At 49.3% G+C, this 230,686-nt stretch carries 204 protein-coding genes, 1 other RNA gene and 1 pseudogene (1 of these 206 cut by a window edge); 93 read left to right on the forward strand and 113 right to left on the reverse strand.

Annotated elements, in window-relative coordinates:
* Window positions 1–525 precede the first annotated feature (525 nt).
* Window positions 526–981, forward strand: coding sequence for a DUF6265 family protein (locus tag ACO0LG_RS00005; protein WP_423023250.1), 456 nt, complete (start codon window positions 526–528; stop codon window positions 979–981).
* Window positions 982–1,087: 106 nt separating this feature from the next.
* On the opposite strand, the gene thrC is transcribed toward ACO0LG_RS00005, so the two are convergent.
* The 4 genes from thrC to ACO0LG_RS00025 form a co-directional block, all read right to left on the reverse strand.
* Window positions 1,088–2,548, reverse strand: a complete 1,461-nt coding sequence (thrC, locus tag ACO0LG_RS00010) for a threonine synthase (RefSeq protein ID WP_423022110.1) — start codon at window positions 2,546–2,548, stop codon at window positions 1,088–1,090.
* A gap of 119 nt (window positions 2,549–2,667) precedes the next feature.
* Window positions 2,668–3,783, reverse strand: coding sequence for a formate dehydrogenase accessory sulfurtransferase FdhD (gene fdhD / locus ACO0LG_RS00015; RefSeq protein ID WP_423022112.1), 1,116 nt, complete (start codon window positions 3,781–3,783; stop codon window positions 2,668–2,670).
* A gap of 11 nt (window positions 3,784–3,794) precedes the next feature.
* The gene (locus tag ACO0LG_RS00020) at window positions 3,795–6,101 is read right to left on the reverse strand and encodes an FdhF/YdeP family oxidoreductase (RefSeq protein WP_423022114.1); all 2,307 of its coding nucleotides are present in this window, start codon (window positions 6,099–6,101) and stop codon (window positions 3,795–3,797) included.
* 132 nt (window positions 6,102–6,233) lie between these two features.
* Window positions 6,234–6,806, reverse strand: coding sequence for a helix-turn-helix domain-containing protein (locus ACO0LG_RS00025; RefSeq protein WP_423022116.1), 573 nt, complete (start codon window positions 6,804–6,806; stop codon window positions 6,234–6,236).
* Window positions 6,807–7,015: 209 nt separating this feature from the next.
* Between ACO0LG_RS00025 and kbl the strand changes: the two genes are divergently transcribed.
* Genes kbl through ACO0LG_RS00040 form a run of 3 tightly spaced genes read left to right on the forward strand, consistent with a single transcriptional unit; the run spans window position 7,016 to window position 10,630 of the window.
* Entirely contained in the window at window positions 7,016–8,221 is a 1,206-nt protein-coding gene (gene kbl / locus ACO0LG_RS00030) for a glycine C-acetyltransferase (RefSeq protein ID WP_423022118.1), read from the forward strand.
* 9 nt (window positions 8,222–8,230) lie between these two features.
* Window positions 8,231–9,211 carry an NAD-dependent epimerase/dehydratase family protein gene (locus ACO0LG_RS00035; RefSeq protein WP_423022120.1) on the forward strand — a complete coding sequence of 327 codons (981 nt, stop codon included), beginning with the start codon at window positions 8,231–8,233 and terminating at the stop codon, window positions 9,209–9,211.
* A gap of 36 nt (window positions 9,212–9,247) precedes the next feature.
* Window positions 9,248–10,630, forward strand: a complete 1,383-nt coding sequence (locus tag ACO0LG_RS00040; RefSeq protein WP_423022122.1) for an L-serine ammonia-lyase — start codon at window positions 9,248–9,250, stop codon at window positions 10,628–10,630.
* Window positions 10,631–10,679: 49 nt separating this feature from the next.
* On the opposite strand, the gene ACO0LG_RS00045 is transcribed toward ACO0LG_RS00040, so the two are convergent.
* The gene (locus tag ACO0LG_RS00045; RefSeq protein ID WP_423022124.1) at window positions 10,680–13,103 is read right to left on the reverse strand and encodes a TonB-dependent receptor; all 2,424 of its coding nucleotides are present in this window, start codon (window positions 13,101–13,103) and stop codon (window positions 10,680–10,682) included.
* A gap of 226 nt (window positions 13,104–13,329) precedes the next feature.
* Window positions 13,330–15,393: a hypothetical protein gene (locus ACO0LG_RS00050; RefSeq protein ID WP_423022126.1), complete on the reverse strand. Its 2,064-nt coding sequence runs from the start codon at window positions 15,391–15,393 to the stop codon at window positions 13,330–13,332.
* A 225-nt stretch (window positions 15,394–15,618) separates the two neighbouring features.
* Between ACO0LG_RS00050 and ACO0LG_RS00055 the strand changes: the two genes are divergently transcribed.
* Window positions 15,619–15,933: a hypothetical protein gene (locus ACO0LG_RS00055; RefSeq protein ID WP_423022128.1), complete on the forward strand. Its 315-nt coding sequence runs from the start codon at window positions 15,619–15,621 to the stop codon at window positions 15,931–15,933.
* Window positions 15,934–16,121: 188 nt separating this feature from the next.
* Entirely contained in the window at window positions 16,122–16,460 is a 339-nt protein-coding gene (locus tag ACO0LG_RS00060; RefSeq protein ID WP_423022130.1) for a hypothetical protein, read from the forward strand.
* A gap of 55 nt (window positions 16,461–16,515) precedes the next feature.
* Here the strand turns inward: ACO0LG_RS00060 and ACO0LG_RS00065 are convergent, their stop codons facing one another.
* Window positions 16,516–16,962: an Lrp/AsnC family transcriptional regulator gene (locus tag ACO0LG_RS00065; protein ID WP_423022132.1), complete on the reverse strand. Its 447-nt coding sequence runs from the start codon at window positions 16,960–16,962 to the stop codon at window positions 16,516–16,518.
* Between the two features lie 169 nt (window positions 16,963–17,131).
* On the opposite strand from ACO0LG_RS00065, the gene ACO0LG_RS00070 reads away from it, so the two are divergent.
* The 20 genes from ACO0LG_RS00070 to ACO0LG_RS00165 all read left to right on the forward strand — a co-directional run bounded on the left by ACO0LG_RS00070 (window position 17,132) and on the right by ACO0LG_RS00165 (window position 38,618).
* The gene (locus tag ACO0LG_RS00070; protein WP_423022134.1) at window positions 17,132–18,223 is read left to right on the forward strand and encodes a saccharopine dehydrogenase C-terminal domain-containing protein; all 1,092 of its coding nucleotides are present in this window, start codon (window positions 17,132–17,134) and stop codon (window positions 18,221–18,223) included.
* Window positions 18,224–18,367: 144 nt separating this feature from the next.
* A complete protein-coding gene (locus tag ACO0LG_RS00075) occupies window positions 18,368–19,879 on the forward strand; it encodes an aldehyde dehydrogenase family protein (RefSeq protein ID WP_423022136.1) in 1,512 nt (503 codons plus the stop codon).
* Window positions 19,880–20,013: 134 nt separating this feature from the next.
* Entirely contained in the window at window positions 20,014–20,310 is a 297-nt protein-coding gene (locus tag ACO0LG_RS00080; RefSeq protein ID WP_423022138.1) for a helix-hairpin-helix domain-containing protein, read from the forward strand.
* A 103-nt stretch (window positions 20,311–20,413) separates the two neighbouring features.
* Window positions 20,414–20,896 (forward strand): Fe-S cluster assembly transcriptional regulator IscR, encoded by a 483-nt coding sequence (gene iscR, locus ACO0LG_RS00085; RefSeq protein WP_423022140.1) that lies wholly within the window; start codon window positions 20,414–20,416, stop codon window positions 20,894–20,896.
* Between the two features lie 16 nt (window positions 20,897–20,912).
* Entirely contained in the window at window positions 20,913–22,166 is a 1,254-nt protein-coding gene (locus tag ACO0LG_RS00090; protein WP_423022142.1) for an IscS subfamily cysteine desulfurase, read from the forward strand.
* Window positions 22,167–22,224: 58 nt separating this feature from the next.
* Window positions 22,225–22,620, forward strand: coding sequence for a Fe-S cluster assembly scaffold IscU (iscU, locus tag ACO0LG_RS00095; RefSeq protein ID WP_186951509.1), 396 nt, complete (start codon window positions 22,225–22,227; stop codon window positions 22,618–22,620).
* 49 nt (window positions 22,621–22,669) lie between these two features.
* The gene (gene iscA, locus ACO0LG_RS00100) at window positions 22,670–22,993 is read left to right on the forward strand and encodes an iron-sulfur cluster assembly protein IscA (protein WP_423022144.1); all 324 of its coding nucleotides are present in this window, start codon (window positions 22,670–22,672) and stop codon (window positions 22,991–22,993) included.
* An 11-nt stretch (window positions 22,994–23,004) separates the two neighbouring features.
* A complete protein-coding gene (gene hscB, locus ACO0LG_RS00105) occupies window positions 23,005–23,508 on the forward strand; it encodes a Fe-S protein assembly co-chaperone HscB (RefSeq protein WP_423022146.1) in 504 nt (167 codons plus the stop codon).
* A gap of 73 nt (window positions 23,509–23,581) precedes the next feature.
* Complete coding sequence (gene hscA / locus ACO0LG_RS00110) at window positions 23,582–25,447, forward strand: Fe-S protein assembly chaperone HscA (RefSeq protein ID WP_423022148.1); 1,866 nt, start codon at window positions 23,582–23,584, stop codon at window positions 25,445–25,447.
* 47 nt (window positions 25,448–25,494) lie between these two features.
* Window positions 25,495–25,833 carry an ISC system 2Fe-2S type ferredoxin gene (fdx, locus tag ACO0LG_RS00115; protein WP_423022150.1) on the forward strand — a complete coding sequence of 113 codons (339 nt, stop codon included), beginning with the start codon at window positions 25,495–25,497 and terminating at the stop codon, window positions 25,831–25,833.
* Between the two features lie 33 nt (window positions 25,834–25,866).
* Complete coding sequence (gene iscX, locus ACO0LG_RS00120) at window positions 25,867–26,061, forward strand: Fe-S cluster assembly protein IscX (protein ID WP_423022152.1); 195 nt, start codon at window positions 25,867–25,869, stop codon at window positions 26,059–26,061.
* Between the two features lie 265 nt (window positions 26,062–26,326).
* The gene (locus ACO0LG_RS00125; RefSeq protein WP_423022154.1) at window positions 26,327–27,940 is read left to right on the forward strand and encodes a sensor histidine kinase; all 1,614 of its coding nucleotides are present in this window, start codon (window positions 26,327–26,329) and stop codon (window positions 27,938–27,940) included.
* 142 nt (window positions 27,941–28,082) lie between these two features.
* The gene (locus ACO0LG_RS00130; protein WP_423022156.1) at window positions 28,083–28,877 is read left to right on the forward strand and encodes a thymidylate synthase; all 795 of its coding nucleotides are present in this window, start codon (window positions 28,083–28,085) and stop codon (window positions 28,875–28,877) included.
* A gap of 17 nt (window positions 28,878–28,894) precedes the next feature.
* Entirely contained in the window at window positions 28,895–29,377 is a 483-nt protein-coding gene (locus ACO0LG_RS00135; protein WP_423022158.1) for a dihydrofolate reductase, read from the forward strand.
* Between the two features lie 7 nt (window positions 29,378–29,384).
* Window positions 29,385–29,954, forward strand: a complete 570-nt coding sequence (locus tag ACO0LG_RS00140; RefSeq protein ID WP_423023252.1) for a DUF4337 domain-containing protein — start codon at window positions 29,385–29,387, stop codon at window positions 29,952–29,954.
* A gap of 18 nt (window positions 29,955–29,972) precedes the next feature.
* Window positions 29,973–30,761 carry a MipA/OmpV family protein gene (locus ACO0LG_RS00145; protein ID WP_423022160.1) on the forward strand — a complete coding sequence of 263 codons (789 nt, stop codon included), beginning with the start codon at window positions 29,973–29,975 and terminating at the stop codon, window positions 30,759–30,761.
* Between the two features lie 329 nt (window positions 30,762–31,090).
* Window positions 31,091–33,361 (forward strand): Orn/Lys/Arg decarboxylase N-terminal domain-containing protein, encoded by a 2,271-nt coding sequence (locus tag ACO0LG_RS00150; protein WP_423022162.1) that lies wholly within the window; start codon window positions 31,091–31,093, stop codon window positions 33,359–33,361.
* A 158-nt stretch (window positions 33,362–33,519) separates the two neighbouring features.
* Window positions 33,520–34,446: a flagellar brake protein gene (locus tag ACO0LG_RS00155; RefSeq protein ID WP_423022164.1), complete on the forward strand. Its 927-nt coding sequence runs from the start codon at window positions 33,520–33,522 to the stop codon at window positions 34,444–34,446.
* Between the two features lie 218 nt (window positions 34,447–34,664).
* On the forward strand, window positions 34,665–37,154 hold the full coding sequence (locus tag ACO0LG_RS00160; RefSeq protein ID WP_423022166.1) for a DUF1800 family protein: 2,490 nt from the start codon (window positions 34,665–34,667) through the stop codon (window positions 37,152–37,154).
* A gap of 12 nt (window positions 37,155–37,166) precedes the next feature.
* Window positions 37,167–38,618, forward strand: coding sequence for a DUF1501 domain-containing protein (locus ACO0LG_RS00165; protein ID WP_423022168.1), 1,452 nt, complete (start codon window positions 37,167–37,169; stop codon window positions 38,616–38,618).
* A 62-nt stretch (window positions 38,619–38,680) separates the two neighbouring features.
* Here ACO0LG_RS00165 and ACO0LG_RS00170 read toward each other — a convergent pair whose 3' ends face one another.
* Together ACO0LG_RS00170 and dcd are read right to left on the reverse strand one after the other, a co-directional pair.
* Window positions 38,681–39,601, reverse strand: coding sequence for a glutaminase (locus tag ACO0LG_RS00170; protein ID WP_423022170.1), 921 nt, complete (start codon window positions 39,599–39,601; stop codon window positions 38,681–38,683).
* Window positions 39,602–39,625: 24 nt separating this feature from the next.
* A complete protein-coding gene (dcd, locus tag ACO0LG_RS00175) occupies window positions 39,626–40,192 on the reverse strand; it encodes a dCTP deaminase (protein WP_186945400.1) in 567 nt (188 codons plus the stop codon).
* A gap of 395 nt (window positions 40,193–40,587) precedes the next feature.
* Between dcd and ACO0LG_RS00180 the strand changes: the two genes are divergently transcribed.
* The 6 genes from ACO0LG_RS00180 to ACO0LG_RS00205 all read left to right on the forward strand — a co-directional run bounded on the left by ACO0LG_RS00180 (window position 40,588) and on the right by ACO0LG_RS00205 (window position 48,638).
* Window positions 40,588–42,831 (forward strand): YgiQ family radical SAM protein, encoded by a 2,244-nt coding sequence (locus ACO0LG_RS00180; RefSeq protein ID WP_423022172.1) that lies wholly within the window; start codon window positions 40,588–40,590, stop codon window positions 42,829–42,831.
* 164 nt (window positions 42,832–42,995) lie between these two features.
* Window positions 42,996–43,286: a hypothetical protein gene (locus tag ACO0LG_RS00185; RefSeq protein ID WP_423022174.1), complete on the forward strand. Its 291-nt coding sequence runs from the start codon at window positions 42,996–42,998 to the stop codon at window positions 43,284–43,286.
* A gap of 166 nt (window positions 43,287–43,452) precedes the next feature.
* Window positions 43,453–44,557, forward strand: a protein-coding gene (gene prfB / locus ACO0LG_RS00190) for a peptide chain release factor 2 (protein WP_422970728.1) whose coding sequence is annotated in 2 segments (ribosomal slippage) — window positions 43,453–43,533 and window positions 43,535–44,557 — 1,104 coding nt in all. Because the reading frame shifts where the segments join, the coding sequence is not laid out codon by codon here.
* Between the two features lie 91 nt (window positions 44,558–44,648).
* On the forward strand, window positions 44,649–46,184 hold the full coding sequence (lysS, locus tag ACO0LG_RS00195) for a lysine--tRNA ligase (RefSeq protein WP_423022176.1): 1,536 nt from the start codon (window positions 44,649–44,651) through the stop codon (window positions 46,182–46,184).
* An 84-nt stretch (window positions 46,185–46,268) separates the two neighbouring features.
* Entirely contained in the window at window positions 46,269–48,056 is a 1,788-nt protein-coding gene (locus ACO0LG_RS00200; protein ID WP_423022178.1) for an ABC transporter ATP-binding protein, read from the forward strand.
* Window positions 48,057–48,164: 108 nt separating this feature from the next.
* Window positions 48,165–48,638: a cupin domain-containing protein gene (locus tag ACO0LG_RS00205; RefSeq protein WP_423022180.1), complete on the forward strand. Its 474-nt coding sequence runs from the start codon at window positions 48,165–48,167 to the stop codon at window positions 48,636–48,638.
* A 30-nt stretch (window positions 48,639–48,668) separates the two neighbouring features.
* Here ACO0LG_RS00205 and ACO0LG_RS00210 read toward each other — a convergent pair whose 3' ends face one another.
* From ACO0LG_RS00210 to ACO0LG_RS00220, 3 genes are all read right to left on the reverse strand, one after another.
* Window positions 48,669–49,664 (reverse strand): NAD(P)/FAD-dependent oxidoreductase, encoded by a 996-nt coding sequence (locus ACO0LG_RS00210; RefSeq protein WP_423022182.1) that lies wholly within the window; start codon window positions 49,662–49,664, stop codon window positions 48,669–48,671.
* Between the two features lie 74 nt (window positions 49,665–49,738).
* Window positions 49,739–49,942 carry a hypothetical protein gene (locus ACO0LG_RS00215; protein WP_423022184.1) on the reverse strand — a complete coding sequence of 68 codons (204 nt, stop codon included), beginning with the start codon at window positions 49,940–49,942 and terminating at the stop codon, window positions 49,739–49,741.
* A gap of 91 nt (window positions 49,943–50,033) precedes the next feature.
* Window positions 50,034–50,483, reverse strand: coding sequence for a CBS domain-containing protein (locus tag ACO0LG_RS00220; RefSeq protein ID WP_162041529.1), 450 nt, complete (start codon window positions 50,481–50,483; stop codon window positions 50,034–50,036).
* A 188-nt stretch (window positions 50,484–50,671) separates the two neighbouring features.
* Between ACO0LG_RS00220 and ACO0LG_RS00225 the strand changes: the two genes are divergently transcribed.
* From ACO0LG_RS00225 to ACO0LG_RS00235, 3 genes are read left to right on the forward strand one after another with little or no spacing between them, the layout of a single operon-like run.
* Window positions 50,672–51,982 (forward strand): O-acetylhomoserine aminocarboxypropyltransferase, encoded by a 1,311-nt coding sequence (locus ACO0LG_RS00225; protein WP_423022186.1) that lies wholly within the window; start codon window positions 50,672–50,674, stop codon window positions 51,980–51,982.
* A gap of 1 nt (window position 51,983) precedes the next feature.
* A complete protein-coding gene (locus ACO0LG_RS00230) occupies window positions 51,984–52,790 on the forward strand; it encodes an alpha/beta fold hydrolase (protein WP_423022188.1) in 807 nt (268 codons plus the stop codon).
* A gap of 6 nt (window positions 52,791–52,796) precedes the next feature.
* Window positions 52,797–53,420, forward strand: a complete 624-nt coding sequence (locus ACO0LG_RS00235) for a LysE family translocator (protein ID WP_423022190.1) — start codon at window positions 52,797–52,799, stop codon at window positions 53,418–53,420.
* 7 nt (window positions 53,421–53,427) lie between these two features.
* Here ACO0LG_RS00235 and ACO0LG_RS00240 read toward each other — a convergent pair whose 3' ends face one another.
* From ACO0LG_RS00240 to ACO0LG_RS00255, 4 genes are all read right to left on the reverse strand, one after another.
* Window positions 53,428–54,498, reverse strand: a complete 1,071-nt coding sequence (locus ACO0LG_RS00240; protein WP_423022192.1) for a sulfotransferase family protein — start codon at window positions 54,496–54,498, stop codon at window positions 53,428–53,430.
* Window positions 54,499–54,558: 60 nt separating this feature from the next.
* A complete protein-coding gene (locus ACO0LG_RS00245) occupies window positions 54,559–55,569 on the reverse strand; it encodes a hypothetical protein (RefSeq protein WP_423022194.1) in 1,011 nt (336 codons plus the stop codon).
* 10 nt (window positions 55,570–55,579) lie between these two features.
* Window positions 55,580–56,284, reverse strand: coding sequence for an adenylyl-sulfate kinase (cysC, locus tag ACO0LG_RS00250; protein ID WP_423022196.1), 705 nt, complete (start codon window positions 56,282–56,284; stop codon window positions 55,580–55,582).
* Window positions 56,285–56,353: 69 nt separating this feature from the next.
* Complete coding sequence (locus tag ACO0LG_RS00255) at window positions 56,354–58,093, reverse strand: methyl-accepting chemotaxis protein (protein WP_423022198.1); 1,740 nt, start codon at window positions 58,091–58,093, stop codon at window positions 56,354–56,356.
* A 445-nt stretch (window positions 58,094–58,538) separates the two neighbouring features.
* Here ACO0LG_RS00255 and ACO0LG_RS00260 point away from each other — a divergent pair, with 445 nt between their 5' ends.
* Window positions 58,539–58,871 carry an Mpo1-like protein gene (locus tag ACO0LG_RS00260; RefSeq protein ID WP_423022200.1) on the forward strand — a complete coding sequence of 111 codons (333 nt, stop codon included), beginning with the start codon at window positions 58,539–58,541 and terminating at the stop codon, window positions 58,869–58,871.
* A gap of 48 nt (window positions 58,872–58,919) precedes the next feature.
* Here the strand turns inward: ACO0LG_RS00260 and ACO0LG_RS00265 are convergent, their stop codons facing one another.
* The 11 genes from ACO0LG_RS00265 to ACO0LG_RS00315 form a co-directional block, all read right to left on the reverse strand.
* Window positions 58,920–59,354: a GNAT family N-acetyltransferase gene (locus tag ACO0LG_RS00265; protein WP_423022202.1), complete on the reverse strand. Its 435-nt coding sequence runs from the start codon at window positions 59,352–59,354 to the stop codon at window positions 58,920–58,922.
* Window positions 59,351–59,794 carry an acyl-CoA thioesterase gene (locus tag ACO0LG_RS00270; protein ID WP_423022204.1) on the reverse strand — a complete coding sequence of 148 codons (444 nt, stop codon included), beginning with the start codon at window positions 59,792–59,794 and terminating at the stop codon, window positions 59,351–59,353. The genes ACO0LG_RS00265 and ACO0LG_RS00270 overlap by 4 nt, the downstream gene beginning before the upstream one ends.
* 11 nt (window positions 59,795–59,805) lie before the next feature.
* Window positions 59,806–60,696, reverse strand: coding sequence for an alpha/beta fold hydrolase (locus ACO0LG_RS00275; protein WP_423022206.1), 891 nt, complete (start codon window positions 60,694–60,696; stop codon window positions 59,806–59,808).
* 32 nt (window positions 60,697–60,728) lie between these two features.
* Window positions 60,729–61,628: an SDR family oxidoreductase gene (locus ACO0LG_RS00280; protein WP_423022208.1), complete on the reverse strand. Its 900-nt coding sequence runs from the start codon at window positions 61,626–61,628 to the stop codon at window positions 60,729–60,731.
* A 31-nt stretch (window positions 61,629–61,659) separates the two neighbouring features.
* Window positions 61,660–62,592 carry a glutathione S-transferase family protein gene (locus ACO0LG_RS00285; protein ID WP_423022210.1) on the reverse strand — a complete coding sequence of 311 codons (933 nt, stop codon included), beginning with the start codon at window positions 62,590–62,592 and terminating at the stop codon, window positions 61,660–61,662.
* A 35-nt stretch (window positions 62,593–62,627) separates the two neighbouring features.
* A complete protein-coding gene (locus ACO0LG_RS00290) occupies window positions 62,628–63,638 on the reverse strand; it encodes an NADP-dependent oxidoreductase (protein WP_423022212.1) in 1,011 nt (336 codons plus the stop codon).
* A 7-nt stretch (window positions 63,639–63,645) separates the two neighbouring features.
* On the reverse strand, window positions 63,646–64,896 hold the full coding sequence (locus tag ACO0LG_RS00295; RefSeq protein WP_423023254.1) for a serine hydrolase domain-containing protein: 1,251 nt from the start codon (window positions 64,894–64,896) through the stop codon (window positions 63,646–63,648).
* 109 nt (window positions 64,897–65,005) lie between these two features.
* Window positions 65,006–65,473 (reverse strand): PaaI family thioesterase, encoded by a 468-nt coding sequence (locus ACO0LG_RS00300; RefSeq protein WP_423022214.1) that lies wholly within the window; start codon window positions 65,471–65,473, stop codon window positions 65,006–65,008.
* A complete protein-coding gene (locus tag ACO0LG_RS00305; protein WP_423023256.1) occupies window positions 65,470–66,252 on the reverse strand; it encodes an SDR family oxidoreductase in 783 nt (260 codons plus the stop codon). Before ACO0LG_RS00305 ends, ACO0LG_RS00300 begins: the two co-directional genes overlap by 4 nt.
* A gap of 108 nt (window positions 66,253–66,360) precedes the next feature.
* Window positions 66,361–68,178, reverse strand: coding sequence for an acyl-CoA dehydrogenase (locus tag ACO0LG_RS00310; RefSeq protein WP_423022216.1), 1,818 nt, complete (start codon window positions 68,176–68,178; stop codon window positions 66,361–66,363).
* Between the two features lie 90 nt (window positions 68,179–68,268).
* Window positions 68,269–69,447, reverse strand: coding sequence for an acetyl-CoA C-acyltransferase (locus ACO0LG_RS00315; RefSeq protein ID WP_423022218.1), 1,179 nt, complete (start codon window positions 69,445–69,447; stop codon window positions 68,269–68,271).
* A 412-nt stretch (window positions 69,448–69,859) separates the two neighbouring features.
* Between ACO0LG_RS00315 and ACO0LG_RS00320 the strand changes: the two genes are divergently transcribed.
* Window positions 69,860–71,524, forward strand: coding sequence for an MFS transporter (locus ACO0LG_RS00320; protein WP_423022220.1), 1,665 nt, complete (start codon window positions 69,860–69,862; stop codon window positions 71,522–71,524).
* A 75-nt stretch (window positions 71,525–71,599) separates the two neighbouring features.
* Here ACO0LG_RS00320 and ACO0LG_RS00325 read toward each other — a convergent pair whose 3' ends face one another.
* From ACO0LG_RS00325 to guaB, 9 genes and pseudogenes are all read right to left on the reverse strand, one after another.
* Window positions 71,600–72,505, reverse strand: a complete 906-nt coding sequence (locus ACO0LG_RS00325; RefSeq protein WP_423022222.1) for an LD-carboxypeptidase — start codon at window positions 72,503–72,505, stop codon at window positions 71,600–71,602.
* A gap of 8 nt (window positions 72,506–72,513) precedes the next feature.
* Window positions 72,514–73,065: a tRNA adenosine(34) deaminase TadA gene (gene tadA, locus ACO0LG_RS00330; RefSeq protein WP_423022224.1), complete on the reverse strand. Its 552-nt coding sequence runs from the start codon at window positions 73,063–73,065 to the stop codon at window positions 72,514–72,516.
* Window positions 73,065–73,508, reverse strand: coding sequence for a 6-carboxytetrahydropterin synthase QueD (gene queD / locus ACO0LG_RS00335; protein WP_423022226.1), 444 nt, complete (start codon window positions 73,506–73,508; stop codon window positions 73,065–73,067). The genes tadA and queD overlap by 1 nt, the downstream gene beginning before the upstream one ends.
* Window positions 73,509–73,514: 6 nt before the next feature.
* Window positions 73,515–74,150, reverse strand: coding sequence for a 7-carboxy-7-deazaguanine synthase (gene queE, locus ACO0LG_RS00340; protein WP_423022228.1), 636 nt, complete (start codon window positions 74,148–74,150; stop codon window positions 73,515–73,517).
* 345 nt (window positions 74,151–74,495) lie between these two features.
* A complete protein-coding gene (locus ACO0LG_RS00345) occupies window positions 74,496–74,702 on the reverse strand; it encodes a hypothetical protein (RefSeq protein ID WP_423022230.1) in 207 nt (68 codons plus the stop codon).
* Between the two features lie 550 nt (window positions 74,703–75,252).
* Window positions 75,253–75,599: pseudogene (locus tag ACO0LG_RS00350) on the reverse strand (tyrosine-type recombinase/integrase); the annotation flags it as partial.
* Window positions 75,600–75,678: 79 nt separating this feature from the next.
* Complete coding sequence (gene guaA / locus ACO0LG_RS00355; protein WP_423022232.1) at window positions 75,679–77,271, reverse strand: glutamine-hydrolyzing GMP synthase; 1,593 nt, start codon at window positions 77,269–77,271, stop codon at window positions 75,679–75,681.
* Window positions 77,272–77,274: 3 nt separating this feature from the next.
* Window positions 77,275–78,324, reverse strand: a complete 1,050-nt coding sequence (locus ACO0LG_RS00360; RefSeq protein ID WP_423022234.1) for a GGDEF domain-containing protein — start codon at window positions 78,322–78,324, stop codon at window positions 77,275–77,277.
* A 55-nt stretch (window positions 78,325–78,379) separates the two neighbouring features.
* Window positions 78,380–79,840 carry an IMP dehydrogenase gene (gene guaB, locus ACO0LG_RS00365; RefSeq protein WP_423022236.1) on the reverse strand — a complete coding sequence of 487 codons (1,461 nt, stop codon included), beginning with the start codon at window positions 79,838–79,840 and terminating at the stop codon, window positions 78,380–78,382.
* A 147-nt stretch (window positions 79,841–79,987) separates the two neighbouring features.
* On the opposite strand from guaB, the gene ACO0LG_RS00370 reads away from it, so the two are divergent.
* Window positions 79,988–80,452 (forward strand): DUF4124 domain-containing protein, encoded by a 465-nt coding sequence (locus ACO0LG_RS00370; RefSeq protein WP_423022238.1) that lies wholly within the window; start codon window positions 79,988–79,990, stop codon window positions 80,450–80,452.
* Window positions 80,453–80,457: 5 nt separating this feature from the next.
* Here ACO0LG_RS00370 and ACO0LG_RS00375 read toward each other — a convergent pair whose 3' ends face one another.
* On the reverse strand, window positions 80,458–80,736 hold the full coding sequence (locus ACO0LG_RS00375) for an RnfH family protein (protein ID WP_423022240.1): 279 nt from the start codon (window positions 80,734–80,736) through the stop codon (window positions 80,458–80,460).
* 10 nt (window positions 80,737–80,746) lie between these two features.
* A complete protein-coding gene (locus ACO0LG_RS00380) occupies window positions 80,747–81,178 on the reverse strand; it encodes a type II toxin-antitoxin system RatA family toxin (protein WP_423022242.1) in 432 nt (143 codons plus the stop codon).
* Window positions 81,179–81,289: 111 nt separating this feature from the next.
* On the opposite strand from ACO0LG_RS00380, the gene smpB reads away from it, so the two are divergent.
* Complete coding sequence (gene smpB / locus ACO0LG_RS00385) at window positions 81,290–81,739, forward strand: SsrA-binding protein SmpB (RefSeq protein ID WP_110253677.1); 450 nt, start codon at window positions 81,290–81,292, stop codon at window positions 81,737–81,739.
* Window positions 81,740–81,776: 37 nt separating this feature from the next.
* Here smpB and ACO0LG_RS00390 read toward each other — a convergent pair whose 3' ends face one another.
* Window positions 81,777–82,292, reverse strand: coding sequence for a hypothetical protein (locus ACO0LG_RS00390; protein ID WP_423022245.1), 516 nt, complete (start codon window positions 82,290–82,292; stop codon window positions 81,777–81,779).
* A gap of 80 nt (window positions 82,293–82,372) precedes the next feature.
* Between ACO0LG_RS00390 and ompR the strand changes: the two genes are divergently transcribed.
* Together ompR and ACO0LG_RS00400 are read left to right on the forward strand one after the other, a co-directional pair.
* On the forward strand, window positions 82,373–83,140 hold the full coding sequence (gene ompR / locus ACO0LG_RS00395; RefSeq protein WP_423022247.1) for a two-component system response regulator OmpR: 768 nt from the start codon (window positions 82,373–82,375) through the stop codon (window positions 83,138–83,140).
* A gap of 46 nt (window positions 83,141–83,186) precedes the next feature.
* A complete protein-coding gene (locus ACO0LG_RS00400) occupies window positions 83,187–84,548 on the forward strand; it encodes an ATP-binding protein (RefSeq protein WP_423022249.1) in 1,362 nt (453 codons plus the stop codon).
* Window positions 84,549–85,030: 482 nt separating this feature from the next.
* Here ACO0LG_RS00400 and ACO0LG_RS00405 read toward each other — a convergent pair whose 3' ends face one another.
* On the reverse strand, window positions 85,031–85,180 hold the full coding sequence (locus ACO0LG_RS00405) for a hypothetical protein (RefSeq protein WP_423022251.1): 150 nt from the start codon (window positions 85,178–85,180) through the stop codon (window positions 85,031–85,033).
* A gap of 930 nt (window positions 85,181–86,110) precedes the next feature.
* Complete coding sequence (locus ACO0LG_RS00410) at window positions 86,111–91,840, reverse strand: hypothetical protein (RefSeq protein ID WP_423022253.1); 5,730 nt, start codon at window positions 91,838–91,840, stop codon at window positions 86,111–86,113.
* A gap of 204 nt (window positions 91,841–92,044) precedes the next feature.
* Here ACO0LG_RS00410 and upp point away from each other — a divergent pair, with 204 nt between their 5' ends.
* Together upp and ACO0LG_RS00420 are read left to right on the forward strand one after the other, a co-directional pair.
* On the forward strand, window positions 92,045–92,677 hold the full coding sequence (gene upp, locus ACO0LG_RS00415) for a uracil phosphoribosyltransferase (protein ID WP_423022255.1): 633 nt from the start codon (window positions 92,045–92,047) through the stop codon (window positions 92,675–92,677).
* A 42-nt stretch (window positions 92,678–92,719) separates the two neighbouring features.
* Window positions 92,720–93,886, forward strand: coding sequence for a pyridoxal phosphate-dependent aminotransferase (locus ACO0LG_RS00420; protein ID WP_423022257.1), 1,167 nt, complete (start codon window positions 92,720–92,722; stop codon window positions 93,884–93,886).
* Between the two features lie 27 nt (window positions 93,887–93,913).
* On the opposite strand, the gene ACO0LG_RS00425 is transcribed toward ACO0LG_RS00420, so the two are convergent.
* From ACO0LG_RS00425 to ACO0LG_RS00495, 15 genes are all read right to left on the reverse strand, one after another.
* The gene (locus ACO0LG_RS00425) at window positions 93,914–95,377 is read right to left on the reverse strand and encodes a DUF3999 family protein (RefSeq protein WP_423022259.1); all 1,464 of its coding nucleotides are present in this window, start codon (window positions 95,375–95,377) and stop codon (window positions 93,914–93,916) included.
* Window positions 95,374–99,321, reverse strand: coding sequence for a DUF2339 domain-containing protein (locus ACO0LG_RS00430; RefSeq protein ID WP_423022261.1), 3,948 nt, complete (start codon window positions 99,319–99,321; stop codon window positions 95,374–95,376). Before ACO0LG_RS00430 ends, ACO0LG_RS00425 begins: the two co-directional genes overlap by 4 nt.
* A 263-nt stretch (window positions 99,322–99,584) precedes the next feature.
* The gene (locus ACO0LG_RS00435) at window positions 99,585–99,989 is read right to left on the reverse strand and encodes a hypothetical protein (protein ID WP_423022263.1); all 405 of its coding nucleotides are present in this window, start codon (window positions 99,987–99,989) and stop codon (window positions 99,585–99,587) included.
* Complete coding sequence (gene zapE / locus ACO0LG_RS00440) at window positions 99,989–101,086, reverse strand: cell division protein ZapE (RefSeq protein ID WP_423022265.1); 1,098 nt, start codon at window positions 101,084–101,086, stop codon at window positions 99,989–99,991. Before zapE ends, ACO0LG_RS00435 begins: the two co-directional genes overlap by 1 nt.
* A 179-nt stretch (window positions 101,087–101,265) precedes the next feature.
* Window positions 101,266–102,693: a dihydrolipoyl dehydrogenase gene (gene lpdA, locus ACO0LG_RS00445; protein ID WP_423022267.1), complete on the reverse strand. Its 1,428-nt coding sequence runs from the start codon at window positions 102,691–102,693 to the stop codon at window positions 101,266–101,268.
* Window positions 102,694–102,768: 75 nt separating this feature from the next.
* Window positions 102,769–103,101, reverse strand: a complete 333-nt coding sequence (locus ACO0LG_RS00450; protein WP_423022269.1) for a PspC domain-containing protein — start codon at window positions 103,099–103,101, stop codon at window positions 102,769–102,771.
* A gap of 33 nt (window positions 103,102–103,134) precedes the next feature.
* Window positions 103,135–104,397 carry a 2-oxoglutarate dehydrogenase complex dihydrolipoyllysine-residue succinyltransferase gene (gene odhB, locus ACO0LG_RS00455; RefSeq protein ID WP_423022271.1) on the reverse strand — a complete coding sequence of 421 codons (1,263 nt, stop codon included), beginning with the start codon at window positions 104,395–104,397 and terminating at the stop codon, window positions 103,135–103,137.
* A 61-nt stretch (window positions 104,398–104,458) separates the two neighbouring features.
* Entirely contained in the window at window positions 104,459–107,314 is a 2,856-nt protein-coding gene (locus tag ACO0LG_RS00460; protein ID WP_423022273.1) for a 2-oxoglutarate dehydrogenase E1 component, read from the reverse strand.
* Window positions 107,315–107,636: 322 nt separating this feature from the next.
* Window positions 107,637–108,941 (reverse strand): citrate synthase, encoded by a 1,305-nt coding sequence (gene gltA, locus ACO0LG_RS00465; protein WP_423022275.1) that lies wholly within the window; start codon window positions 108,939–108,941, stop codon window positions 107,637–107,639.
* Between the two features lie 115 nt (window positions 108,942–109,056).
* On the reverse strand, window positions 109,057–109,338 hold the full coding sequence (locus ACO0LG_RS00470; protein ID WP_423022277.1) for a succinate dehydrogenase assembly factor 2: 282 nt from the start codon (window positions 109,336–109,338) through the stop codon (window positions 109,057–109,059).
* Window positions 109,339–109,504: 166 nt separating this feature from the next.
* Window positions 109,505–110,215: a succinate dehydrogenase iron-sulfur subunit gene (locus ACO0LG_RS00475; RefSeq protein WP_422952692.1), complete on the reverse strand. Its 711-nt coding sequence runs from the start codon at window positions 110,213–110,215 to the stop codon at window positions 109,505–109,507.
* Between the two features lie 12 nt (window positions 110,216–110,227).
* Window positions 110,228–112,003, reverse strand: coding sequence for a succinate dehydrogenase flavoprotein subunit (gene sdhA / locus ACO0LG_RS00480; RefSeq protein WP_423022279.1), 1,776 nt, complete (start codon window positions 112,001–112,003; stop codon window positions 110,228–110,230).
* Between the two features lie 2 nt (window positions 112,004–112,005).
* The gene (sdhD, locus tag ACO0LG_RS00485) at window positions 112,006–112,374 is read right to left on the reverse strand and encodes a succinate dehydrogenase, hydrophobic membrane anchor protein (RefSeq protein WP_423022281.1); all 369 of its coding nucleotides are present in this window, start codon (window positions 112,372–112,374) and stop codon (window positions 112,006–112,008) included.
* Window positions 112,375–112,376: 2 nt separating this feature from the next.
* Complete coding sequence (sdhC, locus tag ACO0LG_RS00490) at window positions 112,377–112,784, reverse strand: succinate dehydrogenase, cytochrome b556 subunit (RefSeq protein ID WP_423022283.1); 408 nt, start codon at window positions 112,782–112,784, stop codon at window positions 112,377–112,379.
* 198 nt (window positions 112,785–112,982) lie between these two features.
* Complete coding sequence (locus ACO0LG_RS00495; RefSeq protein ID WP_423022285.1) at window positions 112,983–113,786, reverse strand: GntR family transcriptional regulator; 804 nt, start codon at window positions 113,784–113,786, stop codon at window positions 112,983–112,985.
* 353 nt (window positions 113,787–114,139) lie between these two features.
* Between ACO0LG_RS00495 and ACO0LG_RS00500 the strand changes: the two genes are divergently transcribed.
* The 4 genes from ACO0LG_RS00500 to acnA all read left to right on the forward strand — a co-directional run bounded on the left by ACO0LG_RS00500 (window position 114,140) and on the right by acnA (window position 119,511).
* Window positions 114,140–115,129: a malate dehydrogenase gene (locus tag ACO0LG_RS00500; RefSeq protein ID WP_423022287.1), complete on the forward strand. Its 990-nt coding sequence runs from the start codon at window positions 114,140–114,142 to the stop codon at window positions 115,127–115,129.
* 66 nt (window positions 115,130–115,195) lie between these two features.
* Window positions 115,196–116,167: an HpcH/HpaI aldolase/citrate lyase family protein gene (locus ACO0LG_RS00505; protein ID WP_423022289.1), complete on the forward strand. Its 972-nt coding sequence runs from the start codon at window positions 115,196–115,198 to the stop codon at window positions 116,165–116,167.
* Window positions 116,168–116,175: 8 nt separating this feature from the next.
* A complete protein-coding gene (locus ACO0LG_RS00510) occupies window positions 116,176–116,655 on the forward strand; it encodes a hypothetical protein (protein ID WP_423022291.1) in 480 nt (159 codons plus the stop codon).
* Between the two features lie 120 nt (window positions 116,656–116,775).
* Window positions 116,776–119,511, forward strand: coding sequence for an aconitate hydratase AcnA (gene acnA, locus ACO0LG_RS00515; protein WP_423022293.1), 2,736 nt, complete (start codon window positions 116,776–116,778; stop codon window positions 119,509–119,511).
* Between the two features lie 104 nt (window positions 119,512–119,615).
* On the opposite strand, the gene ACO0LG_RS00520 is transcribed toward acnA, so the two are convergent.
* The 7 genes from ACO0LG_RS00520 to phaC all read right to left on the reverse strand — a co-directional run bounded on the left by ACO0LG_RS00520 (window position 119,616) and on the right by phaC (window position 127,518).
* A complete protein-coding gene (locus ACO0LG_RS00520) occupies window positions 119,616–120,797 on the reverse strand; it encodes a cystathionine beta-lyase (protein ID WP_423022295.1) in 1,182 nt (393 codons plus the stop codon).
* Between the two features lie 184 nt (window positions 120,798–120,981).
* A complete protein-coding gene (locus ACO0LG_RS00525; protein WP_423022297.1) occupies window positions 120,982–121,926 on the reverse strand; it encodes an alpha/beta hydrolase family protein in 945 nt (314 codons plus the stop codon).
* Window positions 121,927–122,126: 200 nt separating this feature from the next.
* A complete protein-coding gene (locus ACO0LG_RS00530; RefSeq protein WP_423022299.1) occupies window positions 122,127–122,609 on the reverse strand; it encodes a hypothetical protein in 483 nt (160 codons plus the stop codon).
* Window positions 122,609–123,991 carry a 30S ribosomal protein S12 methylthiotransferase RimO gene (gene rimO / locus ACO0LG_RS00535; RefSeq protein WP_423022301.1) on the reverse strand — a complete coding sequence of 461 codons (1,383 nt, stop codon included), beginning with the start codon at window positions 123,989–123,991 and terminating at the stop codon, window positions 122,609–122,611. Before rimO ends, ACO0LG_RS00530 begins: the two co-directional genes overlap by 1 nt.
* Before the next feature lie 165 nt (window positions 123,992–124,156).
* Window positions 124,157–124,714, reverse strand: coding sequence for a polyhydroxyalkanoate synthesis repressor PhaR (phaR, locus tag ACO0LG_RS00540; protein ID WP_422941495.1), 558 nt, complete (start codon window positions 124,712–124,714; stop codon window positions 124,157–124,159).
* Window positions 124,715–125,015: 301 nt separating this feature from the next.
* Window positions 125,016–125,756 carry a 3-ketoacyl-ACP reductase gene (locus ACO0LG_RS00545; RefSeq protein ID WP_422941494.1) on the reverse strand — a complete coding sequence of 247 codons (741 nt, stop codon included), beginning with the start codon at window positions 125,754–125,756 and terminating at the stop codon, window positions 125,016–125,018.
* 43 nt (window positions 125,757–125,799) lie between these two features.
* On the reverse strand, window positions 125,800–127,518 hold the full coding sequence (phaC, locus tag ACO0LG_RS00550; RefSeq protein ID WP_423022303.1) for a class I poly(R)-hydroxyalkanoic acid synthase: 1,719 nt from the start codon (window positions 127,516–127,518) through the stop codon (window positions 125,800–125,802).
* Between the two features lie 146 nt (window positions 127,519–127,664).
* Between phaC and ACO0LG_RS00555 the strand changes: the two genes are divergently transcribed.
* Window positions 127,665–127,937, forward strand: a complete 273-nt coding sequence (locus tag ACO0LG_RS00555) for a hypothetical protein (protein WP_423022305.1) — start codon at window positions 127,665–127,667, stop codon at window positions 127,935–127,937.
* A gap of 10 nt (window positions 127,938–127,947) precedes the next feature.
* Here ACO0LG_RS00555 and pgeF read toward each other — a convergent pair whose 3' ends face one another.
* Together pgeF and ACO0LG_RS00565 are read right to left on the reverse strand one after the other, a co-directional pair.
* Window positions 127,948–128,757: a peptidoglycan editing factor PgeF gene (gene pgeF / locus ACO0LG_RS00560; RefSeq protein WP_423022307.1), complete on the reverse strand. Its 810-nt coding sequence runs from the start codon at window positions 128,755–128,757 to the stop codon at window positions 127,948–127,950.
* Window positions 128,754–129,794: an RluA family pseudouridine synthase gene (locus ACO0LG_RS00565; RefSeq protein ID WP_423022309.1), complete on the reverse strand. Its 1,041-nt coding sequence runs from the start codon at window positions 129,792–129,794 to the stop codon at window positions 128,754–128,756. The genes pgeF and ACO0LG_RS00565 overlap by 4 nt, the downstream gene beginning before the upstream one ends.
* A 43-nt stretch (window positions 129,795–129,837) precedes the next feature.
* Between ACO0LG_RS00565 and ACO0LG_RS00570 the strand changes: the two genes are divergently transcribed.
* On the forward strand, window positions 129,838–130,641 hold the full coding sequence (locus tag ACO0LG_RS00570; RefSeq protein ID WP_423022311.1) for an outer membrane protein assembly factor BamD: 804 nt from the start codon (window positions 129,838–129,840) through the stop codon (window positions 130,639–130,641).
* A gap of 83 nt (window positions 130,642–130,724) precedes the next feature.
* Here the strand turns inward: ACO0LG_RS00570 and yaaA are convergent, their stop codons facing one another.
* Window positions 130,725–131,501 (reverse strand): peroxide stress protein YaaA, encoded by a 777-nt coding sequence (gene yaaA / locus ACO0LG_RS00575; RefSeq protein WP_423022313.1) that lies wholly within the window; start codon window positions 131,499–131,501, stop codon window positions 130,725–130,727.
* Between the two features lie 22 nt (window positions 131,502–131,523).
* Between yaaA and ACO0LG_RS00580 the strand changes: the two genes are divergently transcribed.
* From ACO0LG_RS00580 to ACO0LG_RS00615, 8 genes are all read left to right on the forward strand, one after another.
* Complete coding sequence (locus tag ACO0LG_RS00580) at window positions 131,524–132,003, forward strand: putative toxin-antitoxin system toxin component, PIN family (RefSeq protein ID WP_423022315.1); 480 nt, start codon at window positions 131,524–131,526, stop codon at window positions 132,001–132,003.
* A 255-nt stretch (window positions 132,004–132,258) separates the two neighbouring features.
* Window positions 132,259–133,008 carry a protein phosphatase CheZ gene (locus tag ACO0LG_RS00585; protein ID WP_423022317.1) on the forward strand — a complete coding sequence of 250 codons (750 nt, stop codon included), beginning with the start codon at window positions 132,259–132,261 and terminating at the stop codon, window positions 133,006–133,008.
* Complete coding sequence (locus ACO0LG_RS00590; RefSeq protein ID WP_423022319.1) at window positions 133,008–134,861, forward strand: chemotaxis protein CheA; 1,854 nt, start codon at window positions 133,008–133,010, stop codon at window positions 134,859–134,861. The genes ACO0LG_RS00585 and ACO0LG_RS00590 overlap by 1 nt, the downstream gene beginning before the upstream one ends.
* 88 nt (window positions 134,862–134,949) lie before the next feature.
* The gene (locus tag ACO0LG_RS00595) at window positions 134,950–136,428 is read left to right on the forward strand and encodes a protein adenylyltransferase SelO (RefSeq protein ID WP_423022321.1); all 1,479 of its coding nucleotides are present in this window, start codon (window positions 134,950–134,952) and stop codon (window positions 136,426–136,428) included.
* Between the two features lie 37 nt (window positions 136,429–136,465).
* Window positions 136,466–136,861 (forward strand): peptide-methionine (R)-S-oxide reductase MsrB, encoded by a 396-nt coding sequence (gene msrB / locus ACO0LG_RS00600; protein WP_423022323.1) that lies wholly within the window; start codon window positions 136,466–136,468, stop codon window positions 136,859–136,861.
* Between the two features lie 25 nt (window positions 136,862–136,886).
* Complete coding sequence (locus tag ACO0LG_RS00605; RefSeq protein ID WP_423022325.1) at window positions 136,887–137,510, forward strand: septation protein A; 624 nt, start codon at window positions 136,887–136,889, stop codon at window positions 137,508–137,510.
* Window positions 137,507–137,779, forward strand: coding sequence for a BolA family protein (locus tag ACO0LG_RS00610; RefSeq protein ID WP_423022327.1), 273 nt, complete (start codon window positions 137,507–137,509; stop codon window positions 137,777–137,779). Before ACO0LG_RS00605 ends, ACO0LG_RS00610 begins: the two co-directional genes overlap by 4 nt.
* Before the next feature lie 50 nt (window positions 137,780–137,829).
* Entirely contained in the window at window positions 137,830–138,624 is a 795-nt protein-coding gene (locus ACO0LG_RS00615) for a peptidylprolyl isomerase (RefSeq protein ID WP_423022329.1), read from the forward strand.
* Window positions 138,625–138,692: 68 nt separating this feature from the next.
* Here the strand turns inward: ACO0LG_RS00615 and ACO0LG_RS00620 are convergent, their stop codons facing one another.
* The 21 genes from ACO0LG_RS00620 to ACO0LG_RS00720 all read right to left on the reverse strand — a co-directional run bounded on the left by ACO0LG_RS00620 (window position 138,693) and on the right by ACO0LG_RS00720 (window position 163,279).
* Window positions 138,693–139,433: a substrate-binding periplasmic protein gene (locus tag ACO0LG_RS00620; RefSeq protein WP_423022331.1), complete on the reverse strand. Its 741-nt coding sequence runs from the start codon at window positions 139,431–139,433 to the stop codon at window positions 138,693–138,695.
* A gap of 186 nt (window positions 139,434–139,619) precedes the next feature.
* Window positions 139,620–143,615, reverse strand: coding sequence for a phosphoribosylformylglycinamidine synthase (purL, locus tag ACO0LG_RS00625; protein ID WP_423022333.1), 3,996 nt, complete (start codon window positions 143,613–143,615; stop codon window positions 139,620–139,622).
* A gap of 137 nt (window positions 143,616–143,752) precedes the next feature.
* Window positions 143,753–145,438 carry a glycosyltransferase family 39 protein gene (locus ACO0LG_RS00630; RefSeq protein WP_423022335.1) on the reverse strand — a complete coding sequence of 562 codons (1,686 nt, stop codon included), beginning with the start codon at window positions 145,436–145,438 and terminating at the stop codon, window positions 143,753–143,755.
* A 140-nt stretch (window positions 145,439–145,578) separates the two neighbouring features.
* Entirely contained in the window at window positions 145,579–146,796 is a 1,218-nt protein-coding gene (locus tag ACO0LG_RS00635; RefSeq protein ID WP_423022337.1) for an EAL and HDOD domain-containing protein, read from the reverse strand.
* A gap of 326 nt (window positions 146,797–147,122) precedes the next feature.
* Entirely contained in the window at window positions 147,123–147,512 is a 390-nt protein-coding gene (gene cheY / locus ACO0LG_RS00640; RefSeq protein WP_110253727.1) for a chemotaxis response regulator CheY, read from the reverse strand.
* A gap of 103 nt (window positions 147,513–147,615) precedes the next feature.
* On the reverse strand, window positions 147,616–148,692 hold the full coding sequence (locus ACO0LG_RS00645) for a protein-glutamate methylesterase/protein-glutamine glutaminase (protein ID WP_423022339.1): 1,077 nt from the start codon (window positions 148,690–148,692) through the stop codon (window positions 147,616–147,618).
* Window positions 148,693–148,745: 53 nt separating this feature from the next.
* Window positions 148,746–149,354, reverse strand: coding sequence for a chemoreceptor glutamine deamidase CheD (cheD, locus tag ACO0LG_RS00650; RefSeq protein WP_422951078.1), 609 nt, complete (start codon window positions 149,352–149,354; stop codon window positions 148,746–148,748).
* On the reverse strand, window positions 149,351–150,250 hold the full coding sequence (locus ACO0LG_RS00655) for a CheR family methyltransferase (protein ID WP_423022341.1): 900 nt from the start codon (window positions 150,248–150,250) through the stop codon (window positions 149,351–149,353). The genes cheD and ACO0LG_RS00655 overlap by 4 nt, the downstream gene beginning before the upstream one ends.
* Window positions 150,251–150,484: 234 nt before the next feature.
* A complete protein-coding gene (locus ACO0LG_RS00660; protein ID WP_423022343.1) occupies window positions 150,485–152,242 on the reverse strand; it encodes a methyl-accepting chemotaxis protein in 1,758 nt (585 codons plus the stop codon).
* A gap of 77 nt (window positions 152,243–152,319) precedes the next feature.
* On the reverse strand, window positions 152,320–152,826 hold the full coding sequence (locus tag ACO0LG_RS00665; RefSeq protein WP_423022345.1) for a chemotaxis protein CheW: 507 nt from the start codon (window positions 152,824–152,826) through the stop codon (window positions 152,320–152,322).
* 35 nt (window positions 152,827–152,861) lie between these two features.
* Window positions 152,862–154,895 carry a chemotaxis protein CheA gene (cheA, locus tag ACO0LG_RS00670; protein WP_423022347.1) on the reverse strand — a complete coding sequence of 678 codons (2,034 nt, stop codon included), beginning with the start codon at window positions 154,893–154,895 and terminating at the stop codon, window positions 152,862–152,864.
* A gap of 50 nt (window positions 154,896–154,945) precedes the next feature.
* Complete coding sequence (locus tag ACO0LG_RS00675; protein ID WP_110253733.1) at window positions 154,946–155,311, reverse strand: response regulator; 366 nt, start codon at window positions 155,309–155,311, stop codon at window positions 154,946–154,948.
* A gap of 51 nt (window positions 155,312–155,362) precedes the next feature.
* Window positions 155,363–155,911, reverse strand: coding sequence for a chemotaxis protein (locus tag ACO0LG_RS00680; protein WP_422951073.1), 549 nt, complete (start codon window positions 155,909–155,911; stop codon window positions 155,363–155,365).
* Between the two features lie 65 nt (window positions 155,912–155,976).
* On the reverse strand, window positions 155,977–156,900 hold the full coding sequence (gene motB, locus ACO0LG_RS00685) for a flagellar motor protein MotB (RefSeq protein ID WP_423022350.1): 924 nt from the start codon (window positions 156,898–156,900) through the stop codon (window positions 155,977–155,979).
* Window positions 156,901–156,917: 17 nt separating this feature from the next.
* Entirely contained in the window at window positions 156,918–157,778 is an 861-nt protein-coding gene (motA, locus tag ACO0LG_RS00690) for a flagellar motor stator protein MotA (protein ID WP_423022352.1), read from the reverse strand.
* Window positions 157,779–157,896: 118 nt separating this feature from the next.
* A complete protein-coding gene (locus ACO0LG_RS00695; RefSeq protein WP_423022354.1) occupies window positions 157,897–158,649 on the reverse strand; it encodes a class I SAM-dependent methyltransferase in 753 nt (250 codons plus the stop codon).
* Between the two features lie 79 nt (window positions 158,650–158,728).
* Complete coding sequence (flhC, locus tag ACO0LG_RS00700) at window positions 158,729–159,283, reverse strand: flagellar transcriptional regulator FlhC (RefSeq protein ID WP_422951070.1); 555 nt, start codon at window positions 159,281–159,283, stop codon at window positions 158,729–158,731.
* 38 nt (window positions 159,284–159,321) lie between these two features.
* Window positions 159,322–159,639, reverse strand: a complete 318-nt coding sequence (gene flhD, locus ACO0LG_RS00705) for a flagellar transcriptional regulator FlhD (RefSeq protein WP_110254236.1) — start codon at window positions 159,637–159,639, stop codon at window positions 159,322–159,324.
* Between the two features lie 536 nt (window positions 159,640–160,175).
* A complete protein-coding gene (gene dnaQ / locus ACO0LG_RS00710) occupies window positions 160,176–160,883 on the reverse strand; it encodes a DNA polymerase III subunit epsilon (protein ID WP_423022356.1) in 708 nt (235 codons plus the stop codon).
* 33 nt (window positions 160,884–160,916) lie between these two features.
* Complete coding sequence (gene tilS, locus ACO0LG_RS00715) at window positions 160,917–162,308, reverse strand: tRNA lysidine(34) synthetase TilS (RefSeq protein ID WP_423022358.1); 1,392 nt, start codon at window positions 162,306–162,308, stop codon at window positions 160,917–160,919.
* The gene (locus ACO0LG_RS00720; RefSeq protein ID WP_423022360.1) at window positions 162,305–163,279 is read right to left on the reverse strand and encodes an acetyl-CoA carboxylase carboxyltransferase subunit alpha; all 975 of its coding nucleotides are present in this window, start codon (window positions 163,277–163,279) and stop codon (window positions 162,305–162,307) included. Before ACO0LG_RS00720 ends, tilS begins: the two co-directional genes overlap by 4 nt.
* Before the next feature lie 486 nt (window positions 163,280–163,765).
* Between ACO0LG_RS00720 and ACO0LG_RS00725 the strand changes: the two genes are divergently transcribed.
* The 5 genes from ACO0LG_RS00725 to ACO0LG_RS00745 are packed head-to-tail and all read left to right on the forward strand — an operon-like array spanning window position 163,766 to window position 168,098.
* Complete coding sequence (locus tag ACO0LG_RS00725) at window positions 163,766–164,785, forward strand: L,D-transpeptidase Cds6 family protein (RefSeq protein ID WP_423022362.1); 1,020 nt, start codon at window positions 163,766–163,768, stop codon at window positions 164,783–164,785.
* Window positions 164,785–166,053, forward strand: a complete 1,269-nt coding sequence (locus ACO0LG_RS00730; RefSeq protein WP_423022364.1) for a L,D-transpeptidase family protein — start codon at window positions 164,785–164,787, stop codon at window positions 166,051–166,053. Before ACO0LG_RS00725 ends, ACO0LG_RS00730 begins: the two co-directional genes overlap by 1 nt.
* Before the next feature lie 45 nt (window positions 166,054–166,098).
* Window positions 166,099–166,761 carry a peptidylprolyl isomerase gene (locus ACO0LG_RS00735; protein WP_423022366.1) on the forward strand — a complete coding sequence of 221 codons (663 nt, stop codon included), beginning with the start codon at window positions 166,099–166,101 and terminating at the stop codon, window positions 166,759–166,761.
* A 35-nt stretch (window positions 166,762–166,796) separates the two neighbouring features.
* Window positions 166,797–167,285 carry a peptidylprolyl isomerase gene (locus ACO0LG_RS00740; RefSeq protein ID WP_423022368.1) on the forward strand — a complete coding sequence of 163 codons (489 nt, stop codon included), beginning with the start codon at window positions 166,797–166,799 and terminating at the stop codon, window positions 167,283–167,285.
* Window positions 167,286–167,312: 27 nt separating this feature from the next.
* Complete coding sequence (locus ACO0LG_RS00745) at window positions 167,313–168,098, forward strand: UDP-2,3-diacylglucosamine diphosphatase (RefSeq protein ID WP_423022370.1); 786 nt, start codon at window positions 167,313–167,315, stop codon at window positions 168,096–168,098.
* A 12-nt stretch (window positions 168,099–168,110) separates the two neighbouring features.
* Here the strand turns inward: ACO0LG_RS00745 and ACO0LG_RS00750 are convergent, their stop codons facing one another.
* A complete protein-coding gene (locus tag ACO0LG_RS00750) occupies window positions 168,111–168,803 on the reverse strand; it encodes an ABC transporter ATP-binding protein (protein WP_162041622.1) in 693 nt (230 codons plus the stop codon).
* Window positions 168,804–168,870: 67 nt separating this feature from the next.
* On the opposite strand from ACO0LG_RS00750, the gene ACO0LG_RS00755 reads away from it, so the two are divergent.
* The gene (locus ACO0LG_RS00755) at window positions 168,871–169,476 is read left to right on the forward strand and encodes an arylesterase (protein WP_423023258.1); all 606 of its coding nucleotides are present in this window, start codon (window positions 168,871–168,873) and stop codon (window positions 169,474–169,476) included.
* 1 nt (window position 169,477) lies between these two features.
* Window positions 169,478–170,563, forward strand: a complete 1,086-nt coding sequence (gene mnmH, locus ACO0LG_RS00760; RefSeq protein WP_423022372.1) for a tRNA 2-selenouridine(34) synthase MnmH — start codon at window positions 169,478–169,480, stop codon at window positions 170,561–170,563.
* A 15-nt stretch (window positions 170,564–170,578) separates the two neighbouring features.
* On the opposite strand, the gene ccoS is transcribed toward mnmH, so the two are convergent.
* The 7 genes from ccoS to ACO0LG_RS00795 form a co-directional block, all read right to left on the reverse strand.
* Window positions 170,579–170,722, reverse strand: coding sequence for a cbb3-type cytochrome oxidase assembly protein CcoS (gene ccoS / locus ACO0LG_RS00765; protein ID WP_423022374.1), 144 nt, complete (start codon window positions 170,720–170,722; stop codon window positions 170,579–170,581).
* A gap of 23 nt (window positions 170,723–170,745) precedes the next feature.
* Window positions 170,746–172,992: a heavy metal translocating P-type ATPase gene (locus ACO0LG_RS00770; RefSeq protein ID WP_423022376.1), complete on the reverse strand. Its 2,247-nt coding sequence runs from the start codon at window positions 172,990–172,992 to the stop codon at window positions 170,746–170,748.
* Window positions 172,993–172,996: 4 nt separating this feature from the next.
* Entirely contained in the window at window positions 172,997–173,239 is a 243-nt protein-coding gene (locus ACO0LG_RS00775; protein ID WP_423022378.1) for a heavy metal translocating P-type ATPase metal-binding domain-containing protein, read from the reverse strand.
* Between the two features lie 476 nt (window positions 173,240–173,715).
* Entirely contained in the window at window positions 173,716–174,714 is a 999-nt protein-coding gene (locus ACO0LG_RS00780; RefSeq protein WP_423023260.1) for a S49 family peptidase, read from the reverse strand.
* The gene (locus ACO0LG_RS00785) at window positions 174,714–175,079 is read right to left on the reverse strand and encodes a Rieske (2Fe-2S) protein (protein ID WP_423022380.1); all 366 of its coding nucleotides are present in this window, start codon (window positions 175,077–175,079) and stop codon (window positions 174,714–174,716) included. Before ACO0LG_RS00785 ends, ACO0LG_RS00780 begins: the two co-directional genes overlap by 1 nt.
* 37 nt (window positions 175,080–175,116) lie before the next feature.
* The gene (locus tag ACO0LG_RS00790) at window positions 175,117–175,776 is read right to left on the reverse strand and encodes an HAD-IIIA family hydrolase (RefSeq protein ID WP_423022382.1); all 660 of its coding nucleotides are present in this window, start codon (window positions 175,774–175,776) and stop codon (window positions 175,117–175,119) included.
* 100 nt (window positions 175,777–175,876) lie between these two features.
* Window positions 175,877–176,884: an RluA family pseudouridine synthase gene (locus tag ACO0LG_RS00795; protein ID WP_423022384.1), complete on the reverse strand. Its 1,008-nt coding sequence runs from the start codon at window positions 176,882–176,884 to the stop codon at window positions 175,877–175,879.
* A gap of 639 nt (window positions 176,885–177,523) precedes the next feature.
* Here ACO0LG_RS00795 and ACO0LG_RS00800 point away from each other — a divergent pair.
* The 10 genes from ACO0LG_RS00800 (at window position 177,524) to ACO0LG_RS00845 (ending at window position 190,012) form a co-directional block, all read left to right on the forward strand.
* Complete coding sequence (locus tag ACO0LG_RS00800; RefSeq protein ID WP_423022386.1) at window positions 177,524–180,523, forward strand: Rne/Rng family ribonuclease; 3,000 nt, start codon at window positions 177,524–177,526, stop codon at window positions 180,521–180,523.
* A gap of 148 nt (window positions 180,524–180,671) precedes the next feature.
* Window positions 180,672–181,979 (forward strand): chromate efflux transporter, encoded by a 1,308-nt coding sequence (gene chrA / locus ACO0LG_RS00805; RefSeq protein ID WP_423022388.1) that lies wholly within the window; start codon window positions 180,672–180,674, stop codon window positions 181,977–181,979.
* A gap of 84 nt (window positions 181,980–182,063) precedes the next feature.
* Window positions 182,064–183,191, forward strand: a complete 1,128-nt coding sequence (gene moaA, locus ACO0LG_RS00810; RefSeq protein ID WP_423022389.1) for a GTP 3',8-cyclase MoaA — start codon at window positions 182,064–182,066, stop codon at window positions 183,189–183,191.
* Between the two features lie 118 nt (window positions 183,192–183,309).
* Window positions 183,310–183,858: a molybdenum cofactor guanylyltransferase MobA gene (gene mobA / locus ACO0LG_RS00815; protein ID WP_423023262.1), complete on the forward strand. Its 549-nt coding sequence runs from the start codon at window positions 183,310–183,312 to the stop codon at window positions 183,856–183,858.
* A 1-nt stretch (window position 183,859) separates the two neighbouring features.
* The gene (gene glp / locus ACO0LG_RS00820; protein WP_423022391.1) at window positions 183,860–185,161 is read left to right on the forward strand and encodes a gephyrin-like molybdotransferase Glp; all 1,302 of its coding nucleotides are present in this window, start codon (window positions 183,860–183,862) and stop codon (window positions 185,159–185,161) included.
* Window positions 185,162–185,269: 108 nt separating this feature from the next.
* The gene (locus ACO0LG_RS00825) at window positions 185,270–186,112 is read left to right on the forward strand and encodes a peptidylprolyl isomerase (RefSeq protein ID WP_423022393.1); all 843 of its coding nucleotides are present in this window, start codon (window positions 185,270–185,272) and stop codon (window positions 186,110–186,112) included.
* 89 nt (window positions 186,113–186,201) lie between these two features.
* The gene (locus ACO0LG_RS00830) at window positions 186,202–186,561 is read left to right on the forward strand and encodes a ComEA family DNA-binding protein (RefSeq protein WP_423022395.1); all 360 of its coding nucleotides are present in this window, start codon (window positions 186,202–186,204) and stop codon (window positions 186,559–186,561) included.
* Window positions 186,562–186,700: 139 nt separating this feature from the next.
* Window positions 186,701–187,909: a hypothetical protein gene (locus ACO0LG_RS00835; RefSeq protein ID WP_423022397.1), complete on the forward strand. Its 1,209-nt coding sequence runs from the start codon at window positions 186,701–186,703 to the stop codon at window positions 187,907–187,909.
* Window positions 187,910–187,919: 10 nt separating this feature from the next.
* A complete protein-coding gene (locus tag ACO0LG_RS00840; RefSeq protein ID WP_423022399.1) occupies window positions 187,920–188,348 on the forward strand; it encodes a hypothetical protein in 429 nt (142 codons plus the stop codon).
* Between the two features lie 11 nt (window positions 188,349–188,359).
* Window positions 188,360–190,012, forward strand: a complete 1,653-nt coding sequence (locus ACO0LG_RS00845) for a diguanylate cyclase domain-containing protein (protein ID WP_423022401.1) — start codon at window positions 188,360–188,362, stop codon at window positions 190,010–190,012.
* Here ACO0LG_RS00845 and ACO0LG_RS00850 read toward each other — a convergent pair.
* A complete protein-coding gene (locus ACO0LG_RS00850) occupies window positions 189,988–191,049 on the reverse strand; it encodes a questin oxidase family protein (protein WP_423022403.1) in 1,062 nt (353 codons plus the stop codon). The genes ACO0LG_RS00845 and ACO0LG_RS00850 overlap by 25 nt on opposite strands.
* A 90-nt stretch (window positions 191,050–191,139) precedes the next feature.
* Between ACO0LG_RS00850 and soxR the strand changes: the two genes are divergently transcribed.
* Window positions 191,140–191,610 carry a redox-sensitive transcriptional activator SoxR gene (gene soxR, locus ACO0LG_RS00855; RefSeq protein WP_423022405.1) on the forward strand — a complete coding sequence of 157 codons (471 nt, stop codon included), beginning with the start codon at window positions 191,140–191,142 and terminating at the stop codon, window positions 191,608–191,610.
* 16 nt (window positions 191,611–191,626) lie between these two features.
* On the opposite strand, the gene ACO0LG_RS00860 is transcribed toward soxR, so the two are convergent.
* From ACO0LG_RS00860 to ACO0LG_RS00885, 6 genes are all read right to left on the reverse strand, one after another.
* Complete coding sequence (locus ACO0LG_RS00860; RefSeq protein WP_423022407.1) at window positions 191,627–193,096, reverse strand: DNA recombination protein RmuC; 1,470 nt, start codon at window positions 193,094–193,096, stop codon at window positions 191,627–191,629.
* Window positions 193,097–193,148: 52 nt separating this feature from the next.
* The gene (locus ACO0LG_RS00865) at window positions 193,149–193,562 is read right to left on the reverse strand and encodes a group II truncated hemoglobin (protein WP_423022409.1); all 414 of its coding nucleotides are present in this window, start codon (window positions 193,560–193,562) and stop codon (window positions 193,149–193,151) included.
* A gap of 24 nt (window positions 193,563–193,586) precedes the next feature.
* The gene (gene yfcF / locus ACO0LG_RS00870) at window positions 193,587–194,219 is read right to left on the reverse strand and encodes a glutathione transferase (protein ID WP_423022411.1); all 633 of its coding nucleotides are present in this window, start codon (window positions 194,217–194,219) and stop codon (window positions 193,587–193,589) included.
* A 36-nt stretch (window positions 194,220–194,255) separates the two neighbouring features.
* Window positions 194,256–196,754: an ABC transporter permease gene (locus ACO0LG_RS00875; protein ID WP_423022413.1), complete on the reverse strand. Its 2,499-nt coding sequence runs from the start codon at window positions 196,752–196,754 to the stop codon at window positions 194,256–194,258.
* Between the two features lie 115 nt (window positions 196,755–196,869).
* Window positions 196,870–198,123 (reverse strand): cystathionine gamma-synthase family protein, encoded by a 1,254-nt coding sequence (locus ACO0LG_RS00880; protein ID WP_423022415.1) that lies wholly within the window; start codon window positions 198,121–198,123, stop codon window positions 196,870–196,872.
* A gap of 99 nt (window positions 198,124–198,222) precedes the next feature.
* A complete protein-coding gene (locus ACO0LG_RS00885) occupies window positions 198,223–199,116 on the reverse strand; it encodes an alpha/beta fold hydrolase (protein ID WP_423022417.1) in 894 nt (297 codons plus the stop codon).
* 145 nt (window positions 199,117–199,261) lie between these two features.
* Between ACO0LG_RS00885 and ACO0LG_RS00890 the strand changes: the two genes are divergently transcribed.
* Complete coding sequence (locus tag ACO0LG_RS00890; protein WP_423022419.1) at window positions 199,262–200,986, forward strand: acyl-CoA synthetase; 1,725 nt, start codon at window positions 199,262–199,264, stop codon at window positions 200,984–200,986.
* Between the two features lie 23 nt (window positions 200,987–201,009).
* Here the strand turns inward: ACO0LG_RS00890 and ACO0LG_RS00895 are convergent, their stop codons facing one another.
* Window positions 201,010–201,552: a flagella assembly protein FlgT middle domain-containing protein gene (locus ACO0LG_RS00895; RefSeq protein WP_423022421.1), complete on the reverse strand. Its 543-nt coding sequence runs from the start codon at window positions 201,550–201,552 to the stop codon at window positions 201,010–201,012.
* Window positions 201,553–201,750: 198 nt separating this feature from the next.
* Between ACO0LG_RS00895 and ACO0LG_RS00900 the strand changes: the two genes are divergently transcribed.
* Together ACO0LG_RS00900 and ACO0LG_RS00905 are read left to right on the forward strand one after the other, a co-directional pair.
* Window positions 201,751–202,284 (forward strand): GNAT family N-acetyltransferase, encoded by a 534-nt coding sequence (locus tag ACO0LG_RS00900; protein WP_423022423.1) that lies wholly within the window; start codon window positions 201,751–201,753, stop codon window positions 202,282–202,284.
* Between the two features lie 108 nt (window positions 202,285–202,392).
* Window positions 202,393–203,013, forward strand: coding sequence for a GIN domain-containing protein (locus ACO0LG_RS00905; RefSeq protein WP_423022425.1), 621 nt, complete (start codon window positions 202,393–202,395; stop codon window positions 203,011–203,013).
* A gap of 15 nt (window positions 203,014–203,028) precedes the next feature.
* On the opposite strand, the gene ACO0LG_RS00910 is transcribed toward ACO0LG_RS00905, so the two are convergent.
* Window positions 203,029–203,832 carry a ferritin-like domain-containing protein gene (locus tag ACO0LG_RS00910; RefSeq protein ID WP_423022427.1) on the reverse strand — a complete coding sequence of 268 codons (804 nt, stop codon included), beginning with the start codon at window positions 203,830–203,832 and terminating at the stop codon, window positions 203,029–203,031.
* 81 nt (window positions 203,833–203,913) lie between these two features.
* On the opposite strand from ACO0LG_RS00910, the gene ACO0LG_RS00915 reads away from it, so the two are divergent.
* The 5 genes from ACO0LG_RS00915 to ACO0LG_RS00935 all read left to right on the forward strand — a co-directional run bounded on the left by ACO0LG_RS00915 (window position 203,914) and on the right by ACO0LG_RS00935 (window position 208,438).
* Entirely contained in the window at window positions 203,914–204,438 is a 525-nt protein-coding gene (locus ACO0LG_RS00915) for a gamma carbonic anhydrase family protein (protein WP_422951031.1), read from the forward strand.
* Between the two features lie 13 nt (window positions 204,439–204,451).
* A complete protein-coding gene (gene hslO, locus ACO0LG_RS00920) occupies window positions 204,452–205,366 on the forward strand; it encodes an Hsp33 family molecular chaperone HslO (protein ID WP_423022429.1) in 915 nt (304 codons plus the stop codon).
* A 173-nt stretch (window positions 205,367–205,539) separates the two neighbouring features.
* Window positions 205,540–205,974 carry a DoxX family protein gene (locus ACO0LG_RS00925; RefSeq protein ID WP_423022431.1) on the forward strand — a complete coding sequence of 145 codons (435 nt, stop codon included), beginning with the start codon at window positions 205,540–205,542 and terminating at the stop codon, window positions 205,972–205,974.
* Window positions 205,975–206,060: 86 nt separating this feature from the next.
* Window positions 206,061–207,128 (forward strand): MerR family transcriptional regulator, encoded by a 1,068-nt coding sequence (locus ACO0LG_RS00930; RefSeq protein WP_423022433.1) that lies wholly within the window; start codon window positions 206,061–206,063, stop codon window positions 207,126–207,128.
* Window positions 207,125–208,438, forward strand: a complete 1,314-nt coding sequence (locus ACO0LG_RS00935) for an MFS transporter (RefSeq protein ID WP_423022435.1) — start codon at window positions 207,125–207,127, stop codon at window positions 208,436–208,438. Before ACO0LG_RS00930 ends, ACO0LG_RS00935 begins: the two co-directional genes overlap by 4 nt.
* 256 nt (window positions 208,439–208,694) lie before the next feature.
* On the opposite strand, the gene ffs is transcribed toward ACO0LG_RS00935, so the two are convergent.
* Window positions 208,695–208,793: signal recognition particle sRNA small type (gene ffs, locus ACO0LG_RS00940), an RNA gene on the reverse strand.
* 351 nt (window positions 208,794–209,144) lie between these two features.
* Here ffs and pepF point away from each other — a divergent pair.
* The 3 genes from pepF (at window position 209,145) to ACO0LG_RS00955 (ending at window position 213,943) form a co-directional block, all read left to right on the forward strand.
* Window positions 209,145–211,007, forward strand: a complete 1,863-nt coding sequence (gene pepF, locus ACO0LG_RS00945; protein WP_423022437.1) for an oligoendopeptidase F — start codon at window positions 209,145–209,147, stop codon at window positions 211,005–211,007.
* Between the two features lie 121 nt (window positions 211,008–211,128).
* Window positions 211,129–213,183 (forward strand): S46 family peptidase, encoded by a 2,055-nt coding sequence (locus ACO0LG_RS00950; RefSeq protein WP_423022439.1) that lies wholly within the window; start codon window positions 211,129–211,131, stop codon window positions 213,181–213,183.
* Between the two features lie 160 nt (window positions 213,184–213,343).
* Complete coding sequence (locus ACO0LG_RS00955; protein ID WP_423022441.1) at window positions 213,344–213,943, forward strand: hemerythrin domain-containing protein; 600 nt, start codon at window positions 213,344–213,346, stop codon at window positions 213,941–213,943.
* 7 nt (window positions 213,944–213,950) lie between these two features.
* Here the strand turns inward: ACO0LG_RS00955 and ACO0LG_RS00960 are convergent, their stop codons facing one another.
* Together ACO0LG_RS00960 and hrpA are read right to left on the reverse strand one after the other, a co-directional pair.
* The gene (locus tag ACO0LG_RS00960) at window positions 213,951–214,847 is read right to left on the reverse strand and encodes a DMT family transporter (protein WP_423022443.1); all 897 of its coding nucleotides are present in this window, start codon (window positions 214,845–214,847) and stop codon (window positions 213,951–213,953) included.
* A 119-nt stretch (window positions 214,848–214,966) separates the two neighbouring features.
* The gene (hrpA, locus tag ACO0LG_RS00965) at window positions 214,967–218,968 is read right to left on the reverse strand and encodes an ATP-dependent RNA helicase HrpA (protein ID WP_423023264.1); all 4,002 of its coding nucleotides are present in this window, start codon (window positions 218,966–218,968) and stop codon (window positions 214,967–214,969) included.
* Between the two features lie 372 nt (window positions 218,969–219,340).
* Between hrpA and ACO0LG_RS00970 the strand changes: the two genes are divergently transcribed.
* The 3 genes from ACO0LG_RS00970 to ACO0LG_RS00980 all read left to right on the forward strand — a co-directional run bounded on the left by ACO0LG_RS00970 (window position 219,341) and on the right by ACO0LG_RS00980 (window position 222,289).
* Window positions 219,341–220,495 carry a tetratricopeptide repeat protein gene (locus ACO0LG_RS00970; RefSeq protein ID WP_423022444.1) on the forward strand — a complete coding sequence of 385 codons (1,155 nt, stop codon included), beginning with the start codon at window positions 219,341–219,343 and terminating at the stop codon, window positions 220,493–220,495.
* 151 nt (window positions 220,496–220,646) lie between these two features.
* Entirely contained in the window at window positions 220,647–221,957 is a 1,311-nt protein-coding gene (gene argA / locus ACO0LG_RS00975) for an amino-acid N-acetyltransferase (RefSeq protein ID WP_423022446.1), read from the forward strand.
* Window positions 221,958–222,016: 59 nt separating this feature from the next.
* On the forward strand, window positions 222,017–222,289 hold the full coding sequence (locus tag ACO0LG_RS00980) for an oxidative damage protection protein (RefSeq protein ID WP_423022448.1): 273 nt from the start codon (window positions 222,017–222,019) through the stop codon (window positions 222,287–222,289).
* A gap of 73 nt (window positions 222,290–222,362) precedes the next feature.
* On the opposite strand, the gene ACO0LG_RS00985 is transcribed toward ACO0LG_RS00980, so the two are convergent.
* From ACO0LG_RS00985 to ACO0LG_RS00995, 3 genes are all read right to left on the reverse strand, one after another.
* Window positions 222,363–223,121, reverse strand: coding sequence for a carbonic anhydrase family protein (locus tag ACO0LG_RS00985; protein ID WP_423022450.1), 759 nt, complete (start codon window positions 223,119–223,121; stop codon window positions 222,363–222,365).
* A gap of 93 nt (window positions 223,122–223,214) precedes the next feature.
* On the reverse strand, window positions 223,215–223,886 hold the full coding sequence (gene rpiA / locus ACO0LG_RS00990; protein ID WP_423022452.1) for a ribose-5-phosphate isomerase RpiA: 672 nt from the start codon (window positions 223,884–223,886) through the stop codon (window positions 223,215–223,217).
* A gap of 91 nt (window positions 223,887–223,977) precedes the next feature.
* Window positions 223,978–224,985 carry a serine/threonine protein kinase gene (locus ACO0LG_RS00995; RefSeq protein ID WP_423023266.1) on the reverse strand — a complete coding sequence of 336 codons (1,008 nt, stop codon included), beginning with the start codon at window positions 224,983–224,985 and terminating at the stop codon, window positions 223,978–223,980.
* A 111-nt stretch (window positions 224,986–225,096) separates the two neighbouring features.
* On the opposite strand from ACO0LG_RS00995, the gene ACO0LG_RS01000 reads away from it, so the two are divergent.
* Both ACO0LG_RS01000 and ACO0LG_RS01005 read left to right on the forward strand, forming a co-directional pair.
* The gene (locus ACO0LG_RS01000) at window positions 225,097–225,798 is read left to right on the forward strand and encodes a UPF0149 family protein (RefSeq protein ID WP_423022454.1); all 702 of its coding nucleotides are present in this window, start codon (window positions 225,097–225,099) and stop codon (window positions 225,796–225,798) included.
* A gap of 118 nt (window positions 225,799–225,916) precedes the next feature.
* Window positions 225,917–226,171, forward strand: a complete 255-nt coding sequence (locus tag ACO0LG_RS01005) for an acyl-CoA-binding protein (protein ID WP_423022456.1) — start codon at window positions 225,917–225,919, stop codon at window positions 226,169–226,171.
* 9 nt (window positions 226,172–226,180) lie between these two features.
* On the opposite strand, the gene ACO0LG_RS01010 is transcribed toward ACO0LG_RS01005, so the two are convergent.
* Complete coding sequence (locus ACO0LG_RS01010; protein WP_423022458.1) at window positions 226,181–227,152, reverse strand: 2-hydroxyacid dehydrogenase; 972 nt, start codon at window positions 227,150–227,152, stop codon at window positions 226,181–226,183.
* 434 nt (window positions 227,153–227,586) lie between these two features.
* Here ACO0LG_RS01010 and fdxA point away from each other — a divergent pair, with 434 nt between their 5' ends.
* Window positions 227,587–227,910 carry a ferredoxin FdxA gene (gene fdxA / locus ACO0LG_RS01015; protein ID WP_186951675.1) on the forward strand — a complete coding sequence of 108 codons (324 nt, stop codon included), beginning with the start codon at window positions 227,587–227,589 and terminating at the stop codon, window positions 227,908–227,910.
* Window positions 227,911–227,984: 74 nt separating this feature from the next.
* Window positions 227,985–229,055 carry an NAD(P)/FAD-dependent oxidoreductase gene (locus ACO0LG_RS01020; RefSeq protein WP_423022460.1) on the forward strand — a complete coding sequence of 357 codons (1,071 nt, stop codon included), beginning with the start codon at window positions 227,985–227,987 and terminating at the stop codon, window positions 229,053–229,055.
* Window positions 229,056–229,162: 107 nt separating this feature from the next.
* Here ACO0LG_RS01020 and ACO0LG_RS01025 read toward each other — a convergent pair whose 3' ends face one another.
* On the reverse strand, window positions 229,163–230,287 hold the full coding sequence (locus ACO0LG_RS01025; RefSeq protein WP_423022462.1) for an HD-GYP domain-containing protein: 1,125 nt from the start codon (window positions 230,285–230,287) through the stop codon (window positions 229,163–229,165).
* Window positions 230,288–230,358: 71 nt separating this feature from the next.
* Window positions 230,359–230,686, reverse strand: the end of a protein-coding gene (locus ACO0LG_RS01030) for a response regulator (RefSeq protein WP_423022464.1). The gene runs 3,965 nt beyond the window's last position; only the last 328 of its 4,293 coding nucleotides appear in the window; its start codon lies off the right edge, out of view; its stop codon occupies window positions 230,359–230,361.

Here is a 230,686-nt window from a genome sequence, read left to right on the forward strand (position 1 = left end):
TCGTTTTACCAGCATACACTGTGGCGTATTCTGCTTGTTTGGAGAAGCTGTCGGCGATTTGGTTCAGGGTGAAACCTTGTGCCATCCAGTAGGCCAGACCATTTGGGTCTGCAGGACGGTTGAAGTATGCGATGTAAAGCTTTTGGATATCTGCTGATGTGTTGGCCATTGCGTGTCCTGTTTAGTTATTGTTGATATTAAAAATATACGATCACTGACTTCAACCGTTTTAAAGCATTAATTAAATAGATGTAAGATCTTATTAATGAGCGAACGCAGATTAGCATGTGACATTATTTTTGAATGTGACGCCAGTCACATTAAGTCACAATGTTACAGGTATTTACTTCATTTACATCGAATTTCATGGCTTATTTGCACCGCTGATAATCACACTTTAATTTCCATATGCTTTTCCCAAAATATAAAAATTTCTCATAGAGATATACTAAAATTAAATAACTTTGGCTAAGGCAAATCACCTTCGATGGGGACAACATGTGTTGGAAAATAAGTTTGAAATTAATGACAGCCGCCGGTGCAGCAATACTCTCTGTAAACACAAGCTGGGCTGCGAATAGCATACAAGATGTGCAATGGCTGCAAGGCTGCTGGCAAGCGGCAGGTGCAGAAGCAGGCTCGGAAGAACACTGGCTGGCACCGGCAGGCGGCTCCATGTTGGGTGTGGGCCGAACAGTGCGCAACTCAAAAACTGTTGCATGGGAATTCATGCGCATACATGAAAATGCAGATAGCCTGGTTTTTACTGCCCTCCCCTCGGGTAAACCAGAAGCCAGTTTTCAATTACTGTCACTGGATAAGCAAAGAGTGGTTTTTGAAAACCCCAGACCTGAATTTCCTCAGCGTGTTATCTATCAACTCAATGCAGACGGCAGTTTGCTCGCACGCATAGAAGGCAAAATGAAAGATCAGGAAAAAGGAATCGATTTCCCCATGCAAAAGATTGGCTGCAATAAGTAATATGGAATTGCTTTTCCAGCGCTTAATGAACACCCAATAAAAAACCGCATTACGCGGTTTTTTATTGGGTGTTTGTTTATTGAAAACTACGACCAGAATATTTTCATTACAGACCGGTATTTTTTGCGATATAGGCCTTCATCGCATTTACATCGGCAGTCATGACTTCAAATCGTTGCGGCAGCGATTCTATATTTTCGAAGCCAGCCGGGCGTTCAGCATCACGATCCAGTGCTTCTTTGATGGTTTCATTGAATTTGGCCGGTAAGGCTGTTTCCAGTACGACCATCGGTACGCCTTCTTGCAGATGCTCGAATGCGACTTTGATGCCATCTGCAGTATGCGTATCAATAGTAATGTTAAATTCTTTCTCTACCTGGCGTATGGTTTGCAAGCGGTCTGCGTGGACAGATTTACCCGATACAAAACCAAACCTGGCAATCTTATTGAATTCATCGCCATCGCTGCCTGGCTTGCCTGACAAATCAAAACCGCCTTCGGTTTCGACTTTTTTGAACAAGGCCGCAACACGGTTAGCATCTCTATCCAGCAAATCATAGATAAAGCGTTCAAAATTCGACGCCTTGGATATATCCATGGACGGGCTGGTGGTATGCCAGGTTTCTGCTGATTTGCGTACGCGATAAACGCCAGTGCGGAAAAATTCATCCAGCACATCATTTTCATTGGTAGCCACGACCAGCTTATCAATAGGCAAACCCATCATGCGGGCAATATGACCAGCACAAATATTGCCAAAATTACCAGACGGCACAGTGAATGAGACTTTTTGCTCGTTGCTGGTCGTCGCACTCAGATAGCCACGGAAGTAATACACTACCTGGGCTACAACACGTGCCCAGTTAATGGAGTTTACCGTCCCAATTTTTTGGCGGTTTTTAAATTCCAGATCATTCGACACTGCCTTGACCATATCCTGACAATCATCAAACACGCCTTCAACAGCGATATTGAAAATATTTGGATCTTGCAGACTGAACATCTGGGCAGTCTGGAAAGCACTCATTTTCTTGTGCGGGGATAGCATGAAAACACGTATGCCCTTCTTGCCGCGCATCGCATATTCAGCAGCACTGCCAGTGTCACCAGAAGTAGCGCCAAAGATATTCAGTTCTGCATCATTCTTGGCCAGGGTATATTCAAACAGGTTGCCCAGCAATTGCATGGCCATGTCTTTGAATGCCAGGGTTGGGCCATTCGACAAGGCTTGCAAAACCAGCTTGCGGCCTTCCTTGTCTTGCAATACACGCAAGGGGGTAATTTGTGCAGCAGACTCGTCGCTGCGGGCATTTTTGTAGACATTGGACGTATAAGTCTTGTCTGTCAGCACCCTTAGATCAGACTCGGGAATATCTGTCGCAAATTTTTTCAAGACTTCAAATGCCAGCCCGGCGTAAGACAACTTGCGCCACGCATTGAGCTCGACATCAGTTACCTGAGGATAAGTTGTGGGCAGATAAAGGCCACCATCGGGAGCCAAACCACCTAAGAGTATTTCCGAGAAATTTTGTGCTGCGGTATGCCCGCGTGTTGAAGCGTATTGCATAAGTCGACAGGATGAGGGAAGATTAATTGGAAGGATAAAGCGAATATTCTTCCTATTATAACTTTCTTACAGGCTTAAAACCTCTGTAAATTTGGTGAAAATCCGATTTCATGCTGGCTTCATTCGGCCAGCAGCCTTTCTGGATGGGTGTAGACCACATAACCATGCTGACGTACAAAGCCTATCAGGCAAATGCCAGCCTGCTCTGCAAGATCAATGGCAAGCGCAGTTGGCGCAGATAATGCGGCCACTATGGCAATATTGGCTCGCGCTGCTTTTTGTACCAATTCATAACTAAGCCGACTGCTCATGAGGATGAAACCTTCAACTTGCAACTTGGTTTTTACTTTCACAATTGCCAAAGCGCCAATCAACTTATCCAGGGCATTATGCCGACCTACATCTTCACGCAAAACCAGAATTTCGCCCTGCATATTGACCCAGGCCGCAGCATGCACGGCCCCAGTTTGCAAATTGATGGACTGCAAAGAACTTAAGCCCTCCAGCGCCTTTAATAAACTGCCCTGGGGTAATCGCGAAACAAGCTCAGTCCTGATCAAAGGAAGGTGCATTTGCAAAGCCTGCAAGCTATCCTTGCCACACAAGCCACAACCAGTATTACCGGCAAGATGACGGCGACGCTCTTTTAATGCAGCAAACCTCACCGCTGATATCTGCACTTGTACCTCTATGCCCTGCACTTCTGGGCTTGACTGGCATTCAATGTCATAGATTTCACCGGCATCATCAACAATGGCTTCAGACAAACTAAAGCCAAGGGCAAAATCTTCCAGATCCATGGGAGTAGCCAACATGACTGCATGGGAAATACCGTTATAGACCAAGGCAACCGGTACTTCCTGTGCAATCTGGTCCATCAGTTCCTCCGCACCATAGCTCGCAAATGTACACCTTTGCACATTACGCCTGACGATGCCAGTCTGCACCTCAAACTCGCCGTCAGACCGATTTGCCGTTGATTCGCAAACCCGTCGCCCTTCTTCCGTCAGACTGAGCAAGCTACGTTCACCATCTTGCCGCAGATGAACCCATCCTGCCCCCCTTTGCTGGCCGATGACCTCTTCACCCAGATAAGCGATGCATCGCAGCAAAGTGCTTTGCCGCACCCCTAGTCGCTTACAAAGACGTGGCAATGACAAAGCTTCTGTATGCTGCGCCAACTCTGCCATCAGGGCGTGACTAAGTTGATCCTGCGAATAATTAAGTGATTCCATTGAGACCTGCATTAAGCCAGTGCTTGATGCGCGTGGATGATCACAGGGATCGATTTGGATGTAGGCGTACGTGCGTGATCAGCAAAACTTGATAAAGGTACCAGTCCATTGGTTTCAGGGAAGTAAGCTGCCAGACAACCTTGTGGAATATTGTATTCCACCAGCATGAAGCGTTTTGCCTGACGTTTTACACCATCATCACACAGACTTTCCATATCTACCCAATCACCTGCCCGCATACCCAGAGCATTGATATCTTCCTGAGCTATAAACAGCACGCGACGCTCACCGAACACGCCGCGGTAGCGGTCATTCATGCCATAGATTGTCGTATTGTATTGATCATGCGAACGCATGGTGGCCAGATTGAAAACTGGCGCTTGCCTACTCCTGCGTGCCTGATGTATAGGCAAGTCAAGTGGAACAGCATGGGTATTGAAATTAGCTTTGTTAGTTGCTGTTATCCATAGTCTTTCAGAAGCCGTATTACGCAAATGAAAGCCACCCGGCACTTTGACGCGCGCATTAAAATCAGCAAAATCATCAAACACGGCAGCGATTTTGTCACGTATGCGGCTGTAGTCTGCCAGCAACCAGGCCCACGGCGTTTTGCTACGGTCTTTCAAGGTAGCTTGCGCCAGACGCGCAACAACCGCCACTTCAGACAGCAAATCTTTGGAGGCAGGCGGATTAATACCAGATGACAGATGCACCATACTCATGGAGTCTTCCACCGTCACCGCCTGTGGGCCAGTTTCCTGGATATCTATTTCAGTACGGCCAAGGCAAGGCAGGATTATCGCTTCATGACCGCAGATCAAGTGGCTGCGATTGAGCTTGGTAGTCACATGCACTGTCAATGCGCAATTTTTCAAAGCTTTGTGGGTGACTTCTGTATCTGGCGTTGCCGTAGCAAAATTCCCACCCATGCCAAAAAACACCTTACCGTCCTCACCCAACATGGCCTCAATAGCACCTACGGTATCATGACCATGTTTTTGCGGCGGCGTAAAATCAAATACCTGCCCCAACCGTTCAAGAAATGCTGGCTTCGGTTTTTCCATGATGCCCATGGTGCGGTCACCTTGCACATTACTATGACCACGCACCGGGCAAGGACCCGCACCAGGACGACCAATATTGCCACGCAAGAGCAGTAGATTAACGATCATCTGTATGGTTGCCACAGAATGCTTGTGCTGCGTGATACCCATACCCCAGCAGGCGATGACTTTGCCAGCGCCCATGTAGGTATCAGCCGCACGCTGTATCTGCACCCTGTCGAGGCCGGACTCACGGATAATGACATCCCAGGTTTCTGCCTGCGCCTCCGTAGCAAATTGTTCAAAATTGGCTGTGTGTTCAGCGATGAATTCTGTATCAATGACTCTGGCGCGCCCTTCTGCTTGCGCCAGTTGATCAGCCTCCAACACACATTTGATCATACCTTTGACAGTTGCCAGATCGCCGCCAATTTTCAACTGGAAATAATCAGATGAAATGGCCGAAGACTGATCCGTCAGCATATCCAGCGCATTTTGCGGGTTCTGGAATTTTTCCAGACCGCGTTCACGCAAGGGATTGAAAGAGACAATGGCAGCGCCACGCTTGGCCGCAGAACGCAATTCACCCAACATGCGCGGGTGATTGGTGCCAGGGTTTTGACCAAAGATCAAAATCGCATCGGTAATCTGGAAATCAGAGAGTAATACTGTTCCCTTGCCCACACCTATGGCTTCACGCATGGCAAAGCCAGAAGGCTCATGGCACATGTTTGAGCAATCAGGGAAATTATTGGTACCAAATTCACGGACAAATAACTGGTACAGGAAAGCAGCCTCATTACTGGTACGGCCTGAAGTATAGAAAATTGCATCATCAGGTGTTGGCAAGGCATTCAGGCGAGCCGCAATCAACTCGAAAGCCTGATCCCAGCTAATCACTTTATATTTGTCGCTGAGGCGGTCATATTGCATGGGGTGGGTCAAACGCCCCTGCGCTTCCAGCCAATGATCTGACTTTTCGGTAAGTTCACCCACGGTCAAACTGGCGATTAATTCTGGCGTAGCGCGGCGTGCTGTCGATTCAGCCGCCACTGCCTTGGCACCATTTTCACAAAATTCAAAAGTCGATGTGTGATCGGCATCTGGCCAGGCACACCCTGGGCAATCAAAACCATCTGGCTGATTGGCTGACAACAGGGTCAAAGCTCCTTTGCCAGGTATGCCTTGCTCTATGATTTGCTGGGCAACACTTTTCAGTGCACCCCAGCCACCCGCTGGCCTGTCATAGACCTTAATTGTTTCTTTTTTACTCATACTGCTTACTCTCCACACAACCAGGGCTTGATTGCACCACTATTATTGCAATCCGATGACAAGATATGATGTGGCGAACAAGTTTTCAAGCCAAATCATACCAGAATGCAAGTTACTACATTCCTGGCTATGTTATCTGTGAATCACTACCAGCAAAGCTTTGGCCTCGGTCTTGCCCAAGTTACGTATAGCATGATTTTTGTCAGCGTTATAACGTGCAGTTGCGCCTAGCTTCAATTTTTTACATACACCATCAACTTCAACCTCAACACTGCCATGCAGTAAAGTCAGATGCTCAGATGCCCCGGGGTCGTGAGAATTCGACACCAACGCGCCGCCCGGTGCCAGCGTCAGCTCATACCATTCATATTTACCCGCCAGCTCCATGGGGCCAAGTATGCGCAGGATATAGCCCGCATGCTCACCCGGCAAAGTAGGTGTTTCATGGGATTCCAATACCCGTATCGTATCCAACTTGGGTGATTCTGAAGATAGCAGCTCCGCAATACTGACACCCAAGGCATTTGCCAATCGCCATGCAACGGCTATAGTGGGATTAGCCTTTTCTCTTTCTATTTGGGACAGCATGGACTTTGACACTCCCGCAGTACGCGACAAATCCTCCAGCGTCAGGCCACGTTCCAGACGCATTTTTTGCAAAGTCGCGCCTACTTCTGGCGGGGTATTGGGTAAAACTTTTTTCATAGAGACTCTTGCGTCAGTAAAAAAGCTGGCTTAATATTCGATATATCGAACTTTAGTTCTAGATATTGAATTATTCAATAATTTTGGAAATTTCTAACAATAGTGTAACAGTGCCCTTGATACGAAAACATGAAATTGCCAGTAATTCATCAAAAATTACCTGCAAACAAGCTATCTGCACATCAACACAACAGTAATCAGGAGACATCATGATCCAAAGCACTTCCAGGACAAACTTCATTAGCAATTTAGCTGGTAATCTGGGCAATTTACGCGCACAAGGCTTATATAAGGCAGAGCGCGTTATCGCCTCCCGCCAGGGCTCTGAAGTCACTTGCGATGATGGCCGCAAGCTCATCAATTTGTGCGCCAACAATTATCTGGGCTTGTCCGGTGATGAATCCATGGTGCAGGCATCCATCGCGGCGACTGAACAATATGGTTATGGCCTGTCCTCTGTCCGCTTTATTTGCGGCACACAAACTGTACACAAGCAACTTGAAAAAGCACTGTCGAGCTTTCTCGGCACGGAAGATTGCATCCTGTATGCAGCAGCATTTGATGCCAATGGTGGCGTATTTGAGCCCTTGTTCGATGAAAATGACGCGATCATCTCTGATGCATTGAATCACGCCTCCATCATTGATGGCATACGCCTGTGCAAGGCAGCGCGGTTCCGTTATGGCCATAACGATATGGCTGACCTGGAAAAACAATTGATTGCTGCGGCGGACAAGCGTCACCGCATCATCGTGTCTGACGGCGTGTTCTCCATGGATGGCACGATCGCCCAACTCGACAAGATTTGTGACCTGGCTGACAAATATGATGCGCTGGTCATGATCGATGAATGTCATGCATCTGGCTTCATGGGCGCGACGGGTCGCGGCACCCATGAACATCACAATGTGCTGGGTCGTATTGATATCATTACAGGTACTTTGGGTAAGGCACTAGGTGGCGCCATGGGTGGCTTCACGGCGGCACGCAAGGAAGTCATAGACACCTTGCGTCAAAAATCCCGGCCTTACCTGTTCTCGAATACACTTGCGCCATCCATAGCGGGTGCCTCGCTGTCTGTTTTAGAACGTTTGTCCAGCTCAACCGAACTGCGTGACCGACTGCACGCGAATACAGCACACTTCCGCCGGGAAATTGAGGCTTTGGGCTTTACCATCAAGCCGGGTACCCACCCTGTTGTCCCAGTTATGCTGTTTGATGCTCCAGTTGCGCAGAAATTTGCTGCACGCCTGTATGAGCTGGGTGTGCTGGTCACCGGCTTCTTCTATCCTGTGGTCCCCATGGGGCAAGCCCGCGTGCGTGTACAACTGTCTGCCGCACATACGACTGAACAATTGAATACTGCCTTGTCGGCATTTGCCCAGGCTGGCCGCGAATTAAACATCATTAAGTAAGGGATATCCATGGAACGCATATTAGTCATTGGTGCCAATGGTCAGATCGGTAGTGAATTAGTAGAAGCACTGGCAAACCAGCATGGTGCAGATAATGTCGTCGCCGCCGACATCAGGCCTGAAAGCCTGTATGGCGCAAAAATCTATGAAGTCATCGACGTATTGAACACAGAAAGACTGGCGCAAGTCGTCTCCCAATACGACATTACCCAAGTCTATCAACTGGCAGCTATGCTATCAGCTACGGGGGAACAGGCACCATTGAAAGCCTGGACCTTGAACATGGATGGCTTGCTCAACATACTTGAGCTGGCACGTACCCGCAATGAAGCTGGCAAACCGCTGAAAGTATTCTGGCCATCATCAATTGCTGCATTTGGCCCGAACACGCCACCAGTCAACACACCACAATACACAGTGATGGACCCAAGTACTATCTACGGCATCAGCAAACTGGCGGGCGAACGACTGTGCGAATATTATTTCCAGAAATATGGTGTTGATGTCCGCAGCATACGTTACCCAGGCATCATCAGCTATAAGTCACCTCCGGGCGGCGGCACCACTGACTATGCGATTGCCATTTTCCACTCAGCTCTGCGCGGCGAAACCTATGAATGCTTTCTGGAGTCAGAAACCAGTTTGCCCATGATCTACATGCCAGACGCGATACGCGCCACTATTTCATTAATGGATGCGCCAGCGGCCAAACTTTCTATACGTTCTTCTTACAATGTTGCCGGTTTAAGCTTTAATCCACGGGAATTAGCGTTTGCAATCAAACAAAATTTGCCTGCATTTGACATACACTACGCGCCTGACAGCCGTCAGGCAATCGCCGCATCATGGCCACAGAGTCTGGATGACGCAGTGGCGAGAGCCGACTGGGGCTGGCAAGCACAAGTAGGCCTGCAACAACTGGTGGAAGACATGTTAAAGAATATTCGTGTCGATCAAAAGGAGTTGAAGGAGTTGAACCAGGCCGCATAAATAATTATCAGAGACAAGTAAAAAAGAGGTGAATTGATGGACATGCGTGTATTCGAATTATTTAAAATAGGCGTGGGTCCGTCCAGTTCCCATACGGTAGGTCCCATGCTCGCTGCCCGCCGATTTTTACTTGAATCTAGCGACCTGTATAAAGCATCCAAAATACAGGTAGCCCTGTATGGCTCACTCGCCTTGACTGGTCATGGCCATGCGACTGATAAAGCAGTTTTGCTGGGCTTGATGGGCGAGACTCCTCAGGACGTGGTTCCTGAAAGTGTGGATGAAAAACTCGCCAATCTGGCCAGCTCAGGAAAATTGAATTTGCTGGGCGAATACCCGGTCAAGTTCGATGCCGCCACCGATATTCTGTGGTTCAAGCAAGAAGTGTTGCCAGGCCATCCCAATGGCATGAAATTCATACTGACGCGCAATGATGGCAGCAGTTTTGAAAAGATCTATTACTCTACCGGTGGGGGCTTCATTTATTCGGCAGAAGAATTGGCGAATCCCGATAGCTCTGAGAATACCGGTAAGAAACCCCTACCCTATCCTTTTGCGACCATGGCTGAACTGCTGGCCCATGGAAAGCGCACTGGCCTGTCTATTACGGATATGCTGCGTGCCAATGAAAATGTATATTGCACTGATGAAGAACTGGATGCTGGCCTGGATAAAATCTGGTCTGTCATGAAGGGTTGCATCTCACGCGGCCTGCAAACTTCTGGTGAATTGCCTGGTGGCTTGCACGTCAAACGGCGCGCTGCCAAATTATGGCGCACTGCCAATGAAACTGCTGACGTATTACCACATGATGGATTGCACCGCGTTAGCCTGTATGCCATGGCAGTGAATGAAGAAAATGCTGCCGGCGGTCGCGTCGTCACTGCACCTACCAATGGCGCGGCGGGCATTATCCCGGCAGTGTTGCGCTATTATGCAGAAGACTGCAAACCCAGCCACCCGGAACAAGGCATACGCAATTTCATGCTGGCAGCTTCAGCCATAGGCATGCTGTGCAAAACCAATGCCTCGATTTCTGGCGCCGAAATTGGTTGCCAGGGTGAAGTCGGCGTAGCTTGCGCTATGGCTGCTGCCGGCCTGACTGCGGCCTTGGGAGGCACCAATGAGCAAATTGAGTCTGCTGCTGAAATCGGCATAGAACATCACTTGGGCATGACTTGCGACCCTATCGGTGGCCTTGTGCAAATTCCCTGCATAGAACGCAATGGCATGGGCGCAGTCAAGGCAATTACAGCCGCGTCACTATCTTTGCGCAGCGATGGCACGCACCACGTTAGCCTGGATGACGTGATTGAAACCATGCGCGCGACCGGCTTTGACATGCAGGCAAAATACAAGGAAACCTCATTGGGTGGCCTGGCTGTACATGTGGTTACCGTCAACTACGCTGCTTGCTAGTATTTCTGAAGAGTACCTGGAATCACAATGAAGCACTGGCAGCAGTGCTTCATTCTTTGGTCTTAGCTCCAAAACTGTAACGCGCACCCAGCCATATCATGCGTGCTGCACTGGGAGTGTAGAAAGTCGTCCCTTTAGTGTCAGAATTGCTGTAGCCGCCACTGGCGGTGATTGCATAAGAACCAAGCTGTCCAGCCGTGTAGTAACGCTGATCAAACAGATTGCTCACATTGACAGAAAATTTCCATTGCGGGCTCGGTCTATAGCTCGCAGACAGACTGACGACTGCATACCCCGGCATACTGCCCGACCCAAAATTTGTCTGGCCATCAGGTGCATGGGCATTGTTTTCATTGCCCCGCACAAAACTTTTGCTAACGGCCAGCACTTCAATTCCCGCCGACATTTGCGCATTAAATTCATAATTTGCATGGGCTTTAAAAATCTGTTGTGGAATAAGTGGTATCAGGTCACCAGGCTTAACGCTGATATTGGCGCTGGCATTTGCCAGACTGTTATTTTGCGAACCCAGGACCTCTGCGCTCTGGTAGCTTGCTTCCATCCAGGTATAGTTCAGTCCATAACTGAAATTATCCTGGTTGCTTGCCATGCCAGCCTCAACCCCCTGCCGTCTGGTCTTTCCAAAGTTCTTGAAATAACCAGTTGCAGCAGAATTGGCGACGAACAGGATATCATCTTCGTTGACTCCTCTGAAAACACCTGCATTCCATACTATCTTGCCAGGCAACTTAACGCGCAGACCCGCTTCCCAGGTTTTGGAAATCACCTGCTTTAATGCTGGATCACCCGCCATGGAATTTGGCAAGCGGCAGCCAAAGTCAGGATCTGCACAGCCCAACTCTATGGAAGTTGGCGCCCTGCTGCTCTCGCTGTAACCTGCATAGATATTCAAGGCGGGATTTGCTACATAGCTGACACCGACTGCTGGATTAAACCGCCTGAAAACATGATCCCCATCCAGTGAGCCACGCTGCGCGCCTTTGGTAGTGGCGTTATTATAGGGATAGAGTCTGTCAGTATTTTTGAGGCTGGTGTTATTGTGACGGGCGGACACAGTCAAATGCCAGGCATCCGCCAACGTCAGGGTATCACTGCCAAACAGACTCCAGGTACTTGTTTGCCCATCCAGATTGACGCGCTGGTCAAAAGCATTTTCAGAATTCTGTGTACCATCTGCATAAGCATTGACAGCAGTGATGCTGCGATCAGGGTTCAGGTAGCCAAACTGGCTGGCCTGATTAAAACTGGTGCGACTGGCATCATAAGCAGCACCGAAGACCATCTGGTTACTATATCCAGGCGCTCTGCTTAATGAACTCAGTTGCACACTGAGGCCATAATTTTGCTGGCGGGTACTGGTATTGGTAATAATGCCCGTGCATTTTTCATTTGGCTCAGTATTAGCGCCGGCCTGGGCAATACAGCGCAAGCTGGGGAAAGAAAAAGTAGAACTGGTCCTGCTGTTACCGCTGTCAATCACCGGGTTATAAGCATGTGCCAGCAACCAGTTCTTATCCGCCGTTTGCCCGGTGTAATACAGGGATTCACCCAGGGCTTCCTCATTCAGGTCACCATTCGTGGTGGCAGTATGGGTATTGCGGTAGTAGGCATTGGCGGATAATTGCAGCTTGTCGCTGAGATTGGTTCTGGCTTCCAGATTGACAAAACTGGCTCGGTTTTTTGTCACATCTGGCAGCGTGAACACGCTGGAATAGCGATTGTCCAGCAACTGCTGCTCCTGCGACCCATTACCTGTCATCTCACTGCTAGCCCATGCATAGCCAAGCTTGAATTCGCTTTTGCTGTCATGCCAGCCCAGCTTGCCAAAGAATTGCCTGAGCTTGGATGGGGAGGCATCCCGCCAGCCATCTTCCTGATAATTATTGGCGGTAAAATACCAGTCTAGGCCTTGCTGATTCGTTCCGCCATGCTCAATGCTGGCATTGCGACGTGCGTATGAGCCTGCACCCAATTCCAGCGAGGTACCAGCATCATGCCGGCCATCTTTGGTTTGCAGCGCTAAAGCACCACCCAGTGTATTGAGGCCGAATAAAGGGTTTGATCCCGACATCAACGTCACGGAAGAAATAGCTGACTTTGGAATCAAATCCCACATCACCACATCGCCAAATGGCTGATTCAGACGTACACCATCCAGATAAACAGATAATCCCTGAGGGGTCCCCAATAATGGCGATGCCGTGTAGCCCCTGTAGTTGACATCATTCATAAAAGGATTGCCCTGCACATCATTGACATGCACGCTGCCCAGATAGCGGTTGAAGAAGTCAGACATATTCAGCGCCCCACTCTTCTCCATATCTTTTCTATTGGCAGTTTGCACGGCAGCCGGAATTTGTTCCTTGCTTAAGCCCGTGCCAGGCAAGGCGGTAATGCCTATGATTTCCACTTGAGGAGTGGCGATGGCCTCAGTCGCAGCCTTGGCCTGCATAGCAAGCGCGGGAAGAAGAAGCGCAAAAGCACAGAACAGGGGTCTGGGAATAGTCAAGAAATCCATGGCTCGACAAATTTGTCATTTTAATAATTAAATATAGATAATACAATAAATGTGATATAGACAAAAAAATATCACCCCGAGTGTGGTTTCAGGGTGACATTAGAGAATTTCGGACAAGCTCCAAATATAAAATCAGATCAATGAGAGCCCTAGCTCAGGACTACAAAGAAAAGCCCTTTTGCCCTGTCTGCCAAAGCAGGAATGCCCAGCTATCTGCCTGCTCAGCCAGAGCGTCGGCCTTCCAGGCATTCGCGAAATCAGTGCGGAATAATGCCGGTCTGGACTTGTTCACATTTACAGCCTGCAAGCGTGCGACAAATTTGCTGCTCATCCAGATCGGCGTATCAGCAACGCCAAAACGCGCAGAGATCAAGGCTGCAGGATAAGACTGACCATCGCGCAAATCCAGGTAAGGATTGCTGTTTACAAGCCTGGCCTTGTCTGCAGCAGTCAGTTTCCTGGTTTTACCAGTCCCTGGCGACTCAGATTGCAAAGCCGCACTTTGTACCGCAGCAAATAATTCCGGGCGCTGGCTGATTGCCTGCGCCAGCCAGCGCTTACCTGGGTTGGGTTCTTGCGTGACCAGCTTTGCGGAACTGGTATAGCCTTCACTCACAAGATAATCAGCAGCAGCGAGAAATTCATCAAGCCCTTCATTTACGCTTTTTTGCTTTAGATTCTCATTTGCAGGAACATAGACGATCGCCATCACTGCATCTTGCTCCAGCCAGGCGAGGCGCAAGGCATCGAATTTCGCCAGCTTAGATAGACCAGTGCCCGTTTCCATCGTCAGCAATAAAGGATGTTTGCCATCGAGCTCCATCCCTTGAGGATATAAGAGTGTCAGTGCAATTTGCTTATTACTGCCAGGTTTGGTGATACTCAAATTTTTGCTGGCGATGCGATGAAAGCCAACTTGCGGCGAACGGAAAACTTCTACATTCCTGATTTGCCCTCCTGCCAAGGCACGATAAGATAAAGGCGCCGCGCTTGCCGCCTCCAATATAAACAAGGCGCCATCTGTTTCCGGATCGGCATTGAGTTCACTCAAGCGGCCAGAATATGGAAAAGCCAGCTCTTCTTTTTTTCCGCCATCCAGTTCCACCTTGATGAGCTTGCTATAGCCCGCCTCAGCTACATGGACATATAAAGCATTTTTTGCTACCGCAATATCCAGCAATTCGTCGCTACTAGCCGACAATACTTCCTTGCCAGTGTTCAATTGTGGCGTTTTTAAATCCATCTTCAGGATCGCTCCTGTGCTTTTCTTTTTTATTGAGAGCAAATAAAGCTGGTCGCCTGCCAACCAGGCATTCCTGAGTTTGTCTGTTGGACCAGCCAGTCTCTGCCAGGCAGTTGCTATACCCTTTACCTGGTCTTGCTTGACCAGATACAAGCTCCGATCCTGGCTTTGCCCATGCTGAACCACTGCCAATAGATAAGGAGAAGTCATGCTGCTTTTGATCGTCACCACATCATTTGCCGCAAACCGCCGGTTCTTGCTGACACCTGGACCGATCACAGGTACGTCAGTTTCCAGCTTGCTTCCCAGCACATGCTGCCAGATCGCGCCACGATCAGCACCAGGTTTGACTGGGGACTTGCGATAGTAAATAGTGGTTGAATCAGGTTTCCAGGCGATTTCCTTACTGTCAGCCGCGATCGTATCCAGATTGTCCTTGAGCATGCTTGCATCATTAGTCTTGATAATACGCAGACTATGCCGCTGACGCCCCTGATTCAACAGATCAACGGCGACATGACTGCCATCCAAGGAAGGCGTAAAAAAAAATATGCCCTGCCCTGGCTCCGTTAATAAAAGCAAACGCTCCGCATTGGTGGCAGCGTTACGCAGGAATAGTTGCTGCCGGTTATCCGCTGTAGTACGGGCAAAAAACTGCAGGCCACGTACCTCAATCAACCTGCCCGCACCAAATTCTGTACTTTGCAAGGACTTGAGACGCTTCAACAAGGCATCTCGCCCGCTGATGCGTGCCAGCACGCCATTGCTAAAATCGGTCTGCTTCCTCATCCAGGCACGGACTTGCGTGTCACTTAAGGACTCCAGCAACCGGTATGGATCAGCCGCTACTTCAGCTTGTCCTATCGCGGCCGGCCTTGGCAAAGATGGGTAGTCGCCCCAGGCTTGTAGTTGAGCATATCCAAGTAAAGGCCAAATGCCGAGTATGAAAAAAAACTGCTTTATATTCTGTTTTGCTAGCATGCCGGCTCCAAGCCCAATTTCCTGACAGGGCTACAGTATCTCTCACAGCCACATAAAATTGCAAAAATCACCTGTGTTTTTTAAGGCTGGCTTCACTGCTCATGTTTCAATTCTTGAATTTCATCCCCCGCTTTCTGCATTTCATCGCAAACGCATGGCAGGCACAGGGCAATTTGCTTAAAGTGCTTACATCGCAAGACCTTATGAAGAATCAGGGAGAAAAAAATGAATATCGCCAAGAAAACCAATTTGACACTCTTAACCATTTTTGCATTTGCTGCTACCATAGTGCCAGTGGCTACCTATATTAACCAAGTTACTGTAAAAGCAAGAATTCCCACAGTCACGATAACAGCACAAAGACTGACAGAACAACAAAAAATCGCTTTTGATGCTGAACAGGCTAGTGGCTTGATACAAACTGTCTTCATCGCGGCAAAACGCCTCAGCGCTGAAGAAAAATTCGCATTCGACCTGCAAGACAGGCAAGCTCAGCAAGCAAAAGTGCCCGTTCACAAGAAACCGCAATTGCTTGTTTGAGCTTTACCGTCTAAAAGATCTATTTTGCAAAAATCAACACAAAGCTCATTTATCACTTGTTGAATATTTATAGTTGATATTCGCGATGGCATTTTTTGAGGTATTTGAGATGCATATAAGCACTTGGTCGCACAAGCCATAGCGCCTATTTGCACCACTGGGTAGCACTTATTTATTTGCGGGCAATCATGTTAAAAAAATCCATATTCTTGTGCGTGCTTTCTTCTACCTTGTTGGCGGGAATTGCCTTTTCGCAAGATTTTATGTTTACGCCGTCGGTTCCTACCCCGAATGAAGATCAGGACAAAACAACGGAAGTCATGCAAGAAGCACTGGCGCAGACAACGGCAATTCCTGCACCATTGCAGCTGGACCGAAGCGGAGTTGACCGCGCATCTGTGCATTTACAAATACTACAGCAATCGAATCAGCGCTTTACTGACAATGCGCAGCCAGTGCCTGCAGCGGCTAAAAAGACGGCTTCAGAAGATAAAAAATCGCAAGCCAAGTCTGCAAGCAGTACTTAATCTTCCCTACCCAGCCGAATTGACATTACCCACATTATTCGGCTCTACCGCTTCCCTACAGCGATCCGCGATCTATCCTCTTGCTCAGTATGACCGAGGTTGAAGTCTGCCTGACGCCATCGAGCGCTCCTATTTGATCCAACAGCTTGTCCAGAGTTTCCGTATTACTGCACCTCAAAGTCAGCATATAGTCAATTGCGCCGCTGACTGCGCATAAGGTTTCAGTTTCTGGTAACTGCTGCAAATATTTAATCAACCCGGCAGCGTAGCGCGCCTCGACCGATAGCCCGACATAAGCCCTGACAGCAGGCTGCACCATTTTTTGATTTAACTTCAAGCCATAACCGGCAATGACGCCGCGCTTTTCCAGTGCCGCAATGCGGGCAATCACCGTCGTTCGCGCTATGCCTACCGATTTGGCGATGCTGGTCACCGGCAAGCGTGCGTTATCCATCAGCAAGGCCAGGATTTTGTCATCTATCTCGTCAAGATCAGGTTTCATATCGTCATTATGTCTAATAATTTAGACATATTATCTCGCAAATACACAATATGACGATAACTTTGCTGCTATTAACTGACAAAACTAAGGCCTAGACTTCCGTATCAATCTTGCATTTCCTTTCGTAAGAAACCATAACAAACCACAACAATTAGATAACGGAGACTATATGGCAACTAAATTAATTCTTTTGGGCGCAGGCAAAATTGGCGATGCGATTCTCAATTTGCTGTCCCATACTGGCGATTACCACATCACCGTAGCAGACCGCGACCTGGAACGCTTAAAATATGTAGAACAGGCCGGCTTCCCAAATACCCGCATCGTCCAGGCTGATCTGGGTGATAAAGCTGCAGTTACGGAATTGATACGCGGTCATAAAGTCACCATGTCTGCTTGTCCGTACTTTTTAACACCCATCATCGCTGGCGCAGCGCGTGAAGCTAATTCCCATTATTTTGATTTGACTGAAGACGTGGAAAGCACACGCATCGTCAAACAACTGGCTGAAGGCGCAGATTGCGCCTTCGTGCCACAATGCGGCCTGGCTCCAGGCTTTATCTCCATTGTGGCCAATGATGTGGCCAAGCGTTTTGAAACCCTGCGTGACGTCAATATGCGCGTCGGTGCCCTGCCTACCTTTCCTAACAATGCACTCAAATACAATCTGACCTGGAGTACTGACGGTCTGATCAATGAGTATTGCAACCCTTGCGAAGCGATTGTCGATGGCGAATTGCGTGAAACCGCGGCACTGGAAGAAATCGAGCATTTCTCCCTGGATGGCATAGACTACGAAGCCTTCAATACTTCCGGCGGTCTGGGTACGTTATGCGAAAGCCTGGAAGGCAAAGTACAAAACTTGAACTACAAGACCGTGCGCTACCCTGGTCACCGTGATATCGTCAAAGTATTGATACGCGATCTGCAACTGGGCAAACTCGAGCGCCGCCCGATTTTGAAAGAAGTTTTGGAAACAGCTATTCCCATGACCAAGCAGGACGTGGTACTGGTCTTTGTCAGCGTTGTTGGAATGCGCGATGGTCGCTTGGAACAAGAGTCTTATGCCAAGAAAATCTATGCGCAAAAAGTCAATGGCCAATTGCTGTCAGCCATACAGTTGACAACTGCCTCTGGCATTTGCGCCATGGTTGATCTGGTGGTCACTGCCAAATTGCCACAGCATGGACTGGTGCGTCAGGAGCAAGCTGTTTTGGCTGATTTCCTGGCAAATCGCTTTGGTCAATACTACGCAGCATAGTCAACTGGCATTGCTGAACTGGGCATAAGATCACTGGCACAGCTACAATACTGCCACGGCATTGAGCCTATCCAATAAACTGCTTAAATACAGGCTTTCCAAAAGAAAGCCTGTATGTGCTAAAAACGTACCGAGGCAAACAAGATGGAAAACACCACTTTGCAAGTAATCCTGAAAGAGCTTGATATCAATTTAAACGATTATCAAGGTAGCGATATTCACAGCATTTCTCCTATAGATGGCAAAAATCTGGCCAGCCTGCGTGCCGACACAGCCGCTGAAGTCAAACAGCGCATAGACCGCGCCCATGCTGCATTTTTGCAATGGCGCAATATCCCGGCTCCTCGCCGCGGAGAACTGGTACGCCTGTTTGGTGAAGAATTGCGCACGCACAAGCTGGCACTGGGCCAGTTGGTGACGCTGGAAGCAGGCAAAATCCTGCAAGAAGGCCTGGGCGAGGTACAGGAAATGATCGATATCTGCGATTTCGCTGTTGGCTTATCGCGCCAATTGTATGGCCTGACTATCGCCTCTGAGCGTCCTGGCCATCGCATGATGGAACAATGGCATCCGATAGGTGTAGTAGGTGTGATTTCTGCCTTCAATTTTCCGGTTGCCGTTTGGGCATGGAATGCGGCACTGGCTTTTGTTTGCGGTAATAGCGTGACATGGAAACCTTCTGAAAAAACGCCACTGACAGCCATCGCTACCCATGCCCTGTTCAAGAAGGCCGTTGCCCGCTTTGGCAGCGATGCCCCGGCAGGCCTGGCAGAACTGATCATAGGCGGGCGCGATACTGGCGCGCAAATGGTAGAAGACAAGCGTATCGCCCTGGTCAGCGCCACTGGCAGCACCCGCATGGGCCGCCAGGTTGCCGAAGTCTGCGCCAAACGCCTTACACGCACCATTCTTGAACTGGGTGGCAATAACGCAATGATCGTGGCGCCTAGTGCCGACCTCGAAATGGCTGTCCGTGCCATCACTTTCTCTGCTGTTGGCACGGCTGGTCAACGCTGCACTACCCTGCGCCGTTTGTTCGTACATGACAGTATTTATGACACACTGGTGCCGCGCCTGAAGAAAATCTATGCAGGCCTGCCAGTTGGCAACCCCCTGGAAAAGAGCACTCTGGTCGGCCCATTGATTGATGCCAGCTCTTTTGATGCCATGCAAAGCGCATTGGCGATTGCAAAATCGGAACAAGGCCAGGTATTTGGTGGTAATCGCATAATCGTTGCTGGCAATGAAAACGGTTTTTACGTCAGCCCGGCTCTGGTGGAAATGCCAGCCCAAACAGCATCCATGCACCATGAAACCTTTGCGCCTATCATGTACATCGTGCGTTACAGCGATTTGCAGCAAGCCATCAGCTTGAATAATGAAGTACCGCAAGGTTTGTCATCTTCCATCTTCACTACTGATCTGCGCGAAGCTGAGACGTTTGTTTCTGCTGCGGGCAGTGACTGCGGTATCGCCAATGTCAACATCGGTCCATCTGGTGCTGAAATTGGCGGTGCATTTGGTGGTGAGAAAGAAACTGGCGGTGGCCGTGAATCTGGTTCTGATGCATGGAAAGCCTATATGCGGCGTTCCACAAACACTTTCAACTACAGTAATTCATTACCGTTAGCACAAGGCATTAGCTTTGATATTTGATTCAGACCAAATGAATTAGCGCTATTTAGCTTTAAGAAGACCGCCTTTAGGCGGTCTTTGACTTTATAAGAGCAGAAAATCGTTTTAGAATTTCATATTCAGCGACTCGAACATCCGGAGGAATAAAAAGATTTATGAAAAAAGCACTCACTTGCACTGACATCAAGCAATTGGAGCAACTACCAAATGTTGGCAAGGCAACGGTCGCCGACTTGCACTTGCTGGGCATTACTAAGCCACAGCAGTTAAAGGGGCGAAATCCATACCAGATGTATGATGAGTTGTGTGCCGTGACCAAAATCAGGCATGACCCCTGCGTCTACGACGTTTTCATTTCCATAGTAAAATTCATGGATGGCGAACCGCCTCAGGCATGGTGGCATTACACAACTGGGCGAAAAGCTCACCTGGCATCTCCCTCCTCACTATAAGCCTATTCCTGACAAAATTACTCAAGTTTGCTATACTTGACTAAAATGCTCAACAACTCAGGGCATTCGGCTTTTCTTGCGTGGAGTATCCCCGGAGTAACATATGCGACTGACCACTAAAGGACGTTTTGCCGTGACGGCAATGATAGATTTGGCTCTGCGCCAAGATAAGGGACCAGTGACCCTGGCTGGCATCAGCCAGCGCCAGGACATTTCCCTGTCTTATCTTGAACAGTTGTTCGGAAAACTGCGTCGCCATGAAATCGTTGAATCCGTGCGTGGACCTGGCGGCGGCTATAATCTTGCCCGCAAGGCACAAAATGTCACCGTTGCCGATATTATCATCGCAGTTGACGAGCCTCTCGATGCAACACAATGCGGTGGCAAAGGCAATTGTCATGGCAGTGATCATGAAAATGGCCTGCATTGCATGACACACGACCTGTGGGCGACGCTGAACGCCAAAATGGTCGATTACCTGGATTCTGTTTCACTCCAGGATCTGGTCAATCAGCAAAGACAGAAAGCATCAGAAAATCATGTAGTCGTCATGCACCATACGCATGTCAGCCACACTGCCTCTTGAATATTTGGAGTTTTGAATGAACGCCCCTTTGGAACAAAGCCTGCTGGACACACTGAAGTCACCGCATTTCCCTATCTACATGGATTATTCGGCGACGACGCCGGTTGACCCTCGTGTTGCTGACAAGATGATTCCTTTCCTGCGTGCGCAATACGGCAACCCTGCCTCACGTAGCCACATGTATGGCTGGGATGCAGAAAAAGCGGTGGAAGATGCGCGTGCGCAAGTGGCTGACCTGGTCAATGCCGATCCGCGTGAAATCATCTGGACTTCTGGCGCAACAGAAAGCAACAACTTGGCACTCAAGGGTGCGGCAAACTTTTACAAGGCCAAAGGCAAGCACATCATCACGGTAAAAACCGAGCACAAAGCAGTGCTGGATACGGTACGCGAACTGGAACGTCAGGGCTTTGAAGCTACCTATCTGCAGCCTGGTGATAATGGCCTGATTACGATAGAGCAGTTGAAAGCAGCTATCCGTCCGGACACCATCCTGGTATCCGTGATGTGGGTCAACAATGAAATTGGTGTCATTCAGCCCATCGCTGAAATTGGTGAGTTGTGCCGCGAAAAAGGTATCGTATTCCATTCCGATGCAGCCCAGGCAACTGGCAAGGTTCATATCGATCTGGAAAATACCAAGGTTGATCTTGTGTCTTTCTCTGCCCATAAATCCTATGGTCCGAAAGGCATAGGCGCGCTGTATATCCGCCGCAAGCCACGCGTACGCCTTGAAGCACAGATGCATGGTGGTGGTCATGAGCGCGGCTTCCGTTCTGGCACGCTGGCTCCCCACCAGATCGCCGGCATGGGCGAAGCCTTCCGCATCGCCAAAGAAGAAATGGAAAGCGAACTGGCGCACGTACGCGCCATGCGTGACCGCCTGGCAAAAGGTTTGCAAGAAATTGAAGAGACCTATGTCAATGGCGACATGGAGCACCGTGTACCACACAACTTGAATGTGAGCTTCAACTATGTTGAAGGCGAATCCCTGATCATGGCGATCAAGGATATTGCAGTATCGTCTGGCTCTGCATGTACCTCTGCCAGCCTGGAACCGTCGTATGTACTGCGCGCACTTGGCCGCAGCGATGAACTGGCGCACAGCTCAATACGCTTTACTATCGGCCGTTTCACGACAGAAGAAGATATCGACTTTACGATAGACTTGCTGAAGACCAAGGTTGCCAAGTTGCGTGAATTGTCCCCTCTCTGGGATATGTACAAGGACGGTATTGATATCTCTACTATCCAGTGGGCTGCGCATTAATTCAATTTTGAATGCGCATTTGAACAAACGCATTTGAACAAATTCAAGGAGCATCAAAATGGCTTATTCTGAAAAAGTGTTGGATCACTATGAAAACCCACGCAATGTCGGCGCTTTTGAAAAAGGCGATGACACCGTAGGTACGGGCATGGTCGGCGCGCCTGCTTGCGGCGACGTCATGAAGTTGCAAATCAAGGTGGGCGCTGATGGCGTTATCCAGGATGCAAAATTCAAAACTTACGGTTGCGGCTCAGCGATTGCCTCTTCTTCCCTGGTAACTGAATGGGTCAAGGGCAAGACACTGGATCAGGCTTTGGAAATCAAGAACACGGCAATTGCTGAAGAACTGGCACTGCCACCGGTCAAGATCCACTGCTCGATCCTGGCAGAAGATGCGATCAAGGCTGCTGTGCTGGATTACAAAAACAAGCACAGCGCTGAACAAAGTGCCTGAATCAAGAAAACCGGTAACAAAAGTTTAGCAGCAAAAAACTGGAATAAATATGGCTATTACACTCACAGAAAAAGCGGCAAAACATGTGACCCGTTACATGGAACGTCGCGGCAAAGGCATAGGCCTGCGTTTTGGGGTACGTACAACCGGCTGCTCGGGCATGGCTTACAAACTTGAGTATGTGGATGAAGTCGGTAACGAAGACCAGATTTTTGAATCACATGGCGTCAAGGTATTTGTTGACCCCAAAAGCCTGCCGTATATTGATGGTACCGAGCTGGATTTTGCCCGCGAAGGCTTGAACGAAGGCTTCAAATTCTACAACCCCAACGTCAAAGACGAATGTGGCTGTGGAGAAAGTTTTAGAATTTAAGGCTGGCACAGATGCAGAATCATTTTGAGCTGTTTCAGCTGCCGCAGCAGTTTGCACTTGATCAGGGACAACTGGACGCAGCTTACCGCGAAGTGCAAAACCAGGTGCACCCGGACAAGTTCGTACAAGCCAGCGAAGCTGAAAAACGCGTCGCAATGCAATGGGCAACCAGGGCAAACGAGGCCTACCAGACTCTGAAAAAGCCACTCAAACGTGCACGCTACCTATGCGAATTGCAGGGTGTGGATTTACAAACAGAATCCAACACTTCCATGCCTGGCGCATTTTTGATGCAACAGATGGAATGGCGCGAGTCCTTTGATGAGGCACGTCAGGACAATAATGAAGCCGCCTTGCTACGTCTGGAGCGCGAACTTAACAGTGCACTAAGAACGCAATTGCATGCCGTTGGCAACTCGATAGACTTGGGTAATTTTGAAGAAGCTGCGCTGCAAATCCGCACCTGCATGTTTCTGGAAAAATTTATTGCCGACATCGCTGCGCTCGAAGAGTAGTTTCGAATAACCCGGCAAATCTGGCTATGCTGATTTGCCTTTTTTAGATGCTTAGCCATCTCCCCATTTCATCATGGCATTACTGCAGATTTCCGAACCTGGCATGTCCACCGCTCCACACCAGCACAGGTTGGCAGTAGGCATAGATCTGGGCACTACCAACTCCCTGGTTGCAACCGTACGCAATAGCATTCCTGAAGTATTGAATGATGAAGAAGGCCGGCCTCTATTGCCTTCGGTAGTACGCTACCTGCCAAATGGCCATGCTCATATTGGCTTCAAGGCGCTGGCGGAGCAAACCAATGACCCCAGGAATACCATTGCCTCGGTCAAACGCTTCATGGGCCGGGGATTGAAAGATATCACCTATGCTGAAAATCTACCCTATGATTTTCATGATGAGCCTGGTATGGTGCAGATCAAGACTGTGGCTGGCATCAAGAGCCCGGTAGAAGTATCGGCACAAATTCTGGCTACGTTGCGTCAAACCGCAGAAGATGCTTTGGGCGATGATCTTGTGGGTGCCGTCATTACGGTTCCTGCCTATTTCGATGACGCCCAAAGACAGGCAACGAAGGATGCCGCCAAACTGGCAGGCTTGAATGTCTTGCGCCTGCTGAATGAACCTACGGCAGCAGCGATCGCCTATGGACTCGACAACGCATCTGAAGGTGTATATGCCGTGTATGACCTTGGTGGCGGCACGTTTGACATCTCCATTTTAAGAATGAGTAAGGGCATTTTTGAAGTCCTGGCTACCGGTGGTGACTCAGCCCTGGGTGGTGATGATTTTGATCACCGCCTCTTTTGCTGGATCTTGCAGGAATCCAAACTGGCACCGCTCTCCGACGAAGCCACCAGCACGCTGATGGTGAAGGCGCGCGAAGCCAAAGAAATTTTATCGAGCAAGCCCAGCACTTTTATTGATGCAAAACTGAATTCTGGCGAATCTGTCCATTTGCAGATCAGTGCAGCAGCATTCGCCGAGATGACGCAAAATCTGGTAGTAAAAACCACCACGCCTTGTCGCAAAGCCCTTCGTGATGCCAGCCTGACGGTAGATGATATCGACGGTGTAGTACTGGTTGGTGGCGCCACACGCATGCCCCATGTACGCAAGGCAGTCGGTGAATTCTTCCAGACCACTCCGCTGGCAAATATTGACCCTGACAAAGTGGTGGCGCTAGGCGCAGCAATTCAGGCGAACCTGCTGGCGGGCAACCGCGCGCCTGGCGATGACTGGCTGCTGCTGGATGTGATCCCGCTTTCGCTGGGCGTCGAAACCATGGGTGGCCTGGTTGAAAAAGTCATCCCGCGCAATTCCACCATCCCTTGCGCGCGCGCGCAGGAATTCACTACTTTCAAGGATGGACAGACCGCCATGGCCGTCCACGTAGTACAAGGTGAACGGGAACTGGTGAGTGAATGCCGTTCGCTGGCGCGCTTTGAACTACGTGGTATCCCGCCCATGGCTGCTGGCGCAGCACGCATACGTATCACCTATCAAGTCGATGCCGACGGCTTGCTGTCTGTATCAGCACGCGAACTGCGTTCTGGCGTAGAAGCGGCGATTACCGTCAAACCATCATACGGCCTGGCCGATGACGACATCACACGCATGCTGCAAGATTCTTTCACGTCAGCAGATGCCGACATGCAGGAACGTGCCTTGCGCGAAGAAGCTGTGGAAGCCGAGCGTATCCTGCTGGCCACGCAATCTGCCTTGAATGCGGATGCGCAACTGTTGGATGATGCCGAACAGCTACAGATCAAAGCCTTGATGGAACTGGTTGCAGGCCTGAAGGATGGCAAGGATCACCAGCTATTGCATGAAGCCATCGACAAGCTGGCACAAGGCACGGAAGAATTCGCAGCGCGCCGCATGGACAAGAGCGTGCGCAGCGCACTGGCCGGCAAGAAGCTCGATGAGATTGCCTGATATTGCAACAGCATCAAATACTAAAATACTGAATTGACGAGAACAACATGCCACAAATCATAGTCCTGCCCCACCCCCAGCTTTGCCCAGAAGGTACAGTGATAGATGCGCCAGAAGGCAAATCACTTTGCGAAGCACTAGTTGAAAGCGATGTAGAGATTGAACATGCCTGCGAAATGTCGTGCGCCTGCACCACTTGTCACGTAGTCATTCGCGAAGGATTCAATTCGCTGAACGAATCTACTGATGATGAAGAAGACTTGCTGGATGCGGCCTGGGGCCTGGAATCCACATCCCGCTTGTCTTGCCAGGTCAAACTGGGCAAGCAGGATATCACGATAGAAATCCCCAAGTACACGATCAACCACGCGCGCGAAAATCACTAACAACGAATAGTAATTACATAAGTGGAGCTCAACATGAAATGGACTGATACCTTCAGAATCGCTGAAGCACTCTGCGATAAATTTCCTGACATTGATCCACTTACAGTACGATTCACTGACTTGCACAACTGGATCGTTGATCTGCAAGAGTTTGATGACGACCATACGCGGGGCGGTGAGAAAGTATTGGAAGCAATACAGATGGCGTGGATAGAGGAAGCCAAATAATCTTCTCTTCTACTTTCATAAATTGCATATCTTAGACACAACTCTTACACAACAATTTGCCCTTTTTTGGACAATTGAACACACTGAGTGAACACTCAAGAATCATATCTTGCCGAAACGCAAAAAACCTTTTAGTATTTTAGAATTGTTTGTGCGATCATCAAGCATGGTTGTTCATGCCTGATCTGTATATGAATGTCTTGTGGAAGTATATTCTGCCCCACCTGACTATACCTTCCGGGAAGTGTTGCACAAGGACCTCGCAATGCAGTTTCGACACCTTTTATCCGCGCTACGCCGCCGAATCACGCTAAGACTGGCGATTATTCTGGCCGTTGTATTCGGATTGACCGTCCCCGCTGCCATACTCATCCCTTATCACCTGCATACGATAGAAACCGCGGCCCAGCTCAGGAACGCAGAAGATCATAATCGCCTGGTCGAAATTCTGTCCGTTATCTTGAGCGAACCACTGTGGCAAATCACGCCTGAGATCGCCAATATTTCCAGCGAAGTGGTGTACTCTGACCCCAGGGTGGCCACTATAGAAGTCATTACCCTGCCCGACCGCAAAGAGTTCATCAAGAACGATACCCGCAAACAAACCCAGAAAGGCCCATTCACCAGCATGGTCAGAGAGATCAAGCATGGTGGCCAGGTCATAGGCCAGGTCAGGCTTACCCTGGCAGAAGATTTACTGCGGGAAAGCCTGGCATCAGATTTTAGGCGCTATGTGACAACTGCTGTACTTTCACTGATACTGGCCATCTTGTTTATCCTGGTGGTTTTGCAGTGGCGTTTGGTACAACCGGTCAGAATATTGATGGGCGAGTCGGACAGACTGGCGAATGGCGAACTGAACGACCCAATTGCCTTGAACCGTGAAGATGAACTGGGTCACCTGGCAACCAGTCTCGAAGCCACCCGCCAGGCTTTGCAAAGATCATTTGGTGAACTGGAAATCAAGAATCAGCAATTGCTTGAATACTCAGGCACACTGGAGTCCAAGGTCCGTCAGCGTACACAAGAACTGGAAACAGTCAACCAGAACCTGGAAGCCGCACTGAATAATGTGAATTCAGCACAAGCAGAATTGGCAAGGGTAGAACGTATGGCTGCATTGGGTTCCATGGTCGCAGGCGTAGCGCATGAATTAAATACCCCGTTGGGTAATTGCCTGCTGGTAGCCAGCACCCTTGAAGAAGAAACGCGCAATCTGGTCAGAATGGTCGAAGAAGGCAAGATGAAGCGTTCTGACCTGACACGCTATGCAACCACAGCTGTAGATTCCACCAAATTGCTGCTACGAGGACTGCAACAGTCTGCCCATCTGGTTGGTGACTTCAAACAGGTAGCCGTTGATCAGTCCAGCGCACAGCGCCGGCAATTTGCCCTGCTGGTCATGCTGCAAGAACTCACTGCTCTGCTGCACTCAAGCTTGCGTAAAACTCCTTTCACGCTGGAACTTGATATTCCTGGTGAAATACAGCTAGACAGCTACCCAGGTTTGCTAGGTCAGGTGTTCACCAATTTGGTCAATAATGCAGTTGCTCATGGTCTCGAAGGACGTGAAGAAGGTCATATGCGCTGCACTGCGACGCAACAGGGTGACCATGTCCTCATTATTTTTGAAGACAATGGCAAGGGTATTTCAGCAGAAATCATTAACAGAATATTCGAACCCTTCTTTACCACCAAGTTTGGTCAGGGTGGCAGCGGCCTGGGACTGAGTATTACTTTCAACATTATCTCCAATGTACTCGGCGGCACTATTCATGCAAGCAGCATAGTCGATCAGGGCACCCGGTTTGAAATCAAATTGCCACTGGTAGCACCCGGTGAACCGGAATCCAGCAACCCCCTGTTGAGCAAACGCTAAACCAATTAGCCCGGATCTCAAAAAGCTGGCTCATTGCCTCAACTAAGTCAGTCTCTCTACAATCTCCAAGTGTTTTTTCCTGCCCTAAGGTATACTGCCGCCTTAGATAAGATAGCAACTAACATAGCAATTTATTAAGCCCATGCATCAATACCTTGACTTCATGCGCCATGTGAAAGAACACGGCACCCAAAAAACTGACAGAACCGGCACTGGCACAGTGTCAGTCTTTGGTTACCAGATGCGCTTTGACCTGAGCAAGGGCTTTCCACTGGTGACAACCAAGAAGCTGCACCTGAAGTCTATCGTGCATGAACTGATCTGGTTTCTGGCAGGCTCCACCAATATCAAATACCTGACAGACAATGGCGTCTCTATCTGGAATGAATGGGCAGATGCCAATGGCGATCTTGGCCCGGTTTATGGTTCACAATGGCGCAACTGGCCTACACCTTCTGGTGAACACATAGATCAGATCAAACAAGTGATAGAGCAGATACGTAATAACCCTGATTCGCGCCGCCTTATCGTCTCTGCCTGGAATGTTGCTGACATACCGCAGATGAAGCTGCCCCCCTGCCATATGATGTTCCAATTCTATGTCGCTGACGGCAAACTATCTTGCCAGTTATATCAGCGCAGTGCCGATATCTTTCTGGGCGTGCCTTTCAATATCGCATCTTATGCCTTGCTGACCCATATGGTGGCGCAACAAACCGGTCTGGAAGTTGGTGATTTCATTTGGACTGGTGGCGACTGCCACTTGTATTCCAATCACATGGACCAAGTTAACGAACAATTATCTCGTAACACTTTGCCATTGGGGCAATTGGTCATCAAACGCAAACCTGAATCCATCTTTGATTATCAATTTGATGATTTTGAGTTTGCGAATTACCAATTCCACCCTGCGATCAAAGCACCTGTTGCTGTTTAAGTCCTGGATTCATGAGCATGTCATCTTTAAGCATTATTGTTGCAACCGATTCCAAGCTGGGCATAGGCATAGATAATAAATTGCCCTGGCATTTGTCCGAGGATCTTGCCCACTTTAAGCGGACCACCACTGGTCACGCCATTATCATGGGCAGAAAAACCTTTGAATCCATAGGGCGGGCGTTGCCAAACAGGCGCAATATTGTAGTCACGCGTAATCATGACTGGCATCATGCAGGCGTGGAAACTGCGACATCACTTGATGCTGCCCGCGCCTTGCTGAATGATGATCTGGCTTACATTATTGGCGGTGCCGAGATTTATCAGCAAAGCCTGGATCTGGCCAATGAACTGGTCGTGACTGAGATACAACAGGAATTTGCATGTGATGCTTTTTTCCCTGCTATCGATCCACTACTATGGAAAGAGACAGGAAGAGAAACACATTACTCAGAAGCAAGTCATTTACATTTTGCATTTGTCACTTATAAAAAGATTTAGGATTACTATGTCAGGACACGGTTTTCATGTACACGGACCACATGATCATGAATTGGAGCACGCGGCCCACAGCAATGATGATTTCGCCAGCAAGATTGCAGTAATGACTGCCATTATGGCAACTGTAGGCGCTTTGTTTGGCTACGAAGGTGGTGCAACACAGAATGATGCAGCCATGCACAAGAACGATTCTGCCATTAAAAAGACAGAAGCATCGAACCAATGGAATTTTTATCAGTCAAAATCCAACAAGCAAAACCTGGCAGAATTGGCAATGGTTATTCCCGGAGCTGATGCGGCAAAATACAAGGCAGAAGTCGAGCGCTACAAACTAGAAAAAGAAGAAATCAAGAAAAAAGCAGAAGCCTTGGAAGAAGAAAGCAAAGCCTGGGAAAAAAAATCTGAGGAAGCGCTGCATCAACACCACCGCTGGGCTCAGGCAATGACGGCAGTGCAAATTGCCATTTCGCTGGCAGCAATTACCTTGCTGACCAAGAAAAAATGGCTGCAATATGCTTCCTATGGTGTCGCTGGCGTTGGTGTTGTATTGGCGGGACTAGCCTGGCTGCACAAATAAAATAGAATGAGAAAAATAATGAAAAAAATACTGGGTATCACATTATTGGCGGTGACCTGCTCAGCAGGAGCGCAGACCTCGCAATTCGTGCAACTGGTTCCCACTAGCTACCTGCCCAAGGATGTGAATTTCTCTCTGGGTGCTGTTGCGCTCAGTATGCCCAAATACACTGGCTCTGATGAGCGTCGCCTGGCTGCTTATCCCATGTTTGATGCGCAATGGAAAAATGGCGCATTCTTCAGCGCTGTGAATGGGCTGGGCTATAACTTCTCCAAAGATGCAAGCCTGCAATATGGTCTGCGCATGTCGCTGGAAGCTGCGCGTGATGAGTCACGCTCGGGCAAATTGCATGGCCTTGGTGATGTCAACACCGCGATTGAGCCTGGCGCTTTTCTGAATTACAACATAGACCAGAATTTTTCTCTGGCATCTTCCGTGCGTTATGGCTCAGGCCTTGACCATAATGGTGTCCAGGTCAGCTTTGGTGCGCGTGCGACCACTTTATTGAGCCCGCAGCACAGGCTCTCTGCCAGCATAGGTGCCAACTGGGTTAATTCTGCCTACATGCAGTCTTACTATGGTGTGACTGCGGCACAATCCTTGTCCAGCGGCTATGTACAATACACTCCATCTTCAGGCATTTCCGATATCAAACTTGGTGCCAGCTGGCATTGGAATATCGACAACAACTGGTCACTGACGACCGGTGCTTCAGTAAGCCGGTTAAATGGCGATGCAGGCAGGAGCCCCTTTGTTTTTCAGAGAAACCCTGTCACGATTTTTTCTGCTGCAAGCTATCGCTTCTGACGACTCGCTTCACAATGCCTGAACTGATAAAAGAGTGTTTGCAAAAGCACTCTTTTTTAATTTATGCAGTAAGCTAAACGAAAGCATAAAGACAATGATTTGTTGAATAAAATTTATCGCAGCAGCCATTTGACAATGCAAGATATGGTGTGATTACTGATTTGATGACAATCACATGAAATTTTGCATTTCATGTCAGAATTCTGCGATTTTTTCACATCAGCCCCCACATATCTGAGAGAATTCGCTTCTTTGAATTTTCGGCGCGCAAGCGGTTGATTTAACTTGCCCAGGCGTCTCCCTTGTAACAAGCTTTTTTGGAGACCTCCATGAAATTCCGCTTCCCCATCGTCATCATCGACGAAGATTTTCGTTCTGAAAACACTTCTGGCCTCGGCATACGCGCGCTCGCAGATGCCATAGAGACCGAGGGCATGGAAGTACTGGGTGTAACCAGCTATGGTGACTTGTCCCAGTTTGCCCAACAACAATCACGCGCCTCTGCCTTTATCCTGTCGATTGACGATGAAGAATTTGGCGACGGCACCGATGAAGAGACAGATTACGCTCTGAAGTCCTTGCGTGCATTCGTTGAAGAAATTCGCTACAAGAATGCGGACATCCCGATTTACCTGTACGGAGAAACCCGCACTTCCCGCCATATCCCGAATGATATCCTGCGCGAATTGCATGGTTTCATTCACATGTTTGAAGACACGCCAGAATTCGTGGCGCGTCATATTATTCGTGAAGCACGCTCTTACCTGGATGGCCTGGCACCGCCGTTTTTTCGTGCGCTGGTGCATTACGCCAATGATGGCTCTTACTCCTGGCATTGCCCGGGTCACTCAGGTGGCGTGGCCTTCCTGAAGTCACCGATAGGCCAGATGTTCCACCAATTCTTTGGTGAAAACATGCTGCGCGCCGACGTATGCAATGCGGTAGAAGAATTGGGGCAATTGCTCGATCATACTGGCCCGGTTGCTGCGTCCGAACGCAATGCAGCACGCATTTTCAATGCTGATCATTGCTACTTCGTGACCAATGGCACTTCGACATCCAACAAGATGGTCTGGCATTCCACGGTTGCACCTGGCGATATCGTCGTGGTAGATCGTAACTGCCATAAATCCATCCTGCATTCCATCATCATGTGTGGTGCGATACCTGTTTTCCTGATGCCTACACGGAATCACCTTGGCATTATCGGCCCTATCCCGCTGGAAGAATTCAGCATGGAAAGCATACAGAGGAAGATAGAAGCCAATCCTTTTGCGCGAGAAGCGAAGAACAAGAAGCCGCGCATCCTGACCATCACGCAATCAACTTACGATGGCGTGTTGTACAACGTCGAAGTATTGAAAGACTTGCTGGACGGCGAAATCGATACCCTGCACTTTGACGAAGCATGGTTGCCGCATGCGACTTTCCATGACTTTTATAAAGACATGCATGCGATTGGCAAAGACAGGCCGCGCGCTAAAAAGTCGATGATTTTCTCGACCCAATCGACGCATAAACTGCTGGCTGGCATTTCACAGGCATCACAAATTCTGGTGCGCGAATCTGAAACACGCAAACTCGACCGTGACAGCTTCAATGAAGCTTATTTGATGCATACCTCGACTTCTCCGCAATACTCGATTATTGCCTCTTGCGATATCGCAGCAGCCATGATGGAAGCGCCTGGCGGCACGGCGCTGGTAGAAGAATCCATCCTTGAGGCGCTGGACTTCCGCCGCGCCATGCGCAAGGTAGATCAGGAATGGGGCAAGGACTGGTGGTTCCAGGTCTGGGGGCCAGAAGAATTCTCTGCCGATGGCATAGGTTCACGCGAAGACTGGATGATACGTGCCGAAGATGACTGGCATGGTTTTGGCAAACTGGCGCCAGGCTTCAATATGCTGGATCCGATCAAGGCTACCATTGTCACACCAGGCCTGTCACTGGAAGGTAAGTTTGGTGAAACAGGCATTCCTGCCTCCATCGTTACCAAATACCTGGCTGAGCATGGCGTGATTGTTGAGAAATGCGGCCTGTATTCCTTCTTCATCATGTTCACCATCGGCATTACCAAGGGCCGCTGGAATACCTTGCTGACTGCCTTGCAACAGTTCAAGGACGACTACGACAAGAACCAGCCTATGTGGCGTATCTTGCCGGAATTTGCTGCGGCAAACCCTCGCTATGAAGGCGTGGGCTTGAAGGATCTTTGCCAGGGAATACATGAAGCCTACAAAGGTCATGACGTGGCACGCTTGACAACAGAGATGTATTTGTCTGACATGCAACCGGCGATGAAACCATCTGATGCCTTCGCCATGATGGCGCACCGTGAAACTGAACGAGTGTCGATTGATGAACTTGAGGGCCGTGTTACCGCGATTCTGTTGACGCCCTACCCGCCAGGCATTCCATTGCTGATTCCTGGCGAGCGCTTCAATCAGACTATTGTTGATTACTTGCGTTTCGTGCGTGATTTCAATGAAAAATTCCCTGGTTTTGAAACTGATTGCCATGGTCTGGTCAAAGCAGAAATCGATGGCAAGCGTGGCTATTTTGTCGATTGCGTCAAATCCACGGCAGAAAGCGGCAAATAAGGCATCATTAAAAACCTTAGTCTTTGAGTCTGACCGAGCACTTATTGCCATTCCCTGGTAATAAGTGCTTTTTATTATACAAACGCACAACAAGACGCTTAGTTTGCTCCAATTTTCGATATACAATCAACCGATAATCATGATTATGGATACAGGCAATGGGTGGTGCAACAGGACTGATGCCGATCAAGCATACGGAAATCAGCGTAGGTCAGACTGCGCCTTGGCCTATTTATGATGAACAAGGCCATCTGTTGATGGCATCTGGTGTCAAAATTGAGAGTCAGCACCAGCTCGAAGGTCTGCTTGAACACGGCTACTGCAATCCCGATGCCATGTGGGACAGCATCCCATCAAAACTCACGCCCATTTCCAAACCAGTTTCATCTCAATCTGCATCTCCTGGTTCCAGCCCTGCTCCGCAAGACGCACACAAAGATGTACTGATGGAACTGGACAGCGTACGCTGGAATGTAGGCGAAACCCTGTATCTGCAAGTCCATGACCATACCGCTGTGCGCTACACAGTGAAATTGATCGGTTTTGTCAAAAATATGTCCATTATGGTGACTGCACCGGCCATAGATGGTAAAGCGGTCATCATTCGTGACGGACAAACCTTCATCGTGCGGGCATTTCCTGGCAAAAAGGCTTATGCCTTTACCGCATCAGCCATTAAATCTGTTTATTCGCCCCACCCTTATCTGCATATTTCTTACCCCAAGCAAGTTCGTTGTACGACCATACGCCAGGGTTCACGCGCCAATGTCAAAATCATTGCGTCCGTCACGATCGGCGATCCCGAGCAAACCGCAGCAGCTACGCTGGGTGACTTGAGCATGGGCGGTGCTTCCGGCGTGATGAAAAAAGTGGTCGGCAAAAAAGGAGATGTGGGCACCATTAAATTCAAAGTCAGTGCGGCAGGTAACGATGAATACCTGAGTCTGAATGTAATACTGCGTTCGCAGGCCCCCACTGAAAACGGTCTGGAATACAGACACGGATTTGAATTTATCGATGTATCTGCTCAATCCAAACTCATCTTGTCAGCGTTTGTTCATCAAACGCTGGCCGAGATGGATTAGGCATTACCATTAATTTCAATTAACTTGCATTTGCATATAGACACAAAATCTACAATTAAGAAATTAATACCATAACAATTACATCTGCTTACCTTTGGTGGGCATTTATGTGCTGCTTCACTGATTTGTTACACTTTTTGGTGCTGTGATTTTAGGGCATGGATTAAAATTGGCTTTCCCAAATGGAATTGTCTGGGGATGAACTTTCAGGAGTGACCATGCCGCTATTCAGGCTTAACACCATCAAGCATTGTTTGCTTGTTTTATCCGTTTTTGCATTGAGCTCATGTGGTGGCGATCAAAAAGCCAACACATCTTCTGGCGAGGTTACGCCGGCTCCTCCTACGGTATTGGAGCGCCTGTTTGCGCCCGCGCCAGTGATCACCAGTACCACAATCAGTTTTGGCAGTAATCGCTCAAATTATGCGATTTCCCAGACCAGCACCGGTTATTCAGTCAAAGATAATATTGGCACTGATGGCACGACCGATGTCAACTCCAGCATTCAGCAATTGATATTTAAGGATGTCTCGGTCAATCTGCAGATTGCCAGCTTGTCTTCCAGTATTGCTGCTAATGACCTGAATAACATCATTGAGCTATACATCTCCTATTTCAACCGCATTCCTGATGCAAATGGCCTGGCCTACTGGATCACTCAGTTCAAAAATGGCATGTCCATAGAAAAAATTGGGGATTCGTTTTACATTGCAGCCATACAAGATGCTACATTGACGGGTTATGCACCCGATGCCAACAATGTTGATTTCGTCACCAATGTTTATCGCAATGTATTAAGCCGCTCCCCACCAGACAAAGCAGGGCTGGATTACTGGACGAGCAGCCTTGCCAATGGCACTGTGACGCGCGGCATAGTCGTGCGCTCCATGCTAATTGCCGCCCATGGTTATGCTGGTGATGCGGTCAATGGCTGGGTCAGCAGCCTCCTCGACAATAAAATCAATGTTGCCAAGAACTTCGCCATTCAGCAGGGCTTTACCTATCTTCGCACAGAAGATTCCATCACCAAGGGAATGGCGCTGGCCTCTACAGTCACACCAACAGACTCCAGCATTGCCAATGGCATGATACAAGCCTTGGTGGGCTTTCAGTCGAGCAACAATGCCAACGCACCCACTCCTGCACAGGCGTCACGCTTCCTGGCGCAGGCCAGTTTTGGTGCGAACAGTTCTGACATCAATAACCTGGCGAATAGCAGCTATAGTGCCTGGATAGACAAGCAGCTGGCCATGCCACAAAAATTGCACCGCAGTTATATGGATGCGCAAGCTGCCGGCTTCATCAATGGCTTGAGTGATTTAAGTCAGAATAACTTCTTTGAATCATTTTGGCAGCAGGCAATTAAAGGCGATGACCAATTAAGACAGCGCGTCACCTTTGCCCTCTCACAAATATTTGTGGTGTCCTTCCAGGACAGCAATGTAGCTAATTACCCGCGTGGCGTTGCGAGCTATTACGATACGCTTGGGGCCAATGCCTTTGGCAATTTCCGTAACTTGCTGGAATCAGTCAGCTTGCACCCCATGATGGGCAATTACCTGACTTCCTTGCGCAATCAAAAAGAATCCGGCACCCAGGTCCCAGACGAGAATTATGCGCGTGAAGTCATGCAGCTCTTCACCATAGGCCTGTATCAGTTGAATCAGGATGGTACTTATGTCATGAACGGCGGTAAACCAGTTGAAACCTACTCCAGTACAGATATCCAAGGTCTGGCCAAGGTATTCACCGGGTGGAGCTGGGCAGGCCCGGACAAGAGTGATAACCGCTTCTTTGGCGGCAATGCAGACGCCAACCGTGACTGGTTGCCGATGCAAAGCTATCCCAAATACCATTCAGTTTCAGCCAAGACTTTCCTGGGTGTGACTATTCCGGCACAGTCACCAGCCAATCCCGAAGCGAGTTTGAAAACGGCGTTGGATGCACTGTTCAATCACCCAAATGTTGGCCCTTTCATAGGCAAACAGTTGATACAACGCCTGGTCACCAGCAACCCAAGCCCCCAATATATTTCCAGGGTTGCGGCAGCTTTCAACAACAATGGCTCAGGTGCCAGGGGTGACATGCGTGCCGTCATCAAGGCGATTTTACTGGACAATGAGGCACGCAATGACACCACCCTGGCCTTCGCCAATACTGGCAAACTCAGAGAGCCGGTATTACGCCTGGCGAACTGGATGCGTGCATTCAATGTGAGCTCCACTTCCGGCCGCTTCCTGATGACCAGCATGGACGATCCCCTCAGCGGTTTGTCAGAAACACCGATGCGCTCGCCAACGGTATTCAATTTCTACCGCCCTGGTTATGTACCACCAAATTCAGGTATCGCCAGCGCAGGTCTGGTCTCGCCAGAAATGCAAATCACAGGTGAAACTTCAGTCGTCGGCTACCTGAACTTCATGCGCGATGTTATTCCAAACGGCACGGGTTCATCGCGTGACGTTAAGGCGGATTACAGCAGCCTCATCAACCTCGCAGCAACGCCGGATCAATTGCTGGATCAATTGAACCTGACCCTGATGTCAAACCAGATGAGCAGCAACTTGCGCAGCCAGATCTTGACGGCAGTCAATTCGGTAACGATACCGTCCAACAATACAGCCAATGCGGATGCAGCGAAGAAGAATCGCGTCTATCTGTCGATTTTCCTGACTATGGCCTCACCTGAATATCTGGTCCAAAAATGAACGGGATCTATCATGACTAAATTGAACGCTTCACGCCGTGAGTTTTTGCGCATCTCAACCGCTCTTGGTGTTGCCGGCGCTGCAGGGAGTGCCAGCTTGCCTTTCGCCATCAACCTGGCAACCATGGGTTCAGCTGCAGCACAAACCGCACCTGGTGGCTACAAGGCACTGATATGCCTGTTTCTGTATGGCGCCAACGACCATGCCAATACGGTACTGGCAACTGACAGTACGTCCTGGAATCAATACACGACTGTGCGTACCACCAACGAGGCAGGATCAATAGCCCTGCCCGCTGTTGGCAGCAATGGCGGTGTTTTACCCATCAGCCCGACCACATCCCAGGCTGGCCGCAGCTTCGCATTGCATCCGCAACTGGGGCCATTGAAAAGCCTGTTTGACAATGGTCGTGCAGCGATACTCAGCAATGTCGGCCCATTGATAGTGCCAACCACATTGGCACAATACAAAGCTGGCAGCGTACCTCTGCCGCCGAAACTGTTTTCCCATAATGACCAGCAATCTCTGTGGCAAGCCTATGCACCAGAAGGTGCAGCTTATGGCTGGGGTGGGCGTATGGGTGACATGCTTGCCTCTTCCAATTCCTATCCTGTATTTACGGCAATTTCAACGTCTGGCAATGCAGTGTTCCTGGCTGGCCGCAATATCAATCAATACCAGGTCAGCGCATCTGGCGCAGTGCCTATCAATGGCTTGACCGGCAGCCTGTTCGGCACCAGTACCGCCGGTAACCCGCTGAAGAATATCATCTCATCAGATAGCGCCAATCTGTTCCAGAAAGAACATGCGGCCGTCACTAACCGCTCCATTAATGCACAAAGCCTGCTGAGTCCGGCGATGGCACCTGCGGGGGCCACTGGCGTTCCCAACCCGACTCAATATACCAATCCAAATAACGGAAACCTGGCCACCAATGGACTGGCATCACAACTGCAAACCATCGCCAGGATCATCGCCGGGCGCAGCGCGCTGGGCGCGCAAAGACAAGTGTTCTTTGTCAGCCTGGGTGGATTCGATACGCATGATTTCCAACGCACTGCACATGCAGATTTGATGGCCAGGCTGGCTCACGCCATCAGTTATTTTGATGGCGTCATGGGAAACTTGCAGGGTACTGATATGCGCAAGCAGGTGACCCTGTTCACAGCTTCGGATTTTGGCAGGACTTTTACCAGCAATGGCGATGGCACTGATCACGGCTGGGGTTCACACCACTTCATCGTTGGTGGCGCAGTCAAAGGCAACAACATTTATGGTGACTTTCCGGTAACGGGGCTTAAACATAGCCTGGACGTAGGTTCGGGCAGCTTGCTGCCACAGGTTTCGGTCGATCAATATGGCGCGACACTGGCAAACTGGTTTGGGCTGAGCACAAGCCAGATCAATGATATCTTCCCGAATATCACTAATTTTTCTAATCGTAATCTAGGTTTCCTGGCTTAAGCAGTATTCGTCGCTGCGCGCTTGAGGGCATGCAGTGACACCTCAGTGGCAATCACAGGAAATCAGAATATAGACCGGGCTGTCAGGGTAGTGAAACGTTCCAGAGCATAAGTACCCGCCAACGAGTTGCCAGTCGCATCCAGCCCAGGCGACCAAACGGCCACTGCCAACTCACCCGGCACCAGCGCCAAAATACCGCCACCAACCCCACTCTTGGCTGGCAAACCCACGCGATAGGCAAAATCACCTGCTGCATCATAGGTGCCACAGGTCAGCATCAGTGCATTGAGGCGCTTGGATGAGCTGGCATCCAGGATTTGCTGCCCACTCCAGGGTACGCGGCCATGATTGGCAAGGAAACCGCCAGCCTTGGCCAATTCAGCGCACGTCATCGTCAGCGAGCATTGACGGCAATAACTGTCGATGACCGTTTTGACGGGGTTGTGCAGATTGCCAAAATCTTTCATCAAATGCGCGATCGCATAATTGCGATGCGCAGTCTGGCGTTCAGACTGCGCAACGGCTATATCAAAATCGATAGTAGCCTCGCCCGATATCGTTCGGGCAAACTGCTGAACGGCAATATCCGACTGTACAAAGCGGGCCGACAAAATATCGGCAATGACCAGCGCGCCCGCATTGATAAACGGGTTACGCGGCTTGCCACGCTCATATTCCAGTTGCACCAAGGAGTTGAAGGGGTTGCCGGAAGGCTCACGCCCTACCCGCTCCCAAATCGCATCGCCTTCGCGAGAAAATGCCAGCGCCAGGGCAAACAGCTTGGTCACACTTTGCAATGAGAATTTTTGCTGACTATCACCTATGTTGTAGGTGCTACCATCCAGGCAATACACAGCCATGCCAAAATGTTGGGCTGACACTTTGGATAATTCAGGAATATAGGAAGCCACTTTCCCCTGAGACAATAAAGGCTGGACTTCAGAAAAAATGGTCTGAAGTATGGCTACATAATCCGGCTGCATGAATTTTTGTATTGAGTCTTGTATTCAGGTTTTTGGCAAAGTTACACCGACTTGGCCCTGATATTTACCGCCACGGTCTTTGTAAGAAGTTTCACACACTTCATCACTTTCAAAGAACAGCACCTGGGCACACCCTTCACCTGCATAAATCTTGGCTGGCAATGGTGTGGTATTGGAAAACTCCAGCGTCACATAACCTTCCCATTCTGGCTCAAACGGTGTGACGTTGACGATGATACCGCAGCGGGCGTAGGTTGATTTACCGAGACAGATAGTCAATACGCTACGCGGAATACGGAAATACTCCATCGTGCGGGCCAGCGCAAATGAGTTTGGTGGAATGATGCATACGTCACCCTTGAAATCGACAAAAGATTTCTCATCGAAATTTTTTGGATCAACAATGGTGCTGTTGATATTCGTAAAAATCTTGAATTCGTCGGCACAGCGTATATCGTAACCATATGAAGAAGTTCCATAGCTGACGATGCGGTTGCCATCACGCTCACGCACCTGACCAGGTTCAAATGGCTCTATCATGCCGGTTTGTTCCGCCATACGGCGTATCCACTTGTCTGATTTGATACTCATATGCTTCTCCTGCCAAATTGATATTGGCGCGATTTTACGCGAAAACAGCTATATCTAATATGGAATTAGCCCTTAAAAAGATAAACAAATTCGAAAAAATTTGCTTCAATCAGCCTATCCAGACTGTCTGAATTAGCACTGCCAAGTCAATAGGGCAATTATAAAAAATTGGTTAAGGCTTACAGGCCCCAAAATCACAAGAATAAATTATTAACAAATATATCATCGCATTTGCATGCAAGCTTTTGATTTTTCAGAAGAATTTCCTTATTGCCGCGCAAAACCAGCGGCTTTCCGGTACAATTCCGCCAATGAACGCTCAGCCTAAAAATCTATTCTCATTCCCCCGTTTTCGCCCAGAAGTTGGCGGGAAAAATACTGCACCATTTCTCCCTATGTCACGCGCCGAAATGGATGTGCTTGGCTGGGATAGTTGCGATGTTATCCTCGTCACCGGTGATGCCTATATCGACCATCCCAGCTTTGGCATGGCCCTGATAGGTCGCCTGCTGGAGCATCATGGTTTCCGGGTTGGTATCATCAGCCAGCCAGACTGGCATTCTGCTGATGCTTTCCGCGCTTTAGGCAAACCAAATCTTTATTTTGGTGTCACTGCCGGTAATATGGATTCCATGGTGAACCGATATACGGCTGACCGCAAGATACGCTCTGAAGATGCTTACACACCTGATGGTGACCGCACCAAGCGCCCCGACCGCGCCCTGGTCGTTTATGCGCAGCGCGCCCGTGAAGCTTACCCGGATGCCAATGTTGTCGCTGGCAGCATAGAAGCCAGTTTGCGTCGCATTGCCCATTATGATTACTGGTCTGACAAGGTGAAGCGCTCAGTCTTGCCTGACTCAAAGGCAGACATCCTGTTGTTTGGCAATGCCGAACGCGCACTCATCGATCTCACGCACCGGCTCGCTCAAGGTGAAGCTATCAAGGATATCCGCGATTTGCGCGGCACTGCCTTCATGACGCCGCGTGGCTGGTTGCCAGATGAAGAATGGACAGAAATAAATTCCGTCAAAATAGACACGCCAGGCAAAATAGAGGCGCATACCGATCCGTATGCAATGATCCCGGAGAAAGAGGCAAAATGCGCCACTGGCGATGCTGCCACATCCGCAGAAACTAAGCCTGATGTCAAGCCCGAAACCAAGGCTGATGTCGTGCAATTGCAAGCCATACGCATCATGAGCCGCGAAGAGCGCCAACTCATGCTGCGCAACAAGCAACATAAATCGGTCATACGCCTGCCGTCCTTTGATGAAGTCAAGGATGATGCGGTGCTGTACGCCCATGCATCCCGTGTCTTCCATCTGGAAGCCAATCCCGGCAACGCCAAGGCGCTGGTGCAAGGGCATGGCGACCGCGATGTATGGTTGAACCCTCCGCCACTGCCGCTGGCCATGGATGAGATGGATGGCGTGTATGACCGCGCCTATGCACGCGCCCCACACCCTGCTTATGGCAAGTCACGCATACCAGCCTGGGAGATGATACGTTTCTCTGTGAATATCATGCGCGGCTGCTTTGGTGGCTGTACTTTTTGCTCGATTACCGAGCATGAAGGCCGCATCATACAAAGCCGTTCAGAGCCATCGATTTTGCGCGAGATAGAAGAAATCCGCGACAAGGTCAAAGGCTTCACAGGCACGATCTCTGATCTGGGCGGACCAACGGCGAACATGTATCGCCTGGCCTGCAAGGACAAGAAGATAGAAGAATCCTGTCGTCGCCTGTCCTGCGTCTACCCGAGTATCTGTTCCAACCTCGGCACCGATCACAGCAAGCTGATTTCCATTTACCGTAAGGCACGCGCCCTGCCGGGCATCAAAAAGATATTGGTCAGCTCAGGCCTGCGCTATGACCTTGCAGTACGCTCACCAGAATATGTAAAAGAACTGGTCACTCATCACGTTGGCGGCCTGCTGAAAATAGCACCTGAACATACCGAAGCTGATACTCTGTCCAAGATGATGAAGCCCGGCATAGGCAGTTATGACGAGTTCAAGGCCATGTTCCAAAAGTATTCAAAAGAAGCTGGCAAGGAACAATACCTGATCCCGTACTTCATTGCTGCCCATCCGGGTTCGACGGATGAAGACATGGTGAATCTGGCGATCTGGCTCAAGAAAAATGATTTCAAGCTCGATCAGGTACAAACCTTCATGCCCACGCCTATGGCACTGGCAACGACCATGTACCATACCCGCAAGAATCCGTTGAAGAAAGTGACGGCAGATTCGGAAGTTGTAGAGACAGCTCGCTCTGGCAAGGTACGCAAACTGCACAAGGCATTGTTGCGCTATCACGCACCGGAAAACTGGGAAATCATCCACGAAGCGCTGGTACGTATAGGCAGGCGTGACTTGATAGGCAGCGGCCCCAAGCACTTGATCCCGCTACGCCAGCCGCACATACCTATCACCATCGATGAAAGTGGTGTCGCCAATGGCAAACGCGTAGCAGCACCAAAAATTGATACTTTTGGCAAAAAGTCTTATTCCCGATCTGCAGGAAATGCAAAAACAACACCAGGCAAACCTGCTGCCACCAGTTCTGCACGGCCTGCGCTGGCGTACAAGGCAGCAAAGCCTAAGGCTGCGACCAGCAAGACAGGCAGACGCTAGCAAATTAACAATCAACAATAATCTGAAATAAATGGAAGCTGTGTTGACCTCGCCGGTCAGCACAGCTTTTTTTTAAGCTTGCCCTTTTCATGTCCTGCCACTGATGTAGAATCAAATCGTCACTTGCCACCAAATCCAGGTCATCAACACCACAGGGAGGAAGTATGAAACACATGAAAACAGTATTAATACTTGAGCATACTGAAGAAGTTTTCGACAAGCTCACCTGTGATGTCTGTGGTGCAGAATCCAAATGGGATGAGAACTGGGCGGCCAAAGAGCATGAAAAGTCCATCACCACCCTGCAACTGGAAGAGGAAGAGTCCTTCCCCCATGGCGGTCAGTCTACCCAGACGCAATACCATATCTGTCCATCCTGCTTCAAAACTCACCTGGCAAAGTGGATGGAAAGCCACAGGGAATCGAAACCCACCATCACCAACTCAGTATGGTAAAGACGCGCAATGTAGTGAATGATAAATGTAGCAAGTGATCAATAAACCCTGGCAAATCTACCGGGGTTTACTATCGTTTAAGCATACCCAAGTGAGCAATTTACATCAAGCGCCCTGCAGCAAGGTATAATACAAGGTTTGATTGCATTAGAAAAGTATACCTATCATGGAAGCTGAACGCCTCAATAGCCTGTCCGCCCTGCTCGCCGACCTGACAGTTCGCGAAGCCGAACTTCGGAGGTATCTTTGACTTCGATATCAAGTCAGAGAAACTGGAACAAGTCAACGCCGAACTCGAAGACCCTGCCGTCTGGAATGACCCCAAGCGCGCGCAAGAATTAGGCAAAGAAAAAAAATCCCTGGAAAACGTCGTCAATACGCTTGTCAAAGCGGATAGCGGCCTGCGCGATGCGAACGACCTGTTCGCCATGGCGCGCGAAGAAAATGACGACGATACCCTGGAAGCGATAGAAGTGGATGCCCAGAGCCTGCGTGAGCTGGTTGAAGGCATGGAATTCCGCCGCATGTTCAACAACCCCATGGACCCAAACAACTGCTTTATCGATATTCAGGCTGGTGCTGGTGGTACCGAAGCACAGGATTGGGCATCAATGCTGTTGCGTCAATATTTGCGTTATTGCGAGCGCAAGGGTTTCAAGGTTGAAATCATGGAACAATCTGACGGCGACATCGCTGGTATCAAGACTGCCACCTTGAAAGTCGAAGGCGAATATGCCTACGGCTACTTGCGTACAGAAACCGGCGTACACCGCCTGGTGCGCAAGTCACCATTTGACTCCAACAATGGCCGCCACACATCCTTCTCCAGCCTGTTTGTTTATCCTGAAGTGGATGACTCGTTTGAAATCGACATCAATCCGGCAGATGTGCGTACCGATACTTACCGCGCCTCCGGTGCTGGTGGTCAGCATATTAATAAAACCGATTCCGCTGTCCGTTTGACCCATGGTCCTTCCGGCATTGTCGTGCAATGTCAGAATGACCGCAGCCAGCACAGGAATCGTGCTGAAGCATGGGAAATGTTGAAGGCTAAATTGTTTGAGCTTGAGCTGCGCAAGCGCATGAGTGAAAAGCAAAACCTGGAAGATTCCAAGACCGACGTCGGTTGGGGTCACCAGATTCGCTCTTATGTACTGGATCAATCCCGCATTAAGGATTTACGCACGAATTTTGAATCAGGCAACACCAAGGCAATTCTGGATGGTGACCTGGATGAATTCATCGCGGCATCCTTAAAGCAAGGCGTGTAATTAATTTTGTACAGTGCGCAGGCGACCGCCTGCGCAGCCTTAAAGAATCAAAACCCGCAGGCCAGATGCCTGCCCTCCCTTAGGGAAAATTATGTCCGATATCAATAACACGACAGCAGGTGAATTGCCTGTTGATGAAAATTCCATCATCGCCGAACGTCGCGCCAAACTCGATGCTATCCGCTCCAAAGGCGTAGCGTTTCCCAATGATTTCCGCCCACAACACAAAGCAGCGGAACTGGCAGAGAAATATGGCGCAATGAGCCGCGAAGAACTGGAAGCACTGAATGTTGAAGTCAGTGTCGCTGGCCGTATGATGTTGAAACGTGAAGCCGGCAAAAAAGCAGCCTTCGCGACCTTGCAAGATGCCTCTGGCATCAAGGCTGATGGCCGCATACAGTTGTATGTCACCACGGACAAAACTGGCGAAGCCGAAATGGAAGCCTTCCGTCACTATGACCTGGGCGATATCCTGGGTATAGAAGGCGTCCTTTTCAAAACAAAAACGGACGAATTGACAGTCAAGGTCACGACCTTACGCATGCTGACCAAATCCTTGCGCCCATTGCCTGACAAATTCCATGGTCTGGCCAATCAGGAAACCAAATACCGCCAGCGTTATGTCGACCTCATCATGAGCGAAGACACGCGCCGCACTTTCAAGGCGCGTACCGCAGCCATGAACTCTATCCGCACATTCATGAACAGCAATGATTTCATGGAAGTGGAAACGCCGATGTTGCATGTGATACCTGGCGGCGCTGCAGCCAAGCCTTTCATCACTCACCACAATGCGCTGGACATGCAAATGTATTTGCGTATCGCGCCTGAGCTGTATTTGAAACGTCTGGTCGTCGGTGGTTTTGACCGCGTGTTTGAAGTCAACCGCAACTTCCGCAATGAAGGGGTATCACCACGCCATAATCCAGAATTCACGATGATGGAATTCTATGCTGCCTATGTCGATTACAAATGGCTCATGGATTTTACTGAACAAGTCATCCGCAAAGCGGCTGAAGATGCGCATGGCACCGCCGTGCTGACCTATCAGGGCCGTGAACTGGATTTAAGCAAGCCTTTCCAGCGCCTGACCATTGTCGGTGCCATCAATAAATATGCGCCAGGTTACACCGACGAGCAATTGCATGATGCTGAATTCATCAAGACAGAATTGCGCAAATTTGGTGTCAAACCTTTTGCTACAGCTGGCTTGGGCGCATTGCAACTGGCCCTGTTTGAAGAAACCGCAGAAGCGCAGTTATGGGACCCGACCTATATCATCGATTACCCGGTTGAAGTCTCACCGCTGGCACGCGCGTCCGATACAGTCGCAGGCATTACCGAACGCTTTGAGCTATTCATGACAGGCCGTGAAATAGCCAATGGCTTCTCGGAATTGAATGATGCAGAAGACCAGGCAGCACGTTTCCAGGCACAGGTTGCAGCAAAAGATGCTGGCGATGAAGAGGCCATGTACTATGATGCTGATTATATCCGCGCCCTGGAATATGGCCTGCCACCAACTGGCGGTTGCGGTATAGGTATAGACCGTTTAATGATGTTGATTACTGATTCACCTAACATCCGTGACGTGATTTTGTTCCCGCATCTGCGCCGGGAAGATTAATAATTGACATAGTCAAGCATAAATAAGGAAGGGACTGTAGAATTTGCAGTCCCTTTTGTTTTCTGTCATCAAGTAAATCCTGCCATGCCACCAGTCCACCCGCTTAAAAAACTCCTGAATTATGCCAAGACCTATAAAACTGATCTTCGCCTGGCAACTATCTATTCGATATTGAATAAATTCTTTGATGTCTTGCCGGAGGTTTTGATTGGCGTCGCAGTGGACATTGTCATCAATGGCGATAAAAGTTTTTTGGCAAAGCGGGTACTTGGCGGCTTTGGCGTTACTGACACCTGGCATCAACTGATGTTCCTTGGCGCAGTAAACGCGCTGATCTGGGGTGGTGAATCCTGGTTTGAATATCTGTTGTCAATCAAGTGGCGCAAGCTGGCGCAAAATCTGCAGCATGATCTACGTCTTGATACTTACGACCACGTCCAAAAACTGGAGATGGCTTATTTTGAAAACCAGCGCACCGGCAACCTGATGTCCATCTTGAATGAAGATATCAATCAGATGGAACGTTTCCTCAATGGCGGTGCTAACCAGATCATCCAGGTTATCTGTTCTTCCATCATGGTCAGCGCGGTGTTTTTCACATTACAACCGTCTCTCGCTGTTATCTCCTTGTTGCCCGTTCCGTTAATATTGATAGGCGCATTCTGGTTTCAAAAACGCCTGGCACCGCGCTATTCTGAGGTGCGCGAAGCTGCTGGAGACGTCAGCGCTCGACTGAACAATAATTTGCTGGGTCTGGCCACCATCAAAGCTTTTGCGACCGAGACTTTTGAAAAGAATCATATAGCCGAAGCCAGCAACACTTATCGCGAAGCCAACAGCAATGCAATTGCTATCAGCGCCGCTATCACACCTGTCATACGCATGGCGATTCTGGCGGGCTTTACCGCCACTCTGGTATACGGTGGATGGCTGACCTTGCAGGGTGACCTGGCAGTTGGCGCATATTCAGTACTGGTATATCTGACGCAACGCTTGCTGTGGCCCATGACAGGGCTGGCTGAAGTTGCAGATATGTACCAGCGCTCGATGTCAGCCATAGACCGCGCCATGGGCTTGCTGGATACCAAAATCAATATCCCCTATGAAGGCAAACATGTAGCACCTTCACAGATCAAGGGCGATCTGCAGTTTGATCAGGTGGATTTTGCCTACGGTGATCAGAAAACTTTGCAGCAAATCAGCCTGCATATACCAGCAGGCAAAACAGTCGCCTTTGTCGGCTCGACCGGTTCAGGCAAATCGACCCTGGTGAAACTACTTTTGCGTTTCTACTCTGCACAAGCCGGGAAAATTACACTCGATGGCACAGAGATCAATGAGATCAACCTGCAAGACCTGCGCCGTTGCATAGGCTATGTTGCACAAGACAGTTTCCTGACCGATGGCACGATAGCTGACAATATTGCCTATGGCATGCAGGATGCGGGCGATGCCGCCATCAGGGATGCGGCACAGGCAGCAGAAGCCATGGAGTTCATCTCCAAATTACCGCTGGGCTTTGCCACACGCATAGGTGAGCGCGGACAAAAACTCTCTGGCGGCCAGCGTCAGCGTCTCGCATTGGCCAGGGCAATTTTGAAAAACCCACCTATACTGATACTGGATGAAGCCACCAGTGCTGTCGATAATGAAACTGAAGCAGCAATCCAGCGCAGCCTCGATGTTGTCAGCCGCAACCGTACCACCATTGTCATCGCCCATCGCTTATCGACGGTGCGACAGGCAGATTGCATACACTTGCTGGAGGCTGGCAAGATCATAGAAAGTGGCACCCATGACGAATTGCTGGCACTGGATGCCGGTTATGCGGCCCTGTGGCGCTTACAGACCGGTGAACGCGCTCATGTATAATTTGAGGCCAGGCTAAATGACAAAGGTTAAACAGGTTCTAGTTTAACTTTGTTTTTCATACTGAATGGCAATTCGGTGCTACTCTTACAACATGGGAGAGTACAAAGCATGAAAAAATCACTGACGATAGGCGTAGCTGCCGTTTTGCTTACCTTGATGGCGGTTACCTCCTATCAGGCTATCGCCTATGTCACGCAGGCACAGCCGGCAAGCGCTACGGCTGTTAATTTGCCCGTCAAACCATTTGAGGTTGATCCATCCTGGGTCAAGGAAGGCAAGCCGAATTTCCGTGCCGCTGAATTTTTCAAATCCCATGATGGCGACACCAGTTCAGGCATTTTTGAGTGCGATGGCCCCTCTACTTTTGAATGGCATTACCAGCTTGATGAAAGTATCTATGTGCTGGAAGGCGGCGTAGATATTGAATATGAGGGGAAAAAGTTTTCCCTCAAGCCTGGTGATACCGTGCTCTTCCGTGCAGGCACGAAAGCACTCTGGCACGTACCTAGGGGCATACGCAAGAGCTGGACCCTGCATGATGCTGGCAAACCCGCACGCGGGCTTGCCAAGTTACTCAAATAAGCCCAAATAAGCACAGCAACAAGCCGACAATCAGTCAGGAATAGCCTTTGCCAGTGCCAGCGCACTGAGGAAGGCATTTTCCACCTTGCCCGTACCTTCAAGACCAGCAGCAAACCAGTCTCCGCAGACGCCTATACCCTGCTTGCCATTCCATAAGAAATCAGAAGCCACTGGCTTTACTGCCTCGGCATAGCGCCAGCGGTGTACGACAGCATGGATGGGCTGTATCCATGAGCCAGTCGCTTCATGAAAGGCCTTGGTCAGTTTTTCCTTGACCCGCTCATCATCATCTTCCAGATGTTCAATACTCCAGGCCTGAGTAGCGTGACAAACCCAGCGTTCGCCCGCTCTGTGCAGGGGCTTGGCATCATCATGCGCTATCCAGCCAAGGCGGGAATTATTGATCCAGGCACCGTCATATGGCAAATCCAGTGAGGTCTGGAAGCCCAGCATCAGCGTCCAGCATGGTGCCAGATGAGCCTGCTTGGCCTGTTTGGCCAAGGCTGGCACCACGCTCAACAGGGGTTCGGCCTGGTCAGCGGGAATAGCCAGTATCACAGCATCAAACGGCCCGGCAGTTGCTGCAATCGGCACCGTTGCCGAACGGATGGACAGCAACCACTGCTTGCCATGCGCTTCCAGCGCACTCACCTGCTGCTCTGTACGTACGTCCAGGCCATGCGCCAGTTGCTTGCCCAGCGAACTCATGCCAGGTACAGCGATATAACGCGTACCACTACGCCCTGCTGGCTTGCTACTACCAGCTTCCAGCGTCGCCAGTTTGGCCGTCCAGGGAACGACCCAGCCAAATTTTTTCCAGTCTGCAATTTCTTTTTTAAAGCGGTCCGAGCTGGCAGTGAAATATTGCGCTCCATGATCAAAACCGCCTAACTCTGTGTGCCTGGTACTCATGCGACCACTGACGCCCATGCTTTTTTCATACACAGTGACATGATGACCTTGCGTCTGTAATTGTCGCGCAACTGTCAACCCTGCTAATCCGGCACCAACAACGGCGATATGCATATTATTTTCCTTATCTAGCGTCCAAACAGACAATAAAAAACGCCCGCTATACAAGCTTGCGGGCGTCAATTGGTTTAGTGCATATTGATATCTACTTTAGGGACAGCGTTCTCACGGCCATGCAGGCTGGCGCGACGTGCTGTACAGTCAGGAACACTGCCCCTGACCAGGCGCAGCATCCTGGCAACACTGCGGTCAGGCGCGTGTTGCATGACTCTCGTGCAAGGTATAGGTAGACCAGAGAAACCTGAACTTGCTGCGCCGCTGCTAAGTTTCATGCTAAGTTTCATTCGCGATCCTGAAATAGATATCGACACACCTTGATCTTTGCACTTTGATCTTTATTGATCAATGCGCAAGCATTCGTGATTACTGCTCGTTTTCTTCCACGGGCCAGTCACGAATATAGGCTTTCAACATCTTGTTTTCAAAACTTTGCGCTTCCAGCACGGCTCGGGCTACGTCATAGAATGAAATAACACCTAGCAGAGTTTTGGCATCCATGACAGGCAGGTAGCGTGAATGCTTTTCCAGCATCATGCGGCGCACTTCATTCACTTCTGTTTCTGGTGTCACAGTCAGTGGGTGGTCATCCATATACTTGCGCACAGTGCCATTCCCAAGTGAGCCCTGGTTTTTATGAATCGCACGTATGACTTCACGGAAAGTCAGTATGCCAACCAGATCGCCGTATTCCATCACGACCAGAGAACCTATGTCTTTCTCTTCCATGACGCTAACGGCTTCGGTGATGGGGATATCAGGTGTGATCGTGAAAAGGATGTTACCTTTCACTTGAAGTATCTCTGAAACTTTCATGATGTCCCTCCTCTTATACATTTTTGTGAGCCTTCATTGCAATGTATCGCAAGCCTTGCAAAAAATCCAGCATGTAAAATATTTTATTCATCATTTCACGCGCTTTGCTCCAAGTTTTGGCCCACCTTTTGCACCTTGGGCATGAGCGATGGTAGCATTGCTGCCTCACAATATGGAGAGTCTCACTGATGAGCGGCCCTAAATACCAAGGCTTTGATACCCTGTCCCTGCATGCAGGGGCTGCGCCTGACCCTGCCACAGGCGCGCGTGCCACCCCCATTTACCTGACATCCTCTTTTGTGTTCAAGGATTCAGATCATGCAGCGTCCCTCTTCAATATGGAAAGAGCAGGTCACGTCTATTCACGCATCTCCAATCCCACCAATGCTGTGCTGGAAGAAAGAATTGCTGCACTTGAAGGTGGTGTTGCAGGCATAGCCGTTGCCAGCGGGCAAGCTGCCATGCATCTGGGTCTGACAACCATAGCCGGAGCAGGCTCTCATGTCGTTGCATCCCGCGCCTTGTATGGGGGTTCGCAAAACTTGCTGGCCTACACCATGAAGCGCTTTGGCATAGAAACCACTTTTGTCGATCCACGCGATCTGGATGGCTGGCGTACTGCCATACGCCCGAACACCAAGGTGCTGTTTGCAGAAACCCTGGGCAACCCAGGACTGGACGTGTTGAATATTCCCGCAGTTGCAGAAATTGCGCATGAACATCACTTGCCGCTGATGCTGGACTCGACCTTTACCACCCCCTATCTGCTGAAACCGTTTGGTCATGGTGCCGACCTGGTGTTTCATTCAGCCACCAAGTTCCTGTGCGGCCATGGTACTGCCATAGGCGGTTTGCTGGTCGATGGCGGCACGTTTGACTGGCAGGCCGCCTACGAAAAGACCGGGCACTTTGCTGAGCTTTGTGAGCCTTATGATGGATTTCATGGGATGGTGTTTAGCGAAGAATCAACAGTCGCGGCATTTTCACTCAGGGCCAGGCGAGAAGGTTTGCGCGACTTTGGTGCCTGCATGAGCCCGCACAATGCCTTTACCATCTTGCAAGGCATAGAAACCCTAGGCATGCGCATGGACAGACATGTCGCAAACACCCGCAAAGTAGTCGAATTTCTGGTGGCGCATCCGGCGGTCGATTCAGTCTATTACCCTGAACTGGAAAATCACCCTGACTATGAACTGGCAAAGACCTTGCTACCCAAAGGTTGCGGTGCAGTATTTTCATTCAATATCAAAGGCAACCGTGCCGCGGGGCAGCGTTTTATTGAATCACTGAATATCTTCTCTCACCTAGCCAATGTCGGCGATGCCAAGTCCTTGGCTATCCATCCGGCATCAACCACGCACTTCCGCGTGCCGGCAGAGCAGTTGCTGGCATCTGGTATTACCGAAGGAACCATGCGTCTGTCGATAGGACTGGAAAATGTCGAAGACCTGATTGAAGACCTATCCCGTGGCCTCAAAGCTGCACAGAAAGGAGCCTGAGATGATATTTGAAGTCTATGGGCATGCAGCCTATTGCTATACCGGTGGCAAAGCTTACAACCCAGCATTGCCCACGCTGGTGTTCATCCATGGAGCACAAAACGATCACTCAGTCTGGGGTTTGCAGACCCGCTATCTGGCGCATCACGGCTTTAATGTATTGGCAGTCGATTTGCCTGGCCACGGCCGCAGCAAAGGTCAGGCGCTGACCAGTGTAGAACAAATGGCCGGCTGGCTGCTTGCTTTACTGGATATCGCGGGTATAGCGCAAGCCACGCTGATTGGGCATAGCATGGGTTCCCTGATCGCACTGGAGAGCTGCTTTAAAGCTAACTCACGCGTCAGCAAACTCATCATGGTTGGTACGGCCTACCCCATGAAAGTATCCGATACCCTGCTCAATGCCGCACGCGACGAAGAGCAAACGGCTATTGATATGGTGAATATCTGGTCCCACACGTCCATTGCACACAAACCGTCTTGTCCAGGCCCGGGATTTTATGTCATGGGTGTCAGCCAGCGCCTGATGCAGCGCATATCTGCTATCAATCCTGACAAGGTTTTTTATACGGACTTTGCTGCTTGCAATGCGTATGCCAATGGCGAAGCTGCCGCGCAATCGGTGACTTGCCCCAGCCTGTTCATACTCGGCAAAAAAGACATGATGACGCCAGCCAAGGCCAGCCTGACCTTGAGCAAAACCATCGCAAACAGCCAGCAAAAGATCATAGACAATTGCGGCCATTCATTGATGTCTGAACAGGCTGATCAGGTTCTGACGGCTATTCACGATTTTGTGAAGGCCTAAGCAACGATGGCAATGAATCTTGAAAGCTGGGCATTGTTTACCGCCACAGAGGCTGCCTTGTCGCTGTCGCCCGGCCCCGCAGTCATGATGGTGGTCGCCTATGGCATAGCAAGGGGATGGCGCACATCCCTGTTTGTCACGCTGGGTATATTGACGGGCAATGCTATTTACTTTGCAGTCTCGGCGACAGGCATAGGTTCGCTGATACTGGCATCACCTAAAGTATTTATGGCGATCAAATATCTGGGTGCAGCTTACCTGGTCTATCTTGGTTTGTCGGCCATCTTCGGCAAGCCATCACCGCTGACCATATCCAAACTGGATGGAGTAGTGCTCAGTGGCAGGAAGATATTCAGCAGCGCACTGACGCTGCAATTAATGAACCCTAAAACACTGTTGATGTTTGTAGCGATATTGCCGCAATTTATAGACCCCAGGGAGCCGGTGGGCATACAGATGCTGATACTGGCAGCTTGCTCCATCATTCCTGAATTTTTTATTCTGCTCGGATATGGAATGCTGGCCAGCAAAGCCAGTCACTGGGCAACCCAGGAAAGGTATGCAGTGATTACAGAAAGAATAGCCGGCACGCTGGTAACAGGTGCCGGCATCATGGTCGCACTGGTTTAATTTTACTTTATACGTGCGCAGGCAGGCGCTGATTCAGGCTTGCCAGGTAATCTGCTCTGAAGCGGCGCAAGACATAGTCTTTGTAATTGTCATGCTTCAGGCTATCCCAGGCCTCTACCCTGCCTTTGCTGGACTTGTCTTTCGCTGCAGCCAGCACTTCCGGGCTCAATTCCAGGCTGGCATCCGTCATCATTTCATAACCATACAATTGCATGAATTCTTTGGTCAGGCTTTCTATGACTTCAATTTCCTGCATGCTCAATTGCTGCTTGAATTTATCCTTGTTGGCCATGACAGGCGGGAAGCGGTTGGTGGCCCACAATGCTGACATCTGTGATATCTGCTGCGCTTCGCTGGAATGAGTAACATCGAGCATCTCTGGCAAAAACTGTATGCCAAAGAAATCGCAAATCGCCCGCAGAACAGTTTCCTGGCTATTCAAAAAATCTTCATAACGTATGGTCAGCACTCTGTCTGGATGACGCTGGATAATATCGCGCGTTAACTGGTGCGCTTCCAGCCATGCAAGCGCATTCAGTGTCGAATCATAATCGTGGATGATGGCCTTGTTCATCGAAGCGACCTGTGCCCGGGGGTCCCTGACCACATTCAGGAACAACATATTCGGAAACAGTTGCAATAACTCTTCTGCATAATGCACACTGTCGAGTGACTTATCCATGACGATGCTGGCATGATGATGCTCACCCGTGCGCAGCAACAACTCCCACAATATCCTGTGCACGCTGCGCTGGTCATTCTTGATGGATTCAAACACATCCACAGGGTCAAATACCATGTCTTTCCATTTGACCATGCTGGCGGCTTGCAAGCCGACGACATCAACAACCAACCGAAAATAAGACTCATCATCACTCAGGTCACCATAGCGTGGCACCAGGGGCATGAAGTCTACAATATGCAGGGGATAAGGCGAATAAAATTCCTTGCTGTTATTTAAACGCAGGCGTAGGGCATGGCTACCGCAGCGGCGTAAGGGTATCATCAGGACAGGGGTCGGTCGCTTATTGGCAGCGGCCGCTTTTTGTACACTGGTCACACTATCTGATTCTGCCATGATGTTCTCCCCATGCTGGAAAATAGAAATCTGGAAAAACTACTTTAGCTTTCAATCAGGCTATGGCAGACTGAGTTGCGGTTTTTCCATTTTCTCGAAATAAGCTATAAAAGCTTGTACAAAACTATCCACTTCTGATTCTGGCAAATTGTTGATGCCACCTGCACCGCGCCGCCCACCGCCAGTAGCAAACACAGCGCAAAACTCACTGGCTGGATAACGTTCAGCATTACCTGAACGCACACTGACAACATAACTGGCATCTGGTTTTGCAGTCAGCACTGCAAAGGATTTACCAGGCTGATCTTGCGTCAATTGATTTGCCAGAATGCCAGAGACACGTCTGGCCCAGGCTTGGGGTGGCAGGATGTAAACCGACGTTGATGCACTTTGACTATAAGCGCGCAGGCCTTGCATAAACGCCATGTCATTAGCGTAGGCGCTACATAAAAAATCAAATTGCCCGGCATTATTAAAAAATTCAAAAGGATCAGCATATTCATGTACAGCCTCATACAAAGCCGCAGGGTGAAAATGCAAATCATCTACTGATTCGCCGTAGGCGTTGTAATTGAGTAAAGTGCCAAGCTCTTGCAACTGTTTGCGTTGCAGTTCTTTCAGGCCAGCCTGGCTTGCCATCGCCGTTGCAACAACTGGCAAGTTATCGCCATAAGCCGCCACCACCGCCCATTGCCAATGTTGTCCACGCAAATAACGGTTGACCAAAATACTGCTGCATACGTCAGCAGCCATGTCGCAATGCAAATGCAGATTTTCATGTTCAAAAGCCAGTGCCGCATTGTGATGATCGAAATAAGTAATTTCTGCACCGGCGGCAAGATGCTTGCGCAATGCGGCAATATTGCTGTCCAGCGAAATATCGAGCACGGTCAGGCAATCACCTGTTTGAGACTCAAAGCGGCTCAACAAATCAATATCCCGTTTGGCACCTGTAATCAGCTCAGCATTTCGGTGCTGTACCAACCTGAGCTGGTGCAATGCACAGATACCATCTGCGTCACCATTGAACACATCATAAAATTTTGCTGAATGATTGATTTCTGCTGGCATGATTTTTCCGCTATTTGATATAGCATAATCCTATCAGGTGCCGGTAGAGTTTCTCCGCTGCTTCTTCTATGGTGTGTTGCTCAGAATTGATTTCCAGATCAGGGTCTGTTGGGGCTTCATAAGGAGCCGAGACGCCAGTAAATTCTGGAATTTCTCCCCTGCGTGCTTTGGCATACAGGCCTTTAGGGTCGCGTCTTTCGCACACCACGCCCGGTGTGCTGACATGTACCTCAACAAATCGCTCTTCACCGATAATGTCTTTCGCCATTGCCCTGTCATCGCGAAATGGCGAAATGAAAGCAGTGATGGCAATAATACCGGCTTCATTCATGAGATGGGCAACCTCGGCTGCCCTGCGTATATTTTCGCGCCTGTCATCAGCAGAAAATCCCAGGTCACTGTTGAGGTGATGGCGCAAGTTATCTCCATCAACAACAAAACAACAATGACCACGGTCCAGCAATATCTTTTCCAGAGCATAAGCCAGCGTAGACTTGCCTGCACCACTCAAACCAGTCAGCCACAGCGTAGCTGGACTTTGCCGCATCAAGCGTTCACGCGCACTGGAATTCACCACGCCATAATGCCATTTGATATCCACTCCATTGGCATGTGGATTCTGCACAAAGCGCCCAAATTGGGTTCTGCGCTCTACCCTGACCGTTGCCTGTTCAACTTGAGGCTTATCTTCCAATATGCTCGTATTCGCTTGCATAAGTTGCTCCTGGCATTGCTCTGGGTTTTACTGATGGCGTACAACAATTCAATTAATGTAATCAACCCATTAAAACTCTTCCCAATCTGCATTGCCTGGCTGAGGATTACTACTGGCATTAGCAACACGCTTGATTTGCTTAACAGGATGTTTATTTTGGGGTGCAACTTTTTTAATCAGGGGAACTATTTTTTTATCTGCTACGACATGTTCATTCCATGCTGGTTGAACAGTTTTTTCTGCGGTAAGTTGGAAAGTACTGACCAGCTCAGACAAATCATCCGCCTGATTTTGCAATGCCGTAGCGGCAGCGGCGGCCTCTTCCACCAAAGCAGCATTTTGCTGGGTGACGTCATCCATCTGTACGATAGCTTCATTGATCTGCTCTATACCTGCCGTTTGCTCCTGGCTGGCCAGCATGATCTCACTCATGATACCGGTCACACGTTTTATACTGACCACTATTTCATCCATGGTCACACCAGCCTGATCAACCAGTTTTGCACCAATGTCCACTTTGGTGACCGAGTCATCAATCAAATGTTTGATTTCCCGTGCCGCCTCGGCTGAGCGCTGTGCCAGGTTTCTGACTTCAGTCGCCACCACGGCAAAACCACGTCCTTGCTCACCGGCACGGGCAGCCTCGACAGCAGCATTAAGCGCGAGAATATTGGTCTGGAAAGCAATGCCATCAATGACACCGATGATATCGACAATCTTGCGGGAAGAAGTATTGATCGAGCCCATGGTATGTACAACCTCAGATACGACCGTGCCGCCTTTGACTGCAACGTCCGAGGCAGATTGCGCAAGAAGATTGGCCTGCCTTGCGCTATCGGCGTTTTGTTTGACGGTAGAAGTCAGCTCCTCCATGGAAGAAGCAGTTTCTTCCAATGAACCCGCCTGTGCCTCAGTGCGCGAAGACAAGTCCATATTGCCGGAGGCAATCTGCCTTGATGCAGTAGCGATCGTATCAGTGCCAGAACGTACCATGCCAACAATGTCTGCCAAGCCTTTTTGCATTTCATGCATGGCGTGCATGAGACTATGCGTATCTTTATCTGCAAGCCTGATGGGTACAGACAAATCACCAGCGGCAATTCTTTCCGCAATTTGTACAGCGTAGCGAGGTTCGCCTCCCAATTGTTTCAACAGTCCCCTGACAATGAGCCAGGCTGCCAGCATGCCGACAAGCAAGGCCGCAGCACCAAAGGAAAACATAAGTTTTTTAGCGCTGTTATAGTCCTGCTCGGCCTGCACGATTGCTTCTGCATTTTGTTTATCTTCATCAGAGATAAACTCATTGAGCATATCCCACCATTTCTTTTGTACAGGGCGGAATTCGAATCGTAGCAATTTGTAAGCGTCATCACCTTTCTTTTGAACACCTAAATCAGCACCCTTGGCAATGAATGGTTCAGCGAGCCTGGCTTGATCCCTGATCCTGCCAAGCAAAGCAATTTGCTCTGGCGCAGCATTTGGATCATCTTTAAGCATCTGTGTCAGTTTATCTTCGGCCTCAATGTATTTTTTTGTTTGCGCTGCAATCCTTTTTACTTCGATCTGGATTTCTGCTTCATCTGACAAGAGGATGAGATTGCGCAAAGCCAGCGCCCGTTCGGTCACGGTCAGATACATGGTGGATGCCAGTTTGGACTGTACATTATTGACGTTGGCGATTTCTTCCAGACGCTGATGCATCTTCGCCATATAAGTTGTTCCTAGCATCAGGACAACGAGTAGCAAGCCCAAAACTAAGCCAAAACCTGTGATCAGACGGGTTGAGACTTTCGAATTCTCGATATTCATGATTCCCCCAAAAACGTTGTCAGCGATAGATATTTGACTTTGTTTGACTTGGTTTGGATGTTTAGGACTTGCATAAGCTTGATCGACAAACTCATATTGCCACATGAATTTTAATGCCACAAGGAAATTATTAAAAATTGTGACTTTACAATAAAGCTTTTAACATCAGTCACTTATGCCATTAAACATCGCTATCACCAAGTCAGGCTTAGTAGCAAAAATCGTATATGGTTATTTTTAAAATAGATATCAACTTGAATAATAGTAGATATTTTTACAATGTCAATATTGCAATTCGCCACTAATCTCGGGTCTTTGCCTTAGAATTTAATGAATCATTTGGAATTTGAAATTAAGTGACACCATCGACAACACTTAGCCTAATATAACGGTAGCGAAGCTATCCTTTCACGAATAGACAAGGAAGCAACAGGGGGAGACAAAAGTGGTAACGAAATATACTGATTTTTCGGCTTTTTATGCTTTTTATCTGTCGGAACACAGCAATAAAACCTGCAGACAATTGCACTTTCTTGGGAGTAGTCTGGTTATCTTGTGTCTGGCCACATTTATTCTTACTGGCCATACAGGATTTTTACTCGCAGCGCCCATCTTCGGTTACGGTTTTGCCTGGATAGGTCATTTTGTTTTTGAAAAGAACCGCCCTGCCTCGTTCAAACAGCCTTTGTTTTCGCTCATGGGGGATTGGGTGATGTACTGGCAATTACTGACTGGCAAAATCAGTTTTTCGCAGCAAGATGAGGTGCGTAAAGCCTAGATTAAGATAAAGCCCAGTCATCACTGGCTGGGCTATATTTAAAATCAATCAAACAAAATGGTAAACCATGCTCACATGGGGAATGCCAGCCTCCTCAAAAATCTCGCCATCGCGGGTATAGCCTTCTTTAAGGTAGAAGTTCTCTGCTGACTGCTGCGCATTCAAGCGCACAGCCTGCTCTCCCCTTGCTTGTGCCTTATTCATCAAGGCACGCAAAATTTTTGCTCCGACACGCAGACCCCGCGCTTCTGCCAACACAGCCATGCGGCCTATATGCGCGTCTGGCAGCAGGCGACCTGTTCCCACTGCCTTACCATCCGTATCATAAACAACCGCATGCAGACATTCTGCATCAGCCGCGTCCCACTCCAGCTCAGCCGGAATTTTCTGTTCGATGACGAAGACTTCATAGCGTATTGCCTGCGCATCTTTTTGCAGCGTGGCCCAGTCTGCAATGACCAGGCGGAGGTTTTCTGTATTCATGTTCGGGTATCAGCAGGCGGGTGCGTTTCAAAGGATGAAATTATCGCACGCCATGCATCTGTGACGGCAACTGCCTTGCGTTTTTCTGTATCGGCATAGACATACACCAGCTCACCGGATATCAAATGATTTTCACCAAGATAGATTTCGAGGATGAACTGCAGAGAAGACCTGCCTATGCTGGCACAACGCACACCGATATCGAGTTCATCATCAAACCTGGCTGGCGCCATGTATTCGATAGTAGATTTGCGGGCAAACAATTCTTTACCCTCGGCTGCCTGGGTAATCACATTCGGCAAACCTATAGCACGCCAGTATTCGGTAAAAGCCACATCAAAATAGTTGAGGTAGTTACCATTAAAGACAATGGCTTGCATATCCACCTCAGACCAGCGCACCCGCAGGCGGTGAAAGAAAGCAAAATCTGCTTTTGCCATAATCCTTAACTCTACAAAAATTGACGAATAAGACGGTTGACACGCTCTGGCTGCTCATGAATGACCCAGTGTGAACCTTCAGGAATGCGCTGTATCTGAATATCATCGACAAAATTCTCAATACCATCCAGCAGCGTCTTGGGTAAGGCCTTATCGTTTTCACCCCAGATAACACGGGTAGGCACTTTCACCTGGAAGTCAGCAGGGTTCAGATTCAATTGCAAAGGCCCTGGATTTTTCTCTGTAGGCGGGTGTAATGGTGACGCTCGGTAATAATTAACACCACCTGTCAAACCCCGCGCCCAGCAAGCATGGTAAGCCGCCTGAGTTTCAGCATCAAACCAGTTTGCCTCACCCTGCCCCATGCCATTGAAGAAGCCATCCATGAGCGCGAAGTTATCTTTGGCAAGTGCTTCTTCAGAGCCTGGATTGCGCAACCAGTTCATATATTCGCTGGAAGTTTTTTGCGCAGGATCAGTCGCCAATGCCTGCATGAACAGGTAAGGATGAGGAGAATTGATAATGATCAGTTTCTCAAACAAAGCTGGCAAGGCAATCGCCATATTCCAGCATACTGCCCCGCCCCAGTCATGAGCGACGACCGTTGCTTGCTGATAGCCCAGATGGGCGATCAGCAAACGCAGGTCATCAACGATATGCCTGGCCTTGTAGGCAGCAACATCTGCAGGCATGTCTGACAGATTGAAGCCCCGCAAATCCGGTGCCACGGCAAAATAATCCCGTCCAAACTCAGCCAGTTGTGCCGACCATTCATACCAGAATTCTGGAAAGCCATGCACGAACAAGATCAATGGCCTGCCGCGCTCACCCGCACTGGCGAAATGCAGGCGAGTTCCATTGTCCAGTGTGGCAAACTGATTACTTTGAATTTCTACTGTCATCTATGCTTCTCCCAGATGCTTGAAAGTGGTAATCAGGCCTTGAGTTTGGCTCTGAGCATGTCACGGATATGCGGCGCTGCCTTGTAAGGGTCACCAGGGTTACGTTGCAGGACGATATCTTCCATACGTTCTTGCACATTACCCAGGGCACCGGGGTGAGAGAAGATATAAAACTGTTCGTCAGCAATTGCCTTGAAGGTGTTTTCAGCCACTTCTTGGGCTGTCACTTTGCCAGAATTCACAGCCTTGTCTGACATGGCCTGTGCAGCTCTTTGGCTGGCAGTTGGTGTAGAACCTGGCACATCTTCAGGGCGGTTTCTATGCGATTGTGAAATGCCAGTAGGTACGAAATAAGGGCATAGTACAGAAGCACCTATCGGTGCTTCCATCAGTTTCAAATCCTGGTACAGGGATTCTGACAAAGATACTACCGCATGCTTGGAGACGTTATAGACGCCCATGGTCGGCGCATTGAGCAAGCCAGCCATGGATGCTGTATTGACGATGTGCCCTTCAAATTGCGGATCGTCCTTTGCGCATTCGAGCATCAGGTTGGTGAAGATGCGCACGCCGTGAATGACACCCCAGAGATTGACGCCTATCACCCAATCCCAGTCAGCCTGGGTATTTTCCCAGATCAGGCCGCCGGAGCCGACGCCTGCATTATTGAATACCAGGTGCACGGCACCAAATTTTTCCATGGTGGCATCAGCCAAAGCCTGAACCTCTTCAGCATGGCGCACATCACAACGCATGGCTAGCACTTGTGCTCCTTGTGCTTCCAGCTCGGCTTTGGTCTTGTCCAGGGCATCTTGCTGTACATCAGCCAGCACCAGCTTCATGCCAAGGCGTGCGCCGATAATCGCAAATTCACGACCAAAACCGCTGGCACCACCGGTAATCACGGCTACTCTGTCTTTGAATACTTTCATGTTGTCTCCTGTAATAATTTATTAAATTTATTTATTTTGCGCGTTTCATCTGAAAGCCTACGCGTGGAAAATGCACGACCACAGTTCCAGCTCGTTCGTCTTCACGGCGCACAGCGAATTCGTTTTCACTGGCAATGACCAGCTCCCCTACGACTGGATCCAGCGCATAATCAGTCGGCATGATCGCAACTGGCTCGCCCAGCGCTATACCATGGCTGTCAACAAAATTGCGTCCTGCCGTATCAAAGCCTTGTGCGTTTCTAGCCAAATCCAGTGCTTCTGCACTACTCAAAGCTTCAGACTGATGATGGCCAAAAGCGGCGACCCGGCCCATCCACTCCAGCAGCTTTGGATAAGCATCGAAGATAGGATTGATTGCTGGAGCTAGTCGTATCAGCCATAAAGCCTGGTAGACAGAAAAATCAGCGATACTGGCTTGCGCGCCCAATAGAAATGGAGCGTCACCACTGAGCATGTTTTCCAGACGCCTTAAATATTCGCTAAGCTGGCCTTTGGCTTCGCCCATACTGATCCGCGGCATATTGCCACGCATGGTGGCACGGTCTGCACTGAAGGCCTGCATTTCTTCTGCGCTGATATTGCCAAATATGGAAGGGATGGCTGCTGGCTGAAATGCATAGGGGATTGCTGTCCAGAACAGCGTAGTATCCGCCCATTGCGCCAGGTTGCGTGCAAGACCGTTAATGGCAGCGGGATATAACGAAGATGAAGGCAAGCGCTTATCCAGCACCTCGGCAATCAGGGATGTGTCGCAATAAATATCCCCGCCAATTTGCAATATGGGCGTACGGCGATAACCACCCGTCAATGCCGTTACATCTGGTTTAGGCATGATAATGGGTACAGTGACCGACTTCCAGTTCAATTGCTTAAAGCCAAAAATCAGGCGAATTTTTTCTGAAAATGGAGAAGCTGCAAAATTATGGAAAATAAGATCGGACATGGCTACTCTGCACTCTTTTGGTTTATACGATTAACTCAAATCAGCTTCACCAGTTGCTTGCCGAAGTTCTTGCCTTTCAGGAGGCCGATAAATGCCTCAGGTGCGGCAGCAATCCCTTCAGCGACAGATTCACGGAATTTCAACTTGCCAGTCGCGACCAGACCACCTAATTCTTTCAAACCTTGCGGCCACAAATCCATGTGTTCCGAGACGATAAAACCACGCATTGTCAGGCGCATGGTCAAAAATACGCGAGCGTTCTTGATACTTAATTGCTCGCCGTTATAACCGGCAATCAAACCACACAGGGCGATACGGCCAAAGGCATTCATGCGTGCCAGGCTGGCATCAAAGATTTCGCCACCGACGTTTTCAAACACGGCATCAATGCCATCTGGTGTTGCCGCTGCGAGATCAACTTCCAGATTGCCTGCCTTGTAATCGATGCAAGCGTCAAAGCCCAGTTCATTGACAACATAAGCGCATTTGTCTGCACCACCGGCTATGCCAACCACGCGGCAGCCCAGTTGTTTGCCCAATTGACCAACTACACTGCCTACTGCACCGCTGGCTGCAGATACCACGATGGTTTCACCGGCCTTGGGTTGCATGATCTGGGTCAGGCCATACCAGGCTGTCAGCCCAGGCATGCCGACTGCACCCAGGTAGGCTGACAATGGAATATGCGTGGTATCGACTTTACGCAACAGCAAGCCATCAGACACGCCCATTTCTGACCAGCCCAGCATGCCAATGACTTTGTCACCCACATTGAACTTGGCATTCTTGCTGGCGACCACTTCACCTACCGTGCCGCCTATCATGGTTTCGTCTATCACTTGTGGGGCTGCATAGCTTTTGGCATCTTCCATGCGGCCACGCATGTAAGGGTCCAGTGACATGTAGTGATTGCGCACCAGTAGCTCACCATCCTTAAGTTCTGGAACAGGCAGGGACTCAAGGCGGAAGTTCTCTGGCACAACCTGGCCTTTAGGACGGGAAGCCAGCACGATACGTTGATAAGAAAGTTGAGAAGCAGTTGTCATGATTTACTCATTTCATCAAGTGATTTGCCACAGCCTGGAAGGCGCGGTAAGTGACAGGGTCAGTCGCGCCATTGGCAGCAATGGGGTGGGAGGAAAATTTAACGATGACCATTTCAGCCAGCGGGTCTATATAAATACGTTGTCCGTGTATACCACGGGCTTCAAATGTCTGATGACTGTTGTTCCCTACCCACCACATATTTCGGTAGGAGTAACCGGGTAAAGTCGCATAGCCTGCTTTAGCGAACTTGGCAGGGTCCGCCCCTCTGCGTATGTCCTCTACTGCCGCGGCAGGAATGATTTGCTGGCCATTGAACTTGCCATTCATGCGCATCATTTCGCCAAAGCGTGCCATGTCACGCAAGGTCAGATTCAAGCCACCGCCACCCTGCTCGGTGCCTACACTGTCCACAGCAAAATACGCATCATTCTCGGTGCCCAGTTTTTGCCAGAGACGTTCAGACAAGAGATCAGACAGATTTTGCCCGGTAGCGCGTTTGACTATCCAGGCCAGCACCTCTGCATTAACGGTCTTGTAGGCAAAGGTTTCATCATGCTTGCCTTCTTTTTTTAATTTCACCAGGAAATCATAAAAGGTTTTAGGCCCCTCATAAGTTGGCGCTGTTGGCAGCAAACCGCCTGACCTGGCGTAATCCCAAACTTCTGCTTTTGGGTCTGCATAATTTTCAGAATACTGCACGCCTATGGTCATATCCATGACTTGGCGCACAGTGGCATCGCCGTAGGCAGTATCTTTAAGTTCGGGAATGTACTGCGTGACCGCAGCACTGGGATCAAGTTTACCTTCAGCAGCTAAACTCGCTGCCAGCGTACCGACAAAGGACTTGGTGACCGACATAGCGATATGCGGCACATAGGTTTTGGTAATGCCAAGGTAACGCTCGTAGATTATTTTGCCCTTGTGCAGCACCAGTATGCTGTCGGTATAAGTGCGGGCCTGCATATCGGCCCAGCTTATATCACTGCCCTTTTCATCTGCAAACCGCAATTTATCGAGATCACGCAAAGCCACGGGCAAAACTGAAACAGGGCCAGCACCATGCCAGACATTGCTGGTAGGCCCAAGTTCACGTCCATGCGAAAACGACCAGCGGGTGCGCGGAAACTGATAATTGCTACCGTTGGCAAACTTGATGATTTTGTCTGATGCAGGCGGGAAGCCCTGCATCCAACCCATTTTTTGCGGGTCACTTGCCTCGGCATCAGGCAAGGCAGTTTGTGCCAAAGACGTGCTCATGAATGGTCCACCGAGTAAAGCGAGGAAAAGAATTGCAAAGCGAGTCTGCTGCATGTTGGTCTCCATTTATTTTTTTATAGGACTTGCAGAAACGACGTCAAATTTTTAATCAATCACTACCGTAAAGCTTTTTCATATTTTCGCCAGATTTCAAGCGTCGCAGATATTTGAATGTTCCCATGGCCTTGGCAATGAGCTTGTCGCCATTCCAGACTTCGCCCTCACAAAAGCACATGGTGGTGGATTGATGGAATGCCTTGCCACGCGCCTCCATGCGGCCACCCGGCACGCCGCCTGGTTGCAGGAAGGTAGTCTTCATTTCTACCGTCACTACACCCTTGAGGTCACTATTCATGGAGCGCCCCGCCATGGCCATGACCACATCCAGCATGGTCATGATCACGCCGCCATGGGCGATTTGCCAGCTATTCATGTGGCGTTTGCTCAAGTCAAGCGCCAGTCGCGCATGACCATTTTCCATTTCCAGGAATTCAACACCAAGGTCATGCAGAAAAGGATTCAAAACCGGCGTCGGTTGCACAATGGGAAGCACCGCAGGAAACTTCGCCTCTGTCATACAGCAGAAACTCCACCATCCACTGCCAGGGTCTGACCAGTGATATGTTTGCCCGCATCGCTGGCAAACAACATGGCCACGCCCTTCAAATCTTCATCATCACCTATGCGTTGCAAAGGTGCTTCTTTGGCGAGTTTTTCTTCGCCCAGGTTTTCCAGTATGCCTTTGGTCATCTTGGAGGGGAAAAATCCTGGTGCAATCGCATTCACGGTAATGCCATGCACACCCCATTCACCAGCCAGGGTGCGTGTGAAATTAATGACAGCAGCCTTGGAGGTGTTATAGGCAATGGTCTGCATGGTGCCCGGTGCATTGCCAGCCAGGCCAGCGATAGAAGCAATATTGATAATGCGGCCATACTTGCGCGGTATCATCGAACGTTTACCGACTGCCTGTGAAATCAAAAAGATACTGCGGATATTGAGGTTCATGACCTTGTCCCAAGCATCAACCGGATAATCTTCCGCTGGTGCGCCCCAGGTAGCACCTGCATTATTGATGAGGATATCGATATGACCCAGACGGGCCAGTGCCTCATCTACCAGTGGTTGCACTGCCGCTTCTTTCGACAAATCAGCAGCAATCGCGCTGGCATCTATGCCACGGCTTTTCAGGTGGGCAACGGCGTCATCCAGGTCAGATTGCTTGCGTGAAGACAGCACCACTTTGGAACCCTGCTCACCCAGCGCTTCTGCCATTTGCAAACCCAGTCCACGCGAGCCGCCAGTAATCAGAGCAGTCTTGCCATGCAGGTCAAATAATTGTTGTACGGTACGAATTACTTTGCTCATTTTTTGTCTCCAGTATGTGCGGCCACCGCCTGTCTGCACGCAGACAGGAAGGGCATCGTTTGTTATACGTGTTTTTGATTATTTCGAGGCTATGGTTCAGAACCAGGCATCCTGCATATCGGAAGTCGTCATATCGATATTCGACAACAAATCCAGTTGTGGATGAACCCGCGGCAATTCCCAATGGAAGAAGTATTTGCAAGCCTGTAGTTTGCCCGCATAGAAATCTGCATCATGGTGATTTTCTTTGTTCAGGCATAAGCTGGCTTGTTCCAGCCACATCCAGGCAATCACGGCATGACCAAATACTTCCAGATAAGCAGAGGCATTCGCCAGGGTTTTATTGGTATCACCAGTGGCGTGCAATTGCTGGGTAACGCTGGCCAGTCTTTGCAATACGCGTGCCAGTGATTTGGTATACGCCAATAACTCGGGATGTGCTGCAGCTCTCGCCAGCGTCTTGTGCATGATTTCGCCCAAAGCTTCCAACGCGGCACCGTCTTGCATGACCACCTTACGGCCCAATAAATCCAAACCCTGTATGCCATGTGTACCTTCATGGATGGGGTTGAGACGGTTATCGCGGTAAAACTGTTCTACATTGTATTCACGGGTATAGCCATAGCCGCCATGCACCTGTATCGCCAGATTATTCGCTTCCAGACACCATTGTGAAGGCCAGGATTTGGCAATCGGTGTCAATATCTCCAGCATCTGCGCAGCATGAGTACGTGCTTCGGGCGATGGGGCTGTACGCTCTTCATCGACCAGGCGGGCGCAGAATAAATTCAATGCGAGGCCACCTTCGACATAGGCTTTTTGAGCGAGCAACATGCGTTTGACGTCGGTGTGTTCAATGATAGGTATTTGCGGTGCTGCCGGGTCTTTATTCAGTGGTGCACGGCCCTGTGGACGGTTGCGGGCATAATCCAGCGCATGCAAATAGCCGGTATAGCCCAGCATGACAGCACCCAGGCCTACACCTATACGCGCCTCGTTCATCATGTGGAACATGTTTGCCATACCACGGTGCAAGGTGCCCACGAGGTAACCTATCGCGCCAGCCTTGCCCTGAGGTTTGAATTTACCTTCACCAAAATTGAGCATGCAATTAGTGGTGCCGCGATAACCCATCTTGTGATTCAGGCCAGCCAGCACTACGTCATTACGCTCACCCAGACTGCCGTCTTCGTTCACCAGTTTTTTGGGTACGATGAAAAGCGAAATGCCTTTGACACCAGGTATCAGCTTACCGTTTTCATCCGGCACTTTAGCGAGCACCAGATGCACGATATTCTCGGCCAGCTCATGCTCCCCTGCCGATATCCACATCTTGTTACCAGTCAAACGGTAAGTGCCATCTTCTTGCGGCTCTGCCCTGGTGACAATATCAGACAGGCTGGAGCCGGCTTGCGGCTCAGACAAACACATCGTGCCAAAGAAACGGCCTTCCAGCATGGGTTTGACGAAGGTTTCTATTTGCTCAGGCGTACCGCATTTGAGCAAGGTATTGGCATTGCCTATGGTCAGGAAGGGGTACGATGCCGTACCGACATTAGCGCCTTTGAAATAGGCAAAACCGGCCTTTTCAACGACGCAGGGCAATTGCATGCCGCCGACATCAAAGTCTTGCCCAGCCGCCATCAGGCCGGCTTCGCAAAATGCTTTCAGGGCTATTTGCACCTCAGGAATCATGTGCACTTCTTCACCATCGAAGTGCGGTTCCTGCTGGTCATTTTTTTTATTGTGGGTAGCGAACAGATCCGTCGCTATTTGTTCGCAGGTATCAAGGGCAGCATTGAAAGTTTCACGACTATGGTCGGCGAAACGTGGCCTTTGATTCAATGATTCTACGTTCAGCCATTCATAAAGCATGAATTCGAGATCACGGCGGGAAAGAATTTTTGATTGCATGGCTTTATCTGGACAAAAGAGATGAGGTACTCATTTTGCCCAGGCTGCATGACATTATCATGCAGCCTGGGCACCCGACATGCATCCAGCTTAGACTACTTCAAACAAGCCTGCAGCGCCTTGTCCACCACCAATACACATGGTGACAACTACATATTTAGCACCACGGCGTTTACCTTCTATCAACGCATGGCCAGTCAAGCGTGCGCCTGAGACACCGTAAGGATGACCTACAGCAATCGCACCGCCATTGACGTTCAATTTATCCATAGGGATGCCGAGTTTGTCTGCGCAATACAAAACCTGTACAGCAAATGCCTCATTCAATTCCCACAAACCGATGTCCTCAACTTTAAGGCCAGCTTTTTTCAGTAATTTTGGAATGGCAAAGACTGGGCCTATGCCCATTTCATCAGGTTCGCAACCAGCAACTGCAAAACCACGGAAAATACCCAATGGTTGCAAACCCTTGGCTTCAGCCAGTTTGCTGCTCATCAGGATGGCGACAGATGCACCATCGGAGAACTGGCTGGCGTTACCTGCAGTAATGACACCACCTGGTACGGCTGTACGGATTTTGGAAACACCTTCAAGCGTGGTATCTGCACGTATGCCTTCATCAGCAGAAATGGTGACTTCTTTGGTAATCAGCATGCCAGTCGTTTTATCGGCGACACCCATGACTGTCGTCATTGGTACAATCTCAGCATCAAACAAACCAGCAGCCTGCGCTGCGGCTGCGCGCAACTGACTTTGCACACCGTATTCATCCTGACGTTCGCGTGGGATACCATAGCGCTTGGCGACGGTTTCAGCTGTTTGCAGCATAGGCCAGTACACTTCTGGCTTGTGTTGCTTGAGCCAGGTTTCGACGATCATGTGACTATTGGCTTCGTTTTGTACGCAAGAAATCGATTCGACACCGCCTGCCGCATAGACATCACCTTCACCGGCAATAATCCTTTGCGCTGCCATGGCGATAGTCTGCAAGCCGGAAGAGCAAAAACGATTGACTGTCATGCCAGCGGTAGTTACCGGACAACCTCCGCGCAAAGCGATCTGACGCGCTATATTGCTGCCAGTAGCACCTTCAGGTGTGGCGCAACCCATGATGACATCTTCCACCTCACCCGCTTCAATCTTTGCGCGCGTAATGGCAGCGTTGAGCACATGCCCCCCCATGGTGGCACCATGCGTCATATTGAAAGCGCCCTTCCAGGATTTTGCAAGGCCAGTGCGGGCGGTGGATACGATAACTGCGTCAGACATGTAGATCTCCTGATTAATATAAGTATGTGTACAGGCTGGAACTGCTGATAACCATCATAAGTAGTAATTTGCCCTTTGCAAACCAACATGCAGGAACAAACTTCCATAGCCCTGTTTTTCTTGAATCGAATTGCTTGAATTAAAAGCCTATAGATCAAGCTCAAAAAAGAGAATATCACATTTTAGTACGACCGTTCGCAAATTAATTTCATCTCATTCCACTCTCTAATATTGCTCTTCTTTACATATTCAGGATAGCTCTTTTGTAAGTTTCTGTAAGTTTCGAGCAAGCAAGCCGTAAGTTTCGGCTTGCACACTTTGCTTGCAATAAAAATTATGTCGGAAATGTGATTGTGCGTTTTTGACCATTTTTTTAGCAAACTTAAATATACTTAAAAAACAGGAGACAAGCATGGCGACAGCACCTATCGCAACGTCAGGCGGCATGACAGCTGAAGAACGCAAGGTTATTTTTGCTTCTTCACTGGGAACCGTCTTTGAATGGTACGATTTTTATCTATACGGAGCACTTGCATCCATCATAGGACAGCAATTCTTTAAGGGTACAGACCCAAACACTGGCTTTATTCTTGCCCTGCTCGCTTTTGCAGCTGGATTTATCGTTCGCCCTTTCGGCGCTCTGGTGTTTGGTCGCCTGGGCGATATGATAGGTCGCAAGTACACCTTCCTGGTGACTATCCTGATCATGGGTGGTTCTACATTTTGCGTAGGCTTGCTACCAAATTTTGAAACAATTGGCGTTGCTGCACCTATCATCCTGGTATTGCTACGAGTCCTGCAAGGTTTGGCTCTGGGTGGCGAATACGGCGGCGCTGCCACCTATGTTGCTGAACATGCCCCCCATGGCAAACGTGGTGCCTATACTGCATGGATACAGACAACTGCTACCTTGGGCTTGTTCCTGTCCTTAGTAGTGATCCTGGGTATACGTAAAATGATGGGTGAGGCAGACTTTGCCTCGTTCGGATGGCGCTTTCCTTTCCTCGTGTCCGTCTTCTTGTTGGCGATTTCGGTATGGATACGCTTGTCCATGAATGAATCACCTGCCTTTGCCAAAATGAAAGCAGAAGGCAAAACATCAAAAGCTCCTTTGACAGAGTCATTTGGTCAATGGAAAAATCTGAAGATCGTCATTCTGGCTTTGCTGGGCCTGACAGCAGGACAAGCTGTGGTCTGGTACACCGGTCAATTTTACGCCCTGATTTTCCTGGAAAAAGTATTGAAAGTTGATGGTCCTCTGGCCAACATGATGGTTGGCGCAGCGCTGTTGATTGGCACGCCGTTCTTCATCGTGTTTGGAACACTCTCTGACAAGATTGGCAGAAAGCCCATCATATTGGCTGGCTGTGTTATTGCGGCGGCTACTTACTTTCCACTTTTTGGCGCGATTACTCATTTTGCCAATCCCACATTGGAAAAAGCACTTAAAAATGCACCGGTTGTTGTCACAGCAGACCCTGCTGATTGCCAATTCCAGTTCAATCCTACTGGCACCAAAAAGTTCACATCTTCCTGCGATATCATCAAAGCAAAATTGGCAGCTTCATCGGTCAACTATACGAATGTAGAAGCACCTGCTGGCACGGTTGCATCTGTCAAGGTTGGTGATACTGTCATTGAGTCCTTTATATCCAAGGGCATGCCACCAGCAGATGCAACTGCAAAAGACAAGGCCTTGTCTAAAGAATTGGCTGCAGCCATTAAAGCTGCTGGTTATCCCGAGAAAGCTGACAGCGATCAAATCAACTACGTGATGGTCGTGTTATTACTGACCGTCCTGGTCATCTATGTAACGATGGTGTATGGACCAATCGCCGCCATGCTGGTGGAAATGTTCCCGACACGCATCCGTTACACCTCAATGTCACTGCCTTACCATATCGGCAACGGCTGGTTCGGCGGCCTGCTGCCATTCTTTGCGGTGGCCATGGTGGCATCAAAAGGTGATATTTATTATGGCCTGTGGTATCCAATTATCATTGCAAGCGTCACTGCAGTGATTGGCTTCTTCTTTGTCAAAGAGACCAAAGATAATGATATCTATGCTGCTGATTAATTATTAAGCAGAAAGAAACAATAAAGAAAAAACCCACCCGTCAAATTGACGGGTGGGTTTTTTTAAATCTGGCGACTATAAGGAGTAGCTCATTGCCAAACTCGCCCGTCCCGCCACCACATCTAATTGTGCCTGGCTGCCAACTACGAGGCTGGCACGGGTCGGGATATGGCCAAATGGCAAACCAGTAATGACCGGCACATCGATCAGACTACGTATATACGCAAGCATGGCATTTAAGTCATAACCGTTATCATGCACTGCCAGTTTGTATGCAGAAAAATTCCCAAGTACGATGGCTTTTTGTTTACTCAACACACCGGCAAAATGCAGTTGTAACAACATGCGCTCTATACGGTACGGGTGTTCGCCTATATCTTCAAGGAACAATATGCCATCTTTCACTTCTGTCCAATAAGGCGTGCCTATTGCATGCGTCAGCATGGCCAGATTGCCGCCCCAAAGTTTGCCCTGCACCTTTAATTCCTGACTTGAGTCAGTTTCAAATTCAACTTTGTGCGTGGTGTTGCTGACGCATGCCTTGAACTGCTGCAGCGTATATTCAACAGGCTGCTCACGTATGTAATCATCACACAGCATGGGGCCGGCAATACTGGTACGGCCACGCGCCAGCATTGCCAGATGCACCAGTGTAAAATCACTGTAGCCGACAAAACATTTTTTACTATTTGCCAGTAAATCAAAATCAAGCAAAGGCATCAGCCTCGACATGCCATAGCTGCCGCGCAGTGCCATGACTATCTCGACATCAGGATTTCGTGCTGCCTCATGAAGCTGTCTGGCACGGTCGGCATCGCTTGCACCAAAGCGCTGGAATTTGGCATCAGCCTTATAATAGCTGTGCACCTTAAAACCTTGCTCTGCCAAACACTGCAGACCCCGCTCAATCAGACTGTCATCCAATGGTGCTCCACTAGGGGCGACAATCGCGACTCCGGTTTGCGTGCTTTGTTCAGGCATAGTATGTTTCAATCTAGTGGAGGAGATATGCTGGCATCAGCATTCGCAGCCAGCTTCTTTTGTGCCACGGCAGCACGTCGGTAGGCAAAAAAATCCTTGAGCATGCTACTGCATTCATCTGCCAATACCCCGCCCGTGACTTGTGTATGGTGATTCAATTGCCCATGCTCAAATACATTCAGCAAAGAACCGGCAACTCCGGTCTTGGGGTCGCTGGCAGCGTAGATGACGCGCGCCAAACGAGCGTGCATCATTGCTCCGGCACACATCATACAAGGTTCAAGGGTAACGTAGAGTTCGCATCCAGGCAGGCGATAATTGCCTAAAAACTTAGCCGCTGCGCGCAGGGCCATGATTTCTGCATGGGCGGTGGGGTCATGTTTGCCTATGGGGCGATTGTAGCCAGTGGCGATGATCACGCCATCCTTGACAACAACGGCACCAACCGGCACTTCACCCTCATTTCTGGCCAGCAGGGCTTGCTGGTAGGCAGCCTGCATGAACTGGATGTCGTGCTGGCTCTGCTCACTTTGCGGTGGCAGATTTTGCTCGTCAGCCATTATCCGTCTATCTCAGCCCAGCAATTTGGTGTTTCGTAGAGAGTGACCTTGGTCAATTCCAGGGTGCGACCAAATCTGCCGTGATAAACCACCTTCAAGATATCAAAAGCGATCTTCGCCAGGTTTTCTACTGTCGGCACACGATCAATAATCACCGTCTTGTGTCCTGGCAGCTTCTCCAGGAAGTTCTTGATGATGTAATCCCTCTCATAGACGATGAAGGAATGGTCCCACAGATTCACCAGATGCTCATTGGCCAGCGCCTTGATATCACCAAAATCCATGATCATGCCGTTATCCGACTCGCCATCCTTCTGGACGACATCGCCGGTCAGGGTAATCTGCAAAGTGTAGCGGTGCCCGTGCAAATTGCGACACTGGCTGCCGTGATCGGGAATGCGATGACCTGCATCGAATTCCAACTTTCTGGTAATCGTTAACATGGAAACTTAAGGGATCTGTAATAGTTTATGGGTTTGCAAACTCAGCTTCCATTGCGGATGCTGTTTGCAGTATTCAATCGCAAGACGCAAATTATCGTCTCTTAAAGGGCCATCCATGGCTTGTACAAAGTAATGTTCAAAATCAAGATTTGCATATGCCGCCATGTCCTGACCAAATTGCGGGATCACCACTTTGAGCTCACTACCCTTGCGCACGACCAGCTCCGAACCCATTTTCGGGCTGACACAAATCCAGTCCACGCCTTGAGGCACAGGCAAAGTGCCATTGGTTTCTATGGCGATCTCAAAACCAACTGCGTGCATGGCATCAACCAGTTCCGCATCCAGCTGCAAAAGGGGCTCGCCACCGGTAAACACTACGTACTTGCTTGCAGTATAGGTCTCGGGCCACAAAGCGTTAATCGTTGCAGCCAGCGCTTGAGCCTGCTTGAACTTACCGCCGCCCTCGCCATTTGTACCGACAAAATCGGTATCGCAAAATTGGCAAACCGCTGTCGCCCTGTCCTCTTCGCGCCCTGACCACAGGTTGCATCCAGAAAAGCGGCAAAACACCGCCGGACGCCCAGCATGATTGCCTTCGCCTTGAAGAGTATAAAAAATTTCTTTGACGCTATAAGTCACGTCTTGTTCCCACTTGGTTATTTAACAGCGAATTACGGTTTGCCAAAGCGAGGCTACCCGGATTTAGTATGTCGCCAATGTCTACTGCGGATAAAGACAGTATATGAATTTTGTCGTGTTTTTAAAACACAAAAGGCGCACATAATATCATGACGCCGCGATCAGAATTAGCTGCTTTGATCAAGACCATTACTCTTCTGAGTCAAAAATTGATTGCAACTATCGGAAAATTAATTAAACAACAAGACATGAAGCTCACATGACAGCTTTATTCATCCCAACCATCTCTGACAAGTACTTTTTTAAATACTCTATTTTTCTGTGGTCACAATATAACCGCCATTGTCACCAACTCCTTGATCCACCACTGACTTCTATCATCACCCTCGATAACGCGGACCCAAGCATTTTATCGACATATGCTTCAATATCTTGTGCCTGTTCGATAAATTCAAATCCATCATGCTCAAATTCAAAGATACGTTCAGTCTCAGCACCAGTAGTTGCCATCAATAAGTAATTACCAGTTCTTGGTATTTCACTAATTACCAAGCAAGTATCCACCCACCCGGGCAAGTAATCTCTTTTCTCCTCCTCACATAAGCCGTCGGTCCAATTATTAAAATCGACCCGCAAAGACTCCCATTTACTTGGAGTACTTATATAGGCAGCAGTTTCATCGCTTTTTTACAAGAATAACCGATTCCCAAAGTTGATCAACAGTTTGGATTCGGTTCTTGTCTAGTGCAATCTGTCGACTTGCCAATGCTGACAATGCACCACTTCTCAACGCTGCAATTTCGACTTCTTTTATATGAATCTCAGCCTTAAGCCGCTCCTCACCATCCCGAATTTGAGAGCAAACAGTTTCAATCCTCTTGTTAATTTCATGCTCTAGACTTTTTTAAGTCGCGTAGAAATAACGTCTTTGCACAACCAAAGCACACCAGCAAACATTCCAGTGCTGGTAAGTGAAGGGGAGATATCAACAAATTCCATATGAGCAATTCCTATTTCAATGTTTTTACCTGCAAACTTTGCTATGAAATTCAAAGTAGTTGACCAATGCAAATAATGCAATACACCTAATTCACTTCTTTGTCTACCCGTCAATCATATCTGCCCAATCCTGCAACATAGCCGTGTGCTGTTCACGGTACCCAGCTTTGTTGCGGGCCAAATTTGTAAATCTTTGCCATCCTTCTGCGCCAGCTTATAGCTCAACCACAACACATGGTTAAGCGTGGCCTGACTCATCGTGGCGTCAAAATCATAGCGAGACGGAAGAACATAACTTGAACCACCAGAGAATGTTTTGAGAGTGACAAGAATATCCATTATCTGGTTAGACAGAAAGACCAGGTGCGGACTGCGTCTTTTCATGCGCTCTTTAGCTATGGTCCAAACGCGATCAGTAAAATTAATCTTACTCCAGGTGGCGTTGATCAAAAATGCAAAAAAGCCCGCAATGACGCGGGCTTCCGGGGTGTTTCGTGCTTCTAGTTGCCTGATGTTGCCAGACCTGAAATCATTCCCATTCTATCGTCGCAGGCGGCTTGCCCGAAATGTCATAGACTACGCGATTGATACCACGCACTTCATTGATGATGCGGTTGGATACTTTGCCCAATAACTCATGCGGCAGGTGTGCCCAATGGGCAGTCATGAAGTCCTGGGTTTGTACGGCACGTAATGCGACCACATATTCGTAAGTGCGGCCATCACCCATAACACCGACGGATTTGACTGGCAAGAATACGGCAAAAGCCTGACTCGTTGCATCGTACCAGCTTTGCGGTTTTTCTGCGGCTGGATCAACCAGGGTGTTGCGCAATTCTTCGATGAAGATGGCATCGGCACGGCGCAGCAAATCGGCGAATTCTTTTTTCACTTCGCCGAGTATGCGCACACCCAGGCCTGGGCCAGGGAATGGATGGCGGTAGACCATACTGTGCGGCAGACCCAAGGCTACGCCCAGTTTGCGCACTTCATCCTTGAACAGTTCACGCAATGGCTCAAGCAATTTCAGGTTCAGAGTATCAGGCAAGCCGCCCACATTGTGATGGCTCTTGATGGTATGCGAGCCTTTTTTACCTTTGCCTGCACTTTCGATGACGTCTGGGTAGATCGTGCCTTGCGCCAGCCATTTGGCATTAGACAGTTTGCCGGATTCAACCTGGAAGACTTCGACAAATTCGCGGCCAATAATTTTGCGTTTGGCTTCGGGATCAGACACGCCCGCCAGGTGCCCCATGAATTGGGCGGTCGCATCAACATGAATGACTTTGACACCAAGGTTATTGGCAAACATTTCCATAACCATCTTGCCTTCGTCAAGACGCAACAGGCCGTGATCGACGAATACGCAAGTCAGTTTATCGCCTATGGCGCGGTGTATCAAGGCAGCAGCGACACTGCTGTCGACACCCCCGGACAAACCAAGAATGACTTCATCTTCACCTACCTGGGCGCGAATGGAAGAAACAGCCTCGGAGATGTAGTCAGGCATGTTCCAGTCAGACTGGCAGCCGCAGATTTCGTGCACGAAGCGGCTGAGGATAGCTTCACCCTTCAGTGTATGCGTGACTTCCGGGTGAAATTGCACGGCATAAAAACGGCGCTCCTCATCGGCCATGGCAGCGATGGGGCAATTATCGGTAGAAGCCATCAGCTTGAAACCTGGCGGCATTTCATTGACCTTGTCACCATGGCTCATCCATACTTTGAGCATGCCATGACCTTCTGGCGTGACGAAGTCATTGATGTCCTTGAACAGGTCTGTATGGCCACGGGCACGAACTTCGGCATAACCAAATTCACGAACCAGGCCATTTTCAACCTTGCCACCAAGTTGCTCTGCCATGGTTTGCATACCGTAGCAAATACCCAGCACAGGGACACCTGCTTCAAATACGGCCATAGGTGCGCGAGGGGTGTCACCTTCTGTCACGCTGTTTGGACCACCAGACAAAATAATACCGGCTGCGCCATAGTTTTTAATGAACTCATCACTGACGTCATAAGGATGAACTTCAGAAAAAACACCTGCATCACGAACGCGGCGAGCGATCAGCTGCGTGACCTGGGAACCAAAATCGAGGATAAGAATTTTTGAGTGCATAAATCAAATTATCATGTCAGGTTGTGCAGGCGTAGCCTGGACAACACAATTATTTCCTGCATTTCTGGCGGAAAGCAGGGCTTTTTCTGCGAGGCTAATTAAAGTTTCTGGCTCGGCATCAGGAAAGATGTCAGTTGATGCTGTGCCGGCACTGATCGTCAACGCGGTGTTCACATCATTCATTTTTTCAGGATGCATGAGCACGGAAGCACGTATGCGCTCACCTACTGCTGTGACCACCAAATGCGATGCACCCGGCAATACCACCAGCAACAAGTCCGTGCCAAAGCGCCCCAATGCGTCAAATGGGCGCACGCAAGAGCGAATACGGCTAACGGTCTTGACCAGTATCATGTCGGTGATAGCGATGCCATGCAGCGCACGCAAATGCTCCATCTGATCCACACTGGCGATCAGCAAGGCCAAAGGTTTCATGGCCTTAGCGCAACGCTCCATTTCCAGCTTCAATGAACGGATGATGGCAGATTTGTTCCAGGTACCCAGCAAAGGGTCGATCAGTGAATCTCGCTTGAGATTGCGGTTTTGCTTGATGATTTCGAGCTGTGACTGATACAGGGCACTGAAAGCCATTTCACGTTCAACCATGGAAGCAAGATCAGCAAATGACTGTCTCTCTTCATCGTTCAGGTCACGAGTTTGATAGTCGATCAGGATGACGCTGCCAATTAATTGGTTACCATGATCAAAAACGGGATGAGAAGCAAAGAAACGCATGGATGCAGGGCCTGCAACCAGGGGATGTTTACACAGGTGTTCATGCTGGCGCAAGTCAGGGATGACCAGTATCTCATCAACTGGCTCAATGGCGTCACAGAACTCGGCTTCCATATTGGTAATGGAGTGCACCAGATGATCAAACCTTGGCACCAGCGTGCCGAAACTGACCAGGCAGTTGGCCACGCCAAACAACTTGATGCCAAGTCGTTCAAAGCGGCCCAGGCGCAATTCCATCCTTTCCGACACCATGCGCTCAAAACCCGAACTGACAGGTGTCGTTGTCGATGGGCCGGAACGATCTAGGTTCGTTGACATTCCACTCTCCAGACATCCTCAATTCGGATCATGCTTCTCAAGCGCATTTCAACCATTAGTCAGCACGGTAATTTGGCGCTTCTTTGGTGATTTGCACGTCATGCACATGTGATTCACGCATGCCTGCAGAGGTGATTTCAACAAATTCAGATTTGGTATGCAGATCGTCTATCGTCGCGCAACCACAATAACCCATGGAAGAGCGTACACCGCCCACCAGTTGATACAGGATGGCAAGCACACTGCCTTTATAAGGAACACGTCCCTCTATACCCTCTGGCACCAGTTTGTCGGCATTATTGGCCGCGTCCTGGAAATAACGGTCGGCAGAACCATCAGCCATTGCACCCAGACTACCCATGCCGCGATAAGATTTATAGCTACGGCCCTGGAACAGGATGACTTCACCTGGCGCTTCTTCAGTACCGGCAAACATGCTGCCCATCATGACTGTGGAGGCACCAGCAGCAAGAGCTTTGGAGACATCACCAGAAAAACGCACCCCGCCATCAGCAATACAAGGTACACCAGTGCCTTTGAGCGCATTGGCTACATTGGCAATCGCAGTAATTTGCGGCACGCCAACACCAGCAACAATACGTGTCGTGCAAATTGAGCCTGGGCCGATGCCAACCTTGACTGCGTCCGCGCCATGCTCAACCAGCGCCAGCGCTGCTGCTGCTGTTGCAATATTGCCACCGATGACTTCAATATGCGGATAATTGGTTTTCACCCAACGTACACGGTCCAGTACTCCCTTGGAATGACCATGGGCAGTATCAACAACGATGACATCGACACCGGCTTTTGCCAGCAGGTCTATGCGCTCTTCATTATCAGGGCCAACACCAACAGCTGCACCTACGCGCAATTTTCCTTGGTCATCTTTGGATGCAAAAGGATGCTCTGTTGACTTTTGGATATCTTTAACAGTAATCAAGCCGCGCAGCTCAAATGCTTCGTTGACAACCAGCACACGCTCCAAGCGGTGCTTGTTCATCAGACGCTTGGCTTCTGCCAGATCTGCCGTTTCATTGACATAGACGAGTTTTTCACGCGGCGTCATCTTGGCGCGTGCTTCTGCGTCCAATTCCTCCTCGAAACGCAAATCGCGGTTGGTGATAATACCAACAACAGTCTTGCCTTCGACCACTGGAAAGCCGCTGATACCGTGTTGCTGTGAGAGCGCAATCACTTCGCGGATTTTCATGTTAGGCGGGATGGTGATAGGATCACGCAATACACCCGATTCAAAACGTTTGACCTTGGCAACTTCACGGGCTTGCTCTTTTGCTGTCAAGTTTTTATGGATAATGCCGATACCACCTTCTTGAGCCATGGCGATTGCCAGGCGAGCTTCAGTGACTGTATCCATCGCAGCTGATACCAAAGGGATATTCAGATTGATGTTGCGAGTCAATTTGGTCGCAAGAGAAGTATCTTTAGGGAGTATGTTCGAATATGCAGGGACGAGTAGCACGTCATCGAACGTGAGTGCTTTTTGGAGTAAACGCATAGTATTTCCTATAGGCGCAAAACCGAATTATACAGAAAACTTGCGAAGTCGTCTTGCTCCGTGTAAAACTCTTGCATAATTCCATGTTTTTCTTGAAAGCAAATTATGTCTATCTTACGAATATCACGATTAGGCCCTGCACTTTTAATGTCTCTAGCATTCTGCGCAGTCGCCCATGCGCAATATGTCTGGATTGATGACAAAGGCAATAAACAGTTTTCAGACATGCCGCCTCCAAAATCCGTGCCCAAGGATAAAATTCTAAAAGCACCGGGTGGTGTCAAGGCTGCACCGGCAGTGGACGACAAAGCAGCTTCGGCCAGTCAAGCTGCGCCCAAGCTGGAAAAACCTGTAACGCTAGCTACCAAGAATGAGGACTTCAACAAGCGCCGTGCCGAACAAGCTGAAAAAGACAAGAAGGCCGAACAAGAAAAAACGGCGGCCGATGACAAAGCAAAAAATTGCGAAAGAGCCCGCAACTATCAGCAGTCCTTGAGTTCCGGCGCTCGTCTGAGTCGCACCGACAAAAATGGCGAACGTAGTTTTTTATCTGATGCTGAGCGTCAACAAGAGTTGGATACAGCAAAAAAAGCCCTGGCTGATTGCAAATAGCAGAATCAGGTCAGTGCCTGTTTTTTAGCCCTGCGCCTGCGAGCTTCCATGGGGTCTGCGACCAGGGGGCGATAGATTTCTATCCTGTCCCCTGCGTGCAATTGGCTATCAAGTGACTTAAGTTTGCCAAAAACACCTAGCTTGAAAATATTGACATCAATCTCAGCATGAATTTGTACAATGCTACTTTGCTGTATTACTTGCAGAACGGTGGCATCAAGAGGCACCTGAATCTCCAGCAAGCTAGTCTTATCCAGCCCGGCATAACAGACTTGAACAGTCATGCTGATTTGCTCAGCCATATAATGCCTCGGCACGGGCGCAAAAAGAATCGACAAAACTATTAGCAATCTTGGAAAAAACCGGGCCTATCAAATGCTCCAGCAATTTACTGGAGAATTCATAGTTAAGTTCAAATTCAATTTTGCAGGCATCTGCACGCAATTCAGTGAATTTCCAGCAACCCGACAATTGCTTGAATGGCCCTTCAACCAGACTCATTTCAATAGAATAAGGGCGTTTATTGCTGTTACGCGTCGTAAAATGCTGCTTCAAACCATGATAATTAATGGAAAGCGTGGCAACGAGTTCATCATCAGTGCGCTCTGCCACCCTGACCTCGCCACACCATGGCAGAAATTGAGGATAATTTTCCACTTCATCAACCAGAGCAAACATTTGCTCAGTGCTGTAAGCTACGAAAACTGTTTTATGTACAACTGCCATCAAGAAGAACCATTTGGTAGAATCACAGGTTCGCATTTTAACCGAGTCATAAGCAGTACCAAAATGCATTCGTGCATTTCCATACTCTAATTTGACCAATTTTCATCCTACATGAGCATCGCTGATAATAAAAAAGCATTCCACGATTATTTTATCGAGGAACAATACGAAGCCGGCATCGTCCTGCAAGGCTGGGAAGTCAAAGCCATACGCGCAGGCCGCGCGCAGCTGAAAGAAGCCTATGTCATCGTCAAGAATGGCGAAATCTTCCTGTTCGGTGCGCATATTGGTGCCCTGCCGACCGCCTCTACCCACATTCATCCTGACTCTGTACGCACACGTAAATTATTGTTAAATGCGGCAGAAATCAGCAAATTGATAGGCAAAGTGGAGCGTTCTGGCTACACCATGGTGCCGCTGAACCTGCATTTCACCAAAGGGCGCATCAAATGCCAGATCGGCCTGGCGAAGGGTAAAAAGCAACATGACAAGCGTGATACTGAAAAAGAAAAAGACTGGCAGCGCGAGCAACAAAAAATAATGAAGCAAAACAGGCGCTGATATTTATCGAGAATTTTGGGGAAGAATTTGGGATAGCTTAGCGGGCCGGACGATATAGTTCGTGTCCGACATCCTGGATCTGGCGGCGCAGAGCGCGCTTTTCATCCGGCGTGAGACGGCCCGCCTTTTTGTTATCTTCAGCACTGCCGCAAGCGCGTTCACCTATGTGACGCGCATCATTACAGCGTTCAAGCAAGCTGTTTTTTTCAGCTTGTTTATTGAGTTGCCGCTCGTGTTGTTTTTCTTCTTTGCGCGCTGCATCATTTTTTTGCTGGGCATTGCCGTTATTAAATCGCCCCCACATTGCCGAACCACCATTACCTTTGTTTTCTGCCATAGCACTCGCCGTCACGATCAATGACAACAGCAGGACAGAAAATTTTTTGTACGGTATATTCATCAACTTGAAAACGAATGGCCTTGCACGCAAAACCGATGAGGTAAGCAAAAAGATATAAATGGATTGCAATTCTAAGTGCAAATGCCTGTGACTTACCAGCATCAATTTGTATGAATTTAGTTTACGATAGCCACAGGAATTGCGCAGTCCCATTCCGTAAAGTGTGTAACAGTTTGTAATCCAGAATATTAATTTTGTTTGCAAGCTCACTCTATGACAGTACTATTAAGCCCATGAACACTACGCCCCCTACCCCAGACTCCACAAACACTAATTCCAGCAACCCCAAGGCCAAGATACTGGTGGTTGATGATGACCTGCGTTTGCGCGATTTGCTGCGCCGCTACCTGACAGAACAAGGCTTTCAAGTCGTCAGCGCAGAAAATGCTCAAGCGATGAACAAACTCTGGATACGTGAACGCTACGACATGCTGGTGCTGGATTTAATGCTTCCCGGTGAGGATGGTCTGGCCATCTGCCGCCGCCTGCGTGGTGCTGGCGATAAAACGCCGATCATCATGCTGACCGCCAAAGGTGAAGAAGTTGATCGCATTATTGGCCTCGAAATGGGTGCAGACGACTACTTGCCAAAACCCTTCAGCCCGCGCGAACTGGTTGCCCGTATCAATGCTGTGCTAAGACGCAAAGCCCCGGATGAATTACCGGGTGCGCCTTCCGATGGCCCCCAGACTTTTGCCTTTGGCGATTTTGTACTCGATCTTGGAACCCGTACGCTGAAAAAGAATGATGACAATATTTCACTTACTACAGGTGAATTTTCAGTATTGAAAGTCTTTGCCCGTCATGCACGTCAACCGCTCTCCAGGGAAAAACTCATGGAACTGGCACGCGGCCGAGAATATGAAGTGTTTGACCGCAGCCTGGACGTGCAAATTTCACGTCTGCGCAAACTGATAGAACCGGACCCCAGCAATCCACTTTACATACAAACAGTGTGGGGACTGGGCTATGTATTCATCCCGGATGGCCAGTCGCATTAAGAGCAGGATATTCTTACCCCCTCATTGCCTTTTTTGCAAACCTTGAATGCGTGACTACCTCAACAGTCTGGAATGGCTAAAAAGCGGACTGTTCTGGCGTACCTTCCTCATGCTGGCGGTCCTTGTCACCGCCAGCATGCTGGCCTGGATGTCCAATTTCCGCACCCTGGAAACAGCGCCAAGGGCACAACAAATGGCGGCGCAAATTGTTTCCATTGTCACCATCACCCGCGCTGCCCTGACACATTCCGCCCCTGAAAAAAGGCATGAGCTCTTGCGCGACCTTGCCAATAAAGAAGGTGTGCAAATTTATCTGCTGGAAGATACTGACCGCGTAGAAGAGCCAGAAGCCACGCCTTTCTTTATTGAATCACGGCCTTTGATGTTGCGCGGGCTGGGTACTAACACCCGCTTTGCCAGCAAACTGAACGATATCAGCGGCTTCTGGATCAGTTTTGATATTGAAGACGATCACTACTGGTTAAGGCTGGAACAAGACCGGCTGGATCCGCCGATAGGCCAGCAATTATTTAGCTGGGCTGTCCTCACCCTGTTTTTAACATTGTTGGGTGCTGCTATCATCTCCAAACTCATTAATGACCCATTGTCTCGTTTGAGTAATGCAGCGCGCGCAGTCGCCAAAGGCAAACAACCACCGCCCTTACCACAAAAAGGTCCAAAAGAAATTCGCGAGACCAATGTCAGCTTCAACACGATGATGGAAGATCTGGTCAGGATAGAAACAGACCGGTCCATCATTTTGGCAGGTATTTCGCATGATTTGCGTACCCCGCTGGCACGCATGCAACTGGAAGTCGAGATGGCGAATCTGAACGACGACGCCAGAACCGGTATGCAATCTGACCTGCAGCAAATGGATGACATCATCAGTCAGTTCCTCGACTATGCAAAGCCGCTCGACAAGGTCGAATTCGAGCGCATTAACATCAGTGAAGTCATACAACAAGTCATGGATGAGGCATTCCGGTTTCAAAACCTGCGCCTGCGCACTGCTATCAAACCTGATATCTATGTCAATGGCAATTTGACTGAACTCAGGCGTTTATTCAACAACATCGTGGAAAACGCTTGCCGCTACGGAAAAACCCCAGGATCTCCCGTCATCACACTTGACGTGCAATGCTCACGCAAAAACAAGGATAGAAAGCTGGGCATACAAATCAGCTTCCGCGATCATGGACTGGGCGTGGCAGAACAAGACCTGGTACGCCTGCTGCGTCCCTTCACCCGTGGTGATGCGTCGCGCAGCCAGGCCAATGGCTCTGGCCTTGGTCTGGCCATTGTAGATCGCATCATCAAAAGCCATGGCGGCAAATTACGCATCTACAATCATGCCGAAGGTGGGTTTGTCATTGTGATTGCGTTACAGGAAGCGAAAGAGGCCTGATTTACACCAGTCCCTAGACAAGGTCATACTTGAAAATGAAGCGTTTCAAGTTATCAAGTCCGCAGTGTTTGCGTAAAATCACCACTATAGTTTGCAAAACTGCCGCCCTCCCTGTCAGGCAGTGAGTCGCTATCGAATTTCAATATGGCGTCATCTAAAACACAAGGCGTAGAATTTTTGGCCTTGGAATTACATCCGGTACCATAGCTCACTCATCAAACACCGATGCCTACAAGTCAAAAGCCACGCAAATGCGTGGCTTTTTGTCCAGACTATACAGACTTTACTTCTACTTAACGACTACCCGCCAAAGCCAGTTGAGTGGTTGTGGCCTTACTACCATCTTCTGCCTGTGCGGGTGCAGAATCAACAAGGGCAGCAGCTCATCACTCAAATGCAAACTGCCATCTGTTTTCTCGACTGGCGCTACCTGTTCAACCGCAGCTTTTTTTGATTCACTGCGCGGAAAGCGGTTGCCCCACTCAAAGCAAAATCACTGAAACCGGCAAAAACTGCAATGCCAGCGCACAACAACAAATCTGCGATGACAGATGGACGCAGGCGGAAGCGTTTTGCACTTCATCTTGCTGAACTGTCACGCCATAAGCCACGCTGATCAGTGCTGCTGCCATCATTTGCTCAACCTGTTGGCGCCATTCTTCCGATGGTTGTCTGTTACTGAGCAGTTTAGTGATCAGCGCTTGTGCGAATTGCTCCGCTTCCCACAAAAGATAGGGCCTTACATTACTACATTAAAGAAATGTGTGAATGTAATATCTACCCCTTTTTTCGCCCATCACCTGGACGCAACGCGGCACTGAGATGCTTCTGGAGTAGCTGTGCTAATGGGCGAAATCCAGCTTGATGTTTCGCCAGATCCACATGGGTGAAGCTGCGATTCACGCAACCACACGTTGAAGCAAAAGGCACGATGGCATTTTGAAACAAGCGTGTGGTGGCGTGGCAAATCTGATTGCGGTGTGTTGAGAGTATGTTTTTCGACTACTTGACTATCGGGGACTAATGGGTAACCCGGTCTTTACAGTTGGCAGGCATCATCAATCTTCAGATTCACCATCAACTTGGTCCTTTTCAAAAAATATGCGTTTAATAGAATAATAAGCAACAACGAACCATAAAACTACTACAACAGGAATCACATAAGGGCCAATATCAATATGAAAAAATTTATGCAATATTATCAATGGCAATATGAAGATAAACATGGCCGCAAAAACCTCATATATGCGGAGTAGTGAATTAGACTTTTTTCTCATATTACATATTACACCTCGACTGCTTGACTACCGAGAGCTAATGGGTGACCCCTTTTTTTAAATCAAGGACTTAAATTTGTTTCTTAAGATATATCTACCCCTTCTTCCGCAGATCAACTATTATTTTTATTCTTTTGACACAAACAGCCTCTTGTAAGAGATTGGCTCATATCAAGAAAACTGTGCCCAGACAAGTCGATTATTAGTGTCAATAAAATAAAAATGCCGCGCAAACATGCGCGGCATTTTTATTTAAATATTTATTGGGTTAAATAAAATTTTACATTAACGATTACCTGCCAAGGCCAGTTGTGTCGTAACGGCTTTACTACCTTCTTCCGCCTGAACCGGTGCAGCATCAGCGGGAACAGCCAACTCATAAGTCATGTGCAAACCAGTATCCACTTTTTGCACTGGCGTTACTGGCGCTACTTGCTCTACCGACGCTGTCTTTTGGCTGATTGCACGGGAAGCTGCTGTGCCATTCAAGGCAAAACTATTGAAGCCGGCAAAACCTGCGATACCAGCACATAATAACAAACCAGCAATGACAGATGGGCGCAAGCGGAAGCGTTTTTGCACCTCGTCTTGAGCAACTGTCGCATCGTAAGGCACAGTGATCGGTGCTGCTGCCAGCATTCGCTCAACCTGTTGGCGCCATTCTTCTGATGTTTGTCTATTGGTCAGCAGTTTGGTGATCAGGGCTTGAGCCAGTTGCTCTGCTTCATGATGTTCGGCTTCCAGCGTTTGTTTTGCCATTTCTGTCTCAGCTTGTAATTCTTCTTGCTGTTGCTGTATGTGTAGTCTGTTTTGTTCTTGCCATTCTCTGGCAGACGCTAATGCCTGCTCAATGAAAGCCTGGGCTGCAGCTTCTTGTGCTGCGCGTTGTTGCAACATGGTTTGCAATTCTGCTTCGTCGGCAGCTTGTTTTTCCAGCTGCGCTTGCAATGCCTTTTCATCGGCGATGCGTTTTGCTGCTCCATCTGCCAATGCTTGCTGTTTTTGCTGAGTTTGTGTTTCAACAGCGATCAATTGCTGTTGCAGTTCTTCTTGTAAAGCAGCTTCCAGGGACAATTGTTCTTCGAGTTTGGCTTGCAGCGCACTTTGCTCTTCCATGCGTTTGGCGACAGCAGCGTTGAGTGCCTGTTCTTTCTCCAGCTTTTGTGCTTCAGCAGTTTCCAGTTTGCATGTCAATTCAGCTTGTAATACTGTCTCTACTGCCAATACTTGTTCAGCCTGTTTGAACAAAGCATTTTCTTTTTCCAAGCGTATAGCAAGGCTTATGGCGAGCGCTTGTTCTTTTTCTAGTCTTTGTGTTTCAGCAACTTGAAGCTTGGATGCAAATTCGATTTTCAGTTCCGCCTCTGCTGCCAACGCTTGCTCGGCGTGCGCTAACAATGTGTTTTCTTCTTCGACACGTACGGCTATCGCGACGGCCAGGGCTTGTTCCTTCTCCAGTCTTTGCGCTTCCAAGGTTTCAAGCTGGCTTTCTTTCAGTAATTTGGCGCGCAGTTCTGGCAAGGCTTGTTCATTGGCAGCGATTTGCAGGGCTGTAGCTTCAGCAATTTGACGTTCCAGCGCCAGTTTTTCTTGTTCCAGAGCGTTGGCGGTCAACAGTTGTTCTGCACGTTGCTTACTTTGTTCTGCCAGTTCTGATTCCAGACGTACACGTTCTTCAGTCGCTGCAATGACCAGACGCTCAGCTTCCATTTTTTCTTCTATGAGGCGCAAGGCATCCTGCGTCATTTGCAGGCTATCCATCTCCATCTGTTTTTGCTGCTGGATGGTGATGATTTCACGCTGCGCCAATTCTGCACGTTGTTGTTCTGCTTGTTGCAGGATGAACAGTTCCTCAGCACGAGCCTGAGCTGCTTCAGTGGCTTGTTGCTCAGATATTGCCAGTGCATTTGCCAACTCGGTTGCCTCTTTTTCACTTTGCAGCCGTGCCTGGATAGCGACATTGGCGTCTTGCTCCGCATTGGCGCGAATTTCACACAGGCCCAGGTATTCTTGCTCAGCCAGTTTGCGTTGCTCTGCCTCTTGCGCTGCTTTTTGTTCGGCAGCCAGTTTTTGCTGTACCAGGCTCAGTGCTTCAAGTTCGCTGGCAGCGCGCTGGTTTTCAGTCATCGTCAGAGCTTCAGCTTCGCGCAATCTGGTTTCTGTCGCTTCTGCAGCCAGACGCTGTGCTTCTGCATGTTCTGCGGAACGGGCCAGCAATGCTTGCTCAGCATTGGCCAGACGCAATGTGGCTTCCAGTGCTTCTTGTTCTTTATAGGCACGTTCGCTTGCAGCTTCTGCAAATTCACGTTCAATCGACAGTTTGGCTTGCAGGGTGATTTCTGTGGATTCCTCCTGTTCCAGCTTAGTTTTCAGTTCAGCGCTAATTTGTTGTTCAACTGCGATTTTTTCCTGGCTGGCGCGGCTCAGTTCCAGCAATAAGGCTGTTTTTTCTTCCAGCGCGACGGCTGCCTGACGTTTGATTAATGCTTCCTGGGCCGCTTGTGCCAGCCATTGTTTTTCGGTTTCGTTGAATTTCTCTGCCAGTTCGCGTGCTTGTGCTTCAGCAGCCTGGCGCTCAGTGATCAATTTGTGCTGCGCTTGCTCTGCCACCAAGCGCGCTTCCGCTTCTGCGGTAGCTGCCAGCTCAGCTTGTTGCTTGGCTGTCAGACTATCCAATACGGCTTGCTCAGCAGCGACACGTTGTTGTTGTGCAGCCAATAATGCCTGCTCTTGTTGCAAGCGTTGGGCCAACAATTCAGCCATCAGGCTCTGTGCATCAGCATGCGCAGCCAGTTCCTGAAACAGGGCATTTTCTGATGCCAGTGTTGCTTCGGTTGCTGTGCGGATGATTTTTTCTGCACGGGCACGGGCTTCGGCAAACTGCCGCGCTTCGGTTTCGCTGGACAAGCGGCTTTGCACGTCTTGATGTATTTCTGCTTCAGCTTGCAATTTGGCTGCTGTGGCATCCAGTAAGGTCTGATCATCCGCCAGACGTTGTTGCAAGACAGCATCAAGTTCAGCAACTTTTTTGTTCTTTTCAACGACCAGCTCATGCGCTTTGTGTTGGCTGGCAGCATAGGCTTGCGCCTGGATTTGCAATGCTTGTTCAGCTTGCAGCTTGGCGACCGCCAATTCATTGGCTTCTTGCTCTGCCCTGGCCCTGACGGCTGCGGCTTGTGCATGTTGCTGCTCTGCTTTTGCTCTGGCAGTCGCGGCTTCTGTCGCGATTTTTTCTGCTGCCAGTTTTTCGGTAGTTGCTTTTGCTTCCAATTCAGCTGCATCTGCTTTTTGCTTTTCCAGTCTGGCTTGTTCTTCCAGCGCCTGGGCTGCCTGTTGCTGCGACTTCGCTTTTCCTTGTTCAAGCTGCGCCAACTGGGTTGCAGCTTTCACCCTTGCTGCAGCTGCGGTTGCTGCTTGCTGCTCAGCTTTGGCTTGCTGATTGTTTTGTTCCAGCAGTTTTTTCTCTTCTGCAACTTTGCTTTCCATGGCAACACGCAAAGCTTGCTCGGATTCCAGACGTGCCAGATGCTGATCGCGTTGCGCTTGCTCTACAGCTGCCTTGGCTTGCAATTCTGCTGTCAGGCGTTTTTCTGCTTCCAGTTTTTGCTGGACCAGGCTCAGGGCTCTTTGCTCGGACTCTGCCCGCAAGCGCAAAGTCTTGCCTAATTCCTCAGCTTCTAGTGCCTTGGTTTGTGCCAATACTGCTGACTGCTTTTGCAAATCTGCATGCTCCTGCATTTTTTGCAGGCGTACTTGTTCTGCAGCAATCATGGACTGACGCGCTGCGCGGGCTTCTATCTCTTGCTGCTGACGTGCATTCAAGACATCGGTATGTTCGCGGTCAGTTTGTGCGCGGGCGATGACTTGCTCAGCAGCTGATTTTTCTGCTTCCAGTTTGTCTTGGGCGGCTCTTGCAGCCTGTTTTTCTGCTTCCAGATGCATTTGTTCTGCGCGCGCCATTTCTGTGGCTTGATGGCTAATCAGCAAAGCGACCTTGGCTGCCTTGCATTGAGCATCTTTTTGCAGTTCTGTTTGTTCAAGAGTAGTTTTTTCTGCATCGAGTGTAGCTTCCAGCGCCAGTCTTTCTTCACGTTCTGCTTGCTCCCTGGCGGCGGCTATTGCTTTAGATTCCTCTTCGGCGCGCAGTCTGGCTTCGGCTTCTTGCTGGGCGGCTTGTTCGAGTTGCAGTTTTTCCTGGGTTGCCTTCAGCACTTGTTGCACTGCATTGGCGCGGCGACGTTCTGCCTGTAGTTTTTCTTCCTGAAGTTCCATCGCTTTCACCTCATCATTAGTGCGTTGCTGTTGGACGCGCAGAAGTTCGCTGGCATCTTGATTTTTTCTGGCAGCGGCTGCGGCCATTTTTTGCTGCAATTCCACCTGTTCCATGGTTTTTTCAAGGCTCAGTTTTTCTGCCACACATTCAGATTCCTGCGCCACTCGACGTGCATGCTCTGCTTGCTCTTGCATGCGCAAGAGTTCAGCGTGAGACGATTCAGCTTTTGCTAAAGCTTCGGCTTCTTCTGTCATTTTGCGTTCGGCAGTCAACTTTTCTTGCAATGCAGCTGTGGCTTTTTGCTCTGCTGCGGCACGCAATTTTTCAGCCAACATCAATTCCTGGGCTTTTTTGGCTTTGTCTGCGGCTGCCAGGTTGGCACGTTTCAACAATTCAGCCTGGAAGGCGCTGGCGCTTAAGGCTTGTTGCTCAGAATCGGCTTTTTCGCGGGCATCTTGTACAGCCTGCTTTTCGATTTCCACACGTTCTTTAGCCAGCGTGGCAGCACGCTGCTCTTCTATGACACGCTGACGGGCATTGTCGGCAGCTTCTTGCTCAGCCAGACGGCGTTGACGGGCCTCTTCTGCCAATACAGCTTCAGCACTTTGCCTTGCCCGGGCTTGCATGTCGGCTTGTTGTTCATTTTCTATACGCGTCATGGCGGTTGATTGCAGTTCGCGCTCTGCGCGTATGCGTGATTCGGTCACCATGCGGATTTTGTCTTCTGCTTCACGTCGGGCTTGGGCTGTCGCAGCAGCTATTTTTTCTGCCTGTTCGCGTTTGTTGGCAGCGATACGCAGGTCTTCTTCTGACTGCATGCGCAATTGTATAGCTTCTGCCGCCCTTCTTTCAGACTCCATCCTGGCCTGGGCGATTGCTTCCTGACCTTGCTCAAGGGCAACGCGTGCCAATGCGTCTTCACGGGCACGCAGCTCTACCGGAGCGCGGTTGATGGCATATTCCAGCGCCATGGCTTCGGCTTGATCGCGTTCTTTGCTGATTTGCAGGGATTCGCTGCGGACTTTGGCCAGCATTTCTGCAGTTTCGCGGGCTTCGCGGTCGCGTTTTTCGCGTTCGCGTGCCAGTTCGGTGATGCGGGCATCAGCGCGAGCGCGCTCTTCTGCCTGTTGGCGGGCAGATTGTGACGCAGCAAAGCGCTCTGCTGCCCAGTTGCGAGCATTGGCTGTTTGAGTGGCGAGTTTTTCTGCTTCGGCATGTGCTTGAGAAGCCAGTTCTGACTCAGCCTTGAACTGGTGCTCGGCTTTTTGTATGGCTTGCTGTTCCAGTTTGGCGCGTTGTTCTGATTGTTCACGGGCCCGTGACTCTATCAGTGTGCGTTCTTGCAGATTCCTGGTTTCTTCGGCAGTAGCGGCAATTCTAGCTTCACTGGCAGCACGCGACTGGCGCTCTGCCATCAATTTTGCCTGGGTACCGGCAACAGCTTCTTGTTCCAATGCCAGTTTGCGCTGCGCCAACTCGGCTGATTCTGCTTCTGCCTGCGCCCTGGTCTCTGCCAATGCCCTGGCTTGAGATTCTGCTTTGAACCTGGTTTCTGCTGCTACAGTGGCTCTGGCTTCTGCCTCTACCCGCGCGATGGCTTCACGAATACCTTTCACATCGATGCGGGTATTGGACTCAATTGCCTCTTCTGGTGGCAAATAATCGTCCTTGCGATCGCCATGGCGATCGAGGGAGTAGTCTCCCAGAGATAATTTATTTAACAACGCCTGATTGCTGTCCATTCTGCACTCCTGATCTGATAGTCGTTCACCGTCATTGCGGGCCCTGCCATGCCGGAACTTCTTATAGTGGATTATCAATCAAGAAAAATTTGACGATGGCTGGATCAGAAGTGGAAAAACACCTCAATTCCTGATTTATCCGTTTCCCTTAATGCTGGCTGGGACGTAAAATAGCGGTCAACTCAACATTGCCGGAGAATTACCTTGAACGAACTCGTCACCGAAATCAGACACCCGCTCGTGCAGCACAAGCTGACACTGATGCGCAGCAAGGACACACCTACCGATAATTTCCGCCGCCTGTTACGTGAAATCAGCCAGATGCTGGCGTATGAAGTTACTCGTGACCTGCCTATTGAACTGGTGAAGATAGAGACACCAATCACCACCATTGATGCGCCGACCATCAGCGGCAAAAAATTGTGCGTGATTTCTGTATTGCGTGCTGGCAATGGCATTTTGGATGGCATGCTGGATTTGCTGCCAAATGCACGCGTAGGCCACATCGGTCTGTACCGTGACCCGGAAACACTGGAGCCAGTCGAGTATTACTTCAAAGTGCCAGAAGATATCGCTGACCGCCTGGTGATCGTGGTTGATCCTATGCTGGCAACCGGCAATTCAGCCGCTGCAGCCATCACCCGCTTGAAGCTGCGTGGCGCAACGACGATCAAATTCGTTTGCTTGCTGGCCGCACCTGAAGGCATCAAGGTCATGAATGTTGCTCATCCTGATGTGCCTATCGTCACTGCGTCTATCGATGATCACCTGAATGAGCATGGTTATATTGTGCCAGGCCTGGGCGATGCTGGTGACCGTTTGTTTGGTACTAAATAATCGCTTTATATTAACAGTTATAGTTTTTGAAGAGTTTCACTGATGACGACCACTGCCCGCTTCGTACCTGAGTCTAAATTGCCCGAAGTGGGCACCACCATCTTTTCAGTGATGTCTACCCTGGCAGCAGAGAAAAAAGCGGTCAATCTTGGTCAGGGCTTCCCTGACTTTAGCTGCGACCCTGCTCTGCCTGCCCTGGTAGCGCAGGCCATGACGGATAATTACAATCAATATCCGCCCATGCCAGGCATGCCGCAATTACGCGAGCAGATAGCCGCCAAGATCAAAAACATCTATGGGCACGCTTATGATGTGAATACTGAAATCACCGTCACAGCCGGTGCTACCCAAGGCATTTTGACGATCTTGCTGGCCTGCGTACATGCTGGCGATGAAGTCATTGTCATTGAACCTGCGTATGACAGCTATGTATCGAGTATCAAGCTGGCAGGTGGCGTGCCGGTATTTGTCAGCATGGAACTGGGTGCAGATGGCTACACTATTCCTTGGGATAAGGTAAAAGCCAGCATCACGGACAAGACCCGTTTGTTGATGCTGAATTCACCGCACAACCCTACCGGATCGGTGCTAAGCGTAGATGACATCGCCACCTTGACAGATATCGTGCGTGCCACCAAGGTCTTGATCGCCTCAGACGAAGTGTACGAACACATGGTATTTGATGGACAGCATCATGAATCGCTGTCGCGCTACCCTGAGCTGGCAGAGCGCAGCTTCATCATTTCCAGCTTTGGCAAAACTTATCATGTGACAGGCTGGAAGGTCGGTTATGTGACAGCACCGGCAGCACTGATGGCAGAGTTTCGCAAGGTCCATCAATACAATGTCTTTACCGTCAATACACCTATGCAGGTGGGACTGGCGCAGTATATGAGCAAGCCTGCTCCGTATCTGGAGCTGGCGGACTTTTATCAAAAGAAACGTGATTTGTTCAGAGCTGGCCTCGCCAATTCACGCTTACGCCTGTTGCCATGTGCGGGCACTTATTTCCAGTCAGTTGATTACTCAGCGATTTCCGACAAGACCGAGCTGGAATTTTCCCGCTGGCTGACGACTGAAATTGGTGTGGCAGCCATCCCGGTGTCTGCTTTTTATCAGCAAGGCAAGGAATCTGGCATCGTGCGCTTTTGCTTTGCCAAGCAGGATGCCACTTTGCAAGACGCTTTGCAGCGTCTGCAAAGCATTTAATTCCCCTCGAAAGACCTGAGAAAATACTCAGGTCTTTGCCTTATCTTCAGACATATTCTTCAGCAGGGACCATACCATCCCGCCCAATAATAATAAACCAACACCTAATGCAGCCCATAACCAGGGTTTGTGCTCTTTGGTGGGTGTTTTTTCAGCAACTGGTTTGACCGCAGCCTGAGGTGCGACATAGTCGGCAATTTCTACACTGGCGATATCAGCCTGCACTGGCTTGCTCAAATCCATTTTCGGAATAAGCGTTGTCAAAGGTATTGCAGCACCCTCTTTGTTCTCCACTCCCCATTCCAGCTGATACGGCGGTTTACCGCGCGCCAGAAAAACCAGCCTGCGCGGCAAACTGGCGATCTGTATCTCTGGCAGGGTTTTGGCCAGCTTGCTATATGGATTATCAGTCTGCAAGCGCAAGGTTTTATAACTGGCACCATCCATGAGTAAATCAGGTGATTTGACTTCGCCATTCTGCAAATTGATTTTATAGACCAGGCTGTCATTCAACCAGACTTGTTGATCTACCACCTGCACTTCAGCATTGCGCTTCTGATTTCTTAAGACATGCAGAGGATATAGTGGGCTATGTCTGTGATGATACGAGGACGCCGGTGCAGTTGTCGTCGTCACCTGCACCAGCACTGTGATATGTAGCAAGGTGTTAGGCTCGCTGACCAGAAGACGCAGGCTGTCTATCGGTGTATTGTCCGGAATGGAATAATCACAGTAACTTGCACCACAGGCTTTCACAGCAATTGGCTTACTCCATTGTAAAATCGGTGGCGTGTAGACTTCTTGCTGGCTGTCTATACTGACATTGTCCAGCCAGGGAGCATTTGCAGGATTATTCCAGCGCAGGCGCAAATACTGTGCACTGACATGAGGTAGCCTGATGGCGAGATTCTGCAACATAGAACCCTGGTGGCGCAATTGCACCAACTGTTCACTACCCAGCGATTGCCAGTTTTTCAGATCGTTACTGCCTTCCAGCGTGAAACCGAACATACCATCCACCTGCTCGTTAATGCTGAACCTGGCCTGCAATAACTTGCCTTTGATCTTGCTGACATCAATAATCCAGGCAGGCACAGGATTTTGCCTGGTGATTTTCACTTGCGACAAAGCGGTCAGTGAGCCATCTGCATTTTGCCGAAAGCTGCTGAAGCTGCTGCTTTGTATATCTTTTACAGGAAACGCATTGACCGTAGTACTCTCAAGCTTGGCAGTCGCCGTTTCTACGTCTGCCCAGGCAAAGGACAAGAGATCACCTTCGGCATTACGCACACGCACATCATGCAGATCAGGATGCAGGCTGCCAGGATAAATAATGGTGGGTATGTCCAATTGAAAATACGGGCCCGCTCCAGTGCTAGAGATGACTGCATGCTTTAGCTGCGGACTAATCGCCTGTGCTGCAACGACAGCGGAAGCTATCGCACAGGCAGCCAGCAATGACAATTTCAATTTCAGCTTGCTGATACTCATGACGCCTTCTCCTGATCTTCTGGTGTGTCGTCATCCGCGGATACTGCAGCCACCTGCATTTCTTTTGGCTTGACGGGCACAGGGGCAAAATAACCAACCACCAGCAACAAGATACCAACACCGATGAAAGAGACGATACGGTATAAGCCGCCACGGTCTGCCAGTTCTATCAGGAACAGTTTCAATACCACGACACCCAGCAAGGCAGCACCAGCTATCCAGATACTGCGTGACATACGGCGGTTACCAAACAACATCACAGACACGCCACAAATTGCCCAGGTAATGGAAACGGCTGCCTGACTCAGGCGCGAAGCAAACAAGGCATCTGCATCCCAAGGCACGCCGGCAAAATGGTGGCAGCTACGCAAGACCATGCCTGTCAATAAAGCCAGGGCTGTAGCGGCTACCAATGCTGTTGCAGCATGTTTGGTGTCTGTTTTGAGTGCAGCCACAGGCAAAGCGCGCCACCAGTGCAATAAGGACGCCAGCACCAGCCATTGCCCCAATTCCAGCGGGTTCAGTAAAGGCAGATAAGGCAAGGGGCTGGCATCGCCCGCGCTGAAGGCATTGGTCAACCAGCACCATGCCAGCAAATACAGGGCAACGGGCGCGCATGCCTGCTCTATGTAGGCTTTACGGTAAGAATTAAGCGGCCACCTGCCTGCGAGTGGCTTGGCACCAATGAACCAGAAGACCAGCGCAGGCACCAGCACCCAACCCAGTAATGGCCAACTCGACCAACTATCAGCCAGCGGTGCAAGGCGTGCCTGCCCTTCGCGGGCTGCCAATAACAGGAAGAACCAGAAACCTGCGATATGCGTCAGGCCCAAGAGTCGGGGCAATGTTGCCATCCAGTTTTGCTGCTTTTTCAGTATCTGCAAATGCCATGCCAATGCCAGCGGCCAGGCCAGCCAGCCCAGGTTTGCCGATGGCAAATAAGACCCATCCGCGCCGACCATACCTATCAAACCAGCAAAAATCAGTAAGGGTAAAGTAACGATGGTGGTAAAACCCATTTGCGGCCATTGACGCCAGCCTGCCAGTGCTGCCATCAGGACAGAACTGACCAGACCTATCACGATCGCAACGGTCGAAGAATAATTGCGCTGATCTGTGCGTACCAGGGCTTCCAGACTTTCAGGGAACCAGGCACTCAACCACCATGCCAGCCCCCAGACAACTGGCATACCAAGCGCCAGCTTGCTATTGCACCAGAGATTGAGCCAAACCGATGGCCATTTTTGCCCCGACGTATTGACTTCATCCGATGTTGCAGCATGACTAAACTCACTCAAGTCCAGCAACACGGCACGCATTCTGGCAGCCTCAGCCCGAATCAGATCAGCACTGAGCCACGCAGACACAGCCAGCGACAAAGGTACCAAAAAACCCAGATGTGCAAATGCCGTGCCCTGGTATTTGCCAGGTTCCACCAGACACAAACCAGCAGCAATGACTTGCAAAGCGGCGGAGAAACCTGCCAGCGCACCATGCGACATGCGCAAACCTACCCATAGCAAGAGGCAGGCAGTTAATGGCCAGATCAATGATGCCTGCGTCAGGTTGATGGCAAACAGCATGGCCAGATGCAATAATGCGCTACCACTGACGATGGCCACCTGGTTCCAGATTGACCAGGCTGGCGGTAAAGATTGCGCCTGTGCAGCCCGCTTGGCTGCCACCATGGAACGCCCTGCACTGAACAAAATGCTGCCAGCGATGATCAGGGCAGCCAGGCCACCTTTCCAGCCATCTTCCAGCGCAGCATTGCCATTAGCGGCAACATGCAGGGTCAGCATGAAAGACGCCAGCGCGGCCGCCTGCAAAGTGGCAGAAATATGTTCAAAAGCCTTCAGTACATAACGACGGGCAATGGCCGATACCAGCAAGGCCATGACAGCCATAGCCGCAGCTGCAAACTGTGGAACCAGCACCATCCAGGGCAATAAAGCCAGTGAAGCTGTACCCAGCCACGGCAAGGCGGCATTTGGCATGGCCTCCCAGCTTGCAATATTCTCTGGCTTAGCTTTTCTATGCAGATTCCAGACCACAAAGCAGCTAATTGCCAGCAAGACCGGCCCCAGCAAACCGCCCTGCAACAATGGTCCAGTGGGCTCGGGATTGATGTAGATACCGTGCAAGAGCTTGTAAGCTGCGCCGACCATGACGACATAAGCAAAACCGCGTGCATAAGGTCGTTGCTGGCGTACGCCCAGCCAATACATGCCTGCGCCCTCAATGGCCCAGGCAGCACCTGTCCATGCACCTTCCAGTCCCAGCGGTATCGCCAGCGTGGCAAAGATGGCAGCAACGATGACATAGGCTTCGGCCAGCAAAGCCAAGCCTTGTCTGGCCTTCGAAAAGACAAACCTGGCCAGCAGCAAATAGAAGAAACCTACCGCCAGTGCAGAAAAGGCTGCACCAAACTCTGTATGTTTGACCAGCATGTATTGCATGCCAAAGGCGGTGATGGGATTGCCAAATACCAGAGCACTGTCGACCCGCCCTACCCGCTTCAGGGTAGCCAACGGGCCTTCTTCAACTTCCGCTTCTTTCAGGGTGCGGCGGGCGAACAGCAAGCCTATCAGGGCAAACAGGACAAAGAAGAAAATCAGGAAAGGTTGAACAATGCCGTATTGGCTATCAGTATAGTTTTGTTCTGCCCAGCCCAATGCCAGGGTGAAGGTACCGACAAAACCGATCAGGTTCAGCACGCGCCAGGCATTGAACCAGGCAACCACGAAGATACCTATATCCAGCACGGCCATGTATGTGAACAAACCTAGCGGACGGTTTTCACCAGTGGAAATCAAAACAGGGGTCGCAAAACCTTCAATTGCAGCAACAATGGCTAGCACCGGTGCATTTTGCAAGACCGCCAGGATGGCACTGAGAACAGACACCAGGAACAGGAAACCGAAGCCGACATCAGGAGAAATCAAGGCATGCAATTTCATCGCGGATAGCGTAGTCAGGTAAAACACACCTATCGCCATGCCTTGCAATATCAAGGCATAGTCGCGGCGCTTGCTGCGCAAGAACCAGCCCAGCGCCAGCAAGATCACACCAGACAAAGCCACGCCTGCGTAGCGCAATTCCACCGGTACCGTGACCCGCTCTGCGGTATAGCGCAGCAAGAAGGCCAGGCCCAGGAACAAGATCAGGACACCGACTTTGACCAGCGCATTACCACCAAAAATCAGTTTCGCCAGCGGTGCAGGCAAGCTTTCTCTCAACGTTTTTGGAGGCGATGGTGGTGGGCGTTTGGCAACTGGCGGTTTTACGATGGCGGGAATTACTCTTGGCACTTCAATTACCGTAGCTGCTGTAGCTGCTACAGGTGCCAAAGGTTCTGCTGCCTGCACTGCTGTCATTGGAGTGACTTGCTCTGTAACGACTGCGGGGATTTCTTTGACAAGAATCGCTTCTTCCAAAGGCTGTATCTCGAGGTCCAGTGCTGGTGGCTGCGCATTTTCTTGCGTGCCCGCGGCAGCTTCAGTCTGTGATCCAAATGCCCTTGTCAGCGGCACAGCTAAGCGAGCGCTGGTGTCGGCTGATTTTGCGTCAGCAAGGGCTACCTGGGGTTCTGCCACTGCTTTTTCTTCTGTAACTGGCTGGCTTACCGGTTCTGGCTGTGGTGCGACATTATTGATAATTACGCCACCGGCTTTGAGCTCGGCCATTTCACGTTCCAGCGTTTGCAGCCGATGTTCAAGTGTGAAGATTTTCTGGCGCATCTCTGCCATTGCATCGACAGGTTTGCTTTGCGCAGGCTGGTGTACCAGTTTATTCGCCACCAGCTTGGTGTCGGTATTAGTCTTGCGCGAACTAGCGATCAGATATCCGACAAAACCACCCGTCAAAGCAAAAAAGAACATGGCAGCACCAGAACCGGTCGCCACGCCCAGAATAAAGCCGATAATTGCGCCCACAAACCACATATATCATTTCCTTGGATTACAGTATGCCAATGCGGCTAACGCCAGACTGTAAGGAAATTTTTAGAGACTTGCAATACTTATATCGCAGTGTGGGACGGGATTCCATATTCAAATATTGCCGCAGACAACAGGCGGCTATCGCTCAGAGACAGTGCGCCAGTAGTGCTACCCCGGTCTCAGCAATTGAAAGCGCCGATTGCGCCTTCAAATAGCGGCATTTGAGCAGAGAAAAGACTTACAGCCAGTTACAAATCTCTCAGCAGTCAGGGCTTGGCCTGACGTTGCGCCAATTCTCTGTCAAGTTGTTCTATATGGAGCTTACGCTGCAAGGCTTTGGCTTCCAGGGAAATTCTCTGCAGGGCAACGATATATTGACGGCGCTTTTGTTTAACGTCATTAAGACAATCATTGACAAAAAATGTATCGTGACAAGCCCGCTCAGACTGTTCGTACCAGCTTTGCAAACGCAGTTGTGCTGCATTACTTTCTTGCAGGGCAAGCTCGGCTTGTTCCGCACTGCTGATACTACCTGCTGCATATTTTTGATCCAAACTGGCAGACAGATTCGCAATCTGCGTCAGCTCGGTGCTACCGGGCGATGCCAGCGCATGCGAAGCAAATATCATTTGCGCAAGCAATGCGAGGATTACAGGCAATAAACGATTCATCAGGCAATATTCTCCGCAAGTTGGCGTTGGTCAGCATCCATGTATTCTTTTGATTGCATTTCTATAATACGTGATACTGTTCTGTGAAACTCATTAGACAAGGTACCGTTGGTATAAAGTTCCTCAGGCGGCACTTCTGCCGACATAATCAGTTTTACTTTGTTATCGTAAAACACGTCTATGAGCCAGGTGAAACGCCTTGCTTCGGAAGACATGGCTGCCGACATACGCGGAATAGACGACAAAACAACGGTATGAAAACGACTGGCGATTTCGAGATAATCATTTTGTGAACGTGGACCACCACATAAAGTAGCAAAGTCAAACCAGATCGCACTGCCTGCACGACGCAAGGATTTTAGTTTGCGTCCCTCAATATCGACTTGTGGGTCTTCATCACTGGTTTCTGCGACCCGTGCAAAAATATCGCGCAAAGTCTTGTCCGTAGCAGCACTCAATGGTGTCAGGTAAGCCTGCACTTGTTCCATCGCACGTTTGCGGTAATCATTGCCGGAATCGACATTCAGGATATCGAGTTTTTCTTTGAGCAAGGCAATCGTTGGCAACATACGGTCGCGATGCAAGCCATCCGGATACAAAGTATCAGGCTGGTAATTGGATGTCATGACGAAAGAAACACCGTTTTCAAACAGGGCATTGAGCAGGTTATACAACAGCATTGCATCTGCCACGTCAGACACATGAAATTCATCGAAACAAATCAGACGGTATTTCTTGGCGATCCTGCGCGCCACTTCATCCAGCGGATCTGCTACGCCTTTGAGTTCATCCAGCTGTCGGTGCACGGCGCGCATAAACTCATGGAAATGCAACCGGGTTTTTCTGACGACTGGCACAACAGAAAAAAAACTGTCCATCAAAAATGATTTGCCACGCCCGACTCCACCCCACATGTAGACACCACGCGGCACTTCAGGTCGGGTGATCAGGCGGGTAAATTTATTCGCTCGCTTACCCTTGTATTCCACCCATTCTTCATAGGCCGTCTGCAAGCGGTCAACCGCGCGTTTTTGTGCCTCATCGGCCTGAAATCCGCGTTGACTCAAGGCATCCTGATAATACTCTATGACATTCATGGGTGAGGGATACTATCTTTGCTGGCTTGCCTGCGCATGGCAAGCGGGTAAAAAGCGACGCACCCTACCCCAATCAAACTGAGGGCAGAGTGCGCTGCCGATGTGGGCGCGATAATGCGCCCTCTTTCAAAAACCGCTTAAATAAACTTTCAAACAAGCGATCAGACATTCAGCCTGAATCAGAAATTGAGTGAACGCTTGTCAACTGCCAACGCTGCTTCCTTCGTTGCTTCAGACAACGATGGATGTGCATGGCAAATACGGGCGATGTCTTCTGCCGATGCCTTGAATTCCATCGCCACCACGGCTTCGGAAATCAATTCAGATGCCATAGGACCAACGATGTGTACGCCCAGGATTTCATCTGTCGTGGCATCTGCCAGGAACTTGACCATCCCTGAAGTATCACCCAGCGCACGGGCACGGCCATTTGCCATAAACGGGAAAGTACCGGCTTTGTAAGCCACGCCATCTGCCTTCAATTGTTGCTCAGTACGACCGACCCATGCAATTTCTGGAGATGTGTAGATGACCCATGGAATGGTATTGAAGTTCACATGACCATGCTGGCCAGCGATACGTTCGGCCACGGCAACACCCTCTTCTTCTGCTTTATGCGCCAGCATAGGGCCGCGTACCACGTCACCGACTGCCCAGACATTCGCCAGGTTGGTTTTGCAATCCCCATCAACTGCGATGAAACCACGTTCATCGAGTTGCAGACCAACAGCTTCCGCATTCAAACCATTGGTGTTAGGTGTGCGGCCAATAGAGATAATCAATTTATCGAATACGGCTTTATGTTCAACGCCCTTGTCATCAGTGTAGTTGACGGTCACATCTTTGCCGCCATTGACGATTTCGCCAATCTTGACGCCCAGATTGATGGACAGGCCTTGTTTGACAAACAGTTTGTGCGCTTCTTTAGCGATTTGTTCATCCACAGCACCGAGGAAAGTTGGCAATGCTTCCAACACTGTCACTTCAGCACCCAGACGACGCCAGACGCTGCCCATTTCCAGACCGATCACGCCAGCGCCAATAACGCCAAGTTTTTTCGGTACTTCAGCAATCTTCAGTGCCCCATCATTGGACAGGACCGTCTCTTCATCAAATGCCGCACCTGGCAATGCGCGTGCATTCGAGCCAGTCGCCACGATGATGTGTTTGCCAATGATAGTTTCTTCTGTCTTGCCTGCAACCTTGATTTCATAACCGGCAGCATCGCCTTTTACAAAAGAGCCATGGCCATGGAAGAAAGTGACTTTATTCTTTTTAAACAGGAACAAGATGCCGTCATTGTTTTGCTTGACGATAGTATTCTTGCGACCCAGCATTTTGGCAACATCCAGGCCCAGGCCTTGCACATTGATACCGTGGTCCGCGAAAGCATGACCCGCATGCTCATAGTGCTCGGAAGACTGCAACAGCGCTTTGGATGGGATGCAACCTACGTTAGTGCATGTACCACCTGGAGCCGGGCCACCTTTTTCATTGGTCCATGCGTCGATACAGGCAGTAGAAAATCCCAGTTGGGCAGCGCGGATTGCGGCGATGTAGCCGCCAGGGCCACCACCGATAACGACGACGTCAAATTGTTTGCTCATGAAAATATCCTGATTTTATATAGATGAATTTAGCGCCGAATCCAGTCGTGAAGTTTACTCTTCGCCATGTGGCTTTCAACTCTCTTCGGGGATGAAGATCCAGGCCAGCAAATAAGCCACTAGGCCTGCACCAAAGTAAAGGCTGAAAAAGACAAACATCAAACGCCATATCCAGGAGTCCAGTCCAGTAAATTGGCCTAGACCACCGCAGATACCACCCAGCCATTGGTCATTTTTTGACCGGCGGAATTGGTTCAGATGATTAAAACCCTGACTTTGGTCATTGCCGGATGTGGAAGTGTCACCAGTAGTCAGCAATCTGGCTTTGGCTTGTGCAAACTCTGCATCAGACAGGGCTCCTGCCTGATGCAGTTCATGCAGACGTTTAATTTCGTCAGCGATATTCACGGAATGATTCGCGCTTTGCGGTTTGTATCTGAATTACAGATCAAGCAACAGGCGGGCTGGATCTTCCAGCGCGTCTTTCATTGCCACCAGACCCAGAACTGCTTCACGACCGTCAATGATACGATGGTCGTAAGACATAGCCAGGTAATTCATAGGACGGATCACGATCTGACCATTTTCAACTACAGCACGGTCCTTGGTCGCATGCACGCCCAAAATTGCGGATTGTGGTGGATTGATAATGGGCGTAGACAACATGGAACCGAAAGTACCACCATTCGAGATGGAGAAAGTACCGCCGGACAAATCATCCAGAGTCAGCTTGCCGTCTTTGGCCTTGGCACCGAATTCACCGATTTTCTTCTCGATTTCAGCAATCGTCATTTGATCCGCATTACGCAGGATAGGTACTACCAGGCCGCGTGGTGAGCCAACAGCGATACCAATGTCGAAGTAACCGTGGTAGACGATGTCGTTGCCATCAACAGAGGCGTTGATGATAGGATATTTTTTCAATGCAGCAACAGCAGCTTTGACGAAGAAGGACATGAAACCCAGTTTCACGCCATGTTCTTTTTCAAACTTGTCTTTGTACTTGTTGCGCAAGTCCATGACGGGTGCCATGTTGACTTCGTTGAAGGTTGTCAGAATCGCGTTGGTCGATTGCGATTGCACCAGACGTTCAGCGATACGGGCACGCAAACGGCTCATCGGTACGCGCTCTTCCGGGCGGTCACCCAAGCTGGCCATTGTCGGCGCAACCACTTGTTGCAGCGCAGGCTTGCCAGCTGCAGGTGCGGCCAGAGGTGTAACAACTGGTGCAGCAGCAGGCTTGGCGGCAACAGCTGCCAGTGCATCACCTTTGGTAACGCGGCCGTCTTTGCCGGAACCGTCAACTTGCGCTGCAGTCAGGTTGTTTTCTGACAATATTTTTGCTGCTGCTGGCATTGCTACGCCGGCAGAAGATTTTGCATCAGCAGGGGCAGATGTGGCAGCCGCAGCGGCAACAGCTACTGGAGCAGCGGATACTTCCATAGGGCTTACTTTTGCGGCTGCGTCTGTATCGATAATCGCGATGATTTCGCCAGCAACGACTGTACTACCATCGCCTTTGATGATTTGTGTGATGACACCAGCATCAGGCGCTGGCAGCTCCAGTACAACCTTATCTGTTTCTACGTCGATCAGGTTTTCGTCACGGCCAACTGCTTCGCCAACTTTTTTATGCCAGGACAACAGGGTTGCTTCTGCGACGGACTCAGATAACTGAGGAACTTTTACTTCGATAATTGCCATTTTTTACTCTCCGATTCGGGTAGCCAAATGCGACATCAGCTTCTGATGCCGCATCGCATCATTATTTGGTCAGGACAAAGCCTTTGAGTTTGGAAAACGCCGTTTCCAGCAATGCTTTTTGCTGTGCATAGTGCTTGTCGTAGTAACCGACAGCTGGCGATGCACTGGCTGGACGACCTGCATAAGCAAGTTTTTGACCTTCTTCCAGGCTTTCAAAAATATTGTGCTGGATCTGGAACCATGGTCCCTGATTTTGTGGCTCATCTTGTGCCCAGACCAATTCCGCCATGTTCGGGAATTTCTTCAACTCAGCAACAAAACTCTTATGCGGGAAAGGATACAGTTGTTCAACACGAATAATCGCCGTATCAGACTGACCGCGTTCTTTACGGGCATTAACCAGGTCGTAATACACTTTGCCGGAGCAAGCGATAACACGTTTGACTTTCTTCGCATCAATCTTCTCGTCAACTTCTCCGATGACTGTCTGGAAGCTGCCTTTGGCCAGATCGGACAAAGGTGAGCCTGCATCTTTGTTACGCAGCAGGGACTTCGGTGTCATGATGACCAGAGGCTTGCGGAACATGCGTATCATCTGACGGCGCAACAGATGGAAAATCTGGGACGCAGAAGTAGGCTGAACCACCTGCATATTATTGTCAGCACACAGTTGCAGGAAACGCTCAGGACGGGCAGATGAATGTTCCGGACCCTGACCTTCGTAGCCATGCGGCAGCATCATGACCAGACCGGATGCACGGCCCCATTTCACTTCACCAGAGCTGATGAATTGATCGATAACGACCTGCGCACCGTTGGCGAAATCGCCGAATTGTGCTTCCCAGATAGTCAAGGTATTTGGCTCCGCTGTTGAATAACCGTATTCAAAGCCCAATACTGCTTCTTCAGACAAAACAGAATCAATGACAGTGAATGGCGCCTGTTTGTCAGAAATGTTTTGCAGAGGAATGTAGGTACCTGCATCCCAACGTTCACGGTTTTGATCATGCAAAACTGCGTGACGATGAACGAAAGTACCGCGGCCTGCATCCTGGCCCGTCAAACGGATTGCATAACCGGAAGAAACCAGGGATGCGTAGGCCAGATGTTCACCCATGCCCCAGTCCAGGTTCATGTCACCACGACCCATCGTAGCACGGTCACCCAGCACTTTTTCGACCAGGCTATGCGGTTTGAAGCCTTCTGGCACGACAGTGATGCGTTCTGCCAGACGTTTCAGTTCTGTCAGAGGTACTGCTGTATCAGCGGCATCTGTCCATTTGCGATTGAGGAAAGGAATCCAGTCAACAGCATACTTGTTTTTGAAGTTGGAGATGACCGGATCATGGGTATGCTTGCCCGCATCCATGGCATCACGGTAGGCCTTGATCATTTGATCGCCACCGTCTGCGGGGATGGTGCCTTGTGCAGCCAGTTTATCCGCATACATCTTGCGCGTGCCAGGATGCTGGGCAATCTTCTTGTACATCAAAGGCTGTGTCAGCGCGGGCGTATCTTGCTCGTTATGGCCCAATTTACGGAAACAGATGATATCAACTACGATATCCTTCTTGAATTCCATACGGTAATCCAGAGCGATCTGGGTTGCCAGGACTACGGCTTCAGGATCATCTGCATTGACGTGCATGACCGGCGCTTCAATCATCTTGACTACGTCGGAGCAATACAACGTCGAACGTGAATCGCGTGGATCAGAAGTCGTGAAACCGATCTGGTTATTGATGACGATATGCACAGTACCACCAGTACCATAGCCGCGTGTTTGCGCCAGGTTCAGGGTTTCCATGACGACGCCCTGCCCTGCAAACGCGGCATCGCCGTGTACCAGGATAGGCAGAACTTGAGAGCCATCTTTGTCACCGCGACGGTCCATACGTGCTTTGACAGAACCTTCAACCACTGGATTAACAATTTCCAGGTGGGAAGGATTGAATGCCAGCGACAAGTGAACCGGGCCGCCTGGTGTAGAAATATCAGACGAGAATCCCTGATGGTATTTAACGTCGCCAGCTGGCAAGTCGTCACCATGTTTGCCTTCAAATTCCGCAAACAAATCCTGAGGCATTTTGCCCAACGTATTGACCAGTACGTTCAGACGGCCACGGTGAGCCATACCGATAACGATTTCTTCGACACCACGCTCGCCGGCGCGCTGGATAGTCTCATCCATGGAGGCGATAAAGCTTTCGCCACCTTCCAGGGAAAAACGCTTCTGACCAACATATTTGGTATGCAGATAGCGTTCCAGGCCTTCAGCCGCAGTGAGGCGGTCGAGGATGTGTTTTTTCTTTTCAGGAGAGAAAGATGGTGTAGAGCGTATCGCCTCCAACTTTTGTTGCAACCAGCGTTTTTCAGTCGGGTCACTGATGTACATGAACTCAGCACCAATGGAACGGCAGTAAGTGTCACGCAGTGCGTTCAAAAGGTCGCGCAATGATGCCGTTTCTGGCCCGAAATAGGTATTGCTGATATTGAACTGTATGTCCATATCGGCATCGGTAAAACCGTAGAAACTTGGTTCCAGTTCAGGAATGCTAGGGCGCTCCTGGCGTTGCAGCGGGTCCAGATTGGCCCAGTGGCTGCCGAGGAAGCGATAAGCGGCGATCAGTTGTTGGGCAGCGACGCGTTTGCGTCCCATTTCAGCATCAGCAGTCGCATTGACTGTGCGTATCGGGCCTTGTTTGGCTCGTTCGGCAAACGATGCAATAACAGGTGCATGGGCAACGTCTGGCTTGGAAGATCCATCAACGGCAGGCACGTTTTGCATGGCATCGAAATACGCGCGCCAATTGTCAGGAACAGAACCGGGATTATTCAGGTACGCTTCATACAGTTCTTCTACATACGGCGCATTGCCGCCGAACAAGTACGAGTTAGCGTTATATTGTTGCATCATCTTGCTCACCTTTCTTCGCGTTTCGCGAGATTAGCGGGTTAATCTAACCTTCCGCGACACGGCCTGACCGGTTAGCGGATTGCACATCAAGTTGTGGGGAAGGGCTTAATTCAATCTATCCTCGTGACCAAATCAAAAATCATGTCATTTAAATATGTTTTTTGATTAGATCGCGAAAGTTATTCCTAAAAATCACTTTCGTGGCGAAGCATAGCATAATTACTGAAGAAAAAAAAAGCGAGTCGTAAAGACTCGCTTTTTACAACAACATCGAATAACTAAAGATTAATGTTCAATAACCGTTTTCACTTAATGTTTCGAATTAACGTTTATCGATCGCTGGCACATCACGCTTAGGTGAACCAACAAACAATTGACGTGGACGGCCGATTTTTTGTTCTGGATCAGAAATCATTTCTTTCCACTGAGCGATCCAGCCTACTGTACGTGCCAGGGCAAAGATACCGGTGAACAATGCAGTTGGGATGCCCAGTGCACGTTGTACGATACCAGAGTAGAAATCGACGTTAGGATACAGCTTGCGGCTGACGAAGTATTCGTCTTCCAGCGCGATTTTTTCCAGAGCCATGGCTAGTTTGAACAGTGGATCATCTTGCAGACCCAGTTCTTGCAGCACTTCATAGCAGGTTTCACGCATCAGTTTTGCGCGTGGGTCATAGTTTTTATAAACACGGTGACCAAAGCCCATCAGTTTGACGCCAGAGTTTTTGTCTTTGACCTGTTCAATGAAATGCGAGATGTTATCAACACTACCGATTTCTTCCAGCATACTCAATGCCGCTTCGTTTGCACCACCGTGAGCAGGACCCCACAGACATGCGATACCAGCAGCGATACAGGCAAAGGGATTGGCACCAGAAGAACCGGCCAGACGCACTGTCGATGTAGAAGCATTTTGCTCGTGATCTGCGTGCAGGATCAGTATACGATCCAGAGCACGTACCAGCACTTCGTTGGTTTTGTATGGCTCGCACGGTGTGGAGAACATCATGTGCATGAAGTTCGCGCTGTACGACAAATCATTGCGTGGATATACGAATGGCTGGCCGATAGAATATTTGTAAGCCATCGCCACCAGTGTAGGCATTTTAGCGATCAGGCGGATAGCGGATACTTCACGGTGATGTGGATCGTTGATATCCAGCGAATCATGGTAGAAAGATGCCAGTGCACCAACCGTACCGACCAATACCGACATAGGATGCGCATCACGGCGGAAACCGCGGAAGAAGAATTGCATCTGCTCATGCACCATGGTGTGATTGGTGACAGTCGCTACAAAGTCTTTCTTTTGATCTGCCGTTGGCAGTTCGCCGTTCAGCAACAGAAAGCAGGTTTCCAGGAAATCGCCGCCATTAACTGCCAATTGCTCAATAGGGTAACCGCGATACAGCAGCTCACCTTTATCGCCATCGATATAGGTAATGGAAGAATTGCATGCTGCCGTGGACATGAAACCTGGATCATAGGTAAACATGCCGGTAGAACCATACAATTTGCGGATGTCGATGACATCCGGGCCAATCGAGCCCTTGTAAATCGGCATTTCCAGGGCTGGTGAGCCATCGGAGAATGATAGGGTGGCTTTTGTTTCAGAATTTGTCATGGCTCTTCCTTCAGATAAGAGGTGAGTCGTTAATCAAAAAAACACAAAATATCAGCTTAATACCAACCTAAACGTCAGCTTGATATTAGCTATAAATCAATTTACTCAACTTGCATTACGCCGTTTGCAGGCGCTGCAATAAAGCATGGACGTGAGGCAGATCAACTTCGGCTTCCGGTTTTGTCTTGGCCATGATCAAATCCATTAAAGTATTGTCTGGCAATTCCATCAGGCGGCTGAAGGCATCCACTTCCTCATCTGTCAGGAATTCTTCATTAGCATCCAGAAAACGTGTCAAGATCAGATCATTTTCCAGCAAACCGCGCCTTGCCCGCCACCGCAGCCTGGCCCGCTTTATCGGGTCGCTTTGATGGGATATAGCTTGTGACTCAGACATAATTAATTCTCTTCCATACTGACTATTTCATGCGGCTCTCAGCTTGCCTGGAAAACCGCATGAAATAGCAGCGATGCCATCAGACATCGCTGATATGCAAACTAAACCGCAAACCTAAACTTGGAACCCAAGCTACAAACCCAGGCTGCGAATCAAGATTACAAACTTAGACTGCGCGACGGACCATCAGTTCCTTGATCTTACCGATAGCGCGGGTAGGATTCAGGCCTTTTGGACAGACGTCCACACAATTCATGATGGTGTGGCAACGGAACAAGCGGTACGGATCTTCCAGATTGTCGAGACGTGCACCAGTTGCCTCATCACGGGAATCAGCAATGAAGCGATACGCCTGCAACAAACCTGCCGGGCCAACAAACTTATCAGGATTCCACCAGAAAGACGGGCATGATGTAGAGCAGCATGCACACAGGATGCACTCATACAAACCATCGAGCTCTTCACGCTCAGCAGGCGTCTGCAGACGTTCTTTTTCCGGAGGAATGGAATCATTCATCAGGTAAGGCTTGATGGAATTGTATTGCTTGAAGAATTGCGTCATGTCAACGATCAAGTCGCGAATGACAGGCAAGCCTGGCAAAGGACGCAAGATGATAGGCTCGCTCAATTCATTCAGGTTGGTAGTACAAGCCAGGCCATTCTTGCCATTGATGTTCATCGCATCAGAACCACACACACCTTCACGGCATGAGCGGCGCAGCGCCAGAGAATCATCGACATCAGACTTGATACGTTGCAAGGCGTCCAGCAACATCTTGTCCGTGTCTTGCAACTCAACGGTCAAGTCTTGCATGTAAGGCTTGGCGTCCTTGTCCGGATCGTAGCGATAGATTTTAAATTTAAGTGTACGTGCCATATCGGTATCTCTTTAGAATGTACGTGGTTTTGGTTTGAAGGTTTCTACAGTCAGTGGCTTGGTCACGACTGGCTTGTAGTCGAGGCGATTGCCCTCTGAATACCACAAGGTGTGCTTCATCCAGTTAACGTCGTCGCGCTGTTCGTAATCTCGGTGTGCATGCGCACCACGGGATTCTTTACGGGCGGCGGCAGACGTAATCGTTGCCTTGGCTGTTTCGATCAGATTATCCAGCTCCAGTGCCTCTACGCGTGCCGTATTGAAGACCTTGGATTTATCTTTGAAAGAAACGTGCTTGCGACGCTCATCAAGCTCCATAATTTTCTTGTAGCCAGTTTGCAGCAATTCATCGGTACGGAACACGCCGCAGTATTGCTGCATCGTGCCGCGAATTGCGTTGGCAACGTCTTGTACGCGCTCGGAACCAGTACTGGTTTCCAGCTTGGACAAGCGTGACAGCGCCAGATCAGCTGCATCAGCAGGCAAATCTTTATTGCTGCGTGCTTTCAGATTACTTGCAACCACATGATTACCAGCTGCACGACCAAACACCAGCAAATCGAGCAGAGAGTTAGTACCCAGACGGTTTGCACCGTGCACAGATACGCAGGCGCACTCGCCGATTGCATACAGACCATTCACGATTTCGCTGCCACCGTTTTTAGGCGCCACAACCTGGCCGTGAATATTGGTCGGAATACCCCCCATTTGATAATGGATGGTTGGCACGACAGGAATCGGCTCCTTGGTTGCATCAACGTTGGCGAACTTGTGCGCGATTTCCAGAATCGAAGGCAGGCGTTTTTGAATAGTTTCCGCACCAATATGACGCAGGTCCAGCATGACGTGATCTTTATTCGGACCACAGCCACGGCCTTCCTTGATTTCCTGATCCATTGAACGGGAAACAAAATCGCGCGGCGCCAGATCTTTCAGCGTAGGCGCATAACGCTCCATGAAACGCTCGCCCTGGCTATTTACCAGAATACCGCCTTCACCACGTACACCTTCAGTAATCAAGACACCCGCACCGGCAACACCAGTTGGGTGGAACTGCCAGAATTCCATATCTTCCAGCGGCAACCCTACACGCGCCGCCATACCCATACCGTCACCAGTATTGATAAAGGCATTGGTAGAAGCTTGCCAGATACGGCCCGCACCACCTGTAGCAAATATAGTGGTTTTGGCTTCCAGCATCATGACTTCGCCAGTTTCCATTTCCAGCGCAACCACCCCAAGGACATCACCATCAGCATCACGGATCAGGTCTATCGCCATCCATTCAACAAAAAAATGGGTACGGGCACGTACGTTGCGTTGATATAAAGTATGCAACAAAGCATGACCAGTACGGTCAGCAGCAGCACAGGCACGCTGCACAGGCTTTTCACCGTAGTTCGCAGTATGGCCGCCAAATGGACGCTGATAAATTGTGCCATCGGCATTGCGGTCAAATGGCATACCGAAATGCTCAAGCTCATAGACCACTTTTGGTGCTTCACGGCACATGAACTCGATCGCATCCTGGTCACCCAGATAGTCCGAACCTTTAACGGTATCAAACATATGCCAGAGCCAGCCATCTTCCGACATGTTGCCCAAAGAGGCACCAATACCACCCTGCGCAGCAACAGTGTGCGAACGGGTAGGGAAAACTTTAGACAGTACGGCAACATTCAGGCCAGCCTCAGCCAATTGCAGCGAGGCACGCATGCCGGAACCGCCAGCACCAACGATGACCGCATCAAAACGGCGGCTAGGAATTGTGGATTTAATTGCGGCCACTTTTATACTCTCCACAAAATCTGTGCAGCATAGCCAGCACAAGCAATCAACCACACGATAGTGGCAACTTGAAATACCAGACGAACAAATACATTGTGCGTCACATAATCCATCCAGACATCACGCATACCAACCCAGGCGTGGTACAGCAGGCAGATCACGACAGCGAAAGTCGCCATCTTGAACCATTGCATGGCAAAAATACCTGTCCAGCCGGTGTGGCTAAAATCTTTACCCGCCAAAAACAAGACCAGCAAGATCACGGTATACAAAGCCATGACGATAGCGGTCACACGTTGCGCCATCCAGTCGCGCAAGCCATAGCCTGCACCTACGACCAGGCGCTTGGGTCCAATATTATTATTTGCCATTTTTAAAATACTCCGAACAATTTCAAGCCTATCAATGCAGACAGGGCAATGCTGACAACCAGCACACCGACTGCAGATTGACGCGCAGAATCCTTGTCAAGGCCATAGTGAAAATCCATGAGCAAGTGACGGATACCAGCGCAGAAATGGTGCAGGTATGCCCAGATCAGGGCAAGAATGACAAGCTTAACAAATACACCAGATGTCAGTGTTTGCAAGCTTACGAAAGTTGCCTCTGAAGCCAGGCTCTTGTCGAGCAGGTACAGCACAAACGGCAACAGCAGGAACATCAGCATTCCACTTGCGCGATGCAAAATGGATACAAAGCCTGCCAGCGGCAGCCGATACCCGGTAGCATCGATCAGACGCATGACCCCAAAGCGAGGCCTGGCTTTTACTACTTCAGACATAAATAATCTCCCCATTAACTAGTCTGTACATAAACCTTGCAATTTTCGCTCATTTTGGTGCATTGCACCAACAAAAATCATCACGATTAACAAAATATCGCTATCTTAAACCTAAAGCCATCGGGATGCAGAGCGCGAAAAGCCTACAACAAGGTTGGAGCACACAAAAAATCCCGGCAAAACAATCACGCAATTGATTTAGCTTAGTTCATTTCTGTAATGGTGATTCACTGTCAGGTACAAACCACGGCGCAACTCAACCGGTTTATCACCGTAAGTAAAAGAGACACGTTCCACATTCAACAAAGGCGCACCCATCTCAACATGCAAGAGCGTAGCGACTGACTCATCCGCACAGACCGCGCGAATCTGCTCAGACGCACGTATCATGTGTGTGCCAAATTCAGTTTCAAACAGACCATACATAGGCCCTTTGTATTCATTGAGACGTTCGGCCGTCAAGCCTTTGAAGATGGCACCCGGCAACCACAGATCATCAAGAATGGTTGGCACACCTGAAAACGACTGCAGGCGGCGAATAAACACAACCGAGTCGCCAGATTTAATATCCAGCAATCGTGCCACCTCAGCCGGCGCACGCATGCGCTTGACTTCGATGATGCGGTTTTCAGGATAATGCGGCACGCCTTCATCAGGGGCCAGACGCAAAAACCGGAACTGCGAACGCGCCTCATGGTGGGTGGCAACAAAAGTCCCCTTCCCTTGCCTGCGCACTACCAGGTTTTCAGCCGACAACTCATCAATCGCCTTGCGCACCGTTCCCTGGCTGACCTTGAAGCGGCCAGCCAACTCTATCTCACTGGGGATTAACTCTCCCGGCTTCCACTCACCAGATTGCAGGCTCTGGGTAATCAGGGCTTTAATCTGTTGATATAATGGACTAAAGGTGGGTGAGGCACTCAAAGATGAAGCACCGACGCCAGCACCTGGAGTAGCAGGGGCAACAGTCGGATTATTTGCGGTTGGTATGATAGCGGTCATAGGCTGCAATTTCACCACAAAACTACCTGCCACGTCCAGAACAAACTATTAAGTGATATGTCTTATATAAGACATAAGATATTGATTGACACTTGGCCCTGCACGACCTACACTCCCGTACAAATGGCTGGCGCCAGCATTCGGCAAGCGCCACCTAACAATCTGTCATACAGCAGTCACACCAAGCAATATAGCTCGAACGCTTTCAATGTAAAGGACGAAAACGTGTTTGCAGCGGATTTTGGCTGACTGACAGCGCTTTCAACGGTATCATTAAGTGTTTTACATAGCGTCGGCATATCAGTCGCTGCAATTGTTTGAACATCGTTTTCACACCACTTCGGAGATGCATCATGGCGAAATCCCCTATGCGCGTAGCTGTCACAGGCGCCGCAGGCCAAATTGGCTATTCCCTTCTGTTCCGTATCGCCAATGGCGACATGCTGGGCAAAGACCAGCCAGTGATTCTGCAATTACTTGAAATTCCTGACGAAAAAGCCCAGAAAGCGCTGAAAGGCGTGATGATGGAAATTGATGACTGCGCATTCCCACTGTTGGCTGGCATGTCAGCTCACAGCGATCCAATGACAGCATTCAAAGATATCGACGTTGCCCTGCTGGTTGGCGCACGTCCACGCGGTCCAGGCATGGAACGTAAAGATCTGCTGGAAGCAAATGCACAGATTTTCACAGTACAGGGCAAGGCACTGGATGCAGTAGCATCCCGCAATGTTAAAGTTCTGGTTGTTGGCAACCCAGCTAATACCAATGCTTACATCGCGATGAAATCAGCACCTTCCCTGCCAGCGAAAAACTTCACTGCAATGCTGCGCCTGGATCACAATCGCGCCCTGTCTCAAGTTGCTGCCAAAGTTGGCAAGCCAGTTGCTGCAGTTGAAAAACTGTGCGTCTGGGGCAATCACTCCCCCACTATGTACGCTGACTATCGCTTCGCGACAGTCGACGGCGCATCTGTCAAAGATCTGATCAATGATCAAGTCTGGAACAAGGACGTATTCCTGCCTACCGTTGGCAAACGCGGCGCAGCGATTATTGAAGCACGCGGCCTGTCTTCTGCAGCATCTGCAGCGAACGCAGCAATTGATCACGTACGTGACTGGTTGCTGGGCACAAATGGCAAATGGACTACGATGGGCATCCCTTCCGATGGCTCTTATGACATCCCTGAAGGCACCATGTTCGGCTTCCCTGTAACAACAGAAAACGGCGAATACAAAATCGTTGAAGGTCTGGAAATCGACGAGTTCTCCCGTGAACGTATCAATGTCACTCTCAAAGAATTGCAAGAAGAGCGTGATGGCGTCAAGCACCTGGTAGGTTAATCAGGTCAGGGGGCAGGTTCTGGCACCCGCCGGAATCTGCCTTGGTTTACGATGATATTTTAAGTAATGCACCCATCTACAGTACTTTTTCAGGATCAAATACTACCGGTTATATTGCCGGTCTGCGACCATTACGCAGGATCTGAAAAATTGATGCGCAAATCGATTGCGCTACAACAGGAACTAGGTGGAGTTTTTGATATCACGCTCGATTGCGAAGACGGCGCGGCCGCTGGCAACGAGATCAATCATGCAAATCTGGTCACTAGCTTGGTGAACAGTACAGACAATCATTTTCAGCGCCTTGGCGTGCGGGTGCACGATGTACGTCACCCCGCATTTGAGCAAGACCTGGAAATCATACTACCCGCATGCGCAGACAAACTCGCTTATCTGGTTTTACCAAAAATAAACAATGTCGCTGAATTACAGAACGCACTCCAGCGCGTTAATCATTTTGGGAAAAAAAATGATGGCCGCCTGATCCCGGTCCACGTCTTGATAGAAACCCACGGCGCACTGGCTGAAGTGCAGCAAATTGCTGCTCTACCCCAGGTGGAATGCCTGTCTTTTGGTTTGATGGATTTTGTGTCCTCCCATTTTGGTGCTATTCCTGCAAGTGCCATGCGCTCTCCTGGGCAATTTACTCACCCTCTGGTTTTGCGTGCCAAGCTGGAAATCGCCGCAGCCTGCCATCGTTATGGCAAAGTGGCCTCGCACAATGTCACCACTGAGATCAGGGACACTAGCGTGGTGGCGAATGATGCACATCGCGCGGCCAGCGAGTGCGGCTACACACGCATGTGGAGCATACATCCAGATCAGATACAGCCTGTCATCGAAGCATTTTCACCCAACGAAAACCACATCCACGATGCCATCGCCATCCTGAGCCAGGCAAAAAAACAGGACTGGGGGCCTATACAATGGCAAGGACAGCTACATGACAGAGCCAGTTACCGCTATTATTGGACAATTTTAAGACGAGCCCAGTCAGGCTCTTTCGTTTTACCGGCAGCAGCACAAGAGTTACTTTAGGAGACACCATGAAATTACTTTCTTTTATCAGCCTGGCATTTGCCGCATGCACCATGCTTGCCGCGAATACCAATGCTGTGGAAGCACCACGCAGCAAAACCAAATCCACAGCAAAGGCAGCAAAACCTGCTGCTGCCCAGGCAACAAAAGAAGATGACGAGCCGGAACCAGACGTGGCTTTGCACAAGAATTTCGAATACAAATGCGAGCTCGGTAACTCACTGACCATGTACACCAACCCTGAAGACGCAGACCATGTGGCCATGCGATGGAAAAAACGCCTGTATCGGCTGACCAAGGTCGATACCACAACAGGTGCTGTGCGTTTTGAAAACCGCAAGTCCGGATTTGTCTGGATAGGCATCCCCGCCAAAGGCTTGTTACTGGACTCCCGTAAAGGCCAGCAGTTAGCCAATGAATGCAAGACAGAAGCAGCATCACTGGCAGAAGTGAATAGCAGCGATACCGGTGCAGCGCCGGTCAAATGAGTTCGAGTTCCTTCACACGCAATATTTGCTCTGTCTGGCCGGATGGCGGTGAGCGGGTATTGCAGTAATTTGATGTAATTATTTTTTGATCGTTGATTTTTGTAAATAAGAGGAAGAGCCATGAGCCAAAATGCGTACAAAGATGCATTCAAAACCCTGAAAGATTTTAAAATTTCGGATACCAAGAAAGGCAAGTTTTTTTCCCTGCCAGCATTGGAAAAAAATCTCGGCGTAAATATTTCACGCCTGCCAGTCTCCATTCGTATTGTTTTGGAATCGGTGCTGCGTAACTGTGACGGTAAAAAAGTTACTGACGAACACGTCAAGCAACTTGCTAACTGGAGTGCGACTGCTGCCCGTACTGACGAAATCCCTTTCGTCGTATCCCGCGTGGTACTGCAAGATTTTACTGGCGTTCCTTTATTGGCTGACTTGGCTGCGATGCGTAACGTTGCAGCCAAACAAGGCAAAAATCCAAAAAATATTGAACCGCTGGTTCCAGTTGATCTGGTAGTTGATCATTCTGTACAAATCGATCATTTCCGTGAAAAGAAAGCGCTGGACCTGAACATGAAACTGGAATTCCAACGCAATAACGAGCGTTACCAGTTTATGAAATGGGGTATGCAGGCATTTGATACCTTTGGCGTAGTTCCTCCAGGCTTTGGTATCGTCCACCAGGTTAACCTGGAATACCTGGCACGCGGCGTACACAAAGCCAAAGATGCCAAGAAAAATGAAATCTACTACCCTGATACACTGGTAGGTACTGATTCCCATACCACCATGATCAATGGTATCGGCGTAGTCGGTTGGGGTGTGGGCGGTATCGAAGCTGAAGCCGGGATGCTGGGCCAGCCAGTTTACTTCCTGACGCCAGACGTAGTCGGTGTTAACCTGACTGGCGCATTGCGTGAAGGCTGTACAGCAACTGATCTGGTGCTGACCATCACTGAATTGCTGCGTAAAGCCAAGGTCGTTGGCAAATTTGTTGAGTTCTTTGGTGAAGGCACACGCTCCCTGTCCCTGACAGACCGCGCGACTATCGCCAACATGGCGCCAGAATACGGCGCAACAATGGGTTTCTTCCCTGTTGATGAAGCGACTATCGATTACTTCAAAGGCACAGGTCGCACCAAAGCAGAAATCGACGCATTCGAAGGCTATTTCAAAGCCCAGAAAATGTTTGGCATTCCTGAAGCTGGCGAGATTGACTACACCACAGAAATTTCTTTGGATCTGTCTACAGTTGCGCCGTCCCTGGCTGGCCCTAAGCGCCCGCAAGACCGCATCGAAATCGGCAACGTCAAATCGACCTTTGCAGACCTGCTCTCCAAACCAACAGCAGAAAATGGTTTCAACAAGAAGGCTGAAGACCTCAACGCGGTATACACCAATACTGATGGTGTGAACGTCAAAAACGGTGACGTCCTGATCGCTGCCATTACTTCCTGCACCAATACATCCAATCCTAGTGTCTTGCTGGCGGCTGGTCTGCTGGCCAAGAAAGCGGTTGAAGCTGGCCTGAAAGTAGCGCCTCACATCAAAACTTCGCTGGCCCCTGGCTCACGCGTTGTGACCAAATACCTGGAAGCAGCAGGCTTGCTGCCTTATCTGGAAAAACTCGGTTTCGGCGTCACAGCCTATGGCTGCACGACCTGTATTGGCAATGCAGGTGACCTGACACCAGCGATGAATGAAGCCATTGTTGCCAACGATATCGTGGCATCTGCCATCTTGTCTGGCAACCGCAACTTTGAAGCGCGGATCCACCCGAACATTCGCTCCAACTTCCTGGCCTCCCCTCCGTTGGTGGTTGCTTACGCCATTGCTGGCAACATGACCCGTGACTTGATGACAGAGCCAGTTGGCCGCGTTAAAGGCAAGGACATTTTCCTGGGCGATATCTGGCCTACCAGCGCAGAAATCAACAAGCTGATGAAGTTCGCGATGAATTCCAAAACCTTCAAGGAAAACTACGCAGACGTTAAAGGTGCTCCAGGCAAACTGTGGGAAAACATCAAAGGCGTGGCAGAAGGCGATGTTTACAACTGGCCTACTTCCACCTACATTGCTGAGCCACCGTTCTTTGCTGACTTCACGATGGAGCCAAAAGCAGCTGCGACTGGCATCACTGGCGCGCGCGCACTGGGTGTGTTCGGCGACTCCATTACGACTGACCATATCTCACCAGCTGGCTCCATCAAAGAATCCAGCCCTGCAGGTAAATGGCTGAAAGAAAACGGCGTTTTGAAAGCCGACTTCAATTCCTACGGCTCACGTCGTGGTAACCATGAAATCATGATGCGCGGCACGTTTGCCAACGTACGAATCAAAAACCTCATGATTCCAGCCAAGGAAGATGGCTCTCGCGTTGAAGGCGGCGAAACCCTGTTCCAGCCGACCGGCGAACCTATGGCGATCTATGACGCAGCGATGAAATATGTTGCTGACGGCGTACCGACCATGATTTTCGGCGGCGAAGAATACGGCACAGGCTCCTCCCGCGACTGGGCGGCAAAAGGTACGCAATTGCTGGGCGTCAAGGCGGTGATTGCACGTTCTTTTGAACGTATCCACCGCTCCAACCTGGTTGGCATGGGCGTATTGCCACTGCAATTCATCGGCACTGACAGTGTTGATACTCTGAGCATCAAAGGTAATGAATCTTTTGACCTCAAAGGCATAGAAGATGAAATCAAACCACAGCAAGAAGTGACTCTGGTGATCCACCGTGCCAACGGCGAGAAAAAAGAAGTCAAAGTATTGTTACGTATCGATACTCCTATCGAAGTTGATTACTACAAACATGGCGGTATCTTGCCATTTGTATTGCGTCAATTGCTGGCAGCATAAGTTATAAGCAAACCCATCCCCGCTTGCGGGGATGCATTGAAAAAGAGTGAATTTTTTCGGAAATTCACTCTTTTTCTTTTCGTCGCGGCCTTTCGCCTTTTTGTTTAAATCAATGTTGCCAAGGCGTGCTCTATATCGGCAATCAGGTCTTGCGTGTCTTCCAGGCCGATATTGAAACGCACCAATATTCCGGGCTCAGTCCAGTTTGTGCGCATATATTGCATGCGATAAGGTATGCACAAGCTATGCGCCCCACCCCAACTGAAACCTATCTTGAATAATTTGAGGCTATCGACAAAACGGTCAGTTTGTTTTTCTGTGTATTTTGCATCAAACAAGACGGAAAACAAACCGCCAGCACCAGTAAAATCACGCTGCCAGATATCATGCCCTCGACAGTCTGGCAACGCTGGATGCAGTACTTTGCTGATTTCTGGCCTGCTGCTCAGCCATGCGGCAACTTTGCGGGCGCTTTGATCATGCGCATTAAAACGCAATTGCAGCGTCGGCAAATTGCGCAAGACCAGATAGACATCATCCATGCCCACACCAAAACCCAGACGCATGTGCGCCATTTGCAGGCGGGCATTGAGAGCCTTGTCGCGGGTAATGACCGCTCCCATCAAGACATCCGATCCACCGCTCTGATATTTAGTCAACGCCTGCATGATGATATCAACGCCATGCTCAAAGGCTGCAAATGCAATACCCGCCGACCAGGTATTATCCAAAGCCACCAAAACGCCACGCGCATGGGCAGCAGCGCATATTGCTGGCACATCTGGCACTTCCATGGAAACCGAGCCCGGTGCCTCAACCCAGATCAGGCGGGTATTCTCTACTATCAATGCCGCAATACCTTCCCCTATCAGTGGATCGTAATATTGCACGCTAATACCAAAGCCGCGCGATAGCCAGTCAGCCAGGTCGCGGTTAGGGCTATATACATTGTCGGGTATCAAGACATGATCGCCACTCTGCAGGAAAGCCATGTTCACCAGCGTAATTGCTGCCAGGCCGCTAGGTGCCAACAGACAGTACTCACCCTTCTCTATTTCTGCCAGCCTGGCTTCCAGGGTAAAGCTGGTGGGTGTACCGTGAAGACCATAAGTGTAAGTCGATTTATCCTGCCAGCTACGCTCACGCATCGAGGCAACATTATTGAACAACACTGTGGAAGCATGATATATCCCAACAGGAAAGGCAGCAAAGCCATCTGGTGCAATATATTCACTGTGGATGATGCTGGTATTAAATCCTGGCTCTGGTTGACTGTTTTCTGACATGTTGACTCCTGATTCGCAAGCACTTAAATTGTGCTCGTTACATGAGATACATGTTAGCGCAGAAGTGATATCCGCATTCGAGTTACATGGTCGTGACAATTGAAAAAGGCGCTTCACGCGCCTTTTTAAAAAATATCTTTGTTCTGGTTTCTCGTGATATAGCAGGTCACAACGACCGGATTTGCTATTTTTTTGAGAGCTCGTTAATCATTTCACTTTCTGTAAACTTAAGATTACTGACCGCCCCATCATCCAGCAAAATTTTCCTGGCAATAAGTTCGTTACCGGGAGCTAAAATAGTGAAATGGCTTGCCCCTTTGACGGACAGGAACTTGATATAAGGATTACTGGATTTACTACGCATCAATTCCAGGGAATTGATATTACCATCTACTCCTTCAATAATAAATAAAGGGCTCTGGACAGATGGCAGCCAATAATACGGTGCACGGGATACTTGTTCCGCAAAGCTGATTTTGTTGAAATTGACAGGTATCATCTTTCCATAGTCACGCAAATTAGCTACTGGACCAAATGAAAATACTGCCCTGAAGCGCTTGCTTGCTTCTGCCGTCATCAATACCAGAGTGCCGCCAGTACTATGACCACCAAGATAAATCCGGGCTGGATCAACCCAGGGCTGCTGAGCCAGATAATCTGCCGCCGCCAGCACATCATCGATCTCACCAAAGTGCGCTTCATGCTTGCCTGGATTATCATTTCCACCACGCAGGGTGGGAAACATCATCACGATGCCGGCCTTGCGATAAGCAGCCGCAGATTGATCATTTGATCTGGGCTTAGGCTGGGATAAAGTTGTGCCATCAATTGAATTACTATCACCACCAGTAATCCAGATAATAGCCGGATGCTTTTTCCCGTCGTTGGGATCAGAAGTCAGCATAGCAGCCATCGGCCCAACCGCAGACTGATAGCGTACCGATTGAAATACATTGTCTGATGAAGTGCCAACCGGGCTACGATCGTCGGCCTCATAGCTCACCTGCGTCTTGAACTGCTTACGAAAAGTAGCAAAAGATGCAGGATTTGGCGCGCTATCAGCAACTGCAAACTGTGAAACCGAAACCAACAACAAAGCCAGTGCGCTGAATTTTTTTACCGTAAACATTTTTAATCAGGAAAAATAAAGCCCGGATTCTAACATTTGAAATTAACTAAAGTGCAAATGATAAGACAAACAAAGCAAGAATTTGAAGTGGAATGACTTACGAATAATATACTCAGGGGGAATTGAGCGTAATTTGCAGACCGACCATAAGTCTGCAATTATTCAACGACAGCGCATGAGTAAACTACTACGCAGATGCCTTATTTAGATGAGGGTGATTTGATTTTTTTTGTTTTTGGAGCTAACCACAATTCCAGTACAAAATCTTTGCTGACTTTACCATCATCAGATTGCCATACACCGCGTATGACATTGTCCTTGAGCTCGCCATCCCACTGCCCAGAGACATCTACGCCGTCCTCTGATTCTTCCATACTGAGTTTGTTTTTACTGACTTCACCAGCCAGTAAAATCTTCTTACCCTGATTGCGTTTGCCACCCGCTACCACATAAGAACCTTCGACACTGTCGCGGTCTTCAGTTTTGGGCTGTAGGTGCATACGGATTTTGTCATTGCCCATTACGCCGCGTAATTCAATTGCACCGGCAAAGAAGGGATTGGACATGGGCGCAAAACCTGGCTTGACTGTAGGAGTTGGTTCAGTTTTATCCTCAGCATGAGCCTGAACAGCAAACCCTGACAGCAAGCTCAGTGGCAGTACAACAAAACGTAAAAATTTCATCAGACTGCTTCGCCCCACAGATCATGGGCATCTGCCGCAGTGATTTTCACCTCAACGAATTCACCAACCTTGAGTTTGCGGTGCGGCTCAAAAGGAGGCTTGACGTAGACGACGCCATCAATCTCAGGCGCATCAGCAGAACTACGGCCTACCCCGCCACTGCGGTCTAGGGAATCAATTAACACGCGCACGGTTTTACCTATCTTGGCCTGCAGACGTTTTTTGGATATACCTTCCTGCAATTCCATGACGCGACGGCGACGGTCTTCACGCACTTCATCTGGCAGTTGATTGTCTATTTCATTGGCGGTTGCACCTTCAACTGGCGAATAGGCAAAACAGCCCAGACGGTCAATCTCCGCCTCCTTGAGAAAGTCGAGCAGGTATTCAAATTCTTCTTCCGTCTCACCAGGAAAACCGGCGATAAAGGTAGAACGTATCGTGATCTCAGGACACATTGCACGCCAAGCCTTGATGCGCTCTATATTTTTCTCACCACTGGCTGGACGCTTCATGCGTTTCAACACATCAGGGTGAGCATGTTGCAAGGGCACGTCCAGGTAAGGCAATACGTGTCCATTGTTCATGAAAGGAATAATCTGATCTACATGCGGATATGGGTAAACATAATGCAGGCGTACCCAGGCATCATGCTGCTTGGCCAACTCACCCAAGGCTTCTACCAATTGCGTCATATGGGTTTTGACTGGTTTGCCATTCCAGAAGCCCATGCGGAATTTGATATCCACACCATAGGCACTGGTGTCCTGGGAAATCACCAGCAATTCCTTGACGCCGGCCTTGAACAGGTTTTCTGCTTCCATCATGACATCAGCAATCGGGCGCGATACCAAGTCGCCACGCATGGATGGGATAATGCAGAAGCTGCAACGATGGTTACAGCCTTCGGAGATTTTGAGGTAGGCAAAATGCTTGGGTGTCAGCTTCACGCCTTGTGGTGGCACCAGATCCATGAAGGGCTCATGTGGCTTGGGCAAATGCTTGTGCACCGCAGCCATGACTTCACTGACCGCATGCGGGCCAGTCACTTCAAGTACTTTGGGGTGAATGGACTGTATCATGTCCTTGCCATCAGCACCTTTTTTAGCACCCAGGCAACCAGTCACGATGACCCTGCCGTTTTCAGCCAGCGCCTCACCTATCGCATCCAGCGATTCCTGCACAGCGGCATCAATGAAGCCGCAGGTGTTGACGATGACCAGGTCTGCACCATCATAGGATTTGGCAGTGTCGTAACCTTCGGCACGTAATTGTGTCAGGATTTGTTCGGAATCGACAAGCGCCTTTGGGCAACCCAGGGACACAAATCCCACCTTGTGGGTAGCAGGCATTTCTTGACGGCGAATTTCTGAAATAGACATAAGGGGTAATTAATAGCAAATAAGAGCAAAAAGGGTACAAAAGCGAATCCGCTATTGTACCCTTTTTGCTAGCCCAACTTGCCGCATCTGCGATAATTTCCTGAAGAATCAGGGGCTTAAGGCAGAATACGAGTCTGTTCAAGCAGTAATTTACGTATTTTTTATTTATTTTTTATTCACATCTTCCGGATTGAACGGGAAGACATTAAACATGTTTTTTGCCTGGCTTTGCATTTGCTCTTGCATTTGCACAAACAAATTCTTGCTCTGTTCTATGTAGTTACCCATCATGCCCTGCATCATGGGGCCCTGCACGTTCATGAACTGCGTCCACATTTCTGGGCTGAAGGGCTTGCCTTCATAGATGCCTTTGGAATTCTCAGCCAGTTTGTTCTGGATATCGATAAATGCCTGAACGTTTTTTTCCAGGTAATTGCCCATCATGCCTTGCATGGCATGCCCATAGTAACGAATGATTTGTGACAAAACGACACTAGAGAACATGGGCGAACCACCTGCCTCCTCCTCAAGAATGATTTGCAACAGTATGCTACGTGTCAAATCTTCGCCTGTTTTTGCATCGACTACGGCGAAATCATCGTTTTCCAGCACGAACTGTTTGACGTCCACCAATGTAATATAGCTACTGGTCTGCGTGTCGTACAGACGACGGTTAGGATATTTCTTGATCAGATGCTGTGTTGATTTTTTTGCGCTATTCATTGAGATCTCAGTTAAACACTTCGATATCCTGCCACTTGATGAGGATCACTCTTCAAAGTAGCACAGACTATTCACGCAAACATGATTTCCTGTCTTGGATCAGCCAAAACAGCTAGCCATGTTTGTCCCCTTTTTTATATCTTGTATTTTGCAGCCTGCAAAAGATATGCCCATCGAAATCTTGCGACTCTGATGGGCATATTTTACCGCACTGCAGAAGAAAGACAGCAATCAGGGAGGCTAAAAAGCCAATTTAAAAAATTTATTCTAATTTCTGGCCATTCCTGAGTTATTGCGGCGCTTAACCCATGTGCAAACCACCATTGATGGAAAAATCTGAACCAGTAGCATAACCACCTTCATCAGATGCAATCCAGGCAACAATAGAGGCAATCTCTTCAGGCTCAGCCAGACGTTTGACGGGAATGCCTGCAACAATCTTTTCCAGCACGTCAGGACGTATGGCTTTGACCATGTCAGTACCAACATAGCCTGGGGAAACCGTATTTACAGTCACACCCTTGGTCGCCACTTCCTGTGCCAGAGCCATGGAAAAACCATGAATACCTGCTTTGGCAGTGGAATAGTTAGTCTGGCCAAACTGGCCTTTTTGACCATTGACTGAAGAAATGTTAATGATACGGCCCCAGCCACGATCTACCATGCCATCAATAACCTGCTTGGTGACATTGAACAGGGAATTCAAATTGGTATCCATAACAGCATCCCAATCAGCCTTGCTCATTTTGCGGAACTGGCCATCACGGGTGATACCGGCATTATTCACCAGCACATCGACTTCACCAATTTCTGCCCTGACTTTTTCAAAAGCTGCCCTGGTTGATTCCCAGTCTGAAACATTACCTTCAGAAGCATGGATATCCAGGCCTTCTGCGCGCATATCGGCAAGCCATTTATCCTTACGAGCAGAATTTGGGCCACAACCTGCAACAACAATATAACCGTCCCTGCACAAACGGCGGCAGATTGGCGTTCCAATACCACCCATACCACCAGTAACATAAGCAACACGTTTTGACATATTTGTTCTCCTCATTGAATTTTAATTACTTAACAACAAACCCTCAATCTGCCCTTACCTTTACATAACGCCCTGGCGCGGCTTCAATTGCAGGAAATTCTGTATTTCCAGGTGTGGCCGGCACTTTCACCATCTTGCCGCCATGCCCGCTCAAAAAGGTTGACCACTCTGGCCACCAGCTACCCGGGTGTTCTGTGGCACCAGCAAACCAGCTTTCTGCATCCAGGCCAGTTTGCTCGTTCGTCCAATAACTTCTTTTCTTCTTGGCTGGAGGGTTAACTACGCCAGCGATATGACCCGATGCCCCCAGCACAAAACGGTTGCGGTTTTTATGACGGGGATTAAGCAAAGCAGTAGAAGCAAAAGCTGCCTGCCATGGGACAATGTGATCCTCCCGCGAGCCATAGACAAAACATGGCGCGTCAATTTTGCCCAGATCGACCTTGCTGCCTGCAACCGTCAATGCGCCGGGCTGTTTGAGTTTGTTTTCCAGATAAGTATTACGCAGGTACCAGCAAAACATCGGGCCAGGCAAATTAGTGCTATCGGCATTCCAGTACAAAAGATCAAATGGTGGCGGCGCCTCACCCTTAAGGTAATTTGACTGCACATAATTCCAGACCAGATCATTTGCCCTCAGACTGGAGAAAGTGCTGGCCAGATCTTTGCCCGGCAAGATGCCGCGACGCCCTATGGTTTGCTCGCGCATCTTGACTTGCATTTCATCGACAAACACATCAAGCACACCAGTCTGGGTAAAGTCCAGCAAGGTAGTCAGCAAAGTCAGGCTGCTGGCCGGATGTTCACCGCGTGCTGCAAGCACTGACAAGGCAGTAGAGACGATGGTGCCACCTACGCAAAAGCCAAATGCATTGATCTTGTCTTGCTTGCTGATCTTTTGTGCCACCTTGATGGCTTGTATGGCACCGTCTTCGATATAGTCATTCCAGCTAACTTCGGCCATGCTTTCATCTGGATTTGCCCAGGATACCAGGAACACCGTATGCCCCTGATCAACGGCATAACGCACGACCGAATTCTCAGGCTGCAAATCAAGGATATAAAATTTATTGATGCAAGGCGGCACCATCAACAAGGGGCGCTGATGCACGGTCTTGGTGGTAGGCTTATACTGAATAAGCTGGAACAGATGGTTTTCATACACCACGGTACCGGCTGATGTTGCGACATTCTTGCCGACTTCGAAGGCGGATTCATCTGTCTGGGAAATGCGGCCTTTTTGCATATCGGCCAGCATTTGAGTAATGCCCTTGGCCAGGCTCTCGCCTTTGCTCTCGATCAGCTTGCTTTGCGCTTCGGGATTGGTGACCAGAAAATTGGCCGGCGACATCGCATCTATCATTTGCTGCACTGCAAAACCGATTTTCTGTTTTGTCTTGATTGGGGCCTGCACAGACTCTGCCATGACCATCAAAAAACGTGCATTCAACAAATAGGATGCCGCACTATAAGAGTGCATGGCATGGTTGTGCCAGTCTGGGGCTGAAAAACGCCTGTCTTTCAGATCAGGGATTTTGGATACAGCAAAGTCTTGCCATAGCTTACCAAACTCTTGCATATACTCCGTTTGCAAGCGCGTCATGGTGGCAGGATCTATCTGCGCCCCCAAGTCCTTCAGCATGTCTGCTGCTGGCATGGGGTTCATTGTTGCGGCAGGCTTCATCCACTCCTGCCATTTGTCTTGATTCACTAGCTGTGACATCCACTCGGAGTACATAGCTTGAGGATCGAAAGTCTTCATGCGTGCCTCCTGATTTTCGCGTATCGTTTCGAAATAATTTTAAGCTTTCTTTTCCTGATTAAATAAGCTGCAATACCGTTCTCACTATTCAATTCTCACCATGGATGCGAGCATCAAGCATTCACAATAATAAGTAATAGGTTCTTATGCATATCGTTGCAATCGCCTGGATTTACGTCGTACTGATGATGTCGATCACAGAACACTCCGTCATCGCAGGCATCATCACTTTCCTCCTGTATTGCGTTTTTCCTTTAACAATAGTTTTATACCTGATGCGTACACCACAGCGCAAGCGTGAACGACTGGAAAAACAAGCTGCACTGCAAAAACAATCTGCAACTCCAACAGTTTCAGACAACCCTCAAGCACATGAAGCACATCCAAAACTTCAAGCAGCCGAAACGACAGCGGATTAAATCAAACAAATCAATCCGGTGCTATCCAGATCAGGCTAGCCATTCTTCCGCTGACACCATCACGGCGGTATGAATAAAACTCCGCCACTTCGGTCACCGTACAATGGTCTCCGCCAAAAACCTGGTCAAGACCGATGTCATTTAGCAATTTTCTTGCCAGCCCGTAAAGATCAGCCAGATATTTTTCTGCACCATCCTGGCTGGCTCGTACTTTGAAATAAGCCTGCGCATCAGGAATCTTTGCAGCAAAAGCATCCAGTACATCACGCCCTACTTCAAACTCTTGCGGCCCGATAGCCGGACCAAGCCAGGCAATAATTTCTTGCGCGCCCTTGTCCCTCATCGCTAACACGGTATTTTGCAACACCCCACCAGCCAGCCCACGCCAGCCAGCATGGGCTGCAGCAACAACTTTACCAGCCACATCGGTAAATAAAACCGGCAAACAATCAGCAGTCAGCACGGCACAAACTTGCCCGGCTTGCGTACTGAGGACAGCATCACCAGTATTGGCGTTGCCAATAATAAGGTCAGCGGCATTCAATATGATATTGCCATGCACTTGTGATAAGAATATGACATCCGAAGGCAATTGCAGATTTAATTTATCCCGATTCTGTTTTACAGCAAGCGGATCGTCATTGACATGGCCACCGAGATTAAGGCCATTGCGGCCAGTTGCATCTCCATAGGGGCCAAGGCTGACCCCGCCGTGACGGGTATTAGCGAACGCCCGCACGTTTGCGGGATCGTGCTGCCAGTTGGGCAGCACTACCGGGAAAGGAGCAAGAGCAGTCAAGTCCTTGCCGCCTGGATTCATACTGTCTGTATACCAGCCTGCAGCAGCAATGCTGAAAAATCATCAGCCAAGGGGATTTCCCATTCGACGTGCTCACCTGTGGTTGGGTGCGTCAAACCCAGCTTGCGCGCTTGCAGCGCCTGGCGATGAAAGAAACGCGCCAGATGCTGCTTACCATATAAAGGATCGCCTACCAGAGGGAAGCCTAGTGACAACATGTGTACGCGTATTTGATGGGTGCGGCCAGTCTCCAACTGGCAGGCAACCAGACTGACAGGGAATTTTTCCAGCATGCCAGCGCCCACACGCTGGAAATGCGTAACAGCAGGTTTGGCAAGCATGCTTTGAGAAACCGCCATCTTGATGCGGTCACGCGGATGTCTGGCCATAGGTGCATCGACTGTGCCTGACAAATTAGGCGTACCCCATACCAGCGCATTATATTCACGCTTGACTGTCCTGTCCTGCAACTGACGCACCAATTCAGTATGGGCAATGAGAGTTTTGGCAACCACCATCAGGCCGGAAGTATCTTTATCGAGCCTATGGACGATACCAGCGCGTGGTACACCCAGCAAAGCAGGCCAGCGATACAGCAAACCATTGAGCAAAGTGCCTGACCAGTTACCCGCTGCCGGGTGCACTACCATATCAGCCGGTTTGTTGATGACCAGGATGTCGTCGTCTTCATACACTACGTTCAAAGGTATGTCTTCCGGCGCATAAGCACCTTCATCGGGCGCAGCTTGTGGCTCGATGATGATTTTTTCATCACCTAGCATGGTCATCTTGCCACGACCAGGCTTGCCATCAACACTGACGAAACCGCCTTCTATCCACTGCTGGATGCGGCTTCTTGAATATTGCGGAACCAGTTTGGACAAAGTCTTGTCCAAACGCTCACCACAAGCATCGGAAGTGAGCTTTAATTCTATATTTTCTACTACAAGGGCAAAATCTTCGTCCACTTCGGTGGTATCGTTCAGCCCTTCCAATTCAGTGTCCAGGTCGGAATCTGACAAAATCACTGTAGTAGTTTGTTTCACATTTTTTGCCATCGGCTATAATCCGTAAATTGTTTTCATGCTCACGCACAAATTTATGCACATTAAATCTTTGAAATTGCTGGTTCTGGCTGTTGCCGCGTCCTTAAGTTTAAGCGGCTGCGGGGTGTTTGGTGAAAAAGGCGATGAGACCAAAACCTGGTCAGCATCAAAATTATACGCTGAAGCTAAAGACGAAATGTCCAGCGGGGGTTATGAAAAGGCAATTCAGTACTTTGAAAAACTTGAATCACGCTTCCCTTTCGGTACTTACGCACAACAAGCACAGATGGAAACTGCGTACGCTTATTACAAACAAGGTGATCAGGCACAAGCACTGGCCGCCGTTGAACGCTTTATCAAGCTGCACCCAAATCATAGCCATGTAGATTACATGTATTACTTGCGTGGTGTGATCAACTTCAATGATCAGGTAGGTTTATTCAATTTTCTGGCAAACCAGGACATCACTGAACGCGACCCCAAAGCTTCCCGCGATTCTTTTGATGCGTTCAAGCAACTGGCCGTCCAGTTCCCGGACAGTAAGTATACGCCAGACGCGATCTTGCGCATGAAATATCTGGTAAATGCCCTCGCACAATATGACGTGCATGTGGCCCGCTATTACCTGCGCCGTGGTGCCTATCTGGCTGCTGCCAACCGTGCCCAGGCTGCGATCAAAGAATATCCTGACGCACCGTCCATTGAAGAAGCGATGTTTATTTTAATACGCTCTTACGATGCGATGGGTATGACAGAACTGCGTGATGATGCAAACCGCGTCTTTTTGCAAAACTTCCCGAAAAGCGACTACCTGACGGGTAAAGCCGGTTCGCGCAATGCTTGGTGGAAATTCTGGTAAAACCTGATGGTTCGTCAGGACATGCTTATGTCCTGACGAATTAGTATCAAATTAGAAAATCCAATGGGATTAGATAATCACATCTACTCTTCAATTTTCCTTCGAAAAACCCAGCTAGTCTTGGTAGAGTCTTCTTCGCAATAGGCATACCCCTCTTCAGCAAAGTCTTTCAAGTCGTTTGCCTTACGTATGCCATGCTGCGCACTGTATCTGGCCATCAGCCCCCTGGCGCGTTTGGCATAAAAAGAAATGACTTTGTATTTGCCATTCTTCCAGTCCTGAAAGACCGGCGAAATGACCGTCGCCTTCAACACTGTTGGCCTCACTGCCTTGAAATATTCATCCGATGCCAAATTGACCAAGGTTTGTGATTTGTGTTGCTGAATTACATCACTTAACAGTAAACTTATTTTATCGCCCCAAAAGCTATACAGATTTTTGCCGCGCTGATTGGCAAGTGCAGTCCCCATTTCCAGTCTGTACGCCTGCAAGGCATCAAGCGGACGCAACAAGCCATACAAGCCGGATAGAATGCGCAAGTGATTTTGCAGGTATTTCAGTTGCGGCGAGGTCAGACTGGCAACATCCAGCCCCTCATAGACATCGCCATTGAATGCAAATACCGCTTGTTTACTATGTCGTGGCGCCGGCTGCGGCGCCCAGTCAGAAAAACGCTGAACATTCAAATGCGCCAGTGCCGGGGAAATATCCATCAAACTGCCCAACTGATCTGCGCTATATGTTCTGGCAACGGCGATCAATTCTTCTGCCTCGGCAAGAAAATGGGGCGTAGTCATCGTCGTGGTCTTTACGGGCGTTTCAAAATCCAGGCTTTTGGCTGGAGATAATACAATGAGCATAAATTGAATTTAATAGACAAAAATGACCGACATCATACCTAAGCGCGTAATTCTTGACACAAATGTGTGCCTGGATTTATTTGTATTCAAAGATCCCCGATGGTCAGTCTTGCTTGATGACCTAGGCAATGGTCAGTTGCAAGCATTGACCCGCACAGATTGCCGCGATGAATGGCTGGCCGTACTGAGCTACCCTCACCTTGCAGCCAGACATGAAAGCGCTGAAGCAGTGACCGCTTTGTTTGATGCTCATATCCAATGCCTGGCTCCAGCTGATACTGGCTACAGACTGCCAGTCTGCAGCGACAAGGATGATCAGAAATTTCTGGAGATCGCCCGGGATGCCCATGCCGAAGTTTTGATCACCAAAGACAAGGCTCTACTCAAGCTCGCCAGGAAAATGAAGCAGGCTGGCATGTTCAGAATAGAGACGCCAGAACATTTTTTGCGAACTTACGTAAAAGAATGTGACAAAACTGCATCGGGCGTAACAAAAGAATGACAAATTTTATTACTCTGGGTTATTCTTCGGTAATGTCCTGCTACTATGAACATGAGCGAAAAGCAGTCTTGTTCATGGATAAAAATTACCCCCTGATTCAAGCAAAATAAATCAGGGAAAAACCGGAGTCCATGCGGAAACGTGGTATCTGAATGGCAGTAATACTCAGAGCATTTCTGCATACTCTCGCTGACACACCGTGACATTTGTGAAGCTTTACACAATGATCAATGCGATTATGGAGAACCAAGGACTATGACCGATTCAGCAGATGATCTGGACGCATTGTTTGAAGAAATGGCCAACCAGCGCCTGGAAACCAATGTAGAGCCCCCCTCTTCCCCGCCAACGAGCAACGAGTCTGAACAGCTCGAGCCAGCTCCTGCCAAATTCAACTTTCACAGCGATGATGAAAATGCCGCCAAACCCATTTTTGACCGACTGGGTGGCCTCGTCAGAATGCTGCATGACTCCATGCGTGAGCTGGGTTATGACCGTTCGCTATCTGATGTCGCGGTACAGATTGCCGATGCTCAGGGCCGGCTTGAATATGTCGCAACTCTGACCGAACAGGCTGCCAACAAAGTCTTGAACGCGACAGACCTGGGCATGCCCGAGCAAGATGAGCTGGCCAAAAAAGCCAAATCGATGGATGCGCGCTGGACGGACTTGTTTGACGGCAAACTCAGCGTCGATGAATTCAAGTCCCTGGCAACGGACTCCAAGACGTTTGCCAATAATGTGCTGACGGCCACGGACGCTGAAAAAGCACGTTTGCTAGATATCATGATGGCGCAAGACTTTCAGGATCTCACCGGCCAGTTAATCAAAAAAGTCGTGGCTATCAACAAACGTGTTGAGCACGAACTGGCGCAAATCCTGCTGGATAATGCGCCGACAGAGCTGAAAGAAAAAGCAGTAGAATTGATGGAAGGCCCTTCCGTCCCGAACGCAGCATTGGAACAGGATGACGTAGATAACCTACTTGATAGTCTGGGCTTCTAATGGATGACATGCTCAAAGAATTTGTCGTCGAAGCGCTCGATCTGGCGACCAATGTAGAAGAACACCTGCTTTCGCTCGAGCGCAATCCTGGCGACATGAATACGCTCAATGCGGTATTCAGGTCCTTCCATACCATCAAAGGTGGCGCTGGCTTCATGAATTTGAGTGCCATGGTGTCGGCCTGCCATTTAACCGAAAACCTCTTCGATGCCCTACGCACGGGACAAGTTCCCGTCACGCCTGAAGCGATAGAAGCTGCGCTTGAGGCCAGTGGCTTTGTCGCAGATCAGCTCACTGCGCTTAATAATGGTACGGAGCCTGACAAGCTCTCCACCATGCCCAAGTCGCTGGAAAAAATGCTGACAGATGCCATAGAAATGAAAGGCGTCAGTAAAAAACCGGTAGCGGCCAAAGCCAAAGTGGCGGAAACACCCAAACCCGTAGAAAAAGCTGCCCCACTTGCCGCAAAAAAAGAGAATAACGGCGCACTTGACTGGGAGGCCTATTTCCGTGCCGTGACACCGCCAGGTACCCTACCAGAAGCTGAAGCAGCAGAAACAGCCGAATCTGAAGAAGAGGAAGTGCATGCAGCAGCACCGGCGCAGAGAGAGGAAACTGAAGCTGTCAAATCCTCGCTGTCGGGTGCAGAGGTCAAACAAAACGCCCCTGCAAAAGAAGAAAGCATACGCATAGACGCTGTCAAGCTGAATGTCTTGCTTGAAGTTGCAGGTGAATCCGTACAGGCAGCAAACCAGGCTGCCGTATTACTTGAAAAACTGTCGCAATTCAAGTTTGATGGGCAAGCTGCGCCACTGATGTCTGCCCTGACTGAAACGCTGACACGCGCCTCCCGTTATTCGACTGAATTGCAACGCGCCACTCTGGCAACGCGTATGCAACCTGTGGGACGATTATTCCAGAAATTCCCAAGGTTGATCAGAGAACTGGCACGCGACCTTGGCAAAGAAGTAGATTTGAATATTGCAGGTGCAGAGACTGAAGTTGATCGCGTGGTTGTCGATAGCTTGTATGATCCGCTGGTTCACATGTTGCGCAATGCGCTTGATCACGGCATAGAAACAGCTGAAGAGCGTATCAATGCCAACAAGTCACCGCGCGCCACGATTTCATTGAAAGCCTGGCAGGAAGCCAGCAGCGTCATGATAGAAGTGACGGACGATGGCAAAGGCATGGATGCACAAAGACTACGTGATAAAGCTGTCTCCAAGGGCTTGATCAATGCGCATGATGCCCGCACTGATGATGAAGCTTTCCAACTGGTGTTTTTGCCAGGCTTCTCGACCAAAGAAGTCGCCTCCAGTGTATCTGGTCGCGGTGTAGGCATGGATGTGGTAAAAACTGCGGTGGAACGCCATCGTGGCGCGATACGCATTGCCTCTCAATTGGGAACAGGCACGACCTTCCTGATCCGTTTACCAATTGAGTTGTCTATCGTACCGACCATGCTGGTCCGCACCGATGGTGCTTCACTGGCATTGCCTATGGCAACCGTACAGCGTGTGGTTGAATTACCAGAAACCTTTGAAAGTGTTGGTGGTCAGCCTGTTTTGCGTGATCTTGGCCGGCCTTTGCCAGTAAAGTCTTTGGGCAAGATATTGGGCTACACACCAGCATCAGAAAGAGTTGGTATCGTCATTGCCGCTCCCAGTCCTTACATCTTGTCTGTCGATGCGGTTGATGGTACTGCCGATCTGGTCATTAAACCGCTGACCTGTATCAGCACACCAGGCATTACGGGCACTGCCCGCTCTGCCGAAGGTGAACTGGTTCTGGTGATCAGCTTGTCCTTCCTGATCGATGGCTGCAAGACCAGGGAACGCATTACCGCCTGATCCTGCATCAGGAGCAAGCAACTGATAAACGCATTTTGACCAAATCTGTCAAAATGCGTTTATTATTTTTACAGCAGCGCGGCACCTCATGAACACTCCCCCACTCTCCCTGCAAAATTTTATCCTGGAGAATAAGTTTGCAGAACTTCCCGCGCATTTTTATACCCAGCTTTTAGCCAGCCCCATAGATAAACCCTATCTGGTGGCAGCCAGCAATGAAGTTGCTGCGCAATTAAACCTGGATCAGTCCAGCCTGAATTCACCTGAATTCCTCAATTATTTTTCCGGTAACCAGCTTGTCCCTGGCAGCAAACCCTTGGCAGCCGTTTATTCAGGTCACCAGTTTGGCGTCTGGGCTGGTCAATTGGGTGATGGCCGCGCATTATTGCTAGGTGATATTTCACATGCCGGTCGGCATCTAGAAATTCAACTCAAAGGTGCTGGTATGACACCGTATTCGCGCATGGGTGATGGGCGTGCGGTATTACGCTCTTCCATACGTGAATTTTTATGCTCTGAAGCGATGGCAGCATTGAACATACCCACTTCGCGTGCTCTGTGCGTCATAGGCTCGGACCAGATGGTTTTTCGCGAAACACCAGAGACCTGTGCTGTCGTCGCCCGCGTAGCGCCGAGCTTTGTACGCTTTGGCTCATTCGAGCACTGGTATTACAACGACAGGATGGATGATCTGCGCCAACTGGCTGATTATGTCATCCAACATTCTTACCCAGAACTGCAGGCAGAAAATAATCCTTACCAGGCTCTGCTCAGCAATGTCACCACGCGTACGGCCGGACTGATGGCGCAATGGCAGGCTGTAGGCTTCATGCATGGCGTCATGAATACTGACAATATGTCCATCATAGGCCAAACGCTGGACTATGGCCCTTTCGGCTTCATGGAAGCTTACGATGAGAAACATATCTGCAATCATACTGACCAGCAAGGCCGTTATTCTTACCGCATGCAGCCAGCCATAGGCAACTGGAATTGCCAGGCTTTGGCACAAGCTTTATCGCCGCTGATAGGCAGTGTCGATGACACCAATGCTGCGCTGAGCCATTATCCTGCCGTTTATCGGCAAAAATGGACAGAACTCATGCATCAAAAATTTGGTCTGAAGAAAGATCACGAAGCTGATCTCGACTTGTTCGCTGGCTTTTTCACTTTGTTACAAAGTAATCATGCTGACTTCACCCTGAGTTTCCGTCATTTGAGTAAGCTTTCGAACCACAAATCGACCAATGATGAACTACTGCGTGATTTGTTTCTGGACAGGGATAGTCTCGACACATGGCTGCTGGATTACCGGGCGCGTTTGGCAATGGAACAAAGTAATGAACAAACACGTCAAACCAGTATGCTGTCAGTCAATCCCAAATATATTTTAAGAAATTATCTTGCGCAGCAAGCGATAGAAAAAGCGCAGCAGAAGGATTTTTCAGAAATCATGAAATTATTGAGCATCCTGGAAAATCCCTATGACGAACAAGAGGAACACGACGATTATGCAAGCTTGCCGCCAGACTGGGCAAAGCATCTGGAAGTCAGTTGTTCATCCTGATATAGAGCAAAAACAAAGCAGAAGTGAAGAGGAAATCATGAGTAAAATCGTCAAGTCAGATGCCGAATGGAAGGCGCAACTGAGCTCCATGGAGTATGAAGTCACCCGGCACGCAGCCACTGAGCGCGCTTTTACAGGCAAATTCTGGGATCACCACGAAACCGGTATCTATACCTGCGTCTGCTGCAACACGCCCTTGTTTGCCTCCGATGCCAAATTTGATTCCGGTTGCGGCTGGCCAAGCTACTTCAGGGCATTAAATCCAGCTAATGTTCGTGAGATAGTTGATACATCTCATGGCATGACGCGCACTGAGATTGTGTGTAATATCTGCGACGCTCATCTGGGGCATGTATTCCCCGACGGGCCACCACCCACAAGGTTGCGCTATTGCATTAATTCAGCCTCCTTGAAGTTTGATCCTGTAGTTTGATCCTGTAAAAACTGATTGTCTGTAAATGAAATTTCTTTTTGATATGTTCCCGGTAGTTTTGTTTTTTCTCACTCTTAAATGGGGGGAAAAAAACGCAACTACTGCACAATCCATCGTATCCGACTATTTTTCCAGCATAGTGTCTGGCGGCGCAACCACTGCTGAACTGGCCCCTATTTTACTGGCCACAGCGATTACTTTGGTCGCATCGGTATTTCAGATAGGCTATCTACTTGTACGTCGCAAGAAAGTGGATGCCATGCTGTGGATTTCCTTCATCATTATCATGGTATTTGGTGGTGCGACTTTGTATTTTCAAAACGAAGCCTTCATCAAGTGGAAGCCAACTGTACTGTATTGGTGCTATTGCGGTGCATTTGCTTTAGCCCAATTCGTATTCAAGAGTAACTTGATTCAATTGGCAATGGGCGAGCAAATCAAGTTGCCAGCACACATCTGGACACGACTCAGCTATGCATGGATGGTATATTTTTTGCTCATGGGTTTCGTTAACCTTTATGTGGCATTTAATTTCTCTACGGATACTTGGGCTAATTTCAAACTCCTGGCCGTTGTTGCCATCATGCCGGCATTTATCATTATTCAGAGCCTGTTTCTGGCTAAATACATGGAAGAACCAGCACAATGACGCGCACGGAGAAAATATTAGCCTGCCTGAATGAAACCTTGCAGCCAGTTGACTGTCTGTTAACAGATGACTCCGAAGCTCATCGGGGTCATGCTGGCGCGGCTGGTGGTGCAGGTCATTACAGCGTAAGAATAGTTTGTCAGCAATTTGAAGGATTAAACCGCATTTCTCGCCATCGACTAGTGTATGATGCCGTTGGCGTTATGATGCAAACGGAAATTCATGCCCTCAATATCGTGGCATTGAGTCCGTCAGAGATACCGACCTAAGCAGTTTATTTATAATCCGTTTTATTTATTTTGTTATTTAGGAACAGACAATGACTTTTAAACCTGCTCATTTGCTGGTAGTACTTCTTGCAACTGCCCTGCCTGTAATGGCTCAAGACGTCGCTAAAGTAAACGGCAAAGGAATTCCTGCAAGCCAATTGGAAGCAATAGTGAAACAAGCGGTGACCCAGGGTCGCCAAACAGACTCACCGCAATTGCGTGATGCACTCAAGGAACGCCTGATAGCCAGAGAAGTAATGATTCAAGAAGCGGAAAAAGGTGGTTTTGCAAAAAATGCGGATGTAAAGCAAGCTCTGGAATCTGCAAGACAGTCAATATTGGTCGAAGCCTTGATGATTGACTACCTGAAGAAAAATCCAGTTACTGACGCAGAAGTCAAAGCAGAGTACGAAAAAGCAAAACTTCAAGCTGGCGACAAGGAATACCATGCATTCCATATCATGCTTGACACTGAAGATGAAGCAAAAGTCATTATCTCCAAGCTGAAATCTGGTGCCAAATTTGAAGAACTGGCCAAACAATCGAAAGATCAGGGCACAGCAAGCAAGGGCGGCGATCTGGATTGGTCAGTGCCAAGTAATTGGCCTCCAGCATTCGCTCAGGCAGTTACTAAATTGCAAAAAGGTCAATTTACAGAGACACCTGTAAAAATCACAGATGCTCAAGGTAAAGACAAATTCCACGTCGTTAAACTCGACGACACGCGCACTGCAAAATTACCTACGTTGGAAGAATTCAAGCAGCAATATTTTGGTGAAATGCAACAACTTCGCGTTCAAGCTTATCAACAAACACTGATTTCGAAAGCGAAAATTACTCGGTAATTTGAAGCAATCGAATCACAAACAAAAAAGGCGCTCAAGCGCCTTTTTTGTTTTTTTGTACTATTTGATTATTGGTATTTATTAATAATAGTAGTGAGCCTGCCGCTCCTCTGCAATTCAAGCAAGCCCTGATCCAGTTGCTCGATGATTTTTTGCGCTTCGGGATGCACCTTGCTGACACCAAAATGCAGAGGGTATTTTTCAGTCTGTGGCAAGCTCTGTATCTTGTATGTGCTCATGTCCAGAGGCAAAAGACTCAGACGGGCAAAGCCCCAAAACACTTCTTGCATATCCACCACGATATCGCAATGTCCCCGCTCAATCTTGCGCATGAGGCTGGTGTAACTGGTTGCGCCACTCTCTATGGCCGAGGCAGGTAAACGGGTATAAAAAGTTGACGAGCCATGCAGGGAACAAACCTTGTATTTTTCCAAATCAGCGAGAACTTGCAAAGGTGCTTGAGGGAAACGCTTTGCTGAGTACAGGTAAGATGGTGTCAGGCTGTGATAACTGCGGGAAAACAGGTAAATTTTTTCACGTTCCGGGTTTTTGAATACCGACATCACCACATCGAAGCCTTCACGCGCCTGGACCTCCGCGAGGCAACGCGCCCAAGGCCTAAGCTCTATTTTAGGGTCGCTAAAGATATTTCTCAGCACCTCGGCTGACAAACCTTCCACCAGCGATCCGGTTGCCTTCACATAAGACATGGGTGGCCAGTTACTGTCCCCACCACACGCACGCAAGGTTTCAGTTGCACGGCCATCGTGCAAGGTAAACAACAAAGCAAAGAATAATAAATATCGCATTTATCTAGAGAAAGTTTCCCTGGCGATTCATTATAAGGAAAGCTCTGCCTTCCAGACGCTTAATTCTGTACTCAAAATGTAAATCATCATCATAAAGCATAGACCAAATAAAACGGGCGAAACCATTTTCATGATTTCGCCCCTTATATCGTCTGAATATCGTCTGAATATCGTCTGCTGCAGAGATCAACCTACAAAGACACGCGCATTGCGGAACATTCGCATCCATGGAGAATCTTCGCCCCAACCCTCTGGATGCCACGAATGCAAGACTGAGCGGAACACACGCTCTGCATGCGGCATCAACACGGTAAAGCGACCATCTTCATTGGTTACCGAGGTAATCCCTTGTGGCGAACCATTTGGATTGTAGGGATAGGCCTCTGTTGCCAGGCCAGCATTGTTGACAAAGCGCATGGCAACCTGTGCCCTGGCAATATCACCTGTCGTTGAGAAGTCAGCAAAACCTTCGCCATGCGCAATGGCGATAGGCGTTTGCGTGCCAGCCATACCCTGAAAGAAAATGGAAGCAGAGTCAGCCACTTCAACCATCGCAAAACGACCTTCGAATTGCTCAGACTTGTTCTTCGTAAATTTAGGCCATGCCTGAGCGCCAGGGATGATGGATTTCAGGTTACTCATCATCTGGCAACCATTGCAGATACCCAGGCCAAAGGTGTCATTGCGATGGAAGAATTGCGAGAATTGTTCAGACATCATGGCATTAAACAAAATGGTTTTTGCCCAGCCCTCGCCTGCCCCCAGCACGTCACCATAAGAGAAACCACCAACAGCGATCAAGCCCTTGAAGTCAGCCAGTTTTGCACGGCCAGCAATCAGGTCGCTCATGTGTACGTCCACTGCTTCAAAGCCGGACTTATGCATGACGTAGGCAGTTTCTATATGCGAGTTCACACCCTGCTCGCGCAGGATTGCAACCTTGGGGCGCACGCCAGTCGCGATGAATGGTGCCGCCACGTCTTGCTGCGGATCGAAACTCAGTTTGGGTTGCATGCCTGGATCATTGGCATCAACGATGCGTGCATATTCAGCATCAGCACCTGCCGGGTTATCACGCAGACGGGCGATTTGCCAGCTGGTTTTGCTCCACAATTGATGCAATGCAGTTCTAGGCTGAGAATAGATTTGTTTGGCGTCGCGAGTAAATTCGATGATGCCGCTATTGTTTGGCTTGCCGATGATATGACTACAGGCACCCAGATTAAAGCTGCGCAAGACATCCATGACTTCTGAACGCTGTTCAGTGCGGACCTGTATCACTGCACCCAGCTCTTCATTGAACAAGGCGCGCAAAGTCATGTCGTTGCGACGCTCAGATACCTGGCTGGCCCAGTTCTTGGCATCTCCCTGGTCTGCTGCATGCTCGCTATCCATGGTCAGGATATCGAGATTGACGGACAAACCAGCGCGACCAGCGAAGGCCATTTCACACAGGCTGGCATACAGACCACCGTCAGAACGATCATGGTAAGCCAGCAATTTGTCTTCGCCATTCAACTGCTGGATAGCAGCAAAGAAAGCTTTCAGGTCTTCTGCATTATCAACATCCGGCGCGTCATTGCCGAGTTGTTGCATGACTTGCGCAAAGCAGGAAGCACCCAGGCGATTCTTACCACGACCAAGGTCAATCAGAATCAGGCTGGTATCGCCCTGGTCCAGGCGTATCTGCGGCGTCAGTGACTTGCGCACATCATAGACTGGCGAGAAGGCGGAAATAATCAGCGATACCGGAGAAGTCACAACCTTGCTGTGGCCTTCATCCTTCCAGGTAGTACGCATGGACAGAGAATCCTTACCCACCGGGATACTGATACCCAGTGCCGGGCACAATTCCATGCCGACTGCTTTTACCGTATCAAACAGGGCTGCATCCTGGCCAGGCTGACCACAGGCCGCCATCCAGTTGGCCGACAATTTGATATCCGAAATATCCTTAATCGGCGCAGCAGCAATATTGGTGATGGCTTCACCAACCGCCATACGGCCCGACGCGGCAGCATCAATCACCGCCAGCGGCGTACGCTCACCCATGGACATGGCTTCGCCCAGATAGCCTTCCAGGCTCATGGTTGTCACGGCGCAATCAGCCACCGGCACTTGCCATGGTCCGACCATCTGGTCACGAACAGATGTAGCACCAACTGTACGATCACCAATAGTGATCAGGAATGATTTATCAGCAACCGTAGGCAAACTCAGGACACGCTCAGCGGCAACTTGCAGATCGATGCCCGTCAAATCAATTTTAGGAAAATCATTGCTGACGCGGGTAACATCCCTGTGCATTTTTGGTGGTTTGCCCAGTAAGACATTCATGGGCATATCGACTGGCGAAGTGTCGTTCAGCGGGTCGATGACGCGTAATTGACGCTCTTCAGTCGCCGTACCAACTACGGCAAACGGGCAACGCTCACGTTCGCAGAAATGGCGGAACAGTTCCAGGCTTTCTGGGGCGATACCCAAAACATAACGCTCTTGCGATTCATTGCTCCAGATTTCTTTCGGTGCCATGCCGCTCTCTTCCAGCGGTACTTTACGCAAATCAAACAGCGCACCACGCTTAGCATCATTGGTGATTTCAGGGAAGGCATTCGACAAGCCACCGGCACCAACGTCATGGATAGAGAGGACAGGATTATCATCACCCAGCTGCCAGCATGAATTGATGACTTCTTGCGCACGACGTTCCATTTCAGGGTTGCCACGCTGTACCGAGTCAAAATCCAGATCCGCCGTATTCGTACCCGTTGCCATCGAAGAAGCCGCACTGCCGCCCATGCCTATGCGCATGCCTGGGCCACCAAGTTGTATTAACAGAGTGCCGACCGGTAAATCATTCTTTTTGGTGTGCTTGTCCGAAATATTGCCTATACCGCCAGCAATCATGATGGGCTTGTGATAACCATAGACCGTGCCACCGACGTTTTGTTCAAAGGTACGGAAATAACCACCGAGAACCGGACGACCGAATTCATTATTGAAAGCCGCGCCACCCAAAGGGCCCTCTATCATGATTTGAAGCGGTGAGGCAATGCGGTCTGGTTTGCCGTAGACATTTGCGTCGACTTTTGCATTCAGACTGTCGCCTGCATTTTCCCAGGCTTGGCGTGCGCCTGGCAACATCAGGTTAGACACGGTAAAACCGGTCAGGCCCGCTTTTGGACGGGCACCACGACCCGTCGCACCTTCATCGCGGATTTCGCCACCAGCGCCGGTAGATGCGCCCGGGAATGGAGAAATGGCAGTCGGGTGATTATGCGTTTCCACCTTCATCAAGGTGTGCGTCAGTTCTTCTTTGACCTGATAGACCTGGTCTTTACCGGACGGAAAGAAACGATTGACGACTGCACCTGCCATAATGGAAGAATTATCGCTGTAGGCAACGATGGTGCCTTTGGGTTGCAGCTCATGGGTATTCTTGATCATCTGGAACAGGGATTTATCCTGTCTCTGACCATCGATAGTCCAGTCTGCATTGAAAATTTTGTGACGGCAATGTTCGCTGTTTGCTTGTGCAAACATCATCAGCTCAACGTCAGTCGGATTACGCTTGGCATTGGTGAAGGCATCAACCAGGTAATCAATCTCGTCATCTGACAGAGCCAGGCCGAGTTCGGCGTTCGCCTGCAACAGCGCAGCCTTGCCACCTTGGAGTACATCAACATGTTCCAATTCTTTGGCAACCAGTTCTGAGAATAGTGCCTGGGCTCGCTGTGCATCGGCCAGCACCATTTCTGTCATGCGGTCATGCAAAAGCGCTGCCACCTGTTCACGGCTGCTATCAGCGAGTTTTTTGGCACCGCCCAGCAAACCAGTCTTGACCTGTACATAATAGATAATGCCGCGCTCCAGACGGTGGATATGCGTCATGCCGCAATTATGGACGATGTCTGTGGCCTTGCTGGCCCATGGCGAGATCGTGCCAAAACGCGGGATCACGACGAACACGTCCCCTTCGCTACTGGCAGTAAATGCATCACCATATACCAGCAAAGCATTCAGGCGGTCAGCGTCTTCCTTGAGCAGCTCAGATGTCGTATCGACAAAATGAACATAGCGTCCGCTGACGCCGACAATATTGGCATCAACAGCTTGCAAACGAGAGAGAAGACCGGAGGTACGAAAAGCAGACAGGGCGTTAGAGCCTGGCAATATCAACATGGTGAGCGAGGTAGTTGAGGCAATGTACACAAAACCTGCCGTGCACAAATGCTGGTTGGATCAGAAAGCGTGATTATACCTTGATGCCCAACCCGACTCCAGACGCCAGCAGGAAGAAATTGCCTTGACCACCAAACTCAATTCATAAACAGGGTAGTCCGGCCGATTTTTTTACTGTTTTTGAATTTCCGTGCATATTTTTTATCATTAAATCCTACCAGATCTTCATCCAGCACGACCAGGCTGACCAATTGCTCACTAGCAATTTTATCAAAAGCAGTATCTGAAACGACAATATTGTTCTTATGGAGCTTAATTCCCCAAAATAAATCACTGCTACGGCTCTCTACTATTCGCACGGGCTTCTTCAAATAAAATGGCAAAGAAGATTGATGTTCAAATACTTTAAATAAAAACACTTCACGTTTCTCAGTTAACGCATGCAATTCAGCCACCAGAGGCTGAGTAGAAGTCCATTGCGCAGCGGCTTGTATCACCCCGATAAACGCCAGCAACATTAATGCTGGCAAAGCGATAAACGGGAAGAGTCCATAGCGTGCTTTGTGCCATACAAGAACTGCAACACCTGCACTCAACACACAAGCAGATAACATGAAGGCCCGCAAAAATTGCTTGCCGTCCATGCCATAGACCAGCAGAGAAGATAGCTGATGATTCACCTGCCTGCCTATCCACCAGGCAGCAAGGCCAAACAATGCCGCCAAAAATACGCCCACCAGCGCCCTGCCCCATGCGGCGCCAAAGCTTCTATCTTCGAGGGCAATCGCCAATTGCAATGCCGCCAGAGGCATCACAACGACAAGATAATAATTCGCCTTGGCGCTGGATAAAGAGAAAAACAGGACCGGCATGATCCAGGCGCTAGCCAGGAAAAAATGCAATGTTCTGGGTGTTTGCTGCCTTGCCTTGACGAACAAGAGCACAGGCAAAAAGAAGGACCAAGGGAAAAGATAGAGTACCATCCTTGGCAGGTAATACCACCAGGCACCGGCATAGTAATCATGCGGCTCGCGCTTCCCCAAAAAACGCAGCACATGTTCATTGATGAAATAAAACCAGGCAAATATGGGTTCAGCCCAGATAGCGGCAATATGCCAGGGCAAGGCTATCAATAAGAAAATCCCTATCGCCTTTGGATCAAACCAGGCGAAGATTCTTTTTTGAAAATCTCTTACCGAACTGGAAAACAGTATTGTGTAAATAAAGCTTACTGCGCCAAACAAAATAATGGCAACAAAGCCTTTGGCCAGCAAGGCAAATGCCAATAAACCCAAACACCAGTTGAGCTTCTTTTTTTCACCGGAGACGCTGTACAGGTAGCCGAACATTAACGCACCTGTCAAAAATACTGTCAACAGCATGTCGAACATCAGGGTACGCGACATCGCCATGACACCCAGGCCACTGATGAACATCAAAGCGGCCAGACGTGAAGCGGCAACCCGCGCTATCTGCCGCCCGAACCACAAAATCAAAGCCACGCAAGACAGTGCAGACATTGCTGGCACCAGTCGGGCCGCCCATTCATTTTCACCAAAAACAGCAAAAGAAACTGCCGTCAGCCAATACAGCAAAGGCGGCTTTTCCATATAGGCCAAGCCATTCAGGTGTGGAATGATCCAGTGATGCCAATCACCAGAAGCCAGCATCTCCCTTGGGATTTCTGCGTACAGCCCCTCATTGTTGTCTAATATCGGGTAGCAACCAAGACCATAGGCCAAAAAGAAGATGGTAAGTAACCAGACCAGCCAAGCGGGTATGGTGGGTTGAGACACTTCATTTTTGGCTTGCACAACATTCATAGATGGAACGATTTATTTCCCACAAGAATGGGACTTGTCTCAATTTAATTTTCAAGTAGCGAACTTTATCTACTCTTGCCAAATAAAGCAAAAAAAAGACAAGCAGAGCTGCTTGTCTTTTTGGTTAACGTAAAACCTGATCAGGCTACAGAAGCAACATTTTTTGCCCAGACCAGCGCTGCCATATGCGCAGCATTTAAATCTGGGGGAGTGATCTTCAGTGATTCTGCCAGCGAGCCAACCAGCATGCTGTTCAACTCACACGCCTCAGCCAGTGCCAGAAAAGGTCCATAAGTACCACCACGGGATATCAGGGCCTCTGTAACCACATCTGGCAACTGTATTGAAGACAGCACCTCTTCCATGGGAATACCCAAAAGCCTGTCCAGCAAAGAGAACATGCCTGCCACAAACAGGTTTTCAGCTTCACTCTTGGACATTTTGCTTTGACCCAGAATTTCAGCCAGACGACCGCGGACGATGGCAGTTTCCAGCAAGACCGGAGAATAGCCACTAGTACTGGCAGTTGCCAACAGCAGCGTCAGCCAGCGGTATAAAGGACTATAACCCAGCATCTGCACTGCATGCTTCAAGGATTGCACTTCAGTACGCAAACCAAAGCCAGCCGAGTTTATGTAACGCAAGAGCTTATAGGCCAGTGTTGCATCACGTTTGACAACGGCTTCAAGCTGCTGGATATCGGCGTTTTTCCTGACCATCTCCATCAACTGCAAAATAGTCGTTTGTGAGGTATTTAAAGTCTTTGGAGCAGTACTTGGCCTCGGGGTCAGGTGTAATTTACCGACAAAACTGTCAAGACCCAGAGCTGAACAGGCATCAAAATCCTGCCAGGCATTGACATTGCGGGCAACCATGCGCACCGTCGATTGCTTCAGTGTTGCATACACCTTGGCTTGCGAAGCAAAATTAGCCGCGTTCAATTTGACTTCAAGGTGGGTAATTTGCGCGAAATAAGAGCGCTCGAGCGTGGTTACCTCAGCACCACGCAGGCAAATACCATAACCTAATTGACGTAACTCAGTCACTGCAGCCAGCGTATCAGGGTCAGCAAAGTATTTTTTATGGAGTATCAGTACAGTGTTCTTGGCCGGAAGTTGCTTCAGGCCTTCTGCATGCAATAACTCAGGCACTGCTTCAAGAAACAACAGGCTGTCACCGAGCAAAAATCCCTTGTCGTCATCATGCAATTGCACTGCGACGAATTCAAGCAAGGCACTCAGGCTTTCCGTGCTTGCTTCTGCATTCTGGTCTGGCTGCTGCCAGGAAATCTGAAAACCAATGACTCTTTGTTTAGGATCGAGTAAGGGCTCTCTTACGATGAAACTTTCTTCTATCATCTTAGTATTATTTATGTTGGATTAATATGATTGAAAAATTCAGAACCCACGTTACCCGCAATTCAACGAACCGACTCCGCTTTATGACTGCCAGGCAACCCTTTGCGTATTGATTGAAGTACTGACAGACAACACTATAATATCCCGCAGTACAAAACTGAAGATATATGCTCTGCATTATTTGCTACTTGATGTAACACCTAATCAGGCATAGCTGCAAAGCCTTGCGATTTTGCGCAATTTGCCCGGGAGACTCGATGCTTTAGCACCTGGATTAAAGTGCTGACTCATGACCATCTCCCAGCAAAATTGATTGCCCTGCTATTTTATTTTCCCAGTTTTTCGAAAATCTTAGTCAGTTTTTCATCCAGTGTGGCTGCGGTAAATGGTTTTACTACGTACCCATTTGCACCTGCCTGCGCCGCTGCAATGATATTTTCTTTTTTGGCTTCAGCCGTCACCATCAATACCGGCATTTTTGACAGTGCGGGATCGGCACGGATGTGCTGCAACATCGTCAGCCCGTCCATGTTAGGCATGTTCCAGTCTGAAATGACGAAATCGAAATCGCCATTCTTCAGCTTTGCCAGCCCCATTGCGCCGTCTTCGGCTTCATCGACATTGGAATATCCCAATTCTTTCAGCAAATTTCGCACTATGCGGCGCATAGTAGAAAAATCGTCGACTACTAAAAATTTGAGATTTTGATCAGCCATGAATTACTCCACTATTTCTTTAAGGACAGTTATTAGCATTATCGGACAAATTGAGATAAAACGGTGGTGAAATTGCTGTAACACATTAAATTCTATCAAAACGTCACACCCTGAGGGCTCTACTGCCATGCGTAGCAAGGTAATGCAGAACCTTGGTGGGCAATTCATTCAAAGGGCCAACCTCATGTGTCGCGCCAATTGCAATTGCTTCACGCGGCATACCAAATACTACACAACTTGCTTCATCTTGGGCAAAATTGTATGCACCAGCATTTTTCATTTCCAGCATACCAGCAGCACCATCCTTGCCCATACCAGTCAGTATCACGCCAACAGCATTTTTCCCGGCATAAGTGGCCGCAGACCGGAACAAGACATCCACCGAAGGCCGGTGCCGGTTGACCGGCTCCCCCTGATCCAGCTGCGTCACGTAATTGGCACCGCTGCGCCCCAGTAGCAAGTGAGAATGTCCAGGGGCAATGTAGGCATGGCCAGGCAAGACACGCTCCCCTCCTGCAGCCTCAGACACCGAAATCTTGCACAAACCATCAAGACGTTTGGCAAAAGACCGGGTAAATCCTTCTGGCATATGCTGGGTGATTAAAATGCCAGGGCAATCGGAGGGCATTTGCACCAGAAAATTCTTAATTGCCTCGGTACCACCAGTCGATGCGCCAATAATAATCAGTTTTTCACTACTGGTCAGAGGATTGCGAACTTGTGGCAATACACCAACATGCGCCTGGCCGGCAGCTACTACGGGGGCAGTTCTTGGCCTGATCCTGGCTTTGGAGGCGATCCTGATCTTGTCCGTAATCAGCTCAGTATATTCAAGCATGCCACTTTGTATCGATAATTTGGGCTTGGTGACAAAGTCAACCGCCCCCAGTTCCAGAGCGCGCATAGTAATTTCTGACCCGCGCTCGGTCAGTGAAGACACCATGATGACAGGCATGGGACGCAAGCGCATCAGGCGCTCAAGAAAATCCAAGCCATCCATCTTCGGCATTTCCACGTCCAACGTCAGCACATCCGGATTGGTCTGCTTGATCAGCTCACGTGCGACCAGAGGGTCAGGAGCGACACCGACCACCTCCATATCGGGCTGGCTACTGATGATCTCGCTCATGACACTACGGATCAGCGCAGAATCGTCAACAATCAATACTTTAATCTTCATTCGCAAATACTCCGCGCTCAGTCTCAGTCACCGACATCACGCATACAAAATAATCAGAACAAATCCACTTCACCACCAACTGAAGTCGTCTTGAGCCTGCTGGCATAATCCTGCTCGCGCCTTCTCAGGGTATCGTTATGTTCCACTTTGAGTTTCTTGACCAGCACCTTGCCCGTCCTCGGGAAAAAATAGACTTTGCGCGGGTAAATATCATTCAGATCTTCAGCGATGACGCGCATTCTTTCTGCACGCAAATAATCGAGTACAAATCTGGCGTTGCGCTCCCCTACATTGATGGCAGTGAACCCACGCAAGACATTACCGCCGCCAAACACCTTGGCTTCCATGTTTTCACGCTTGGCTCCCGCCTTGAGCAGCTCATTGATCAGCACTTCCATCGCATAGGTGCCATAGCGCATGGACGCCGACACAGGATTGTCTGCATCGCCACCACTGTCTGGCAACATAAAATGGTTCATGCCACCGACACCGGATACACGGTCACGTATGCACGCAGAGACGCAAGAACCCAGCACCGTGACAATCAGCATGTCCTTGTTGGTAAAATAAAATTCACCCGGCAGTATTTTGGCAGCATCACAATCGAAGGTTCTGTCGTAATAGACATTCGTTGCAAAATGCTCTTCACTTAGCTGGCTCATGGATTACCCTTTTGCAAATTGCGCAATGTCGTTCTGTTGCCTGCCGCATAGGATTTACCCAGTTCATACACTGTTTTCCCTCTCAGCTTGAAATCATCTGAGACATACAGAAAATTTTCTGAATGACCTGCAAACAACAGACCGTCTGGCTTCATCAAGGGAACAAACTTCTTCAAGATTTTACCTTGCGTAGGCTTGTCAAAATAAATCATGACATTCCGGCAAAAAATTGCATCAAATTCGCCACTTAGAGGCCAGCCATCTTCCAATAAATTCAACTGTTTGAATGTAATCAGGTCTCTTAATTCCGGCCTGACTCTGACCAAACCCTCCTGGGCTCCCTTGCCTTTCAAGAAGAATTTTCGTGTTCTCTCTGCAGATAATTTTTCTATGCGATCAATGTTATATACACCACGGGATGCCGTCTCCAATACATTGGTGTCTATATCTGTGGCAATAATGTGCGCAGGTGGGCGCAAAGTCCCTAAAGCTTCGCAAAGCGTAATGGCAATGGAGTAAGGCTCTTCGCCGGTAGAGCTGGCAGAGCACCAGATGTTGACTGGCTCATGCCTCCTGGCGATGTGCTCAGCAAGTATGGGGAAATGGTGCTCTTCCCTAAAGAATGAAGTCAGGTTGGTCGTCAGGGCATTGGTAAATGCCTCCCATTCAGACTCAATCTGATCACTTTCAAGTCCATCAAGATATTCAGAAAACGAGCTGATGCCAGTCGCCCGCAAACGACGTGCAAGCCGGCTATACACCATTTCCTGTTTACTATCTGCCAAGGAAATGCCAGCTCGTTTGTAAATCAGATCCCTGACACGGTCAAAATCCCGGGAGTTAAATGCAAACTCCTTTGAAGTGTCTGATCTGGCTTTATCGATGGATTTCGTCATTCAATGCTTTCCCAAACTTTCCCCGTCTTGTTTCAGAGACGAAAGCTGATTTCAAATAAAAATCCAGATAATCAAGATTACAAAGACATTTTGCCAGACTGAAAGATATTTACTGTTAATTAAGTTAAATTACAAGCGTCTTTCATACGATGCCATGACGCTCTTTATATGACAAGCGCTTTAAGTCAGGTGTCTGGAAATATACAGACGTGACCATAGCCTACATCCATTGCTTCAAAACTCTTCCCAATCATCAGCACGTTGACCCGGTTCAGCGACTGGCTTGCTGGCACGCGCACCCGCACCTGTTGAGGCAGGTGTCGCAGGCGAGGCAGCCCTTGGCAAAGCCTTCACTTGAGACCGGGCATTTGCCAATGGTTTGTTAGTTAGATTGCTTGCCACTTTGCTGACTACCGGTTTGACTTGCTGAGTTATTTGCGGTGCATTCCCATTGAGTTTGAATACGCTGACTGCTTGCGCCAAAGCCACCGCCTGCTCTTCCATGCTCTCTGCCGCTGCCGCTGCCTGTTCAACCAAGGCTGCATTCTGTTGCGTCATTTCATCCATTTGCGTAATCGCCAGATTCACTTGCTCTATGCCTGAACTTTGTTCCTGGCTGGCCGCCGTGATCTCACTCATGATGTCGGCAACATGCTGGACGCTGGTGACGATCTCATCCATCGTTTTACCGGCTTCATCGACCAGTTTACTGCCCTGATCGACTTTATCGACCGAGTCACTAATGAGAGATTTAATCTCTTTGGCGGCACTGGCACTACGTTGGGCAAGGTTGCGTACTTCTGCCGCAACTACGGCAAACCCACGCCCTTGCTCACCTGCCCTGGCGGCTTCTACCGCAGCATTCAAGGCGAGAATATTGGTCTGGAAGGCGATGCCATCAATGACGCCGATGATATCGACAATCTTGCGTGAGCTTTCTTTGATCGAGCCCATGGTATTGACCACTTGCCCCACTACCTCACCACCTTTGACCGCTACGCTGGAGGCAGAAACAACAAGTTGATTGGCCTGCCGCGCGTTGTCGGCATTTTGCCTGACCGTGCTGGTCAGTTCTTCCATGGAACTCGCCGTTTCTTCCAGCGAACTGGCCTGTGATTCTGTACGGCTCGACAGGTCGGCATTGCCTGAGGCTATCTCTTGCGAGGCTACCGTAATTGTCTCAGTACCTATCCTGACTTGCCCAACTGTTGAGGCGAGGTTGTCATTCATGTTTTTCAGTGCCTGAAACAGCGACGTCACTTCATCATGACCAGATACCACTACCTGGCTGCGCAAATCACCTTCGGCCACGGTTTCTGCCAGACTCAGGGCTTCTTGCAAAGGTTGGGTGATACTGCGGGTGATGGTCCAGGCAAACAGGGCACCAACTATCACGGCTGACGAGAGTATGAGGTACAGCCAGAATGTCAGTTTTGCACCTGCCACTGCAAAATTTTCAAATACCTGTTTTGAGGCGACATCTTGCAAATCAACCAGCTTGTTCATTTCCACGATGGATTTTGAACTCAATGGATCTATCACTGTAGCAATGATTTTTGCAGCACCTTCTGCATTAAAAGCCAGCGCCTGACCTACCGCATCTTTTAATGGTTTTTCTATTTCCTTATCTACTTTGGCGATGTCGCCAAGGATTTTCTTTTCTTCCTCATTCAAGCCAAGGGATGCAATTTTTTCTTTTGCGTCCTCATATTTTTTCCTTTGAGTCTTGACCTTGGTTTCTTCCTTTTGCATTTCACCGACATCGGACTGTATGCCGATATTGCGCATGGCAATACCACCTTCAAACAAGGCGCTTTTCATGTTGTTGGCCAAGACTTGTTTTTGTGCAGCCAGATTCAAGCCCTCTATCATGGCCTTGCGGTTATTACCGCTCAAGCCATTGACGAACAGAATAACTGCGATCAGGCCTATCAAAATAAGTGCAAAACCAACACCCAAACGAGTACCAATTTTAAAATTTCTCAGATTCATAGCGTCTCCTATTTATTTTTTAGTCAGTTCTATGTCTACATTTTTTATCAGTAGCCACTCAGAGAGAAACTAGATCCTCATACTTCTGCATCAACCAGGCCCATTTCTGGACTCGACATCAATTTATCGATATCAACAAGTATCAACATACGGTCATCCAGCGTGCCCAAACCGATCAGGAAATCGGTACTGAATGTCGTTCCCATTTCGGGCGCTGGCCTCACTTGCTCAGGCAATAAAGTCGTTACGTCAGAGACGCTATCCACCACCATCCCGACAATGCGCCCTTCAATGTTCAGAATAATAACGACAGTGAATTGATCGTAAGTAGGTGTTCCGAGATTGAACTTGATACGCATATCAACCACAGGAACGATGATGCCGCGCAAATTGATCACACCCTTTAAAAAGTCAGGAGCATTGGCAATTCTGGTTACGGCTTCATAGCCACGTATTTCCTGCACTTTGAGAATGTCGATACCATATTCTTCATTACCCAAAGTAAAAGCAAGGAATTCGTGCCCGGCAATATCAGATTTAGCTCCGTCATTGGAAGCATCACTACCATGTGAAATTTGCGTCATTTCTTTTTCCTCGTCTTAAATTTCTGATTCAATCTTTATCGCGCAGTGCGCAAAACAGCTGCGACATCTAAAATAAGTGCAACGCCACCATCACCCAGGATAGTTGCGCCAGAGATCCCCGGGACCTTCTTGTAATTTGATTCTATATTTTTTACCACGACCTGCTGCTGCCCCACGAGGTCATCAACAAACAAGGCCGCTTTTTTGCCATCTACTTCAACGATGACGACTATGCCATCAGAAGGGTCAGTATACTTTGGCTCGATGTCGAAGTATTCATACAATGGCACGAGTGGCAGATACTCATCGCGCACTTTTACTACCCTGCCCTTGCCACTGATTTCCTTGATGTCTGCCTTGGCTGGCTGCAGCGACTCCATGACAAAGCCCAACGGCAAAATATAAATTTCATTGCCAAATTTAATCGACATGCCGTCAAGTATCGCCAGGGTCAAAGGCAAAGAGATCGTAATCGTCGTACCATAACCCATGGCAGAGCGTATATCGACTACACCACCCATGGCGGCAATATTACGCTTGACCACATCCATACCTACACCACGACCAGAAACATCTGTCACCGTCTCTGCAGTGGAAAAGCCAGGTGCAAAAATCAGCAACCAGACTTCACTATCGCTCATGGAATCGGAAACCGCCAAACCATTTTGCCTGGCCTTGGCAAGAATTTTTTCCCTGTGCAATCCACCACCGTCATCGCTAACTTCGATGACGATATTACCGCCCTGATGCACTGCAGACAGGGACAATTTACCAGTCTCACTTTTACCAGTCAGGGCCCTTGCAGCAGGCATTTCTATACCATGATCAATACTATTCCTGACCAGATGCGTCAGGGGATCGACAATACGCTCTATCAAACCTTTATCAAGCTCGGTTGAAGCGCCATAAGTGACAAATTCAACTTTCTTGCCGAGCTTGCTGGCCAAGTCCCTGACCATGCGCGGAAAACGGGAAAAAACATAATCCATAGGCATCATGCGTATGGACATAACGGCCTCTTGCAGGTCGCGGGTATTCCTTGTCAAATGGGCGACGCTGCTCAACAAACGCTCATTCGCAATAGGATCAAGGTCCTGGGTACGTTGTTCCAGCATCGCCTGGGTAATCACCAGCTCACCAATCAGATTGATCAGTTGATCAACTTTTTCTATACCTACCCTGATGGTGGAAGACTCTTGAGAAGCAGCGGGTTTTTCAATTTTTTTCTCAGCTTGCGGTACCTGCTTTTCAGGCAGCACTATCTCTGGCGTCTTTTCAACAACAGCATCAGCCCTGCCTTCTTCTGGCGGGAACATGGATTCCAACGGTTCAAAAAAGCCGTAACCAAGGTCATCGTCGGTTGGAGCAGCTTTGCTGGCCGACAGATTTGCTATCTGTTCTTCAGTAATTTTCAGTGTATCGGGATTGAGGATGAAAGAACATATAGATACGATGTCGTCCTTGCTCTCATTGGTGCGTAATGCAAGAACCACATTCTGGCCATTATTATCCAGCCGTGAAATCGCCCCTAAAAGGCCGAGTTCAGACATGATGGCTGCAGCATCTGCCTCTGACACCTCAGGCATTTCAATTTTGTATGCCGTATTGAACACGACATCTGCATGATCCATTTCTGAATGATGACTGATAAAACTCGCGGTGGGCGCGGCCACCGGTACAGCATCCTGCGATAAGGACTGCAATAACATCCTGACATCTGCAACCGCATCCTGATCGACAGGCGTGCCCAGCCTGTGCCCATCAAGCTGCATCTTTAAAATATCTTTGGCGATGAGAAAAGCATCTACATGCTCCCCTGTCAGTGCCATTTCTCCCTTGCGTATTTTATCGAGCAGTGACTCCAGTATATGCGTCACCTCCGTCATATCTGTCAGGCCAAAGGTCGAAGCACCACCCTTGATGGAATGAGCTGCCCTGAATATGGCATTCAAATCCTCAGGATCTGGCGAAGAGATATCGACGGCAAGTAACAGTTTTTCCTTCTCGGCAAGAAGCTCTTCCGCCTCGTCGAAAAACACTTGGAAAAACTGACTCATGTCAATCGTCATTATTAAGCTCCGTGATTTTCATTTGTTTGCCCAGACACCGGGCCAATAATTCAGCCAATCACTTTTTTAACTACTTCAGTCAACTTTTGTGGATCAAAAGGTTTGACCAGCCAGCCATTCGCACCGGCCGCACGCCCCTTCGCCTTCATGTCATCACTTGATTCTGTTGTCAGCATCAGAATAGGTACACGGGCGTAAGATGGCAAACCGCGCAGGGACTTGATCAAGGTCAGGCCATCCATACGTGGCATGTTTTGATCAGTCAGTACCAGATCAACTACCTGGTTACGCGCTTTTTCCAGACCATCCTGGCCATCTACTGCCTCTATTACCTGATATCCGGCTGCTTTTAAACTGAAAGCGACCATCTGCCTCAGAGAGCCAGAATCATCCACAGCTAAAATTGTCTTGGCCATATTTACTCCGTTATACGAATTGTAGGCAGCTTAAGCTTGCTACCACTTGATTTAAAATAACTCTATGTCACCGCTATCCATATGCTTTTGATGCACTGCTTTACGTAACAAATTCTTCAGGTCGGCGCTTTGCTTTTCCAGGCGTACGGTAGTCTCGCGCAACAGGGCGGTCAACTCATCTGTTTCGCCATCATGCTCTATATCATTACCCACTACACCCAGGGTACCCAACACCTCACGCAAACCTTCGCAACGCTGCAATGTGCGCGAAATCAACTGACTGGTCAAATCCTGGAATTGCAAACTGGTGACAGCCGAACTGATATGTGTTGCGATATCTCCCTGAATTGCCTTGAGCCGTAACACGCTGTCATCTGCAACACTGCCAGAACTGATGATCAGATTGATTTCTTCCTGCTCGCTTGATATTGCTGCATGCAGCGCCATGAAGCTAACACCCAGCTTTTCTATCGCCTCACCCAAGAGTATCGTTGTTTGCGCAAGGTCGGTCTCAACCTCCAGCAAATGTGCATTTCCGTGATCAGACACACCTGATAAAAGCTGCTTAACCTGAGAACCCAACAGTTTCTTTTTGGACATCTTAAGCATCCTATCTATGCATATTGACTTAATGATGCTGCTGTCTTACTTCTAGCTTGTTCATATCAAGGTTTAACTGAAATTTCAGCACTTGCGTCAGACTGATTCGCCACCTCGATAGAACCGCCGTCCTGTGAAGCAGACTCTTCTGCCTTTTTATTCATGACGATGATGCTGATCCTGCGGTTAATCGGATTCAGGGGGTCTGCCTTGTCAAACAAAACAGAAGACGACAATCCGACGACTCTCAACACCTTGGTCTCGTCCATGCCGCCATAAATCAACTCTCGCCTGGAGGCGTTGGCGCGGTCGGCAGACAATTCCCAATTGCTATAACCGCGCTCGCCACTACCGTAAGGCGCTGAATCAGTATGTCCAGACAGACTGATACGATTAGGTACATCATTGAGTGCCTTGCCTATTTCATGCAGGATTTCCCTCGTGTAGGGTTGCAGATCCGCCTTGGCTGAGGCAAACATGGGGCGATTTTGCTCATCGACCATCTGTATGCGCAAACCGTCTGTGGTGATATCAAGTAAAAGCTGCTTCTTGTATTGTTTCAGTGTAGGGTTGGACTCTATGGCCGCTTCAATTTTGGACTTCAGGCCCTTTAAGCGCTCTGCCTCAACCTTTGCCAGAGCAGCCTCTGCAGCCTGCAGGTTATAAGTTTTCTTTTGCGTGTCAATCTCACCCTTGCGGCTTTGCCCTTCACGCGCACTCAGATCCTTGCCACCACCCTTGATCACACTGGAACTGTCACCACTACCATCGCCACCCGCCATCGCCACTTTTAAAGGAGTTTGAAAATACTCAGCGATACCATTCAAATTACCTTTGGCAGTGGAGCCTAACAACCACATCAACAGGAAAAACGCCATCATCGCCGTCACAAAGTCAGCATAGGCAATTTTCCAGGCGCCACCATGGTGGCCGCCGGCCACCTTCTTGATGCGCTTTACAATAATTGGTCGTAGTTCTTCGCTTGCCATCATCAATCCAGTTTTTATTATTTAGATTTCGATTGCTTAATGTGTTCTTCCAACTCGCTGAACGTCGGTCTTTCAGTGGAATACAATACCTTGCGGCCAAACTCTACAGCCAATGCCGGCGCATAACCATTCAGGCTGGCCAACAAAGTTACCTTGATGCACTGGAAGGTCTTGGACGACTCATCAAGTTGCTGTTCCATTAAACCAGCCAGCGGGCCTACAAAGCCATAAGCCAGCAAGATACCCAGGAAAGTACCCACCAGGGCGTGCGCAATGAGGATACCAAGTTCTGATGGAGGGATGCCAACAGACTCCATTGTATGCACCACACCCATCACGGCAGCCACGATACCGAACGCTGGCAAGCCATCACCCAGCTTAGCAATGAAATGGGCAGGAACTGCACCTTCGTGATGATGTGTTTCCAATTCATTGTCCATGAGATTTTCAATCTGGAAGGCGTCCATATTCCCCGAAACCATCAGGCGCAAATAATCCCCTATGAACTCCATCATATGATGGTCATGAACAATGGAAGGATATTTGCTGAACAACGGACTGTCTTCAGGCTTCTCAATATCACCCTCGATAGACATCAGGCCCTCTTTGCGCACCTTGGTCAGGACGTCAAACAGCATGGTCATCAATTCCATATACAAGGCTTTTGTATATTTGGACCCTTTCAACACACCGGGCAAGGCTTTGACGGTGGCCTTTAGGGTTTTCGCATTATTACCAACTAGTGAAGCGCCAAGCGCGGCGCCACCTATCATCAATAACTCCAGCGGCTGGAACAACACGGCCAAATGTCCGCCCGACATGACAAAGCCACCAAACACTGAACCCAACACGACGAGATAGCCGACGATAACTAACACGAGCTTTTACTCCTTAGAGGGAATTTTTTATAATATCGACTACACTACCTCAGTCCGGAAGCATTCACCAGAAATGGAAGGTTAAATATTGCTTCAGGAATACATTTCACTATATGCATTATATGCGCCAGACATACAGAACGGGGTCATTCGCATTGCTTTTTATAGTTAAATCCGCCTCGACACCTGGCACCTTGAATTCATAACTCATGAATTGCGTACCTGGCCGCATCTCAGCACTGACCTTTTCCCACAAGCCTGGCATGGCCGCAGGAGACAGGTAAGCAAAGACCACATCAAATTCAGCAAAATTCAGTTGCAAATAATCTTTTAAATAAAAACAAACTCTCGGGCCCGCCCATTTAGCCCTCAACCAGCTGACCAGCCAGGGGAAAGGTGCGACCTCTACCCCAAAAAACGACTGCTGGGGCCGCCATCTGGCAAGACTGACGGAGACGCCACCAAAACCGCTGCCAATATCAATAAAAGACAAATCATCATGCACAGGTAGTTGCTCAAGAATACACGGCAACAAACTGGATTTGGAAGGAAAATATGGAACTTGGGTGCGGTAAGTTGACCAAAACAACAATACCATCAACACAAAAATACCCAGACTGACACCCGGGTGCAGCTGAAAGACCAGCGAAGCGACAACCGCAAAGGGAAAGATAAATTGTATCAACCACCACCACCAGTTCATGCGCAGCAAGTAACTGCACGCAGAAGCAAGGCTGGCGTGAATGAAAAGCAGTAAGAAGGGAGAAAGTTTGCTACCGAATTGCCACCGGTCGGTGACATATAGCAGATAAGACAGGAGCAGAGCAAATAACTGGATGAGCACTGCAAGGACGACAGGCGAAGAAAACACTCCGTCATCCGGTAGGAGTTTGCCTTTACAGGTTTTTGATGATACTACCTCCAAGGCTCCTCCTGAATTTTATGCCACCTTATGCCACCATTTCCAGCGCGGCCTCCGCATCTTTTGCTTTTTTTGTTTTACCTGCCCGTGACGGGACGTGGCATAAACCACAAGCATAATCATCATGCAAATCCAGGCTATGCGCAACAAAATGCCCACTGCATTTGCAACATTTTGCAAAACTGAGCATTTTGCCTTCAAAGAAGCGCACCAACGTCCAGGCGCGCGTCAGAGACAGAACAGGTTCCTCACCTGCAGGAACAGGCACTTGCTCCAGATACAGGCGATACGCCTTGATGACTGCATCAATGCCATCCACACCAGCATGCTCACGCAAATATTTATGGATATTCATGAATAGGGAAGAATGTATATTTGGCTGCCATGTGATAAACCAGTCGGCAGAAAAAGGCAGCATGCCTTTTGGAGGAGATACACCCTTCAACTCCTTGTATATCTTCAGCAGACGCTCACGCGACAAGGAAGTCTCGGATTCCAGCAATTGCAATCTGGCACCCAGATTGACCAATTCAATTGCCAGTTGAATTTCGTGAGCCTCGTTTACTACGCTTTTGCTTGCCATGATATTTCTCCGTCCGCTTTGATTCAATGCCCGACAAATTAATGGATTTCTTCAACCGGCTGACCGGCCATCAAAATCGCAGCATGGGAATGCGCAAGCGCACGCTCCTTGTTGTAATTTGTCAACATACACAAAATCGAGCTATCCTCGAAACGGAAGCGCGCCAACATCATATTGGAGCCAGCCAGCTTCAAGATCTGGGCATTATTTAACCCCTCTATCAGGTCCGCAATTTCTTTGCCTATACCCAAACGGAAAATAGCGGTCGCTTTATCAGCGCGAATCATTTGTTGTGCCAACATCAAATAACTCAAATTGGCATCCCGAATCTCGGCCATCATATCGTTCTGCGTCATTTTCCCACCCTCCAGTTTTGTTATCAGCGGCATGTTTGCGTTGCCAGTGAGATACATTGTGCAGGCTGGTCAAAAGCGGCTGTATAAGCACGATTCCGTATTTAAACCAAGAATAAAACGAAGGCATGCCGTAGGAAAATATCCTACAGGCACATTTAGACATCTACAAAATGAAATTTCGTAGAAAACAGATTTTTATTTTTTCGGACCAGCAAAATAAGCCAATTCAAAAAACATCAATGAAAACAGAGACTTGCGTAAAATTTTATCTTTTTCCAAATCGTCTTATATCTATTAACGGCAGCACTTTAGAAAACTTTAGAGAATATTTAAAAATATTTTCGAATTATTTTCATACCCATCTAACGGCAACAAATTGTGAAATCTTTAGGGTTGGGCTCAAAAAAAATCAAAAAAAAATCACCTGTTTGCAACAGGTGATCCTTTTCGATGCTTTTATGTGGCTTTTTAAGCTACTACTTTTCACATTTATTACATTTAAATCAACACAAAACAAAACTGCCTCGGTATCTTTCCTACGCAGTCGTATGCCAGATGCACTTATCTTTGATTTGCTTATCCAAACCCGTCAGTAATGTCTCATGCTCACCCATTTCCTCTTCCGTCGCCATTAGGACCGCGATCTCTCCAACGGGCGCATCAAAGGCCACGACTTCTTGCACTTTTGGGGTGTCATCTTCTTCGATATCAATTTCAAAGCTGTTCTGTCCGCGTGACATTGCCAGGAAAACATCTGCCAGCAATTCAGCATCCAGCAAAGCGCCATGCAATTTGCGGTGGGAGTTGGAAATTTCATAACGGGTACAAAGGGCATCCAGCGAATTACGCTTCCCTGGATGCAATTCTTTTGCCTGCACCAGGGTATCAATGACATTTGGGCAATATTCGGTCAATACCGGCAAGTTCAGACGTGCGAGTTCAGCATTCAAAAAGCCCACGTCAAAAGGTGCGTTATGAATAATGATTTCTGCATCTTTGATATATTCGCAAAACTCTTCCGCTACCTGGGCAAACTTGGGCTTGTCACTTAAAAACTCGGTAGTCAGTCCGTGGACTGCCAACGCACCCTCTTCAGAGTCACGCTCTGGATTGATATAACGATGAAAATTATTACCAGTCAGCTTGCGGTTAATTAATTCTACGCAACCAATTTCGATAATGCGGTCGCCATTGCGCGCATTCAAACCCGTGGTTTCGGTATCAAGGACCAATTGCCTACGCATGTTCACTATTCCTATAAAGCAACAACACTTAATTTAATCAAAAACCCAGCGGAGGGAGATGCCGGCAGCCGGCTCACTGTGGCAAAACCGGCTCTGCATACCGACTCCGGCGGCAAATAATAAATCCCGGCCAACAGAGATATAGGGCAGGCGCTCTCTTTGCCAGAAAGGTATCTGCAAGGACTGGTAATGGCTCTTCATGTCACGGGTAGGCCGGTTTTCTGCTAGCTTGAGGCGTTCCCCTCCCCTGCGCAAATGCATGGTCAGCACCTGCAGCCTTAACCAGGAAGCATTCAACCCATGCTCAGCCGGATCAAAATACAGACGGCCAGCAAACTCTGGAAAATGAATATGATCCTGCCCTTTCCAAACAAACTCCCGCAACTGGTCTTGTTCTGCCATTGCGGCATTTTGCGCAGACAAATAGACGATGTTTTTATAGCGATGTATGGCGACAGTATCGTGGTGCACCGTAATACGTGCATCTTCCCGCCCCTCAAATAGCTGGCTTTGCATTTCCTTCAGGCGCGAAGTCGTAGGCATGCGTACGCCCGCCCTTGAAAACCAGTGACGAAACAAATTATCCCTGCGGGCAGGACTTAATTCACGCATGGCGGCAATACCCAGCCCTGTATCAATTGAGCAACTGGCAAAATCCTGCTGGGCGACTTCCAGCATCAAATCTTGTGCGGCCTGGAAATGCGTAGCCGAACGGGCTATACGTTCCGGGTAACCCGGTGACAGGGTGTCAAGTATCGGCATTACACTATGACGTATGGCATTGCGCAGATAGCGCTGATCAGTATTTGACTCATCTTCAATATAACTCAGGCCTCGCTGACTTGCATAGGCTTCCAGCGTTGCCCGCTTTTCAGACAACAATGGCCGCCCCAGCATGATCTGGTCATGGCCAAACAGATTAGGTGCACGATGACAAACATCCATGCCTGACATACCGGCCACTCCACTACCACGCAGCAATTGCAATAACAGGGTTTCTGCCTGGTCATCCTGATGATGGGCTGCCAGGATCAAGGGAATGCCAGTAAGTTTCGCCATTCGCCCCAAAGCTTCATAGCGCCCCTTACGGGCAGACGCCTCGACACCATCACCGCTGTCACGGGACACCTGGATACGTTCTGCATGAAAACTGACTTCGCCTGAAACACACACGGCCTGGCAATGATCAAGCCAGGCATCCGCATTAGGACTCAAACCGTGATGTACGTGAAATGCATGCAGTGAGATTTGGGAGCGGCGGCAATAATTGGTTGCCAGGTCAAGCAAGACGGTTGAATCCAGACCGCCGCTATAGCCTACTGCGAGGCCATTTTGCAATTGTCCTGGAAAGGATTTTGCAATAATGGCATCGAGTTTTTTTGAGAATGTTTGCTCAAGACTGGAGCAATGTTGATCTGGCCTCATTCAGCAAGTTTCGTTTCCTTAAATTTGCCGTAGCTCATTAATTTTTCGTGGCGCGCAGCCAGCAAATCCTTGGTTTTGACGCCCTGGAATTGACGCAGGGTATCTGCCAAAGCACGTTTTACCAGAGCGCACATCTGTTTCGGGTCTCTGTGGGCACCGCCCAGAGGTTCATTGATGATCTTGTCGATCAGACCCATGGCTTTGAGCCTGTGGGCTGTCAAACCAAGCGCTTCAGCTGCATCGGAGGCACGGTCAGATGTTTTCCACAGGATGGAAGCGCAACCTTCGGGGGAAATGACGGAATAAGTCGCATATTGCAACATCAATACGGCATCGCCAACCGCCAGCGCCAACGCACCACCAGAACCACCCTCACCAATAATAGTGGTGATCAGTGGCACTTTGAGTTCAGCCATGACATAGAGATTATGGCCAATGGCTTCTGACTGGCCGCGCTCTTCAGCATCTATACCAGGCCAGGCACCAGTAGTATCCACAAAGGTGAATACTGGAATATCAAATTTTTCAGCCAGCTTCATCAGGCGCATGGCCTTGCGATACCCCTCTGGCTTAGGCATACCAAAATTACGCATGGCACGTTCTTTGGTATCGCGGCCTTTTTGATGGCCAATGACCATGCAGGCCTGACCATTGAATCGTGCCAGACCGCCTACGATGGATTGATCGTCAGAGAAGCTACGGTCGCCATGCAGCTCATGGAAGTCAGTAAACATCTGGTTGACGTAGTCCATGGTGTATGGACGCTGGGGATGGCGGGAAATCTGCGACACCTGCCATGGAGTCAACTTGGCGTAAATATCCTTCGTCAACATCTGGCTTTTCTTCGACAGCCTATCTATTTCTTCAGAGATATCGACTGCGGAATCATCCTGAACAAAACGCAGTTCTTCTATTTTTGTTTCCAGCTCCGCAATTGATTGTTCAAAATTTAAAAATGTCGTTTTAGTCATCGTGCCTCCTTAACATCACACGAGTTGATAAAAAAATCCAATTTCATTCTGGCGCGGGCGCAATGTTTAATTGAATAAAGTGTCGCTTTGCCAAGCGTACAAAAGAATCATTTAGATGATTTTTGTAAAATTCATAAGCTGCATATTGGACATATTGTCCTGACGGAGCAGATTAGATATCAAAACTGGTCTCGCTGTCCAGTGTTCAGCACTTTTTGTCCGGGTCAAGGCTGCCAACATCTCCCTCAAGAATCTGCGATCACAACCAAATCCACAGGCAATATTTGCCCACCCTGTAGCAGAACACCATAGAATTTGTTGCAACTGGAAAATAAAGGGTGTCAAAGTGCAGCTTACTTGTCAAAGTAATTGTCAAACACCCATAGTCAGCAACTTATTTGATAAGATGGCGCTTTGCTTAATAGTCAGTATACCATTGCAGCTTACATGTTCTGCCAAACTCCTATAAATCCAAGACCGAACACCATGCGCCACATTTTAAAGAATGTTCTTACTTTATCCAGCCTGTCATTGCTGTTGATGTCCACTCACGTCAGGGCAGATGATGCTGCCGACGTTGGCAAATTGCTCAGATCTGGTCAGGTAAGCGAAGCCTTGCAAAAAGTCGAGGCTGCCCTGGCGCAACGCCCCAAGGACGCGCAGATGCGTTTTCTGAAGGGATTGATACTGACAGAACAGAACAAATCCGCTGAAGCCATCACCGTTTTTTCGAAGCTGACTGACGATTACCCGGAATTGCCCGAGCCTTACAACAATCTAGCCGTCCTGTATGCCTCGTCTGGCCAATATGACAAGGCTCGTGCGGCCCTGGAAATGGCTATAAGGACCAATCCGACTTATGGCACTGCCCACGAAAACCTCGGTGATGTGTATGCAAAACTGGCGAGTCAGGCCTATGACAAGGCCTTGCAACTTGATTCCAGCAATAATACTGCCAAGCTAAAGCTGACCCTGGTCAAAAATCTGGTGGGCAATACTACCGGCGGCACTAATCCTAAAACTGCCATGACATCCCAAGCTGCCTCCAGCACACCCGCACCGGCCAAGGCCAGTACTGCCACAGTCACAGCCAAGCCTGAGGCAGAAACAGCTAAACCCGAACCGAAATCCAAACCGGCACCTGCAGCCACTGCTTCTGGCGACAAGTCAGAAGATGATGTGCTTAGAGCGGTAGAGAACTGGGCCAAGGCCTGGAGCAGCAAAGACACCAGCGCTTATCTGGGGCATTACGCAAAAGACTTTCAGACACCTAAAGGCGAGTCCTACAAAGCCTGGGCTGACGAACGCCGCAACAGGATAGAAGGCAAAGGCCGCATCAATGTCAAAATTGAATCTGCCAAAATTGATGTCGATGGCAATACTGCCACAGTCAAATTCCGCCAGATATATACATCTGACCAGTTGACTGCCAATAGCCGCAAAACCTTGCACATGGTAAAGCAAGATGGCAAATGGCAGATCAAACAGGAGCGTGCGGGTAGCTAATGTTTTTCGCTGTCAATTCTGATGCTCCGGTCACATACAAAACCGGAAAATCACGCATTTTTGCTGTTCTTGCACTGACATGCCTGGCGTACATGGTTGCGCCGTTGCAAGTCATGGCCAAGTCACGCCCCAATAAAGTTGCTCCGACTGAGATCAATCCAAATGCCCCTGATCCGGATGCCCTGTTAATCGAGGTTTACAAAAACCTGGCGGCAAATAATTTGCAACAAGCGCAAACCAAGATTGATGCACTGGTAGAAGCCTACCCGCACTTCCAGTTGGCGCATCTGATACAAGGCGACCTGCTGCTGATGCACACCCGCCCGGTACGCAGTTTTGGTGTCGGCGCCCTGACCCAGCCAGATAAACTGAAAGACCTGAGGGATGAGGCAGCAGCGCGCTTACGCTCTTACCGCGAACGTCCCGCCCCTGATCTGATCCCCAAGGCCATTCTGCAACTGCGGGATGACCAGAAACAGGCTATTGTCGTTGATGCAAAAAAGTCACGTTTGTATGTGTATGAAAATGCGGCAGGGCAGCCACACCTGATCAATGATTTCTACATCAGCCAGGGCAAGTTTGGCATCAACAAACTCAAGGAAGGTGATCAAAAAACGCCTATAGGCGTGTATTACATCACCAGCCGCCTGGCTGGCACCAAACTGCCAAGTTTTTATGGTCCCGGAGCCCTGCCTTTGAATTATCCAAATGAATGGGATAAATTCAATGGACGTAATGGTTCAGGCATCTGGTTGCATGGCATGCCGCCAGAGAGTTTCAGCCGTCCTCCTCTGGCATCAGATGGCTGCGTGGTATTGACGAACCCGGATTTTTTAAAAATATCGTCCATGATCGATATTGGTAAAACGCCAGTCATCATCAGCGAGCAAGTGGAATTTGTCAGCCGCAATAAATGGATACTGGACAGAAACTTTGCCGAAAAACTGCTGGATGACTGGCGCCTGGACATGCAAAGTCAGAATGCCAACCGCATTCTGACAAATTATTCACGCAACTTTAAAACCACCCAGGGCGACAATCTGAATACCTGGTTCCCCAAACAGCAGCAAAGCTGGGATAACTGGCATAATCCTGCTATTAAATTAAAAGATGTGACCCATTTCCGCTACCCCGGCAAAGACGAGCTGATAGTCAGCACCTTTACCCAGGAAACCAGCAATGGGAAAAACAAAACGGCGATTCGTAAGCGCCAATACTGGCTGAAAGAAGCCGCCAGATGGCGCATAATTTACGAAACCACCGTCTGAACCTTTGTTTACCCTTAATTCATCAACCAATAACGTATGCTGAATATGAAAATTTCAAAATCCGGACTACACAGCGTATTGCTGGGCACCTGCCTGATGATGGCAAGCGCTTTCAGTTTTGCCGAGGGGCAACCTAAAGTTTCCCTCAAGACCAATATGGGTGAAATCGTCATTGAGCTCTACCCGGAAGCAGCCCCAAAAACTGTGGATAATTTCCTCAAGTATGTCAAAAGTGGACATTACAAAGGAACGATTTTTCATCGTGTCATTGATAATTTCATGATACAGGGTGGCGGCTTCGACAAGGACATGAAAGAAAAACCGACGAATAAACCTGTACCGCTGGAAGCACGCGAAGCGCTGGAACATGGTTTGAAAAATGATCTGGGTGTAGTTGCCATGGCCCGTACGCAAGACCCTAACTCTGCCAGCGCGCAGTTTTTCATCAATGTCAAAGATAATGACTTCCTGAATCACCAAGTCTTGCCTGAAGGTGATCCGGTCGAGTTCCAGTACCGTGGCAATACCGTCACGGAAAGGCGCGCCCGCGCACTGGCGATGACTGCTGGCTATACCCCCTTTGGTAAAGTCATCAAGGGCATGGAAGTCGTAGAAAAAATTAAAGTGGTAGAAACTGGTGAAGCTAAAATGATGCAAAATGTACCAAACAAACCAGTTATCATCCAATCCGCTACCTTGTTAAAATAAACAAATCATTAAACTTTTTAAAATGAAGGACTATCATGGCCGTTATTCTGACCACCAACTTCGGTGACATCAAGATTGAACTGAACGAAGAAAAAGCTCCAAAAACTGTTGCCAATTTCCTGGCCTATGTTGAATCTGGCCACTACAACGGCACGATTTTCCATCGTGTGATTGATGGCTTCATGATACAAGGCGGCGGTTTTGAGCCGGGCATGAACCAGAAATCCACCAATGCACCTATCGAAAATGAAGCCAAGAATGGCTTGAAAAACGAGCGTTATGCTTTGGCCATGGCCCGTACTGGTGACCCGCATTCTGCCTCAGCCCAGTTCTTCATCAATACAGCAAGCAATAGTTTTCTGGACTACCCAGGCCAGGACGGCTGGGGTTACTGCGTATTTGGCAAAGTCGTAGAAGGCATGGACATCGTCGATAAAATCAAAGGCGTGAAAACTACCCGTACTGGCATGTTCCAGGACGTACCGGTAGAAAACGTCCTGATCGAAAAAACGCAAATCGTTTAATCGCACACGCTCTCAATACCCTACTTCATGATCGCAGACCACAACGCGAATCAGACAAAAGCGCAACCTGAACTGGTTGCGCTTTTTGTTTCTGACACACACTTAAATCCTGCCCTGCCCCATACCACAGTGGCATTCCTGACATTTCTTGAAAAACAGGCTATGCAGGCCAAGGCCCTGTATTTGCTCGGCGACTTGTTTGAATACTGGGTAGGCGACGACAATATCGAAGATACCTACAATTCATCCATAGTCCATGCCCTGCGCAAAGTCCATGATGAGGGGGTACAACTGTACTGGATAGCAGGTAACCGTGACTTTTTGATAGGTCGCGATTTTTCTACAGCGACTGGCGCAGTATTATTGGAAGACCCCACAGTAATTGATTTGGCTGGAAAAAAAATAGTGATTGCTCATGGCGATGCACAGTGTACAGATGATCACGCTTACATGAAATTCCGTACGCAAGTCAGGCAAATGGAATGGCAAAAGACTTTTCTGGCCATGCCGCTTGATCAGCGCAAAAAAATCATTGAAGGCTTGCGCACCGAAAGCAAGATGGAACAAAAACAGAAATCTGTCGCCATCATGGATGTCAATGCAGATGCCATCGCTGCACTGTTCCTGCAAACGAGTGCCAGCACCATGATACATGGCCACACCCACAGACCAGCCGTACATATGAGCGGTGAAAAAACCAGATATGTATTGCCGGACTGGGATTGCGAAGACCAGGATAAGCGGGGAGGCTGGCTGGCGGCTTATAGCAATGGCAGTATCAAGACTTACGACTGGGACGGAAACCTGAAGTAATTCCTTACGCCATCAGGCATTTAAAGTGTCCGAGCGCAAATGACCAGCACTGATAGTCAGCACCCTGCCGCATCTCGCTGCAATCGACAAATCATGGGTGACCAGCACCAGGGTAGAGCCGCGTTCACGGTTCAAAGTAAACATCAGGTTGATAATCGCTTCACCTGTGGCAGCGTCCAGGCTGCCAGTGGGTTCATCAGCAAACAGCAAAGGTGGCTCGGTCACAAAAGCGCGCGCCAGTGCTACCCTTTGCTGTTCGCCACCTGATAAAAACTTGGGGTAATGCCTGAGTCTGGAACCCAGCCCGACATGCTCCAGCATTTTTTCTGCCTTGGCGCGCGCCTGCTTGTCACCGCGCAATTCCAATGGCAGCATGACATTTTCCAGGGCATTCAGATGCATCAATAATTGAAAGGACTGGAATACAAAACCCAGATTTTCCTTGCGGAATTGTGCCCTTCCATCCTCTGTCAAATCAAAAATATCCACCCCATCAAGCAAGACCTTGCCTTCCGTTGGGGTATCCAGACCAGCAAGTATGCCCAGCAAAGTTGACTTGCCTGAACCAGAGGCACCAACAATTGCAAGCGTCTGCCCGGCTTGCGCGGTAAAATCTATGCCATTCAGGATACTGAGCTCGCCCGTGGCATCCGCTACGCGCTTGCTCAGGTGCTTTACTTCTATTGCTGCTTTGTTTGATTCCATAAGGTCTTTGCGTATGCTTTTTACTCAATTGTCAGGTCACGTCAGCAGGTTGTCAAAACAAGCCCTGATGTTTGTGATGTTTTCTATATTCACTTTCACTACTTTACCTGCTCATTCTGCATCAAAAACCATCCTTGTGCTCGGCGATAGTTTATCAGCCGAATATGGCCTGATGCGCGGTAAAGGCTGGGTAGCTTTGCTGGAGCAGCGCTTGCAGCAAAAAAATATACCTGCAACTGTGATCAATGCGAGCATCAGTGGCGACACCACCAGTGGTGGCAAAGCCCGATTAACCAGCCTGCTGGAAAGGCATCATCCTGAGGTAGTCATCATAGAGTTAGGTGGCAATGACGCTTTGCGAGGTTTATCACTTAAAGCCTCAGAAGATAATTTCAAGGCAATGATAGACATGGTCAAGGCACAGCACAGCAAAGTCTTATTAGTCGGCATGAGAATTCCACCCAATTACGGGCCCGATTATTCTGAACGTTTCTTTTCGCTCTACGAAAAACTGGCCAAGGCTAACAAGATTGCATTGGTCCCCTTTCTGCTGGAAGGGATAGCCGAAAAAGAAAACCTGTTTCAGGTAGACCGCATTCATCCGATCGCAGAAGCGCACCCAAACATACTCAATAATGTCTGGCCACACTTGCAGCCTTTGCTGAGTAAATAAGATGATGAAATACCCTGAACTGCTGGATTTTCCAGAAGTATTCAAGCGGCGTGCAGAATTTGACACCATCATTGATGTGCGCAGCCCTGCCGAATTTGCCGAAGACCACATTACCAGCGCCATCAATTGCCCAGTGCTGGACAACGAAGAACGTATTATCGTTGGCACCATGTACAAGCAAGTAGGTTCATTTGAAGCCAAACGTCTGGGTGCAGCATTGGTTGCAAAGAATATAGGACGACATATAGAGAACTTCTTTCAGGATAAACCCCGTGACTGGAAGCCTTTGATTTATTGCTGGCGCGGCGGCAACCGCAGTGGCGCCATGGCCCATATCCTTGCCAGGATAGGATGGCCAGTCGCGCAATTGAATGGTGGCTACAAGGCATACAGGCAATTTGTCAATCAGAACCTGAGTGACGGATTGCAACAACTCCAGTGGCGGGTCTTATGCGGCCCCACGGGCAGTGGCAAGAGCCGGTGTTTGCAAACATTGGCAGGTCTCGGTGCACAAGTGCTGGACCTGGAACAAATAGCCGCCCATCGTGGCTCAGTGTTAGGTGATATTCCCGAGCATGCGCAACCCTCGCAAAAAAAATTCGAGAGCCGTATTTTTGAACAGCTGCAGCTATTTGATGAACAGAAATTGATTTACGTAGAAGCAGAAAGTAAAAAAATTGGCAATCTCCGGGTACCAGAAAATCTGATGCAAGCCATGCGCGCCTCAGGCTGTATTCAAGTTCACTTACCCTTAGAAAAAAGAGTGGAGCTCTTGGTGGAAGAATATGCTCACTTCATGCACGATACAGAAAGCCTGAATAAACAATTGCATTTTCTGACCGCACTACACGGCAAAGAGAAAATTTCTGGCTGGAAGCAAATGGCGCAAGCTGGTGAACTCACACAGTTAGTCAAAGAACTGCTAGAACAGCATTATGACCCAGCCTATGGGAAATCAATTGCGAGGAATTTTGTGGAATACGCCAAAGCCAGACAAATTGAACAAAATGATATTGGCGAATCGGATTTCTATCATTCTGCGCGTCAAATCTTGCGTTTTGCAATTCAAAATCCCATTGACGCTTGAACACATTTTAAAAACTCAGCCATCCACATCGTCGACAATTCTTTGCCCCTGGTCTTCCAGGCTATCAAACTGTTTATGATTGACTGCCCACCAGAATACCGCACCAATGGCAAACACAAGCACCAGGCTCAGCGGTATCAGCAAATAAAGTATATCCATAAATTTTTACGCCGATCTTTATATCAATCTTGCGTCATGTAAATTGGGTTGGGCAACAAATACAGGCGCAACGCATTCATTACAACAATCAGCGAGCTCAGCGACATACCCAATGCTGCATGCCAGGGCTCAAGCCAGCCACACATGGCAGCGGGTATCGCCACTACATTATAAAGTACAGCCCAGGCGAGATTTTCGCGTATCAGCGTATAGGCCGTATTGGCTACTTTCATGCCAAAGCTTAGATCCAGCAAGCGATTCGACATCAATAATATGTCACTACGGGATTGTGAAATTGGTGCCCCTTGCCCCATCGCTACTGATACGTCTGCCAGTGCCAGCACAGGCCCATCATTCATGCCATCACCAACCATGACTACTACGGCACCATTGGTCTGCAGTTTTTGCACTATCTGATATTTACCTGCCGGGCTCAGTCCAGAATAGACCTCCCGAATATCGCATTGCGCAGCAATTTTATTGACCACGTCTAAGCGGTCACCAGATAAAAGCAAGATTTTCTTGCCCTTGCCTTTTAAATTCCTGATCGCTTCAATTGCATCGTCACGCAGTATGTCATCGAGTGCGAACCATAAGAGATTGCCATATTCATTCGCCAGCACAGTCAATGTTTGTCCTGCAAAACCAACGGGGATAGATATTTCCTGAGCATGCAATTCACGGGCAAATCCCACACTACCCAGGCGATAAATTTGCCCTTCAAATTCAGCTTCGATGCCACCTCCCAGCACCTCTCTTACTTTATGAAAACCCGGCATACCTTGATTCAATTTTTTTTGCGCCAGATAATCGCCAATTGCTTTGGATACCGGGTGCGTAGATTGACAGGCCAGCGCCATGGCAATTGCTGCAGTGACGCACACGTCATCAGTCGACAGCATTTCCCTGACCTGCAATTTCCCCATGGTCAGCGTGCCGGTTTTATCAAAGACAATATGCGTGGCCGATGCCATAGCTTGTATGGCTTTTGATTTTGCCAGCAACACGCCATTTTTAGCCAGGATACCAGTGGCCGCCGACATGACGCCAGGCGTTGCCAGAGACAAAGCACATGGACAAGTCACCACGATGATGCTGATGGCGATCCACAAGGCGCGGTCAGTATCTATTTGCCACCAGACTATGCCGCTAAAAAACGCCAGAAAAAGTATGACGATCAAAAAACGGCTGGCATGTTTATCTGCCAGCAAGACCAGCGGTGGCTTTTCCAACGAAGCTGATTCCATCATGCCGATCAAGGCTGACAATTGGGTGGCACCACCTACCAGCTTTGCCTGCATCACCAATGCACCTTGAATATTCACCGATCCGGCCAGAACATTGCTGCCTGCTGTTTTGCTGACTGGCAAAGACTCCCCCGTCATCAAGGCCTCATCACAACTGCTATCGCCGGCGATAACCACACCATCGGCAGGAATATGCTCACCGGCAGCAACCATCAGATAATCACCTGTTCGCAAGACAGCGACGTCAACAGTCTCAAGTAAGAGTTGCGGATAATTGATATAGCGTTGCGCCATTGCTGGCGACAATTGCGTCAATACTCTCAATGCTGCGGTCGTGCGCTTTTGCACTTTGGATTCAATCAAACGTGCACCCAGCAAGAGAAAAACAAACATGATGGCCGAATCAAAATATACGGCACCACCATGAAAAGTCGCCCAGACGCTGGCAAAGAAGGTCAGCAATATGCCAAGAGAAACTGGCACATCCATGCCTATGTGGCGATTTTTCAAATCACGCCATGCAGAAGAAAAGAAGGGGGATGCAGAGAAAAGGATGACGGGAACCGTGATAATCATGCTAGCCAGCTTCAGCAGCTTATCGACATCTGGCGTCAAATCGCCATCAATTTGCGGCACAGGAACAAGGTAGGCAGGAAAGGCATACATCATCACCTGCATCATGGCGAAACCAGCGACGAAAAGACGCCACAGGGCACTCTTGTTCTCTTTTTGCTCTTGCTCATCTGGCGATTGACTGGCCGGCAAGGCACCATAACCAAGATCGGTGACAGCAGTCAGGATACGCTTAAGCGTCAGCAATTCGGCATTCCAGGAAATATCGGCGCGATGACTTGCAGGAGTGATCTTGAAGGAAGTGACACCTGGCAATTGTCTGATGCGGAATTCGATTAATTGCACACAAGCAGCACACCGCATGCCTGAGAGATTCAATTTTTCGCTGACTAAATGTGGCTGCTGGCTTATTTCATCAACGTTTAGCAGGACCTCGTTTGAATTGCGCATGACCTTACCCGGCAACCGTCTGGCCGGCTTTATTCTCCATATACGCAGCCACCAAATTGTTTTTCTCTACGGCATGTAAAACCGCGAGGCAACCATGACAACATACTGGCTGCGTGCGACTATCGAAGTGAGCCATCAACGCCTTGCTTTTGCGCATTCTTTCACCGCAATGAAAACAGTTTGTCTTTTCACTTGTTTTAAAAGCGAAAAGCGTCGTTTCTAAAAGCGATGAAAATGCAAAAGCCATGTTTGCCAGATACGTAGATAAGTCAACAAAATAGATTGCTCTGATATTACAGAAGAAAAAAAGACAAGACTTGATTCACATCAAGTTTAAGAGAGGGATGCGGGCATAAAAAAACGGTAGCGTTGCACTACCGTTTCTTTTATTTCATGGATGCTAATTCGCTACTATTACGTTACTACCGTTGCTACTGCTGCTAACTCAGCGAGGAATCCAAGAAACCTCAGGTCCGTGAACTATAAACGGATGGGTACTTCACAAATTGTAGACTATCCACTTCATAATAACCGGCACACAAGACATTACCGGAGCTCAAATTCAATCCGCCTAGGATACAAAAATTTATTTTGTATATCGACCTCCTTCTTTTGAACCAGTTACGCCCCTAATATATGCCAACTCGAGAACGAGTGGAAGAAAAAAATAACTATGCAAGCAGCCAACAGGATTAAGAAAATCAACCAAACTAAATAGCAAATTTAGCGCAAGCTGGGAGTATTTCCCTTTAATAATGTAGTTGCTGCACTGGCACCAATAGAAGCGCCAAATTTCTTCAGGACACGTTCAGGCAGACCTTCTTTTTGGGTGTAATCAACGATATTTTCGACCTTGATAATATCGCGTGCGACGGAATCAACAGAACCAAAATCGTCAGCAAGACCCATTTGCACAGCCTTGCTACCTATCCAGAACAGGCCAGAAAACATTTCTGGCGTTTCTTTCAAGCGCGGGCCACGGCCAGCACGGACTGTATCAATGAATTGCTGGTGAATTTCATTGAGCATGGTTTGGGAAAATGCTTTTTGCTTTTCTGTTTGCGGTGAAAATGGGTCCATGAAACCCTTGTTTTCACCTGCCGTCATGAGACGGCGTTCTACGCCCAGTTTATCCATGAGGCCAGTAAAGCCAAAGCCGTCCATGAGTACACCAATAGAACCGACGACACTGGCTTTATTGACGAAAATTTTATCGGCTGCAACAGCAATGTAATAGCCACCAGATGCGCAAATTTCATCTACCACGACATACAATTTTTTCTCCGGGTATTCTTTGCGCAGCCTGCCCATTTCATCATTGATCATGCCAGCCTGCACAGGACTACCACCCGGACTATTGATGCGAATAACGACTGCAACTGAGCCGGGATCAGCAAAAGCGCGATTCAACGCGGGGATTACTGTATGCGCACTGCCCGAACCTTCAGACTCTATGGTGCCGTCAATTTCTATGAGGGCCGTGTGATGACCAAGGTTTTCCATTTCACCCGTTGCATAATCGCTGAAATAGTAAAACGCGAAAATAACTACCGACAGAAATGCGAACCTGAAAAAGATACTCCAGCGTCGGCGCAGTCGCTGCTCACGCAGGGAGTCCGTCGCCAGCTTTTCCAAAAGCTGACGCTCCCAGCCTGTTTCTTTTTTTTCGCTTTCGCCCATTGGCAAATTCGATAATTGCTCATCCATAATTTTTCCAGAAATCAGGCAATGACAGCTTGTATATAATCATCGGGATGCCAGTAAATCTGCCCTTCTTCTTCACTGACATTAATTTTTCGCAGACGTCCACCTCGACAAGGGCCGCCAGTACAATAGCCGGTATCTGGCTGGTAAATCGCGCCATGGGTTGCGCACATGATGTACAGACCGCTGGATTCCAGAAATTCGCCAGGATTCCAGTCAAGCTCCACCGGCACATGGGCACAGCGGTTCAAGTAACCATGCACTACGCCGTCATAACGAATGACGAAGCCGACAGCATCATCACTGCCAGCGGTGACAGGAAAGCGCACCCCCTTGCCACCTTCTATCAATTCATCTGAATTGCATACGGAAATTGACTTCATCCCTACCTCTTATTTACCGCGTATCTGATGCATATCTTCAGGCATTGTCACGCAACCATTCATGCAACTGCGCAACATCTTTCGCAGAAAACAAGGGCTGCATGTTTTGCAGTGCAAGCACGTCGTGCGCTCCATACTCAACCGCAATCGCTGCGGCGCCGGCATTACTAGCCATCTGCAAGTCATGGGTGGTATCACCTATCATGACAGTGCGGCGCATATCCTGGCCAAGTTCACGCGTTAACTCCTGCAACATCGCGGGGTGCGGCTTGGAAAATGTCTCATCGGAACAACGGGTCGCATCAAACACTGAGGTCAGTTTGGCAGTATGCAAGGCGCGACTCAGGCCTACCCGGCTCGCACCAGTAGCTACTGCCAGAAAGTAACCCTCTTGCGCCAGTTCGGCCAACATTTCTCTGACACCTTTAAACAGGGGTAGCTCATGATCCCTGGTCAAGAAGTGATGACGGAAGCGGTCAACCACCTTTGGATAGAGTTTAGGATCTATGCCAGGCATGGCCACCTGTATTGCTTCAGGCAAGGCAAGGCCTATGACATAAGAAGCAATATCTTCTTTGGGAACTGGCAAGCCAAGGTCTTTCGCTGCAGACTGTATACAGATGACGATGGCAGCAGTACTGTCCATCAAAGTGCCATCCCAGTCGAATACAATTAAATCAAATTGCTTTTTTGCCATATATTCAATAAACGCGCACACATCAGCATGCGCGACATGTTTCTCATCAATAACAGCATCATACCATTACTAAACCATTAAGACTTTTCCTCAACAGGCACTAAGCCAGGCTTTTCAGAAAATCTTCACATTCCTTGGGCAAGCCTGCATTTACAGTCACAGTCTTGCCCGTCTCGGGATGGACGAAACTGATCTGGTGTGCGTGCAGGAACATGCGTTTCAATGCGCCACGCCCTTCACCGGCTTTCAACAAAGCACGATTCAAGGAAAAGTCACCATATTTATCATCACCCGCAATAGCAAAGCCACTCGCTGACAGATGAACGCGAATTTGATGGGTGCGCCCGGTTTTCAGCTCAGCTTCCAGCAAGGCAAAATCGCGGTATTTTTTTTGCAAAGTAAAGACCGTATGCGAAGCCATGCCATCGGCCTGCACCCGCACGCGGCGCTCACCTTCTGCTGTTGAATATTTATGCAAGGCCAGCTTGACATGCTGGCGGGCATTTTTCCAGTCGCCATGTACCAGCGTCAGATAGCGCTTGTCCGTAACACCATCACGCATTTGCTCGTGCAGATTTGTCAAGGCGCTGCGTTTCTTTGCCAATAAAAGTATGCCGGAAGTTTCCCTGTCCAGCCTGTGCACTAGCTCAAGGAACTTGGCATCTGGCCTGGAAGCACGCAACTGCTCAATCACGCCATAACTGATGCCCGAGCCACCATGTACGGCTACACCAGCTGGTTTATTAATAATCAATAAATGATTATCTTCAAACAAGATAGGAAATTCATGCTTGGGCACGACTTGTTCGCCGACTTCTGCCATGCGGATTGGCGGGATACGGACAACATCGCCTTCCACCAGGCGGTACAACTGGTCTATGCGGCCTTTGTTGACGCGCACCTCGCCTGATCGCAACACTCGGTATACATGGCTTTTTGGCACGCCTTTGCAGATGCGTAGCAAGAAATTATCGATGCGCTGCCCCGCCTCTTCTTCCGAGATCGTGAGCATCTGAACTTTGGGTTGTGAGGCCGAAGGCTGCTGAGGGGGAGTCTTTTCCATCTGAATTTGATGTGCTCCCCTATTAATTGTCGCTAAGTCCTTCATTTTGAATATATAATCATTTTCGCTTCAGCATTTTATGCTTTAGCAGTGTAAGAGGAATAAACGCCTATTTTACACAGGGGCATGTCCATCGGCCTCGCCTGTTTGCAAATTTGATGGAAAAGATGTGTATGCAGCGTCATTTGCAGGTCAAGGTAGCAGCCAATTGTTGTTATCGGGCATAGACAAATGAAGTTGGATCAGAGAGTTTGAATTGTAAGGATATTAGTCTGGCAAGAGGCGCGGGTTTACATATGAACCAGTGAGCTTGCCGGTTGATGGTTGAGGTAATAGGGTCGATTCCGCCAGACACAACAAAATAAGATGGTCTGGCACCAAAGTTGCGCATCGCCTGGCGTTGTACTTGCTTGTTCAATCAATAAGCAAGTCAGTCAACGCGGGGGACATGTGCACTCGAACTTGATTTATCTTGATTGTCCGCGCCCAACGCAAAACAGATGGCCGTATTGCCATATCAACAGTTCTATTTGGCTTTTCATGGCCATATAGACCCCGCCCTGTTTTGCTTCAGGCATTTCCCTCCCCCTCAGACACTCCGGTCCCGCGTACATCCCGTATCAGTACAGTTGCCCCTTCAATGGATGGCAACACAAGATGACCAACAGGTCACGGAGTAAAAACATGAAACGTATGCTGTTCAACGCGACGCAGCAAGAAGAGTTGCGCGTTGCCATTGTCAATGGGCAAAAACTCATTGACATTGATATCGAGACTGCTGGTCGCGAGCTGCGCAAGTCCAATATCTACAAAGGCGTGATCACTCGTATCGAGCCTTCCCTTGAAGCCTGTTTCGTCAACTACGGCGAAGAACGTCACGGTTTCCTCCCCTTCAAAGAAGTTGCCCGCACCTATTTCAAAGAAGGCGTGGATGTACGCAATGCTTCGATTAAAGAAGCGCTGCGCGAAGGCCAGGAAATCATGGTCCAGGTCGAAAAAGAAGAGCGTGGCAACAAGGGTGCTGCCCTGACCTCGTTCATCTCCCTGGCAGGCCGCTATCTGGTCTTGATGCCTAACAACCCGCGTGGTGGTGGTGTTTCCCGCCGTGTTGAAGGTGAAGACCGTCAGGAATTGCGTGAAACCATGGACAAACTGGACTTGCCAGGCGGCATGTCTGTGATTGCCCGCACTGCCGGCATAGGCCGCAATGTCGACGAATTGCAATGGGATTTGAATTACCTGATGCAACTCTGGCGTGCCATTGAAGGTGCTGGCAAATCTTCCCCAGGCGCCTTCCTGATTTATCAAGAGTCTTCCCTGGTCATCCGCGCTATCCGCGATTATTTCCAGCCTGACATTGGTGAAATTCTCATCGATACAGATGAGATTTACGAACAAGCTCAGCAGTTCATGAGCCATGTGATGCCTGACATGGTGCATCGCGTTAAACGTTATAGCGACGATGTACCGCTGTTTTCTCGTTTCCAGATTGAACATCAGATCGAAACGGCGTATTCCCGCACGGTACCATTGCCATCTGGCGGCGCGATCGTTATCGATCATACGGAAGCCCTGGTATCTGTGGACGTCAACTCGGCCCGCTCCACCCGTGGTGGCGATATCGAGACGACAGCCTTCAATACCAATCTGGAAGCTGCTGAAGAAGTAGCCCGTCAATTGCGTTTGCGTGACTTGGGTGGTTTGATCGTGATCGATTTTATCGACATGGAAAACGCCAAGAACCAGCGCGAAGTTGAAACACGCCTGAAAGATGCCCTGCGCTATGACCGCGCCCGCGTGCAAATGGGCAAAATTTCCCGTTTTGGCCTGATGGAGTTGTCACGTCAGCGCCTGCGCCCGTCACTGTCCGAAGGCAGTCATGTCACTTGCCCACGTTGCAATGGCACTGGCCATATCCGCGACACCGAATCTTCTGCCCTGCAAGTCCTGCGCATTATCCAGGAAGAAGCAATGAAGGAAAACTCAGCAGCGATCCACGTCCAGGTACCTGTTGACGTTGCCGCTTTCCTGCTGAATGAAAAACGTGGCGAGATCCTGAAGATAGAAACGCGCCATCGCGTGACTGTCATCCTGATCCCCAACAAGCATCTGGAAACTCCACATTACAAGCTGGATCGGCTGAAAACAGATGATCCGCGCCTTGAAGACCACCACGCCAGCTATGCAATGGCTGAGCAGGCTGATACCGACATCGGCTATAGCAAACGTCAGAAAGAAGACGTCAAGCCACGTCAGGAAGCCATGGTCAAGAGCATCACGCCTGAGACTGCTCCTATCGTTGAGCGCAAAGAAATTGCCCCAGTGGTCGTTGCACCAGTTGCAACTCCAGCAGAACCTGGCTTCTTCGGCAAATTGTTTGGCTTCCTGTTCGGCAAATCTGAGCCAGCAGCCAAAATAGATGCAGCAAAACCAGCAGAAGAAAAGACGGCTGAGCGTGACCGCACTGCCCGTGGCCCACGCAATGGAAGTGGCAATGGCCAACGTAATCGCAATCGCCGCAACCGCGACCGTGATGAACGCGAAGACCGCCCAGCGAAGGCAGAAAAAACTGAAAAGCCAGAGCAAGAAGCAGCCAAACCAGTAGCCGTGGAAAATCCACGCCCGCCAAAAGCACCTAAGCCGCCGCGTGAAGAGCGAGAATCCCAGGAAACCCGCCGCGAACGTCAGCAACGTCAACGTGACGAGCGCAAGGAAAACCAGGCGCAGGAAAGCAAGGAAGAACCTATCCACAAGCATGTAGATCCTGTGCCTGTGGATGTCATGCCTGCCGCACCACAACTTGAAGCATTGGAATCTGGTGCCGAAAACGATAACAGCGAGCAAGGCGAAGAACGCCGTCGTCGTCGCCGTCGTGGTGGCCGCAACCGTAACCGCCGCGACCGTGATGGTAACGAGCAAGTCAATGAGCAAGGTGAATTGCCGATTGATGGCAGCGAAGCAGTCGATGCTAATGCAAGTAACGATGCGGACGTAGCGAGCACAGCAGTCGCTCCTGCGGATGCAACGCCAGTCGTGACTAACAGTACGGTAAACCATGCTGTTGAAGCCATGCAGCCTGTTGCCTTTGCTGAAACAGTAAACACAGCATCATCCGAGCCAACTCCGGTGACAAGCGCTCCTGCCCATGTTGCTGATGCCTTAGTCAGTACTGGTGATGCAGTAGCAATTGCACCTGAGGCACCTGCCGTTACGGCACCTGTAGCAGTTATTGCGCCTCAGGAAACCATCGGCGTACCAGCAACTCCTGAAGCTCCCGTAGTGACTACTCCAGCAGAAGCAAGCACAACTGCTACTGTAGCTGCGGCCGCTACAGTTGTCATTGCCACTGAGCCAGCATTAGTTCCTGAGGTAATCATCTCTGCTCCGGCAGAAGTTATTCCTCAAGCTGTAGCGGTTGACATCGCGCCAGTTCAGGTAGTCGATACGCCAGTAGTTGATACGCCACCAGCAAAACCGCTGGATGCAACCATGCCTTTGGAATCCTTGCATAGTATGCTGAAAAATGCCGGGCTGGAATTGGCCAGCACCGATCCTGTGAAGCTGCAAGCCGCCAAAGCAGAAGCAGAAAAATTGGTAGCACCGGCACGTATTCCTCGCGAACGCAAACCACTACCAGCTGTTGCTGATGAACCATTGGTGATGGTGGAAACACGTCACTCATGATATGAGCAAATGACCCGTAGCAAATCTTTTGTACGGGTCTAAGAAAAAACCGGCTTTCATTCTGATTGCCGGTTTTTTTATGAGCATCACCAGATAAATGGTCATTACTGGCAGAATATTCGTCAGCAAGATATAGAAAGTATTGCCCTTGCCAGATCACGAAATCCCACTGAAAGCTGCATTCCTGTACTGGCTCAGGCTGGGATTCATCAGCTTTGGTGGACCAGCGGGACAAATTGCATTGATGCATGCAGAACTTGTGGAAAAGCGTCGCTGGATATCCGAAGCACGTTTTTTACATGCCCTGAATTACTGCATGCTCTTGCCTGGACCTGAAGCGACGCAGCTCGCGATATACATAGGCTGGCTCATGCACAAGACCAGGGGCGGCATCATGGCTGGCCTGCTATTTGTCTTGCCCGGACTTCTGATATTGATCCTGCTGTCCTGGATATATATGGCTGCTGGCGACAATACTGCAGTTCAAGCAATCATGAGTGGCATCAAGCCTGCAGTAGTTGCGATAGTTCTAGCTGCTGCCTGGCGCATCGCACAACGCACCTTGAAGAGCAAGGTATTGGTGATAGTGGCGATAGCGGGCTTTGTTGCCATAGCCTGGTTACATCTCCCCTTCCCTCTGGTAATCATGGCTGCTGCATGTACCGGCCTGATATTTCGCAAACATTGCAATCCCGTAAAGTCCGACCCTGATCAAACCAGGCACCCGCACCAGCCCGCCATCATCGGTGACGACACACCGACACCAGTTCATGCACGTTTTTCCTGGTTAAAGCTGCTCATCACCTCAGGCCTGGGGATATTGCTTGCTATTACAGTGTGGCTGTTGCTGGCATTCAGTTTTGGCCTACCCCATCCTTTAACAAATATGGCCAGTTTTTTTACCAAGGCTGCCATGTTCAGTTTTGGTGGTGCTTATGCAGTGCTGCCTTATATGATGCAGGCAGCAGTTGAGCAATATCATTGGTTGACCACAGCACAAATGATGGACGGTCTGGCCCTGGGTGAAACCACGCCAGGCCCCTTGATCATGATAGTTGCTTTTGTTGGTTTTATTGGCGGCTGGAACCAGGCGTTTTTAGGAGGAGATCATCTACTACTGGCGGCAAGCCTGGCAGCCAGCGTTGCCTGTTTCTTCACTTTTTTGCCTTCTTTTATTTTCATTCTGGCAGGTGGCCCACTGGTTGAATCCAGTCGAAAAAGAGTGTATCTGCATGCGCCCCTGAATGCCATTTCAGCAGCAGTAGTTGGCGTCATAGCCAGCCTGGCCTGGCTGTTTGCCAGCCATGTCTTTTGTAAAGATGCATCACACCTGGATATTCAAGCCATCATACTCACTACCCTTGCCGCCATTGCAGCTTTCAAATTCAAGCTATCCACCGTCAAGCTGCTGGCAGCTTGCGCCTGCGCGGGATACATCCTGTCTCTGTTGGTTTAAATTCAATACCAGCCTGCGCAGTCACATGAGATTCCAAGTCATGCTATTGTTCTTTATTAAGCATAAAAATTACCAGCTCCAGCCATGACGGAAAAATTTATTCCGCTATCAGAATTAACACGCTTCCGCCCAGCATTGTCTGTTCCAGAAGTATTAACAACACCAGATGGTCAATTGCAGGATGCCTTGTCACGCCCCTTGCATGATCTACGCATTTCCGTCACAGACCGCTGCAACTTCCGCTGTGTTTACTGCATGCCCAAAGAGGTCTTTGATAAAGACTACCAATACCTGCCGCATAAATCCCTGCTGAATTTTGAAGAGATCGCCCGTATCGCCCGTATATTTGTGGCGCATGGCGTCAAGAAAATACGCCTGACCGGCGGTGAACCATTATTGCGCAAACATCTGGAACACCTGATAGAAATGCTGACCAAGCTCCGCACTATCGATGGAAAACCGCTTGACCTGACGCTGACAACCAATGGATCACTGCTGGCACGCAAGGCACAAAGCTTGAAAGATGCTGGGCTGACGCGGGTAACCGTGTCACTGGACGCCTTGGACAATGCTATTTTCCAGCGCATGAATGATGTCGATTTCTCGGTAAATGAAGTGCTGGAAGGCATAGCCGCAGCTGAAGCTGCCGGGCTAGGGCCAGTGAAGATCAATATGGTCGTCAAGGCAGGCTTGAACGATCATGAAATCGTCCCCATGGCTCGTTATTTCAAGGACAAGCCGCATATCCTCAGGTTCATAGAATACATGGATGTAGGGGCTTCCAATGGCTGGAAACTCGATGAAGTCATCCCCTCCTCGCAAGTCGTACAACGCATCCAGGATGCAGGCATGCCCTTGCTTGCCCTGGATGCCAACTACACGGGTGAGACAGCCACACGCTGGCGTCATGCAGAAAGCCAGAGCGGCCAGGGTGAGCTGGGATTCATCTCCAGCGTAACCGGGGCTTTTTGCCGCGACTGCAGCAGAGCCAGACTTTCAACTGAAGGCAAGCTTTACACCTGCCTGTTTGCCAGCCATGGACATGATTTGCGCAGCTTATTGCGTGACCCTGATCAACTCCCGGATCTGGCAATTGCGAATGTCATTGCACAGATTTGGCAACAACGTACAGACCGCTATTCTGAATTGCGTAGCCAGAATACTGCTAGCCAGCAGCAAAAGAAGATAGAAATGTCTTACATAGGTGGCTGATAACAGTATCATAAGTACTTTAGATTTCAGCAAGTCGATTTCAGTGTCAAATTCAAGCCATTCCCTGGACAAAGAGCTTATCACCGGCCTGGTACTCGCAGGTGGTCGCAGCGCACGCATGGGTGATAAAGATAAAGGCTTGCAATACCTGCACGGCAAGCCCATGGCTTTACATGTCCTGCAAAGACTGGCAGCGCAAACAGCCTCTACCATGATCAGCGCAAACCAAAACCTTGATACCTATAAAGAGTTTGGCTCCCCAGTCTATGCAGACCATATGCAAGGTTTTGCTGGCCCGCTGGCGGGAATACAGACTGGCTTGCTACATTGCACAACACCTTATTTGCTTTGTGCGCCCTGCGATTCACCTTTTTTACCAGCAGATCTGGCTGAGCGTTTATGGTCTGCACTGCGACAACACAATGGCGACCTGGCTGTAGCCGCGACTTTGGAAAACCACAACGGCATTCTGCAAAAACAAGCTCATCCTGTTTTTGCACTCATGAAAACCAGTGTACTGCCCAGATTGACAACTTATCTTGAGAATGGCGGGCGCAAAATGCTGACCTGGCATGCGTGCCTGCAAATAGGCGAAGTCTTGTTTGAGGACAAGGCAGCATTCAGGAATATCAATACGCTGGAAGAATTACAGGAACTTGACAACTGATATGAATACCGCCTCAGGAATAGCCGCCAAGCTGCAAGACATCACCGCAAGTATGTCTGATTACAATCCCAACGCCCTTACAGTCCAACAGGCACAAGATATCATGCGCGCCTATGTCCAGCCTGTTTGCGGAATAGAAAAACTCACCATACGCCAGGCCCTTGGGCGCGTACTCGCTGCCGACATCATTTCCCCGATCAACGTCCCTGGCCACGACAACTCAGCCATGGATGGATATGCCTTGCGGGGTGAAGATGTAGCAGACGGCCTGGAACTGGAGCTCAAAATCACAGGCACAGCGATGGCAGGCGCAGAATTCACTGGTATGGTCGGGTACAGGCAATGTGTACGCATCATGACAGGCGCACTCATGCCAGCGGCTTGCGATACGGTAATACCGCAAGAATTCACGACAAAAATCAGTGACGATGAAATCAGAATAAGCGCAGGCAGTTTGCGCGCAGGCGACAACCGCCGCCTCAAAGGTGAGGACCTGGCCATAGGCACAGTCGCCCTGCATAAAGGCAAGATACTGACGCCAGCGGACCTCGGCCTGCTTGCCTCTCTGGGCATCCCCGAAGTCAGCGTACAGAGACGGCTGCGGGTCGCCATATTTTCTACCGGTGATGAATTGCGCTCTTTGGGCGAAACACTGGAAAGCGGTTGTGTGTATGACAGCAATCGTTACACCCTGTATGGCATGCTGGTACGCATGGGTTGTGAGGTGCTGGATATGGGCGTGATTCAGGACAATCCCGACGCGCTTGAAGCAGCGATGCGTAGCGCCTGCGAAAATGCAGATGCCATCATCACTTCTGGGGGCGTCTCTGTTGGCGATGCTGACCATACCCGACAGTTGATGCGCAGGCTGGGCGAGGTTGCCTTCTGGACCATCGCCATGCGCCCTGGTCGCCCCATGGCCTTTGGCAAAGTCACATCGACAGGCAAAGCTGCCTACCTGTTTGGCCTGCCAGGTAACCCGGTTGCCCTCATGGTTTCTTTTTATTTTTTTGCGCGCCAGGCTTTGCAGCAACTGGGCGGAGCAGAAATAGTTCCCCTGCCCATATTCCGCGTCAAATCGAACGCAAACGTACGCAAACGGCCGGGGCGAACAGAATATCAGCGCGGCATATTGTCCATACGTGAGGATGGCGAGCTTGGTGTCAGTATTACAGGTTCACAGGGTTCAGGCATTTTGCGCTCCATGTCAGAAGCAAATTGCATGATTATCCTGGATGATGAACAAGGCAATATTACTGCTGGCGAAAAACTCAGCGTGCTTCCATTTGCAGGTCTTATCTAAGAAATGACAGCCTCAATTGTATAGAAATCGTAACAGCTTCCGGCTTGACGAGAAAAATAGAGCTAAGCAAAGTAAAATACTGCCATTCACTTATTTTTGGAGAACAGTTTGAAAGCGACATCATGGCTCTTGGGTGCCTGTGCATCTATCGTACTACTTAGCGGCTGCGGCGGTTCCAAGTCAGACACGGCTGCTGTTATACCATCTGTGACAAAAGTCACAACGGATCAAGTTGTTTACCGTAAGGTGACCAATTTCACTATTACCGGCCAAAATCTGGACAAGGGCTATAACGCTAGCATCCCTGCCTGCCTGACCATTACAGAATTGCCAGGTGGTACGGCTACCCAGCGCGTGTTGTCCTGCAAACTGGTAGGTGTTGGCTCAACGACTTACTCCATCACAGCGGCAAATGGTACGACCCTGTTCTCAGGTTTGGTCAACCTGACACTGGCTGCGCAGCCACAAGTCACGATGACAACCAGCATGGGCACAATCGTCATTGAGCTCAATCCTGGCAGAGCACCTGTTACTGTCGATAATTTCCTGAACTATGTGGAAAATGGCTTTTATGTGAATAAAATTTTCCATCGCGTCATCAAGAGCGCTATCGTCCAGGGCGGCGGCTTCACGTCTGATTTGCAACAACCGACAACACTGCCAGCCATCAAACTGGAAACACCAAATGGTCTAAGCAACCTGCGCGGCACCATCGCTATGGCACGTACCACAGACCCTAACTCTGCGACAGCTCAGTTCTACCTCAATGCCGCTGACAATACCGGTTTTGATGGACTGACTGCTGGTACTGGTTATGCTGTATTTGGCAAAATTGTGACTGGCCTGGATATCATGGACTTGATCAATTCCGTGCCAACTACAACAGCTGGTGGCATGTCTGATGTACCCGTATCACCAGTATTCATTAATTCGATGGTACAAACACAATAACATGCTATGCTGCACTCAGCAGCGCTCATGAACTTTGTAAAAAAACAGGAGCCTCGTGCTCCTGTTTCACTTTTTGGGATGGAGTAAAGATGAAAAAACAATGGCAGGCAATCTTGTTGGCGACCACGCTGACAACCATGGCTATCGGCAGCGTTTTTGCCGCCGACGCGTCCAAGAAAGCATCGGCTAGCGCTGCTGTTGCGGCAACATCTGCATCTGCGGCGGCTTCAGCATCGGCCAAAACCGAACTTCTGGATTTGAATAGCGCGACAAAAAAAGAGCTGGCAACCCTGCCTAAAATTGGCGATGTACGCTCCGATGCAATTATCAAAGGGCGTCCATACAAAGGTAAAGATGAATTACTTAGCAAAAAAATATTAACTGAAGATGTTTATAACGGTATAAAAGATTTGGTGATCGCCAAACAAAAACCCGCTGAGAAAAAATAATCATGTAGTCCCGTGCAGTGTCTGTAAAATCTGTTGACAGACATTGCACAAAACAGCTTGCCTTTGATCGTGTAGCACTTTGCCGTGACAGTGAGGTTCTATGTCAAGCAGGTTTTTACATTTTATTCCATGCATTAGCATGCTCACCCTGGCTATACAGGTGCATGCTGCAGATGACAGCAAGCCATTTACCATCAGTGGTTTTGGCACATTGGGTGTCGTTCACAGCAACACGCGCAATGTTGATATCGTCCGCGACCTGGCGCAGAACGACGGCGTTGGTTACACCAGACAAACTGATTTTGGCATGGACTCCAATGTCGGCCTCCAGCTCAACAAGAGCATCAGTGACAATATCGATACAGCCCTACAAGTTGTCAGCCGCAGATCTGCAAATAAATTCCAGCCTGAAGTCACATGGGCATATGCCCGCTATGTACCCAACGACAATCTGCAGTTGCGCACAGGTCGCCTAGGATTTGATGTCTATCTGCTGGCTGATTCACGCAATGTAGGCTACACCTATCAATGGGTAAGGCCTCCCATTGATTTCTTTGGCAGCCTGATCATTTCCTACTTCGATGGTGGTGACATGGTGCTCTCTACACCATTGGGTGGCGGTATATTGCGGGCCAAAGTCTTTGCAGGTGTGGCCAGGGAAAAAACTTCAACAGGCAGCCCGGATGAATTCTTATCCCTGAACCGTTCGCGCCTGCTCGGCGGACATCTTGAATACCAGACTTCAAACTGGATATATCGCATTGGCTACAGCGAGCTTAAATTCAGGAATGAGTTTCCGCCTTTGCAGCCACTGCTGGACAACCTGCGTGCACCTTATCTAAACGCTTTCATTCCCACAGCGGTCGGTCTGGCGAATGACCTGTCACTCACTGACAAAAAATTCACTTACCTGTCTGCGGGTATTGCCTATGACCAGGGCCCCTTGCAGGCTCAGCTCATGCTCAATCAGCTCAGTTCTGCATCCCTGCTTTTCCCCACCAACAGGGCAGCCTACCTGACTGTCGGCTATCGCATCGATCAATGGACACCCTATTTTACTTACTCGGCATCGAGGCCCGTTAACAAGAACACTGCCAGCCGCCTGCCCCTGGGTGTCAGTCCCAATATCGATATGCTCGCAGCAGCCTTCAATGACGCGATCAATAATCAATACAATCGCCAGACCACTTTTTCTCTCGGAGTACGCTATGACCTGACAGAAAAAAGCAATGTGAAATTGCAAGTAGATAACATCAAGACCGATGACTATTTTTTGGTCAGAAATAATCAGCCCGGATGGAATGGAAAAGCCAGACTGATCAGCATTGCCTACAATTTCATTTTTTAATGAGAAAATGATGAAAGTCCTTTACCATCTTCTCTTGTGTCTTGGTTTCTGGGGCTGTTGTCATGCAGCACAGGCTGACCTGGTGGTGATCGCCAATCCACAAAGTGGGATAGAAAAATTGAGCAAGGATGAAGTCATCAACCTGTATATGGGCAGAAACCGCAAGCTGGCATCTGGCATGAATGCGATGCCACTGGACATGACGGCAGCCAATACCGAAAAAGCGAAGTTTTATGCATTGCTGGTCAATAAAAATCTGCCTGAAATCAATTCCTATTGGGCAAGGTTGATGTTTTCTGGTCAGGGATCACCGCCCACGCAGGTAGAATCTGCAGACGAGGTAATGGACATCGTCAGCAGCAACAAGGCTGCCATAGGCTATATAGAACGCAAGAAGCTGGATAAACGGGTCAGAATGATCTATGACCCCACACAATAAGTGATTCCTGCATGTTAAGACTACTACGTACCAGCATTGTCTATCGCAGCGCATTCATTGTGCTTGGTATTGCTCTGCTTGTAGGTATATTTTTCGCACTGCTCAGCTATCATTTCTCTGCACAATCGGAACAGGAGCAGGCCCGCCAGCGCATGCAGGCATCGTTAAGCACGGTTGAAAATACCGCCAGTATAGCCTGCTTTGTACTAGATCAGAATCTGGCAGCAGAGCTCGCACGCGGATTATTAAAGAATGGCGACATCAGCCGTGTGCAAATCATTTCAGAAGGTAAAGTCCTTGCCCAGGCCGACAAAAAACCAGTCAAAGGCAGCGATCAATCCGCGCTTGCCATACTGCCTGGCATCAGCCCATCCAATCAACTGGTGCATGAAGTTTATTCTCCATTCAATCCCAAAGAAAAAGTCTGCGAAATTCACCTGGACCCTAATATTGATTTCATCAGGGATCAGAGCACAACCAAGGCGCGCTTCATCGTCTATCTCTTGTTATTGCAGGCGCTGGCCATGGCTTGTGCAGTGGTGTATGTCGTACTGACGATGATTACCAGGCCGATTAAAAATATATCAGACCGCCTGCATACCCTGGCACCAGAATCCGGTGACAAGCTGGGCCTGCCAGACGGCAATGAAAAAGACGAAATCGGTCAGTTGGTACGTGACGTCAATACCCTGGTCGCCAGCCTGCTCAAGACACTCAATGAAGAGCGGACCCTGCGCATCCAGCATGCAATAGGTGAGAAAAAATTCCAGACCATTTTTGAAAATGCAGAAACCGGCATCTTCCAGCTCAATTTTTCTGGTGAACTGCTCTCTTACAACCCGGCCTTCCTGCGCATGTTCAGTCTTGACGATCATGGTGGCAAAGACATTATTGCGAATGCCCTGACTTCATTGCTGGAAGGCCAGGAATTACGCCTGCACCTGATGATAGATGCGGCCATCAATGAAGCCAGGATCATGTCTGACGACTTTTACATACAACTGGCAAGCTCGAGCAGCAAGAAATGGATCAATCTTGTCATCAGCCCCGCCGAAGACGGCATACTGCAAGGCCTGGTGAACGACATTACTGAACGCAAATCGCAGGAAGAAAGTGCCAATCAACTAGCAGTGACCGATCATTTAACCGGCATCAACAACCGCCTGGGCTTTGAAAAAGAAATCAGCCGCCTCTCCAGGGAATATGCCAATGGCAATGCGCACGGCTTTTTCTTGCTCATGATAGATCTGGACAAATTCAAACAAGTCAATGATAGCCACGGCCATACGGTTGGTGATCAGGTACTCGTACACTTTTCACGCCTGGTCAGCAATACGGTCAGAAGATCAGATTTCATTGCCCGCCTCGGCGGTGATGAATTCATCATCTTGTTAAAAGACCTGACGCACCTGGAAAAAGCAGAAGAGATTGCTCAAAAAATCATTACCCTGGCCAGCCAGCCTATCGTCATCAATGAAACCCTGTGTGTGCAAATCGGTGCCAGCATAGGGATCAGTTATACCGGCCCAAATGAATTTGATGCCAGTGATTTACTCAGTCAAGCCGATGCCGCCATGTATGAAGTCAAGCGCAGTGGTAAAAATGCCTACCGCGTTGTCCATCTTGACAGTAGCAAGCATCAGCAGGCAAACGATACTATTTGATCTTCCAGCATTTCCATGACCACCATCTGATAAAGCAAATTGGGCTGCAAGCTGATTTCCAGGGCGCAGGTATAAGTCAGCTTGATCACGTGGTCGTCATTGCTTTCTATGGCCCTGGCAAACAAATCCGACCAGGAGCAAAGTTGCCTGTATTTTGCGCGCATGCGGCTTTCATACACGGATTCAGACACGAGCATTGGTGCGCCAACAGAGACGTATGCTGCGCATAGCGCTACCCATAAATCTTGCAGCCTGCTGAACAGTGTTTTTTGATCGAGATAAGGCAAAACCTGCCTTGCCGCATTGACACCCGTGACTATATGCAAGATCGTAAAATCCCTGGTTTGCCCATAAGCTGAAATCGCCCAGAGCGCCAGTTCATCCAGCAAATTTTCAGTGACAGGCATGCCCGGCAAAATTTGCAAAAATTGTTCATCATTGACGACTGCCCGCATTTTCTCTGCAATCATCCTGCCTGGATAGGTTTTGCCTCTCATGCCTTGCGATAACTGATAAAAACCAGATGCAACCGAACTGGCTGCTGGTCGCGCTTCGATATCGATGCTGATATCAAAGTTCGCGGCAACCAGTGCAGCGAGACTGGCAGCTATTTCCCCATCATGCCCAGCTTGCAAGCCATAAGACAACCGTATCAGTGCATGAAAGGCTGTCGTTGCAGGAGCGAATGGGACAAGGGCAAATAAATCCCTGATGACTTCGCCTTTTCCTCGCTCAGCAATGCGTGTGGCAAAACAGGATTGCAGGTCAGCAAAATTGTCTCTCTTGCCAAGATAAGCCTGAAAATCTTCATACCTGATCGCTACAGCGGGAGCCAAGGCTGGCAAGGCATAAGTATCGCGCCAATGTGCAAAGAATTCCTGCAAACGTCTGTCGCTCGCCCCCATGCCGGCAAGTGCGCACAAGGCCATGGGACAGTGGTTGGTGGTTCCCTTGCCATTCAAGGCGAATTCCCTGTTCTTGTCCAGCAAGTCCTTAAGAATCAAATTACTGCACATCGCTGTTGTTGAAGCGGCCATTTGCATCCTCCATCGGTAGTTGATGTGTTGTAGTATGCAAGTTCAAGTTAACTTGAAGTCAAATACTTTTTTATGCTTTGAGGTGAAATGATGGCTGATGCAAACAATACAAACCTGATCAGCATAGGTGAACTTGCCAAACGATCAGGCATCGCGGCCAGTGCTTTGCGCTTTTATGAAAGCCGGGGTTTGATTGCGAGCGTGCGCAGTCCGGCGCAACGCCGCCAATTTCCGCGTGAAGTATTGCGTCGCGTTGCCTTTATCAAGGCCGCGCAAACTGCAGGGCTGACACTGGAAGAAATAGAAAACTCTCTTGCTAGCCTGCCCGGCCAGCGCACACCAACAAAACAGGATTGGGAAAGGCTGTCAAGATCTTGGCATACCTTGATAGAAGAACGCATCAGGGCATTAACAGTCTTGCGTGACCAGTTAAGCTCCTGCATAGGTTGCGGCTGCCTTTCGCTCAAATCCTGCGCGCTCTACAATCCGCAAGACATTGCCAATACCAGAGGTACTGGGCCGCGTTATTTGATGGGAGATAAATCTTCTGACCTGGTTTAATCAGGTCGAAGCATATTTATTCAGTATCTGCATCACCGGCATCAAGGCCGGTGCCCAGCAGACTTTGCGCAGTATCAGCAGGCAGGGCTTCAACGCTTTTGAGCTTGCGCGTCATTTGCCGGGTTCTGACCTCTGCCTGATCGATATTTTTTGCCGCTTTTTCCAGTGCGACCTTGGTAGCCGTCAATACATCAGCAAACTTGCCAAACTCTGTCTTGACTGCGCCCAGCACCTGCCAGACTTCTGATGAACGCTGCTCCAGTACCAGACTGCGGAAACCCATTTGCAAACTGTTCAGTAAAGCTGACAAAGTCGATGGCCCAGAGATTGAGACGCGGCAAGTACGCTGCAACTCATCAGCCAGGCCTGGCCTGCGCATCACTTCTGCGTACAGACCCTCGGTCGGCAAAAACAGGATGGCGAAGTCAGTCGTCAGTGGTGGTGACAGGTATTTCTCGGAGATGGTTTTGGCTTCCACGCGTATCGCTCTTTCTAACTCTTTGCCGGCCTGCGCAACTCCTTCTGCATCTGCACGTTCGGCTGCATCGATCAGGCGCTCATACTGTTCTTTGGGAAATTTCGCATCGATAGGCATCCACACTGGCGCCCTGTTTTCTTCCTTGCCTGGCAATTTGATGGCAAACTCCACTCTTTCACCTGAGCCTGGTACAGTTTCTACGTTCTTGGCATACTGATCTGGCGTCAGCATTTGCTCCAAGATCATTTCCAGTTGCACTTCGCCCCATGTGCCACGGGTTTTCACATTTGTCAGCACCCGCTTGAGATCACCGACACCTATCGCCAGTTGCTGCATCTCACCCAGGCCCTGATGTACTTTTTCCAGACGGTCAGAGACCAGCTTGAATGATTCTCCGAGGCGCTGTTCTAGCGTGGCATGCAGTTTTTCATCGACGGTCTTGCGCATTTCTTCGAGTTTGCCGGCATTATCTGCCTGCAGTTGCTGTATTTTTTGTTCCAGCGTTGCGCGTATTTCATTCATGCGCTGGGCATTTGATTCTGTCAACGCAAGCAGGGTCTGATTCAGGCTGTCACCAAAGCGTTTCAGACTCTGTCCTTGCTCATCACGGGCGACCTGTCCTTGCAGGATGAAAGCCTGCCTGAATTGTTCCAGTTGCTGGGCATTGGTTTCATTGAGTTTCACCAGTTGCTGGGAGAATGCATCGATCTGGTTATTTTGCAGGGTCGCCACACTGGTTAACTGTGCAGCAAGGTTTTGCTGTAACTGACCAAAACTACCAGCCAGTTCCTGGCGGCCCGTTTGTGCTGTCAATTGCACCTGCTCTCTTAATGCGCGCTCACTGCGCTCTTGCGACATTTGCGACTGCTGCTGAGTCTGGCGCAGTTGTTCCTGTATGGCGAGGATGCCGGCCACGTTTTGATTACCCGTCTTGCGCAGCAGAAGCACAACATTCAAGACCACGGCCAGCGCAGCCAGCACAAGTATCAGTACCTCAAACAGGCTCATAGAAAAATATTCAGGTGAAAAAGGGATCTCAAATTTTGCGAAGTTTGGAAACTTAACCAGGGTGGTTACGCATCCAGTCAGCCGTCTGATAAAATGATTGCATCAAATGCTGCTGCAAATCTTCACTGACGCCAGTATCCTGCATGGCCCAGGCCATGCAGCGCAGCCATTGATCGCGTTCACTGCTGGCGATGGCATAAGGTAAATGGCGCGCGCGAAGGCGTGGATGACCAAACTGTTCTATATACAAATTAGGCCCCCCCATCCAGCCTGACAAAAACCAGAACAGCTTGTCGCGTGATCCGTCCATGGGCGTGGGATGCAGTGCGCGTATGCCAGCAAATTCTGGCTCCAGTTCCATCAAATCATAAAAACGAACGACCATCTCTCGCAGTTTTTCTGCACCACCCAGCAATTCATACAAATTAACCTGGGCTTCTTCATTATTTTCAACTTCTGTATTCATGATCGTTGTTAAATTTTTTACTACTTAGAGTGCTGGTCTTGCCTGATTCACCCACAATTGCACAGCAGGCCTTTGCCATTGCTGAGCCGCGAACTTGACTAATTTTTTAGGTACATGATCGCCATGTAGCGCCAGGCGGTTAATCATCAAAGCGAGGTCGAGATCAGCGACAGACCAGTCGCCGAAGAGGTTTTCGGCATTGTCTGACACGAGTGATTCACCAACCAGGAACAATTGCGCTGCGGCTGCCTTGGCAGCATCAGACAGTGGATCCAGCTTCTTTCCATAAAAAATCACCTGGGTATTACGCTCTACCCGTATAGGCATCAGGGCGCTGCGTATCCATGCTTGCACCTGCCTTGCTCTGGCACGGGCGTGCGTGTCTTTGGGATAAACAGGCTGCTGTGGAAATACCTCTTCAAGATATTCGGTAATCGCTGAGGATTCAGACAAGGCAAAACCATTATGCACCAGGGTAGGAACGCGCTGTGTCAAAGAAGTGGCGGCATAATCTGGTGCATGCTGGGCATCTGCTTCCAGATCCACCGTCAGCAAATCAAAGTCCAAGCTTTTTTCATGCAGGGTGACGAACACCGACATGGCATAAGGGCTGGTAAATTGTGAATCCACATAGAGTTTGATGTCTTGTTTTTGCAAGATAAATCCTTTTAAATTAATTCGATAGTGCGTCCATCAAGCCTCACGCAGGCTTTGCAGAGGCGGCTGGTTTAGCACATTGCGCAAACCCAGCCAGCCACCTATAACTGCACAAGTCGCGCCAACAAACAAGCCTGCCAGCCAGACCAGCGGCGAGAAGGTCCATTCAAAATTAAAACTGAAACGTGCCAATGCCCAGCCTATGGCGGATGCACCTGAGGCCGCCAATACGCCAGACAAGCCGCCTATCATCAAGAATTCTATCCACTGTGCCTGCGAGAGTTGCTTGCGGGTTGCGCCCAATGCACGCAAGAGTGCTGCTTCACGCATGCGTACATCTTGAGAGCCAGCCAGCGCTGCATATAGCACCAGCACGCCGGAAGCAAGCGTGAACAGGAACAGGAATTCCACTGCCGTAATCACTTGGTCCAGCACATCCTGCATTTGCTTGATCATGGCACCGACATCTACTACCGTCAGGTTGGGGAAATCGCGCATGAGGCGATTGACGAAAGTTTTATCTGTTTCAGGCAAACGGAAAGCCGTAATCCAGGTTTGCGGCATATCAACCATGGCTTTGGGATTGATGATGACAAAGAAGTTCACCCGCATGGAACCCCAGTCGAGTTTGCGCAGGCTGGTGATGGTGGAAGTAACCTGCTGCCCTGCGATATCGAAAGTCATCTTGTCGCCTAGCTTGAGCTTCAGGGTCTTGGCTATACCCTCCTCCACCGACGCCTCGGCTTCTGTCGCCTTGCTATCGTCATACCAGCGACCGGCGGTGATCTTGTTCAGAGCAGGCAGGTCTGCCATGGTCGACAAATTGAATTCGCGGTCCACCATACGCTTGGCCTGGTCTTCTATATAGGTGTCGCCAGTGATAGGTTTATTATTCAAGGCGATCAGGCGACCACGTATCATGGGGTAAAGTTCAGGTTTGCCAAAAGCCTGTACTTGCTTGGCAATATCTGCTTTTTGATCTGGTTGTATGTTGATGACAAACTGATTAGGTGCATCCGCCGGTGTGGCTTTTTTCCATGCAGTGATGAGGTCACCGCGCACCACTGTCAACAACAACAAGGCCATCAAACCCAGGGCCAGGGAGACGACTTGTACGATAGTCGCACCAGGCCGCCTTTGCAGAGCAGTAATGGCAAAACGCCAGGCAGAATGTGCAAATAATGAACGCATGCGTTTGAGTGAAAACATGCCCAGCCAGGCGACCAGCGCGAATACCAGCAAACCCACCAAAAAGCCAGCTGCAGTCATCAGGCCCAGCTTGATATCCGCCGTTTGCCACAGCAGCAAGGCCACAAACATTCCAAGGCCGCAAGCATAAGTCACCAGCGTCATTGCCTTGGGTGCATCTTGCTCACGTCGTATGACGCGGTTATGCGGCACATTTCGGAGTTGCAAAATCGGCGGCAAGGCAAAACCTACCAGTAACAACAACCCTGTGGCTATGCCCTGCACGGCCGGCAAGAAATTCGCATCTGGCAAATCCTTGGCGACCAGCTTACCCAGCCATTCGAGCAAGACATAATGGCCAGCATAACCCAGTAGCACACCAGCGATACTGCCCAGCAAACCCAGGATCAGGAATTCAATCAGATACATGGACATGACCTGGTTTTGTGTAAGGCCCAGACAACGCAACATGGCACAGGCATCCAGATGACGCAGCATAAAACGGCGCGCTGCCATGGCAATGGCAACTGCTGCTAACATGGCTGACAACAGACTCACCAGAGACAGGAACTGATCTGCGCGATCCAGCGTGGCACGCATTTCTGGCCTGCCAGACTCTAGCGATTCCAGGCGTATGCCTTTGAGTTTTTCACTGTCTATTTTGCCCTGCAGCTCTTTTTGATAGGTAGCGATGAGTTTGGCATCACCCGCCATGAGTAAACGGTAAGTCACGCGCGAACCATTTTGTATCAGCTTGCTGGCGGGTATATCCGTGAGCGATATCATGGCGCGTGGCGCGAAATTCATAAAACCTGCACCACGGTCTGGTTCTGTGCCGATAGTCTGGGTCACTGTCAATTGCAGCTCACCCAGTTTGATTTTTTGGCCTACATTCAAATTCAAAGCCGACAGCAAGGCAGGATCCACCCACACTGTGCCTGGTTGCGGTACTACATCAGTAACGACTTCTGTTTCGCCCTTGTTCAATTTCAACTTGCCACGCAAAGGGTAATCGGCACTCACGGCTTTTAACGATACCAGGCGGGATATCGCTTCATCACCCTCGCCCGCCAATGCCATGCTGGGAAACACCACGGTTTCTGCCGTCTTGAAGCCGCGCCTTTCTGCTTCCTGCCGCCATTCTGGCTTGATAGGCTGGTCAGCAGCGACCAGCAAGTCTGCACCGAGCAACTGATGCGCATCGCGATTGAGGCCGCTGCGCATCCTGTCAGTAAAAAACCCGACCGAGGCCAGGGAGGCCACGGCGATCATCAAGGCAATCAGTAAAAAGCGCAGCTCACCAGCACGCCAGTCACGCATCGTCATACTGAGAGAGAGTTTGAACATATTTACCTTGCCATTACAGAAATTAAAAATCCAACATATTTAAAACCTAGCAACATCTCACACTACTTTTGTAGTGCTGCAAACCCAACTTTAGTTCAAATATTGCTGTGCTTTTTTACTCAGATGCCAGCGCCCTGGCAAAATCATCCAGCAAATCCTGGGTATCTTCTATACCAACAGAAACGCGTATCAGAGAATCCGCTATCCCCATCTCGGCACGACGTTGTGCCCCCATCTCAAAGAAAATGGTGTGTGCAACTGGAATCACAAGGGTACGGGTGTCACCTAGATGCGTCGCATTAATCGCCAGCTTCAGGCGGTTTAGGTAATCAAAGCAATCTATCTCAGGCTTTAACTCAAAACTGAACAGGGCACCATAAGCACCGAACAACTCTGTAGCGAGGGCATGCTGGGGATGGTCTGGCAAGCCAGGATAATGTACCGCCGCAACACGCGGGTCGGCGGCCAGCATTTTTGCCAGTGCCATGGCGTTTGTACATTCCCGGTCCATGCGCAAGGCAATGGTTTCCGCTCCTACTGCAACCTGATGTGCTGCATCTGGTGAAAGCGAGGCACCAAAATCACGTAGAGCCTTGGCCCGGATTTGCGCCAGGCCTTGCATGTGTGCAGGCTGTTTGCGGAAATTGGTTGCGATATTTGGAAAACTGCTCCAGTCAAACAAACCAGTATCCGTCAAGGCACCACCCAGTACATTGCCATGTCCGGCGATAGATTTAGTGAGGGAATTGATCACCAGCCCCGCATGCACAGCCTTGGGCTGGAACAGATAAGGCGAAGTCATGGTGTTATCGACCACAAACAGGATGCCTTTTTCACGGCAAAGCTCACCTATCTTTTTCAAATCAGCGATTTGCGTGCGAGGATTGGCGATAGTCTCGACAAATACCATGCGGGTCGCTGGCGTCAGTGCGGCTGCGAGTTGGCTGACATCAGTAGCATCCACCAGGGATACATCAATGCCTTGAGCAGCAACTGTCTGCCACAGGCTATTGGTATTGCCAAACAAGAAAGAGGAAGACAAGACATGATCCCCCTCCCGCAATAATGCCTGGAACACAGCACCAATGGCAGCCATGCCGGTGGCAAATGCGATTGAGGCCAGCCCGCCTTCCATCTTGCTGATTTTTTCTTCCAGCGCTGATACCGTAGGGTTACCCTGGCGACCATAGCGGTAGCCCGATTGTTTATTTTGGAATACTGCGGCCAGATCACGCGCATCGCGATAGCCGTACATGACTGAGGTATGAATAGGCTTATGGATAGAGCCGTGCTCTATGTCTTTTTGTCTGTCGCTATGCAGGATGGTGGTGGTGAAACCGTATTTGGGTGATTGAGGTGTCGTACTCATAATTGCGGGGGCATGAATAGAAAATAAAAAGCGAGTTCTGGGAGTTTAACCCAGAACTCGCTTTTTCATTCTTGTACCGAGGCCGTAAGGCTGTCTAAATCAGTCCTTCAGCAAGAATGTCTCTATCAATTCTGCCAATTTCTCTGGCTGGTCATGATGCAGCATGTGTCCCGCATCGAAAATCATCTCTTTTTGCAATTGCGGTATATGTTCCAGCCGCCTGTCTATTTCCAAGCGCGCTTCTTCTTTAGGGCCCATCCAGTGCCAGACATTGGTGTCATCCGCCTCCATCCACAATACTGGTGCAGTAATTTTTTGCCAGCAGGCCATAACCTCTTCAACCCTATACAAAAGTGGGCTGGTTTGTTTGTGGGCAGGGTCACCCAGTATCTCCCAGCAACCGGGACTGGTTTCCTTGGCCCAATGGTCAGAAAGAAATGCTGCCCTTTCGTCTGACAGGCGTGGATTGGTTTTTTGCAAGCGTGCGGCTACCTCTGCCTGAGACGCATAAGTACGCAAACCGGCCTGGTTTTCCAGCTCGTCCAGCCACTTCCTGTAGCGGCCCGGTGCCTGCTTGGGATGCGTCACCGGCATGCCAAAGCCTTCAAGATTGATGAACTTGCGCACACGTTCAGGGCGTACACCTGCATACAGGCCAGCGACATTCGCGCCCATGCTATGCCCTAGCAGATTTACGGGCTCGTCCGGCGAGATATGCCTTAACAGCGCATCAAGGTCACCCAGATAATCGGGAAACCAGTAAGTATCGACATTGGGTGATTCAGTCAATCCAAAGCCGCGCCAGTCAGGTGCAATCACTTGCCAGTCCTGCTTCAGGCAATCGACGACAAACTGAAAAGATGCAGACACATCCATCCAGCCATGCAGCATGATGATCTTGGGCGCATCTTCCCGCCCCCAACTGCGCACATGGTATTGCAGGCCGCGGATATCAAGAAAGGTCGTGCGTGAAGGCTTGAATAGAGTATTCATAAGAATTTAATATTTTTCATCTGGAAATACAGGGAAACGACAGCATGTACAGCGCATTATCAAGTAGCATGATAGGAATGCCTCAAGGCACTTGCAGCACAATCATACAATAGCACGACCGTTCGATTATTATAGCGGAGACAGGATGAAGCAGTTGGACAAACTTAAAGACAAGACTAAAAACGATACAAAAGCTGATCAAGTTGACCAAGTAGATCATTACGAGCAGCTTTACCACGAATTCAGATGGGATATACCCAGCAATTTCAATATCGCAGAAGCCTGTTGTCACCGCTGGGCGGCGAAGCACAAACATGCAAAGAAGACAGCTATCCTGTACGAGAACAGTGAAGGCATTAGCCTACGCCTGACTTATCAGCAATTGCATGAGCAAGCCAACCAGCTTGCCAATCTGTTATTACAGGAAGGCATACAACGTGGTGACGTGATAGCCTGCATCTTGCCACAAAGGCCAGAAACCGCCATTACTATCATGGCTTGCCTGCAAATTGGCGCCATCGTCATGCCCTTGTCTTTTTTGTTCGGGCCAGAGGCGCTGGAATACCGGCTACAGCATAGCCAGTCCATCGCGATTGTCCTGGATGGCAGTGGGATAAAGGCATTTGAAGAAATCCGCAGCCGCTGCCCTGACCTGAAAACCGTGATTACCGTTGATTGTGCCACCTGCGACGACATGCCTCCCTGCATAGATTGGGAAACGCATGTACCCAACATGCCTGTCACCGCCCGCATAGCCGATACCCGCTCCAGCGATCCGGCCATCCTGATTTACACGAGCGGCACTACTGGCGCGCCTAAAGGGGCGCTGCTACCGCATTCTGCCATTCTCGGTAACCTGACTGGCTTTGTAGCGTCGCAAAACTGGTTCCCGCAGGACGAAGATATATTCTGGTCGCCAGCAGACTGGGCCTGGACTGGTGGCTTGATGGATGCCTTATTGCCCACCCTATATTTTGGCAAACCCATTGTCGGCTACCAAGGGCGGTTTACGGCAGAGACTGCATACTACCTACTGGAAAAATACCAGGTCACAAATACCTTCCTGTTCCCCACGGCCTTGAAAATGATGATGAAGGCCGAGCCCAAGCCCAGGAAAAAATATAAACTTGCTTTGCGCGCCATCATGACAGCGGGTGAAGCGGTAGGCGACGCCGTGTTCAACTGGTGCGAAAAAGCCTTGCACATCACACCGAACGAAATGTTTGGTCAAACTGAAATGAATTACATCGTCGGCAACAGCCATCAATTATGGCCAGCCAAACCCGGCAGTATGGGGCGGCCTTATCCTGGGCATAGAGTGGCCGTGATTGATGATGATGGCAAAGAAGTGGCAGATGGCGAGATAGGTGAAGTTGCCATGAGCCGCTACGATGCCTACGGCCATCTCGACCCCGTATTCTTCCTGGGTTACTGGAAGAACGATACTGCAACCCGCAATAAATTCACTGGCGACTGGTGCCGGACGGGCGACCTGGCCACCCGAGATGCGGGTGGCTACCTGTGGTATCAAGGCCGGGCAGACGATATGTTCAAGGCTGCCGGTTACCGCATAGGCCCCTCAGAAATCGAGAATTGCCTGGTCAAGCATGGGGCTGTGGCAAACGTGGCGGTCGTGCCTAAGCCGGACAAAGAGCGAGGCAACCTCGTCAAGGCGTATGTGGTGTTAAGCCAGGGCTATCAGGGTGACGATGCGTTGGTCAAGGAATTGCAAGACCATGTGCGCGGCAAACTCGCACCCTATGAATATCCCAAAGAGATAGAATTTATCGACGCCTTGCCGATGACAACCACTGGCAAAATCCAGCGCCGTATATTACGGCTGCGTGAAGAAGAGCGCGCAGCGAAATAATACCGGCTACTATTCAGACCCGCTCAGTGCTGCGCCATCACCGTAGCACTGACCAGGCTAGCAACCTGATCCAGCATATCGCTGATAGTCTTGCCATACAGCGTGCTATTGAATGCTGCGCCATCGAAAGTATGTTCACGTCCTATACTCACATTGCCCGCAACGGTATTTGAAAACTCCTGCTGTGCCAGCAGTTGACCAGTACGTGCATCATAAATACGCACATCCAGCTCTATGGCACGGGTTCTTTTTTGCGTCAGGCCAAACAAATTGGAGTCTATCTTGATACCCGCATTGCGAATCTCGCCAGAGACGATGTAGCGGCTGGCATAGGCCTGCCCCAGTTGCTGCAAGAGATTCACTGGCGGGACATCCTGCTGCCAGTCAAACGACAATAAATCAGGCGAGGTGCGCACCTGCACTTGCCGTTCGCGCATGAGTCTGCGGGCAATCGCCTTGGGAAATCCCTGTGAAGCGTCATCAATATCAAGTACCTGCACAGGCTTATTGACGGCAAAGCCTGTCAACACCAATGCCTTATTGGGCGGCAAACCAGAATCGGTCATTTGTGCGATGGAATGCGCAGAAAAGAATACGCCGAGTAAAATTAACGCGATCCGGTTTACCATTGAACTTGGCGATGTCATAACATTCTTAGCCTAAATTTATTTGAAGTATTTAGTTTGATTACGACAGTAACAGCAACAACTTTAAGCATCTATTACAATCCTTCATTCACTAACCAGCCTTGACGAATCCTATCCATGAGTTCATCTTTGATCATTACGCTAGTCAAATCCGATGATGCCGCTGCCGTACTCGCATTTGAACAGGAAAACCGCGACCATTTTGAAGAATGGATAGCCAGCCGGGGCAATGATTTTTATTGCCTGCCAGAGGTACGCTCCAGCCTGGAGCAGGCACAATACTTGGCCAATGCCAAGCGCGAATATCACTACCTTGCATGGATAGAGAGGGAAGTTGTCGGCCGCATCACCCTGCGCGGCGTTGAGCAAGATCAATATCACAAGGCTTTTCTGGGTTACCGCTTCAGCCTGCGCCATGGTGGGCATGGTTATGCGACGGCGGCAGTCAATGCAGTAGTCAGCCAGGCATTTGAAGAATTCAAACTGAATCGGATTGAAGCGACTGTCATTATCGATAACCTGCCCTCCCAGGCCATCATGCGCAAATGCGGCTTCAGGGAATATGGCCACTCGCATGCCTCTGTGTTTCGCAATGGCGTATGGCTGGACATGCTGCACTACGAAAAGCTGAATACCGTGCGCCCGGCCTGAATTACGGCTCACCCCCAGAATTTTGCAGTTCATCGCAAAGCGGGCGCGGGTGCAGGTGAAATTGGCAATACTGTAACCAGTGCAATACATTTACCACTGGAGAAACCCATGCGCCATTTATTGTTGATCACTGTCTTGCTGCTCAGTTCTGCTGCGTTTGCTGAAGAGCAAACCCGTCACCTGCCCGCCTTTAAGTCTATCAAAACTCGTAGCGCCTTCAGCCTGGTGGTGGAGGTTGGCAAACCCCAGTCTGTCCAAGTCAAGGGCAATGAGAGGTTTGTCAACAATGTGATTACCGAAGTCATTGGTGATGAACTGGTTATTTCATACAAAGAAAAGAATTCCATCAAAATCAATGACAATTCCCAGGTCATTATCAGCATTCCAGAGATGAGCCGGTTCAAGATAGAAGGTGCGGGTAAAACCATCCTGAACAATCTCTCTGGCCCGCACTTTGCCTTGTATTACGAAGGTGCAGGCATGCTGGTGGCGAATGGCAAGGTCAAATCATTTACCCTGAGGGCCGAGGGTATAGGCCTGGTAGAAACCAAGGACTTGATTGCCGAGCAGGTGGATGTACGCATAGAAGGCATAGGCTCGGTATCCGTCAATGCGCGCGATAGCCTGAATGCATCGGTACAAGGCATAGGCAGCCTGACGTATTATGGCCACCCACGCAATGTCAGCAAATCTGTGGACGGTATAGGCTCGGTGCGCGCTGGAGATTAAGCAGGACCGCATAGATCAGCTTGCCGCTGCCTGCAGGGCACGCAGTTCATCTTCATCAAACCCTGCTGCTCTTCTGCCTTCCAGGTTAAAAGGTCCCCGCACTGGTGGGGCATTGTATTTGCGGGCCAACTCGGCATATGTTGAAATGATATTCAGCCCCTGCTCTGCACAAAGCTTCTTGTACCAAAAATTGCCGATGGCGACATGACCAATTTCATCGTGCAAGATAATCGCAAGAATATCGGCAGCAGCCTGGTCACCCGCCTGCGTCAGCTTGGCCATCACGGCAGGCGTGGCGTCCAAGCCGCGTGCTTCCAGCGTGCGTGGCACCAGGGCAAGACGGGCCAATAGATCACCCTTGGTTTTCTCTGCCATTTCCCACATGCTGTTATGTGCCGGGAAGTCTCCATAAGCAAAACCCTGGGTATGCAGATGTCCAACCAGCAATTGGAAGTGATAAGCCTCTTCTTTGACCACTTTCAACCAGTCCAGGTAAAACTGCGCTGGCATGCCGGCAAAACGCCAGATGATGTCTGCGGCCAGATTGACTGCGTTCAATTCTATGTGCGCCAGTGCATGAATGAGTACCGCCCTGCCTTCTACCGTATTCATGGCACGACGACCTACCTTACCTGGCGGTACCAGTTCAGGTTTACTCAAACGCCCGGGGATACCTTCCGGCTCAGCATACACTGTGGCGACATCGAGTAACGGCTCCTTGAGAATTGCATGGATAGCCTCACATTTACGTTGAGGATCTGGTTCTAGTACCGCAGCCAATGCGCATGCTCTTAACTCATTAATAACTTTATCTTTCATATACATGTGAAGCCAGGCAAGCAAGCCCGCAGGGGTTTACAATACTGCTTTAGCTAAAAAGCGTCATTTTACGGAATAACCATGCCCATTTACCAATTCGGTGACCTAGTACCTGAAATTGATGCATCCGCCTATATTGCCGACAGTGCCAACATCATAGGCAAAGTCAAGATAGAAGCCAATGCCAGCATCTGGTTTGACGTCACCATACGCGGCGACAATGAATTGATTACCATCAGTGAAAACAGCAATGTTCAGGAAGGCAGCATTTTACATACGGATCCTGGCTACCCCATGGTGATAGGCAAAAATGTGACTGTCGGTCATCAGGCCATGCTGCACGGCTGTACCGTTGGCGATGGCTCATTGATAGGCATACAGGCGGTAGTACTGAATGGCGCAAAGATAGGCAAAAACTGCCTGGTTGGCGCTGGTGCACTGGTCACGGAAGGCAAGGAATTCCCAGATAACTCCCTCATCATAGGCTCACCCGCCAAAGTAGTCAGAACACTGGGCGAAGCAGATATTGCTGGCCTGCAGCGCAATGCCGACACTTACGTGAAACGCGGGCAAGCCTTTAAAACACAACTGAAACGCATAGACTGATTTAGCGATAACAATGACTGATACCTTACAAAAATTCATGTTCGAACATGCCGGTGTACGTGGCGAAATGGTCGAACTGACTCACACCTGGCAACAAACCCTGGCACGCAAGACTTATCCGGTTGCAGTACAAACCATACTGGGGGAGTTGATGGCCGCATCTGCGCTGCTGTCGGCCAACCTCAAGTTTGACGGCACCATGATCATGCAAATCCATGGCGATGGCCCGGTCAAATTGCTTGTTGTTGAATGTGACGCAGAACTGAAAATGCGTGCCACTGCCAAACTCGGTGAGCATGCCAATATTGCAGATGATGCCAGCCTGACTGACCTCATCCATTCCCATGGTAAAGGTCGTTTTGTGATTACCCTCGACCCGAATAATAAATTGCCGGGCCAGCAGGCTTATCAGGGCATCGTGCCTCTGGATGGCGACAGCATAGCCACTGTCATAGAAAACTACATGCAACGCTCTGAGCAACTCGACACCAAGCTGTGGCTGGCGGCTGACGATCAAGTCGCGCGCGGCATGTTGCTACAAAAGCTGCCAAAAACCGGCGGTGCTGAAGCCCAGGTAGAAGATGAAACAGAAGCCTGGAACCATGCAGTCATGCTCGGTGACACCCTGAAGCGCCCTGAATTGCTGAGCACAGGTATAGACATACTCATGCACCGTTTATTCTGGGAAGAAACCATACGCGTGTTCGACCCTTTGCATCCGCAGTTCCAGTGCAACTGCACGCGTGAAAAAGTCGGCGACATGCTGAGAATGTTGGGAGAAGAAGAAATACAGTCAGCCATTGCCGACCTTGGTACGCTTGATATCAATTGTGATTTCTGCGGCAAGCACTATGGCTTCGACAAGGTAGATTGCGCGCAGTTGTTTGTTGCCAGCACGCTGACCGAAGCGTACGCTGGCCGCGCCTGAAATCAAGCATTAATATTTGTTGCTCTACTGGTCTGGCGACTACGCGTTGCCAGACCACACCCATCTCAAATCCACCTTGAATTCATCACTCTGCATGAATGTTTGATCACATAAGCCAAATCCCAATTTGATTTTCTGCCATTGTCGAAAGCTCATTATTTTGGAGGCTTTCCATGATTCAACAATGGTATAAATTAAATCAAGAAAATTCAGCCAACCAGCACCGCGGCATGGATATCGTACGCATAGGTGTCGCACTGATTATTTTGATGCACCCCCTGCATGGCTACACCCACCTGGCAAATATACCCAAATTTGGCGAGTTCCTGACTGAACTTGGCTACCCTTTTGGCACTACCCTGGCATGGCTGGTCTTGCTGGTGCAAACAGCCAGCAGCCTGTCATTACTGACCAATCGCTTTGTCGTCCCTGCCTGCCTCGGCCACATCATTGTTGTTTGCTTTGGATTGCTCCATGTTCACTCCCAATATGGCTGGTATGTTGTCGGCCCAGGTCAGGGCGGCATGGAATGGGGCTTTATTCTGCTGACCAGTTTGCTCGGTGTCATGTGGGCTTATTGGCCACAACAATACAAAAAAGACAAATAAATCAGGCAATAAAAATATTTTCAAAAAACCTTTGACCCTGACATTAGGTGAGGCTTTATAGTCTGGCTCATTGAAGGAGATCAGGTATGTTATTGAAAATCGGTGAACTGGCCAGTCGTACTGGCCTGACCATACGCACACTGCATCATTACGACAAAATTGGCCTGCTCAAGCCATCTGCGCGCTCAGAGGCAGGGTATCGCCTCTACGACAAGTCAGATATCAAACGCCTGCATCACATACAAGCCCTGCGCCGCCTGGATTTATCGCTGGCAGAAGTGGGCGATGTCATCAACGGCGCTGGCAATGATTTGCACTTCGTCATAGACGAACAGATTTCTGGCCTGGATCAGCAAATAGCACAAAGCATGGAATTGCGTGACAGACTGCAACAATTGTCTGGCGTGTTGAAAGCCAAAAGCGAACCCAATCTGGAATATTGGCTTTCGACGCTGGAAATGATGAGTTTGATAGGCAAGTACTTCAGCCGCGATGAGATTTTGCATATGCGTGAACTAGAGCTACAAGCAAAAAGCAAGCTTGAAACTCATATGTCTCCCCTTATCCAGGCAGCCAGAAGCTTGCTGGATCAAAAAACCTCACCGCTTGATCCTGCGGCCAAGCAATTGGCCAGGGAATGGGTGCTAGCCATGAGCCAGATCATGCCTGATCCCAGATTACTCAGCAAATTCACGTTGATGCACAGAAAAGAACCTTCACTGCAGTCATTAAGCGGTGTCGATGATGAGATGATGGATTTCATCACCCGGGCATCTGTAGAAGTCAGGTATGACATTTACAGAAAATACCTGAGCGAAGAAGAACTGAAGTATTTTCGCGCCTCATTTTTTAGCAATGCAGAATCGTGGACACACATCTTTTCTGAAGTGAAGCAAAAAATGGCGTTAAACCTGCCACCTGACCATCCCGATGTGCAAGCCACTTTAATCAAATGGCGCGAGCTGTTCATGGATGCATGGGGCAATCATTTGCCCACCATGCTCAAAGTCAGGAGCATCCATGAAAAAGAACCTGAGCTCAGTATCGGTGGTGGATTGACACTTACCATCATTGCCTACGCCCGCCTGGGGATGGCAATACTGGAGAAGAACTCTCTTGAAATGCCACAAGAAGAAGTAAGGAAAAAAATATGAACAATATAAATACAGACCAAACCGACCATACCCCCAAAGGTATATTCAAGGACAGTAATTTTCTCTGGATGATAGGCGGTGGCGCCCTCTCCATGCTAGGCGACCAGTTCACTTTAATTGCCCTACCCTGGCTGGTACTAAAGATGACAGGTGATACACTTATACTGGGTATCGTACTGGCACTGATCAGCGTGCCGCGTGCACTATTGATATTGCTCGGTGGCGCAGTGGTTGACCGTTACTCCCCCAAGACAGTAATGATGCAAACCAAGTACATTAATACACTGCTGCTGGGTGCATTGAGCGCCCTTATTTTTTACGGCAAGCTGGAATTATGGATGGTCTATGCGCTGGCCCTGGGCCTGGGTATCTCGACTGCCTTCAGCATACCTTCAGGCACATCGATGTTACCGCGTGTCGTGCAGCTATCGCAATTGCAGCCTGCAAATGGCATCATGCTGGGCATGCGTCAGTTGACCATGTTCATCGGCCCGGTACTGGCGGGCCTGTTGATCGCCCTGTTTGGTACGCAAGAAAGTGGCATGGTACATGAAGCGCAAGGCCTGGCAGCAGCATTTTTCTTTGACTGTTTTACCTATGCTTTTTCAGCCTGGACGCTGAGCAAGGTCAGGATGAACGACGGCATGCCAGCACTAGCTGGCACAGCACCTGCTGCGCAAAAATCGGCACTGCTGAAGTCCCTGGCAGAAGGTTTGCGTTATTGTTGGAATGAGAAACAACTGCGTAGCTGCTTTATCTATTGGGCGGCAATCGCCTTCTTCATCATGGGGCCGATACAGATTGCCCTGCCAGTGATGGCAAACCAGCTCAGCAATAGTGCCAGCGCACTTGGCTTGCTGGCAGGCTCACACGGCGCGGGCACCTTATTGGGCATGGCACTGGCAGGCATGAAACCCAATCTGCGTTTTGGCAATCTGGGACGCACGATCTTGCTGGTCGATTTTATTGTAGGCATTTTGTTTATCCCCATGGGCCTGATCAGCACTAGCTGGCAAGGTGCTTGCATACTGTTAAATGTGGGCATATTGGGCGGCTTTTTGCATGTGGCAGTATTTACCTGGGTGCAAAAACAGGTGCCACCAAATATGATAGGCCGCGCCATGAGTATGTTCATGTTTATCTTCATGGGCATAGGGCCGGTCTCGGCAGCATTTACGGGTTGGCTGCTGCGCAGCATCACTATTCCGCAATTATTCATCGGTAGTGGCAGCTTGTTGATTTTAATCGTTATCATGGCGACGCAAATGAGCCCTATCACCAGAGTGACGGACAAGCGCGCCGCTACATAGGGCTCAATGCAACAGAAATAGATTCAGTAATGACTCAGGTACCGACTATTTGTCGGGGTACGATGACGCCAGTCATCAACTCTTTTCAGAAGTTACCTGAGCCAGTATTCTGAATAGAGAAAAAAATAGAGCTGGCTTTGTCACGATGTACAGGGTAACAAGTTCACGTTAGATCAGGAATTTACGGCAAGGAAAATGCAACTTCAGCACGATGAAGTTCATTAAAAGAAATGGGTAATGGAGATTTAAACTGGAAGTTGGCGAGCCTGGTCTGCGGCACTTGCGGTAAATGACTGTGGCTGCTTCGTTCCCGACCTGACCAGATTGGCCACGCCGCAATGCGCAGGGGCCCGCCAATCATTATTATAACGCATCGCATGCAAACTTGCAGCATTTCAATTTAACCTGGAATCGAACTTATAGATATTACCGCCTTTTGGCTAAAGGTCGGGGGTGATAGGATAATAACTCCGCACACCAATAATATCAATTTATCATTAGCACATTCAAGAAATACTTGCCAGAAATTAGTAAATATATTTCCAAATTAGCTTTTCAATTATGAACTTTCAGACCAAAATATGGCCTCAAGTACAGGGGTAGCAGGGTTCATTGAAAAGTGGACATATCAAATAAACAATAAACCTCTACTCCTGTATGTGTTGCACATCCATTAATCCAAAAAATCCACACTGGACCATTAACCATGCATAAACATCTTGTTCGCAACTTGTTCGCTGTTGCATTGACACTACCCAGCTTCGCCTTTGCTGCCCATCCCAGCGAGACAGAAGCAGACCGCTGGAATTTAAATGATATGTATCAGAGCAAGGCAGACTGGGACAAGGATGCCGTCATGCTGGAAGTGCAGTTAAAACAGTTTCAAACCTGTAGTAGCCACCTGGCTGACAATATCGCCCGCTTCAAGACCTGCCTGGATTTGAACGCTGATTTATCCAAGCGTTATGCCAAACTGGCCAGCTATGCCTTCCAGTTCCGCGATCAGGATACAGGTGACAATGCTGGCATGGACCTGGGCCAGCGCTCAGACATTCTGGGTAGCAAGGTCGAGGAAGCCACCTCTTTCCTGCGACCAGAAATCCTGAGTATAGGTGTGAAAAAAATCCAGGCATTCCAGGCAAAAGAGAAAGGCCTGAAGATTTATGCCCACCAGCTCGATGACATCTTGCGCTCAGGTGCCCACACCTTGGACAAAAAGGGTGAAGAACTCATCGCCACTTTTGGCATGGCCACCAATACCGCCAGCGCCGTCTATTCGACCTTATCCAACGCAGAAATGCCCTGGCCCAAAGTTAAACTTTCGACAGGTGAAGAAGTACGCATAGACCAGGCTGCCTATACCAAATATCGCGCTGCCCCCAACCGTGCTGACCGCCAACTGGTATTCGATGCATTCTGGGGCAAATGGAAAGAGTTTGAGCGCAGCTATGGCGTGACCTTCTACGAACAATTAAAACGTGACTCGGCCTATGCCAAGATACGCAATTACCCGGATTCGCTGACACAGGCGCTGGATAACAATAAATTGCCACGCGAAGTGTATGACACACTGGTAACGCAGACTCGTGCCAACCTCCCTACCCTGCACCGCTATTTCAAACTGCGCGCGAAACTGCTTGGCGTAAAAGACCTGCGTTATTTCGACATTTATCCGCCACTGGTGTCTGGCGATTTCAAATATCCTATCAAGGATGGTGTCAGGCTGATGCTGGAGTCAGTCAAGCCGCTGGGTGATGACTACGCCAAGGCCATGGCAAAAGCCACTACCGAACGCTGGATGGATGTTTATCCACGTCCACGCAAGCGATCTGGGGCCTATATGAATGGCGCTGCCTATGATGTTCATCCTTACCTGCTGTTGAACTACAACGATGATTATGAGTCTGTCTCGACCCTGGGCCATGAATGGGGTCATGCGATGCATTCCTATCTGGCCAATAAACATCAGCCATTCATCAGTGCGGATTACCCTACCTTCACGGCAGAAATTGCTTCGACCACCAATGAAGTCTTCTTGCTTGATCATATGCTGAAGATCGCCAAGAGCGATGACGAGCGACTACTCTACCTGGGCTCAGCATTGGAAAACCTGCGCGGCACATTCTTCCGCCAGGCCATGTTTGCCGACTTTGAACGTGAAGTACATGCCAAAGTCGATAAAGGCGAATCCCTGACTGGCGAAGCACTGTCAAAAATCTATGGCGACATCCTGAAAAGCTATCACGGCGATAAGGAAGGCGTCATGAAAATAGACGACACCTATGCTGTGGAATGGGCTTACATCCCGCATTTCTATAACCGCTTCTATGTATTCCAGTACGCTACATCCATCGCTGCAGGCTCGATGTTTGCTGACGAAATTCTTAAGGGTCAAGCTGGTGCCAGAGATAAATACCTGAATATCCTCAAAGCCGGTGGCTCTGCCTACCCCTATGAGCTAGTCAAGAGCGCAGGTGTTGATCTTGCCTCACCTGCCCCGTATCAGGCAGTGTTTGTGCGCATGAATAAAATCATGGATCAGATTGAAGCAATACAGGCAAAACGCTAATACAATAAGCAACTCTATCAGAAGCTGATTCAAAACCGAATGAGCATCTGAACATGAAAAAACCCTGCCTCCCGCCACCCCTGGCGAGAGGCAATTTATTTTTCAAGGTAATGGAAAAAAGATGCAAAAAAAATTCTTGTTGCTGAGCCTGGCATTGCCGGCGCTGTCGATGGCCGCAGAAGGTATGTGGACACTGGACAATTTACCAGGCACCAGACTGCAAGCGGAATATGGTTTCAAGCCCACGGCAGAATGGGTCAGGAACACCATGCTGAGCTCAGTCAAACTGCCCGGCTGCTCTGGTTCTTTTGTCTCCAAAGATGGTCTGGTCATGACCAACCATCACTGCGCTTCAGGCTGCATGGAGCAATTATCGACTGCCAAACTAAATTATGTAGAAAACGGCTTCCTGGCCAAGAAACGAGAAGAAGAACAAGTATGCCCAGCGCTTGAACTAAACCGCCTGGAAGATATCAGCGACGTAACAGATGACATCAAAAAAGCCACTGCGGGCCTGGAAGGTGCAGAATTCAAGCAGGCACAAAATGCCATTCACGCCAAATTGACTTCAGCCTGCGTGGGTGAAGATAAAGAAAAAATCCGTTGCGACATCGTCGATCTTTATCATGGTGGCCGTTACCATCTGTATAAATATCACCGCTATGCCGATACCCGCCTGGTATGGGCACCAGAAAAATCCATCGCTTTTTTTGGTGGCGACCCGGATAATTTCAATTTCCCGCGCTATGACCTCGACATCACCATGTTGCGCGTGTATGAGAATGGCAAACCGGTTGAAATCAAGAATTTTTTCCCCTTCAGCAAAACTGGGCCACAAGAAGGTGAAATGACCTTCATTACGGGTCATCCTGGCTCTACCCAGCGCCAGTTGACCATGGCGCAACTGAACAGCCTGCGCGACATCGGCTTGATCGACAGGCTGCAGCATCTGGCAGAGTTGCGCGGTGTGCTCACGCAATACCGTAAAACCAGCCCGGAAGCAGCGCGCACTGCTGACCATCTGTTATTCGGTACAGAAAACAGCTACAAGGCTGGCGTGGGTAGGTTAAAAACCCTGCTGGACCCGGAATTTATTGCCCGCAAACAAGCTGAAGAAACCGCATTGCGTCAGTTTGTCGATGCCAGGCCAGAGCTCAAGGCAAAAGTTGGTGGCGCCTGGGATGCCATCGCCAGGGCACAGGAGAACTACCGTCATTTACACATAATCTCCAGCATGACAGAAGGTGCAGAAGCATTCTCCAGTGATTATTTCCGCATTGCCCGCAATCTTGTCCGTGCGGCAGATGAGAAAATCAAAAATAATGCTGAGCGTCTGCCGGAATTTACCGATACCCGCTTGCCCGGAGTCCAGCAGATGGTGTTTTCTAAAGCGCCAATTTACCCTGAGTTTGAAAAAGTCAAACTGACACATTCCCTGACCAGGATGCGGGAAGATCTGGGCAACAATCATGCCTTCGTCAAGCAGGTACTGGGTAAACTCTCGCCCGAACAACTGACGGAAAAACTGGTCAGTAAAACCCGTCTGGCAGATATTGAATACCGCAAGACTTTATGGAATGGCGGCAAGGAAGCCATCATCCAGTCCGATGACCCCTTCATCAAACTGGCACTGGCAGTCGATGCCGATTCGCGCAGCGTGCGCAAGCGTATGGAACAGGAAGTGCAGTCCGTAGTGCAAAAAAATGCGGAGCTAATTGCGCAAGCACGCTTTTTGCAGACAGGCACCAGCGTGTATCCGGATGCCACAGGCACCCTGCGCCTGTCTTATGGCGAAGTCAAAGGCTGGCAAACTGGCGAACAAACCATTAAGCCGTTCACCAATTTTGCTGGGGCTTTCGAACACGAAACCGGGGCCTACCCTTTTGTCCTGCCCGCATCCTGGCATCTTGCCAAAGACAGGTTGAACCTGCAACAGTCTTACAATTTCGTGACCAATAACGACATCATAGGTGGCAATTCAGGTAGCCCTGTCATCAACAAAAATGGTGAAATTGTCGGTCTGGTATTTGATGGCAATATCCATTCACTGGGGGGTGCTTTCTGGTTTGATGAACGCAACAACCGCAGTGTAGCCGTGCACAGCGGCGGCATACTGGAAGCCATGGATAAAATTTACCATGCTCAGGAATTGCTGAAAGAATTAAACAGTAAGTAATATTTCACCTGATCAAAAATCAATATAGCCACTCAAGCCAAACTTGCGTGGCTATATTTTCATGAGTTAGCTTACGACAGACCCGCACATTTGATCCTGATCAACAGCCCCCTCCCGCTGCCAAAGTAAAGTAAGCAAAAGAATAGCGAGGAGACGAACCATGTCAGTCAGAAATATTTACCCTGCTTCGTTGCGTATTATCCAGGACGAACATGAACACTTGTCGTCGGTTATACAAGGCATGCGCTATTTTGTCCGGCATATAGATAGTGGCGGCAATGCACCTGGTTTAAAGGTATTCCGTGCGATGCTGTACTACATCATGGAATACCCGGAAAAAGTTCATCATCCCAAGGAAGATCAATACCTGTTTGCCAAGATCAAGGAAAGGACACACCAGCTCGACAGTGAACTGGATGCCCTAAGCGAACAGCACAGCAAAGGTGAATTGATGGCACACAGACTGTTTCATGCATTGCTGGATTATGAGTTTGCTGGCAAGTCTGCTTTTGTGCAGTTCCGTGATCTGGTGGAACAGTACGCACTTTTTTATTTCACCCATATGCGGGCAGAAGAAGAACGCATCATGCCTGTCGCAAGGCAAGTGCTGAATGACAAGGACTGGAAAGAAGTGGATGCCGCATTTATGGAAAACAAAAAAATGCTGGATGATGCTGGCCAATATTATAAATACGAGGAACTATTTTCACTTATTGTCAATATTTCTCCAGCTCCCATAGGCGTGGGTGATCGTATCTGAACAAAAACTAACGACGCGATGAAAGAATAATGCCACCAACGATGCATATGAAAGCCAGCGCATGAAACACATGCGGCCTCTCACCCAAAAATGCAGATGACAATAGCGCCGCAAACAAAGGTGTCAGATTACTGAAGAAAGCAGCAATATTCGGCCCCACTCTTTGCACACCCATGCCCCAACAGCGAAACGCAATCACTGCAGGGCCAATCGCAACAAAAGCCAGGGCGGCAAATAATGCAGGGTTCCAGTATATCGTCGGTTTGGTAATGGTCCATTCAGCTGCTGAAAACAAGCCTGACCACAATACACCGAAGCTGACTTGCGCCAGCAAAAAATCAGCCCAGTGATTGCGTAATTCACCATCATTACCATATGTCAGCAACCAGCTATAAATTGACCACGTAATGGTAGCGATGATCATGAAGATATCGCCTGGCACCAGACGCAAAGCCAGCAATTGCGCGAACTCGCCACGACTCAGGACAATCAGCACCCCAGCGATAGAAAGTAGCGCACCTGCCAGTTGCCAGCGCGTGACTCTGGCTTGAAAAAACAAGCGCCCCACGATGAGCATCCACACCGGCATACTTGCCGCAACTAGAGTGACATTGATAGGAGTAGAACTTTGCAAGGCCAGGTATTGCAAGGCATTGTATAAACCCACGCCCAGCAAACCCAATAAAGCATAGCGCCGCCAGTTGCGCCATAACATACTGTCACGGCGATAAATGTGGGCAGCCATGGGCAAGAGTATTAAAAAGGCCAGCACCCAACGTATGAAATTCAGGGTAATCGGTGGCACCAGCTCATGTATCATGCGCCCGACGACAGCGTTGCCAGCCCATAGCAAAGGTGGGATAACAAGCAAAAATATGGTTGCAGAGTTCAGTTTGTGATTCATGGATTTCTGGCTGTCGATAAAAAAGCAGGCTTCAGCTTGATTAGCCTGAAGCCTGCCCTCAGCATACAACAAGCAAACAAGCTTTGCCTGCAGCCATGTTAATCCATCTCAAATGCTAACTATCGCTGCAAACTCTCCCACACTTTTTGCAAGCGCTTGACGGACACAGGCATGGGTGTACGCAGTTCCTGAGCAAACAAAGATACCCTGAGTTCTTCCAGCAACCAGCGGAATTCCAGCAGTTTTGGATCAGCATCCGGCCCGGTCTTGCGCGGGTGACGTTGCCATGCCTGGGCCACGCTATTCCACTCTGCCAGCAATTTCTGGTCACGTACAGGATCAGCACGCAGCTTGTCCATGCGCACCGTAATCGCTTTCAGGTAACGCGGGAAGTGCGACAACTGGGTGAAATCATTTTCCGCAATAAAGTGCTTGGTCACCAGCATCTGCAATTGCGCCTGCATATCAGTAGCAGCTTGCGCATGCGCCTTGATGCCTTGCAGTTTCTTGGGCAAACCGTGGTATTCCCCCAATATCTGCGCTGCAGTGCGGGCGATTTCATTCGCTAGCAAATTCAATCTTGCCTTTCCTTCATCTCGCCGCTTATTAAAGTCACCTGAATTAGCGGGCAAAGGGTTTTGCAGGAAAGCACTTTCTATCGCGACCTGGATAATCTGGTCACGCAATTCCTCCTGCGAACCCAGAGCCATGAATTGCATGCCCATCTGTTGCAAGCCAGGGATATTTTTTTCCAGGAACTTGATCTGCTCTTTCAGTTGCAAAGCGAACAGGCGTCGCAAACCTATGCGATGTATGCGCGCTGCTTCATCTGGGTCATCAAATACTTCAATATGGCAATGCGTGAGTTTATCCACCAGTGCCGGATAACCGATCAAAGTTTGTTTACCCTGCTGCACTTCCAGCAACTCAGGCAGGCTGTCGAAGGTCCAGGCTGTCAGGTTTTCTTGTTTGAAAGCTGGTACGGTAGCACCAGTCTGGATATTAGCCATCGCTGGTTTGCCAGCATTGCGAACCGACTTATCTTCAGTCACGGCAAGCTGTTTGGCCGCAACTGGATTGGTTTCCAGCAAAGCCAGTTTCTCGGCACTGGCAATACGCTGAAAACTCTCACGCGCCTGGCTGCCAAATTCTGCGCGCAGGCTGGCAAGGTTACGCCCCATTTCCAGTTGACGGCCATGCTCATCAACGACTTTGAAGTTCATCGTCAAATGCACTGGCACGGTTTCAAATTTGAAATCCGTAGTCTTGCACAGCAGGCCTTTTTGCTCGCGTATGTCAGCGATCACAGCATCAAGGAAATTACCTTTGCCAAAATCATTACGCTCGCAAAAGCCACCCGCATATTCAGGGATGGGTACGCAATGGCGGCGTATCTTTTGCGGTAAGGACTTGATCAGCAAATGCACTTTTTCTTTCAACATACCGGGCACCAGCCATTCGCAGCGGTCTGCCGATACCTGGTTCAACGAAAATAACGGCACAGTCAAGGTCACACCATCGCGTGGGCTACCTGGTTCAAAGTGATAACTGAGCTGCAAAGCCACACCCGACACCTGCATGGTCTTGGGAAACAAATCCGTTGTCACGCCTGCTGCTTCATGGCGCATCAACTCGTCCTTGTTCAGGTAGAGAAGCTTGGGATTGGTCTTGGTCGCCTCTTTATGCCATTGATCAAACAGGACTGCGTTCCATACATCGGCTGGCAAGTGCTGATCATAAAAAGCCACGATCAACTCCTCATCCACCAGCACGTCCAGTCGTCGTGATTTGTGTTCGAGGTTTTCTATCTCGCGTACCAGTTTCTGGTTAAATGCAAAGAAAGGCGCACGGGTATCAAATTCACCTTCCACCAGTGCATCACGTATGAACATCTCACGCGCTTCTGCCGGGTGTGTCAAGCCATATTGTGTGCGGCGCTGACTATATACGACCAGGCCATACAGAGTGGCACGTTCAAAGGCAGATACCTGCCCTGCACGTTTTTCCCAACGCGGTTCGCCATAGGATTTTTTGAGCAGATGTTCGCCAATCTTCTCCAGCCATTCAGGATTAATCTGGGCAATGCAACGGCCATATAGCCTCGTAGTATCCACCAGCTCAGCCGCCATGATCCAGCGTCCGGCTTTTTTGACCAGAGTGGAACCCGGCCAGATATAAAACTTGATGCCACGCGCGCCGAGGTAATGCGCTTCTTCATCTGACTTGTAGCCGATATTGCCCAACAACCCCGTCAACAAAGACAGGTGCAATTGTTCATAAGTAGCAGGCGCTTCATTCAAGCGCCAGCCCTGCTCTTTTACTATCGTCAGCAATTGCGAATGCACTTCACGCCATTCGCGCAAGCGCATCTGGCTCAAGAAATTTGCACGGCAATTGTCTTGTAACTGGCGATTGGTTTTTTTATGTTCAATGGCATCTTCAAACCATGCCCAGATTTTCAGGTAAGACTGGAATTCGGATTTTTCGTCAGCAAATTTCTTGTGCGCCATGTCGGCAGCAGCCTGCGCTTCCATAGGGCGATCACGCGGGTCTTGCACCGAAAGCGCAGCAGCAATAATCAACACTTCCTGCAAGGCCTGGTTGTCGCGCGCGGCAAGGATCATGCGCCCCACACGCGGATCCAGCGGCAGTTTCGCCAGTTGCCTGCCAACTGGCGTCAACTGATTGACTTCATCCATCGCACCCAGTTCTTGCAAGAGCTGATAACCATCAGCAATCGCCCGCCCTGGTGGCGGCTCAATGAAAGGGAATGTTTCTACATCCGTGAGGCGCAAGGACTTCATTCGCAAAATAACAGCTGCCAGTGACGAGCGCAGAATCTCAGGTTCGGTAAATTTTGGCCTTTGCAGATAATCCTGTTCATCGTACAAACGTATGCAGACACCAGCAGCAACACGACCGCAACGGCCTGCACGTTGATTGGCAGCAGACTGGGCAACAGCCTCTATCTGCAATTGCTCGACTTTATTGCGGTAGCTGTAACGTTTAACACGGGCCAGACCTGCATCAACGACATAGCGGATGCCCGGCACAGTGAGCGACGTTTCCGCCACATTCGTCGCCAGGACAATGCGACGCGCATTCGAGGTCTTGAATACCCGCTCCTGCTCTTGCGCCGACAAGCGTGCAAATAAGGGCAAAATCTCTACATGCGGTGGATGGTGCTTGCGCAAGGCTTCGGCAGCATCACGAATTTCACGCTCACCTGGCAAAAATACCAGCACATCGCCAGAGCCTACACGGCACAATTCATCAACGGCATCGGTAATCGCCGTCATCAAATCACGCTCTTTATCTTTTTCTGTATCCTGTATAGGGCGGTAGCGTACTTCTACCGGATACAGACGGCCTGACACTTCGATGACGGGCGCAGGCTTCGGTTCCGCACCTCTGGTATCAGCAAAATGATTGGCGAAGCGCTGCGCATCTATCGTCGCTGAAGTAATGATGATCTTCAGGTCGCGGCGCTTGGGCAGCAATTGCTTGAGATAGCCAAGCAAAAAATCAATATTCAGGCTGCGTTCATGTGCCTCATCGATGATGATGGTGTCATATTGTTTAAGCAGAGGATCGGTCTGGGTTTCTGCCAGCAAGATACCGTCCGTCATCAGCTTGACCGATGCGCCCTTGCTCAGGGTATCGGTAAAGCGCACTTTAAAGCCGACATGCTCACCCAACGGCGAATTCAATTCTTGAGCAATACGCTTGGCAGTGGAAGAAGCAGCAATCCGGCGCGGCTGGGTGTGACCTATCATGCCTTTTTGCCCACGTCCCAACTCCAGGCAAATTTTGGGTAATTGCGTGGTTTTGCCTGAGCCAGTTTCACCACAGACAATGATGACCTGGTGTTTCTGCAAAGCCTCGGCGATTTCAGCCCGCTTGCCGGATACTGGCAACTCTTCAGGATAACTGATCGTTGGCAAGGGATTGCGAAATGGTAAAGCAGGCTCTTCCCTGGCTGGCGCAGCTATTTTCTGTTTGTTATTTTCTTTGCTGTTGTCCCTGCCAGTTCCTGTAGCAGCCACGCGTCCTGACAGAGGCCTTGCTGACTGTTGACGAGGTCTTTGCGATCGTTCTTGCTGCGCTCCCAAGGGGCGCATTGGTTCTGCGCCACTATCATTAAGATTGTGTGGTTTTTTTTCAGGCACTTCAGACTTCGCGGAAGTATCACGCAATTGTTGTCGAAGCTCTCGCAATCCCGATAAACCATCTATCGCACCGGGCATTGCTTTCTTGGGGGAGTTTTTAGGTGTTTGATTTGAAGACATAGCACTGCGCATTATCCCAGATTTTCGCGCCTAGCAGGGAATGTTGCATTGCTTGCCATGACATGCCTGCTGAGCAACAAGCGAAGTTTCATATAAATCAAACGCCTCTTTATTTATCCTATAATGAAGCAGAGGCCAAGCAAGTAGTCAAACTATACCGAGGCATGCGAGGTTCAAAACCTGGTTACACGGGGAGACAAAAAAATGAAAACCTGTATCACATTGCTGATCAGTATTTTGCTTACGGCCTGCGCCAGCCAACCGAGCCAGAGAATCAGCCACCTGCAATTTCATGATGCAGGCTTTAGCGCTCCCGCCAAAATTATCAGCACTGACGATGTCATGGCACTCAGCGATGAGATGCGTTCTTACGTCAAAAATGATATCCACTCACAACTAAGGCTTAAGTCTCCGCAGAAGGCCTTGTTTGATGCACTCTCCAGCAAAGCTCAGATCAGGCTGGAATATGATGCCGAAATCACGCGCAATGCAGCTCAGGCATTCAAGGCACGCTCGGGTAACTGCCTGTCACTGGTCCTGATGACATCATCATTGGCAAAAGAACTGGGGATGGATGTGCAATATCAAAATGTTCTCATTGATGAGTCATGGAGCCGCAATAACGATATCTATTTTGCAGCCGGACATGTCAATATCGTATTGGGCTACAAATCAGCATTCAAGGGTTTTACCCAGGAATATTCACAGTCCATGGTGATCGATTTCCTGCCCCCAAAAGATCTTCGTGGTCAACGTACGGAAATGATCAAGGAAGAAACCGTTATTGCCATGTATTTCAATAACCGTGCGGCAGAATCACTGGCACAACAGCAGCTTGACGATGCTTACTGGTTCGCCCGCTCTGCGTTGATGAGTGACCCGGACTTTACCGCTGCCTACAATACCTTGGGCGTGGTTTACAGACAGCATGGTGACCTGGCGCTGGCTGAAAATGTGTTCAGGCAAATACTGGGTAAAGAGGCAGAAAACGTCATGGCACTCAGCAACCTGGTGGAAGTGTTACGCAAAAGCGAGCGTCGGGCTGAAGCGCAAATATACATGAACCGCCTGGAAAGCTTGCAACCTTATCCACCTTTCCATTTCTTTAACCGCGGACTGGCTGCCATGGAACGCGGTGATTATGCCGAAGCCAAAAACCTGTTCAAACGTGAACTCAGGCGCGACCCGAATTATGATGAATTCCACTTATGGTTGGCACTGGCGCACTTAAGACTGGGTGAAACCCGGGATGCCGTGGATGAACTGACACTTGCCAAGGCCAATAGCACAACGCGCAAGGCACAAAACCTCTACGCCAGCAAGCTGGAGAAAATCAAGGCAACGTACTCGCACAATTAAGGTATTGCTTACTATTTGAGACGATTTGAGACGATTCATGATGTGTGACAAGGGGTAATCGCCCCGGCGTCATGACTACGATGGCAACAATGTGGAAATTCGACCACGTTGTTGCCGCATGCATTTTTGCGTCTCAGATTATAATTGGCGGATGGAAAATCCCTTTCAATTCGTTCAATGGTTGCGCTCAGTCGCTCCCTATATTCATGCCTTCCGTGGAAAGACCTTTGTGGTCGCGTTTCCCGGTGAACTGGTCATGGCAGGTGCGCTGCCGGTTCTGGCGCAAGACTTATCACTTTTGCATGCACTTGGCATTAAGGTTGTCATTGTTCATGGCTCACGACCACAGGTAGCTGAACAACTGGCCCTGCGTAATGTTGAAGGAAAATTTCATAATGGCATACGCATTACCGATACTGCCGCACTGGAGTGCTCGAAAGAAGCTGCCGGTGAATTGCGTCTCGATATAGAAGCCGCATTCAGCCAGGGCTTGCCAAATACACCGATGGCGCATTCCGCCATCCGTATTATTTCTGGCAATTTTGTTACTGCCAAGCCTATTGGCATAGTCGGCGGGGTAGATTTTCAACTGACCGGTATCGCCCGCAAAGTGGCGTATGACACCATCCACCGTATTCTTGATGCTGGCAACCTGGTATTGCTGGGCCCGCTGGGTTTCTCCCCTACTGGCGAAGCTTTCAACCTGACCATGGAGGACGTGGCCGTTTCTGCTGCCACAGCCTTGCGCGCTGACAAACTTATTTTTATTTCTGAAACACCGATGATGGTGGATCAGGACAATGACGAAATACGTGAATTGTCTTTCATGCAGGCAGAGCTGGAATTAAAAGCCGCTTACCTGCCATTGGACTCAGCGTTTTATCTGGAACATGCCATCAAGGCCTCGCGCGGTGGTGTGCCACGTATTCATATCGTTCCTTACAAGATGGATGGCTCAGCCCTGCTGGAACTATTTACCCATGATGGAGTGGGTACCATGGTGTCTTCAGAAAACCTGGAAAGCCTCCGAGAAGCCACGATTGAAGACGTAGGCGGCATCATCAAACTGATAGAACCGCTGGAAGCCGACGGCACCTTGGTCAAGCGTGGTCGCGAGCTGATAGAACGCGAGATTAATTACTTCTCAGTCATCGAGCATGATGGCGTGATTTTTGGATGTGCAGCCTTATACCCGTTCCCATTCGAAAAAATGGCAGAAATGGCTTGCCTGACCGTTAACCCGGATGTGCAAAGCCAGGGCGATGGCGAGCGTATCCTTAAACATATGGAAAAACGTGCACGCCGGGCGGGCTTCCATAGCCTGTTTGTGTTGACGACACGTACCGCCCACTGGTTCCTGAAGCGCGGCTTTGTCAGCGCATCAGTCGATGACCTGCCTAAAGACAGACAGAAAATGTATAACTGGCAACGAAAATCCCTGGTTCTGGTCAAGCAACTCTGAGCCAATGCTAGCCTGTATAATTCACCCTGTTTTCAAGATTTCATATTAAGGAGCACCACATGGCCCGTACGGTCCACTGCATTAAATTAGACAAAGAAGCCGAAGGCCTTGACATTCCACCATATCCAGGTGAATTGGGCAAACGCATTTATGAAAGTGTTTCCAAAGAAGCCTGGGCTGCCTGGCTCAAACACCAGACCATGCTGGTCAATGAAAACCGCCTGAATCTGGCTGATACACGCGCACGCAAGTATCTGGCAACGCAGATGGAAAAACACTTCTTTGGTGACGGTGCAGATGCCGCTACCGGTTATGTGCCGCCTACAGAATAAAATATCTGTAAATAAAGCGCTGCAAACAAGAAAGCTCGCTGAAGCGGGCTTTCTTGTTCCGACGTGAACTGCATCAATAAAATTCTATCTTGCCAGTTTCTACATCAAGCATGGCACCAATGATCTTGATCTGACCCTTGTCCGCCATTTCTTTCAATATCACACTCTTTTCCGTGACTGCCTTGACCGTCATCTTGACATTCATCTCTGCCACCGCATCGACAAAATGGTGATTTGCAGAACTACGGTCGCTGCCATGCGTGTCTGGCGTAGATTTCACCGCCGGCATGATCTTGGCCACCAACTGCGTCAGGTTACCCAGATTAGCATTATCACACGCACCTTTAACGGCACCGCAATGTGAATGACCAAGAATAACGATGGTTTTGGAACCGACAACCTTAGCAGCATATTCAAGACTGCCAAGTATGTCTTCATTGACGATATTGCCAGCAACTCTGGCAGTAAACAAATCGCCTATACCCTGGTCAAATACCAATGCCGGATCAGAACGTGAGTCTATGCAACTGACGATGCTGGCAAACGGGAACTGCCCATCCCTGCCACTGGTTTTCACCTGCCCTGGCAAATCCCGCTTGAGCATATTGCCTGATACAAAACGCTGGTTTCCCTCTTTCAACATAGATATGGCTATATCGGGGCTGATCTTGCTCTGCATGGCCTGCGTCATTGCAACACTGACGGGAGGCTGGCTTGCAGTCGGAGACTGCGAAGCGCAGGCTGAGATTAATAACGCGGCCGTCAATGTGACAAAAAAGCTCCATGACGTGGCTGTTCTTTTATTTGTACTCCCGTTCGTATTCATTTGCATAATCTCCACATAAAATTGAACAACGGATGATTTCTAATTCACCTGCGATTGCACACATTTACAGCAGAACAACTGAATATTCCCTTACTGAATTCAGAATTGCAGTGTTTTAACACCTTCTGCAGTTCCCAGCAGGCAAACATTTGCACCTTGACGAGCGAACAAACCGACCGTCACCACTCCAACGATATTGTTAATCTGAGCTTCCATCACAAGCGGATCCTGGATTTGCATACCATGTACATCCAAAATCATATTGCCATTATCGGTCAGCAATGCTTGCCCATCTTTCATACGCAAACGCGCCTCACCGCCCAATGCATTGAGCTTGCGTGCGACGACGGCATGCGCCATGGGAATCACTTCTACCGGCAAAGGAAACTTGCCCAGCACATCCACCAACTTGGAACCATCAGCGATACAGATAAATTTTTCAGCAACAGATGCAACTATCTTTTCGCGCGTCAGTGCCGCACCGCCACCCTTGATCATGGCACCATGCGGCGTGATTTCATCTGCGCCATCGATATAGACAGGCATGGATGTCACTTCATTCAAATCCAGCACGGTAATACCATGAGAACGTAACCGTGCTGCCGTCACCTCGGAAGAGGCAACAGTTGCTTTGATTTTGTGCTTGATCTTGGCCAGCTCATCGATAAAAAAGTTCGCGGTAGAACCTGTGCCTACGCCAACAATTTCACCTTCTACTACATAAGCAATTGCCGCCTGGGCGACGGCAAGTTTCAATTCGTCTTGAGTCATGGTGCATTTCCATCATAGTTTAAAAATTGGCGGGATTTTATAGTAAGGCTCAACTTATTAGCAATTTGATCAAAACTTAGCAAAAAGAGTATTAAATTTGCCACAGCGGCGCCTCATCCATCAGGGCAACCTGCTCGCGCAGTTCAAGTATGCGGTCTTGCCAGTAACGCTGGCTGTTGAACCATGGGAAAGCTGCAGGAAAAGCAGGATCGCTCCAGCGCTGCGCCAGCCATGCGGAATAATGGATCAACCTCAAAGTCCGCAAGGCTTCTATCAAATACAGCTGACGCGGCTCGAATTCAAAGAAATCTTCGTAACCCACCAGGATATCGGTCAACTGGCTTTGCATTTCGCTACGGTCGCCGGATAGCAGCATCCATAAGTCTTGTATGCCAGGCCCCATGCGACTGTCATCAAAATCAACGAAATGCGGCCCCGCCTCTGGACCTGACTCCAGCCATAAGACATTTCCCATGTGGCAATCTCCATGCAGACGCAGTTGCTGCACGTCACCTGCCCGGTCATAGCAAGCCTGGATACCATCCAGAGCCTGCTGGCTGACGCTGTTATATGCAGCTAGCAGGTCTGGTGGAATAAAATCATTTTCCAGCAACCAGGTACGCGGCAAGACGCCAAAACTTTGGAGGTCAAGCGCAGGCCTGCTTGCATAGCTGGCGGTGGCACCAACGGCATGTATGCGCCCTATGAAACGCCCTAGCCACTCCAGTGTGGCGGGATCACCGGTTTCAGGCGCACGGCCGCTCTGGCGCTTGAACAGGGAAAAACGGAAGCCCTGATAATGCCGCAGACTATTGCCCTCCTCAGTTTGCAAAGCGGCCAATACAGGAATCTCCTGCGCCTGCAATTCACGCACGAAATCATGCTCTTCCTGTATTGCTGCATCTGACCAGCGCAAGGGCCGGTAAAACTTGGCAATAATCGGCGAGGCGTCTTCTATGCCTATCTGATAAACACGGTTTTCATAGCTGTTCAGGGCCAGCATGCGGCCATCACTGCGCAAGCCACTGCTTTCAACAGCATCAAGGACTAATTCGGGTGTCAGCCCGGCGAACGAATCTGGGGGAGTAAAATCTGTCATCCCGCTATTGTACGTGGCTACCAGTACATTCGACATAAAACTCCTGTGCAGCCAGCACACAAAGCGCTAAACTTCCGGTATTTTCATACTTATCTTTTCAAGAGTCACGACATGCATCTCGACGAACCACTAAGCGACAAAGAATTCAATGAACTCGACAAATTCCTGATGTCGGACAAAGTCGGCGACGATGGTATGACCATGGATGCCCTGCACGGCTACCTGACCGCCATTGCCTTGGGCCCAGAGGTAATACCCATGGCTGAATGGCTGCCACTGGTATGGGGCTTGCCTGATCAGGGCGAACCCAAGTTCAAAAACGAAAAGGAAATGCAGCGCGTGACCGGTCTGGTAGCCCGCTTCATGAATGAAATACAGATCACCTTTGAAGTCGCCCCGCAGGAATACGAGCCCCTGTTTTGTGTCATGGAGCAAAATGGCAAGGAATTAATCGATGGCGAGACCTGGGCCTGGGGCTTTTGGGAAGGCATGCAATTGCGTGAAGAAGCTTGGGAAGCGGCCTGGGAATCCGAAGAAATCGGCCCTTTGCTGCAACCTATCTACTTGCTGGGTGCAGAAGAGATAGAAGAAAGCGAATTGAAATTTGTTGATACACCAGAAAAATGTCACGAACTGGCATTGACACTGGAAGCTTCCATTCCCACCATACGCCGCTTCTGGGCACCTTTGCGTAAGTCTGGCGTCACTACTGTCAAACGCGAAGCACCAAAGGTAGGCAGGAATGACCCTTGCCCTTGTGGTAGTGGCAAAAAATACAAAGTCTGCTGTGGTGCCGAGCCTATCCTGCATTGATCAACTATTAATCATCTGCAAACCTGCAGCGCTGGAGGGAAACCTCTAGCGCAAAACTGCCCCGCCTGTGTGTCTTCATGCTATTTTTGCGCTTCTCAATAACATGCTGGAGACTACCATGAGCTTGCAAGAACTATTCACCCAGGCACAAGCCGATTCCAAAAACCTGTCCGAACGTCCGGACAATATGACTTTACTGAAAATCTATGCCTTGTTCAAACAAGGCAGCACTGGCGATGCTACGGGTGACCGCCCTGGCATGACCGACTTTGTCGGCCGCGCCAAATTTGATGCCTGGGCCGGACTGAAAGGCACGACCCAGGAAGCAGCGATGCAGCAATATATTGATCTGATCAGCTCACTCAAAGACTAAGGCGCTCAATTAAACCGTAGGATTGAGCCAATCTCTTGGTTTGCCTTCAGTCAAGCCGGCAATCAGGTTATCTGCCGCACGGTTTGCCATTGCCCGGCGGGTTGCCTCAGAGGCGCTGGCAATATGCGGTGTCAGCACGACATTATCCAGCGTCAAAAAATCTGGATGGAATTTGGGTTCATTTTCAAATACATCCAGGCCTGCTGCCGCGATCCGTTTTTCACGCAAGGCTGCAATCAGGGCCTGATCATCGACAATACCACCACGCGCCAGATTAACCAGTGTTGCACCCGGTTTCATCATGCGTAATTCTGCCGCTGCGATCGTATGATGTGAGGCTGGCGAGTAAGGCAACACCAGCACAACATGATCGGCTTGCTGCAACAATGCCTCCTTGCTGACGTATTGTGCATTGTTTGCATAAGCTTCTTGTTCAGCGCTCAGGCGGGAGCGATTGTGATACATAACCTTCATATCAAACCCGGTAGATCGTCGCGCTATGGCCTGCCCTATCCTGCCCATGCCGATAATTCCCAGGGTGGCACCATGCACATCTGCACCAAGAAAAGAATCGTAGCGCCACTTTGTCCAGTGACCCGCACGCAGCCAGTGCTCAGACTCTGTCACTCTCCTGGCGGTTGCCATCAGCAAGGCCCAGCCAAAATCAGCCGTGGTTTCATTCAACACCTCCGGTGTATTGCTGGCCATGACGCCATGCGCCGTACATGCCGGTACATCGATATTGTCGTAACCGACAGCCATGCTGGCGATCATTTTCAAACCTGGCACATGCTGCAATAGCTCGGTATTGATTTTGGCACTGGCCGTCGCCAGGGTGCCGACCTTACCCTTAAGCTTGCCAGCGAGTTCTGTTGGAGAAAAAATAATGTCATCCTGGTTTGACTCCACGTCGAAGTACTGTTCAAGCTTCGTCAACACTTCAGGAAAAATGGCGCGTGTTACAAGAATTGCAGGCTTCATGTCTGACCTTACCCATAAAAATATCAAAAAGAAATGCGGTAGATTGCCCATCTGATTGCCCACCTACCCACCTATTAAGCCCTATTAAGCAATAGACAAGCTCGATACTGCATGATACTGCCTAAATACCCTTTTTTTTAAGCATGGCATGCCAACTCAAAAAATTCATGCAGGCTATAATTCATGCAAGAAAATTCATGAAGATGATGCAAATCAAGCCCCCAGACATAAGCCAGCATTAAAATTATCCACTTGCGGCGAACTGTATAGGCAAATGCTCTTGATACCTCCGCATTTGCTTATGCGCAAACTATATAAGCCTGATTTGTGAGAACTGCCAAATTGCCTTAAAATACAAGGCTTTGCAGCCCAGAGCCTGTTTTTTCGCCAAGGCTGCACCTAAATCCCGAATTTTTAGTTTAGATTGGACTGTTATGACCCACGTTGTGACCGAATCCTGCATCCGCTGCCGTTATACCGATTGCGTGGATGTGTGCCCGGTGGACTGCTTCCGTGCTGGCCCGAATTTCCTGATCATTGATCCAGACGAATGCATTGACTGCGCCGTGTGCGTTGCAGAGTGCCCGGCTAACGCCATTTTTGCCGAAGAAGATGTACCGGCAGATCAGCAGCAATTTATCAAGATCAATGCCGACCTGACCCGCAAATGGCCGTCGATTACCAAGACCGTTGCTCCTTTGCCAGATGCTGACGACTGGAAAGACGTTAAAGATAAATTGCAATATCTGGACAAATAAGTATCTGGGACAGCAATATGGGCTTTTGCTAATCGGCTCAAACAAATCCGCAATATCAGGAATCATCACGTCGTATGGAAAACAAACAAACTAACGCGGCCAGCGCCGCCATTGAAGCAGATGCCGTCATCATCGGTGCAGGTCCTGTTGGCCTGTTCCAGGTATTCGAACTAGGCTTGCTCGAAATCAAAGCACACGTTATTGACTCCCTGGCAGTCGTCGGCGGCCAATGCGTAGAGCTGTATCCCGACAAGCCGATTTATGACATCCCTGCCGTGCCAGTATGCACAGGCCAGGAATTGACAGACAATCTGTTGAAACAAATTGAGCCTTTCGAGCCAACTTTCCACTTGGGCCAGGAAGTGACCCTGGTTGAGCGACGTGAAGATGGTCGTTTTGACCTGGAAACATCGGCAAGTACACGCTTCATCACTAAAACCATTTTCATTGCTGCTGGTGTTGGCTCCTTCCAGCCACGCACTTTGAAAGTTGAAGGCATAGAAGCTTTTGAAAACAAGCAGGTGTTCTACCGCGTCAAAGACCCCACTCAGTTCCACGGCAAAAACCTGGTCATCTGCGGTGGTGGTGATTCTGCGCTGGACTGGGCATTGAACCTGGTTGGCAAAGCTGAATCTGTTGTTGTCCTGCACCGCCGTGAAGACTTCCGCGCTGCACCTGCCTCTGTCGCCAAGATGAAAGAGCTTTGCGACAACTATGAAATGCAACTCACCATAGGCCAGGTGACAGGTATAGAAACCAAAGATGATTTACTGTCTGAAATCAAGGTCACTGGTGCTGATGGCGTCACCCGCCGTATGCCACTCGACACTTTGCTGGTTTTCTTCGGCCTATCACCAAAACTCGGCCCTATCGCTGAATGGGGTCTGGACATAGAACGCAAGCAATTGAAGGTTGTCAATACCGAGAAGTTTGAAACCAACGTACCTGGCATTTTTGCTGTGGGTGACATCAACACCTACCCTGGCAAGAAAAAACTCATTCTGTCGGGCTTCCACGAAGCTGCACTGGCTGCGTTTGGTGCTGCGCCATATATTTTCCCTGACAAGAAAATCCACATGCAATACACCACGACATCGCCAAAACTGCACAAAATCCTGGGTGTGGAAACACCGGTTTTCGATTAATCAGAAACCGCACAAATAAAAAGCGCAAAGATTTTTCTTTGCGCTTTTTTATTCCTGGGACCGAATTCATGATCTCCATCAGTCTTAGGCAAGAACTGAGCAAACCCCTAATTCACCGGGATATGAGAATCCGACTCCTTGAATTGATTGGCAATCTGCTGGAACTCTTCAGTAATTTCCAGAAAGGCGTCCAGAATATCAGGGTCGAAATGCGTCCCATGTCCTTTGCGCATGATGCCGATGGCCTCCTCATGCGAAAATGCAGGCTTATAGACGCGGCGCGAGATCAGGGCATCATAGACGTCCGCAATCGCCATCAGGCGCGCAGAGAGCGGTATGGCGTCACCTGCCAGATTCTCCGGATAGCCTGAACCATCCCATTTCTCTTGATGTGAATACGTGATCTCACGGGCGAAACGCAAAAACTCATTACTCTCACCCAGATATTTTTCTACCGAGATAATGGTTTCACGTCCATAGACGGTATGCAGCTTCATGACTTCAAATTCTTCTGAAGTCAGTTTGTCAGGCTTCAACAAGATATTATCGGGAATACCTACTTTGCCTATGTCATGCAGCGGGGCCGACTTGTAGAGCAAATCTATATTTTCATCTGTCAGCTCATTGACGAAGCGCGCATGATTTTTTAACTTGCGGGCCAGCGCTGCGACATAATTTTGGGTGCGGCGAATGTGATTGCCAGTTTCATTATCCCGTGTCTCGGCCAGTGAAGCCATGGCCATAATAATGGCATCTTGCATCTTGCCCAGCTTGCGCGTCCGGTCCTGTACCAGGCTTTCCAGATGTTTATTCTGGTCTTGCAACAGGTGGCGTGCCCTGACCAGGTTCAATTGCGTAGCCACTCTTGCCAGCACTATTGGTGGGCTGATGGGCTTGCTGATGTAATCAACCGCCCCCAGACGCAAGCCCATTTCTTCATCCTGCACCTGGCTTTTGGCGGTTAGGAAAATGATGGGTATATCTGCAGTAGCGGTATCTACCTTCAGGCGGCGACAGGTTTCATAGCCATCCATTTCCGGCATCATGACGTCAAGCAAAATCAGGTCAGGTCCAGGCAGGCTGGACGCGATTTGCAAAGCCTTCAAACCATTGGTAGCAATCTTGATTTTGTACTGGTCTTTCAACAATCCCGACAAAAGTGAAATATTGTCGGGTGTGTCGTCGACGATCAGGACGACCTGCTTGGCATTTTGATCGAATACTTCATTCATACATCACCTCGATAAGAAGTAATTGCCCCGCATTCTTATGAATGCCATGCATCAAACTGGATACTATCAAATCAGAGTATTTCATAACCGAGGTTTTTCGCACTATTACTTAATAAATTCAGGGCCACATCGTAGTCAAATTGCCTGACTGCACGCATGATTTGCTTTTGCACATCGACGCCAAAGACGTTGGCGATCATATCTCCTGACTCTAACAGCAAGTCGACCGCTTCGCCATCGTAATCACGCAACAAGTTACAGCATTTTACAAGCAAGTCTTGCATGAGCGCATGATCAACCGGTAACAACTCCACCACTTTGACCTCAGTTTTATTTGAGATTTTCTCCTGTGCCAAAACCTTGTCAATTGCGTTGATCGTATCCAGCATTGTTTGCGCG

Origin of the sequence: Undibacterium sp. Ji42W, assembly GCF_049340405.1 — a bacterium.
In the GTDB taxonomy this organism is placed as follows: domain Bacteria; phylum Pseudomonadota; class Gammaproteobacteria; order Burkholderiales; family Burkholderiaceae_D; genus Undibacterium.

Excerpts from the sequence above, each read along its gene's own strand:
- dcd (WP_186945400.1), bottom strand. The coding sequence starts at position 40,192 with ATGAGTATCAAATCAGACAAGTGGATACGCCGTATGGCGGAACAAACC.
- ACO0LG_RS00770 (WP_423022376.1), bottom strand. The coding sequence starts at position 172,992 with ATGCGCAATTCAAACGAGGTCCTGCTAAACGTTGATGAAATAAGCCAG.
- ACO0LG_RS00370 (WP_423022238.1), top strand. The coding sequence starts at position 79,988 with ATGTCTCTAGCATTCTGCGCAGTCGCCCATGCGCAATATGTCTGGATT.
- ACO0LG_RS00675 (WP_110253733.1), bottom strand. The coding sequence starts at position 155,311 with ATGGCCAAGACAATTTTAGCTGTGGATGATTCTGGCTCTCTGAGGCAG.
- moaA (WP_423022389.1), top strand. The coding sequence starts at position 182,064 with ATGACGGAAAAATTTATTCCGCTATCAGAATTAACACGCTTCCGCCCA.
- ACO0LG_RS00630 (WP_423022335.1), bottom strand. The coding sequence starts at position 145,438 with ATGAATGTTGTGCAAGCCAAAAATGAAGTGTCTCAACCCACCATACCC.
- ACO0LG_RS00950 (WP_423022439.1), top strand. The coding sequence starts at position 211,129 with ATGCAAAAAAAATTCTTGTTGCTGAGCCTGGCATTGCCGGCGCTGTCG.
- ACO0LG_RS00080 (WP_423022138.1), top strand. The coding sequence starts at position 20,014 with ATGAAAAAAGCACTCACTTGCACTGACATCAAGCAATTGGAGCAACTA.
- ACO0LG_RS00425 (WP_423022259.1), bottom strand. The coding sequence starts at position 95,377 with ATGAGTATCAGCAAGCTGAAATTGAAATTGTCATTGCTGGCTGCCTGT.
- ACO0LG_RS00775 (WP_423022378.1), bottom strand. The coding sequence starts at position 173,239 with ATGGCTTTTGCATTTTCATCGCTTTTAGAAACGACGCTTTTCGCTTTT.
- soxR (WP_423022405.1), top strand. The coding sequence starts at position 191,140 with ATGGCTGATGCAAACAATACAAACCTGATCAGCATAGGTGAACTTGCC.
- glp (WP_423022391.1), top strand. The coding sequence starts at position 183,860 with ATGAATACCGCCTCAGGAATAGCCGCCAAGCTGCAAGACATCACCGCA.
- ACO0LG_RS00890 (WP_423022419.1), top strand. The coding sequence starts at position 199,262 with ATGAAGCAGTTGGACAAACTTAAAGACAAGACTAAAAACGATACAAAA.
- ACO0LG_RS00510 (WP_423022291.1), top strand. The coding sequence starts at position 116,176 with ATGAAATTACTTTCTTTTATCAGCCTGGCATTTGCCGCATGCACCATG.
- ACO0LG_RS00315 (WP_423022218.1), bottom strand. The coding sequence starts at position 69,447 with ATGTCTGACGCAGTTATCGTATCCACCGCCCGCACTGGCCTTGCAAAA.
- ACO0LG_RS00070 (WP_423022134.1), top strand. The coding sequence starts at position 17,132 with ATGGCAACTAAATTAATTCTTTTGGGCGCAGGCAAAATTGGCGATGCG.
- ACO0LG_RS00410 (WP_423022253.1), bottom strand. The coding sequence starts at position 91,840 with ATGGACAGCAATCAGGCGTTGTTAAATAAATTATCTCTGGGAGACTAC.
- ACO0LG_RS00835 (WP_423022397.1), top strand. The coding sequence starts at position 186,701 with ATGCTCACCCTGGCTATACAGGTGCATGCTGCAGATGACAGCAAGCCA.
- ACO0LG_RS00735 (WP_423022366.1), top strand. The coding sequence starts at position 166,099 with ATGAAAATTTCAAAATCCGGACTACACAGCGTATTGCTGGGCACCTGC.
- iscR (WP_423022140.1), top strand. The coding sequence starts at position 20,414 with ATGCGACTGACCACTAAAGGACGTTTTGCCGTGACGGCAATGATAGAT.
- ACO0LG_RS00545 (WP_422941494.1), bottom strand. The coding sequence starts at position 125,756 with ATGTCAAAACGTGTTGCTTATGTTACTGGTGGTATGGGTGGTATTGGA.
- ACO0LG_RS00245 (WP_423022194.1), bottom strand. The coding sequence starts at position 55,569 with ATGCCAGCAGAAATCAATCATTCAGCAAAATTTTATGATGTGTTCAAT.
- smpB (WP_110253677.1), top strand. The coding sequence starts at position 81,290 with ATGAGCATCGCTGATAATAAAAAAGCATTCCACGATTATTTTATCGAG.
- ACO0LG_RS00310 (WP_423022216.1), bottom strand. The coding sequence starts at position 68,178 with ATGCAATCAAAAATTCTTTCCCGCCGTGATCTCGAATTCATGCTTTAT.
- guaB (WP_423022236.1), bottom strand. The coding sequence starts at position 79,840 with ATGCGTTTACTCCAAAAAGCACTCACGTTCGATGACGTGCTACTCGTC.
- ACO0LG_RS00905 (WP_423022425.1), top strand. The coding sequence starts at position 202,393 with ATGCGCCATTTATTGTTGATCACTGTCTTGCTGCTCAGTTCTGCTGCG.
- ACO0LG_RS00915 (WP_422951031.1), top strand. The coding sequence starts at position 203,914 with ATGCCCATTTACCAATTCGGTGACCTAGTACCTGAAATTGATGCATCC.
- queD (WP_423022226.1), bottom strand. The coding sequence starts at position 73,508 with ATGTTAACGATTACCAGAAAGTTGGAATTCGATGCAGGTCATCGCATT.
- ACO0LG_RS00840 (WP_423022399.1), top strand. The coding sequence starts at position 187,920 with ATGAAAGTCCTTTACCATCTTCTCTTGTGTCTTGGTTTCTGGGGCTGT.
- ACO0LG_RS00040 (WP_423022122.1), top strand. The coding sequence starts at position 9,248 with ATGGACATGCGTGTATTCGAATTATTTAAAATAGGCGTGGGTCCGTCC.
- ACO0LG_RS00240 (WP_423022192.1), bottom strand. The coding sequence starts at position 54,498 with ATGGCAGAATCAGATAGTGTGACCAGTGTACAAAAAGCGGCCGCTGCC.
- ACO0LG_RS00005 (WP_423023250.1), top strand. The coding sequence starts at position 526 with ATGACAGCCGCCGGTGCAGCAATACTCTCTGTAAACACAAGCTGGGCT.
- ACO0LG_RS00390 (WP_423022245.1), bottom strand. The coding sequence starts at position 82,292 with ATGGGACTGCGCAATTCCTGTGGCTATCGTAAACTAAATTCATACAAA.
- ACO0LG_RS00500 (WP_423022287.1), top strand. The coding sequence starts at position 114,140 with ATGGCGAAATCCCCTATGCGCGTAGCTGTCACAGGCGCCGCAGGCCAA.
- ACO0LG_RS00270 (WP_423022204.1), bottom strand. The coding sequence starts at position 59,794 with ATGGCAAAAGCAGATTTTGCTTTCTTTCACCGCCTGCGGGTGCGCTGG.
- ACO0LG_RS00595 (WP_423022321.1), top strand. The coding sequence starts at position 134,950 with ATGAACACTCCCCCACTCTCCCTGCAAAATTTTATCCTGGAGAATAAG.
- ACO0LG_RS00505 (WP_423022289.1), top strand. The coding sequence starts at position 115,196 with ATGCACCCATCTACAGTACTTTTTCAGGATCAAATACTACCGGTTATA.
- guaA (WP_423022232.1), bottom strand. The coding sequence starts at position 77,271 with ATGCACTCAAAAATTCTTATCCTCGATTTTGGTTCCCAGGTCACGCAG.
- fdhD (WP_423022112.1), bottom strand. The coding sequence starts at position 3,783 with ATGGAATCACTTAATTATTCGCAGGATCAACTTAGTCACGCCCTGATG.
- ACO0LG_RS00980 (WP_423022448.1), top strand. The coding sequence starts at position 222,017 with ATGGCCCGTACGGTCCACTGCATTAAATTAGACAAAGAAGCCGAAGGC.
- ACO0LG_RS00850 (WP_423022403.1), bottom strand. The coding sequence starts at position 191,049 with ATGGCCGCTTCAACAACAGCGATGTGCAGTAATTTGATTCTTAAGGAC.
- ACO0LG_RS00020 (WP_423022114.1), bottom strand. The coding sequence starts at position 6,101 with ATGAGTAAAAAAGAAACAATTAAGGTCTATGACAGGCCAGCGGGTGGC.
- ACO0LG_RS00680 (WP_422951073.1), bottom strand. The coding sequence starts at position 155,911 with ATGTCCAAAAAGAAACTGTTGGGTTCTCAGGTTAAGCAGCTTTTATCA.
- iscA (WP_423022144.1), top strand. The coding sequence starts at position 22,670 with ATGGCTATTACACTCACAGAAAAAGCGGCAAAACATGTGACCCGTTAC.
- ACO0LG_RS00635 (WP_423022337.1), bottom strand. The coding sequence starts at position 146,796 with ATGATAGAAGAAAGTTTCATCGTAAGAGAGCCCTTACTCGATCCTAAA.
- ACO0LG_RS00170 (WP_423022170.1), bottom strand. The coding sequence starts at position 39,601 with ATGCAGCCGGATTATGTAGCCATACTTCAGACCATTTTTTCTGAAGTC.
- ACO0LG_RS00875 (WP_423022413.1), bottom strand. The coding sequence starts at position 196,754 with ATGTTCAAACTCTCTCTCAGTATGACGATGCGTGACTGGCGTGCTGGT.
- ACO0LG_RS00285 (WP_423022210.1), bottom strand. The coding sequence starts at position 62,592 with ATGTCCGATCTTATTTTCCATAATTTTGCAGCTTCTCCATTTTCAGAA.
- ACO0LG_RS00525 (WP_423022297.1), bottom strand. The coding sequence starts at position 121,926 with ATGTTTACGGTAAAAAAATTCAGCGCACTGGCTTTGTTGTTGGTTTCG.
- ACO0LG_RS00610 (WP_423022327.1), top strand. The coding sequence starts at position 137,507 with ATGACGCGCACGGAGAAAATATTAGCCTGCCTGAATGAAACCTTGCAG.
- ACO0LG_RS00280 (WP_423022208.1), bottom strand. The coding sequence starts at position 61,628 with ATGAAAGTATTCAAAGACAGAGTAGCCGTGATTACCGGTGGTGCCAGC.
- ACO0LG_RS00590 (WP_423022319.1), top strand. The coding sequence starts at position 133,008 with ATGGATGACATGCTCAAAGAATTTGTCGTCGAAGCGCTCGATCTGGCG.
- flhC (WP_422951070.1), bottom strand. The coding sequence starts at position 159,283 with ATGGCAAGCAAAAGCGTAGTAAACGAGGCTCACGAAATTCAACTGGCA.
- ACO0LG_RS00295 (WP_423023254.1), bottom strand. The coding sequence starts at position 64,896 with ATGAGCACGTCTTTGGCACAAACTGCCTTGCCTGATGCCGAGGCAAGT.
- ACO0LG_RS01010 (WP_423022458.1), bottom strand. The coding sequence starts at position 227,152 with ATGAAGCCTGCAATTCTTGTAACACGCGCCATTTTTCCTGAAGTGTTG.
- ACO0LG_RS00885 (WP_423022417.1), bottom strand. The coding sequence starts at position 199,116 with ATGAATACTCTATTCAAGCCTTCACGCACGACCTTTCTTGATATCCGC.
- ACO0LG_RS00895 (WP_423022421.1), bottom strand. The coding sequence starts at position 201,552 with ATGACCGATTCTGGTTTGCCGCCCAATAAGGCATTGGTGTTGACAGGC.
- ACO0LG_RS00645 (WP_423022339.1), bottom strand. The coding sequence starts at position 148,692 with ATGAAGATTAAAGTATTGATTGTTGACGATTCTGCGCTGATCCGTAGT.
- ACO0LG_RS00615 (WP_423022329.1), top strand. The coding sequence starts at position 137,830 with ATGACTTTTAAACCTGCTCATTTGCTGGTAGTACTTCTTGCAACTGCC.
- lpdA (WP_423022267.1), bottom strand. The coding sequence starts at position 102,693 with ATGAGCAAACAATTTGACGTCGTCGTTATCGGTGGTGGCCCTGGCGGC.
- ACO0LG_RS00265 (WP_423022202.1), bottom strand. The coding sequence starts at position 59,354 with ATGAATACAGAAAACCTCCGCCTGGTCATTGCAGACTGGGCCACGCTG.
- ACO0LG_RS00570 (WP_423022311.1), top strand. The coding sequence starts at position 129,838 with ATGCACATTAAATCTTTGAAATTGCTGGTTCTGGCTGTTGCCGCGTCC.
- odhB (WP_423022271.1), bottom strand. The coding sequence starts at position 104,397 with ATGGCAATTATCGAAGTAAAAGTTCCTCAGTTATCTGAGTCCGTCGCA.
- mnmH (WP_423022372.1), top strand. The coding sequence starts at position 169,478 with ATGATGAAATACCCTGAACTGCTGGATTTTCCAGAAGTATTCAAGCGG.
- gltA (WP_423022275.1), bottom strand. The coding sequence starts at position 108,941 with ATGACAAATTCTGAAACAAAAGCCACCCTATCATTCTCCGATGGCTCA.
- ACO0LG_RS00210 (WP_423022182.1), bottom strand. The coding sequence starts at position 49,664 with ATGCATATCGCCGTTGTTGGTGCCGGATTAGCAGGGTTGACAGTTGCG.
- ACO0LG_RS00215 (WP_423022184.1), bottom strand. The coding sequence starts at position 49,942 with ATGAAACTTAGCAGCGGCGCAGCAAGTTCAGGTTTCTCTGGTCTACCT.
- ACO0LG_RS00665 (WP_423022345.1), bottom strand. The coding sequence starts at position 152,826 with ATGACGCAAATTTCACATGGTAGTGATGCTTCCAATGACGGAGCTAAA.
- ACO0LG_RS00660 (WP_423022343.1), bottom strand. The coding sequence starts at position 152,242 with ATGAATCTGAGAAATTTTAAAATTGGTACTCGTTTGGGTGTTGGTTTT.
- ACO0LG_RS00235 (WP_423022190.1), top strand. The coding sequence starts at position 52,797 with ATGGCAATGAATCTTGAAAGCTGGGCATTGTTTACCGCCACAGAGGCT.
- acnA (WP_423022293.1), top strand. The coding sequence starts at position 116,776 with ATGAGCCAAAATGCGTACAAAGATGCATTCAAAACCCTGAAAGATTTT.
- pepF (WP_423022437.1), top strand. The coding sequence starts at position 209,145 with ATGCATAAACATCTTGTTCGCAACTTGTTCGCTGTTGCATTGACACTA.
- ACO0LG_RS00200 (WP_423022178.1), top strand. The coding sequence starts at position 46,269 with ATGCCACCAGTCCACCCGCTTAAAAAACTCCTGAATTATGCCAAGACC.
- ACO0LG_RS00055 (WP_423022128.1), top strand. The coding sequence starts at position 15,619 with ATGAATATCGCCAAGAAAACCAATTTGACACTCTTAACCATTTTTGCA.
- ccoS (WP_423022374.1), bottom strand. The coding sequence starts at position 170,722 with ATGGATATACTTTATTTGCTGATACCGCTGAGCCTGGTGCTTGTGTTT.
- ACO0LG_RS00360 (WP_423022234.1), bottom strand. The coding sequence starts at position 78,324 with ATGTCAACGAACCTAGATCGTTCCGGCCCATCGACAACGACACCTGTC.
- ACO0LG_RS01025 (WP_423022462.1), bottom strand. The coding sequence starts at position 230,287 with ATGAATGAAGTATTCGATCAAAATGCCAAGCAGGTCGTCCTGATCGTC.
- dnaQ (WP_423022356.1), bottom strand. The coding sequence starts at position 160,883 with ATGCGTAGGCAATTGGTCCTTGATACCGAAACCACGGGTTTGAATGCG.
- ACO0LG_RS00160 (WP_423022166.1), top strand. The coding sequence starts at position 34,665 with ATGCCGCTATTCAGGCTTAACACCATCAAGCATTGTTTGCTTGTTTTA.
- ACO0LG_RS00060 (WP_423022130.1), top strand. The coding sequence starts at position 16,122 with ATGTTAAAAAAATCCATATTCTTGTGCGTGCTTTCTTCTACCTTGTTG.
- kbl (WP_423022118.1), top strand. The coding sequence starts at position 7,016 with ATGATCCAAAGCACTTCCAGGACAAACTTCATTAGCAATTTAGCTGGT.
- ACO0LG_RS00960 (WP_423022443.1), bottom strand. The coding sequence starts at position 214,847 with ATGAATCACAAACTGAACTCTGCAACCATATTTTTGCTTGTTATCCCA.
- ACO0LG_RS00475 (WP_422952692.1), bottom strand. The coding sequence starts at position 110,215 with ATGGCACGTACACTTAAATTTAAAATCTATCGCTACGATCCGGACAAG.
- ACO0LG_RS00985 (WP_423022450.1), bottom strand. The coding sequence starts at position 223,121 with ATGCAAATGAATACGAACGGGAGTACAAATAAAAGAACAGCCACGTCA.
- ACO0LG_RS00530 (WP_423022299.1), bottom strand. The coding sequence starts at position 122,609 with ATGAAATTTTTACGTTTTGTTGTACTGCCACTGAGCTTGCTGTCAGGG.
- ACO0LG_RS00140 (WP_423023252.1), top strand. The coding sequence starts at position 29,385 with ATGTCAGGACACGGTTTTCATGTACACGGACCACATGATCATGAATTG.
- ACO0LG_RS00460 (WP_423022273.1), bottom strand. The coding sequence starts at position 107,314 with ATGATGCAACAATATAACGCTAACTCGTACTTGTTCGGCGGCAATGCG.
- ACO0LG_RS00740 (WP_423022368.1), top strand. The coding sequence starts at position 166,797 with ATGGCCGTTATTCTGACCACCAACTTCGGTGACATCAAGATTGAACTG.
- ACO0LG_RS00155 (WP_423022164.1), top strand. The coding sequence starts at position 33,520 with ATGGGTGGTGCAACAGGACTGATGCCGATCAAGCATACGGAAATCAGC.
- ACO0LG_RS00750 (WP_162041622.1), bottom strand. The coding sequence starts at position 168,803 with ATGGAATCAAACAAAGCAGCAATAGAAGTAAAGCACCTGAGCAAGCGC.
- hslO (WP_423022429.1), top strand. The coding sequence starts at position 204,452 with ATGACTGATACCTTACAAAAATTCATGTTCGAACATGCCGGTGTACGT.
- ACO0LG_RS00165 (WP_423022168.1), top strand. The coding sequence starts at position 37,167 with ATGACTAAATTGAACGCTTCACGCCGTGAGTTTTTGCGCATCTCAACC.
- ACO0LG_RS00255 (WP_423022198.1), bottom strand. The coding sequence starts at position 58,093 with ATGAATATCGAGAATTCGAAAGTCTCAACCCGTCTGATCACAGGTTTT.
- fdxA (WP_186951675.1), top strand. The coding sequence starts at position 227,587 with ATGACCCACGTTGTGACCGAATCCTGCATCCGCTGCCGTTATACCGAT.
- ACO0LG_RS00420 (WP_423022257.1), top strand. The coding sequence starts at position 92,720 with ATGACGACCACTGCCCGCTTCGTACCTGAGTCTAAATTGCCCGAAGTG.
- argA (WP_423022446.1), top strand. The coding sequence starts at position 220,647 with ATGGAAAATCCCTTTCAATTCGTTCAATGGTTGCGCTCAGTCGCTCCC.
- phaC (WP_423022303.1), bottom strand. The coding sequence starts at position 127,518 with ATGAAGACTTTCGATCCTCAAGCTATGTACTCCGAGTGGATGTCACAG.
- ACO0LG_RS01005 (WP_423022456.1), top strand. The coding sequence starts at position 225,917 with ATGAGCTTGCAAGAACTATTCACCCAGGCACAAGCCGATTCCAAAAAC.
- ACO0LG_RS00185 (WP_423022174.1), top strand. The coding sequence starts at position 42,996 with ATGAAACACATGAAAACAGTATTAATACTTGAGCATACTGAAGAAGTT.
- ACO0LG_RS00045 (WP_423022124.1), bottom strand. The coding sequence starts at position 13,103 with ATGCAGGCCAAGGCTGCGACTGAGGCCATCGCCACTCCTCAAGTGGAA.
- hscB (WP_423022146.1), top strand. The coding sequence starts at position 23,005 with ATGCAGAATCATTTTGAGCTGTTTCAGCTGCCGCAGCAGTTTGCACTT.
- tadA (WP_423022224.1), bottom strand. The coding sequence starts at position 73,065 with ATGGCTGACGAGCAAAATCTGCCACCGCAAAGTGAGCAGAGCCAGCAC.
- ACO0LG_RS00925 (WP_423022431.1), top strand. The coding sequence starts at position 205,540 with ATGATTCAACAATGGTATAAATTAAATCAAGAAAATTCAGCCAACCAG.
- tilS (WP_423022358.1), bottom strand. The coding sequence starts at position 162,308 with ATGAGGCCAGATCAACATTGCTCCAGTCTTGAGCAAACATTCTCAAAA.
- cheY (WP_110253727.1), bottom strand. The coding sequence starts at position 147,512 with ATGGCTGATCAAAATCTCAAATTTTTAGTAGTCGACGATTTTTCTACT.
- hrpA (WP_423023264.1), bottom strand. The coding sequence starts at position 218,968 with ATGCGCCCCTTGGGAGCGCAGCAAGAACGATCGCAAAGACCTCGTCAA.
- ACO0LG_RS00745 (WP_423022370.1), top strand. The coding sequence starts at position 167,313 with ATGATCGCAGACCACAACGCGAATCAGACAAAAGCGCAACCTGAACTG.
- ACO0LG_RS00470 (WP_423022277.1), bottom strand. The coding sequence starts at position 109,338 with ATGTCTGAGTCACAAGCTATATCCCATCAAAGCGACCCGATAAAGCGG.
- ACO0LG_RS00090 (WP_423022142.1), top strand. The coding sequence starts at position 20,913 with ATGAACGCCCCTTTGGAACAAAGCCTGCTGGACACACTGAAGTCACCG.
- yaaA (WP_423022313.1), bottom strand. The coding sequence starts at position 131,501 with ATGCTCATTGTATTATCTCCAGCCAAAAGCCTGGATTTTGAAACGCCC.
- ACO0LG_RS00800 (WP_423022386.1), top strand. The coding sequence starts at position 177,524 with ATGAAACGTATGCTGTTCAACGCGACGCAGCAAGAAGAGTTGCGCGTT.
- sdhD (WP_423022281.1), bottom strand. The coding sequence starts at position 112,374 with ATGGCAAATAATAATATTGGACCCAAGCGCCTGGTCGTAGGTGCAGGC.
- ACO0LG_RS00050 (WP_423022126.1), bottom strand. The coding sequence starts at position 15,393 with ATGCTAGCAAAACAGAATATAAAGCAGTTTTTTTTCATACTCGGCATT.
- cheA (WP_423022347.1), bottom strand. The coding sequence starts at position 154,895 with ATGACGATTGACATGAGTCAGTTTTTCCAAGTGTTTTTCGACGAGGCG.
- ACO0LG_RS00565 (WP_423022309.1), bottom strand. The coding sequence starts at position 129,794 with ATGGCAAAAAATGTGAAACAAACTACTACAGTGATTTTGTCAGATTCC.
- ACO0LG_RS00150 (WP_423022162.1), top strand. The coding sequence starts at position 31,091 with ATGAAATTCCGCTTCCCCATCGTCATCATCGACGAAGATTTTCGTTCT.
- lysS (WP_423022176.1), top strand. The coding sequence starts at position 44,649 with ATGTCCGATATCAATAACACGACAGCAGGTGAATTGCCTGTTGATGAA.
- ACO0LG_RS00725 (WP_423022362.1), top strand. The coding sequence starts at position 163,766 with ATGCGCCACATTTTAAAGAATGTTCTTACTTTATCCAGCCTGTCATTG.
- ACO0LG_RS00580 (WP_423022315.1), top strand. The coding sequence starts at position 131,524 with ATGACCGACATCATACCTAAGCGCGTAATTCTTGACACAAATGTGTGC.
- thrC (WP_423022110.1), bottom strand. The coding sequence starts at position 2,548 with ATGCAATACGCTTCAACACGCGGGCATACCGCAGCACAAAATTTCTCG.
- ACO0LG_RS00430 (WP_423022261.1), bottom strand. The coding sequence starts at position 99,321 with ATGTGGTTTGTGGGCGCAATTATCGGCTTTATTCTGGGCGTGGCGACC.
- ACO0LG_RS00830 (WP_423022395.1), top strand. The coding sequence starts at position 186,202 with ATGAAAAAACAATGGCAGGCAATCTTGTTGGCGACCACGCTGACAACC.
- ACO0LG_RS00845 (WP_423022401.1), top strand. The coding sequence starts at position 188,360 with ATGTTAAGACTACTACGTACCAGCATTGTCTATCGCAGCGCATTCATT.
- cysC (WP_423022196.1), bottom strand. The coding sequence starts at position 56,284 with ATGCAAGCGAATACGAGCATATTGGAAGATAAGCCTCAAGTTGAACAG.
- zapE (WP_423022265.1), bottom strand. The coding sequence starts at position 101,086 with ATGAATGTCATAGAGTATTATCAGGATGCCTTGAGTCAACGCGGATTT.
- pgeF (WP_423022307.1), bottom strand. The coding sequence starts at position 128,757 with ATGAATCCAGGCGGCAAGGACTTGACTGCTCTTGCTCCTTTCCCGGTA.
- hscA (WP_423022148.1), top strand. The coding sequence starts at position 23,582 with ATGGCATTACTGCAGATTTCCGAACCTGGCATGTCCACCGCTCCACAC.
- ACO0LG_RS00180 (WP_423022172.1), top strand. The coding sequence starts at position 40,588 with ATGTCACGCGCCGAAATGGATGTGCTTGGCTGGGATAGTTGCGATGTT.
- motB (WP_423022350.1), bottom strand. The coding sequence starts at position 156,900 with ATGGCAAGCGAAGAACTACGACCAATTATTGTAAAGCGCATCAAGAAG.
- ACO0LG_RS00935 (WP_423022435.1), top strand. The coding sequence starts at position 207,125 with ATGAACAATATAAATACAGACCAAACCGACCATACCCCCAAAGGTATA.
- ACO0LG_RS00130 (WP_423022156.1), top strand. The coding sequence starts at position 28,083 with ATGCATCAATACCTTGACTTCATGCGCCATGTGAAAGAACACGGCACC.
- rpiA (WP_423022452.1), bottom strand. The coding sequence starts at position 223,886 with ATGACTCAAGACGAATTGAAACTTGCCGTCGCCCAGGCGGCAATTGCT.
- ACO0LG_RS00205 (WP_423022180.1), top strand. The coding sequence starts at position 48,165 with ATGAAAAAATCACTGACGATAGGCGTAGCTGCCGTTTTGCTTACCTTG.
- ompR (WP_423022247.1), top strand. The coding sequence starts at position 82,373 with ATGAACACTACGCCCCCTACCCCAGACTCCACAAACACTAATTCCAGC.
- phaR (WP_422941495.1), bottom strand. The coding sequence starts at position 124,714 with ATGAATAGCGCAAAAAAATCAACACAGCATCTGATCAAGAAATATCCT.
- ACO0LG_RS00795 (WP_423022384.1), bottom strand. The coding sequence starts at position 176,884 with ATGAAGGACTTAGCGACAATTAATAGGGGAGCACATCAAATTCAGATG.
- cheD (WP_422951078.1), bottom strand. The coding sequence starts at position 149,354 with ATGAGCCAGCTAAGTGAAGAGCATTTTGCAACGAATGTCTATTACGAC.
- ACO0LG_RS00555 (WP_423022305.1), top strand. The coding sequence starts at position 127,665 with ATGCATATCGTTGCAATCGCCTGGATTTACGTCGTACTGATGATGTCG.
- ACO0LG_RS00755 (WP_423023258.1), top strand. The coding sequence starts at position 168,871 with ATGTTTGTGATGTTTTCTATATTCACTTTCACTACTTTACCTGCTCAT.
- ACO0LG_RS00785 (WP_423022380.1), bottom strand. The coding sequence starts at position 175,079 with ATGAAGTCAATTTCCGTATGCAATTCAGATGAATTGATAGAAGGTGGC.
- ACO0LG_RS00495 (WP_423022285.1), bottom strand. The coding sequence starts at position 113,786 with ATGACCGCTATCATACCAACCGCAAATAATCCGACTGTTGCCCCTGCT.
- ACO0LG_RS00865 (WP_423022409.1), bottom strand. The coding sequence starts at position 193,562 with ATGAATACAGAAGTTGAAAATAATGAAGAAGCCCAGGTTAATTTGTAT.
- ACO0LG_RS00655 (WP_423022341.1), bottom strand. The coding sequence starts at position 150,250 with ATGACGAAATCCATCGATAAAGCCAGATCAGACACTTCAAAGGAGTTT.
- ACO0LG_RS00585 (WP_423022317.1), top strand. The coding sequence starts at position 132,259 with ATGACCGATTCAGCAGATGATCTGGACGCATTGTTTGAAGAAATGGCC.
- sdhC (WP_423022283.1), bottom strand. The coding sequence starts at position 112,784 with ATGTCTGAAGTAGTAAAAGCCAGGCCTCGCTTTGGGGTCATGCGTCTG.
- ACO0LG_RS00145 (WP_423022160.1), top strand. The coding sequence starts at position 29,973 with ATGAAAAAAATACTGGGTATCACATTATTGGCGGTGACCTGCTCAGCA.
- ACO0LG_RS00230 (WP_423022188.1), top strand. The coding sequence starts at position 51,984 with ATGATATTTGAAGTCTATGGGCATGCAGCCTATTGCTATACCGGTGGC.
- ACO0LG_RS00135 (WP_423022158.1), top strand. The coding sequence starts at position 28,895 with ATGTCATCTTTAAGCATTATTGTTGCAACCGATTCCAAGCTGGGCATA.
- ACO0LG_RS00075 (WP_423022136.1), top strand. The coding sequence starts at position 18,368 with ATGGAAAACACCACTTTGCAAGTAATCCTGAAAGAGCTTGATATCAAT.
- mobA (WP_423023262.1), top strand. The coding sequence starts at position 183,310 with ATGGGTGATAAAGATAAAGGCTTGCAATACCTGCACGGCAAGCCCATG.
- ACO0LG_RS01020 (WP_423022460.1), top strand. The coding sequence starts at position 227,985 with ATGGAAAACAAACAAACTAACGCGGCCAGCGCCGCCATTGAAGCAGAT.
- ACO0LG_RS00405 (WP_423022251.1), bottom strand. The coding sequence starts at position 85,180 with ATGGCAGCAGCACTGATCAGCGTGGCTTATGGCGTGACAGTTCAGCAA.
- ACO0LG_RS00125 (WP_423022154.1), top strand. The coding sequence starts at position 26,327 with ATGCAGTTTCGACACCTTTTATCCGCGCTACGCCGCCGAATCACGCTA.
- ACO0LG_RS00220 (WP_162041529.1), bottom strand. The coding sequence starts at position 50,483 with ATGAAAGTTTCAGAGATACTTCAAGTGAAAGGTAACATCCTTTTCACG.
- ACO0LG_RS00300 (WP_423022214.1), bottom strand. The coding sequence starts at position 65,473 with ATGACAGAGGCGAAGTTTCCTGCGGTGCTTCCCATTGTGCAACCGACG.
- ACO0LG_RS00860 (WP_423022407.1), bottom strand. The coding sequence starts at position 193,096 with ATGAGCCTGTTTGAGGTACTGATACTTGTGCTGGCTGCGCTGGCCGTG.
- ACO0LG_RS00400 (WP_423022249.1), top strand. The coding sequence starts at position 83,187 with ATGCGTGACTACCTCAACAGTCTGGAATGGCTAAAAAGCGGACTGTTC.
- ACO0LG_RS00275 (WP_423022206.1), bottom strand. The coding sequence starts at position 60,696 with ATGACAGTAGAAATTCAAAGTAATCAGTTTGCCACACTGGACAATGGA.
- ACO0LG_RS00730 (WP_423022364.1), top strand. The coding sequence starts at position 164,785 with ATGTTTTTCGCTGTCAATTCTGATGCTCCGGTCACATACAAAACCGGA.
- iscX (WP_423022152.1), top strand. The coding sequence starts at position 25,867 with ATGAAATGGACTGATACCTTCAGAATCGCTGAAGCACTCTGCGATAAA.
- purL (WP_423022333.1), bottom strand. The coding sequence starts at position 143,615 with ATGTTGATATTGCCAGGCTCTAACGCCCTGTCTGCTTTTCGTACCTCC.
- iscU (WP_186951509.1), top strand. The coding sequence starts at position 22,225 with ATGGCTTATTCTGAAAAAGTGTTGGATCACTATGAAAACCCACGCAAT.
- msrB (WP_423022323.1), top strand. The coding sequence starts at position 136,466 with ATGAGTAAAATCGTCAAGTCAGATGCCGAATGGAAGGCGCAACTGAGC.
- ACO0LG_RS00995 (WP_423023266.1), bottom strand. The coding sequence starts at position 224,985 with ATGACAGATTTTACTCCCCCAGATTCGTTCGCCGGGCTGACACCCGAA.
- fdx (WP_423022150.1), top strand. The coding sequence starts at position 25,495 with ATGCCACAAATCATAGTCCTGCCCCACCCCCAGCTTTGCCCAGAAGGT.
- ACO0LG_RS00035 (WP_423022120.1), top strand. The coding sequence starts at position 8,231 with ATGGAACGCATATTAGTCATTGGTGCCAATGGTCAGATCGGTAGTGAA.
- ACO0LG_RS00025 (WP_423022116.1), bottom strand. The coding sequence starts at position 6,806 with ATGAAAAAAGTTTTACCCAATACCCCGCCAGAAGTAGGCGCGACTTTG.
- ACO0LG_RS00930 (WP_423022433.1), top strand. The coding sequence starts at position 206,061 with ATGTTATTGAAAATCGGTGAACTGGCCAGTCGTACTGGCCTGACCATA.
- ACO0LG_RS01000 (WP_423022454.1), top strand. The coding sequence starts at position 225,097 with ATGCATCTCGACGAACCACTAAGCGACAAAGAATTCAATGAACTCGAC.
- ACO0LG_RS00620 (WP_423022331.1), bottom strand. The coding sequence starts at position 139,433 with ATGCGATATTTATTATTCTTTGCTTTGTTGTTTACCTTGCACGATGGC.
- ACO0LG_RS00880 (WP_423022415.1), bottom strand. The coding sequence starts at position 198,123 with ATGAGTACGACACCTCAATCACCCAAATACGGTTTCACCACCACCATC.
- ACO0LG_RS00325 (WP_423022222.1), bottom strand. The coding sequence starts at position 72,505 with ATGCCTGAACAAAGCACGCAAACCGGAGTCGCGATTGTCGCCCCTAGT.
- ACO0LG_RS00900 (WP_423022423.1), top strand. The coding sequence starts at position 201,751 with ATGAGTTCATCTTTGATCATTACGCTAGTCAAATCCGATGATGCCGCT.
- ACO0LG_RS00435 (WP_423022263.1), bottom strand. The coding sequence starts at position 99,989 with ATGAATCGTTTATTGCCTGTAATCCTCGCATTGCTTGCGCAAATGATA.
- ACO0LG_RS00290 (WP_423022212.1), bottom strand. The coding sequence starts at position 63,638 with ATGACAACTGCTTCTCAACTTTCTTATCAACGTATCGTGCTGGCTTCC.
- ACO0LG_RS00065 (WP_423022132.1), bottom strand. The coding sequence starts at position 16,962 with ATGAAACCTGATCTTGACGAGATAGATGACAAAATCCTGGCCTTGCTG.
- ACO0LG_RS00790 (WP_423022382.1), bottom strand. The coding sequence starts at position 175,776 with ATGGCAAAAAAGCAATTTGATTTAATTGTATTCGACTGGGATGGCACT.
- ACO0LG_RS00225 (WP_423022186.1), top strand. The coding sequence starts at position 50,672 with ATGAGCGGCCCTAAATACCAAGGCTTTGATACCCTGTCCCTGCATGCA.
- ACO0LG_RS00375 (WP_423022240.1), bottom strand. The coding sequence starts at position 80,736 with ATGACTGTTCAAGTCTGTTATGCCGGGCTGGATAAGACTAGCTTGCTG.
- ACO0LG_RS00910 (WP_423022427.1), bottom strand. The coding sequence starts at position 203,832 with ATGAAAGATAAAGTTATTAATGAGTTAAGAGCATGCGCATTGGCTGCG.
- ACO0LG_RS00320 (WP_423022220.1), top strand. The coding sequence starts at position 69,860 with ATGGCGACAGCACCTATCGCAACGTCAGGCGGCATGACAGCTGAAGAA.
- ACO0LG_RS00955 (WP_423022441.1), top strand. The coding sequence starts at position 213,344 with ATGTCAGTCAGAAATATTTACCCTGCTTCGTTGCGTATTATCCAGGAC.
- ACO0LG_RS00970 (WP_423022444.1), top strand. The coding sequence starts at position 219,341 with ATGAAAACCTGTATCACATTGCTGATCAGTATTTTGCTTACGGCCTGC.
- ACO0LG_RS00720 (WP_423022360.1), bottom strand. The coding sequence starts at position 163,279 with ATGACTAAAACGACATTTTTAAATTTTGAACAATCAATTGCGGAGCTG.
- rimO (WP_423022301.1), bottom strand. The coding sequence starts at position 123,991 with ATGTCTATTTCAGAAATTCGCCGTCAAGAAATGCCTGCTACCCACAAG.
- ACO0LG_RS00605 (WP_423022325.1), top strand. The coding sequence starts at position 136,887 with ATGAAATTTCTTTTTGATATGTTCCCGGTAGTTTTGTTTTTTCTCACT.
- flhD (WP_110254236.1), bottom strand. The coding sequence starts at position 159,639 with ATGACGCAGAACGATATGATGGCCGAGATTCGGGATGCCAATTTGAGT.
- ACO0LG_RS00520 (WP_423022295.1), bottom strand. The coding sequence starts at position 120,797 with ATGTCAGAAAACAGTCAACCAGAGCCAGGATTTAATACCAGCATCATC.
- ACO0LG_RS00380 (WP_423022242.1), bottom strand. The coding sequence starts at position 81,178 with ATGGCAGTTGTACATAAAACAGTTTTCGTAGCTTACAGCACTGAGCAA.